Here is a 230,686-nt window from a genome sequence, read left to right on the forward strand (position 1 = left end):
CGCTAAAAATAGTAAGAATTAAATAATTCTAATTATATTTTAGAGAGTTAGATTGATGGCTAAAACAGCCATTATCTAGCTCTTTTTTTATAATACACACTTAGGGTGCTTAAACGTCTGTTATGTATTATTTTAGGACAGTAAAGTGCTAGAAATATAAAGATAAGAAAAATAAGTTTGATATCATCCTCTAGTTGATATACTTAGCGTGTACGGGAGAACTTTATTTTATACAAATTATAGGAGTGAGAAAATGAAAGGTTTAAAAATGATGGGTTTAACTCTTGCAGCATCATCGATTGCTTTTTCACTTTCGCAAGTCGCACACGCTGAACAAATGGTTAATGGGGACAATCAAGTATCGAGTTATAATCATCAATCGACACTAGCTCAAGATGGGTACGTACATAATGGAAATGCAGGACAAAATGCTTCATATCTTACAGATAAAAGTTTTGTTGATGCTTTGGATAATGGGCAATTGAATTTTAATGGATATAAAATTGAACAAGATAATGAAGATAATATTGAATACAAGCACGTATATGATCAAGAAGTTAGAACTACAGGTGATGATACGGCTACAAGTATTCGATTTAAAGTTACAGATCAATCATTGTCTTTAGATCAAATGAAAGATGCTTATTCAAATGATAAATTAAATCATTTACCACATACAGGTACAGATTCTAATGATGGTGTATATATCTATCATGGTGATAAAATCAAATTACAATTTAAAGTAGACAATGGTTACGTTACATCAGTAACAATAGGCCAAGGTGAAACAGAATAAATTTAAAGTATTGAATAAAAGATACCTCAGAAAGGTCACGGGTAAGTCATCTTTCTGAGGTGTTTATTGTTTAATATATCAATTATTTAGCATAACGAGAGTCTAATATTTTATAAATCAACAGTATTTCATAAATAAGGTGACTCTTCATTTGGTTTTGATCAAATTCTTCTAAGCGCTTCACTGAGGTCTTTAACGTCGAAGCTGATTTTTTGTGTCGCTTGAAGCTTCCATGACTTATAATTTCACTAATACTATTACTAATATTTATGATCGCCATCTTTTCTTCAGGTGCGAAAGCGATGTGGGTATTTTTAGGTAGATAGATGATATTAGACAGGTGAGAGATAAATAAACGATTATTGTATGCGCGATTGGTTATTTTATTTAATAATTTCCAATCATCTTCTTTATTTTTATGATAATGAAGTTCGTCTCTCTGATAACTTGTTAAAGTTTCAATCTTTTGAGCAATAATATTTAATTTCGAAAGTTGTCTATTACTTTTCTCAGAACTAAACTTGCCTAATAGTAATTCTTGGCAACGATTGTAAAACAAATCGTACATTTTTTTCTCAGATATTGAAAGCTGGTCTTCTAGTTGTTGATAATATTTAGGAGGCAGAATGATAAAGTTAACTAATCCTGCTGTGACGAGTCCAATTAGAGCAGTTAATAATCTTGAAAAAAAGTTAAATAAATACGCTTCGTGAATACCAGGAATCATTGCTACGGAAGTAAGTACTGCAACGGTGGTACCAACTTGTAAATTGAATTTCGTACAAACTAAAATCGTAAACGTTGCAGCAAGTGCGTAACTTAATGGCGATTGATCACCAAAAATATATGTAAATACTACAGCAAACAAAGCTCCTATAACTGTCGCAGGTAAACGTTTATAACCTTTCTTAATTGATGCCTTAGCAGTAGGTTCAATAGTTACAATTGCTGTTAAAATAGCAAATATTGGAGTGAGATGAAGTAACATACAAAACAATGATGTTAAAAAAGTTGCAAGTCCCGTTTTAAGCGTTCGAGCTCCAATTATATGTCTATACCATTTTACGTTCATAGCTATCTGACCCCTTAGTAGGAAGAAGGAATTCGAAAAGGGTAAACTTTATACAAATTCTCTTTCTCTAAAAATATTTCAAATAAATCTAATTATGTATCTATTCAAGTTTAGTATATCAAAAAAAATTTGCTATAATAAGATGAAATATAATTTAAAAAGGAACGGGATAAAATGATTGTTAAAACTGATGAAGAATTACAAGCATTAAAAGAAATAGGATATATTTGTGCTAAAGTCAGAGACACAATGCAAGAAGCAACAAAACCTGGTGTAACTACACGAGAGTTAGATAATATCGCTAAAGATTTGTTTGAAGAGCATGGCGCAATTTCGGCACCGATTCATGATGAAAATTTTCCTGGACAAACGTGTATTAGTGTAAATGAAGAGGTAGCCCATGGTATTCCTGGTAAACGTATTATACGTGAAGGAGACTTAGTCAATATCGATGTATCAGCGTTAAAAGATGGTTACTATGCTGATACAGGTATCTCATTTGTAGTGGGAGAAGCAGATAATCCTCTTAAACAAAAAGTATGTGATGTAGCAACAATGGCTTTTGAAAATGCCATGACGAAAGTAAAACCTGGTGCCAAATTAAGTAATATTGGTAAGGCGGTTCACGCTACAGCACGTCAAAATGATTTAACAGTAATTAAAAACTTAACCGGTCATGGTGTGGGTCAATCGTTACATGAAGCACCTAGTCATGTAATGAATTATTATGATCCAAAAGACAAAACATTATTAAAAGAAGGTCTTGTTATTGCAGTAGAACCTTTCATTTCATCACGAGCTACATTTGTCACTGAAGGAAAGAACGAGTGGGCATTTGAAACTAAAGATAAGAGCTTTGTGGCTCAGATTGAGCACACAGTAATTGTAACTAAAGACGGCCCATTATTAACTACTAAAATCGATGACTAGGAATTTAAATTACATTTAATATCTTGCGGAGAGTTCTTTACAACTCGTCGGACTAAAGTATGAATTCAATATGGTTCCGGAGCCTATTACGTTAGGTTTCGGAATTGTTTTATACTTAGGTTTAATTAATGACGAGGTGGTAGTATGAATTATATGGATTTATATTTACAACAATTTCTCAAATCAACAATTAAAAATAGTATTGATGAATACAAAATGATACTGGATAAAAAATTAAAAAGTATCGAGAGTTATATCAATTATTTAAGTGAGAAAAGAGTTCAATTAAAGAAGTTAATTGACAGTCTCACCCTCTCATTGGAAAATAAATATATCGATATCGTCAATAATCATGACATTTATTGTGCAGAGGAAATTCATGATGTAGAAATTGAAAAAATTAAAACAAAGTTAGATGATATTGAAGCTTATTATGCAAGAATTGAAGCAGATTTACATTTACAATCTAAAGAGAAAATCACTACAGAAAATGAGTGTAACTTAATTTATCATATGAGTGCTGTAGCATAGAAAGGTGGCGAAACATGACACACAAATATATATCAACTGAAATGTTGATAATTTTTACAGCTTTAATGATTATCGCCAATTTTTATTATATATTTTTTGAAAAAATTGGCTTTCTTCTCGTCTTATTATTAGGATGTGTGCTCGTGTATGTAGGATATGTCTATTTTCATAAAGTAAGAGGTTTGTTGTCCTTCTGGATAGGGACATTGCTTATTGCGTTTACTCTATTGTCTAATAAGTACACAATTATTATTCTTTTTATTTTCTTAGTGGTACTTATCATTCGTTACTTAATTTATAAATTTAAGCCGTTAAAAGTTATTGCAACTGATGAAGAGGTAACGTCACCTATATTTATTAAACAAAAGTGGTTCGGGGAACAACGTACACCAGTTTATGTTTATAAGTGGGAAGATGTACAGATTCAACATGGCATCGGTGATATTCATATTGATATGACAAAAGCAGCTAATATTAAAGAAACGAATACGATTGTAGTACGTCATATTCTTGGCAAGGTCCAAGTGATTGTTCCACTAAACTATAATATTAATCTACATGCGGCTGCATTCTATGGTACTGCTTATTTAGAACAACAATCATACAAAATTGAAAATAACCATATTCAAGTTGAAGAAAAAACTAAAGAAGACAACTATACTGTCAATGTTTACGTTTCAACGTTCATAGGAGACGTTGAGGTGATTTATAGATGAATCACTACTTGAGAGCAATTGGTTCAATGCTAATACTTGTATATAGCATGCTAACTGCTTTTTTATTCATTGATAAGGTGTTCGTCAATATTATTTATTTTCAAGGGATGTTTTACACCCAAATTTTTGGAATACCAGTATTTTTATTCCTAAATATATTAATCATCTTACTATGTATTATCGTTGGCTCTGTGTTAGCGTATAAAATCAATCAACAAAATGATTGGCTTAAGTCACAAATTGAAAGGTCTATTGAAGGTGAAACAGTAGGCATAAATGATCAAAACCTAGAGTTATACAGTGAAACGTTAGAAATTTACCATACTTTAGTTCCTTTAAATCAAGAATTACACCGATTGAGAATGAAAACGCAGAATATGACCAATGAAAATTATAATATGAATGATGTAAAAGTGAAGAAAATTATTGAAGACGAACGTCAACGTTTAGCAAGAGAACTACATGACTCAGTTAGTCAGCAACTATTTGCAGCAAGTATGATGTTGTCAGCGATTAAAGAGTCAAAATTAGAACCACCTTTAGACCAACAAATACCTGTACTAGAGAAGATGGTTCAAGACTCTCAGCTCGAAATGAGAGCATTATTATTACATCTAAGACCTATTGGTTTGAAAGACAAATCATTAGGAGAGGGTATTAAAGATTTAGTCATTGATCTTCAAAAGAAAGTCCCTATGAAAGTTGTTCATGAAATTCAAGATTTCAAAGTACCAAAAGGGATAGAAGATCATCTGTTTAGAATCACTCAAGAGGCTATTTCTAATACATTACGACACTCTAATGGTTCTAAGGTAACAGTTGAATTATTTAATAAAGAAGATTATTTACTACTTAGAATTCAAGATAATGGTAAAGGTTTTAATGTAGATGAAAAATTTGAACAGAGTTATGGATTAAAAAATATGAGAGAACGTGCTTTAGAGATTGGTGCCACATTCCATATCGTATCGTTACCGGATTCAGGTACGAGAATAGAAGTTAAAGCACCATTGAATAAGGAGGATGAATCAAATGGCGATTAAAGTATTGTTTGTTGATGACCATGAAATGGTTAGAATTGGTATTTCAAGCTATCTATCTACACAACAGGATATTGAAGTAGTTGGAGAAGGTGCTTCAGGTAAAGAAGCTATCGAAAAAGCCCATGAGTTGAAACCAGATTTAATTTTAATGGATTTACTTATGGATGATATGGATGGTGTAGAAGCTACTACTGAAATTAAAAAGGATTTACCTCACATAAGAGTAGTAATGTTAACAAGCTTTATCGAGGATAAAGAAGTTTATCGAGCATTAGATGCTGGGGTAGATAGTTATATCTTAAAAACGACTAGCGCGAGTGACATTGCTGACGCGGTACGTAAAACAGATCAAGGGGAATCTGTTTTTGAACCAGAAGTACTTGTAAAAATGAGAAACCGCATGAAAAAACGTGCTGAGTTATATGAAATGCTTACAGAGCGTGAAATGGAAATTTTATTATTAATTGCCAAAGGTTACTCTAACCAAGAAATTGCTAGCGCCTCTCATATCACTATTAAAACTGTTAAAACACACGTAAGTAATATATTGAGTAAGTTAGAAGTTCAAGATAGAACTCAAGCTGTTATTTATGCTTTCCAACATAATTTGATTCAATAACTAATAATGAAAAAGGCGAAAGTCACTTAGATAATTGTGACTTTCGCCTTTTTTTTAAAAGTTATTTATGAATTTTTACCACTATTGTTGTTATCTTTTTTAAATTTATCAACAATTTTATCTTTAAATGTTTCATGATCTTCAGGTTGTTCATCATTTGGATTTTTATCAACGTCATAATTTTCATCTTTATTCACTGGTGTATTGTTATTATATTCATATGTTGTGTCTTCATTATAATGATTTTGGTTGTTATCATCGTGATGAAGTGCTGCTTCTTCAGGTGTGTGACCTTTGATTACTGTTCTTTGGTGAATAATAGCATTAATTTCTGCACCAATAATGATAATAAAGCTTGTGATATATAACCATAAGAATAAAATAATGATACCAGCTAAACTTCCGTATGTTTTATTATAATTACCGAAGTTTGAGATATACCATCCAAATAAGAATGAACCGACTAACCAAATGATTGATGTAAATAGGGCACCTGGAAGTACAGAGCGTAATTTCGTTTTCACATTTGGTGCCACTGAATATAATACAGTGAATAAAATGATTATTATAATTAGAGGTAAGACGATTCTTACTAAATCAAATACCCATTCTACTTGTTTATCTAATCCTAAAGGTCCAAATAAGAACTTGCTTATTACTGGGCCTAATGTAATGAGCACGATGGCCACTACGAACACAATACCTAATACTAGTGTATATAACACACTTAGAATCTTAAGTACGAAGCCATTTCTAGAATCCTCAACGTCATAAGCGACATTAAATGAATTAATAATCGCAGACATTCCATTAGATGCTGACCAAATGGCTAAGATTAAACCGATGGATAGGACGCCACCATTAGCACTATCAGAAATACCACTAAATATTTTTGTGATTACATCAGCGGTACTTTGGTCAGGTACATACTGGCTGACCTTTTGATTAATCTGATCAGTGTTTATCGTTATAAACTGTCCCAATAAAGTCAGTAAGAAAATGAGCATTGGGAACATTGCCAACACGAAGTGATACGTCATTTGCGCTGCTAGTCCTGAAGCATCATCTTTTCCTATTCTATAAATTAAGTAATTGAGGAAATTAGAATCTTTCGTGTATTTGGCAGGTTTATTTAACCTTGATAGAAAGAATACTTGATTCTTTTTCTTAGGTGATTTTGATTGAAACTGTTGAGGTTCAATATATGTACGGTCGACTTTAATCTGTTTATCTTTTTCACCATTTTTTCCTTTCCCATGTTCCTCATGTTCCTTAGCCGAATTTAGGAACTTTGAAGTTGTTTTTTCTTGTTTTGACATAACTATCTCCTTTGCTTAATAAATTCGAGAAATGTATGAAAATATATTCCCAATTTACTATAGATATCAAACAATAAATGTAAAATTTCTTTACTTTTATTAAAAGTATTCTTAACATTTATAGCTAAATATTATTGTTATTCAACATTTTCGCTTAAAATTTATCGAATGACAATAGCTATGAAGCAATTTATGCTCTAGCTACATATGTAGAATTATTTATCTCTCATTGAAGTACTTGTACTTATTATTAAAATTCATAAAAAAACACTGTTAAAAGTAGAGTAAGACTCTAACTTTAACAGTGTTTTAGTTTAAAATTTCATCATTAACCGATTATTTACCTAAACGTTGGTTTTTACGATTAACAAAAGTTTCTTTAGCGTCTTTAATAGAACGCTCTAATTCAGGATTGTTACGACGGATTTCTTCAATCGTATCTTTCCAATACATTACTTCATCTTTAATGCTATTAATTTTAGACGGTTTGCGTGAACGATTACCTTCCTTAACGTCTTTAAATGATTGAGTTAAAGAATTACGTGTTGATTTATCAGCTAATGTTGCAGCACCGCCGATAATAGCACCAATTAGAATACCAGGAATTAATTTATTTTCCATAGTTGATTACCCCTCTTTCAAATTTGCATCTTTGACGATATAGTCAATTAAGTTGTCACAAGATGATTGTACCATTTCAAATACACCTTCAAAATTATTGGTGTAATATGGATCCGGTACATCACTCTCTTCCATGTTACTAAATTCTAGCAATTTGAACAATTGTCCGCGTATATGAGGATTAATTCGTCTTATGTTATCCACGTTACTTTGGTCCATTGCTATAATATAGTCAAAATCATCATCTGGTTCGAATAGTTCACTTATCATATTATCGAAGGGGATATGATGTTCTTTCAATATCGCTTGAGTACCTTCGTGAGGTGGTTCACCGAGATTCCATCGACCTGTTCCTCTTGAGTGAACTGTAATACCTGAAATGCCTCTGTCTTGTAGTCTTTGTCTCATGATCGCTTCAGCCATTGGAGAACGACAAATATTACCGAGACATACAAATGCTACGTCTACCATTTATATTCCTCCAAACTATGTAACTATATCCCCATTTTAAAGAGTATTTAAACAATAAGAAAGTACTTAACCTCAAATTCTATTAAAGTTTAATAAAGTGTGGTAATTTGATAGAATATTGAACAAAAGAGGTGAATCACGTGTCATTATCAAATGAAGAAATGATTGCAGAAATCAGAAAGAAATTAAATATTGTAAATCAAGGTTTACTTGACCCAGATAAATTCCAGTCTTCTAATCATGAAGAAATAACAGAAATACATGAATTTGTAATGTCTAAAGATTCATTTTCACCAAGTGAAGTGACAGCAATTGCAGATCATTTAGGACAACTTAGACAAGATTAGGGGAGGAATCATTATGGATAACTATAATGAAAAGTTAAAACAATATGCAGAATTACTCGTTAAAGTAGGGATGAATGTTCAACAAAATCAACCTGTATTTATTCGTTCATCAGTTGAAGCGTTAGACTTAACGCATTTAATAGTTGAAGAGGCTTATAAAGCTGGTGCCTCTGATGTTCGTGTGAAATATTCAGACTCAAAACTGAAGAGACTTAAATTTGAACATGAATCTGTAGAGTATTTTGAGAATAGTGATTTAAAACAGTATGATGTTGATGAAAGATTGGATTATGTTGAACGTGGAGCAGCTAACTTAGCACTCATCGCGGAAGATCCTGACTTATTAAATGGTATCGATGGCAATAAATTAAAAGCTTTTCAAGCTCAATATTCAAAAGGGTTCAAACCATATATGGAAGCAAGTCAGAAGAATCAATTTCCATGGGTTGTGGCAGCCTTTCCTACTAAAGACTGGGCTCGCCGAGTTTACCCAGATATGGATGAAGAAAAAGCTTATGAAAAATTTATTGATGAAGTGTTTGATATTGTACGTGTAGATGGCAATGACCCAATTCAAAATTGGGACAAACATGTTAAATCTTTAAGTGTACATGCCGAAAGACTACAAAAGAAAAATTATAAGGCACTCCATTATATTTCTGAAGGTACAGACCTCACAGTCGGTTTACCGGAAGGACATTTATGGGAAGATGCAACGAGTTATGTCAACGGTGACGGCCAACCTTTTATCGCGAATATTCCTACAGAAGAAGTGTTCACAGCACCTGACAGAAATAATGTGAACGGTTATGTTACTAACAAGTTACCATTAAGTTATAATGGGAATATTATTGATGGTTTCACTTTAACGTTTAAAGATGGTGAAATTATAGATGTTAAAGCCGAAAAGGGTGAAGCGGTGCTCAAAGACTTAATTGGGACTGACGAAGGTTCTAGAAGACTTGGAGAAGTTGCATTAGTACCTGATGATTCACCAATTTCAAATCGCCGTACCATTTTTTATAACACGTTATTTGATGAAAATGCATCTTGTCATTTAGCAATTGGATCTGCATATGGTTTCAACGTCAAAGGTGGAAATGAAATGTCTACTGAAGAAAAGTTAGCCGCAGGTCTTAACGATTCAAATGTACATGAGGACTTTATGATAGGTAGTTCTGATTTAACGATTTATGGTATCTTACATGATGGTACTAAAGAGTTAGTTTTTGAAAATGGAAATTGGGCAAAGTAAGTAACATTATTGTAGATTTTAACAAGTTTTAGATATAAAAAATAAGATATTAATTACTAGTAGTCTTGGTTCTGGTATATCAATATGGGGAGAAATTAAATATGTCTAACGAGAATAGAAAAATGAAAGCAATGTCGGAAGCGAAATGTATTAAAAATAGACAAGTGTTTCCACAAGATACCAATCATCATCATACGATGTTTGGTGGGTCATTAATGGCAAATATCGATGAAATTGCTGCCATTACTGCTATGAAACATGCTGGAGCGCAAGTCGTTACTGCTTCAACTGATTCTGTTGACTTCTTGAGACCTATCAAAACTGGAGACATTTTGTCTTATGAAGCAATGGTTTCTTATGCTGGCACAAGCTCTATGGAAATTTGTGTACAAATCATCATTGATGATGTTTTTAATAATGAGCGCCATTTAGCAGCATTAAGCTTTTTAACATTTGTTGCGCTTGATGAAGATGGTAAACCTACAGATGTTCCAGGCGTGTATCCTGAAACAGATGTAGAAAAATGGTTCCACGAAAGTGCACCACAGCGCGTAGAGAGACGTAAAGAACGTCGCACTGAAAGTAAGAAAACAATCGAATATTTATCTGAAGTCAGACATATTGAAAAATAATATTAATAAAGCCAAAAGAAGATGAACTCATCTTCTTTTGGCTTTTAGCATCTATAATGTGAATTTATTAAGAAAAAATATGACGCGCATGCATTTCTTTTTCTTTATGTTTGAAGTCGGTTTTAGGATAATACATATTTTTTACTAATACGTTAGGTCCAAGGCATTGATATTTAGGACAATGGCAATTGAGTGATTTTGCTAATTCTGAATCTAGCCACTGGTCAAATACGTCTGTTAATTTATCTTTCTGTATATTTGAAATTGTACCGTTTTCATCACCGAAATCAGTAACAATTACATTACCAGTAAAAACGTTAACGTTTAATCTACTACGGCCGTCTGGATCGTTTCTCATTGTCACGTTTTTAGCATCTCTTAGTCTTTGCAATAATTTTTGATCATTTTTATCATTAATACATGGATAAATTGGTAAAGTTCCAAATAGCATCCATATATCTTCATCTCGAATATCAAGCAAGTGGTTAATAGCATCTTTCATTTCTTTTAAAGAAAGTACATTGAGTTGACTGGCAAAATCAGCAGGATACATCGGATGAACCTCATGACGGCTACATTTCATGTCATTTACGATTTCATTATGAATTTTGTCTAAGTAAGGTAGCGTACTTTGATTAAGCATCGTTTCGGCAGAAACAAACATTCCTTGTTCAGATAAAGTGCGAGAGTTATCAAGCATTTGTTCATATAATTTAAGTTTAGCTTTTAATGGTGGTTGCTTCTTCATAGCCCCAAAGCCTACATCAGTAAATTCTTGAATTGTACCCCAGTTATGAGAAATATGCATGACATCGATATATTCAGCTATTTCAAGATATCTATCTTGAGGTAATGTTAAATTAGAATTCATTTGAACATAAATTCCACGATCAAATGCATATTTAAGTAAAGGTTTAACCACATTTTTAATTGATTTCTTAGAGAACATTGGCTCTCCACCAGTAATAGACATCGTTCTTAAATTTGGTATTTCATCAAGCCTACGATAAATTACATCCATTGGAAGGGGATCTGGATCTTTAGTTTGAAGTGTATAACCAACTGCGCAATGGCTACAACGCATATTACAAAGGTTAGTAGTGGTAAATTCGATGTTACTAAGTGTTAACTTTCCATGATCTATAATATCATTGTAAGCTTCCCATGGGTCGTTTTGGATAGAAATAGGTTTTTTGTTTGTCATCAACATTAATAATTACTCCTAAATATAAACTTTCCATCTACTTTGTTTATTATGTAAAAAGTACAGTAAACATTATTAAGATTATATCGCTTTTTGTCAAATTCGTGTTAGGATATGATTATCATAAAAAAATCTATACAAAGGAGCGCTTATTTTTAATGAGTGAACAACAAACTATTGATCAAATTAAGACACGTTTAAATAAATTTATTGAGGACATTGACCATGTAAACCCTGATGAAGTACGTGTAGAGGATATAGATGAGTGGATTGGTCTGTTAGATCAATTAGAAGAGAAGGTAAAACAAGTTTCAAAATAAGCCTTATATTTAATTATTGAGTTGGATTTAGCAAGTGTTTGATTATGATGAGCAATCAACACTTGCTTTTTTTACCTCATATTCAGAAGAAGAAGCCTCTAAATATAAGTTAGTATCCTAATTTAATGTTTAAACTTGAGTGATCTTGTCTATATAATCACTAGAATTAATTAGAGAAAGGTGATTATTAATTATGACTAAAAAAGTAGCAATCATTCTTGCAGATGAATTTGAAGATATTGAATTAACTAGTCCAAAAGAAGCTATAGAAAATGCAGGATTTGAAACTGAAATTGTTGGAGATACTGCAAATCATGAAGTTGTAGGAAAACATGGCGAGAAAGCTACAGTTCAAGTAAGTATTGCTGATGCTAAACCTGAAGATTATGATGCATTATTAATCCCTGGTGGTTTCTCACCTGACCATTTACGCGGAGATGCAGAAGGACGTTACGGCACATTTGCTAAATACTTCACTAAAAATGATGTTCCAACATTTGCAATTTGCCATGGTCCATTAGTATTAATTGATACTGATGATTTAAATGGTCGTACATTAACTGGAGTATTAAATGTACGTAAAGACTTATCTAACGCAGGTGCTCAAGTGGTTGATGAATCAGTAGTAGTTGATAACAATATTGTTACAAGTCGTACACCTGACGATTTAGATGATTTCAATAGAGAAATTGTTAAACAATTAGAAGCTTAATTCTTATTCTTATAAATATCGTATAAGATTTTATATGAGCTATCGGTAAAGTCATTCTTTATCGATAGCTTTTTTAATTATTTAAAAAAATCTTAGAAATAGATATGCCATGTTGTTTATAACTTGCTACACCTCGGGACTGATTTTTAATGTAAGCTATAGCTAAACCATACAACTATTGGTACACTCACTTTAAGAGGGTGAGTTTGAGAAAAGGAGTAAACGCATGAAAAGAACTGAAAAATATGCGGATTCTTATAATGAGCAACATTCTGAATCACGTAGACCTCATTATAATACGTATTACCAACCAGTAGGTAAACCTCCGAAAAAGAAAAAAAGTAATAAGATTTTATTGAAAATACTAATTATAGTCATTGTACTCGTAGCAATATTCATGGGAGCAATGTATGTCTTATCTTCAAGAGCTAACGTGGATGATTTAAAATCAATTGAAAATAAAAGTAATTTCGTTTCTGCAGATAACATGCCTAACTATGTTAAAGGTGCCTTTATTTCAATGGAAGATGAACGTTTTTATAATCATCATGGTTTTGATTTAAAAGGAACTACACGTGCATTGTTTTCAACAATTAGTGATCGTGATGTACAAGGAGGTAGCACGATTACTCAACAAGTAGTAAAAAATTATTATTATGATAATGAACGCTCTTTCACTAGAAAAATTAAAGAGTTGTTTGTAGCCCACAAGGTTGAACAGCAGTATAACAAAAATGAGATTTTAAGTTTTTATGTTAATAATATTTATTATGGTGATGACCAATATACACTTGAAGGTGCTGCAAATCATTATTTTGGAACAACTGTTAATAAAAACAATCAAAGCATGCAACAGATTACTGTATTGCAAAGTGCTATATTAGCTAGTAAAGTCAATGCACCGAGTGTGTATGATGTTAATAATATGTCATCTAATTATACGAACCGTGTAAAAGCTAATTTGGAAAAAATGAAGCAACAAGATTTTATTACTGATGAGCAATATAAAGAAGCAATGTCACAATTAAGCAATTAATCTTTTATAAAGTTGTCTACTTTCATCATTCAAAAGTTGAAAGTAGACGCTTTTTTGTATTTTCAAAAGGTTTATTGTGAATGGTTATCTTATTTTTTAATTCGGAACAAATGTGCCATAATAATATTAATTGATATAGTGTCCATTTTCAGAAAAAGGTGGGATGAGATATGCCAAAGATAACGAAGCTTGAGGTTCAAAAGAAGAATAAAGAGCGATTCAATCTTTATCTCGATGGAGAGTTCGAAATGGGGATTGATATAGATACGCTTGTGAAATTCAACTTGAAGAAAGATCAAATGTTAGAGCCTCAAGATATGGAACAAATTCAAAAATATGACCACTATCGTCGTGGAGTAAATATGGCGATTCAGTATTTATCATTTAAAAAACGCACGGAAAAAGAAGTACGTCAATATTTGGAAAAAAATGATGTTTCACAAAATGCAATCGAACAGGTAATAGAATATTGTTATAGAGATAAATTTATTGATCATGAAGATTATGCAGAAAGTTTAAAAAATACGATGATTCGAACGTCAGATAAAGGGCCTGAAATATATAAACAGAAATTATATCAATTGGGTATTGAGCCAAAGATTATCGATCATTTTACGGCTTTATATGAAGAACAACAACCATTTGAAGATGTAATAAAAGTGGGGAACAAAGTCATGAAAACGAAAAAAGGTCCTGTGGTTAAAGTAAAACAAAAGGTTTCCCAAACCTTAATGCAAAAAGGTTTTACCCTTGAGACGATTCAAGCGACGATGAATGAATTGAATTTTTCGCAAGATGAAGAGACCTTAGATAATTTATTGCAACGTGATTTAGAGAAAGTCTATAATAAAAATTGTAAAAAATATGATGGTCAAAAATTGATGATGAAAACCATTGAAGCGCTTATGAGAAAAGGTTATAAGTATGATAAAATTAAATCAAAATTAGAAGAAAGTGGTATAACAGATGGTACAGAAGAAATTGAGTGAGATGTCTGAACAAGAATTAAGACATGAAATTCAAACATACAAAGAGAAAATGCGTAAAGCTGAAATGAATGGAATTATGAATGAATACGATGTGTACCAAAGTAAAGTCATCATTGCAGAAAGCTATCTGGTTGATCGTAATAAAGTTGAAATTGGAAAAATTTACAAATTGAACGATGGCAGCGAACAATACTTTAAAGTAGAGAGATTAAAAGGCGTCTTTGCTTGGGGCTTCAGAATAAAAAGTAGCGAACCAGAAGAAGGTCTACCATTAGCATTATTAAAAATTTAGAAGGATGTATAATCAATGGGAAGTTCAATTGTTTTAAGGTTACTAAAAGTAACGCATTATTATAGGAATAAACGAGCAAAGAAATGGTACCTACCTTTTGGTTATGGTGCAGAAGATATTAATTTAAATAATATTTCTTTACATATATATCAAGGTGAATCATTAGGAATAATTGGTGAGCCGGGTTCTTCTAAAACGCTAATAGGCAGAATCTTAAGTGGAACGGTTAAGCCTGATAAAGGTAAGGTTTCCCGAACAGAGAATCTGTTTTACGGTGATATGGAAGACCGGAAAGTAGCACACCAATCTGTACAAGAATATGTTGACGATATGGTGCAACTATTTCCCTACAAAGCGAGTAGTCATAAGGCTGAACAAATTATCCACTGGGCTCATTTAGCTGAGCAAGGTGAAAACAGTATTTCTAATCTAACAGAAGCTGAATATGCGCAATTACTTCTCAGTATCGCTCGTTCTTGTCAAAACAAAATTATTATATTGAGTCATGTACTCTCGCATTTAGATGATGTGTTTTTCGAAAGAGCGATTGAATTATCAGATGATTACATAAAGAATAATAGTACACTCGTTTTAATAGATAATGATATTGATAAAATTAGCGAAACGACTAACTATATTACGTGGGTTTCTCACGGGCAAATTAGAAAGGAAGGCTCACTTAATCAAGTTTTACCTATTTTTAAAGAACATGAAAAAGACCGTAAAAGTTTAGATTCAAAATCGCAACAGGAAAATTTTGATTTAGATTGGAAAAAGAGTCGTACGCGTATGCCTGAGATGACTTATAACTTTAAGAGAATAGAGCGCTATAATCACGCTAAACCACCAGTGTTTTTAGTGAGAATATTAACTCTGTTTGCAAGTTTCTTAATCGGACTTACGTTAATGGGCATATTGCTTTTCAATGATTTAGGAAGGGTTCATGTTTCTGAGAATTATACTCAAGCTTCAATTCAAAATCAAAATAAAGATCCATATGAAGATAAACTCACTTATGGTATTGCTTTAGATGGTTCAACCACATTGAGTGGTACACAAGATTCGACTCTACCTAAATATGGCGTGGCTACGATTACTGGTGAAAATAGTAAAAAATATAGAGTAGAAATGGATCATAAAATATATACAGTAGGCAAAAATGAATTATTCAATTTTAATCCTGCAGGTTTATATGAATCACATAGTTTTAAAACGTTAATGCCATACATTAAAACAAACTATAGTACATATTATGAATACTTCAATAGTCATTTACATCAAAAGCATAACAAAGTGACTAAAACATTGGTCCCAGAAAAAGATAATCGTTATGTTGTTCTTATTACACAACAACCACTAAGTATGATTTTTGGTGACAATGATACGTTAACAGGCTTTGTAATTCCAATGGAACATAAAACTGACTTAAAGAAAAAATTTGACATTAAAAAAGATGTTTGGATTACGAAATCAGGTAGTGGCTATTTTATTGCTGATATGAAAGATGACAAATGGATATATATTGAATTGTAGGTGTGAAAATGATAGATAATATAATACTATACTTTAAAAACTTGCCACATCTTATCACTTATTGTGTTCGTAGGTTAAAGAAAATTTGGAAATGGTTTGCTATGAGCCTTGTAATAGGGATTATCTTAGTATTAGGTTTAGAGGGCATTTTCGATATAAATCATAATACGGATATCGCTCAAGGAAGATGGTTATTTAGAGTGACATCGTTAATTGTATTTGGTCACATTGTACTTTCTGTATACTTAAGTTATAAGTTTTATAGAAAAGATTATATGGTAATGAAATCATTCCATATTTCATCAGTAACGCCTACTATAGTAATTGCACTATTGGCATTTGTAGACATGTTGATTATTGGTTTAATTATTGCGTTCTTAAAGCCAATTAACTTTGAGACATCTTTATTGTCGCTAATTTATTATTTGATTATGACTAGTATCTTTATCGGTGTTATTGCTGTTACTTTTGGTTTATTGAAATTTATACTCAAACGTTTCGACACAATTTATTTTATAATGAGTGCGATTTGTTTCTTTATAGTTCCAATTTTATTCATTCCTAAAACGCACTTATCGATAGTAGATCATATTTTAATGTTAAATCCCGTTTATTATCTTGTTCATGGTAATGCACAGTCTATTATATTCGGTGCAGTAAGTATGAATAACATTCCATATCATATTTACTTTATTCTCTTTTTAGTATTAATGTGTGTGATTAACTATGCATTAGTTCGCTATATCGCTTTTGATAAATATGATAGTTTAAATGACACTCACATTGAAAATGATTTAACACATCTGAGTGATGATAATGGCAAGAAATTAGAACATGATGGTGTATTTAACAATAATGAAAATGCTAATGAAGATAATGAAATGAATGGTAAAATTGAATAGCACTGTACTTAGTTATTGATATATAGTTAGATAAAGACCAAGGCACCCCTTATCATTAATTGGAGAAAGGGGTGCCTTGGTTTCTTTATATGTTATTGTGAAAATAGTTTGCGTTGTAGTTTGTCTTCGCTAAATACCCAACCGATGTAAGAGTGGTCGATTTCATTGACGTGAGTTAAATGTGCAATTGCAACAAATGAATAACGTCCATTATTAAGGTATCTTAAATCCATTAATCGAATTTCTGTTGTACCATCTTCTAAAGGTGTGGTTTGCCAACGATAAATGGATGAAAAATTTAAAAAAGTAAATATATCTTTATTACCTTTGACCTTCCAAAGTAACGAATCAGGCGTCATAGCTTGACGTTTTACCTTATCAGTAAATTCTACATCTTTCCACCGAGCAGTTCCAACATAATCATGTTTATCGGTTTGAATTGCCACACGCCAAACATGAAATTTCATTGTCGGAGCTACAAACACTTTTACAGGATTATGAGAATTTTCAATTTGAGTTAACGCCTCTTTTTTTATTGATGATTGCATCATAAAACGTATTACATAATAAATCACTAGTATTGCTACGATAGGGAAGAATGCGAAATACGGATGTATGCCTAAAACCCAAAGTAATACACCAATACATAAAAGAGTGAAAATAATAGGGTCAAATGTACTAATGACACTTAACTGAATCCACTTATTGGTTATGGGTCTAAGTGCTTGGGTACCGTAAGAATTAAATATATCCACAAACACATGTAAAAATACTGCAAGTTGAGCCCATAGCCAAACATGTAGTGGATTAGTGTTGTTAAAAATAACGAATATTAAAAAGGTTATCAAAATTGGCCATAAAATAGTGAAAGGTATGGAATGGGTAATTCCTCTATGATGAGAAATATAGGTCGCATTATCTTTTAGTTTTAAAACAGTATCACCGTCAGGTATTAATGAACCAGCAACAAGAGTGGTTGCAGTTGCTGCAAATGAACCTGCCATGACGGGATCTTGTGTTGCTAATGCAGTGAGACCTACACCCATAACTATATGTGTGGCTGTATCCATAAATGCTCACTCTTTTCATCTTTATTTAATATATATTATAATCTAAAAGTCGCTATAACAAAATCAACTTACTTCAATTGACGAATCTTTTGAAAGTGGAGATTTATTTGAGATGCATCACAATCGAAAAAGTAGAAAGGACAAATGGCATGTATCAAGAGGAATCTTTTAAAAAGAGAATTGTGGAGTGGTTTAACAAAAATCAGCGTGAAATGCCTTGGCGAGAAACCACTAATCCATATTACATATGGCTTAGTGAAGTAATGTTGCAACAGACACAAGTTAACACGGTTATTGACTATTATCATAGGTTTGTTAATCGATTCCCTACAATAGCAGCTTTAAGCGAAGCACATGAGGACGAAGTGCTTAAATATTGGGAAGGCCTAGGTTATTATAGTCGCGCTCGTAATTTTCATACAGCTGTTAAAGAAGTTGAATCTCAATATGGTGGAGAAGTCCCGTCTGATCCAGATCTTTTCAAAAAATTAAAAGGAGTGGGTCCCTATACACAAGCAGCAGTGATGAGTATAGCGTTTAACCAACCTTTAGCAACTGTTGATGGTAATGTTTTCCGAGTATGGTCTCGATTGAACAATGATTATCGTGATACGAAATTACAATCGACACGTAAAGCGTTTGAGGAAGAGTTAAATCCATATGTTCAAGAAGATTCAGGGACATTTAATCAAGCTATGATGGAATTAGGTGCACTCATTTGTACACCGAAATCTCCCTTATGTTTATTTTGCCCAGTGCAAGATAATTGTGAGGCTTTTCATGAAGGGACGACTGAAGATCTTCCAATTAAAACTAAAAATATTAAAAAGAAAACTATCAATCAAAAAGTATTTCTTATTAGAAATAATAATGGACAATATCTACTTGAAAAACGACAAGAAAAATTGTTGAACGGAATGTGGCAATTTCCTATGAGGGAAGCAAGTGTAGCTGATAATTTATTAACTCAAGAATTAGGAGTTAAAGTCGAAACTATAGAAGAGCCCATCTTTGAATTACGTCATCAGTTTACCCATATGACTTGGAATATTAAAGTTTATAGTGTACCTACATCTATAAATCTCTCGGAGAATGAACTCCCCTCAAACATGATTTGGTTTAATTTAGATAACAGGGATAATCATACATTTCCTGTATCAATGGACAAAATATACCGTTTTATTATTGGATAAGAGCTTAATACAGCGCTTAATGTAGTACCTTTATTTATTAAGCAAGTGTATCAAAGTATGATATAATCTAAATGGCTAAAAATAATAAAGGTGGTGTGGAGTATGGTTAAAGAGTCCATACCTAAAGAAGGAGAAACGATTAAAATTCAAAGTTATAAACATGATGGCAATATACATCGTGTTTGGTCTGAAACGACAATTCTAAAAGGGACTGACCATGTGATTATAGGTGGGAATGATCATACGTTAGTAACTGAAAGTAACGGTCGCACATGGATTACAAGAGAACCAGCTATTGTCTATTTTCATTCGGAGTATTGGTTTAATGTTATTTGTATGTTTAGAGAAGATGGGATTTATTATTACTGTAATTTATCATCACCTTTCGTGTCCGATGAAGAAGCGCTAAAATATATCGATTATGATTTAGATATTAAAGTTTATCCTAATGGTAAGTATCACTTACTCGATGAAGATGAGTATGAACTACATATGAACCAAATGAACTATCCTCATGATATTGACGTTATTTTGAGAAGAAATGTCGACATCTTACAGCAATGGATTGAGCAGAAGAAAGGACCGTTCGCTCCAGATTTTATTAAAGTGTGGAAAGAGCGTTATAAAAAGATTAGAGATTATTAAGCAAAAAAGATGTAATACATGATTCTTTGCTTTATATTATTAAAAGTGTCGAATGATTATAAGAATCATGATTTAAATGTATTACAATCTTGTAGTTCAATGAGTTTAACATCTTTAAGATTTACAACATTATATTGAAGTCTCGTATTGTATTTTAATATCAGAGGTTGAAACATTATCATGACAGTGCTTATGAGTATAAAGTAAGCGAATGAAATGTATTCAACCTCTGTTCATTTTTTAAAAAATAAATTGCGTTTATCACGGGGGGTAAAAGCGCATGATTAAACGATATTTAAAATTCGTCAAACCATATAGATATCGTATTATTGCAACTATTATCGTGGGTATTATTAAATTTGGTATACCTATGTTAATACCGTTATTGATTAAATACGCTATAGATGGAGTAATTAATAACCACTCACTATCAAATAGTGAAAAGTTTAGTCATCTTGCAATCGCAATTGGCATTGCTCTATTTATATTTGTAATAGTACGTCCGCCCATTGAATATATCAGACAATATTTAGCTCAATGGACAAGTAACAAAATTTTATATGATATCCGTAAACAACTATATAATCATTTACAAGCTTTAAGTGCACGTTTCTACGCAAATAACCAAGTTGGACAGGTGATTTCTCGCGTTATTAATGACGTAGAACAAACAAAAGACTTTATACTTACAGGGTTAATGAATATTTGGTTAGACTGCGTTACTATTATCATCGCTTTATCTATTATGTTCTTTTTAGATGTTAAATTAACTATTGCAGCTATTTTCATTTTCCCATTCTATATTTTAACGGTTTATTTCTTCTTCGGAAGATTGAGACAATTGACACGTGTACGTTCTCAAGCACTTGCTGAAGTTCAAGGTTTCTTGCATGAACGAGTTCAAGGTATGTCAGTGATTAAAAGTTTCGCAATAGAAGATAATGAAGCTCAAAATTTTGATCACCGTAATAGTCATTTTTTAAAGCGCGCCTTTCAACATACACGTTGGAATGCCTATTCATTTGCAGCAATAAACACTGTAACAGACTTAGGACCAATTATTGTAATAGGCGTTGGCGCATACTTAGTTATTAATGGTGCTATTACTGTAGGTACACTTGCAGCATTTGTAGGGTACTTAGAACAATTATTTGGACCTTTAAGAAGACTTGTTTCTTCATTTACTACATTAACTCAAAGCTTTGCTTCGATGGACAGGGTTTTCCAACTTATGGATGAAGATTATGACATTAAGAATGGTATCGGTGCACAACCTATTGAAATTAAAAAAGGGCAAATCGATTTGAAGAATGTCAGCTTTAAATATAATGATAATGAATTAGAAGTTTTGCATGATATTAATTTAACAATTAATAAGGGCGAAACTGTAGCTTTTGTTGGTATGAGTGGTGGTGGAAAATCAACTTTAATTAGTTTAATTCCACGATTTTATGACGTTACGTCAGGTGAAATTTTAGTTGATGGCAATAATGTGAAAGATTTCTTAACAGGTAGTTTAAGAAATCAAATTGGTCTCGTTCAACAAGATAATATTTTATTTTCAGACACTGTGAAAGAAAATATTTTATTAGGTAGACCTGATGCAACGGATGACGAGATAGTTGAAGCGGCCAAGATGGCAAACGCGCATGACTTTATTATGAATTTACCTGAAGGCTATGACACTGAAGTTGGAGAGCGAGGCGTGAAACTTTCTGGAGGACAAAAGCAACGTCTTTCAATTGCACGTATATTCTTAAATAATCCACCGATACTTATTTTAGATGAAGCAACCAGTGCGTTAGATTTAGAAAGTGAAGCTATTATACAAGAGGCGTTGGATGTATTAAGTAAAGATAGAACAACTTTAATTGTAGCTCACAGGCTGTCTACAATTACGCATGCAGATAAAATAGTGGTTATGGAAAATGGTCAGATTGTTGAAACAGGTACACATCAAGAGTTAATCCAGAAACAAGGTGCGTACGAACATTTATATAGTATTCAAAATTTATAAACTGTTTGAATCAATAATAATTAAATATCTTAAAAATGATAAAGCACCACCTTTACTATAGTTAATGTGAGTAAAGGTGGTGCATTTTTAGTTACAAATCAAAGTCCTCATCAGAAATGTCGATGTCTGAATCTGAATTATGATATTTAAAGAAGCTTAATCGAATTCTATCGAGATGTTCTAAGTGATATCTATATTCCTCAATAGCAGCTATAATTTGCATTACATTTGCATAAGAGTATTGCGTTTGGTAAGGATTTTGAATTAACTCTTGTTGAAATGCGTCCATTAAGTTTTTCTTTAGTGGGTTGTCTACTTCGTAATCAAGTTTTGTAACATCGTATCTCGCTTTTTTAGAAAGGCTCTTATAGATTTGTTCATGAACTGCTACTAACGAATCAAGTTCTAATTTAATTTGTAATAATAGTTGATTATTAAGTTGATGTAAGTCATTTTGGTAACGTGACATACGGTTGAGTACTTCGTAAGCCTGTCTTGTCGTTCCTACTACTTCTTTAAATAATATCTTCTTTCTATTCTGCTGATAAATATGTTTTTTAGTCAAAGGTTTCTCTTCATGATAATAATTGTAGATTTGCTCTAATTTATTGATACGTGAATTAAGTTGATCACCATCCTGCTTAATATTATGAAATTCTGAAGTATCATTAAGCACAAGTTTGAACCATACAAAAATATCTGAAGAAATATTTACAGAATTATAATAGATTTTGGTTTCAAATTTAGGAGGTAAGAAGATTAAATTGACTATTGAGGAACTTAAAACACCTATCATAACAAGAGCGAATCTGAAGAATGCTGCTACATAGAAGGAACCTGTATGTTGACCCATAATGATTAAAGCCGTCACACTTGCTAATGTAGCAACATGAGCTAGGTTAAATTTAAACAAAATCGCAATTAACAATATTACCGTTACGCCCATTATTATGAAGTTATCACTAAAAATAGTTACCATAGTAACGGCGAGTAGAGCACCTATAATATTACCAATCGCTTGTTCAGATACTGTTTTAATTGAACGATAAACGCTTGGTTGCATCGCTACGACAGCACTGACACCAGCAAGTGCCTTTAAGCCGATATTATCTGGAAGTAAAGAAGCGATAGACATAGCTAATATAATTGCTATACCAGTCTTGAAAATCCGAGCTCCTAGTCTCAAATATAACGCTCCTTTGATTTATGATTTAAATATATTAATACATACTCTCATTCATTATTGTTATACACCGAGACGCTAAATTTTTCAAGCTTATACATAAAAAGATTTGCCTATTAGCTGGTTAATCTTTTTCTAATTAAAAATACCCCCACCTATAATGGTAGGGGGTTAAGTCTTAATTATTTTTCATTTGGCTAAATGCATAGTCAGCAGCTTCTATAGTTTTATCAATATCTTCTTCGGTATGCTCAGTAGTTAGGAACCATGCTTCAAATTTAGATGGTGCTAAATTGATACCTTGATTTAACATTAACTTGAAGAACTTCGCGAAAGCTTCGCCATCAGAATTTTCTACTTGTTCATAGTGAGTAATTTTTTCATCCGTAAAATATAACGTCATAGAGCCATATATTCTATTTATCGTAGCAGTAATGTTGTGTTTATCGATTAACTTAAGTAATCCATCCTCAAGACGTTTTCCTAATTTGTCTAACTTTTCATAAACACCATCTTGTTCTAAAACTTCTAGTAAAGCAATTCCTGCTCTCATTGATAATGGATTACCTGCCATTGTACCAGCTTGATATGCTGGACCTAATGGAGCGACATGTTCCATGATGTCTTGTCGACCACCATAGCCACCGATTGGTAAACCACCGCCAACTATTTTACCAAAAGCAGTTAAGTCTGGTTTTACTCCTAATAAATCTTGTGCTGCCCCATAATGGAAACGGAAAGCTGTAATAACTTCATCATAAATGACTAAAGTTCCGTTATCATGTGAGATTTTATTAACTTCTTCTAAGAATCCAGGTTGAGGCATAACCATACCAAAGTTACCTACAATGGGTTCGACGAGTACGCCTGCGATTTCATCGCCCCAATAATCAATTGCTTCTCTATATGAATCAATATCATTAAATGGTACAGTAATCACTTCTTGTGCCACACTTTGAGGCACCCCAGCAGAATCTGGAGAACCTAATTGTGAAGGGCCACTCCCTGCAGCAACTAAAACTAAATCAGAATGTCCATGATAAGATCCTGCAAATTTAATAATTTTATTTCTTTTAGTATAGGCACGTGCCACTCTAATTGTTGTCATAACAGCTTCTGTACCTGAATTAACAAAACGTATCTTTTCTAATGAAGGAATGGCATCTCTTAACTTCTTAGCAAAATCAATTTCAAGTTCAGTAGGAGTACCATATAACACTCCTTTGGCAGCTTGATCTTGAATTGCCTCTGTAATATGTGGATGCGCATGTCCGGTAATTATAGGACCATACGCCTGTAAGTAATCGATGAATTTATTACCATCTACATCATATAAATAAGCACCATGACCTTCCTTCATCATTACAGGTGCACCACCACCTACAGCTTTATATGAACGAGAAGGTGAATTAACGCCACCTAGTATATATTCATTAGAGAGTTTCTGAAGACGTTCGCTTTCAGTAAAATTCATATCTATCAACCTCTTTTAATTTAATATTTTCATTTAATATCGTATCATAAAATCAACATTATTAAGAAATGGGTGAGCATATGTTAACCAAAGGCGAAAAGTTTCCATCATTTTCATTGGAGAATCAAGATGGAGCAGTAGTTACAAATGAGACATTAAAAGGGCGTAAGGCAATATTATATTTTTATCCTAGAGACAATACACCAACTTGCACAACTGAAGCATGCGACTTTAGAGATAACTTATCTGAATTTAATGATTTAGATGTAGATGTTTATGGAATTAGTGGAGATTCTAAAAAGAAACATCAAAACTTTATTGAAAAACATCAACTCAACTTTGACTTACTTGTAGATGAAGATTATAAACTTGCTGATGAAGCGGGGGTATATCAATTAAAAAAATCTTTTGGTAAAGAGAGTATGGGGATCGTTAGAACTACATTTGTAATCGATGAAAATGGGTATATTATTGACGTAATTGAAAAAGTTAAAGTTAAAACTCAAATAGAAGAATTAAAAAATATCTTGGAGTGAGTATATTGAAAATCGTAAGTCTAAGAAGATTAAAAGATTTAGAGGAACAGTTGATAAAACAATTTCCCGAACAGGAATTTAAATTTTATAAAAAAGCTCAATTTATTCCAACTGAAGATAGAGAATCACTAGATATTTTAATTGGTTATGATGGCGATATAGATCAAGCATTTTTAGAAGAGTGTAAAAACTTAAAATGGATTGCATGGTATGCTACTGGAGTCAATAATCTTCCACTAGATTATATTAATGATAGGGGCATTATTTTAACAAATGGCAGAGGTGTCCAAGCAAAACAACTATCAGAATTTATAATGACGTTTATATTAGATGATTATAAGAAAATGAGAACATCTTATGAAAATCAACGTGCGCATAAGTATGACTCAAAGTTAACGGGTGAGAGAGTTAACGGTAAAACACTTTTATTTTTAGGTACAGGTGCAATTGCCCAAAAGACTGCATATTTAGCTCAAGCATTTGGAATGAAAGTTATCGGTGTAAGTAAATCAGGACATATGAAAGATTACTTTGATTATACTTATACTATAGAAGAAATGGATGATGTATTAGCGGAAGGTGATGTGATAGTTAATTCACTCCCAGAAACCCAAGAAACTATACATCTACTTAAAAAACACCATTTTGAGGAAATGAAAGATGAAGCACTATTCATTAATATAGGTAGAGGTACGATTGTTAAAGAAGAACTTATTATAGAAGTTTTACGAAATCGTTTGATTAGACATGCATATTTAGATGTCTTTGAAAATGAACCTCTATCAAGTGATAACCCGCTATATGATTTAGATAATGTTACGATTACTGCACATATTACTGGTAATGATAAAAATATAAATCGTGATGTAACTGCAATATTTGAAAAGAACTTAACTCATTTTCTCAATAAGAACAAGGTAATTGAGAATGAAGTAGACCCAAATAAAGGGTATTAGTTGAAAACATCATGTACTTATTGACATTTATAATCTTCAACAGTTATATTAATATTAAGTAATAATTATTATTAACTAGAAAGATGGTGAATTCAATGAGTGCGGATTTAGAGTCAATTGAACATGAACTTGAAGAATCAATTGCGTCTTTAAGAAAAGCAGGAATACGTATTACGCCTCAAAGACAAGCAATTATACGTTATCTCATTTCTTCACATTCACATCCTACAGCGGATGAGATTTACCAAGCACTTTCACCTGATTTTCCTAATATAAGTGTTGCAACTATCTACAATAATCTAAGAGTATTTAAAGATATTGGTATAGTAAAAGAATTAACGTATGGTGACGCATCAAGTCGATTTGATTTCAATACACATAATCACTATCACGTTATTTGCGAAAAATGTGGTAAAATCGTAGACTTCCATTATCCTCAACTTGATGAGGTTGAACATTTAGCTCAACATGTTACAGATTTTGATATTACTCATCATCGAATGGAAATATACGGAGTATGTAAGGAATGTAAAGAAAACGAAAATAATTAAAAGCTTAAAAGATTAAGGTAGTAGCCTTTAAAGGTTGCTACCTTATTTTTTATGAATTAATTAGGTGCAAATTTGTAAGTTTTTCTATTTATTAGGATATCTTTGATTGGATAATGATCTTAAGAGCGAATTACACTATTAAATCTAATTATTCTTAATCAAGAAACTTATTCACAGATAAAGTAATTTTAAACTTAAAAACTCTTTGAAAGTAATTGACGTTATTGAGCTAACTTGATATTATATAAAAGTCGTCAAAAACAGATTAATTAATTGAAAACTTGAAGTAAAAAACTTTAAGTTAATGTTAATAAAGTGTAATTTTGACTATTGAACTTTCTTGCGAAACATTATAAGATATTATTTGTTGAATTAATCAACTACAAACAAGAAATAAATTAATGAATTTAATTCTTGACAGTTTAAGTTGATTTCGATACAATGATGTATTGTAAGTGTTAAATGAACATTGAAAACTGAATGACAATATGTCAACGTTAATTCCAATAAACGTAACGAAACGTTACAAACTATTTAGTATTTATGAGCTAATCAAACATCATAATTTTTTATGGAGAGTTTGATCCTGGCTCAGGATGAACGCTGGCGGCGTGCCTAATACATGCAAGTCGAGCGAACAGACGAGGAGCTTACTCCTCTGACGTTAGCGGCGGACGGGTGAGTAACACGTGGATAACCTACCTATAAGACTGGGATAACTTCGGGAAACCGGAGCTAATACCGGATAACATGTTGAACCGCATGGTTCAACAGTGAAAGACGGTCTTGCTGTCACTTATAGATGGATCCGCGTCGCATTAGCTAGTTGGTAAGGTAACGGCTTACCAAGGCAACGATGCGTAGCCGACCTGAGAGGGTGATCGGCCACACTGGAACTGAGACACGGTCCAGACTCCTACGGGAGGCAGCAGTAGGGAATCTTCCGCAATGGGCGAAAGCCTGACGGAGCAACGCCGCGTGAGTGAAGAAGGTCTTCGGATCGTAAAACTCTGTTATTAGGGAAGAACAAATGTGTAAGTAACTATGCACGTCTTGACGGTACCTAATCAGAAAGCCACGGCTAACTACGTGCCAGCAGCCGCGGTAATACGTAGGTGGCAAGCGTTATCCGGAATTATTGGGCGTAAAGCGCGCGTAGGCGGTTTTTTAAGTCTGATGTGAAAGCCCACGGCTCAACCGTGGAGGGTCATTGGAAACTGGAAAACTTGAGTGCAGAAGAGGAAAGTGGAATTCCATGTGTAGCGGTGAAATGCGCAGAGATATGGAGGAACACCAGTGGCGAAGGCGACTTTCTGGTCTGTAACTGACGCTGATGTGCGAAAGCGTGGGGATCAAACAGGATTAGATACCCTGGTAGTCCACGCCGTAAACGATGAGTGCTAAGTGTTAGGGGGGTTCCGCCCCTTAGTGCTGCAGCTAACGCATTAAGCACTCCGCCTGGGGATTACGACCGCAAGGTTGAAACTCAAAGGAATTGACGGGGACCCGCACAAGCGGTGGAGCATGTGGTTTAATTCGAAGCAACGCGAAGAACCTTACCAAATCTTGACATCCTCTGATCCCTCTAGAGATAGAGTTTTCCCCTTCGGGGGACAGAGTGACAGGTGGTGCATGGTTGTCGTCAGCTCGTGTCGTGAGATGTTGGGTTAAGTCCCGCAACGAGCGCAACCCTTAAGCTTAGTTGCCATCATTAAGTTGGGCACTCTAAGTTGACTGCCGGTGACAAACCGGAGGAAGGTGGGGATGACGTCAAATCATCATGCCCCTTATGATTTGGGCTACACACGTGCTACAATGGACAATACAAAGGGTAGCAAAACCGCGAGGTCAAGCAAATCCCATAAAGTTGTTCTCAGTTCGGATTGTAGTCTGCAACTCGACTACATGAAGCTGGAATCGCTAGTAATCGTAGATCAGCATGCTACGGTGAATACGTTCCCGGGTCTTGTACACACCGCCCGTCACACCACGAGAGTTTGTAACACCCGAAGCCGGTGGAGTAACCTTTTGGAGCTAGCCGTCGAAGGTGGGACAAATGATTGGGGTGAAGTCGTAACAAGGTAGCCGTATCGGAAGGTGCGGCTGGATCACCTCCTTTCTAAGGATATATTCGGAACATCTTCTTCGAAGATGAAAAGGAATAACGTGACATATTGTATTCAGTTTTGAATGTTTATTAACATTCATTTTTATAATGGGCCTATAGCTCAGCTGGTTAGAGCGCACGCCTGATAAGCGTGAGGTCGGTGGTTCGAGTCCACTTAGGCCCACCATTTAAGTTAATATTCTTTTTGGGGGCTTAGCTCAGCTGGGAGAGCGCCTGCTTTGCACGCAGGAGGTCAGCGGTTCGATCCCGCTAGTCTCCACCATGATATATTGTACATTGAAAACTAGATAAGTAAGTAAATAGATTTTACCAAGCAAAACCGAGTGAATAGAGTTTTAAATAAGCTTGAATTCATAAAAATAATCGCTAGTGTTCGAAAGAACACTCACAAGATTAATAACGCGTTTCCTGGTGGAAACATAGATTAAGTTATTAAGGGCGCACGGTGGATGCCTTGGCACTAGAAGCCGAAGAAGGACGTTACTAACGACGATATGCTTTGGGTAGCTGTAAGTAAGCGTTGATCCAGAGATTTCCGAATGGGGGAACCCAACATGAGTTATGTCATGTTATCGACATGTGAATTCATAGCATGTCAGAAGGCAGACCCGGAGAACTGAAACATCTTAGTACCCGGAGGAAGAGAAAGAAAAATCGATTCCCTGAGTAGCGGCGAGCGAAACGGGAAGAGCCCAAACCAACAAGCTTGCTTGTTGGGGTTGTAGGACACTCTATACGGAGTTACAAAAGAACATGTTAGACGAATCATCTGGAAAGATGAATCAAAGAAGGTAATAATCCTGTAGTCGAAAACATATTCTCTCTTGAGTGGATCCTGAGTACGACGGAGCACGTGAAATTCCGTCGGAATCTAGGAGGACCATCTCCTAAGGCTAAATACTCTCTAGTGACCGATAGTGAACCAGTACCGTGAGGGAAAGGTGAAAAGTACCCCGGAAGGGGAGTGAAAGAGAACTTGAAACCGTGTGCTTACAAGTAGTCAGAGCCCGTTTATGGGTGATGGCGTGCCTTTTGTAGAATGAACCGGCGAGTTACGATCTGATGCAAGGTTAAGCAGCGAATGTGGAGCCGTAGCGAAAGCGAGTCTGAATAGGGCGTTGAGTATTTGGTCGTAGACCCGAAACCAGGTGATCTACCCTTGGTCAGGTTGAAGTTCAGGTAACACTGAATGGAGGACCGAACCGACTTACGTTGAAAAGTGAGCGGATGAACTGAGGGTAGCGGAGAAATTCCAATCGAACTTGGAGATAGCTGGTTCTCTCCGAAATAGCTTTAGGGCTAGCCTCAAGTGATGATTATTGGAGGTAGAGCACTGTTTGGACGAGGGGCCCCTCTCGGGTTACCGAATTCAGACAAACTCCGAATGCCAATCAATTTAACTTGGGAGTCAGAACATGGGTGATAAGGTCCGTGTTCGAAAGGGAAACAGCCCAGACCACCAGCTAAGGTCCCAAAATATATGTTAAGTGGAAAAGGATGTGGCGTTGCCCAGACAACTAGGATGTTGGCTTAGAAGCAGCCATCATTTAAAGAGTGCGTAATAGCTCACTAGTCGAGTGACACTGCGCCGAAAATGTACCGGGGCTAAACATATTACCGAAGCTGTGGATTGTCCTTCGGACAATGGTAGGAGAGCGTTCTAAGGGCGTTGAAGCATGATCGCAAGGACATGTGGAGCGCTTAGAAGTGAGAATGCCGGTGTGAGTAGCGAAAGACGGGTGAGAATCCCGTCCACCGATTGACTAAGGTTTCCAGAGGAAGGCTCGTCCGCTCTGGGTTAGTCGGGTCCTAAGCTGAGGCCGACAGGCGTAGGCGATGGATAACAGGTTGATATTCCTGTACCACCTAGTATCGTTTTAATCGATGGGGGGACGCAGTAGGATAGGCGAAGCGTGCTGTTGGAGTGCACGTCCAAGCAGTAAGGCTGAGTGTTAGGCAAATCCGGCACTCGTTAGGCTGAGCTGTGATGGGGAGAGGAAATTGTTTCCTCGAGTCGTTGATTTCACACTGCCGAGAAAAGCCTCTAGATAGATAACAGGTGCCCGTACCGCAAACCGACACAGGTAGTCAAGATGAGAATTCTAAGGTGAGCGAGCGAACTCTCGTTAAGGAACTCGGCAAAATGACCCCGTAACTTCGGGAGAAGGGGTGCTCTTTAGGGTTCACGCCCAGAAGAGCCGCAGTGAATAGGCCCAAGCGACTGTTTATCAAAAACACAGGTCTCTGCTAAACCGTAAGGTGATGTATAGGGGCTGACGCCTGCCCGGTGCTGGAAGGTTAAGAGGAGTGGTTAGCTTCTGCGAAGCCACGAATCGAAGCCCCAGTAAACGGCGGCCGTAACTATAACGGTCCTAAGGTAGCGAAATTCCTTGTCGGGTAAGTTCCGACCCGCACGAAAGGCGTAACGATTTGGGCACTGTCTCAACGAGAGACTCGGTGAAATCATAGTACCTGTGAAGATGCAGGTTACCCGCGACAGGACGGAAAGACCCCGTGGAGCTTTACTGTAGCCTGATATTGAAATTCGGCACAGCTTGTACAGGATAGGTAGGAGCCATTGAAACGTGAGCGCTAGCTTACGTGGAGGCGTTGGTGGGATACTACCCTAGCTGTGTTGGCTTTCTAACCCGCACCACTTATCGTGGTGGGAGACAGTGTCAGGCGGGCAGTTTGACTGGGGCGGTCGCCTCCTAAAAGGTAACGGAGGCGCTCAAAGGTTCCCTCAGAATGGTTGGAAATCATTCACAGAGTGTAAAGGCATAAGGGAGCTTGACTGCGAGACTTACAAGTCGAGCAGGGTCGAAAGACGGACTTAGTGATCCGGTGGTTCCGCATGGAAGGGCCATCGCTCAACGGATAAAAGCTACCCCGGGGATAACAGGCTTATCTCCCCCAAGAGTTCACATCGACGGGGAGGTTTGGCACCTCGATGTCGGCTCATCGCATCCTGGGGCTGTAGTCGGTCCCAAGGGTTGGGCTGTTCGCCCATTAAAGCGGTACGCGAGCTGGGTTCAGAACGTCGTGAGACAGTTCGGTCCCTATCCGTCGTGGGCGTAGGAAATTTGAGAGGAGCTGTCCTTAGTACGAGAGGACCGGGATGGACATACCTCTGGTGTACCAGTTGTCGTGCCAACGGCATAGCTGGGTAGCTATGTATGGACGGGATAAGTGCTGAAAGCATCTAAGCATGAAGCCCCCCTCAAGATGAGATTTCCCAACTTCGGTTATAAGATCCCTCGAAGATGACGAGGTTAATAGGTTCGAGGTGGAAGCGTGGTGACACGTGGAGCTGACGAATACTAATCGATCGAAGACTTAATCAATATTAAAATGTTTTGCGACGCAAAATCATTACTTACTATCTAGTTTTGAATGTATAACACATTCATTTGTCTGGTGACAATGGCAAGGAGGTCACACCTGTTCCCATGCCGAACACAGAAGTTAAGCTCCTTAGCGCCGATGGTAGTCGGGCTTACGTCCCGCTAGAGTAGGACGTTGCCAGGCAATATATACTTGGAGAATTAGCTCAGCTGGGAGAGCATCTGCCTTACAAGCAGAGGGTCGGCGGTTCGAACCCGTCATTCTCCACCATTTATAACAATTAAATTTGCCGGCCTAGCTCAATTGGTAGAGCAACTGACTTGTAATCAGTAGGTTGGGGGTTCAAGTCCTCTGGCCGGCACCATCTATAGAGCCATTAGCTCAGTTGGTAGAGCATCTGACTTTTAATCAGAGGGTCAGAGGTTCGAATCCTCTATGGCTCACCATTAGATACGCGGGTGTGGCGGAATTGGCAGACGCACTAGACTTAGGATCTAGCGCCTTCACGGCGTGGGGGTTCGACTCCCTTCACCCGCATATGCGGAAGTAGTTCAGTGGTAGAACACCACCTTGCCAAGGTGGGGGTCGCGGGTTCGAATCCCGTCTTCCGCTCCATTATAACTGTGCCGGGGTGGCGGAACTGGCAGACGCACAGGACTTAAAATCCTGCGGTGAGAGATCACCGTACCGGTTCGATTCCGGTCCTCGGCACCATCTTTTATATTGTATGCGCCCGTAGCTCAACTGGATAGAGCGTTTGACTACGGATCAAAAGGTTATGGGTTCGACTCCTATCGGGCGCGCTTATTCTACGGGAAGTAGCTCAGCTTGGTAGAGCACTTGGTTTGGGACCAAGGGGTCGTAGGTTCGAATCCTGTCTTCCCGATAGTACATATTAATTTTGGGGGCTTAGCTCAGCTGGGAGAGCGCCTGCTTTGCACGCAGGAGGTCAGCGGTTCGATCCCGCTAGTCTCCACCATTATTAATTTACAAACTACATAACGGCGGTGTAGCTCAGCTGGCTAGAGCGTACGGTTCATACCCGTGAGGTCGGGGGTTCGATCCCCTCCACCGCCACTACTTATTAGTTGTAGAATTATATTTAGGACCTTTAGCTCAGTTGGTTAGAGCTAACGGCTCATAACCGTTCGGTCGCAGGTTCGAGTCCTGCAAGGTCCATATAATTTTGGAGGAATACCCAAGTCCGGCTGAAGGGATCGGTCTTGAAAACCGACAGGGGCTTAACGGCTCGCGGGGGTTCGAATCCCTCTTCCTCCGTTTTATAAATGGTCCCGTAGTGTAGCGGTTAACACGCCTGCCTGTCACGCAGGAGATCGCGGGTTCGATTCCCGTCGGGACCGCCATTTTTAATTAATTTAATAGCGATTTACCTATAAATAATGGAGGAATACCCAAGTCCGGCTGAAGGGATCGGTCTTGAAAACCGACAGGGCCTTAACGGGCCGCGGGGGTTCGAATCCCTCTTCCTCCGCCATTATTATTATCGCGGGATGGAGCAGTTCGGTAGCTCGTCGGGCTCATAACCCGAAGGTCGGTGGTTCAAATCCGCCTCCCGCAATATTTTCTTTATAGGTCTCGTAGTGTAGCGGTTAACACGCCTGCCTGTCACGCAGGAGATCGCGGGTTCGATTCCCGTCGAGACCGCCATTACGATATATTTATTATGGTTCAGTAGCTCAGTTGGTAGAGCAATGGATTGAAGCTCCATGTGTCGGCAGTTCGACTCTGTCCTGAACCATTTAGCAAGCCGGCCTAGCTCAATTGGTAGAGCAACTGACTTGTAATCAGTAGGTTGGGGGTTCAAGTCCTCTGGCCGGCACCATCTCTTGGAGGGGTAGCGAAGTGGCTAAACGCGGCGGACTGTAAATCCGCTCCTTCGGGTTCGGCAGTTCGAATCTGCCCCCCTCCACCATCTAAATAGGGGCATAGTTCAACGGTAGAATAGAGGTCTCCAAAACCTTTGATGTGGGTTCGATTCCTACTGCCCCTGCCATGGCGGTTGTGGCGAAGTGGTTAACGCATCGGATTGTGGTTCCGACATTCGAGGGTTCGATTCCCTTCAACCGCCCTTATTATTAATGGGCTATAGCCAAGCGGTAAGGCAACGGACTTTGACTCCGTCACGCGCTGGTTCGAATCCAGCTAGCCCAGTTATTGGCGGCATAGCCAAGTGGTAAGGCAGAGGTCTGCAAAACCTTTATCACCGGTTCAAATCCGGTTGCCGCCTCCAGGATTAAGCGGGAGTAGTTCAACTCTTAGAACACATTCCTTCCCGGAATGAGATATAGGTGCAAGTCCTATCTTCCGCTCCATTAATTTTTCTATGCGGGAGTAGTTCAACTCTTAGAACACATTCCTTCCCGGAATGAGATATAGGTGCAAATCCTATCTTCCGCTCCATATAATTTAATATTAAGCGGGAGTAGTTCAACTTTTAGAACACGTTCCTTCCCGGAACTAGGTATAGGTGTAAGTCCTATCTTCCGCTCCATAATATGCTTCCAGAGGGAAGTTTTTTATTTATCTATTGAGCCGGTGTGGCGGAATTGGCAGACGCGCGGGACTCAAAATCCCGTTCCTTTTTGGAGTGTCGGTTCGATCCCGACCACCGGTATAATTTTATATTCTTTTAGGAACTTTTAGAGTGAGAATGTTGTTAAATCAACGTTTTCACTCTTTTTTTAATACTATAATAAATACGAATATGATTATCAGAACTTAATGTGTTAAAGAAGATATTAACCTGAAAAATAAAAAAATTCTAAAACACCCTTAAATTTTTACTTTTTCTAAATTTAGTTATTGTTAATCATACTTATCTATAATAGTATTAATCTAATGCAATTGTTGGAGGTACATCATGAGTCAATCTCAATTTAGTGGAAAATCATTTTTTAATAATATATTAAATGCTGTAGGGGCGGGGGTAGTTGTTGCTCTATTACCTAATGCGTTATTAGGTGAATTACTCAAGTTATTTAAAGAAGGAAATCACTTATTAGAAACTATATTCCAATTAGTAACTGTTATTCAATCATTTATGGCTTTTATAATAGGTGTGTTAGCGGCGCATCAATTTAAATTTAAAGGTGCAGGAGCTGCAATGATAGGTACTTCTGCTATATTAGGTTCTGGAGCTATACAGTTTAGTAATGGTGGCATAGTTTTAAAAGGGATAGGAGATATTATTAATGTCATTATTGTGGTCGTTATCGCTTGTGCCATTTATATGTTTCTTGAGGGTAAACTTGGTTCATTTGAAATGATTATACTACCGGTATTAGTACCCGTAGTTAGTGGAGCGATAGGATTAATGACACTCCCATATGTTCAAATCATTACTAAATCTATTGGTAGACTCATTAATGGCTTTACAGAATTAAACCCATTATTAATGTCTATCCTTATATGTGTGACATTTTCTTTATTGATGGTTACACCTATTTCTCTCGTAGCGATAGCTACTGCTATAAGTTTAACTGGTTTAGGTAGTGGTGCTGCAAATATGGGTATTGTAGCAGCATGTGTAACGTTTTTATTTGGATCACTAAGAGTCAATTCAATCGGTGTCAATTTGGTCCTATTAATTGGTGCAGCTAAAATGATGATACCTGTCTATTTGAAGAACTTAATTATTGCTATTCCCTTAACACTAAATGGGATTATTTGTGGTATAGTAGCGTATCTTTTAAATATTAAGGGGACACCATTGTCAGCTGGTTTTGGTTATACAGGTCTAGTTGGACCGATTAATGCACTTAATCGAATGTCTGGTGATACGTCTTTCAATATTATTTTATTGATAATTGGTTATTTTGTTGTTCCATTTATTGGTGCGTTTATTATACATCATTTATGCAAAAGATTTATTCATTCATATAGCGATGAAATCTATAAATTCGAAATACCAAAAGAATAAATTATTATATGAATGAGAGCGATGTTTCATGGTAGTATCTATTGAAACATTGCTTATTTTTTTATCTTTCTTCAAAATTAAATTGCATTATTATAAGTAATTATGTATAATAATGTATATTTATTTAGGAGGGCTCATAAAGTATGTACAAAATTATTAAAATTCTTATAGTCATTACACTACTTTTAGGCTCTGCAATTACATATATAAATCCGATTGTTAGTGCTGAAGAAGATTCTAATTGGAACAAGATTAAACAACGTGGTGAACTTCGTGTTGGATTATCTGCTGATTATGCACCTTTAGAATTTGAAAAAATAAAAAATGGTAAAACTGATTATGCAGGTGTCGATATTGAGCTAGCGAAGAAAATAGCCAAAGATAATCATTTGAAGTTAAAAATTATTAATATGCAATTCGATAGTTTATTAGGGGCATTAAAAACTGGAAAAATTGATGTCATTATATCTGGTATGACTACAACACCGGAAAGAAAAAAGGAAGTAGATTTTACCGAGCCGTACATGATGACAAATAATGTAATGTTAGTTAAAAAATCAGATAAAAATAAATATAAAGATTTGAAAGATTTCACAGGTAAGAAAATTGCTGCTCAAAAAGGAACTGATCAAGAGAAAATAGCCCATAATGAAATAAAAGATAGTCAAGTATCCTCTCTAAATCGATTACCTGAGTCAATTTTAGCTCTTAAAAGTGGTAAAGTTGTAGGAACAATTGTTGAAAAACCAGTAGGAGAAGCGTATTTAAAACAAAATCCTGAATTAGAATTCGCTGATGTAAAATTTAATGAAGAAAAGAAACCTACATGTATAGCAGTTCCCAAAAATTCGCCAATTTTACTAAAGCATTTAAATCAAACTATTGATGAAGTAAACAACAAAAACCTTATTGATAAGTATATGAATCAAGCAGCTCAGGATATGCAAGATGATGGGAATTTCTTCACAAAATATGGAAGTTTCTTTATTAAAGGAATTAAAAACACTATTTTAATCTCATTAGTAGGCGTTATTTTAGGTTCTATACTAGGTGCTTTTATCGCATTATTGAAAATAAATAAATTTAAACCATTATCTTGGTTAGCAAGTATTTATATTGAATTCTTAAGAGGAACACCAATGTTAGTACAAGTATTTATTGTATTCTTTGGTACCACAGCAGCACTTGGCTTAGATGTTTCCGCACTTATATGTGGAACAATAGCACTTATCATAAATTCATCAGCTTACATAGCAGAAATTATTAGAGCAGGTATCAATGCTGTGGACAAAGGTCAGATGGAGGCAGCAAGAAGTTTAGGTTTAAACTACATTCAAACTATGAAGTCGGTCATTATGCCTCAAGCGATTAAAAATATTTTACCAGCTTTAGGAAATGAATTTGTTACGCTTATTAAAGAATCATCGATTGTTTCAACTATTGGTGTAGGCGAAATTATGTTTAATGCTCAAGTTGTTCAAGGTATTTCATTCGATCCTTTTACACCTTTAATCGTTGCTGCAGTTCTATACTTTATTTTAACGTTTGCATTATCACGCATCATGAGTTTAGTTGAAGGGAGAATGAAAGCTAGTGATTAAAATTAAAAATTTGAACAAAAAGTTTGGAAATCATGAAGTTCTTAAAGATATTAATCTAGAAGTTTCTCAAGGAGAAGTAGTTGCTATTATAGGTCCTTCAGGTAGTGGTAAAAGTACGTTGTTACGTTGTATGAATTTACTTGAAACACCTACGAAAGGACAAGTTATTTTTGAAGGTAATGATTTAACTCATAAAAATGTTCATTTAGATGAATTACGTCAAAAAATGGGGATGGTATTTCAAAACTTCAATCTATTTCCTCATAAAAAAGTGATAGATAATATTATGTTAGCACCTAAGATGTTGCTTAAAGGGGATAAAGAGCAGTTAAAAGATACCGCTTTAGCTTTATTAGATAAGGTAGGTTTAAAGGATAAAGCAGATGCATATCCTAATCAATTATCTGGAGGACAGAAACAAAGGGTTGCCATCGCTAGGGCATTAGCTATGAAACCAGATGTTTTATTATTTGATGAGCCTACATCTGCGTTAGACCCGGAGGTTGTAGGAGATGTATTAAAAGTAATGAGAGATTTAGCTAAAGATGGAATGACGATGGTAATTGTTACGCATGAAATGAACTTTGCTAAAGAAGTTAGTGATAAAGTGATTTTTATGGCAGATGGCGTTGTAGTGGAATCAGGTAAGCCAACAGCAATTTTTGAACATCCTCAACAAGAAAGAACTCAAAATTTCTTATCTCGTGTATTACAATAAGATGATATTTAAATTAAGATAGAACGTAGAAATCTTTCACTATGTCATTGATTTCAGTTCTATCTTTTTTTTAGAAAAATAAAAACTCACAACGTTATCCTATTTAAACATGTGTTAAAATGACATATGTAATTTTATGTGAGGGGGCAAAGCTTGTGGATTACAAGCAGTTAAAAAGAGAGATTATCGACTATGCCCATTCGATTGGCATTGATAGTATAGGTTTCACAACTGCAGATCCATTTGATGAGCTAAAACAAAAATTGGAAAGCTATCATTCAAAAGGTTTTGCATCTGGATTTGAAGAATCAGACATCGCTCTAAGAACTGAACCTAAACTAAGTTTACCGAGTGCGCGTTCCATTATCGCAATCGCTGTAGGTTACCCAAATAAATTAAAAGGTGCACCTAAAAGTGTAAGAGGTGATCGACGCGGGATGTTTGCGCGTGCTTCTTGGGGTCAAGATTATCATACAATTATGCGTAAAAGACTTGATAAATTAAGTGAATTTCTACGAGTAAAGGTACCCGATGTCGAGATACAGTCTATGGTAGACACTGGTGTACTTTCAGACAGAGCTGTAGCAGAACGCGCAGGATTAGGATTTGTTGGTAGAAATGGATTTGTTATTTCTCCAGAATTGGGGACTTGGACTTATTTAGGTGAAATGTTAGTGAGTATACCTTTCGAACCAGATGATCCTATTTTAGACAGTTGTGGAGACTGTACAATCTGCGTTGATCGATGTCCTACGGGTGCATTAGTAGGTAATGGTCAGTTGAATAGTCAAAAATGTATAAGCTTTTTAACCCAAACAAAAGGTTATCTACAAGATGAATACCGTTATAAAATAGGAAATCGTTTATATGGTTGTGACACATGTCAACAAGTGTGTCCTAAAAATAGAGGTATTAATACTCAACATGATGATATAGTACTTGAACCGGAAATCCTAAAACCACGTTTAGTTCCTTTATTGCAAAAGAATAATAAAGAGTTTAAGAACACTTATGGTCATTTGGCTGGAGCGTGGCGAGGTAAAAAACCTATACAAAGAAACGCAATTCTAGCTTTAGCGCATTTTAACGAGGAAAGTGCCATACCAGAACTAAAAGAAGTTGCACTTAATGATCCTAGACCTATGATTAGAGGTACAGCTTATTGGGCTATAGGTCAAATTCAAGGTGAAGACGCAAAGGCTTTTATTAATGAAAATTATGAAAAAGAAATAGAGGAAGTTCAAGTAGAGATGAAAAAAGGCTTGGACATGAGGAGAGACTGAATATGACAAATCATATTGTATTATTTCAACCAGAGATACCTGCTAATACTGGAAATATAGCTAGAACATGTGCTGGTACTTTCACACATTTACATCTTATTAAACCCTTAGGTTTTAGTACAGATGATAAAATGTTAAAAAGAGCTGGGTTAGACTACTGGGAGCATGTAAATATTACATATCATGAAAGCATTGAAGAATTTTTTGATAGCACTGAAGGTAATTATTACTTGTTAACTAAATTTGGCAAACAAACTTATAGCGATTTTGATTTTACTAATACAATAGAGAATCATTATTTTATTTTTGGAAGAGAAACAACTGGGCTTCCTGATTGGGTAAAAGAGAAATATGCTGATACCGCTTTAAGAATACCAATGAGCGATAAAATTAGGTCATTAAATTTATCTAATACGGCTGCACTATTGATTTATGAAGCCTTAAGACAACAAGAATTTCCAAATCTTTCATAATTAAATTTTATTTTTTAAAAATATATAAATGTCATCATTTAGTTAGAAATGTTATATTTAATCATGAAGTACTAACATTAATCTGAATTTACTTGGTTTGATAAATTGTTTAAAAGGGTATACTTGAAATTAATATCAACCATTCTATGTAAAGAGCAAACTTAGAGGAGTGTAATTAATATGGCAATGAACTTTAAAGTATTTGAAAATAGTGAAAGAGTAGCAGAATATGCTGCAGATATTATTCGTAAACAATTTAATAATAATCCAACTACAATTGCAGGTTTTCACTTAGAAAAAGATCACGCACCTGTATTAGATGAACTTAAGAAAAATGTAGATACGCATGCTGTAGATTTCAGCCAAATTAATATTTTAGATTATGATGATAATAGATCTTATTATGAAGCATTAGGTGTACCTGAAAGCCAAGTGTATTCAATTTCTTATGAACAAGATGCAATTGATTTTATTTCAGATAAAATGAAAACTAAAGAAAATAAAGGTAAATTAATCCTTCAAGTTCTTTCAATTGATGAAAGTGGCAAATTAGATGTAAGTGTACGTCAAGGTCTTATGGAAGCTAGAGAAATTTTCTTAGTTGTTACAGGTAGTAATAAACGTGAAGTTATTGAAAAACTATATCGTGAAAACGGCAAATCTAGTTATGAGCCAGCAGATCTTAAAGCACACCGCATGGTAAATGTTATTTTAGATAAAGAAGCGGCTGCAGGATTACCTGAGGATGTTAAAGAATACTTCACAGCACGTTATGTTTAATCAATAAACTATGTGAGGGATTTTATAATGAATAAAGAACATGAATCTAAATTGAATTATCATGAAGAAGAAAATGCTATGGTTACAGATTTAGATGATTTAAAAGAATTAGGAAAAGAAATGGAACAAATTTCAGAAGAAAATGATGAAGATAAATTAAACCAATCTCATGATGAAGATGTTCGTTCTGACCTTAATAATGAATAATAATTTATTTGACTCCAATAAGCTAGCTTTTATTAGTTTATTGGAGTTCTTTTTAAATTTATTAATTTTTAGTTTTAAATTTTCATCTACTATAACAAAGTTCCACCTCATTATGGAATTGTGATAAGATACTAAATAGTGAATAATTCAAGGAGATTCAAAATATGTTAGGAAAATATTGGCTGCATTTGATGATAGCAACCATCATTATTAGTTTAATTTCAATTAAAGCGTTTCCGCTTGCTTTAGGAGCTCTCTATTTACCCTTACTATTTAAAATTGTTCAGCTTCAATTAAACCTCTCAAAGGGTTTAATCGATGATGTGAGTGCTCAAACTTTTATTAAAAGTAATCAATCCGGCGTTGTAATCAGTGTAATTTGCTGTTTAGCCATTACAGGTATTCTCATATATACACTTAATAGTTTCTATAATAGCTTAACTGGATTTTTAGGATTTTTAGTTTCAATTAGTCCATTTACTATTGCGTTAAGTGTAATTTTATTTATTTTAACAGCTATAGCAATTGTACAAGCTATTAAAAGTAAATATAAAAATGCTTAATTTATATATATTCCCTCATTACTTCTAATCACATTAGAACATAATGAGGGTTTTAATATTTGAAATGAAAACGTTTCACCTCATCGTTGCCCATACAAATTAAATAGTGCTATACTACAATTAAATAAAGATGAATAAGGGGAGAGAAATGTATGTCAGTCAGAATTGAACATGATACTTTTGGAGAAATTGAAGTACCTGGAGATAAGTTTTGGGGTGCTCAAACTGAAAGAAGTAAACGTAATTTCCCAGTTGGTAAGGAACGCATGCCAATTGAAGTAGTTTATGGATTCGCTCAATTAAAAAGAGGGGCAGCGTTAGCTAACAATGAATTAGGAAAGTTAAGTGATGAGAAAAAAGATGCCATAGTATATGCATGTGATCGCATCCTTAAAGGTGAGCTAGACGAACATTTTCCATTAGTAGTTTGGCAAACAGGAAGCGGCACTCAAAGTAATATGAACGTAAATGAAGTCGTAAGCTATGTAGCTAATGAGTATCTTAAAGAACATAATAGTGATGAAACGATTCATCCTAACGATGACGTAAATAAATCACAAAGCTCTAATGATACATTCCCAACAGCAATGCACGTTGCTTTATATCATGAAGTTGAAACAAAATTAGAACCAGCACTTAAGAACCTGCGTAATACTTTAAAAGAAAAAGAAGATCAATATCAATCAATTATTAAAATTGGACGTACACATTTACAAGATGCAACCCCAATTAAATTAGGCCAAGAAATTAGTGGTTGGAGATATATGTTAGATAAATGTGAAGAACTTTTAAGTGAATCTAAGAAACATATCCTTAGTTTAGCTATCGGTGGCACAGCAGTGGGAACTGGAATAAATGCTCATCCAGAGTTTGGAGCTAAAGTAGCTAAATTTATTTCAGATAACACAGGGTATGCTTTTGTTTCATCTGATAATAAATTCCATGCTTTAACTGCACATGATGAAGTAGTTCAATTACATGGTATATTGAAAGCATTAGCAGGCGATTTAATGAAAATTGCAAACGATGTAAGATGGTTAGCTTCAGGTCCAAGAGCAGGTTTAGCAGAAATTTCTATTCCTGAAAATGAACCTGGTTCATCTATTATGCCTGGTAAAGTTAATCCAACACAATGTGAAATGTTAACTATGGTCGCAGTACAAGTTATGGGTAATGATACTGCAGTTGGTTTTGCAAGTTCACAAGGTAACTTCGAATTAAATGTATTCAAACCAGTTATTCTTCATAATACTTTACAATCAATTTATCTATTAGCTGACGGTATGCAAACATTTAATGATAATTGTGCAGTAGGTATTGAGCCGATTGAAGAAAATATCGACAATTACTTAAATCAATCATTAATGTTAGTTACAGCATTAAACCCACATATAGGTTACGAAAAAGCGGCTCAGATTGCTAAAAAGGCGCATAAAGAGGGATTAACTCTTAAAGAGTCAGCTATAAATAGCGGATATGTTACTGAAGAACAATTTGAAGAATGGATTAAACCAGAAGACATGGTTGACCCTCACTAATTAAATCTATGATAAAAGCGAGAGGCGTATTGAATAATACGTCTCTCGCTTATTTAATATTACATATTATTGAGCCTCTATCTGTACTGTAGTAGACTTATGCCTTTTTATCATCCAAGCTTACCGAAACCAACTCACGTGTTAATGGATGAATCAATTCAATTTTATGACTATTAAGTTCTAATTTACGCAATGTTGAATCACCATATAATGGATCACCAATTACAGGGTGACCGATTTCTGCTAAATGTACGCGTATTTGATGCGTACGACCTGTATCAAGTTTAATATCAAGTTGACATATACCTTCTTTAATCATCTCAGAATTTAAAATATGAGTGATTGCACGTTGTCCTGTATTTGAAATTCTACGCTTATTAGGATGGAATTTGTCTTTACCAATAGGCATATCTATTGTTTGAGGTTTGATTGGTAACAATGCTTTAACGTTAGCTTTGTAAATACGAGTAATTTCATTTTCTTCTAACATTCGATCTAAGATTTTTTTCATAATTGGATTCTTAGCAACAATAAGTAAACCTACTGTTTCTTGGTCTAAACGATGAATAGGTTCGACATATTCACTGTCAACTGTGTAAATTACATGATTCATAAGTGTATTACTCTCTTTTAAATCATTTGGATGAGTTTTAACACCTTTAGGCTTCATCACTATCGCAAAGTCATCATCTTCATAAAAAACCTGTGCGTAACGATAACTAGGTAAATAATTACTTTTTTCCTCTGGTGTAGGTATGAACACCGAATCACCGGTTCTCACTACATCAGTTAATTTAGCAGATTGATTATTGATTGTTATATCTTTTGACATATTAAGTTGATGTAAGTCTTTTTTAGGGAGTTTGAGATTTTGAAATATCTCTCTTAAAGATTTCTCATTATATTGTTCAGGTATCGTAAATTTCATAATATCCTCCTATAGTTCATTATTATCATAACACAAATTAATTACTCTCTATATCATGTTTATTTTTGAAAATGAATTTTCAAATACTTATCAATTGTGTATTTAATTACATTTTCAAAATAAAGCTAAGGCATGTATAATATAAATATTATGGATATAGTATTGGGGCGATAAAATGGAGAAGCCAACAAGACTTGCATTACTAAAAGAAATAGCTGAATTTCTTAATGAAGAAACAGAGATGTATAGCATGATGCATGGAGGACTACGTTATCTTATTAATGGTAGTAACTTCACGACTGGATGGATATTTTTTATCAATGAGGAGGGGGACCATGAACTCGTTTCCTCAGTAGACCTCCCTGGTGCATTATCTAAAAAAGATTGTCATTATATGACTAACGGATCATGTTGGTGTGTCAAAGCATATAATAATAAAAAATTAACTAAAGCGTCCAATATTATAAATTGTTCAAGAATTAATTTAGCTAATCATGCATATCAAGAAGAAACAGATGATATTACGCATCATGCAACTGTGCCACTGCGTTCTGGAGAGGAACAATTTGGACTACTTAACGTTGCTTCACCAAATAAAAAACATTATAGCGAGCAAGATTTAGAATTACTAGAATCTGTAGCATTTCAAATAGGTTCGGCGATAAAACGCATATTATTGACAGATAGAGAAAAAGAAGCGGCTAAGATTAATGAGCGTAACCGTTTAGCTCGAGATCTGCATGATTCTGTTAATCAAATGTTATTCTCGTTAAAACTTACTGCTCATGCTGCCCAAGGAATGGCATCGGATGATTTTTCTAAAAATGCATTTAAAACTATAGAAGAAACGAGTCAAAATGCTGTTAATGAAATGAGAGCATTGATTTGGCAATTAAAGCCTGTAGGACTAGAGCACGGATTAATTCACGCTTTAAATAACTATAGTGATGTTTTAAATCTAAATTTAGACGTCCATGTTGATGGCTTAATCAATTTAACTAATCATGTAGAAGAAAATATTTATCGTATGATACAAGAGGCGATGAATAATGTCAGAAAGTATGCCGATACTAACGAAGTCTCATTAAATCTAACGCAAACACAGGGTAATCTCATTATTGAAATTATTGATTTAGGAAAGGGATTTAACTTGCATGAAGTAAATATTAATGCTTCTAGTGGTATCAATAATCTTAAACAACGGACACATACATTGAATGGTAAATTAGATATTCAATCACAATTGAATAAAGGTACTACCATTACAATAACTATACCTTTAAAGTAATAAAAAAAGGAGAACGATTATGCATAAAGTAGTACTAGTAGATGATCATCATATCGTACTCCAAGGATTGGAGTTTTTACTTTCAACAGTTGAAGATTTAGAAGTAGTCAAGGGTTTTTCTAATGGCAAAACATTTCTATCATATTTAGAGCAACATCATCTGCCTGATATTGTGTTGCTCGATTTAGTGATGCCAGAAATGAATGGAATTGAAATTACTGAAGTTTTAAAAAGACAATATCCTCAAGTCAAAGTTTTAGTTTTAACGAGCTATGTAGATGATGAACATGTGATATCAGCTATAGACAAAGGTGCTGATGGTTACGAAATGAAAGACGTAGAACCACAAAAATTGATTGAAACAATTCATAAAGTTTTAAATGGTGAACGTATCATTCATCCTGAAGCTAAAAGTGTGATTGAAGCAGTATCTAAAAAGCCTCATTTTACTAATAAATTGTCTAAAAGAGAAGTTGAAGTTTTGAGAGAAATGGTTAAAGGCAAGACAAATAAAGAAATTGCTCAAACATTATTTGTATCTGAAAAAACTATTAAAACACATATAAGTCACATATTTAATAAATTACAAGTTACGGATAGAACACAAGCTGCCATTTATGCTATGGAAAATAAATTAATATAATGTGCTAAACGCAATTATATAAAATAAATATACATATTTTAAATTTAATTAGTCAAAATGTCGTTAAATGTAAATATTTAACTATTTTGATAATTTTGCCTTTAATAAAATAGTTAGAAAAACGCATTTCTCTCTTTTATTTTTATTAAAAATATATTAAGATGTAATTTGTGTTTCAAGAAATGTGTATTATTGCAATTTCTTGTGTCCGGATAAAATATTTCCAATTAGAAAGGTAGATAAATAGAATGGATAGACAGAGTTTCACAGATTTAATTCAAACAAAATTTAAAATGGTACGTATTGAAGCGGGCTATACTCAAGATACAATGGCTCAAACAATCGGACTTTCTAAAAAAACATTAGTACAAATTGAAAAAGAAAGAGTCTTACCTAACTGGACGACTTGTGTCTCAATTTGCGCGTTATTTAGAGATTCAGATGTACTCAATAGCACATTTGGTTGCGACCCATTAGAAATCGTTCAAACTATTTCTAGAAATCATTGTGCTTACCCTAATCATGCTACTACAAGTGATATTTATTGGAATACAATCGAAACGCGTAATGGATTTATTTTACAAAGTAATAAAGTAAGTAACATTTACCGAGTATTAAATGCAGATAAGCAACCAATCTTCGGTACTTCTAAATTGAGAGAGGCTGAAACTTACTTTAATAGAAATGCTAAAGAAGAATTACTACATGTATAATTAAAAGTGATAGTAGAATCTTATAATGATTTAATCACTTATTTCAGATGTATTGTCTTAATTAAACAAAATTATTTTTCTACTTAACGATGAAATTCATTTTTGATTTTCATCGTTTTATTTTTAGTAATTTGTATTTATAAGTTTTAAAAGAATGAAGTTAGGTTAATTGATGTTATAATCTAACCACAATTTCAAATTTAAATAGGGAGTTAACAATATGCACGCTTTTTTAGTGATTGCTTTTATGATGATTATAGGGGCTATAATAGGTGGTATAACAAATGTTATAGCGATACGTATGTTATTTCATCCATTTAAACCATATTATATATTTAAAATGAGAATTCCATTCACTCCAGGTTTAATTCCAAAAAGACGTGGAGAAATAGCTGAGAAAATAGGTCAAGTTATCGAAGATCATTTAATTACTGAAGAAATGATTCGTCATAAGTTAAATCAACCACAATCTCAAGAAGCAATTCAAGACTTAGTTCTTACTCAAATACAAAAGCTTAAATCTCAAGATGCAACAATTGAAAATTTTGCTCATGCATTGGACATTAATGTAACTGATTTATTAAATAATAAGGTGAAAACAACTTTGAATGACAAACTTATAAACTTTTATCAACAACATAAGCAAGAGGCATTAACAGCATGTTTGCCAGAGCAATTGTTTGTTTTAGCAGATGATAAAGTAGAAGAATTAGCTGATTTATTATGCGAGAGAGCTAGAAAATATTTGAATTCTGAAAAAGGTTCACACGATATATATGAAATGTTAGATACCTTCTTTCAGGAAAAAGGAAAAATTGTAGGTCTTCTACAAATGGTCATGACTAAAGAAAGCATCGCAGAACGTATTCAACATGAACTTATTCGATTGACTCAACATCCGAAAGCACGTGTAATTATTAATAAGATCATTCGCAATGAATATGAGACACTTAAGAATAAGCATTTAGAAGAATTAGTTAGTGATGAGCAATTTGAATCTATTTCTAAATCCACGACAGATCTTTTAATCTCATATATTGATCTTAATGGTAAAGCTCGTTTACCAATATATGAACTTGCACCTCAGTTTATTCACTTCCTTGAAAATGAAGCAGCTACTAAAATTACTCAAGTCATTGTTCATAATATTTCACGACATCTTACCAATATAATGAAAAAGATTAATTTGCGACAACTAGTAGAAGATCAAATTAATACATTTGACTTAGATTACATTGAAAAGTTAATTATAGAAATTGCCAATAAAGAATTAAAATTGATTATGTCACTAGGATTTTTACTTGGAGGAATTATTGGTTTCTTCCAAGGTGTAATTGCAATCTTTGTCTAAAGGTGACATATATGTTAAAGTTATTTGTGAGTGGTTAAAACACAAATTAACTCAAAGGAGTGCAAACAACTATGGCAGTAAATTTATACGATTATGCAAATCAATTAGAACAAGCTTTAAGAGACAGTGAAGAATATAAAGCTATTAAAGATGCATTTGCTAAAGTTAAAGAAAATGAAGAATCAAAAAAATTATTCGACGAATTCCGTGAAACTCAAATTAGTTTCCAACAAAAACAAATGCAAGGTGAAGATATTCCTGAAGAGGATTTACAAAAAGCTCAAGAACAAGCTCAAGCTATCGAAAAAGATGAAAATATCTCTGAATTAATGAATGCTGAGCAAAAAATGAGCCAAGTATTCCAAGAAATTAACCAAATCATCGTAAAACCATTAGATGAAATTTACGCTGACTAATTTTAATACTTTTCTATAAAAGTGAAAAATCATTTTAAATTTTGAATGTCTACAAAGTTACAGACTTTGTAGACATTTTTTATACATTTGTACCTTAGAATACTCTCGTTTACAAATTTATAAACGAGTTCAAAGGTGATACTTTAAAATTTGTATTAACGTCATAGTTTTGAGTAGGTATAAAATTAAAATGAATGTCTTGGTTTGTCGTCGACTGGACTCAAAGTGTTATGGTAAAATAATTTAATATAAAGTAAAGTTATTTTTCATGATACATAGCTTATTAATATATAGTCATTAGTCTGTCTTAATATCAATATTTATAATTTTTATCAACAAATGAAGTATATTCAAATTGCATTATTTCTTTTAACTTTACGGCTTTTATAAGGAGAATTAAACTTATGGTTAAATTTATACACTGTGCTGATTTACACTTAGACAGTCCCTTCAAATCTAAAAGTCATTTAAGCCCTAAAATATTTGAAGATGTACAAAAAAGTGCCTATGAAAGTTTTAAAAATATAGTAGATTTGGCATTAAAAAAAGAAGTAGATTTCATTATCATTGCTGGGGATTTATTCGATAATGAGAATAGAACATTACGTGCGGAAGTCTTTTTAAAAGAACAGTTTGAAAGATTACGTAAAGAACAAGTATTTGTATATGTATGTCATGGTAATCATGATCCTCTATCTTCAAAGATATCTTCAATTTGGCCAAACAACGTTTCAGTTTTTTCAAATCAAGTAGAAACGTATCAAGCGATCACTAAAGATGGGGAAACAATTTTTATACATGGCTTTAGTTATCAAAATGATACAAGTTATGAAAATAAAATTGATGCTTATCCATCAAGCCAAGGTCAAAAAGGGATACATATTGGTGTTTTACATGGCACGTATAGTAAATCCTCAGTCAAAGACCGTTATACAGAATTTAGGTTAGAAGACTTAAATAGTCGATTATACCACTATTGGGCGTTAGGTCATATACATGAACGTGAACAACTCAGTGATATGCCAGTAATTAACTATCCCGGTAATATTCAAGGTAGACATTTTAATGAATTAGGTGAAAAAGGTTGTTTATTAATTGAAGGAGATCATCTTAATTTAACAACACAATTTTATCCTACTCAATTTATTAAATTTGAGGAAGCAACCATTGATACTAATCATACGTCTAAACAAGAGCTATACGAAGATATACAGTCTTTCAAAGATAAAGTAAGACCTGAAGGTAAAGCTTTCTATAGATTAAATGTACGCGTAAATAGTGAAGATTTTATTGCACCACAAGACTTGGTTCAAGTTAAAGAGATGATTACAGAGTATGAAGAAAATGAAAATCAGTTTGTGTTTATAGAAGATTTAAATATTAAATATGTTCAAAGTGATGAATCACCTCTTGTAAATGAGTTCTCCTCAGATTTGTTGGAAGACACATCGGTCTTTGATTCTGCTATGACGGATTTATACTTAAATCCTCGTGCATCTAAATTCTTAGATGATTATACAGAATTTGATAAAACCGAATTAATTAATCATGCTGAAAGTCTTTTAAAAGATGATATGAGAGGTGAACAAAATGATAATTAAATCACTAGAAATTTATGGATACGGTCAATTTGTTCAACGTAAGATAGACTTTAATAAAGGTTTTACTGAAATTTTTGGTGAAAATGAAGCAGGAAAATCAACGATTCAAGCATTTATACATTCAATTTTATTCGGTTTTCCTACTAAAAAATCTAGAGAACCTCGTTTGGAACCTAGGTTAGGAAATCAATATGGTGGTAAATTAGCTTTAATATTTGACGATGGTACTGAAGCTGAAGTTGAGAGAATTAAAGGTAGCGCTCAAGGTGATGTCAAAGTTTACCTCTCAGATGGTTCTACACGCGACGAGTCATGGCTAAATAAGAAACTCAATTACATTACAAAGAAAACGTATCAAGGTATATTCTCTTTCAACGTTTTAGGGTTACAAGATATTCATCGGAATTTAGATGAAAAACAATTACAAGATTACTTATTACAAGCAGGTGCTTTAGGTTCAACTGAATTCACTAGCATGAGAGATACCATAGGACAAAAGAAAGAAGAATTGTATAAAAAGTCTGGTAAAAATCCAATTATTAACCAACAAATCGAACAACTCAAGCATCTTGAAAGCCAGATACGTGAAGAAGAAAGTAAATTAGACACATATCATCGCTTAGTAGATGAGAGAGATAAATCTTCTCGCAGATTAGAACATTTAAAACAAAATTTAAATCAGTTATCCAAGATGCATGAAGCTAAACAAAAAGAGGTTGCACTGCATGATCAAACGCAAGAATGGAAAGGATTAGAACAAGTTCTAAATATCGAACCTCTAAAATTTCCTGAAAAAGGTATAGACCGTTATGAGACTGCTAAGTCGTTTCAACAATCACTTGAAAAGGATATTGGTCTTAAAGAAGAACGTTTAGCTCAACTTAAGCAAGAAGCTAAAAATATCTTTCCAGTAGAAACTAAAGATATTGATGCAATTAATTCCTTATATCAACAAGAAAATGAAATTAAACAAAAAGAATATGAGTTGCGTTCAGTTGAAAAAGATATCTCTGATAAACAAAGAGAACAAGAAAGTTTACAAAACACTATTGGGTGGAATGAACCACATCATGAAGTAGATAGTTCTGAAGCTATGAAAAGTCATGTAAGTGAGCAAATTCGTGGTAAGCAAGAACAAAATGCTTATATTTTACAACTAGAACGTGGTCTTGAAGATAATAAAATTGAACGTAATTCAAATAGTAATGAACTTGATCAACTAGAGAATGAATTAGTTCCTGAGGAAACTTTTGAAAAGAAAAAGGAATATTCACAGCAGGTATTAGAATTACACGAAAAAGAAAACTTATATGAAAAATTAAAAGAATCATTTGAAGAAGAACAAATTCGTAAAAATCAACGTCAAAAATTACTTAGACTTGCATTTATTGCTTTAGCTATCATAGGTGCGGCATTAACTGTATTTTCATTTGTAACGACTAACATGATTTTTGGTATTGTCTTTGCGATTCTAACCGTCATCTTTATTGTAGGTATCTTCTTAGCAAAAACTAAAGATGTTGATTATGGTGTAGCAATGAACCAAGAAATTAATGACTTGGAAAGTCAACTTGAACATTTAGAAAGCAACTACAATTTAGATTTTGATTTAGATCATCAACATCGCATTCGTGAGCAATGGCAAAATGCTATTAAAGCAAAAGAAATGTTAGATGAAAAGAATGCATATTTAAATAAATCAATGGATGAGGCGCAAAATCGTTTAGATTCATTATCAGATAATATTAACAACGTGAAGAAAGAATTATATTTATCTCCTAAGATATCTGATGAACTTATCGTTGAAAGTATTACCTCAATGAGTAATATTAAGTCTCATGATAATTACGTCAAAGAGTTGAATCACAAGCGTAGTCAACTTATGGATGAAATTAATCAATTTTATAAACACGCTAAAGACGTAACGAGTCCACATTTTAGTCATTTTAATACAATGTCGTTCTTCCACGATGTTAATCAATGGCTAAAAAATGCTAAAGACAACAACGATAATTGGCATAAGAATCAAGAAGAAACACAGTTATTAACAAATGAGCTCAAGCATCTTAAATCACGCTTAAGTGAAAATAAAAATATCATCAAAGAGCTATTTGATTTCGTCAATGTTGAAGATGAGGAAAGTTATTATTCACATCATCAAGATTACGAAACGTATCATAGTAACTTAAATAGATTTAATGATTTAACTCAATACTTAGAGAACCAAAATTACTCATATGAAATGAGTTCTAAATTAAGTGAAAAAACAACCGCTCAATTAGACGAAGAAGATGATACATTAGCGAGACAAGTAGATCAATATAACGATCAATATTTAAATATGCAAGCTGAAGTCAGTGATTTAACTGCTCAAATTAATCATATGGAAACAGATTCGACACTTGCACAATTAAGACATGAATATTACAGTTTAAAAAATAGACTAAATGATATCGCTAAAGATTGGACAAGCTTAAGTTATCTTCAAAATTTAGTAGAAGAACATATTAAGCAAATCAAAGATAAGCGTTTACCACAAGTTATCCAAGAAGCTGTATCTATATTCAAGTATCTTACAAATGGTGCATATACAATGATTAATTATACTGGAGATGATTCAATTCATGTCAAACATGATAATGGACAAGTTTTCGAACCTGTTGAACTAAGTCAATCTACAAAAGAATTATTGTATGTTGCTCTTAGAATTAGTTTAATTAAAGTATTAAAACCATACTATCCATTCCCAATTATTGTGGATGACGCATTTGTTCATTTTGACAAACATAGAAAAGAAAGAATGTTAAATTATTTAAGAGAATTATCTCAAAATTATCAAGTGCTTTACTTTACATGCACTAAAGATAATATTATCCCTTCAAAAGAAATGATTATTCTTAATAAACTAGAGGAAGGCGGGAAAAAATGAGAAATGTAGAAAATTTAAATCCCGGCGATTCAGTTGATCACTTTTTCTTAATTCATCGTGCGACTCAGGGTGTCACTGCTCAAGGTAAAGATTACATGACACTTTACCTCCAAGATAAAAGTGGTGATATAGAAGCGAAATTATGGACTGCAACGAAAGAGGATATGCAGAACCTTAAACCTGAAGAAATTGTTCATGTTAAAGGCGATGTGATTAATTATCGTGGTCGTAAACAGATGAAAGTAAATCAAGTGCGTTTAGCTAAACCTGAAGACAATTTATCAACTAAAGATTTTGTTGATGGAGCACCTATGACGCCTGATGAAATTAAAGAAGCGCTTTCGCATTTTATGTTAGATATTGAAAACGCAAATTTACAACGTATAACGCGTCATTTAATAAAGAAATATCAAGACCGTTTCTTTACGTATCCAGCAGCAAGTTCACATCATCATAATTTTGCAAGCGGTCTAAGCTATCACGTTTTAACTATGTTACGTATTGCTAAGTCAATCTGTGATATTTATCCGCTATTAAATAGAAGCTTATTATATAGTGCGATTATTTTACATGACTTAGGAAAGGTCAGAGAGTTAAGTGGACCAGTTGCAACGACTTATACTGTCGAAGGTAATTTGCTAGGCCATATTTCAATTGCTAGTGATGAAGTAGCTGAATCGGCTAAAGAATTAGGTATTGAAGGTGAAGAAGTGATGTTATTAAGACATATGATCTTAGCACACCACGGTAAAATGGAATTCGGGTCACCTAAACTACCTCATTTGAAAGAAGCTGAAATTTTATTCTTTATTGATAATATTGATGCAAAAATGAACATGTTTGAGAAAGCATTTAAGAAAACGGATAAAGGTCAATTTACTGAACGCATTTTTGGTTTAGAAAATCGCCAATTCTATAATCCTACAAGTTTAGATTAAATATTTTTAGTGCAAAGCTATCTTTGTAAAGTTGCTACAGAGTCGGGATTGATTCAAGTGGTATTATGATACAACGGGCTTTGCACTTTTTTATATTCAAATTTAATTAGCTAAAGTTCAGTGTTATAATAAATAGGTCGCCTATCTTCTCTTCTCAGGCGTCAATATGACAAGGGAAGGAGGTGCATATATGTTATTTGATATCTTTGTACACATCATGACCACGGCAACCAGTGGTTGTATCGTTGCTTTATTCGCGCATTGGCTACGCACTCGCAACGATAAACGTAAATAGGCGACAACTAAAATAAGCCACACCAAAAAATCCCCTCACTACTGCCATAGTGAGGGGATTTGGTGCATATATGCTTGATATCCTTGTTAATTGTATTATAACACTTTCTAGATAAAATGCAAAACTTATATCAATCACACCAATGAGTTATTGATTATGACCCACTACTTGTTAAACCTGCAGAGCCTGAACCAGAGGCACCACCTTGTGAAGATTGCTGTTGCTGCTGTTGTTGTTTAATTTTATCTGGATCTAAAATTGAATTTTCAACAGCTTTTTTAATATCTCTATCTTTGTAATCTACTTTATAATCATCTAATAAATCTTTATAAGCATCTGTTAACAATTTAGGTTTTTTCTGTACTTTTTGTTCAATAATTTTTTCTTTAAGGTTAGATTTTTCTTTATTAAAGTCATTTTCTTTATCAGCTTTAATGATATGATAACCATAATCAGTTTTAACTACTTTAGAAACTTGACCTTCTTTTAATTTAAATAGCGCTTTTTCGAAGCTATCTACCATTTGACCTTTAATTACATAACCTAATGAACCATCTTTCTTAGCTGAAGAACTATCCATAGATTCTTTTTTAGCGATTTCACCAAATTTACTAGGATTTTTTTCTACTTCTTTTTGGATTTTTTCAGCTTTTTCTTTTGCTTTTTTATCTGAAAGACCTTCTTTATCACTAGATTTAGATTTTACTTTTATTAAAATATGAGAAGCTTTTTTAGAATTATCTTTAATATTTTTATCAGAGACTTTCACTTTATCTAGTAATAGTTGTTTTTGATAAGCAGAAAGTTTTTTCTGTTCTTTATAATCATCTAATGACATACCTTGCTGTTTCAGTATGCTTTCAAATTGATCTTTACCGCCATATTGTTTTTCTTCTTTCTTAATATCTTCATCAACGTCTTTAGTATCGACTTTATCTTTGTATTTATCAGCTAAGATTTTATTTAAAACAATGTTAAATGAAGTATTAGCAATTTGTTCATTTCCGATTTTCTTCATCACGTCAGCGACTTTTACATCTCCTGCTTTAGAAGAAATCAATGTATTATCTTTAGATTCTGTTGCATTTGAGCCACAAGCACCAAGTAACAGCGCGCTAGCGGTCACGGGAACAATAATTTTATTCATCAATTTCATAAGTTGATAGCTCCTTTATGTATTAATCAACGTAAATATAACATATTATTTAGAGACTACCAATTAGAAACCCCCGTCCTAAGACTATAGTATGACTAGGATGGGGGGTGATTAAATATTATATATTTTAATTTTGCATATTTAATTAATATTTATGAAAATTAAATACAATTACGCAAAAGATGGTAATCCCCTTAACTAGAGCGAAGTTCTAGTTGATATAGGATTATTCACTTTGTTTAAAATATGTAGACCAGATTGATGTTCTTCTACATAATGACCATCATTTGAGAAAAGTAAGATTTTCAAATATAAAATATCCATCATAGAAAAGCCAATATTTAATGATAATAAAAACATAAAATAGTGACCATATTGAGGTAGATGAATACTTAACAGAACAAAAATGCCAGTTAATAATAATATAGGTAAAATTAAATTTATACAAAAATATACTTTATGGACAGGCGTATTAACATACGTATTAAAATATGGCAGCCATTTCTTTTTAACTAATTTATGGACTCTAAAAGATTTATAGAATGGCAAAAAGAAAACAAGATGCATGATTTTATGAATGGGATACATTAAAATTATAAAGATTAATAAAATGATAAAATGTCGATCTGATAAAGGAGTATCAGAGAAATAGTACATAATTTCATAGCTTACTAAAAAGGTAATAATAGTTGCTACTATACTCATGAAAGCAATTCTTTGAATTCCAAATCTTGCATGTATATCAATTTGTCGAGTGCATAAATACATAATGTAAGCCTCATCTCTGTGTTAATGTTCGATACGTATTATCTACGTGTTCACAGGAATAGTCAAGGGGCAGTTTAATTTACAAAAAAGAAGTTGATAAAGTCATTAATGAAGTTAGTGTTAAAATGTCTATATGAAATTATGATTAAGTAAAATAAAAAAGCTATGGCATCATGCCATAGCTAATGAAATTACTTATCTTTAGAGAAAGCGTTGCTTATATCTTCTCCACGGTTTTGTAAATTTTCAATATGAGTTTGGAGCTTTTCGATATTAGGGTTAATATCAGATTTAAAGTTACCAATTAACTCTTTAAACTCATCTCCAATTGAACTACCATATTCAACACTTTCATTCTTAATTTGAGAACCATAATTAAGAATATCATTAAATGTTTGTTTCATAGTTTCAATTTCTCGTTCAAGTTCAGATTGTGCTCCTGTAGGTTGGCTCGCATCAATTGTATTATGTTTGACACTATGGTCGTCACGATTTCTTAATGCTACTGCAAATCCTGCTGCAGCACCTACACCTAAGCCAAATAATATTCTTGTGACTTTCATTTTTTATTCTCCTCACTTTATATGTCGGATATTTGTATTATTTTTATCATACCCAGTATAACAAGGAATATGCACGATTAATCAAATTGTGCTTGAATTTGTTCAGCAATTTCTTTTTTAGCGTCGTCATTAATTGTATCTTCATGCGTTTCCCACTTATATCCAAAGCCATCGATATCATTTTCATATCTTGGGATAAGATGGAAGTGAAGATGAAATACAGACTGATCTGCAAACTCTCCATTATTTTGAATGATATTTAATCCATCTGGGTTAAAAGCGGCTTTAATAGCATTGGCTACCTTAGGTAAAGCCACTCCAATATGTTTCATTGTTTCTTCATCAGTCTCAAAAATATTAGCCGAAACTTTTTTAGGAACTAATAATGTGTGACCTTTCGTCACTTGTGAAATATCTAGAAAGGCATAAACGTAGTCATTTTCATAAATTTTAAAGCTTGGAATTTCTCCAGAAATAATTTTACTGAAAATAGTTTCTGACATAACAATGACACTCCTCTTTATCATTTGTTAGTCATTATTATAGCATTACTCAATTTAAAACAACATGATAGCAATGATTATTTTAGGTTAAAACATTATTTTTTGGTACAATAGTTTGCATGGAGGTGCCTTATGACAGTAAAAGTTGAACATCTTACAGGCGGATATGGAAAACGTCCTGTAATCAAAGATATAAATTTTGAGTTAAAAAAAGGCGAAATTGTTGGTTTAATTGGTCTTAACGGTGCAGGAAAAAGTACAACAATTAAACATATGTTAGGACTTCTTAATCCAATGGAAGGTTCATTATCCATTTCTGATACAAATATTAATGATGACATTGAAGTATATAGAAGAAAATTATCATATATTCCAGAAGCACCAGTGATTTATGAAGAACTTACATTAGAAGAGCATATAGAGATGACTGCTATGGCCTACCAACTAAGTAGGGAAGAGGCAATGCGTCGTGCTGAGCCTCTTTTAAAAGTATTTCGTTTAGAAAATGAATTAAAAGTCTTTCCAAGTCATTTCTCAAAAGGAATGAAACAAAAGGTCATGATCATTTGTGCTTTCATCGTTGATCCAGAATTGTATATCATCGATGAGCCATTCTTAGGTCTCGATCCTTTGGGAATACAATCAATGCTTGATTTAATGGTTGAAAAGAAAAACGAAAATCGAACTGTCTTAATGAGTACACATATACTTGCTACAGCGGAACGTTACTGTGATAGATTTATTATTTTAGATCAAGGGAAAGTTGTTGCGTTTGGTAACTTAGATGAACTACGTGAACAAACAGGTCTGTATGATAGAACCTTAGATGATATTTATATACATGTTACACAAGGTGGCAATGCCAATGAATAATCAATCATTATCTCTGTTTAATCGGAGATATAAAGCGATTCGTAAAGAAAAAAGTTACTATAACAAATTCATTTTTAATGGTCATTTCACGGTGTTTTTACTTATATTGTTAGGTGCATTTATTTTTGGATATGGTGAATGGCTACAACATATACCACAACATATTGATTATGCACTATTTGCAAGTATTGCTGTAGCATTAGTTTCATTATTTCCAATTCGAACACTTTTAAAAGATGCAGATAAAATTTTTCTATTACCATTTGAGAAACATATGAAAGATTATATGCAAGTAAGTTTAATATATAGTTATAGTTCAAGAATTTTTTTACAAGTCATACTTCTTATTATACTATTTCCTTTATTTTATAAATTAAATGATAACCATTTTGCATTTTATATTGTATTTGCTATAAGTGCTATCATTTTTCCTTATTTAGGATTACTTGTTAAATGGCAGTGGTTAAAGCTAAATCTTTCAAGTTGGACAATTAATTTATTATTATTTGTACTATTTGGTATAACATTTTATTTAATTTTAAGATTTCATAATTACTTTGCTATTATATTTATTTTCATCGTAGGGGTATTGTTATTAATTTTAAAATTGAATAGCAAAAAGCAATTATTTCCTTGGGAGAGAATGATAGCGATTGAGCAACAAAAACATACGAATTATTATAAATTTGTAAATATGTTTACTGATGTGAAACATTTAAGAGAGTCAGCAGTACGTAGAAGTTATTTAGATTTCATATTACCCACTCCAAAAGGTAACAAGTTTAATGAAAATCGTATGTACTTATTCTTATTTGTAAGAAGCTTTGTAAGAGGACGAGACGCGTTTAGTATCATTTTTCGATTAGTGATTATAGCACTCGTTTTAATGTTATGGTTATCAAATCCAATCGTATCTCTGATTATAGGAAGCTTATTTATGTATATTACATTATTACAAATGGCTCAGTTCTATACTCAACAAGCATATGGTTTATGGCCACAAGTATGGCCAGTCCCTGATACGAAAGTTATCAAAGGATATGAACAATTTTTATACCGATTAATGATCGGTGTAGGTATTATCTTTACAATAGTATTTGTTATAAAACATCCTACATTGTTCTTCTTTGCTTTACTTTTCTTTATTGTAGGGTGGTTAACAATAAGAAGTACCATTAAAAAGTTAAAATATCAGGAAACTTTATTAAGAGACTAAAAAAAGTTCTTAGCGTTCAATACAATACGCTAAGAACTTTTTATATTGATATTAGTTTTCATCAATTGGATACAAGTATCTTTCAAAATAACTTGAATGTTGACCACTTGCTCCAAAGAATTGACTTAAAGCTACTTTAGAAAAATTATCATTAAATAATTCTGAAGCCTTGAAGTCTTCATAGGCAGTGCGATTTGCGAAGCCAAAGTATATTTTATAAGTATTACCTTCTAAAGGTTTTAATAATCGATAACTTTTGAATCCAGCGAATGAATCAAAAGGTGCGCCTAAGTGCAATAATTTTTTCTCTAGTTGATTACTATGATCCTCTGAAGAGGGAATGAACAAAGCACAGTAGAAATGATTTTCGTTAAATTCTCCAACTTGGTAGAGTACATTGTAAGAACTAGGATGTTTTAAAACTGACTTATCTTCAGTTTCTTCTAAAATGACTGATGTATCGGAAGCAGAAAACTGAAATAGGTCATGATCTGGATTATTCAATTTAATTTGATTTAAGAATCCATATGTCCCATAAGATGTATATAAATTCATGATACAAACCTCCCTTGTTTTGTCTTATTATACGATTATAAAATTCCTTTTGCTACTGCAAAAGTTCAGATTTTCTAATTAAAAGTAATAGAATTCATCCTAAATTTACAAATTTAACTAAAAATAAAATTAAATATATAATTTAACGTTATTAGAATATCTAGGATTACTTACCCGTTTTTTAATAAAAATAAAGTATATTTTTAAAGTTTATAAAGCTAGGTTTTATAAATAAAAGTACTATGTCTTTTTTATGACATTTAAGCATAATAAAATACGAAATTGTATACAATATGCTATTATAGATAAGAATGATTTTAATGTAGGAGGACGCTAGGGTGCATAGTAATAACGATACGATATTAAAGACAATAAAAGGTGAATCAACGTCACACACTCCAGTTTGGTTTATGAGACAAGCAGGACGTTCTCAACCTGAGTATCGCAAACTTAAAGAAAAATATTCACTTTTTGAAATTACGCATCAACCAGAATTATGTGCGTATGTTACGCATTTACCAGTAGATAATTACAATACTGATGCGGCTGTTCTTTATAAGGATATTATGACACCTTTAAAACCCATAGGTGTAGATGTAGAAATTAAATCTGGTATTGGACCAGTGATTTCAAACCCTATTAAGTCAGTACAAGATGTTGAAAAATTATCTCAGATAGATCCTAAAAGAGATGTACCTTATGTTTTAGAAACAATCAAATTGCTTACAGAGGAAAAATTAAATGTACCGTTGATTGGTTTTACAGGTGCGCCGTTCACATTAGCATCTTATATGATTGAAGGAGGTCCTTCTAAAAATTATAATTTTACTAAAGCCATGATGTATGGAGACGAACCTACATGGTTTGCACTAATGGATCATCTTGTAGATGTGTCAATCAAATATGTAGTCGCTCAAATTGAGGCTGGTGCTGAATTAATACAAATCTTTGATTCTTGGGTAGGAGCACTAAACGTCCAAGACTATAATTATTATATCAAGCCAGCTATGAAGAAATTAGTGAGTGGTATCAAAGCTCATTATGATGTACCTGTGATACTTTTCGGGGTAGGCGCAAGTCATTTAATTAATGAATGGAATGATTTACCTATTGATGTTTTAGGTCTAGATTGGAGAACATCTATTAATCAGGCTGATCAAATGGGAGTAAACAAGACACTACAAGGTAATCTCGACCCTTCATTATTATTAGCACCATGGGATGTTATCGAATCACGACTAAAAGATATACTTGATCAAGGAATGGCGCGTGGCAAGCATATATTTAACTTAGGTCACGGTGTATTTCCAGAAGTTCAACCTGAGACATTAAGAAAAGTGAGTAAATTCGTTCATAACTATACTCAAAAATAGTTCTTTCGAAGATTTGGTGTCGCTCCAAACCTTATTAAAGTAACGATAACTATCAATTAAAGGAAGGTTTTATCAATGAGTAAAACAATTGGATTATTAGTGATGGCGTACGGTACACCATACAAAGAGAGTGATATCGAGCCTTATTATACTGATATTAGACACGGTAAAAGACCAACTGAAGAAGAACTACAAGATTTAAAACAACGCTATGAATTTATCGGAGGGCTATCACCTTTAGCAGGAACAACAGATCGACAAGCTGAGGCATTAATTAAAACTTTAAATGAAACGTATGACAATGTTGAATTTAAATTATATTTAGGATTAAAACATATCTCTCCTTATATTGAAGAAGCCGTAGAAAAAATGCATAAAGATGGCATTGATGAAGCTGTAACAGTTGTGCTCGCGCCACATTATTCAAGTTTTTCAGTAGGTTCTTATGATAATCGCGCACAAGAAGAAGCAGATAAATATGGCATTAAATTGACTCATATTAAACATTATTATCACCAACCAAAATTTATTAAATATTGGACAGATAAAATTAATGAAACATTAAATCAAATTCCTGAAGAAGAGCACGATGAAACAGTTTTAATCGTTTCAGCACATAGTTTACCTAAAGGTCTGATTGAACGTAATAATGATCCATATCCTAAAGAATTGCATGAAACAGCTCAAATTCTTAAACAAGACTCCAATATTGTTCATGTAGCAGAAGGTTGGCAATCTGAAGGAAATACTGGTACACCTTGGTTAGGACCCGATGTTCAAGATCTTACGCGTGAATTATATCAAGAACATCATTTCAAAAACTTTATTTATACACCAGTAGGATTTGTTTGTGAGCATTTAGAAGTGCTCTATGACAATGACTACGAATGTAAAGTAGTATGTGATGAAATTGGCGCTAAATACTATCGTCCTGAAATGCCTAATACAAACCCGCTATTTATAGGAGCAATTGTTGACGAAATTAAAGCTCATTTTTAAAATTAAGTTAAAGCATTAATAAAGTGATGACAGAATTCCTCCAGTATAACGGGGGAATTCATTTTTTGAGAGAGATAAATTAAAAAATTTGATACATTTTCATGATAGATTCAGGTGGATTTGAAAGGAAGCGTGAAAAAGTTGAGTAAAAAAATTGCGATTATCGGCGCAGGTATTACTGGTTTATCGAGTGCGTATTTTATAAAAAAACAAGATCCAACTATAGAAGTAACGATATTTGAAGCCTCTAATCGTCCTGGAGGTAAAATTCAAACATATCGACATGAAGGGTATACTATTGAGTTAGGTCCAGAATCCTATCTAGGACGTAAAACTATCATGACAGATATGGCTAAAGATATTGGTCTAGAAAATGATTTAATTACTAATACTACGGGTCAATCGTATATATACGCTAAAAATAAATTATTTCCTATACCAGGTGGCTCTATTATGGGCATTCCAACAGATATAAAGCCATTTATTAAAACGAAGCTTATTTCTCCAATTGGTAAATTAAGAGCTGGAATGGACTTGTTTAAGAAACCGATTCAAATCGAGGATGATATTTCTGTCGGCGACTTTTTCAGAAAAAGACTAGGTGATGAAGTATTAGAAAATCTCATTGAACCTTTAATGGGTGGCATATATGGTACTAATATTGATGAATTAAGTTTAATGAGTACATTTCCAAACTTTAAAGAAAAAGAAGAACAATTTGGCAGTTTGATTAAAGGAATGAAAGATGAGAAAGAACAACGTATTAAACATCGTCAACTATACCCAGGGGCACCTAAAGGACAATTTAAACAGTTTAGACATGGTTTAAGTTCATTTATTGAAGCATTGGCAGAAAATGTTCAGAATAAGGGAGTAAATATTCGTTACAATACTCAAGTACGTGACATTAAAGTTTCTCAGAAAGATTATGAAATTTTACTCAAAGATAGTAGTGAAACATTTGATGGGGTACTTGTTACTACACCACAACAAGTATTTATGAAATGGTTTAGCCATGATCCTGCCTTTGATTACTTTAATAAGATGGACTCGACTACTGTTGCAACAGTGGTTATGGCTTTTGATGAAAAGAATATAGAGAATACGTATGATGGTACTGGATTCGTTATAGCTAGAACGAGTCAAACAGATATTACAGCTTGTACTTGGACTTCGAAAAAATGGCCGTTTACTACACCTGAAGGTAAAGTATTAATTAGAGCTTATGTAGGTAAACCAGGCGACACTGTAGTAGATGACCATACTGATGATGAAATTGTATCAATTGTTCGTAAAGATTTAAGGAAAATGATGACATTCAAGGGTAATCCTGACTTTACGATAGTGAATCGTTTGCCTAAAAGTATGCCTCAATATCACGTAGGGCATATAAAAAATATCAAGATAATTCAACAACATATAAAGAATACTTATCCTAGATTAAGAATTACTGGAGCGCCTTTTGAAGCGGTAGGTTTACCTGATTGTATTCAACAAGGAAAAAATGCTGTTGAAGAAATTTTAGAAGAAATTTAGATGTTGTAAAACACTTTAATGAGAATGGGATGATTTATATCTAAGAAGCGGTGAGATAGATAAATCATTTGAATATCATTTCTTTTTAAAGTGTTTTTATTTTAAAATAAGAATTAAATGAATCTATTGTTGAAAGAGGTGTTGAAAAATGACTGACGTGATTATAATCCATTCAAAATATGGGAATGCCACAAATCATTGGTATGAGTGGTTAAAGCATAATTTAACTTTAGAAGGTTATCATGTGACGTTGTTTAATTTAGAGGCAGATGATCATGCAAAAATTGATGAATGGGTAAGACAAATGAAAGAACAAATTGAAATTCGTAAATATGATACTTATTTTGTAACCCATGGTTTTGGTACGATAGCTGCACTAAAATATATTGAGGGGACTCATCATCATATTGAAGGATTGTTTAGTATTGCAGGTTTCAAAGAAGATGCCCATGATATTGATGAGAATGTCAACTTAGAGGGCATATCAATAGATTATGAAAAAGTTAAATCTCAAGTCGATCATTTTTACGGACTTACATCTAAAGATGATAAATATGTTTCTTATAAAGAGACTAAAAGGTTAATGGATACGTTGGAAGGTAAGATTCGAATAGTCGATGAAGGTGGACACTTTTTAGAGGATGAAGGTTTTAAAACATTTACTTCTTTACAATCTAGAATGCAAGGTTACATGACTAAGTAAGTTTACATACTAAAGGTAGAGCACAAGTTGTCTAATAGGTGATTATCAAGGTATCTCATATATCTTTTAGTAAAGAATAATATAAAAAGATATATGAGGTTAATTTTTACACAATTTAATTCCGAAACAATATTGACGAAATGTGTTGGAGTTTATATACTAATAAAGTACTTAATTAAAGCGTCATTCATTTCAATTATTGCAAATAGGTTTGAAGTTGAAATGAACAAAATGTTAATTTTCTTTAAAAAGTATTGACATTGTAAAGAAGAAAATGGTAAGATAATAAGGTAGTCAAAAATAATATTAGCGCGGGATGGAGCAGTTCGGTAGCTCGTCGGGCTCATAACCCGAAGGTCGGTGGTTCAAATCCGCCTCCCGCAATACATAATTTTAATAGGTCTCGTAGTGTAGCGGTTAACACGCCTGCCTGTCACGCAGGAGATCGCGGGTTCGATTCCCGTCGAGACCGCCATTACGATATATTTATTATGGTTCAGTAGCTCAGTTGGTAGAGCAATGGATTGAAGCTCCATGTGTCGGCAGTTCGACTCTGTCCTGAACCATTCGCTATTTTTGGCGGTTGTGGCGAAGTGGTTAACGCATCGGATTGTGGTTCCGACATTCGAGGGTTCGATTCCCTTCAACCGCCCCATAATCGTATTATACTACGCGGGTGTAGTTTAATGGCAAAACCTCAGCCTTCCAAGCTGATGTTGTGGGTTCGATTCCCATCACCCGCTCCATTTTATTAATCCACAGTAGCTCAGTGGTAGAGCTATCGGCTGTTAACCGATCGGTCGTAGGTTCGAATCCTACCTGTGGAGCCATGGCTCCTTGGTCAAGCGGTTAAGACACCGCCCTTTCACGGCGGTAACACGGGTTCGAGTCCCGTAGGAGTCATACAAACAGAAGTGAAATATCGCTTCTGTTTTTTTATATCTTAAATAAAATTCAATAGTGGAGAGTTGTCCGAGTTGGCCGAAGGAGCACGCCTGGAAAGTGTGTAGGCGTCACAAGCGTCTCGAGGGTTCGAATCCCTCACTCTCCGTACAAACGCTTATAATGGTTTAAATCCATTATAAGCGTTAATTTTTTGCATTCTTTTAAATCCTTTTGTATCAACACTTTGGATGTGTTTTGTAAAATTCTACTTCTGAATAGTTTTTATTCGTTTTAAATTTTTAGTCAAATTGTGACTATGAGTAGCCTAATTAAGCTTTATTATAGTCACAACATTTTCTAATTTAGTCACAAGAAAATCTCATTTAAATATTTAACTACTTCTTAATCTTCTTTGTTCTCAAATTCTTTTATTAAGAATCACTTTCTGTGGCGACAGGGAACATCATTTCTTATCTTTATTAAAATACATCATTGTTATAACAAGCGAGTAAACAAAAAGAAAAATCATTACAAACGTTACCATATATGAGTTCCTCCTTTTATCTGTATGAATTTATTTTAAATATATATTTATATATTAATTCAACATAGTAAATCTTATTTAATATTATAACATTTATAAAGGTATAATTAATATATGTTTATCTAAAATAACGTGCTAACCCCTATATATTTTCAAGCTAAAGTACTGATAATTATGAAGTGAATCGTTATAATGAGTATTGTATTTAATTATGGAGGAATGCGTTGTGGGTTATTGGTTAAAAGAACAATCACAATTAAATAAAGATAAAATTGCAGTGGCCACTGATGAACAATCATTAACGTTTAGTGAGCTATATGAGAATGCTTATGATTTGGCACGCTACATTCAGTCACTTCATAAGAAAAGAGTAGGTTTATTTATTAAAAATGATTTAGATTCGGTCATTCTTATACATGCTTGTTGGATTGCTCAAATCGAAATAGCGATGCTCAACACGCGTTTAACTGAGCAAGAAATGAGAAATCAGATGAAATCAGTTCGTGTTGATACCATATTACATACGATGCCTCTAACAATGGAGGATTTTAAATTATACAACATTGAAGGTCTTAGAAATTTAGCACCTCAACAACTCCAATCTAAACAATTTAATCTTGAAGATATCGCATCTATTATGTTCACTTCTGGAACGACAGGCCCACAGAAAGCTGTGCCACAAACGTTCCATAATCATTTAGCAAGTGCCACAGGTTGTAAACAAAGTTTAGGATTTGATCAACATACAAAGTGGCTATCAGTTTTACCTATTTATCATATTTCTGGTCTGAGCGTTATTTTAAGATCAGTCATTGAGGGATTCACAGTTCGCTTAGTTGGTAAATTTAATACCAATAAGATGCTTCATATTATTAAAGATGAAAACATGACGCATGTCTCACTTGTTCCTCAAACATTAAAATGGTTGATGGATGGTGGTCTTACACAACCATTCTCAATAGAAAAAATTTTACTTGGAGGAGCAAAACTCTCTTCTAATCTGATAGAGCAAGCACTTGCCAATCAGTTACCAATTTATAACTCTTTCGGTATGACAGAAACATGTTCTCAATTTCTAACAGCTTCACCTGAAATGTTAGCTCAAAAACATGATACAGTTGGTAAACCGAGTGATAATGTAAAAGTAAAAATTAAGAATCTTAATCAAGATGGTCATGGTGAACTTCTTATCAAAGGTGAAAATGTGATGAATGGTTACTTGTATCCTGAGAATTTGACTAATACATTTGAAGATGGCTTTTTCAAAACTGGAGATATTGCTGAGATAGATGAAGAAGGTTTCGTAATGGTTTATGATCGTCGTAAAGATTTAATTATAAGTGGGGGAGAGAACATTTATCCATACCAAATAGAAACAGTTGCAAAACAATTTAATGAAATTTCTGATGCAGTATGTGTAGGTGTTGCTGATGATACTTGGGGACAAATTCCTGTGCTTTATTTTGTTTCTGAAAATGAAGTCAATAGAGAAGAATTGTTAAACCATTTTCAACAGAATTTAGCAAAATATAAAGTGCCTAAAGCCTTCTATCAAGTAGAGAATTTACCGTATACCTCTACAGGAAAACTGCAACGTAGCAAAGTATCATATGAAGGAAATCAATTATGATTATTAAAGCTATTCATTTATACACGTATAAACAACCTTTCAAATCTCCCATTATTACACCTAAAGTTAAACTTTATGAACGTGAAAGTTTAATTGTTGAAATTTTAACCCGAGATAATCAATCTTTTTATGGTGAGTGTAATGCGTTTACTACGAATTGGTATGATGATGAAACGATAGATATAGCAGTCCATACGCTCAATGAGTGGATACCTCAGCTTATTGACAAAGAATTTAATTCATTTAGTGAATGGTCTGTTTATTTAGAGCAACTTGAGGAGACCCCAGCGACTCGTTCAGCTATCGTTATGGCAGTTTATCAAATGTATCATGAGTTATCATCTTTCTCAGTAACCTATGGTGCGACAATAAGTGGTTTAACAAATGAACAGTTACATAAGCTTTATGAAACACAGCCACGTCGTGTTAAACTTAAGTGGTCTTCACAACTTGTTGAAGATATCAATGCTATACATCAAAATGATATTCATTGTGATTTAGCACTTGATGCGAATGAATCGCTGAATGTTGAATCATTTTCAAAGATTAGTGAGGTTAATCAAGCGAATATCATATATATTGAAGAACCGTTTAAATCATTAGAGAATTTAAATGCAATGAATGTGAGCGAATATCCACCTATAGCTATCGATGAGAAGGCGACTTCTATCAAAGATATTGTTTCAATTATTGAAAAATTTCCTATTCAATTAGTTGTTTTAAAGCCGTATAGATTAGGTGGTATTGATAAAGTTTTAGAGGCAATAGATATTTTAAAAGAAAAAAATATTAAATTTGTAGTCGGTGGCATGTATGAATTTGGATTAAGTAGATATTTTACAGCAATGTTAGCTAAAGAGGGAGATTATCCAGGTGATGTTACACCTTCCGGATATTACTTTGAAGAAGATTTAGTGAGAGATTCAGGCATTTTAAAAGAGGGAATGATTCATTTTATTCCCCCTAAAGTACAAAAAACTAAATTAACAAAACTTTAATGTTTATGTTCTGATGTCGATTGTTTATCTTTTTTTAATGGTACTGGATCGAAGCCACCTTTATGAAATGGATGACATTTCAAAATGCGGCGTATACCTAAATAAAGCCCTTTAAATGCACCATGATATTGGATTGCTTCTCTCGTATATTCCGAACATGTTGGATAAAATCGACAAGTAGGTGGTGTCAACGGTGATATAAATCGTTGATAAAATACAACTAGCGCTAGAAAAATCTTTTTTATCATGGTATTGCGCCTCCAACAAATTATTTAATAGATTTATTTTAACATAGTAAGAGGGGATGTGTGGATTGTGGAGTTTCGTGATAAAGACAATCGAACGGTCACTTTAAAATTTAAAACGAATAAGGATACGCCTAATGGTAATCACGTACTCACGATTCCAATATATAATCATCAACTCTTATTTACTCGACACAAAGTTCGTGGAATTGAATTCCCTGGGGGTAAAGTTGAGTCCGGTGAAACACCATTAGATGCGGTTTTAAGGGAATTATATGAAGAGACAGGCGCAATTGCCGAGAAATGTATTTATTTTGCACAATATAGAGTTAACACAAATGATCATAGTACTTTTCTTAAAGATGTATTTTTCATTGAAGCGAGTCATTTCATTGAAACTTCAACTTATTATGAGACAAATGGTCCATGTCTATTTGAAAATGTTTCCAACATACCTAAGGATAAGCAAAGTTTTCTAATACAAGATGCGACGATATTGAAATGTTTAGAAAGGGTGAGAGCGCTTGGATTTTACAAAAATTAAGAAAATGCCAATAGACGCTCATACGCATCATTTTGATGAAGTAACCTATAAAGTAGATGGATTAAATGTCAAAGCTTTAATGATGACACCAGTAGACCAAAATGTAATTCAACGTATAGTTATATATCTTCGCGGTGGAAAAGGGCAAGTAGGTCGTGTAAGAGCTGCAAGATTAATGCAGTTTGCAAATGAACACACGCTAGTTATAGGGCCATACTATAGAGGTAATAACGGTAGTGAAGGTAAAGATGAATTTTATCGAGGAGATTTGAATGATGTAACACAATTAATTCGACTTTTACATGATAAATATCCCTCAGCATATATTCATATGATAGGATTCTCACGTGGCGGACTACAAGGTTTATTAACCTTTCAAGACTTACCTGTAAATAGCTTCATCATATGGGGAGGCGTCTCAGATATTCATTTAATGTATGAGGAACGTGTTGATTTAAGAGGGATGCTAAGACGAATGGTGGGCCATCCTAAAAAAGATAAAGACGCTTATGAACAAAGAAACGCGATGAAAACCATTGATTCTACCAGCCCTCCTATATTAATTGTACATGGAGGTAAAGATAAGCAAGTTGGCATTCACCAAGCTTATGATTTAGAAGAAAAGTTGAGAGCTAAGAGGGTGTACTACGAAACGTTTTATCAACTAGATGAAGGTCATGTGCCACGGCCTCCAGCAATGAAAGAAACATTATCTAAAATTCAACAATGGATGACCAATATTGAAGAAACTAAAGGTAATTTGTGATATCAAATTTTAAATCAAGATAGAGATATATTAAAAAGGGTGAGACAAACGTCTCACCCTTTAATAATTGGAAATATTTATTTATTGAATGCACCTTTTTCAGCAATACGTTCTACTTCTGAACCAAACTTTTTAAAGTTTTCCTCAAATTGATTAATTAAGTCTTGAGCTTGTTCATGATATTTATTTGCATCACTCCAAGCGTTCACTGGGTCTAAGATAGTCTTTGGCACATCTTTAATTTCAACTGGGACATTTAAACCAAATGTTTCATCTTTTTTATATTCAGCATCTTTTAACTTTCCTGAAATAGCTTGGTTTACCATCTGACGCGTATAGTGTAAGCTGATTCGGCGTCCTACACCATATTTTCCACCAGTCCATCCTGTATTAACTAAATAAACGTCAACATCATGTTTATCGATTAATTCACCTAATAAATCAGCGTAAACAGTTGGATTTAATGGTAAGAATGGTGCTCCAAAACATGTTGAGAACGATGGTTCAGGCTCAGTTACTCCACGTTCTGTACCGGCTAACTTAGAAGTGAATCCACTTAAGAAATGATACATTGCTTGATCTTTGGTTAGTTTGGAAATAGGAGGGATCACACCAAAGGCATCAGCAGTTAAGAAAATGATTGTATTAGGATGAGCTGCTTTTGAAGGCAACACGATATTATCAATATGTTCGATAGGGTAAGCAGCACGAGTATTTTCAGTAAACTTATTGTCATCGAAGTCTACTGTACCATCCTCTTTTACGACTGTGTTCTCTAGTATAGTGCCGTATTTAATTGCATCATAAATTTGAGGTTCTTTTTCTTTAGAGAGGTTGATTGCTTTGGCATAACATCCACCTTCGATGTTAAATACACCATTTTTGTTCCAGCCATGTTCGTCATCCCCAATAAGTTTTCGTTCTGGATCAGCTGAAAGGGTTGTTTTACCAGTGCCTGATAGTCCAAAGAATAAAGCGACATCACCTTTTTCACCTACATTAGCTGAACAATGCATGCTCATGATATCTTGCATTGGTAAAAGGTAATTCATTACTGAGAAAATACCTTTTTTCATTTCTCCGGCATATTCAGTACCACCAATTAAAATGACTTTGTGCTTGAAAGAAATGATGACAAATGTTTCTGATTTAGTGCCATCTACTTCTGGATCAGCTTTAAAGTGAGGTGCTGATACAATTGTGAAATTAGGTTTGATATTTTTAGCTTCATCTTTAGATTCTGGACGAATAAACATATTATGCGCGAATAAATTATGCCAAGCCAATTCATTAATCACAGTTAACTTTAAACGTGAATCTTTGTCGCTTCCTGCATAACCATTAAATACGTATAATTCATCTTTTTTACCTAAATAATCTAGAACTTTATTATAAAGTTTTAAAAAAGTTTCCTCATCAATAGGTTGGTTAATGTCTCCCCAATCGACATTATCTCTATAAGAAGGTTCAGTTACGATAAATTTATCTTTAGGTGAGCGCCCCGTATATTTCCCAGTACTTGCATTCACTGCACCTAATTCAGTTAATTTCCCTTCGTTATTATCTAAAATTTTATTGTATAGCTGAGTTGTTGAGAGTTGAAACTGTGTTGATGGTTTCTCTAGTAAATTTTTTATTTTTATTGTTTCTGTGTATGTGTCTACTGACATACTCAATCCCTCCAAAGCAATAGTATTTATGTAAGCCTTTACATTTAAATAGTATAACACATTAATTTTATTAATCCACCGTTAACATAAGCATTTAACGAAAATCATAAATTGACATTGAACCTTGAATTCGGTACTATTATTCTTAACGGATTCTCTTATCCTGAGTGGTGGAGGGACATGGACCCAATGAAACCCAGCAACCTCTTTTATGATAAAGAAAGGTGCCAAACCGTTTGCAGACATATATCGTCTGAACGATAAGAGCGAATGGACGTTTAAGGGCCTTCTCTCTATCTTGATAGTGATGAAGGCTCTTTTATTTAGCTCTCAAATAAAAGAGAATTTTCGTAATTTATATTAAAGGAGCAAAACATGACTTATAATAAACGATTATTTACTTCAGAATCAGTAACTGAAGGTCATCCCGATAAAATTGCAGATCAGGTATCTGATGCAATTCTAGACGAAATTTTAAAAGACGACCCAAATGCGCGTGTCGCTTGTGAGACAACAGTAACGACTGGTATGGCGCTTATTTCTGGTGAAATTTCAACATCAACATATGTTGATATACCTAAAGTAGTGCGTGAAACAATTAAAAATATTGGTTATACAAGAGCTAAATATGGTTATGATTTCCAAACTATGGCAGTTTTAACCGCTATTGATGAACAATCTCCAGACATCGCACAAGGTGTTGATAAAGCGCTAGAATACCGTAATGAAATTTCAGAAGAAGAAATAGAAGCGACTGGTGCAGGAGATCAAGGGTTAATGTTTGGGTATGCCACTAATGAAACAGATACGTATATGCCATTACCAATTTTCTTATCACATCAATTTGCTAAACGTTTATCTGATGTGCGTAAAGATGAAATTTTAGATTATTTACGTCCTGATGGAAAAGTACAAGTAACAGTTGAATATGATGAGAACGATCAACCTAAACGTATAGATACAATTGTTGTATCTACTCAACATGCTGAAGATGTTGAATTGGAACAAATTGAAGCAGATATTAAAAAACATGTCATTTACCCTACAGTGTCTGATGATTTATTAGATGCTGATACTAAATTCTTTATTAACCCTACAGGTCGTTTTGTTATCGGAGGACCACAAGGGGATGCAGGATTAACTGGACGTAAAATCATTGTTGATACTTACGGCGGTTATGCACGTCATGGTGGCGGTTGCTTCAGTGGTAAAGACCCAACTAAAGTTGACCGCTCAGCTGCTTATGCTGCACGTTATGTTGCTAAAAATATAGTAGCCGCGGAGTTAGCTGATCAATGTGAAGTGCAATTAGCCTATGCCATTGGTGTGGCTGAGCCAGTATCTATTTCAATTGATACTTTTGGTACTGGTAACGTTTCAGAAGCTAAACTAGTTGAAGCGGTTAGAAATAATTTTGACTTAAGACCAGCTGGAATCATTAAAATGTTAGATTTAAAACATCCTATTTACAAACAAACTGCTGCATACGGTCATTTTGGCCGTACTGATGTTTTACTTCCTTGGGAAAAATTAGACAAAGTTAATTTACTTAAAGATGCGGTCGAATGATAACCATAGCTTTCAAAATTAAGGGAAATAAATATTAATTAAATGTCGAAAAATTGATTTTTTTCTATTATAATGAGAGTTATTGAAATGGTTAAAGGAGCGTTGTTGTGATGAGTTTATCTTCACCGATAGTTATAGGCTTAATCGTTGCAATTATTGTGGCAATTCTTTTCTTTATTCTCTTTTTAGTAGCGAATCACAGTAAAAAGAAAATTAAAAACCAAACAGAAGCCCAATATAAAGAAAAAGAGCAACATATGAAAGAATCTCATGAAGAAGCCTTAGAAAAAGAAAGAGTTGAAAATAAAAAGGCTGTCACAAAACAAAAAGAAGATTTTGATGCGACAGTAAGCAGTAAAGATAGAGAAATTGATGCATTAAAACTATTTTCTAAAAATCATAGTGAATATGTAACAGATATGAGATTGATTGGTATTCGTGAACGTCTTGTTAATGAGAAGAGAATTCGTCCTGAAGATATGCACATTATGGCAAATATCTTCCTACCAAGTAATGAATTTAATAATATCGAACGCATCAGTCATCTTGTTTTAACTAGAACTGGTTTATATATCATTGATTCTCAACTTTTAAAAGGTCATGTGTATAATGGTATTAGTGGTGCTCAGTTCAAAGAGTTACCAACAATGTCTCAAGTATTCCAAACACTTGATTTAGATGAATCTACACCTCAAACATTAGTATTAGATCAAAATGAAGATCAACAATCTTTATCATTTGTTAATTATTCTGAGAAGATTAAACATATTCAAAATCTTGCAGGTGATTTACAAAGTGAATTAAACACTAAATATACACCAACTTCAATTTTGTATTTTAATCCTAAAAATGATGGAGATGTTACAATTTCTAATTATAATCGGGCTTCTAATGTTAAGGTTCTAGTTGGGCCTGAACAACTCGATGAATTCTTTAATAAATTTGTATTCCATGGACGTATTCAATATAACGTGGACGAGTTACAAACTATTATGGATAAAATAGAGTCTTTTAATTAATCAATACAAACGTAAGGAAATGATTTTCTTACGTTTGTATTTTTTTATTTGAACAGGGTATAGAAATCTGAAGAGAGAAAATCATATTAATATTTTTACAGTTAAATTGAATCGTAATATGATAGACACCAAAGCATAGATGAGGAGTGAATATGATGGAAACAGTTCAATTTTATAATGGTAGAGAGATGCCTAAAGTAGGTTTGGGGACTTATAGAGTTGAGAATAGTGATCAATGTAAAGATGCTGTTAAACATGCTATTGAAAATGGTTATAGAAGTATTGATACAGCCAAAATATATGGTAATGAAGAAATGGTTGGTCAAGGGATAAAAGAAGGACTAGCTTCTACAGGTTTAAAACGTGACGATTTATTTATAACTTCTAAATTATGGTTAGAAGATTATGGTCGTAATAATGTTGCACAAGCTTATGAAACAACCATTCATAAATTAGGTTTAGATTACTTGGATTTATATTTAATGCATTGGCCTGGAACAAATGAAGCAGTTATGATTGATACATGGCAGGGAATGGAAGATTTATATAAAGATAATAAAGTTAAAAATATCGGTGTAAGCAATTTTACTCCTGAAAATTTTGAAGCTTTACTCGCTCAAGTATCTATAAAACCTGTTATCAATCAAGTTGAATTTCATCCATATTTAATTCAAAAAGACTTACGTAAATATTTAGAAGCACAAAGCATCGTTATGGAATCTTGGTCTCCGTTAATGAATGCTAAAATTTTAGAAGATGAAACTATCAACGAAGTCGCAAATGAGATAGGTAAATCACCTGCACAAGTGATTATAAGATGGAATGTTCAACATGGGGTAGTTGTCATTCCTAAGTCAGTGACGTCGCATCGTATAGAAGAAAATTTAAATGTATTTGATTTTGAACTTTCTGATGCTCAGATGGAGAAAATTGATAGTTTAAATAAAGATGAAAGAATGGGACCGCATCCTGCCGAGTATAACGGACATAAATAATAAAGACCATAATAAAAGCACTCTGATACATGTATCAGAGTGCTTTTACTATGGTCTTTTTTTAAATAGTCAACAGTATTAAAGATGAAATCCTATATAACAAGCTATAAATCCAATTAAAAATTGCAGTAGTGAATATCCTATAAAATGACCTAGTTTAAAATTGGGTGTCATGAAATGAACTAATTCATTTGTAAGTGTAGAGAAAGTAGTTAATCCGCCTAGAACTCCTGTTATAAAAAATGGTGATATCCAGTCATTTGAAATTGAAGAACCCAACGTTATCCCGACTAGAAAACTACCTAAAATATTAACTATTGAAGTTGCTATAGGAATAGAAGAATTAAATTTTTCATTACATATATTTGTTATAAACGCTCTAATTACAGCGCCCAAACCTCCACCAAACATAACAAGAAGGATAGCTAATTTCATAATTGACCTCCTATTTTAACTCCTAAGTAACAGAAAATGATACCTAAGATGTAACTTGTCAGTCCATATATGATAAGCATCATAAAATTGTGATGATCAAATAATTGGACGAGCTCGAATTGAAAAGTGGAGAAAGTCGTCAAGGCGCCTATAAACCCTGTTGTTATTGCTTTTTTAACTAGAGGGTACCTTTTAAACAGGGTAATAGTCAAAGTACCAATTAGTCCCATTAAAAATGCACCTAAAAGATTGACTAAAAAGGTGCCTAAAGGGAATCCCGAACTATCATTTAGCGTTGAAAAAGCGTAACGTAGTAATGCACCCAAAGCGCCACCAATAAATATATATATGTACTGCATGGGATTAACACCTCATTAACGTTTTAACATTTTAATTTTATTTATTACATTTGATTAATTAAATATAAAACCAAATGTGTGTAGTGATGAAAGAATGTGTATCACAATAACTATAAATATAATTAAGGGTAGAAGTTTACTTGCTACTTTTATCCAATCTTTACTTTCTCTTGAATATTTAATTGATTTATCCGCAAAAATAATAGATAAAATTAAGATAATAATATTTACTATTGATGTAGCAACCATTAATTTCATAAATGAGCCTAAAATATGACTCAATAAAGAATTGTTAGTATTAAAGAAAAAACTAACAATAATCATAAGTATACTTAAGTAAAAGTATTTCTTAGAACGTGCCATACGTTGCCTCCTTGATTTACATCATTACAATATACTATCACATTTTATGAATATGAGAATAGTAAAAATAATTTGATCATTATTATAAAGATTAATATCTCTTTTTAAACAGCGATTTTAAGGCATATCATTCGATTGTGTGAACGGTGCATGTTATAAATATCTTATAAAGTTTTAATAATAACACGTGAAAGCTATAATTCTATTATAATTATAAATATACATACATATCTTGTTTTAAAATATTTATGAATTATCGTATTGAACGTATTGAGTTAAGGAGGAACAACAAATGACGAAGTTAAATGTAGAAGTATTTGCAGATGGCGCTGATATTGAGGAAATGAAAGCTGCTTATAATAATAAGTATGTTGATGGTTTTACTACTAATCCTAGTTTAATGGCTAAAGCAGGGGTGACTGATTATAAAGCATTTGCTGAAGAAGTAGTTAAAGCAATTCCGGATGCATCTATTTCTTTTGAAGTTTTTGCGGATGATTTAGAAACTATGGAAAAGGAAGCTGAAATCCTTAAACAATATGGTGATAATGTTTTTGTAAAAATACCTATTGTAACAACAACAGGGGAATCAACGCTTCCCTTAATAAAAAAATTATCAGCTGATAATGTGAGATTAAATGTCACAGCTGTTTATACCATTGAACAAGTTAGAGATATTACAAATGCTGTTACTGAAGGCGTACCTACATATGTTTCAGTGTTTGCTGGTCGAATAGCTGACACTGGTGTAGATCCACTACCTTTAATGAAGGAATCTGTTGAAGTTACTCATAGTAAAAAAGGTGTTAAGTTACTTTGGGCAAGTTGTCGCGAAGTGATTAATGTTATTCAAGCTGATGAAATAGGTGCAGATATCATCACATGTCCAGCTGATGTGGTTAAAAAAGTTAATTCAAATTTGGATCGTAATATTGAAGAACTCTCAATTGACACAGTTAAAGGTTTCGCTAAAGATATTCAAAGCTCAGGTCTTTCTATCTTGTAAAGCTTAATTGTAGTTAATTTATAAAAGCAATCGATGAAGAAATAACACTTCATCGATTGCTTTTTCATTGAAGATATTTAAGAGTGATTGCAACAGTATGATAAATAATTTATGATTTATAGTAATTATTAGATTTGAGGAGCGAACTCCAATATATGGACAAAAAGACATTTAAAGAAAAGGTTCAAAAACAATTATGGTTTTTAAATAAAAAAGAAAAAGAACAATTGAATAAAAAGCTAAGTCAGATAGATAGTGAAGATAATGTAGATTTTAATAAACCCATTCAGTTTTCTAATCGTTATCTCAAAAGTCATATATACGAGCATAAAAGTGCTACTTCAGGTAAAACCTTTATATTACTATTTAGTATTGTTGTAACATATGCTTTATTACTTGGATTATTTTTAACAGGTTTGATAACAAGTTTAACTTCAGTTCATTACTTTATTAATCCTAAAGTTGAATTATCTAGTTTATTAGTAATTATCATTTTAATAGCAGCAATCTGTATAATGATATTGAGCCTTTATTTAATTAAAATAATTACAGCATTATTTACAAAAAAATTACTGGAATTAAAATTTAATAAGTGCTAGTCTTTTCAATGATTTGAGCAAGAGTTAAACTTTCTTGCCATTTTTTGGATACCAGTGTATAGGGGATTTCAGTACGAAGTAGAGTCGTATTGTCGAAAATGATAATAGTAGAATCTACAGAAGAGTGAATTCCAATAATTTTACGTGCGTTAATAAAATATTTTATTGATGCACGTTTTTGTGTTAGTGGGAATAAAATTGTATCTCGATTGATATAGATAGGTATTAGTTTATTTATATTTAGTAATCTTTTAGCTTTTAACGATTGCACTTGTAATGAAGTGTGATTCAACTCAAGTAGATAGTGAATCATTTTCTGTGGTGTAAAGGGGACAGTGATATGATAGTCAGAGTATTGTATACGTGTTTCTGTCTCATTAGATATAGAAGTTTTTAAATAAAGTAAATGTCTCGTTGAATAAGTAGTCATGTTGTTCATTCCTTCATGGTTATTTAAGATTATTTAAACATTTTTGTTTAGTGGAGTTTTTAATTTTCTTTATAGAAGTTAGAGATAAATTCATGTGCTGGGCTATCTCATATTGTTTAAAGCCTTGAATATGAAGACGCAGCCATTGCGCTTCTTGTGGTTTGAGTTGATCAGAGAAGTCTTCTAACACTAAGTTAAAATCATTGAGGAGAATAGTAGAATCATAAGAATTGTGAAAATGGGTATCAAGCGTAATTTGATTGGATCTATTATTTTCTTTCCTAAAATGGTCTATTAAATGATATTTCAATTTCGTGAAGAGATATGTACTTATCGAGGTTGATTTTTGTTCATCGTAATTTAGAGTGAGTTGCCACATTTTAATAAGTAAGAGTTGATAAAATTCATCATAATTATAAGTGATGTGATAGTGATTTAACAAATAATGAATAATTTTATTATAGTTTTTATAAACTTCTTCAAATTCCAAAATATGCACTCCTATTTATGTACATAAATATTATTTCCGGATAAAAAGAAGATAACTTACTTTATAAAAATTATCATTTGCGTAATTTTCCAATAAGGTGTTAAATAGTAAGCATAGACTTATTAAAACTCAAATAAAAAAGCATAAAATTGACATTAAAATGACAATTCAACATAAATAAATTTGGTATGCACTAAGGGAGGTTAATATGGATTACGCACACTTAAATTTAGAGCACTTTTTCGCACGTAACGATGATTTAGATGTAATTAGAGATCGTTCTGATTTCGTCATGATAAATAATTTTACTAATGAAATGAAGTATCGTGATGGTGAAATTGAAGGGACAATTGATTTAAATCAGTATTATTATAAAAATCGTTCACAAGCGGCTAGTTTTATTATGATGGAATATAAAAAGTCTTAATTCATATATTATAAAAATCGAGGTTGCTTATCATCATTTAACGTTTTTTCTCATGATTAATATCCTTATTAATAGAGATTTATTGCTGGTTTTACGTTCTATTATTAGATGTAGACACTCATTTATTCTCGAGTGATAAAAAATGATGAAGAAGTGAAACCTCTATTTTTATTTTTTAGTTTCATTTTTATTACTATTTATTTATGAATTTGTAACATTACCAATATAAAATTGTGAATCTGAATTAATAATGTTAAACTTTATTATCGTAATGAAACTGAATAGTTTAACAACAATGACCTAAGAGGTGTGACTATGATTAAGCACAAAAAGGGCTCTATATTAGCTATTTTAGGATTGCTAATAGTATTTGTTGTTGCTGCTGTTATTTTCTTTTCAATGATTTCTGATCAAATATTCTTTAAACATGTAAAGTCAGAAAAGAAAGTAATTAAAATCGATAAAACTCTAGATAAAGCAGCAAAGAAACAAATACATAACTATACGAGTCAACAGGTATCTAATAAAAATAATGATTCATGGCGTGATGCATCAGATGCTGAAATTAAAACAGCTATGGATAGTAGTGAATTCATTGATAATGATAAACAAAAATATCAATTTTTAGATTTATCAAAATATCAAGGTATAGATAAAAACAGAATTAAACGTATTTTATTTGATAGACCAGTATTATTAGAACATACTGATGACTTTTTAAATGCAGCTAAAGCTAAACATGTTAATGAAGTTTATCTCATCTCTCATGCGCTTTTAGAGACAGGTTCAGCTAAAAGTGAATTGTCTAAAGGTGTAGAAATCGACGGCAAAAAATATTATAACTTTTATGGTGTAGGTGCATTAGACAGTGATCCTGTTAAAACAGGTGCAGAATACGCTAAGAAACATGGTTGGGATACTCCACAGAAAGCTATATATGGTGGTGCTGATTTCATTCACAAACATTTCTTATCTCATGAAGATCAGGACACGCTGTATAGTATGAGATGGAACCCTAAGAATCCTGGTGAACATCAATATGCAACAGATATTAAATGGGCTGAAAGTAATGCAAGCATTATTGCAGATTTCTACAAGAACATGAAGACTGAAGGTAAATACTTTAAATTATATGTATATAAAGATGATAAAGAACATCAAAAATAGAATTTAAAAAGCATCGCTATTTTGAGAATTTTCTCGATAGCGATGCTTTTTTTGTGAGTAGTGCAAAAGTTTATAGAGGGTTTAATTTAAGTTATTTTGCTTTATTTTTACTGGATAACCATGTGAACAGAATGATAAATACAATTAATATTTTTGTTAGTAGTTTCATTATTTCACCTCGACAAAATGATTTTAGCATATCTATATAAGATTAAAAGTAATTAGTAAAGGATATGTTTATAAGGTATATATTTTTTAAGCTTTCACATTAATTGATATAATAACTGAATACATAAATAGAAGGATGATGAATATGCGTGTGGCAATAATCGGTATGGGAACAGCTGGTGTCAGTGTTTTACGACAACTTGTTAAACATGAAGATTTTTCCAAACTTAAAGTGGATGTGTACGACGATGCAAAAAATATGGGGCAAGGTGTACCATTTCAGAATGACAGTAGTGAATTATTAATAAATATGCCCTCAAAAAAAATGAGTTTAAATTTAGATGATGATGAAGAATTTTGGAAATGGTATCAACAACAAACCGAATTTGATTTTCCGAATCCACAGTACTTACCAAGGTTTGTTTTTGGTCATTATATGAAGTCACATCTTTCTCGATACGACCAACAATACGAGAATCTAACAATTATTAATGATAAAGTTCAGGAAATCTTTACTAACTCAAATGTGGATGATACGAAGTTAAAGTATTATGTATGTAGATGTGAAGATGATAAAGAATGGAGAGAATATGATTATTTATTTTTAACGTTTGGTACGTTTAGTTATCACGATCCTTATCATTTGAAAGGTAAAAAAGGATACATCCAAACACCATATCCAACATATAATACATTAGATCATGTAGATGATTCAGATAGGATTGCTATTATAGGTACTGGGTTAGCGAGTTTAGATGCAGTGAGATATGTTGCTGCACATCATCCTAATTTGCCGATAACAATGACAAGTCGTTCAGCCTCTTTACCTAGTGTAAGAGGTAAGATGATAGATATACAATTTACTCATTTAACTAAAGATCATTTTAATGGAATTAAGGAAAATAATTACGGTAATGTACCTCTAGATAAGGCAGTTGCTTTGTTTTTAAAAGAGTGTGAGGATTATGAAATTGATTTTCAAAAATTAGTGAATAGAAGAACTGGTCACCATATTAAAGATTTACAATTTGATTTAAATAATGAAACAGAAATGGGAGTATTTCAAAGTATCATTGAGCATTTGAAAGAGAATTTAGATTGGATTTGGAATAGTTTAAGTTTAAGAGATCAAGAATTATTTAATCAAAAATACTCAAAAATGATTCAATTAAATTCAAACCCTATGCCTCCTAGAACTGCAAAGTTACTTATACAGTTAATTGAAGAAGGATATCTTGAAATAAAGAAAGATTTAGAAGATATTCAACATGACAATAATCAATTTTATTTAAAATTTAATAATGAAGATCAAGAAACTGAATTATTTGATGTAGTGATTAATGCAACAGGATCCAAAACACACCTCGAACAATTAGATGAAGATGATCAATTGATGTTAAATCTTGAAAATCGTCAAATTGTACAAAGACATCCTATGGGTGGCATTCAAATTATTCCTGAAACCAATCAAGTCATTAGTCCAAGATATGGTACGTTGACGAACGTCATTGCCATTGGTCAAATGACAAATGGTGTTAACAAATTACGTAATGGTGTGAAGATGATTGTTGATCAAGTAGTGAATACAGTATCTCACTTATATTTGACGCAAAAAGAAATGGAAAAAAATAGGTAAATTATCGACTAACGGATAAAATTCCACTAATAAATAAAATTTGATTGATGTTATTAAATTGAGTTTTGAAATCAATTATAGTAAGATTTTATTTGTAGTTATTAACTACATCACTCAATTAACCAATAACAATTTCATATAATTCTTTCGGGGCAGGGTGCAATTCCCAACCGGCAGTAAATTAAGCCTGCGACCTGCTAATATTTAATAATATTGGTGGCTGATCTAGTGAGAATCTAGAGCCGACAGTGAAAGTCTGGATGGGAGAAAGAATATAATTACTCGACAAGCAAATTTGTAGGACTATGTCTTATAGTAAACAAATATGCTTATTTAAAGATATATTATTAATCTCCTTATGCCTAATTAAATTGGTGTAAGGTTTTTTTATTTTGTTGAGGTGATAAATTGAGTCGATTTATGAATTATGCCATTCAACTTGCTCAAATGGTTGATGGTCAAACTGGTATAAATCCACCGGTTGGTTCTGTAGTGGTTAAAGATGGTAGAATTGTCGGTCTAGGCGCCCATTTGAAAAAGGGTGATAAACACGCAGAAGTACAAGCATTAGATATGGCGGGAGAAAATGCTAAAGATGCAACTATATACGTTTCTTTAGAACCTTGTACTCATCATGGTTCTACACCACCTTGCGTAAATAAAATTATTGAATTTGGTATTCGTAAGGTTATCTATGCGGTAAAAGACACTACCTTAGCTTCTAAGGGTGATGAAATACTTAAAGAAGCTGGTATTGAAGTTGAATTTCAATTTAATGAGAATGCCGCTGAACTTTATAAAGACTTCTTTACTGCTAAAAGAAATAGCATCCCAGAGTTAACTGTTAAAGTTTCATCTAGTTTAGATGGCAAACAAGCTACTGATTCTGATGAGAGTAAATGGATAACTAATAAAGAAGTTAAAGAAGATGTTTATAAGTTGCGTCACGAGCATGATGCTGTATTAACAGGTAGAAAAACGATAGACGCTGATGATCCATTGTATACGACTAGAGTTCAGGATGGTAAGCATCCAATTAGAGTTATTCTATCAAAGTCAGGACAAATTGATTTTGAGCAACAGCTATTTGCAGATACTGCTTCACCTATTTGGATTTATACTGAAAATGAAAATTTAAAAAATCAAAGTAATGATAAACATATAGAAATTATTTGTTTAGAAAAATGCGATAGTACAGCTATATTAAAAGATTTATATCAAAGAGGTATTGGAAAACTGCTAGTCGAGGCAGGTCCAAATGTTACTTCACAATTTCTCCAATCTCATCATTTAGATGAACTCATTCTTTATTTAGCCCCGAAATTAATAGGTGGTTCAGGTAAACATCAATTTTACAAAACTGATCAAGTCATTGATTTACCTGAAGCAACTCAATTTGAAATTGTTTATTCCAAGTTAATTAATCAAAATTTAAAATTGAAACTACGAAAGAAGTGAATGCCTATGTTTACAGGTATCGTTGAAGAAATTGGTACCGTTCAACACGTGCGTTCTGAGAAATCAGTGAGAACTTTAGAAATTAAAGCGAATCGCATTCTTGAAGATATGCATATCGGTGATTCTATAAGTGTGAACGGCGCATGTTTAACGGTGATTGATTTTAATGATACAGCTTTCTCAGTCCAAGTGATTAAAGGTACTGAAAATAAGACCTACCTAGCCGATTTACAACGTCAGGCTGAAGTAAATCTTGAGAGAGCGATGAGTGGTAATGGCAGATTCGGTGGACATTTTGTTCTTGGACATGTTGATGAACTTGGAACGATTTCTAAAGTTAATGAATCAGCTAACTCAAAAATAATTTCAATCAAAACTTCAAAAAATGTTTTAAATCAAATGGTACAACAAGGTTCTATCACTGTTGATGGCGTAAGTTTAACAGTCTTTGATCTTCATGAAACCACATTTGATATTCATCTTATTCCAGAGACGCGTAAGTCTACAATTTTATCAGATAAAAAAGTGGGCGATGCAGTTCACTTAGAAACAGATGTACTTTTTAAATATGTGGAAAATATCATGAATCATCAAAAATCTGAACTAACAGAAGATAAATTACGTGCATTTGGTTTTTAGGAGGAATTTATATGCAATTTGATACAGTTGAGTTAGCTATTGAAGCATTGCGAAAAGGTGAAAGTATCATTGTAGTAGACGATGAAGACAGAGAAAATGAAGGTGACCTTATCGCAGTTACTGAATGGATGGCTGACGATACGATTAATTTTATGGCAAAAGAAGGACGTGGTCTCATATGTGCACCTTTAGATACTTCAATTGCTAAAAGGTTAGAGCTAAATGCTATGGAACCGCATAATACTGATGCTTATGGTACACATTTCACCGTGAGTGTAGATCATAAAAATACGACTACAGGTATTAGTGCCTATGAGAGAACAATGACAGCAAGAGCGCTTATAGATCATCATGCTAATGCCGAAGACTTCAATCGCCCAGGTCATTTATTCCCATTAATTGCTAAAGATAATGGTGTACTAGAACGTAATGGTCACACAGAAGCGGCTGTAGACTTAGCAAAATTAACTGGAGCTAAACCAGCAGGTGTGATATGTGAAATTATGAATGGTGATGGAACAATGGCTAGAGGTGAAGACTTACAGAGTTTCAAGGAACGCCATAACTTAAAAATGATTACGATTGAAAGTTTAATTGAATATCGTAAGCAATCTGAGTCACATGTGAAGTTAAATGCTAAAGTTAATATGCCGACAGATTATGGAAAATTTGATATGTACGGTTTTACAACTGACTTAAGTGATGAAGAAATTGTAGTGATTGCTAAAGGATCAATTCGTTCAAATGAAAATGTTCGTATACACTCTTCATGTCTAACGGGTGATATATTCCACAGTCAAAGATGTGATTGTGGTGCTCAACTTGAAGCATCAATGAAATACATCGATGAACACGGTGGTATGATTATATATCTACCACAAGAAGGACGAGGTATAGGATTGATGAATAAATTACGAGCTTATGAATTGATTGAAAAAGGTTATGATACCGTGACTGCAAACCTCGCTTTAGGATTTGATGAAGATTTAAGAGATTATAATATAGCTGCTCAAATTTTAAAATATTTTAACGTTGAAAAAGTTAACTTATTAAGTAATAATCCTAAAAAATTTGAAGGATTAAAAGAGTATGGTATTAACATTGAAGATAGAATTGAATTAATTGTTCCCGAGACTGCATATAATCATAAATATATGGAAACGAAAAAGTCGAAAATGGGTCACTTAATTTAATTATGAATTGAGTATGTAAACACATTAAGGAGGACATAAAATATGAATTTTGAAGGTAAATTAGTAGGTAAAAATTTAAAAGTTGCAATTGTAGTAAGCAGATTTAATGATTTTATTACAGGTCGTTTATTAGAAGGCGCGAAAGATACATTAATTCGTCATGAGGTCGAAGAAGAGCAAATTGATGTTGCATATGTACCGGGTGCTTTTGAAATTCCATTAGTTGCTAAGAAATTAGCTCGAAAAGGTGACTATGATGCAGTAATTACACTTGGATGTGTTATCAGAGGGGCTACTTCTCATTATGATTACGTTTGTAATGAAGTTGCAAAAGGTGTTTCTAAGGCAAATGAAGTATCAGAGGTACCAGTTATTTTTGGTATTTTAACAACCGAAAGTATTGAACAAGCTGTTGAGAGAGCGGGTACAAAAGCAGGGAACAAAGGTTCTGAAGCAGCAGTAAGCGCAATTGAAATGGCTAACCTAATCAAACAAATATAGACAAAGCAAAGCGATACGGAGAAGTGATAATGGTGCGCAGTTTACTTCTCCGTGTCGTTTGGTTTGTTACCTCTTGAGTAGTTTGGTTGCTATGGCTAGGGTAGAGGCTAAGCCTGTGGCCACGCTGCCGTAGAGGGCTATCCTTTTAAGTGCTTTAGGGTTTGAAAATTCTTTAAACGCAAGTGACAAGTTCTGAGGTCTTTCAGCTAATCTTCTCATAAAGTATGCGAACCAGTCATCTCCAAAAGGAACATAAACTGTAAAATGATAGCCTTCATTGGCAATGGATTGAGCAAGATCAGAACGAAAGCCGTATAACATCTGAAATTCCATTTGATCCTTTTCAATGTGATTTTTCTTCATAAATTGTTTAACATGACTAATGATTTGATCATCATGAGTCGCAATTGATGTATAATTACGTGCGTTTAAAAGTCTTTTCTCTATAATTTTAATATAATTGGAATCAATGTCTTCTTTGGTTTGATAAGCGATAGTTTCATCTTCTTTATAAGCACCTTTAACTAATCGTAATCGTAAGTCTGGGTATTTATCAATTAAATCTTCTGCCTCATATAAGTACGCTTGAACTACCGTACCGACATTTTTAAATTCTCCTTTGAGTTTATCAAGTACATGTTGTATCTGTTGTAAACTATGATATTTCTCAGTATCAATGTTAATGTGCATTTTGCCACACTCATCTGCTTTAAGAAGTATTTCACGCATATTCTCATAAGCAAGATCTAAATCAAATTTACTGCCTAATTGGCTGATTTTAACTGACATGTGTGCCTCAACATTAAAATATTGAATTGCTTCAATAATTTCTAAAATTTGTTGTTTTGCATGTAAACTTTCTTCTTTAGTTTCAACAAATTCGCCTAAACAGTCAACAGTGACCGCAATTCTATATTCATTAAGATATTGAATTGTTTCAATTAGTTGAGGAATAGTATTTCCAGCTACTACTTTATTAGCACCCATTCTAGGGCCAACCTTTTTAGCAGTTTCATTTAAATAAGTATTATTAGATAATGCGATAAAAAAATCTCGGAAAAGTGACATATGTAATACCTCCAATACATTGATACATTAATGTTTAAAAATAGTGTATCACGAAACTAATGTTTGAGAAAGCGTTTACATAACGCATTAAAACACTAATAAAGTAGTTTTATACTTTATGTTCAAGGTGGTAATATCTTTAATTACATTAATTTTAAGTGAAAGTTATGCTAAAAATGGTAATAAATATGTTTGTTTTGATATAATTGTACTATTAAAGAATAAATAAAAAGGGGCAGTCTTAGAATGTGGAAGTGGGAAACAGAAAATGACGCAAAAGGTGTCGTAGTCATTGCTCATAATATTTTAGAACATACTGGACGATATGCATACGTTATTACCATGTTACGAAGAAATGGTTATCATGTTATTATGGGAGACTTGCCTGGACAGGGACAAACCTCACGAGCAAATAAAGGTCAAATCGATGACTTTAATACATATCATGAAAATTTATTAGAATGGATCAAAATAGCCAATGAATATAAAATTCCTACCTTTGTTTTAGGTGTTGGTTTAGGTGGTTTAATTGTCTTAAATCTCTTAGAAAAGGCTGAATTACCTATTGAAGGTGTAATGTTATTGTCTCCTATGTTAGAACTTAGGAGAACTGGTAAAGGTCGAAAGAATAAAATTATTTCTAATTTAGGTAAGATGTCCAAGGATACTAGGTTTAAAGTGGGCATCTCTTCACAAGATTTAACTCGAAATGAAGAAATTATTGACGAAACAGATAATGATGGCCTCATGTTGAAGAAAGTAACGTATCGTTGGTATAACTTAATCGTTGAAAAAATGAAAGAGACAATGGATCATATTAAAGACATTAAACAATTACCAGCGCTTATCATGTATGGAACTGAAGATAAAATTTTAGAAACTGATGCTATCATAGAACTTAAAGATAAATTAGCTAGTAATGAATTGTACTTTAAGGCTTGGAATGGTTTATATCATGAAATTCATAATGAACCCGAGAGAGATCAAGTTATGAGATATGTTCTTACTTTTTTAAATAATAGTGTTAATACTATGGGGTTTGTGGTTAAAGAGGAAGAAATAGAAGATATTTAGGTTAAGAAAGAGCTTGCGTAATGTAAGCTCTTTTTTTAGAATGTTTAATTCAAAATATCATTTTATTGTAACTAAAAACAATTTACAATTTTAATAGAGATATTTAACAAAAACATTGCATTTTAATTAGGAACTTGATATATTTTGTTTGTATAAATAATATAATTTTAATATGTATTGAGACTAGAAGTTGAACTGAAATTATATTATTATTTGGGATGGTTTATTATATGTACTAATGCTTCTAGTCTAGTTCTAATCAAAGGCACTAAATTTGATTTTAAATTAACACATTCAATTAAATAATAGGGAAAATTAGATATTTTTTTAATTTAACCGGTTTTAATTATTAAGGGAGAACCGGTTAAATTAGAAAAATATTAACAGTTATTTTATTTGGGAGATGTTAATTTTGACGAAAAGTGAAAAAGAGAGAGTACATGGAATTTTGCAATTAGAGGCATTACTTTCTGACATTAACACGATTTTTGATACAATCAAAAAAGAGTATAAAATGTCTAAAGAAGAAGTTTTAATTTTACTTACACTTTGGGAAAAAGGTTCAATGACTCTTAAACAAATGGATAAATTCGTTCACATTAAGCCATATAAACGTACAAGAACGTACAACAACTTGGTTAATCTTGAATGGATTTATAAAGAAAGACCTCAAGATGATGAACGAACTGTAATTATTCATTATAATGAGAAACTCAATTCCCAAAAAGAAGATTTACTTAACTTTATTGGACAATCAATTAGAAGTAAATCAGAACCAATGCAAAATAGTTTAAAATCAATTTTAGCTGTTTAACTAGTCTTATATTTTATTATTAAAAGAGATCTTATTCTACGCTTAATTCAAAAGTGAGAATAAGATCTTTTATATATTTATATTCTTTTTTCAATTGCACATATGAAAGGTGCATTATTTTTTTGATTAATAAATTGATACTGTAAAACATGCGCTTTCTGTTGATCAAGTTCTTTAAGATATTTTAAAAGTGCGTCTCGCTCCAATTTACCCTCATCATGTCCATGATAAATAACTAGAATAATAATACCTTCGACACGCATCATATCAAATATTTCCTCAATAGCTTTAATAGTTGAATCCGGTTTAGTAACTATTGATTTATCACCTTTGGGTAAATAACCTAAATTGAATATCGCGCAATCAATGAGATTTAGGTGTCTTTCTAAGACGTGTTGTTTTACATTTTCATGACTGTCTTGAATTAAAGAAACATTGTTAAAATCACTTACTTTGAGTTGAGTATTATCTATCGCTTCTTTCTGAATATCAAATCCATAAACAAACCCATTAGTGACTTTTTCAGCAAGATATAGCGTATCATTACCATTACCACAAGTAGCATCAATGACGATACTACTCTCACAAACATGACTATCAATCAATGACTTTGAGAAGGGGAGAATACGCTCGATTTTCATGATTTAACCTTCTGCTCAAATTTTTTTCCTTGATAAGAGCCTCTACGTTCTAATTCATTATCAATTTCATTTAGGACTTCCCATTTATTTACACTCCACATTGGTCCAACCATTAAATCGATAGGGCCATCACCTGTAATACGATGAACAATCATTTCAGGAGGAATGACCTCAAGTTGATCACATACTAAATTTGTATAGTCTTCTTGACTCATGAATTCTAACATGCCTTTTTCATATTGTTTTACCATTGGTGTTCCTTTTAATAAATGAAGTAAGTGAATTTTAATGCCTTGAACATCCATTTGCGCAACTTCTTTAGCAGTCTCCATCATCATATCGTAATCTTCGCCTGGTAAACCATTGATGATGTGAGTACATACATTAATGTTATGTTTACGTAATTTCGCTACGCCTTCATAATACGTTTGCATGTCATGTGCACGGTTAATTAAATCAGAAGTAGTTTGATGAACAGTTTGTAAGCCCAACTCAACCCAAAGATAAGTTCGTTCATTGAGTTCAGCTAAGTATTCTACTACGTCATCAGGTAAACAGTCAGGACGTGTGGCTATGGATAAACCGACAACACCTTCTTCTTTAAGTACTGGTTCATATTTTTCTTTCAGCACTTCTACAGGCGCATGCGTGTTAGTGAAGGCTTGGAAGTAAGCAATGTATTGTCCTTCGCTCCATTTTTCATGCATTCTTTCTTTAATCTGTTGGAATTGTACTTCAATGGGATCAGCTCTGTTACCAGCAAAGTCACCACTTCCTGCAGCTGAGCAAAAAGTACAACCTCCATGTGCGACAGTACCATCTCTATTAGGGCAGTCAAATCCACCGTCTAAAGCAACTTTAAATATTTTTCGTCCAAATTTATTTTTTAAATGATAATTCCATGAGTGATATCGTTTATTTTCAAAAGCATACGGGAAAAAATTACCCATAATACATTTTCCTTTCTATTTTAGTTCTAAGTACAGATTTTAACATATTTTAGTGTTATAGTGTCTATTGTAGATTGAGAAAAACATAAAGAGAGGGACTCAAGATATGAATATACCTAAATCAGTTTGGTGGCTAGTTATTGGCATGGCCTTAAATATCACTGGCGCCAGTTTTTTGTGGCCTTTAAACACTATTTATATGAAGGAAGAACTTCATAAAAGTCTTACAATTGCTGGTATTGTCTTAATGATTAATTCATTTGGCATGGTTGTTGGTAACTTACTAGGGGGCACCTTATTTGATAAACTTGGTGGTTATAAAACCATACTTATAGGTACTATTACATGTTTGTGCAGTACTACGCTGTTAAATCTATTTCATGGTTGGCCATGGTATGCAATTTGGCTCGTGTTATTAGGTTTTGGTGGCGGTATGATTGTCCCAGCAATTTATGCTATGGCCGGAGCAGTATGGCCAAATGGGGGACGACAAACATTTAATGCCATTTATTTAGCGCAAAATATAGGTGTTGCATTGGGCGCAGCACTTGGAGGATTTGTTGCTGAATTTAGCTTTAATTTTATTTTTCTAGCTAATTTAGTTATGTATGTTTTATTTGCTCTTGTTGCAATTACACAATTTAATTTGGAAATTCATGCTAAAGTTAAGCATCAAGATGCAGTTGATTTAAAAAGTAAAGAAAATAGAAAACGTTTTACAGCAATGATGTTGGTATGTACGATGTTTGCTATTTGTTGGATCGCCTATATTCAATGGGAAACAACAATTGCATCCTTTACTCAATCAATCAATATCTCTATGTCTCAATATAGTGTGCTTTGGACAATAAACGGTATTATGATTTTAGTAGCACAACCACTTATTCGACCAATTATTGTAATTTTAAGAGGGAACTTAAAACATCAAATGTTCGTTGGTATTTTAATCTTTATGAGTTCTTTCCTTGTTACAAGTTTTGCGCATCACTTTGCTATTTTCGTTGTAGGTATGGTTATTCTTACATTTGGTGAAATGTTTGTATGGCCTGCAGTTCCTACTATTGCCAATAAACTTGCACCTGAAGGTAAACAGGGTCAATACCAAGGCTTTGTAAACTCTGCTTCTACAGTTGGTAAAGCCTTTGGACCGTTTATTGGTGGTATACTCGTAGATGCAATGAATATGAGTATGATGTTTGTAGGAATGATAGTATTACTTTGCTTCGGACTCATTTTCCTAAGCATCTTTGATAGAGGTTTGCCTAAAGATAAAAATGAAACCCCTATACCTAGAAGACGTAAGAGAAGAAAATCAAAAGCTTCTAAATAAATATAATATGGAAGAAATAGCTTTAACTACTTGCAATAATACGTTTGATAACATAAGATTAAAAATGAATAGAAAGAAGCATTTAGAGGCTTTTCTACAGAGAACTAGTAGTGGTGAGAACTAGTGTTAAGGACTAAATCGTTTCCAATAATTAAATGAATTTAATGAGACATCTCTAACTATTTTAATGAAGTGCGCTTGATAAGCGAATAAGGGTGGTAACGCGGCAACACTGTCGTCCCTTTATACACACAATAGTAGAGGTGTCTTTTTTATGAAATAGGAGGAAATGTGTTGAATTACAATCACAAGGAAATTGAAAAAAAATGGCAAGATTATTGGGCAGAAAATAAAACATTTAAAACAAGTGACAATTTAGGTCAAAAGAAATTTTATGCGTTAGACATGTTTCCTTATCCATCTGGTGCAGGATTACACGTAGGACATCCTGAGGGATACACAGCTACTGATATTGTTTCAAGATATAAGCGTATGCAAGGATATAATGTGCTACATCCTATGGGATGGGATGCCTTTGGTCTACCTGCTGAACAATATGCGTTAGATACTGGAAATGACCCTCGTGAATTTACTAAGAAAAACGTACAAACATTTAAACGTCAAATTCAAGAATTAGGTTTTAGTTATGATTGGGATCGAGAAGTAAATACCACTGATCCAGAATATTACAAATGGACACAATGGATTTTCATTCAACTTTATAATAAAGGTTTAGCATATGTTGATGAGGTTGCGGTGAATTGGTGCCCAGCTTTAGGCACAGTTTTATCAAACGAAGAAGTCGTTGATGGCGTTTCAGAGCGTGGTGGACACCCAGTTTATCGTAAACCAATGAAACAATGGGTACTAAAAATTACTGAATATGCAGATCGTTTATTAGAAGATTTAGATGACTTAGATTGGCCTGAATCAATTAAAGATATGCAACGTAATTGGATAGGTCGTTCTGAAGGTGCGAAAGTATCCTTTAATGTTGAGGACACTGATAATAAAATTGATGTCTTCACAACACGTCCTGATACAATTTTTGGTACGTCATTCTTAGTATTAAGTCCTGAACATTCACTTGTTAATAGCATTACTTCTGAAGACAAACAAGAAGAAGTCAAAGCTTACCAAGAAGAAGCTTCTAAGAAATCAGATTTAGAACGTACTGATTTAGCTAAAGTAAAAACAGGCGTTTTCACAGGTGCATATGCAATTAATCCTCTTTCTGGTGAGAAATTACCAATTTGGATTGCTGATTATGTACTATCAACATATGGAACTGGTGCAGTTATGGCGGTTCCTGGACATGATGAACGTGATCATGAATTTGCAAAGAAATTTGATTTACCAATCATTGAAGTCATCAAAGGCGGAGATGTTCAACTAGAAGCATACACTGGTGAAGGTGAGCACGTTAATTCAGGTGAACTCAATGGTCTTGAAAATGAAGCTGCCATTAGTAAAGCAATTGAGTTATTAGAAGATAAAGGCGCTGGTGAGAAAAAAGTTAACTACAAACTGCGCGATTGGTTATTTAGCAGACAGCGTTACTGGGGTGAACCAATTCCAATTATTCATTGGGAAGACGGTTCAATGACAACTGTGCCTGAAGAAGAATTACCTTTATTACTGCCAGAAACTAGTGAAATTAAACCTTCTGGAACTGGGGAATCACCTCTAGCTAATATTGATGAATTTGTAAATGTGATTGATGAAAAGACAGGCATGAAAGGACGTCGTGAAACGAATACAATGCCTCAGTGGGCAGGAAGTTGTTGGTATTACTTACGTTATATTGATCCAGATAATGAAAATATGATTGCTGACCCTGAAAAATTAAAGCACTGGTTACCAGTTGATTTATATATTGGTGGGGTAGAACACGCAGTACTTCATCTATTATATGCAAGATTCTGGCATAAAGTTCTTTATGATTTAGGTGTAGTTCCTACAAAAGAACCATTCCAAAAATTATATAACCAAGGGATGATTCTAGGTGAAGGCAATGAAAAAATGAGTAAATCTAAAGGAAACGTTATTAATCCTGACGATATCGTATCTTCACATGGCGCGGATACACTACGTCTATATGAAATGTTTATGGGACCACTTGATGCAGCAATTGCTTGGAGTGAAAACGGCTTAGATGGTTCAAGAAGATTCCTTGATCGTGTATGGAGACTTATCGTTACTGAAGATGGCTCATTAAATAACAAGATTGTAGAGTCTAACGATAAATCATTAGACAAAGTTTACAATCAAACAGTTAAAAAAGTAACTGAAGATTTCGATGCGCTTAGCTTTAATACTGCAATCAGTCAATTAATGGTATTTATTAACGATTGTTATAAAGCTAATGAAATTTATAAACCTTATATTGAAGGTTTTGTAAAAATGTTAGCGCCAATTGCTCCTCATATTTGTGAAGAGTTATGGAGTAAACTAGGTCATAATGAAACTATAACTTATCAACCATGGCCTACATTTGATGAAAGTCTACTTGTTGACGATGAAGTTGAAATTGTAGTTCAGGTTAATGGCAAAGTCCGTGCTAAATTAAATATTCCAAAAGATTTATCAAAAGAGGAAATGCAAGATTTAGCTTTGGCTAATGATAATGTTAAAATGAGTATCGAAGGTAAAGAGATTAAAAAAATTATCGCAGTACCTCAAAAATTAGTTAACATTGTTGCTAAATAAATATTAAGGAGAGATTATTAATGGAATCAATTACAGTAGATGAACTAAAGAAAAAAGTGTTGGATTCTAATCCAGTTAATATCGTAGATGTTAGAAATGATGAAGAAACAGCTATGGGTGTTATTCCTGGAGCTAAAACGATTCCAATGGATCAAATTCCTGATAACTTAAATGAGTTTAATAAAGACGAAACATATTATATTATCTGTGCTGCTGGAGCTAGAAGTGCTAAAGTCGTTGAATATCTTGAAGATAAAGGTATTCATGCTGTTAATGTTGAAGGTGGCATGAATGAATGGGGAGATGAAGGTACTGTTATCGACAGTATTTAAACTCATCTTAAGTAAATGTTTTTATCACACTAGTCCGACAAGGGCTAGTGTTTTTTTATACAAAAAAAGATTTTTGCAATATGTTATGTGTTAGGAAACAAAATATTATTAATAAATTTCAATTGAGTTAAAATAATTTTATACAATAGTAGATTTTAAATATTATAGATGATAAAATCAAACAGACTAAAAAGATTGTGTTCAATAAACCAGAAGTCAGATTTTTAAAAAGTTCTAAACATCATGAAAATAATTATTCACATTAAACTAACATCAAAGAATCAACATCTAGGAGGAACAACTTAATGAATCTATTTAGAAAACAGAAATTTAGTATTAGAAAATTTAACATTGGAATTTTTTCGGCACTCATTGCGACTGTTACATTTTTAGCGCATCCATCACAAGCCTCTGCATCAGAACTAGACTCAACTCAACCCGAAAGTTCTGAAGGAACAGTGCAAAATGGCTCTGGACAAAATGTGTCAACTGAAGAATCAAGCGCACAATTAAACAACGATGTTATTCAAGGTGATAATAAACCAAGTACAACTCATTTAGAACAATCTGATAATTTGAATAACTCACAAATTACAGGCAATACACTAGATCAAACACAATCTCTAACTAATAATGAATCAAATGAATTAGAAAATGAAACTAATACTTTAGCAACTAATACGAATTCTACTATCGATGAGAACGCTATACATGTTGATAACACAACTCAACACTATTTAGAAGCTAAGGCTAATGATAAGTCATCTAAAGATGCTAAAAATACGTCAAATCCAATTACACACGATACAAAGGTAGTAAGAGAAGAAAGTAATTTACCTAAAAAAAGAAGCCGAAGAGATTTACCAGCTGAAGATAGCAACAACGCAAACACGGCTACGACAATTAATGATCCTAATTTAAGTAATACAGGATCAAACAGTATAAAAACAACGTTAACGTTTGATGATTTAGGCATTACTACTAGTAATAACAGACATAAACCTGAAGTAAAAGTCCTAAATGAATTAAAAGGATTCAAAATGATTAATGGTGGTAGTGTAGGGTTAGTTAATAGTGAACTTGAGCGTACCAATGTATTTCATAGTGGTGATCCTAGAAACTATCAAGCAAGTGGTAATGTATTGGTTCTAGGTAGATCAAGAGGGACAGATGTTAATGATCATGGAGGTTTCAATGGAGTTGAAAAAGATTTCACTGTTAATCCAAATTCAGAATTAATATTTGGATTTAATACAATGCCTGCCAATAATGGTAAAGGTGGAACATATTTAATAGTTAAAAATGCAGATAATGATAAGCAAATTGTGAAACAAGATGTTCAAGATGGTGGGATTTGGAGATTAGTTAAAATTCCAGATAATGTTAATAGAGTTAAAGTTCAATTTTTACCAAATAATGATATTATGACTGACACTCGCCGAGTGGCTCTATTAAAGGATGGATATAAATATTACTCACTTATAGATTCCATTGATATCGCTTCAGGATCTCATTTGAAGGTGCTCCCTAAGGAAAATAATGATGCTGTGAAGAATAATAAACAATTTGAAGTGAGTACTAGAATAGAGAATGATGGTAATTTCGCTGCTGCGTTAGATACTAATAAATTAATTTATACGGTTAAATTACCAGAAAACTTTGAGTATATTGATGATTCTACTGTAGCTACGTTCGTTAATGGAAATATGCCAAATACTACAATAAAACCTTTAAGTGTAAATTACGATCGACAAACTAATACACTGACTTTCACAAGTAATGGTGTGAATAAGTCTAGTAGTAATCAAGAAGATGCTAAATTTTTACCTAATAAAATTTTAAATATTAAATATAAATTAAGACCTGTTAATATTCCAACGCCTAGACAAGTTACAGTTAATCAATCAATAACATATAAAACTTATGCTCAATATTACTTAAATACTAATGATAATACTGTAACTGCGCAGCAAACACCATTTACAATTGATGTAAAAATGAATAAAGACGATTTAGAAGAACAAGTGAATAAAGAAGTTATACCTTCAAATTATACTTTAGCCTCTTTTAACGCTTATAAAAAATTAAAAGCCCAAGCACAAACGATACTTGATGAAGAAGCTAATAATAAACCAATTAATGAGAGAGTTTCCCAAGCTGAAATCGATAGTTTGTTACATCAATTACAGAATACATTAATTAATAGGGTGGACGCAGCTCAAGAAATTAATAATAAAGCACAAGATATGAGTGATGAAGCGGAAGCTAACAATGAATTAACTACTGAAGAAAAAGAAGCTCTAACGGAGAGAATAGATAATGATAAGAATGAAATCCTCAGTAAAATTGATGATCAAACAACTGATGAAGGTGTCGAGCAAGTTAAAAATACTGGACTAACTACCTTGGCTGCAGACACTCCTCAACCAGTAATAAAACCTAAAGCGCGTGAAGCCATTAATAATAAAGTTACTGATCAAAAAGCGTTAATTAACCAAAATAATGAGGCAACGCATGAAGAGAAAAATGTCGCAATTCAAAAAGTTGATAATCATTCTTCGGAATCACTACAAAAAATTGGTGAGGCTGAAACAGAGAGTACTGTTAATGCAGCGAGAGATGAGGGTATTAATAACATTTCTTCGGACATTCCAAACCCTCAACAAAAATCCGAAGCTAGAAGAATAATCAATCAAAAAGCTCAAGATAAAATCACTGAAATTAATCAAAACACTCAAGCCACTCAAGACGAGAGAAATATTGCTTTAAACAATGTAAACCAAGCAAAAACACAAGCTTTGCAAAATATTCAAAATGCTAATACAAATAATGATGTTACTAACGCTAAAGATGCTGCAATAAATACAATTAATCAATTAAGTGTTAACCCTGTTAAAAGAAAGCAAGCTATTAATGAATTAAACACGGTAGCGCAGCAACAAAAACAGAACATTCAAAGAAATAATGAAGCTACAACCGAAGAAAAAACGGAAGCTGAAAGTAAAGTGGAAAGAGAATTAGCTCAAGCTACTCAAAACATTAATTCTGCATCTACTAATAATGAGGTTGACCAAGCAAAAACAAGTGGTCAGAATGCTATTAATTTAGCCAATCCTAACACTACAGTTAAGCGAATTGCACGAGAAGCAATTGAAAATAAAGTAACTTCTCAAATTCAACAAATCAATGCTAATAACAAAGCAACTAATGAAGAAAAAGAGACAGCAATTAATAATGTATATGCACATAAGCAAGAAGCTTTGAACAATGTTACTAATGCTCATTCAAATTCAGATGTTAAAAATGTACAACAAGATGGTATAAACACTATCAATCTAGATCAACCGAATGCGGTTAAAAAAGATCAAGCAATTTTGGAATTAAGTCAAAAGGCACAAGAAAGAAAAGCTACACTTAACCAAACACCAGATGCAACTGATGAAGAGAAAAACGCTGCTAATACCAAGGTTGATCAGGCACTTAATGATGGTATACAACAAATTAATCGTTCAACATCAAATAATGACGTTGATAATGCTAAGACAAATGCTACACAAACAATCGATAACATCAATGTAGATGTTCTAAAGAAACCACAAGCTAAAGAAGAAATCGCATCTAAAGTGAATGACAAACAAAGAGAAATAACGAATGATAATGAAGGTACTACTGAAGAAAAACAAAGTGCTATAGAAAGTGTAAATCAAGCTAAAGTTGAGGCTGACAGTGGTATTTCACAAGCTCAAACTAATACAGAGGTTGAAAAAGCTAAAAATGCTGGATTGAGTAATATTGGAAATATTCATCCTGTCTTTAATAAAAAACAACAAGCACGTGCAAAAATAAATGAGAAATTTAAAACAAAACAAGATCAAATCAATCAAACCCCTAATGCTACTCAAGAAGAAAAAAATGAAGCATTAACAAAATTAACGCAAGCTAAAGATGCTGTATTACAAACAATAAGTAATTCACAATCAAATGATAATGTTGACCAAGCACAAACAAATGGAATTCAAACTTTAGATGGTATTAACACTACAGTTAATAAAAAACCTCAAGCAAAAGAAAGTATTAATCATGTCGCTCAAAATCATAATAATGAAATTGACTTAAATAATAACGCTACTACTGAAGAAAAAGATGATGTAAAGAATTTAGTAAATGCAGCAATTACTAACATCAATAATAATATTGACAACGCAGATACAGACGCTCAAGTAGATAGCGCAGTGGCTAATGGAACTCAAACGATAAATTCAATTACTCCTGCTACGACTGTAAAAACTAATGCTAAAAATGAAATTGCTAAAAAAGCAGAGTCTATCATAGCTAAAAACCAAACTTCACCTGATGCTACTGACGAAGAAAAAGCAGAAGCTAATTCAAAAGTAGAAGAAGCAAAAGCTGAAGCTAATAGTAACATTCAAATAGCAAAGTCAAATGAACAAGTTAAAGAAGCAAAAGATAACGGTCTTAATAAAATTAATGAAATTAGCCCAACTACTACAATTAAGTCAGAAGCTAGAAAGGCTGTTCAAAATAAAGTAAACGAGCAAATTGGTTTAATCAAAGCGACACCAGATGCAACTGATGAAGAAAAAGCAACTGCTATTGCAAAAGTTAATAGTGAACTAGCCAAAGTTCAACAACAAATTAATACAGAACATACATCTCAAGGAGTTAATAGTGTTAAGGCAAATGCAATGACTGCAATAGAGCAAATCACAGCTCAAGCAATAGAGAAAGAAACCGCTAGAGATGCAGTTAAACAAAAAGCTAATGAACAAACTGATGTTATCAATAATAACAATAACTCAACAGAGGAAGAGAAAGTAGAAGCGATAGGCAGAATAAATAATGCTAAACAAGAAGCACTAGACAATATTAATAGTGCAACAATGAATCAAGCCGTAACTAGTGCTAAAAATGAGGGTATTAATAATATTAATTTAATTCAATCGTCAACATCTACTAAGACAAATGCTAAGAGTGATATTGATCGTAAATTAAGTGAACAAATAGAAAATATTAACCAGCATCAAACTGCTACAACAGAAGAAAAAGATACAGCTGTTCAATTAGCAAACCAAAAAGCTAATGAAGCAAAAAATAATATTCAAACTGCAACGGATAACGAAGGCGTTGCTCAGGCTAAGACAAATGGCATAAGTGCAATAAATAATATTGAACCTAATGCACAACAAAAACCTACCGCTAAACAAGATATAGAAACCAAAGTAACTGAACAAAATAGAGTAATTGATAATACGGCTAATGCAACTGATGAAGAAAAGCAAGAAGCTAAAAATAGAGTAAAAACAGAAGAAAATACAGGTAATCAAAATATTGATCAAGCTCAAACAAATCAACAAGTAATTGATGCAAAAACTACTACTATTGATACAATAAACACTATTATCCCTAATGTAACAAAGAAACCAACCGCAAATAGGGAAATTGATGCTAAGTTTGAGCAACTTAAACAAGCTATCAATTCTACACCTGATGCAACAACAGATGAGAAAAATGAAGCTATACAACGTTTAATTGAAAAAAAGATGAAAGTAAAAATCTAATTAGTCAAGCAACTAAGGATGCACAAGTAGATCAAAATAAAGAAAATGGAATACATGAATTAGAAACTATTCATGCTCATCCAACTAAAAAAGCAGAGGCTATTCATGCTGTTCGAGAGAAAGTTAAATCACAAAATGACTTAATTACGAATAACAACGATGCAACAGATGAAGAAAAAGAGGTCGCAAAAAATCTTCTAGAAGCAAGCAAAATAAAAACAATTAGTAGTATTAATCAAGCACAAACAAATGCTCAAGTAGATAATGTAAAATCTAAAGCAATCACAGCAATAAGTGCTATCAATGCCCAACCTCATAAGAGACAAGATGCTATCAATAGTTTAATTGCTTAGGCAGAAAGTAAAAAAGCTGACATAAGAAATAATTCTCAAGCTACTACTGAAGAAAAAAATACGGCAACGCAATCTATTGAAGTAGCTTTAACTAAAGCTAAAGCAGAAATTAGTAATGCTCAAACTAATGCTGTAGTGGATGAAAAGCTTGAAGCAGGTAAACAAAGTCTCCAACAAATTGAGGTATCAACAGTAACTAAAACAACTGCAAAAGCTGATGTAGCAAATGCTATAAATAATAAAAGAGAACAAATTAATATTAATCGTCAGGCTACAACAGAGGAAAAAGATGAAGCACTTAATCAACTAAAACAGGAAGAAACGAAGGCAAATAATGCAATTGATTCAGCCTTAGCAAATCAAAATGTTAATGATGCCAAAACACAATACTTGGCAAGTATTGAAAATATTCAGCCTAATATTGTTAAAAAGCCTGCATCAAATGATGTAATCAATAATAAAGTAACAGAACAAACAAAACTTATTAATAATAATCAAGAAGCTACTTCAGAAGAGAAACAGGCAGCTTTAACGAAATTAGAAACTGCGAAAACTAGTGCACTTCAAAATATTAATCAAGCTTCTACAAAAGACGAAGTTCAAGCAGCTGAAAATACTGGTGTTGCAGAAATAGGAAAAATAGTGCCAGAAACAACTGTGAAACAAGCAGCTAAACAAGGCATTGAACAAACTACTCAAAATCAAATAACCAAAATAAATGATAATAATAATTCAACATTTGAAGAAAAAGCAGTAGCTATTAATAAAGTCAACATAGCTAAAAATGAGGCATTAAATAATATTACTAATGCTACGACAACGCAGTTAGTTCAAGATGCAAAAAATAGCGGAACTATTGTAATCACAGGAATAAATCCTGATACATCGGTAAAAGCAAATGCGATTCAGGCTCTTTCAACAGAAGCTAAAAATAAAAATGATTTAATTGATCAAACACCTAATGCAACTGCTGAAGAAATGGAAGAAGCAAATAATAAAGTAGATAGTATCCAAGAAAAAGCAAATGCTAACATAGGCAAAGCTAATACAACAGATGAAGTTAACCAAATTAAAGCAAAAGCAATTCAAGATATGAAAGCTGTTCAAACTGAAGTTGTTAAAAAACAAAATGTGAAAGAACAACTTTCACAATTAGGTGAGAATCAAAAACAAGTGATTAATAGCAACACTGAATCTACTAAGGATGAGAAAGACGAAGCTATTGAGAGACTTAATAATGAATTAAATACTGCAACTACACAAATTAACAATGCAAGTCATAATAGTGAAGTTGACGGAATCTTAAATAATTCTAGACCTAAAATAGAAGCTATTACACCTCAAGCGAGAAAGAAACGTTCAGCAATAGATGAAATTGGTGCAAAAGTTAATGCACAAAATAGTGAAGTTGACAAAAATAAAGAAGCGACTTTAGAAGAGAGAAATGATGCACTAAATAAAATTAATCAAGCTTATGAATAAGGTAAGGCTAACATTAAAAATGCTCAAACTAATGATGAAGTTGACAATGCTAAAAATTCAAGTATACAAAAAATTGCATTAATACAACCATCTACTGAAGTAAGAGCAAATGCCAGAAAAGCATTAAAAGCGAAAGCAGATGAACAAAACACCTTAATTGACAGTAATCGCAATGCCACAACAGAAGAAAAATTAGAAGCAAAAGAATTAGTTGAACAAGAATTAAATTCATCTAACTATAGATTAAAACACGCTGATACAAATCAAGATGTTCAAGATATAATATCTGAAGATTCAAAAGCTATAGCTAATATACAACCATCTACTGATGTTAAGGATAGAGCTAAAGCAGATGTTGTTGCTAAAAGTAATGAAAAACAAAATGAAATTGTTAATAATACTGAAGCAACTACAGAAGAGAAAGAAGTGGCTTCCCAACAGCTTCAACAGGTTACTAATCGAACAAATAATTCAATTGGTTTAGCACAAGATACAGATCAAGTAAACGTAGAAAAGAATAAGGGCATAGAATCTATTAAAGATATTCAACCTATTATCGTTAAAAAACCAGCTGCTAGGGTTGAGCTTGATAAAGCACTTAAAATAAAACAAAACGAGGTTAATCAATTACCTAATGCAACTACGGACGAATTACAGCAAGCGTTAAATCATTTAGATCAATTTGTTCAAGAAGCTAAAACTAATATAAATCAAGCACAAACTAATGCTCAAGTAGATCAAGCTAAAGAGAACGGTACTAACAGTATTAATACTTTTGAACCAGTAATAGGTGTTAAACAGAATGCAATTGACGCAATTAATAATGCTAAACAAGAAAAAATCGACCGAATAAGTCTAGCTTTCAGTGCTACACAAGAAGAGAAAGATAAAGCATCACAATTCGTAAATGAAGAAGCTCAAAAAGCTATAGAATTAATTAATAAAGCCCAAACAAATTCACAAGTAACTGAAGCAAAAGATAATGTTTTAAATACGATTAAACAATTTGAACCAGAATATCATAAGAAGCGAAATGCAATTCTAAAACTTTATGATATTGTTGATGCTCAAGAAGCTATTATTAATGCAGTTCCTGATGCAACAGAAGATGAGAAACAAAAAGCTATAGATAAAGTTGAACAATTATTACATGTTACGAAAAAAGAAATCGGTTTAGCAAGTGATAATGCTGGTGTAGATGACATTTACAACAACATATCAGAGCAAATTAAAACAATTTTCCCTGAAGTTGTAAGTAAATCTAATGCTAGAACTATACTTAACAATTTAGCTAATCAATTAATTAAAACATTTGAAAATACACCTGATGTTACTACAGAAGAACGTGATGATGCTATCAACCATGTGAAAAATCAATTAAGTGCGGTCTTAGGTGCAATCGATAAGGATACTAGAGATGTACAAGTGGCTCAAGAAAAGGTATTTGGTTTAAATGATTTAAACAATATTGTTATTAATGTAATTCAAAAACCAACTGCTAGAAAAGCTATAAATACAAAAGCAGATGAAATTAAATTATCAATTAACAATACACCTAATGCTACGGATGAGGAAAAACAGAATGCATTAGATAAAGTTCATGCTATTGTTAATGATGCCCAAAATAAAATCCGTGATTCTAAAGCAGATAGTGAAGTTATGGTCGCTAAAACAGATGCAATTTCTTTACTTTCTGTTATCAATCCGGAAGTTCAAGTAAAACCATTTGCTTTAGATGGAATCCAACAACAAGCTAATAATCAAAAAGCTAAAATAAACAACAACTCTGAAGTGACTAAAGAAGAAAAAGATGCAGCTCTACTTTTAGTAGATGATTTAATTAAACAGAGTGAAGTACGATTAGATGCTGCGACTAAAAACCAACAAGTTGAAGATATTAAAAATGATATTATTAATAAAATTTTAAATATTGAACCAACTAATAGCATTAAACCTGCAGCTTTGAAACAAATTTTAGCTAAATTAGACGCTCAAAAAGCGTTTATTAGTGAAAATAATGATGCTACGGACGAAGAGAAAGCGGTAGCTATAGATAAACTCGTAGAAGCGTCTAGTGAATATGCTGCTAAAATTGATGATGCTAAAACGAATGATGAGGTTGAAGCAGTTAAAAATCAAAGTATTAAAGATATAGAATCTATACTTTCTCTAATTAGTAAGAAACCTCAAGCTAAGTTAGAAGTACAACAGAAAGCTGAGGAAATTCGAACTACAATTAATTCTAATAAAGATGCTACTACTGAAGAGAAAAATGCAGCTTTAAAAACTTTAGATGAATTGATAAATGAGGCAAATGAATCTATATTATCTGCTCATACTAATGAAGAAGTTGATAAAGCCAAAGTACTTGCTTTACCGAAAATTGAAGCGGTGAAAGTTACAACTGAAGTTAAACCTCAAGCAAAAGCGCAAATTCAAGATGTAGCTAATAAGAAGAAAAATGAGTTTGAGAAATTTGAGGATGCAACTGTTGAAGAAAAACAAGAAGTATTAAATAAACTTGCTGAGACAGTTAATACTATTAATCTTGCTATACAAGATTCTGAGGCTAATGCTGATGTAGCAAAAACACTTCACGACGGTTTAGCTAAATTAGATTTAATTCAAATAAATGCACATAAGAAATCTGATGCGAAATCATACTTACATCAACAACTTTCTGCTAAAATTCATGCTGTTGAAGCAAATAGTGATGCGACAGTTGAAGAGAAGCAAGCATTTATTAGCAAATTAAAAGCTTTAGTCAATCGTATTCATATGCAAGTGAATGACTCAGAAACAAATGAAGAAGTAGATAATAGTTTGAATAACTTTAAAGTAGAATTTGAAAAATTAAAATTACAAACTCATAAAAAAGCTAATGCTAAACGTATCATTCAAAACAAAGCGGATGAAATCATTCGAAATATTGAAGATAATGATAAGGTTAGTTATCAAGCTAAATTAGCAGCTAAAAATTTAATTTCTCAAATTTTGAATGATTCATTTAAAGAAATTGAAGACGCTAATGATAATAAAACTGTTGATGAAGTAGTCAAACAAACTATTACTAAACTAGAAGCTATAAAAGTTAAAGAAGATAAGTTAAACTCTATGGAATCTACTCATCAAACTGAACAAAATAATAAATGTGATAATGTAAATGGCTCTAATAATAATCAACATACAATAAATGAATTGCCTGATACTGGTGAAACAGATTATTCAGGACCTTTAGCAGGTGCAGCATTACTTTCAGGGCTAGCATTGTTATCTACACGTAAAAATAAAAAAGATAAAAAATCTTAATTCACTACTCAAAAAACCTTCTAGGTAGCATAAAACGTTACCTAGAAGGTTTTAAATATATTAGGATTCATTTTTAAAAGTTCCAGCATTAGATCCAGCAACGTGACCTGTCACTAATGCACTTGTTATATTGTATCCGCCAGTATAACCATGTATATCTAATACCTCTCCACACAAAAATAATCCTGGAACGATTTTTGACATCATTGTTTTAGGTTGTATTTCTTTTAAAGATACACCACCACCAGTGACAAATGCTTTATCAATGGGGAGTGTTCCATTAACGTTAAACGTAAATCCTTTTAAATTTGAGATAAAATGATTTAATTGTTGATTAGACAAATGATGAGATGTAGTTTCATCACTAATATCGGATTGTTCTAACATAAACAATAAGTAACGTTCTTCAATTAAGCCATGCAAACTATTTTTTATATACTTATCTGGTTCAGCCTTTAATAAGGAGTTAATTTTTTGAGAGAGTTGATCGTGATTTAAATCTGGAAATACGTCCAATTGCATAGCAATATCCTGTTTCTTTTGATTCTTTTGTTCTTTATAAACAAATTGGCTACATCTAAGCGCAGCTGGACCACTTACACCAAAGTGCGTAAATATCATATCCATTTGATGGCTTATTCTTTTTTTACCATTTTTCTTTAAAACTGATAATTCTACATCTTTCAAACTTAATCCTTTAAGACGTTTTGATTTAATGAAAGCGTCGCTAGAAGTTATTGGAACTTCTGTAGGGAAGAGTTCGGTTATAGAGTGGCCAAGAGATTCGGCGAATTGATAACCGTCTCCAGTTGACCCTGTTTGTGGTACAGATGTACCACCAGTAGCAATGATTAAAGATTTACTTTGGAATTCACCTTTTTGAGTTGTAACATAAAAAATACCGTTATCATGAAAAATTTCTGTGACTGGAGTTTCCTCCATAACATTAACTTTGTTTTCATTAATTTGTTTAATCAAAGTGTTTACAACATCCTGTGCTTTATTGGATACAGGGAACATCCGACCGTGATCTTCTTCTTTTAATTTCACGCCTCGGCTTTCAAAAAATTCAATAATAGATTCATTATCAAAAACTGAGAAAGGACTATAAAGAAATTTACCGTTACCAGGTATGTTTTTGATTATTTCAGCATAGGGTAGGCGATTAGTAACATTACAACGACCTCCACCTGATATTTTCAATTTTCGTCCTAAACCCTTTTTCTTTTCAATTAATAAGACATTATCACTTACTTCACTTGCGGCGACTGCAGCCATTGAACCGCTGGGACCTCCGCCAATTATAATAGTTTGATACATTGAGTTACCTCCACATATTCCTTGTTACAATTGTATAAGACTATTTAAGTATTATCTAATAAAAATTAAGGTATGAGATGACAAAGAGTAAAAATATAATTATAATATGAAACTTGGAACCTCATTAAATTAATACTAACATCGTGTCTTTTTTCTACAGATACATAGCTTTTTAAAACATAATTTTTACAATGTCTAAAAAGTGGAAAATAAAAGACAAACATTTATTATTTTGTGATATATTTTTAAGTAATGCAAGGTAATAAGTTTTGATATAAACAACACGATATAAAACTTTAATAAAATTTTAAGATAGGAAGATAGGTAATGAGTGAGAGTAAAGAAATGGTTCGAGGAACCTTTTTAATTACATTAAGTATTTTAATTACTAAAGTATTAGGTGTGCTGTTTATTATCCCGTTCACTTCATTGATTGGCGGGCAAGAAAATATGGCTCCTTTTACTTATGCTTACGCTCCTTATAATATTGCAATTGCAGTAGCAACTGCAGGGGTGCCACTAGCAGCTTCTAAATATGTAGCTAAGTACAATGCGTTAGGTGCTTATAAGGTCAGTCAAAAGTTTTATAAGTCAAGTTTCATTGTAATGAGTATTACGGGTGTAATTGGCTTTCTAATTTTATATTTTTTAGCTCCATACATAGCAGAGTTAACTTTATCGCGTAAGAATAATGCGAAAACTGGTTGGTCAGTTGCTGATATTACCTGGATTATAAGAATTATCAGTATTGTAGTTATATTTATACCAGTTTTAGCTACATGGAGAGGTATATTCCAAGGATACAAATCTATGGGCCCAACAGCTGTTTCAGAAGTAACAGAGCAAATTGCCCGAATTATTTTCATATTAGTAGGTAGTTACTTAGCTTTAAATGTATTTAATGGTACAGTTCTACAAGCAAATGGAATTGCCACGTTCGCAGCAGCAATCGGAGCTATAGCTGGAATTATTACGCTTTGGTATTATTGGATTAAACGTAGAAGAAATATTAAAGAAATGGTTGAGTCTGATACAGCTAATATGCATGTTTCTTATGGAAACATGTATAAAGAGATTATTGCTTACAGTATTCCATTTGTAATTGTAAGTTTAAATTTCCCATTATTTAATTTAGTAGATCAATTTACACATAACGGTGCTCTAAGTTTAGTTGGCGTAAATCCAAAGTTACAAGATACATTCTTTAACATGTTAAATATGTCTACAAATAAAATTGTAATGATCCCAACATCATTAAGTGCTGGTTTTGCGGTGAGTTTAATTCCATTTATTACAAAAACTTATGAAGAGGGTCGTCTAGAGGAAATGCATAGACAAATTAGAACATCTATTGGTGTGCTAATGTTTATTACAGTACCAGCTAGTATAGGTATTATGGCATTAGCGCAACCTTTATTTACAGTATTCTATGGTTATGATCCTATTGTTCATGGTCACGACCCTAACTTTGACGGAAGTAGATTACTATTTTATTATGCACCCGTAGCGATATTAATTTCACTATTAAGTGTAACTGCTTCTATGTTGCAAGGTATTGATAAGCAAAAATTAACAGTCTTTGTTATTTTAGGTTCAGTAGTCATTAAATTAGCACTAAACTATCCGCTTATTATGCTTTTACACACTCCAGGTGCGGTACTAAGCACTGCAATTGCATTATTATTTGCGATTGGCTGTAATTTCTATATTTTAAAAAAATATGCGAAATTCAAATTCAGCTATAGTTGGATTCAATTTGCTAAAATATTCTTATACTCCTTCATCATGATGATAGGTGTAGAAGTTGTATACTTCATTCTTAAATTATTCCTAAATCCTACTAAATTTGGTTACCTCGTTATAATAGCTATAAGTGTTATTGTTGGTGCGCTTATTTATGGTGGCATTACAATCAAGAATAGACTGGCTGACGAATTTTTAGGTGACGTTCCTGAAAAAATTAGACGAAAAGTGACGTTTTTAAGATGAGAATAGATAAATTTCTAGCTAATATGGGTTTAGGCACTCGTACTGAAGTAAAACAATTACTTAAAAAAGGTCTTGTAGAGGTTAATGAGAAAAAAATTAAAACACCTAAATCTCAAATTGACCCTGAAACAGACAAAGTAGTGGTTGATGGTGAAGAGATTTCATATGTAGATAACGTCTATATGATGTTAAATAAACCTAAAGGTTATATTTCAGCTACAGAAGATAACGCTCATCAAACTGTTTTAGATTTAATCCCTGAATTTTCACATTTAGGGATTTTTCCTGTAGGAAGGTTAGATAAAGATACAGAAGGATTACTTTTATTAACTAATGATGGACAATTTAATCATGAATTAATGAGCCCGAAAAAACATGTATCTAAAACTTATGAAGTTATATCTAAATATCCTATTAAGCAGTCAGATATAGAAGCTTTTAAATTAGGCGTAGAACTTTCTGATGGTAAGGTCAAACCGGCAGAACTTATTAAAGGAAATGATAGACTTTCATATGTTACGATTTATGAAGGAAAATATCATCAAGTAAAACGAATGTTTCATAGTATCGAAAATGAGGTATTAGAATTGAAACGTGTTAAAATCGCCAATTTAGAATTAGATAAAACTCTAAATTCTGGTGAATATTGTTTTTTAAATGAACAAGATTTTGAAAATCTAAAAAAATGACAAAGGAGAAGGTGTACAATTATGGGTAAAAGTACAAATTTATTTAGAATTGCATTAGGCATTGGTGGCGCTGTTGCAGCAGTCGCTTTATCACGCAAAGACAGTCGTGACAAACTTAAAAATGAATATAACAAATATAAAGAAAATCCTGAATCATACAAAGCAAACGCTAAAGACTTTGCTAGCCAAATTGGAAACAAAGCCAATGAAACGATTCAAGAAGTAAGAAATAATCCAAGAGATTATGTTGATCGTATTAAAAATGATCCTAAAGCATTCTTTGAAGAAGAAAAATCTAAATTTACTGATTTAGATGACAAAAAAGCAGATGATTTAGAAGAAGGAAAGTTTGACGACGAAGGTGGCGCAACAACTTCTAATAATCTAAGAGTTGTCTCTGAAGATGATTTAAAAAATAATAAAAATGCTTTAGAAGATAAAGAATAAATAAAATTTACCAATTTAAATCATAATAATAAAGAGCCTATAGATGAACGCTAGAAGTTCATCTATAGGCTTCTTTTTTATCTCAAAAAATATAAAAACATTTAATTTGAAACGCAAATATGCATTATATTAGTACTCCGAAACTTGATATAATTTAACTTGAAAATCATCATTACAAAAAATTAAGTAATTTTCTGACATCTTACTGTAGTTTCTGAGTAACATATTGTAAAATGGAGTTTAACTTATATAAAAAGGAAGTCGATCTCAAATGTGGAAAGAAAAAGTTCTAGAATATGAAAATCAAATGATTGATGATCTTAAGGGCTTATTATCTATTGAAAGTGTAAGAGATGATTCTAAAGCCTCTGAAGATGCACCTGTCGGACCCGGACCAAGACAAGCTTTAGATTACATGTACGAATTAGCTGAGAGAGATGGGTTTTCAACACATGATGTAGATCATATAGCCGGACGAATAGAAGCTGGCCAAGGAGAAGATGTCTTAGGTATCTTATGTCATGTAGACGTTGTTCCGGCTGGTGATGGATGGGATTCTGACCCATTTGATCCTGTAGTAACAGACGATGCAATTATTGCCAGAGGTACACTAGATGACAAAGGACCTACAATTGCTGCATATTACGCCGTGAAAATATTAAATGATATGAACGTAGATTGGAAGAAACGTATTCATATGATTATAGGTACAGATGAAGAGTCTGATTGGAAATGTACAGATAGATATTTCCAAACTGAAGAAATGCCTACATTAGGTTTTGCACCTGATGCTGAGTTCCCAGCGATACATGGTGAAAAAGGAATCACTACATTTGATTTAATTCAAGATCAAATAAATGAAGAAGTAGATGAACCAGATTATGAATTATTAAACTTTGAATCTGGTCAAAGATATAACATGGTACCAGATCATGCTGAAGCCCGTGTTTTAGTTAAAGAAAATATGACAGATGTGATTCAAAACTTTGAATATTTCGTTGAACAAAATGAGCTTCAAGGAGAAAGTACCGTTGATAGTGGTATTTTAATCTTAACGGTTGAAGGTAAAGCGGTTCATGGCATGGATCCTTCACTAGGCGTCAATGCTGGATTATATCTACTTAAATTCTTGTCTTCTTTAAATTTAGATAAAAGTGCAAAAGATTTTGTTGAATTCAATAATCGTTATCTCTTTGATTCTCATTTTGGAGAAAAAATGGGTATGAAATTCCATACAGATGTAATGGGAGACGTTACTACTAATATAGGAATTATTAAATACGATAATAAAGAAGCTGGAAGATACGGTGTGAACTTAAGATATCCTCAGGGATTTGAATTTGAAGAGGCTGTTGAAAGATTTACTAATGAAATTAAAGACATTGGATTTAGCCTTGAACTTGGTAAAGTTCAAAAGCCACATTATGTAGATAAAGATGATCCATTTGTGGAGAAACTTGTCAAAGCATATAGAAACCAAACTGGCGATATGACTGAACCTTACACGATTGGTGGGGGGACTTATGCTAGAAACCTAGACAAAGGCGTCGCATTTGGTGCTATGTTTGAAGATACTGAAGATTTAATGCATCAAAAAAATGAATATATGACTAAAAAACAATTGATTAACGCAACGAGTATTTATTTAGAGGCAATTTATGCTTTATGTGTGGAGGGATAAACGATGACAAAAGTTTTTATTAATGGGGATTTTTTGGACGAAAAAGACGCTAAAGTATCTTATGAAGATCGTGGTTATGTATTTGGCGATGGAATATATGAATATATTCGTGCTTACGAAGGAAAATTATTTACAGTTAAAGAACACTTTGAACGATTTTTGAGAAGCGCAAATGAAATTGGCCTAGATTTAGGATATACAGTAGATGAGTTAATTGATTTAATTCGTCAATTATTAAACGAAAATAATGTGAAAAATGGTGGAATTTATATTCAAGCAACTAGAGGTGTAGCGCCTCGTGAACATTCCTTCCCGACGCCTCCAACAAAACCAGTAATCATGGCATTTACCAAGAGTTATGACAGACCATATGAACAATTAGAAAACGGAGTATATGGCGTGACAACTGAAGATATTCGTTGGTTACGTTGTGATATAAAAAGTTTAAATCTTTTAGGAAATGTATTAGCAAAAGAATATGCTGTTAAATATAATGCTACAGAAGCGATTCAACATCGAGGTGAGACTGTTACAGAAGGTGCATCTAATAACGTTTATGCGATTAAAGATGGTGCAATTTATACGCATCCAATAAATAACTTTATTTTAAATGGTATTACTCGCCGTGTAATAAAATGGATCGCTGAAGATTACGGCATACCATTCAAAGAAGAGACATTTACAGTTGATTTCTTAAAAAATGCTGATGAGGTTATTATTTCTAGTACCTCCGCTGAAGTCATGCCAGTGATTAAAGTGGATGGTGACGATATTGGCAATGGAAAAGTAGGAGATGTAACTCGTAAATTGCAAGAAGGCTTTAATAAGTACATTAAATCACATAGTATTTAAAACCTTAAATTTTAAAATTATTTAAACTTTAAAAATCTTAATAAAATTGTCTTAATTTCTCAATAATTAGTGCTAAAATTATGTTATAATTTATATTAAAGTGATTTAGAAAATACAAGTACGTTCGACTAGTAAAATGTGTCATTTTGTTTCTCATTTTTAGTTGAAATTGACCCTTAAAAATTATAAAATCTTCTATGAGTGATAAATAATGAACGGGCTGATTAAATAAAATATTTAGGGAATTTTATATTATAAAGCCAACTTAAAAAACTGTTATCTAAATATCAATTGAGCGTAAGAGAAAATTAGAATATGCGCTTTTCTATAAATTAGAATATATGGCTCTTGAAAATATATTTCTAGAGCCATTTTCTAATTGAAAGTGAGGTGAACATGTTGGAGCAGTTTTATCAGTTAGGGTGGACGCTTGATTCAGCTGGCGGTGCTTCTGGTGAGGCATATATGGCTGAACAAGATGGACAGAAATTATTTTTAAAACGTAATTCTAATCCTTTTATTGCTGCATTGTCTGCAGAAGGAATTGTACCTAAACTTGTATGGACGAAAAGAATTGAAACAGGAGAAGTCGTTACCGCACAGCATTGGAAGAATGGTAGAGAATTAAAATCTGATGAAATGGATCAAACCAGAGTAGCGAAATTACTCAATAAAATCCACAGTTCTAAACCATTGTTAAGCATGCTTAAACGTATGGAAATGGAACCTATCACTCCTGATATTATGTTAAATAAAATTAATGCCTCTTTATCTAGAGAAGTTCTAACTCACCATGTTGTTAGAAAAGCTTTAACTTATTTAGAAGATCATATTCCAAATTTAGATTCACGCTTTTTTACTGTAGTACATGGAGATGTTAACCATAACAATTGGTTATTGTCTGATAGAGATGAATTGTATCTCGTTGATTGGGAAGGGGCAATGATTGCGGACCCAGCTATAGATATAGGTATGCTGCTTTACAACTATGTTCCTCAATCTAAATGGTCAAAATGGTTTGATACATATGGCCTAGAAGAGAGTATCAATTTAAATAAACGTATGAAATGGTATACAGTGATTCAATCCATTGGTATGGTTCAATGGTATGAAGAACAAAAACGATATAAAGATATGAATATGTGGTTGAAATTCTTAAATGAAGTTATGAATAGCAACTTATTTATATAAGGAGTAATTTAATATGAGAGTTCGATACAAACCTTGGGCAGAAGATTATTTAAAAGAACATCCTGACCTAGTAGACATGGACGGTACTCACGCAGGCCGTATGTCTGATTGGTTTGACACAGAACAACCAATATATATAGAAATTGGCTCAGGAATGGGTCAGTTTATAACTACTTTGGCTTCTAAACATCCAGAAATTAATTTTGTATCAATGGAACGTGAGAAAAGTGTCATGTATAAAGTTCTTGATAAAACAAAAGAACTTAATTTAACTAATCTTAAAATGATTTGTAATGATGCTATTGAGTTAACTGAATATTTTAAAGATGGAGAAATTTCAAGAATATACCTTAATTTCTCAGACCCTTGGCCAAAGAAACGTCATGCAAAAAGACGTCTTACATATCACACATTCCTTGCTCTATATAAGCAGATTCTCAAGGACGATGGAGAAATTCACTTTAAAACAGACAATCGTGGTTTATTTGCATATAGTCTTGAGAGTATGTCGCAATTTGGGATGTATTTTACAAAAATGAATTTAAACCTACATGACGAAGATGATGAAGATAATATTCTAACAGAATATGAGAAAAAGTTTTCTGATAAAAGCTCAAGAATCTATCGTATGGAAGCAAAATTTCACAAGAATTTATAAAGTCCTTAAAGAAGAAAATAATATAACTATTGTCTTAAATAGAACGTCTACAAAGTTACAAACTTTGTAGGCTTTTTTATTTTACCTGATAAACTATTTCAAAATGAGAATCAAATTTTGTTTACTCAAACTTCTACGAGATTGACTAGGAACTTAAACTTTCCTATAAAATGCTTACATTTGATTTTAATGGTGACTTATAATAATTTTTAATAAAAGATGTAATTTACATCATTTCTATGAGAAGTTCAATAATGTCAAGGAGGCGTTATCTTTGAAATTAGGGCGATTTACTCTCCATTATTTAAGAGGTGGAAACACTAATATAGATGGTGGGGCGATGTTTGGTGTTGTTCCCAAACCGTTATGGACTAAAAAATACAAAGTAAATGATAAGAATCAAATTCATACTCCGACACATCCTATTTTAATTCAAACTAGTGATAAGAATATTTTAATCGATACGGGTATTGGTAATGGTAAACTTTCAGATAAACAACAAAGAAATAGTGGTGTTGAATATGAGAGCTTAATAGATGAGGATTTAAAACAATTAGGTTTAACAACCTCTGATATTGATATGGTCTTAATGACCCATCTTCACTTTGATCACGCTTCTGGTTTGACAGATAAAGATGGGCATGCAGTTTTTGACCGAGCTACACATTTCATACAGCAAGACGAGTGGCATGAATTTCTTTCACCTAACATAAGAAGTCAAGCTACTTATTGGAGTTATAATCAAGGGGGTTATAAGGAAAGGTTAATTTTATTTGAAAATGAGATCGAACCTTATCCTGGTATAAAGATGAAGCACACAGGCGGGCACAGTTTCGGTCACTCAATCATTACGATTGAAAGTGATAATGAATACGCTGTGCATATGGCTGATATATTACCGACTACTGCTCATCTTAATCCACTTTGGGTGACAGCTTATGATGACTATCCGATGCAATCCATTAGAGAAAAGGAACGATTAATCCCATATTTCATGCATCATAATTATTGGTTCTTGTTTTATCATGATGAAAATTATTTTGCGGTAAAATACCAAGATGACTTCAAAACAATTGATACATTTATTTCTAGACAATAAAAAAGGTTATCGTTTGATAAAATATTCAAACGATAACCTTAATTATAGAATGCTATAACTCGATAATATCGATAACTTGACCAGAATTAGCATCCCCATAAAACTCATAGTCTACTAATTTACCATCATGGTAAGCTGTAATACCACCTTGATAGATAGGTTGGTTATGATTAACATTATTCAAGACAATAGGTTGATGTACGATATAAGAGCCTTTTACGTTTCTAAAATACGTTTTAACTTCTTTTAATAAGTCATTGGCATTATATAATTTCCGCTTTGTTAAATAAAATGCTAAACATAGTGAAGTTATAAATGTTATGAAAAGCATCACTATTGCTATACCTTTAAAATTAAAAAACTTCATCATATAATCTCCTCTTATCTAAATTCTTATTCTTAGTTTACCATATTGAAGATGATATAATAGAGTGCAAGGAGTGAGATTGTGTATGATGATAGATAATACGAAAACTTTAGAACGCATAAAACAATTAACAGAGCTTCATGGAGCCCCAGGTTTTGAAGATGAAGTAAGAGATTACATGAAACAAAAAATGACCCCCTATGTTAATGAATTTGTTCAAAATAACATGGGTGGAATTTATGGAGTTAAGAAATCTAAACAAAACAATGCCCCTAAAGTAATGATTGCTGCACATATGGATGAGATAGGTTTTATGATTACTCATATAACTGATAATGGTATGATTCAGTTTACTAATTTAGGTGGCGTTGCTAATGATATATGGCAAGGACAAAGGCTGAAAGTTAAAAATAGAAATGCCAATGAGATTGTTGGCGTTGTTGCAAATATCCCAAAGCACTTTAGAACAGGTAATGAAGCGGCTCCGGAAATAAAAGATTTAATGTTAGATATCGGTGCTTCATCTCAAGAAGAAGTACGAGAAAGAGGTATTGAAATTGGAGATACAATCGTTCCTGACACATCTTTCACTCAATTATCTGAGTATCGTTATATAGCTAAGGCATGGGATAATCGTTATGGTTGTGTCCTCGCGATAGAAATATTAGAATTGCTCAAAGATATAGAGTTAGATGTTGATTTGTATGTAGGCGCTAATGTTCAAGAAGAAGTTGGATTAAGAGGTGCAAAAGCGGCTGCTGAGCAAATTAAACCTGATATTGCCTTCGTGGTAGATTGTTCCCCAGCTAATGATATAAAAGGGAAACAACAACTCTCTGGTGCACTAGGGGAGGGCACATTAATTCGTATTAAAGATGGTACAATGATATTAAAGCCACGCTTTAGAGATTATTTATTAAAGTTAGCCACAGAAAATGATATTAAACATCAATATTATATTTCTCCAGGTGGTACCGATGGGGGAGAGGTCCATAAAGCAAATGAGGGCATACCTACAGCAGTGATTGGCGTTTGCGCAAGATATATACACAGCACGGATGCAGTTTTTGATATAAGAGATTACTACTCAGCTAGACATCTATTAAAAGAATGTATAACTCATTTAAATCATCATCAAATAGAAGTACTAAAATTTGGTTAAGGAGTGTAGAACAAGTGAAACAACTTGAAACAGAACAACAATTTGTAGAATTAAAAAAAGGTAATACTGTCTTTGAATTTACCGCTGATTGGTGCCCAGACTGCAAAGTAATAGAACCTGATTTACCTAAATTAGAAAATAAATATAAAGACTTTAATTTTGTTTCGGTAGATAGAGACAAATTTATTGATATATGTATTGATAACGATATCTTAGGAATACCCAGTTTCTTAGTTTATAAAAATGGTAAACTTGAAGGTAGCTACATAGGTAAAGAAAGAAAATCTATTGATCAAATTGATGCATTTTTAGCAAAATATATTTAAGTATCAATTTATTTAGAAAATAACGTTATCTATACACCGTATTTTTAGTTTTTTCTGTTATATAGCAGTTATTTATTGTAAACTGTTATAATGTGCGAAAATAGGAGTGTTTTAAATGAATGTCTTCCAAATGAGAGATAAATTAAAAGCGCGTTTAATTCATTTAAACGTAGACTTTAAATTTGATAGAGAAGAAGAAACTTTAAGAATTTATCGTACAGATAATCATAAAGGTGTCACAATCAAACTCAATGCTATTGTCGCCAAATATGAAGAACAAAAAGATAAAATTATAGATGAAATTGTTTACTATGTAGAAGAAGCAATTGCTCAAATGGGCGATCATTCTTTAGAAAAAATGGAAAATATAAAAATCATGCCAGTTGTTCGAGCAACAAGCTTTGACAAGAAGACTAAAGAAGGTCATTCATTTATTTATAGTGAACATACAGCTGAAACGAATATTTATTATGCCCTCGATTTAGGTAAATCATACAGACTAATAGATGAAAGTATGTTAAAAACATTAAATATGACTGAACAACAAATTAAAGAAGTGTCATTATTCAATGTTAGAAAACTTAAAAATAAATATTCTACTGATGAGGTTAAAGGCAATATTTTTTATTTCATCAATTCTAATGATGGCTATGATGCAAGTCGCATACTTAATACGTCATTCTTGAATGAAGTCCAAGAACAATGTGAGGGTGAAATGTTAGTTGCAGTTCCTCACCAAGACGTGTTAATTATTGCTGATATACGTAATAAAACAGGTTACGATGTCATGGCTCATTTAACAATGGAATTCTTTACTAAAGGTTTAGTACCAATTACTTCATTATCATTTGGCTATGACAAGGGACACTTAGAACCAATATTTATTCTAGGAAAAAATAATAAACAAAAACGTAATCCTGATGTTATACAGAGATTAGAAGCGAATAGAAAGAAATTTAATAATAAAGATAATCAATAGAAATGGAGTTTTTATAGATGAACTTATTTTATAATCCACAAGGTGTAGGAGATGTAGCTTTTTTACAGATTGAACCTACAGATGGTGCATTTGATTACAACAAGAAAGATGATGTAGTCGAAATCACTCAAGATGGGCAAGTTGTTGGTTTCAATATCTTTAACGTATCAGATAAAATAAAAATAGAAGGAAACGGTCATATCAAATTAACTTCAGAAATTATTGAGGCGTTACAACAATCTATTAATAATTCTGGATTTAACTATAAATTAGATACTGATTTATCACCTAAGTTTGTAGTTGGATATGTTGAAACTAAAGAAAAACATCCTGATGCGGATAAATTAAGTGTTTTAAAAGTTAATGTTGGTAATGAAACTTTACAAATTGTTTGTGGTGCACCTAATGTAGCAGCTGAACAAAAAGTAGTAGTAGCTAAAGTAGGTGCTGTAATGCCAAGTGGAATGATTATCAAAGATGCTAAATTACGTGGTGTTGATTCAAGTGGTATGATTTGTTCAATGAAAGAATTAGATTTACCAAATGCACCTCAAGAGAAGGGTATTATGGTATTAAATGATGATTATGAAATTGGGCAAGCATTTTTTGAATAATAAAGAAAGGTAGTGAAATTATGAGCTGGTTTGATAAATTATTTGGCGAAGATAATGATTCAAATGACGACCTGTTACGTAAAAATAAAAAAAGAAGACAGGGAACTCAATCTCAACAAAATAATCAAGACTCATTACTGCCTCAAAACAATGATATTTATAATCGCCCAAGAGGTAAATTTAGATTTCCTATGCATGTATCTGAAGAAGCTTCATATAACGATCTAGATAATGATAAAAACTATGAAACTTCTGAATACAATGCTAATTATGGTTCAAGAACATATGACACACAAGATGATGACTCTACACGTAATTTAGTTGATAATTCTGGGAAAAGACATCGCCGTAGACGTTCATCTCAAATGCGTGAGCATGATCATATTAATCAACATTCAAATCGTAATGAAAATCAAATGCATCATCGCGAGCCAAGTCGTTCTAAAAGAAGTTCTAATAACAGACAATCTGATGATTATCGTTCATATAATAATAAGTCAAATTCTCGCATGAAATTACAATCTGAACGTTTGAAATCTAACAGTAAACTCCAATCCTCTACGAATTCTGAACTTACATATCATGGTGGTAGTTTCAAAGCGAGCGACGTTCCGTCAGCTATTTTTGGAACTAAGCAACGACGTCCATTGGAAAACGGAGTGATTCCACCTAAACAAGATTCTCTACAAAATAGCAATAATGCAACTAGTAAATCACAAAGGAATCAACCTAAAAATGCACATGATGTAAACATGTATCGTCAATCTATAAATAAACAAATGGGCTATCAATCTGAAGAATCATCATCTAAAGATAATCAACCTCAACCAGAAAACCATGCCAAAACTTCAGATACAGAACAGACACAGAAAACATCTTCAAGTCATCTTCAATCTAACAATCATTCAGCGCAAAAGTCTGAAGGACGAACACCTAATTATTCTAAAAAAGATAACACTGTTAATATTGAAAATATCTATGCTTCACAAATCGTTGAAGAAATCAGACGTGAAAGAGAACGTAAAGTCCTTCAAAAAAGAAGATTTAAAAAAGCGCTTCAACAAAAGAGACAACAAAATAAAGACAATGAAGAAGATCAAATTCAAAAAGCAATTGATGAAATGTACGCGAAACAAGCACACCAATATATTGGTGAAAGCTCTCTAGATGAAGACCATAATGATGAGGATATGAATGACGGACAGTCTAATAATGTGTTAGAAAGTACTACAACAACTTCATTTAAAGAAGACCAAATTGGCGCTTCGTCGTACAATTATGAAGAAATCAACCTTGATGATGAACAACATATTCAAAAGGTAAATGACAAAGATGTGCACGTAAGTGATGCTTCTAGCGATAATGCTACTGAGGAAACTAGTGTTGATAAAGCACACAACGATAATGTAGAGGATGCTCAATTCCAAGAATTAAATGATAGCCAACAATCATCAGAATCGACTTCTCACCTTGAAAATGAAAATTCACAACAGCAACAACACTATAATAATGCAATTAACCAAAGTGTTGATAATGAGAAGGCGTATGCTAAACATAGACAGAAAAACGATGATGATTTTAAAGAATCAGCTTCTTCATTAAGTACAAGTGAGATAAATAGTTATAGTTCTTCGACGATAGTAAATGCTTCAAATAATGATACTATGGCTTCCACGGTTGATTCAAAACAAAGTATGACAGCTAATGAAGGTCAATCATTTGGTAACAATGAAAGTGTAGAAGAACACGATCATCATTCAAAAATGAATAGTGAGGGTGCCGAGTCTACAAATCACTATACCAATAGTGAGCAACATTCAGAATTAGATAGTAACCAGTTCATGAATAATACTAATAGTAATAATTCAACTTCAACAAGTGAGGTTACTTCACAATCAGATAGCAATGTGGCTCAAGAATCGGAATTAAATAGACCAACAACTCAATCGCAATCAAAAGATGTTTCAACACATAAACCGCGATTTGCAGGAGGTAAACCATTTAATGTGGTAATGACACCTTCAGATAAGAAACGTATGATGGATAGTAAAAACAACAGTAGAGTTAATGTTCCTGAATTAAAACCTGAACAACATAATGTTCAATCTACTAAAGAGGATTCCAGTGAGCATCAATTTAGTTCTGAAAGTAATTTGAATGAAAGTGAAACAAGTCAACAAACTTCACATGTGTACCAAACTCAATCTGAATCAAACGACGACCGTATTACAGGTGTGTCTACAAGTGACAATGTTAACAATAATCATATTCAACAGCATACTCAAAGCACATCTCATAATGAAACTAGTGGAAGAAGTAGCGGTAATTATTACTCAGAAACTGTAAAAGATAATGATGACACTAACCTAAATAATAATAAAACTTCTGCAACAGGAATTACTCATCAGGAAGTAAAAGAACAAGCGTCCAATTCTTATAAAAACCAACAAGAGTCATCTCAAGATAAGCAACAAGGAATTAGAAAAGGACCTAATATTAAATTGCCTAGCTTTGATTTATTAGAAGAACCTGAACCACACGAAGTTGATGAAGAATGGATAGAAGAGAAGAAACAGGAATTAAATGATGCACTTTATTATTTCAATGTGCCCGCAGAGGTTAAAAATGTAACAGAAGGTCCAAGTGTTACAAGATTTGAATTATCTGTAGAAAAAGGGGTAAAAGTTTCAAGGATTACTGCACTTCAAGACGATATTAAAATGGCATTAGCTGCCAAAGATATACGTATTGAAGCGCCAATTCCTGGAACAAGTCTTGTAGGTATTGAAGTACCAAATCAAGACCCAACTAAGGTTAACTTACGATCTATTATAGAAACACCTAAATTTAAAAATACAGAGTCTAAATTAACTGTAGCGATGGGTTATCGAATTAATAATGAACCATTATTAATGGATATCGCTAAAACGCCTCATGCACTTATTGCCGGAGCAACAGGCTCAGGTAAATCGGTTTGTATCAATAGTATCCTAATGTCATTATTATATAAAAATCACCCTGAAGAATTACGCTTACTATTGATTGATCCTAAGATGGTGGAATTAGCACCATACAATGATTTACCACATTTAGTTTCTCCTGTAATTACAGATGTGAAAGCTGCTACTCAAAGTTTAAAATGGGCAGTAGAAGAAATGGAGAAACGCTATAAATTATTTGCTCAATATCACGTAAGAAATATTACTGCATTTAATAAAAAGGCACCTTATGAGCAAAGAATGCCAAAAATTGTTATAGTAATTGATGAGTTAGCCGACTTGATGATGATGGCACCTCAAGAAGTAGAACAATCAATTGCACGTATTGCTCAAAAAGCACGTGCATGTGGTATTCATATGTTAGTGGCTACACAAAGACCTTCAGTAAATGTTATTACGGGTCTGATTAAAGCAAATATTCCTACTAGAATTGCCTTTATGGTATCTTCAAGCGTGGATTCAAGAACAATTCTAGATAGTGGTGGCGCGGAACGCTTATTAGGATATGGTGATATGCTATATCTAGGAAGTGGAATGAATAAGCCAATTCGTGTTCAAGGTACATTTGTTTCTGATGAGGAAATAGATGATGTCGTTGACTTTATAAAACAGCAGCGAGAACCTGAATACTTATTTGAAGAAAAGGAATTATTAAAGAAAACACAATCTCAAGCACAAGATGATTTATTCGATGACGTGTGCGAGTTTATGGTGAATGAAGGGCATATATCAACTTCATTGATTCAAAGACATTTCCAAATTGGTTACAATAGAGCAGCTAGAATTATAGATCAATTAGAGCAGTTAGGTTATATATCAGGTGCTAACGGTTCTAAACCAAGGGATGTTTATATTACTGAAGCGGATTTAAATAAAGAATAAATTGAGTAAGGAGTATTGAAATGACGCACTATCATTTTGTCGGAATTAAAGGATCCGGCATGAGTTCATTAGCACAAATCATGCATGATCTTGGTCATGAAGTCCAAGGTTCAGACATAGAAAAATACGTATTTACCGAAGTTGCTCTACGTAACAAAGGCATCAAAATTTTACCTTTTGATGTTGAAAATATTAAAGAAGGCATGGTTGTCATTCAGGGTAATGCATTTTCAGACAATCATGAAGAAATAGTTAAAGCTCATGAATTAAAACTTGATGTCATTAAATATCATGACTTCCTAGGTCATGTTATCAATCAATATACATCTGTAGCTGTTACAGGTGCTCACGGTAAAACTTCAACAACTGGTCTATTGTCACATGTTATGAACGGAGATAAAAAGACATCATTCTTAATTGGTGATGGTACTGGCATGGGATTGCCTGGAAGCGATTATTTTGCATTCGAAGCTTGTGAGTACCGTAGACATTTCTTAAGTTATCATCCAGATTATGCGATCATGACGAATATTGATTTTGATCATCCAGATTATTTTAAAAATATTGAAGATGTCTATGATGCTTTCCAAGATATGGCTCATAACGTTAAGAAGGCTATAATTGCATGGGGTGATGATGACTATTTACGAAAATTAGAGGCTGATGTACCAATTTATTATTATGGTTTTAAAGAGACTGATGATATTTATGCTAAAAATATTCAAATCACCGAAAAAGGTACTCAGTTTGATGTTTATACTAACGGGGAATTTTATGATCAGTTCTTATCACCACAATTTGGTGACCATAATATTTTAAATGCGCTTTCAGTTATTGCGATTAGTTATTTAGAAAAGATGAATGTTGACAACATTAAAGATGCATTAGTCACTTTTGGTGGTGTAAAACGTCGCTTTAACGAAACAAAAGTATCTAATCAAGTATTAGTAGACGATTACGCTCACCATCCTAGAGAAATTAGTGCTACAATTGAATCAGCTAGAAAGAAATATCCACAAAAAGAAGTAGTAGCTGTCTTCCAACCTCACACGTTCTCTAGAACTCAAGCTTTTCTAGACGAATTCGCATCTAGTTTAAGTAAAGCAGATCGCGTATTCTTATGTGAAATATTTGGTTCTATTAGAGAAAATACAGGTGAATTAACTATACAAGATTTAATTGAACGTATTGACGGCTCGTCGCTAATAGATGAAAATAGTATTGACATATTAAAAGAATTTGATAACGCAGTCATTTTATTTATGGGCGCTGGTGACATTCAAAAGTTACTTAAAGCTTATTTAGAAAAATTAGGCGTAAAAAATGAGTTTTAATATGTTTATAATAAAACATCATGGGTATTAAATATTAATGACTTTTATTTTATGGTATTTAGGAGGCGTTTTTAATGGATTGGATTTTACCAATTGCAGGAATTATCGCTGCGATAGCGTTCTTAATTTTATGTATCGGTATCGTTGTAGTTTTAATTTCTGTTAAGAAAAATTTAGATTACGTGGCTAAAACACTTGATGGTGTTGAAGGTCAAGTTCAAGGTATTACTCGAGAAACTACTGATTTACTTCATAAAGCAAATCGCTTAACTGAAGATATTCAAGGTAAAGTGGATCGTTTAAATTCTGTTGTAGATGCTGTTAAAGGTATCGGCGACTCAGTTCAAACTTTAAATGGTTCTGTAGACCGAGTAACTAACTCAATTACGCACAATATTTCTCAAAATGAAGATAAAATTTCTCAAGTAGTTCAATGGTCAAATGTGGCAATGGAAATTGCTGACAAATGGCAAAATAGATACTACCGTAGAGGAAGTGCAAACTACAAAGCAAACACTGTAGCTGACGATGCAAATCATAGCTATTCAAATTCAGAATACAATTCTGATCATAGTTACACTACACGTGTTAACAAATAATTAATACGAATGAATTAAATGCACTTAAATGAGGTTTTTACTTATTTAAGTGCTTTTGTTTTAGGAGGAATCGTTATGGAACACTATAACCGCGATAATTTTGAGAGAAATAATACAGGTCGTGATTTATATAACCGTACGTCACGCAATTCATCAAATACGCCTAAACGTAAAGACTTCGTAGTAAGTTTTATTGCTAGTGCAATCGTTAGCTCTGCTTTAGGTCTTTTTTATAAAAATAAAGTATATAAAAAAACAGATGAATTAAGAGATAAAGAACAAGATTTAAGAAATAAAGTACTTAATTATAAAGAACAGGCAGAAAACACCGTTAATTCTGTAAGAGATAGAGTAGAGAACTTCAGAAATCGTTCTAAAGACGGTTTAACTTCTGATGAATTACAAGCACAAAAAGTAGCAATCCAAAGAGAAGTTAGTGACAATAATCTATCAGATCAATCACCTGAGGCTCAAGAAATTCAAGAAGCTAAATTAGAAGCTACTAAAGACGACTTTGAACAACAAAATAAACCATCAGCAAAAGAATTAACAGCCCAGCAAAATGCGATTCAACAAGAATCAAAATTAGCTGACCAGTCACCAGAAGCACAAGAAATACAAGAAGCTAAAGCTGAATCACATAAGGAAGATAGTCAAGAAGCATCACATATCGAAAGTGATAAAAAACCATCAGCTGAAGAAATAGCTATTGCTCAAACAGCTATTAAAAAAGAATCAAGTGATAATGATTTAGCTGATCCTACTACTAAAGAAGGCAAAAATGAAGATGCCCATCAAAAAACGCAAGCAGAAAATTTAGCTACAGCTGCTAAAACAAAAAACGATAAAATCACTAATGACAGCCAAGTTGCTAAAAATACAAATGATCTCACAAGTGAATCAAGTGTACCTAAATCTGCTGACAAAGAGGTACCTAATTTAGTTACAAAGAAAAATGAGAATGACACAGGTTCAAGTGATGGTTCATTTGCAAATCGACTAGCTACAGCTGCAAAAGCAAAAAAATCTAAACTAACTAAAGGATCTAAAGAATCACAGCTCACTGAAGCATTATTAGCTGAACCAGCATTACCTAAAGGTAAGAAAAATAATAATGTACCTAATCTTGTAACTCAAACAACTAAGCAATCAACAAACTCTAAAAAAGGTCAATCTTCTACCTCTAAAGAAGATAAAGTAAATAAATCACAAGAAAGTGCGACATTTGATAAAGGCGTAGTTACCCATGAGAATTCTATTAAAGGTACTCAAAAATCTAATAGTAAAGGTAACAAAACAAACGCAAAATCTAACAAAAAGGCAAATACAAGTAAAAAACAAAGTAATACGCCTAAACAAAACAACAGAACTCAAAAACAACAAAATCAATCAAATAATAATCAACAAAAAGTTGAGAAAGCAAATAGCAAGATTGAAAAACGTACATTCAATGATTAATTAAACTTACAATATATATTTAAGCTGAGGCATTATCATATTGTCTCAGCTTTTTTTATTTTCTAATTCATAATTAAATGTTGAAAAGTTTTCACCAAAATGTATATTGTAGTTGACGTTTTTAGAAAATTTTCTATTTTCTGTAAACATGCGCTTGAACAATAAAAATGAAATTGTTAGAATTAAGTCTAAATACTTTTATTTTATCGCTTTAAAGTAATATACTTTCATACATAACTATATCTTAGAGGTGAGTAGAAATGACTAATAAATTGGAAGAATACAGAGAGGAAATTGTCTCATTAAACTATCAAATTTTAGATTTGTTATCTAAAAGAGGCGAGTTAGCTCAAAAAATTGGAGAAGAAAAAATTAAACAAGGAACTCAAGTATATGATCCTCAACGTGAAAAAGAAATGATTAATGATTTATTGGATCGAAATGAGGGTCCATTTAATGATAATGTAATCAAGCAGTTGTTTAAAGAAATTTTTAAAGCCTCTACTGATTTACAAAAATCTGAAAACGAAAAACATCTATACGTATCACGAAAATTAAAACCTGAAGATACTATTGTGAAATTTGATAATGGTGGCATTATTGGTGATGGTAATAAATCATTTGTATTTGGACCTTGTTCAGTTGAATCACAAGAACAAGTAGATGCTGTTGCTAAAGATTTACAATCTAGAGGAGAAAAATTTATTAGAGGTGGTGCATTTAAACCACGTACATCTCCTTACGATTTCCAAGGACTTGGTGTAGAAGGATTAAAAATCCTTAAAAATGTAAAAGATAAATTTAATCTTAATGTAGTAAGTGAAATTGTAAATCCTAATGACTTTGAAGTAGCAGACGAATATTTAGATGTTTTCCAAATTGGTGCACGTAATATGCAGAACTTTGAACTGTTAAAAGAAGCTGGTCGCACAAACAAACCAATTCTTTTAAAACGAGGTCTATCTGCAACAATTGAAGAGTTTACTTATGCAGCTGAATACATTGCTTCTCAAGGCAACAGAAATATTATTTTATGTGAACGTGGAATACGTACATATGAAAAGGCGACTCGTAATACACTTGATATTTCTGCAGTACCTATTTTAAAACAAGGTACACACTTACCAGTAATGGTTGATGTAACTCATAGTACAGGCAGAAAAGATATCATGCTACCAACTGCAAAAGCAGCATTAGCCGTTGGTGCTGATGGCGTAATGGCTGAAGTTCATCCTGATCCATCAGTTGCATTAAGTGATGCTGGACAACAAATGGATTTGAACGAGTTTAATGATTTTTACAATGAACTTAAACCACTTGCAGATATGTATAATGCTAAAAAGTTAAAATAAACATTTTGCAATCGTTTATACTAAATTGACTACTAAGTTATTCTTTTCTTGAATAATGATGTAGTCTTTTTATTTTTTATTGAATTTAGTTTAAATTAAATTTTCAATTTTTATTTATTTAAATTTTTTAAGCGAAAAGTATATAATATAAATGAATTGCACTTGCTTTTTCTGACAGAAATGTGACAAAAGAACAAAATCATTTCACAATAACCATAAATATGATAAACTTTGAAAATGATATGAAAACACGATATTATAAGCAATGAAACGCTTACAAGGAGGAAATTATGACTGTAACGATTTATGATGTAGCTAGAGAAGCTCGTGTGTCGATGGCAACTGTATCACGCGTAGTTAACGGCAATCAAAACGTAAAACCTGAAACGAGAAACAAAGTCAATGAGGTCATCAAGAAGCTAAATTATAGACCTAACGCAGTTGCACGAGGACTTGCAAGTAAACGTACTACAACTGTAGGTGTGATAATTCCAGATATTTCAAATGTTTATTATTCACAACTCGCGCGAGGTCTTGAGGATATTGCAACAATGTATAAATATCACTCAATCATCTCCAATTCTGATAATGACCCTGAAAAAGAGAAAGAAATCTTTAATAATTTATTAAGTAAACAAGTTGATGGTATTATTTTCCTTGGTGGTACTATTTCAGAAGAAATTAAAGATTTAATTAATCAATCTTCAGTTCCAGTTGTGGTATCAGGAACAAATAGTAAAGATGATCATATTGCATCAGTTAATATTGATTTCAAACAAGCTGCTGAAGAAGCCACTCAACATATGATTGAAAAAGGTGCTAAGAAATTTGCACTTGTAGGTGGCGATTATTCTAAAAAAGCACAAGATGATGTATTACAAGGTTTAACAAAAGTTTTAAATCAACATCATTTAGAACTTGATGAGGCATTACATTTCTCTGGTAAAGAAAGCTATAAAGAGGGAATCAAAGCATTTGAAAAATTACAAAATAATATGCCTGACGCTATTCTTTCAATTAGTGACGAGCAAGCAATTGGTATTTTACACAGCGCATTAGATGCTGGGGTTAATGTACCTGAAGACTTACAAATTTTAAGCTTTAACAACACACGTTTAGTCGAAATGGTACGCCCACAACTATCTAGTGTTATACAACCACTATATGATATCGGTGCAGTAGGCATGAGATTATTGACAAAATATATGAATGAAGAAGAAATTGAAGAACCAAATGTAATTCTTCCTCACAGAATAAAATATCGTGGAACGACTAATTAAAATTATAAATGATTGTTAAGTGAAGAGAAAACGTAAATATAAAATTTAAAAGGGTACTCAATGTTTCAACATGATTCATTGAGCACCCTTTTTAATATATTATTAAATATCGCTATAACGTTCATACCAACTTGCAACCTGTTTAGCAATTCTAAGATTTTTATCAGATATTTCTTTAGTTCTTGGAATATAAGCATAATCATTTAAACGATCTTCCCAGCGTTTTGGTAGTTTGACGGTATTATATAACTTCCATTTATTAATCCAATTTAACGGGAGGTAACCTCGTTGAATAGGCTCCCCTATTAAACTTAAAAAGACGTGACTCCAGGCTCGAGGGACAACTCTCCAAATATTATAACCTCCGCCCCCGAACATTAATACTTTATGATTACAATAGCGTTTTGCTAAATCTTGGATTATATATGGAATAGAATATAGACTATTTAATGTACAGTTCATGTGTGTAAGTGGATCTCTATAATGGATATCTAAACCATGAACGCTTAAAATGATATCAGGCTTAAAAGCTGCAACTAATGGTTCTACAGTTTCTTTAAATACCTCTAGATAAGAGGCATCTTCAGTATAAGGTTCAAGAGGCACATTTACCGTATAACCATATCCTATATCTTCACCACGTTCAGTATAATGACCAGAGCCCGGGAATAAAAATTTTCCTGTCTCATGAATGGAATAAGTCATAATTCTATTGTCTGTATAAAAGCTCCATTGTGTACCATCTCCATGATGTGCATCTGTATCAATAACCATGACGCGTTGATGATATTTTTCAACTAAATACTTTGCAGTAATAGCAACATCATTATAAATGCAAAAGCCATTCGCTCGTCCGGGTAGTGCGTGATGTAAACCACCACCGAGATGGCATCCATTAATAAATGTTCCATCCATGATACAATCCACTAAATTAAGCGCTCCTCCTACAATCCGAGCGCTATGACGATGCATATGTTTAAATTGAAGCGTATCATCACCATTGAGTCCATATTTCTTTGCCTCGTGTTCACTTAATATACCATGTGAAGCGTGCCGAATAGCTTGAATATAATCATATTGATGAATTAATGCGAGTTCTTCATCTGTAGCTATACGTGGTATTACGATATGCTCATCCTTTAAAAAGTTCGCGTCCTTTAACAACTCAGTCGTTAGTTTAAGCCTCATTTGATTGAACGGGTGTTCGTTACTAAAGCGGTATTGTAAGAGATCTTCAGAATAAACATAACCAGTACTTAAATTTTTATTTGGCATGATGCTCCCCCCGTAACAACATTCTCACTATTTTGATTAACTTTATTTGAATGCGAGATATTTAACTATGATACTTTTGAAATTAGATTCTTTTGTAGTATGTCAAAAGAAGAATTTATTTTTATATCTAAGATCGTCAAAAGCTTGTTGTTGTGACAAAGTGATACGTTTGCCAATACGCGCCATTAAACAATTAGCAGGGTGGCTAGTGATTTCAGGATCATCTGTAGCAAAAATTTCTAATCCACCCTTAGACATTAACTTTTGCATCAATTTCTTATACTCGAAAACATCTAGCTGTGCTTGATCCAAATCCCAATGCCAATAATATTCAGTAGTCAATACAATATAATCTTCAAATTCATCCGCAGATAAACTAGTCGCAATAAGCTCGCCACCTAAATGTAAGTGACGGTATGTAGGACTTATCTCTATGGCTCCTAGTTCAATTAAATAGGTCAAATGACCCTCGGACCATCTTTCGAATTCATCAGGATAATGATATGTCACATATCCAACGATATGCTTGTCTTGACGAATGATATAGACACGACCTTCAGGTAGTTCAGTAATCTCTAAAAGTGCTTCATACTGATCCTGAGGTAGGCGGAATGCATTTAGCTGGCCATCTAAAGTAAGCGTTTTCAAAAAAGTGTACGAAATAGGTCCTTCAATGACAAAAGTAGTGTCACTTAGTTTAAGATTCTTAGTTACATAAGTTTTAACATGTCTCACGTTATCATCTCCTTATGCAGGTGACTTAACTTGTTATTAAACTTATTATATATAAAAAGGTTGTACATGAACAATTAAATAGTAATAGAATACAAAGATTTTTGAAAAATGTGAAAATTATATGTATAATTACTTTTAAAGAAAGCGATTTCATAAACAAGGGGGATTTAATTATGAAAGTTGAAGTGTATAAAAGAGAACCAGGGGATTACAATTTAGAGAATTATAATGAAGCTTATCAAAATTTCGATTGGAAAGAGATAGAAAAATCATTTTCTTGGTATGAAACAGGAAAAATGAATATGGCGTATGAATGTATCGATCGTCATGTTGATAACGGAAAAGGGGAAAAAATAGCATTAAATTATAAAGATGAGAAACGTAAAGAATCATACACTTATAGTGATTTAAAAAAGTTATCAAATCAAGCAGCTAATGTTCTTAAAGATAAGGCGGATGTTAAAAAAAGAGATCGTGTTTTTATCTTTATGTCTCGTACACCTGAATTATACTTTGCGTTCTTAGGTATTTTAAAAATTGGTGCGATTGTGGGTCCATTATTTGAAGCGTTCATGGAAAAGGCTGTAGCAGATCGTTTAGCTAATAGTGAAGCTAAAGTAGTCATTACGAATAAAGCATTACTTCCTAGAATTCCGAAAGATAAATTACCTCATTTAGAAACAATCATTGTTGTAGATGATGACGTTGATGGTGAATACATTGATTTTAATAAAGAAATGGGACAAGCTAGCGAGGAATTTAATATTGAGTGGCTAGCGCCAGATGATGGATTAATTCTTCACTATACATCAGGTTCTACAGGACAACCTAAGGGTGTATTGCACGTCCAACAAGCAATGCTATTACATTATATCTCAGGAAAATACGTATTAGATTTAAAAGAAGATGATGTTTATTGGTGCACAGCTGATCCAGGATGGGTAACTGGTACATCTTACGGAGTCTTTGCTCCTTGGTTAAATGGTGTTACGAATTGCATAGCAGGTGGGCGATTCTCACCTGAATCTTGGTATAGCATGTTAGAAGAATTTAAAGTTACGATATGGTATACCGCACCAACAGCACTTCGTATGTTAATGAGTGCTGGAGACGATATCGTTGAAAAATACGATTTATCATCTGTACGGTCAATTTTATCTGTAGGAGAACCACTAAATCCAGAAGTAATAAAATGGGCGAAAGATGTCTATGATAAACGTGTTTTAGATACATGGTGGATGACTGAAACAGGTGGACATATGATTGTAAATTACCCAACTATGGATATTAAACTAGGTTCTATGGGTAAACCACTACCTGGTATTGAGGCAGCAATCATAGATGATGAAGGTAATGAACTCCCACCTAATCGTATGGGTAATTTAGCAATTAAGAAGGGTTGGCCTTCTATGATGCATTCTATTTGGAAAAATCCTGAAAAGTTTAACTCATACTTTATCGGAGATTGGTATGTTTCTGGTGACTCAGCTTATAAAGATGAGGATGGATACTACTGGTTCCAAGGACGAGTTGATGACGTTATTATGACAGCCGGAGAACGTGTTGGACCATTTGAGGTTGAGTCAAAATTAGTAGAACATGAAGCCGTAGCGGAAGCAGGTGTTATTGGTAAACCTGATCCAGTTCGTGGAGAAATTATTAAAACCTTCGTTGCATTAAGACAAGGATATGAACCATCAGATGAGTTAAAAGAAGATATCCGTAAATATGTTAAAGAAGGGTTATCAGCACATGCTGCGCCTAGAGAAATTGAATTTAAAGACAAGTTGCCAAAAACACGTTCAGGTAAAATTATGAGACGTGTGCTTAAAGCTTGGGAATTAGATTTAGATGCAGGTGATTTGAGTACAATGGAGGATTACAATTAATAATTGAGAGCTAAAGTATCAGCTTTAGCTCTCATTTTCAAATAAGTTAAAGTCATTCTTAAGAACGAACATTGATTTGAATAATTCTTGAAATATTCGACAATTGAAATTAAGTCGGTTATCATAAACCATATAAGACGTATCAAGAATAATTAAATATTAATTAATACTACATAATGATCAAGGGGTTGAATTGTTTGGCACATTTATCAGATTTAGAGATTGCAAATCAATCACAATTAAAACCTATTGGAGAAATTGCTGATAAAGCAGGTATATCTGCAGATGCACTTGAACAATATGGACACTATAAAGCTAAAATAGATATTAATCAGATTAAACCTAGAGAGAAAAAAGGTAAAGTTGTATTAGTGACTGCTATGAGTCCTACGCCAGCTGGAGAAGGAAAATCCACAGTTACAGTAGGTTTAGCAGATGCATTTAATGAGTTAAAACAAAACGTGATGGTCGCATTACGTGAACCAGCGCTTGGACCAACTTTTGGTATTAAAGGTGGTGCCACAGGTGGTGGATATGCACAAGTATTACCAATGGAAGATATTAACCTACATTTCAATGGTGATTTTCATGCAATAACAACTGCAAATAATGCATTATCTGCATTTATTGATAACCATCTACATCAAGGTAATGAATTAGGCATTGATCAACGTCGTATCGAGTGGAAACGTGTATTAGATATGAATGATCGTGCACTTCGTTATGTAAATGTTGGATTGGGTGGGCCAACAAATGGTGTTCCAAGAGAAGATGGTTTTAATATTACAGTAGCATCAGAGATAATGGCGATTTTATGCTTAAGTCGTAGTATTAAGGATTTAAAAGAAAAAATTAGTCGTATTACTATCGGTTATACTAGAGATCGTAAACCCGTAACAGTTCAAGATTTAAAAGTAGAAGGGGCACTTGCGTTAATACTTAAAGATGCAATTAAACCCAATTTAGTTCAAACGATAGAAGGTACACCAGCACTTGTGCACGGTGGACCATTTGCTAATATCGCACATGGTTGTAACTCTATATTAGCTACTGAAACAGCTAGGAATTTAGCAGATATCGTTGTTACGGAAGCTGGCTTCGGTTCAGATTTAGGTGCTGAAAAGTTTATCAATATTAAATCACGCGAGGCAGGCTTTGAACCATCAGCGGTAGTGGTAGTTGCAACGATTCGAGCACTAAAAATGCATGGTGGTGTTGCTAAAGATCAACTTAAAGAGGAAAACCTAGAAGCGGTTAAAGCGGGTATTGTAAACCTTGAACGTCACGTTAACAATGTGAAGAAATATGGCCTTGAACCTGTTATCGCTTTAAATGCATTTATACATGATACGGGAGCAGAAACTGAGTTTGTTAAACAATGGGCTCAAGAACAAGGTGTACGCATTGCGTTAACTGAAGTATGGGAAAAAGGCGGTAAAGGTGGAGTTGATTTAGCTCATCACGTACTTGAAGTCATTGATCAGCCTCAAACATTTAAACACTTATATGAATTAGAACAACCACTTGAAAGTAAAATTGAAACAATCGTTAAAGAAATTTATGGTGGTTCAAAAGTTACGTTTAGTTGTAAGGCTCAAAAGCAATTAAAGCAATTTAAAGAAAATGGATGGGACAATTATCCAGTGTGCATGGCTAAAACACAATATTCATTCAGTGATGATCAAACAGCATTAGGTGCTCCAACAGATTTTGAAATTACTATCAGAGAACTAGAAGCAAAAACAGGTGCAGGATTTATTGTAGCGTTAACTGGTGCAATTATGACAATGCCAGGTTTACCTAAGAAACCAGCTGCACTTAATATGGATGTTACTGATGATGGACAAGCGATTGGACTATTCTAATTTTTAAACAATACATTTCTAAAGATAATAAGCACTAGTGATTTTACAAGTCACTAGTGCTTTTTTACTTATTATGACTACGCACCTTGTTGAGGAGGGTGAGTGAGTAAGTGTGATTTAATACGATACTTTTTCGCTTTAATGTATTGGTTTTTTGAAATTTTGCCCTCCACAAGCATACGCTTTAAAACATAACGCTGACGGTGAATACTATAATGTAATATCCGATTACTTTTTAAATTACCTTGGTTATCATACGGAGTATAACCATAAGGACTTTGTAAGAGTCCTACTAAATAAGCGGACTGAGCGATGTTTAAATCTTTGGCAGCTACACCAAATAAGCTATATGAAGCTGATGCTATACCAGTAATATTGGCCCCATTATAATCATGACCAAACGGAACAATATTCAGATAAGTATAAATGATTTCATTTTTAGATAGAAGTTTCTCAAGTCTCATAGCCAAAATAATTTCATTTGCTTTTCTACTATATGTCTTTTTATCTGTTAAAACTTGGTTTTTAATTAGTTGTTGTGTAATCGTACTACCACCTGATGTTTCATTTGCATCAATAATATCTTGAAACATTGCTCTCATTAATGCTTTAGGTAAGATACCATTATGTTTATAGAAGAGAGTATCTTCGGATGAGGTAAGTGCTTTTATTACAATCGGATTTACAGATTTAGGTCCCACAATCAGAGTATTAAGAGAATGATCATATTCTTCTAAAATATGTTTGTTACTATGATTTATTAGTTCATCGCCTGGAAGGTGTAACACTTTCTGCTTTAACTCTTTATCACTAATAGAGGACGCTTCCTTAGTTAAATGATGGAAGTATATCACTAATGCTAAAATCAATGCGATTCCAATTATGGAAAATACAACAAAAATGCCTACACAAATATTTTTGATTTTCTTATAAATACGTTCGAATTGCACATATCTATCCGTTGATTGTGAAATATTCTTATTGTTGTGCATCGTATACCTCCTAAATTTAGGTATAGTATACCATATTCATGAAGTTGACTTTTAAAATAATGTTATCTATAATTAAATTCAATTCAATATGTTTTGGATACGAGGAGAAGTAGCATTTAAGGAAGATTACAGAGAGTTAGTGGTCGCTGCGAACTAGCATTTGCTTATATGTGAATACACCTCTATAAAGTTATTCAACGTTTCATTAATGAACGTCTCATTAATAAAGTTTTTCAAGAGTACATAAACTCTTGTTAAAGTATGGTGGTACCGTGCATAAGCGCCCTTACATGTTAAGATGTAAGGGCTTTTTTTATTTGATTTGTATTAAAAATTTATTTTTGAAAAATAAATTAAATGCAATATCAAATACTTTTTATTAAATTACACACTCACGAGTAACCATTTTCAAAACAAAATAATAACTATAAAAATATTAAGGGAGGATGTTAGCAATGGCTAATGCATTAATTGAAGATTTAAAATGGAGAGGTTTAATATATCAACAAACTGACGAACAAGGTATTGAAGATTTATTAAATAAAGAACAAGTTACTTTATATTGTGGTGCTGACCCTACTGCTGATAGTTTACACATTGGACATTTACTACCATTCCTAACATTAAGACGTTTCCAAGAACATGGTCATCGTCCAATCGTGCTTATCGGTGGCGGTACAGGTATGATTGGTGATCCATCTGGTAAATCAGAAGAACGTGTTTTACAAACTGAAGAACAAGTGGAAGCTAACGTACAAGGATTATCAAAGCAAATGCATCGCTTATTTGAATTTGGTACAGATAAAGGTGCGGTTTTAGTCAACAATAAAGATTGGCTTGGACAAATATCTTTAATTAGCTTTTTACGTGATTATGGTAAACATGTAGGCGTCAACTATATGTTAGGTAAAGATTCCATTCAAACACGTTTAGAACACGGTATTTCTTATACGGAATTCACTTATACTATTTTACAAGCTATCGATTTCGGTCATTTAAATCGTGAATTAAATTGTAAAATTCAAGTTGGTGGCTCAGATCAATGGGGTAACATTACAAGTGGTATCGAATTAATGCGCCGTATGTACGGTCAAACTGAAGCGTTTGGTCTTACAATCCCATTAGTAACTAAATCTGACGGTAAGAAATTTGGTAAATCAGAGTCAGGTGCTGTTTGGCTAGACCCTGAAAAGACAAGCCCATATGAATTCTATCAATTCTGGATTAACCAATCTGATGAAGATGTGATTAAATTCTTAAAATACTTTACTTTCTTAGATAAAGAAGAGATTGATCGTTTAGAACAATCTAAAGAAGAGGCGCCACATCTTCGTGAAGCTCAAAAAGCATTAGCAGAAAACGTAACTAAATTTATTCATGGTGAGGAAGCGCTAAATGATGCGATTAGAATTTCTAAGGCTTTATTTAGCGGTGACTTGAAATCATTAACTGGTAAAGAATTAAAAGAAGGTTTCATAGATGTACCTCAAGTTTCATTATCTTCTGAAACAACGAATATTATTGAAGCGTTAATTGAAACAGGTATTGCTACATCTAAACGACAAGCACGTGAAGATGTTAATAATGGTGCTATCTATATTAATGGCGAACGTCAACAGTCAGTTGATTATGAATTAAGCAATGACGATAAAATTGATAATGAGTTTACAATTATTCGTCGTGGTAAGAAAAAATATTTCATGGTTAATTATCAATAAGTGATGTGTTAAAAAATGACCTCCTAATCATCTCATTGGTTGGGAGGTTTATTTTCAATAATAGGAGGTGCGTAGTGTGAATAAAGAACAATTGATGATGAAAAATTTTCGGGATATCTTTAATAAAATTGCTTGGCTAAACAAAGGAAAAATGGAAGAAGCGCTTAAAGGAAATAAACCAATTGAAGTGCATTGTATTGAAGCAATTGAAGAGCTTAACAAACCTAATGTAAGGCGATTAACAGAAGCATTATTTATGACACGAGGCGCGATAAGTAAACTTACTAAACGTCTTGAGCAAAGAGGCTTAATAGAGAGTTATAAAAATCCTAATAATAAAAAGGAAGTTTATTTTCGGTTGACCGAAGCGGGTCAGCAAATTTACCAAACCCATGAAGAACTTCATAAAGAATTTCAACGTAGGGATCAAGAGGTGTTTGATAATATCACCGAAGACGAATTTAAATCAATGATGCGTTTTGCTGAAAAATATAATGCGCACCTTGATCATGAAATAAAAAAGCAAGGATTATTACATTGAATATGGGGATATTGTAATTTCTTAAATACATTGAAATTGCAGTATCCTAAATTTTTACCGAATTATTGTTGAAAAAGAAACAAAACGAGCGTATATTTTGTTGACGAAGAAACAATTTGAACGAAGGAGAATACAAATGGCAACATCTCATTCTCAATCCAATGGTGTCACTAAAGAGGTAATGACTGCAGCTTGGGCAATTGCTTTAGGCGCCATCGCTCCAATGTTAGATTCAACAATGATAAATATAGCTATTAAACAACTTAATCATACATTTAATAGTTCTCTAGATATTGTTCAGTGGGGAATTACAGGTTACGTATTAGCGCTCGCCATTGCTGTACCATTGTCCGGTTGGTTTATGAATCAGTTTAATGGAAAGAAGGTTTTTTATTTTAGCAATGGCCGCTTTTGGCTTAACTTCTATATTAGCTGGAGTGAGTTGGAATATTATCGTATTTAATATCTTTAGAATTTTACAAGGATTTAGTGCGGGAGTTATCACAACTTTAATGTTTACATTACTTGTGAAAACAGCAGGGCAAGATCATATTGGTAAGGTTATGGCAGTGGTTAGTACGCCCATGATCTTCGGTCCTATATTGGGCCCTGTTCTTGGAGGATTTATTATCCATTTTGCGAGCTGGCGTTGGATATTTTTTATTAATATCTTTATCGTTATCATTGCAATACCATTGATGAATAAATATGTACCTCAATTTGAACCATTTAATAAAGACAGTAAATTAGATGTAATTGGAATATTATTATTATCATTTATGAGTATCAGCATAATCTGTGGTGTGACGAAAGCTTCTGATGATGGTACATTCTTTACTTTGAAACCAATGATATACATTATCATGGGAATACTTTTAACGATTACTTATTGTATTTATAATCGTCTAAGACATTATCATACAGTTCTACCAATCAATTTATTTACACAAAAGAACTATGCTGCGTCATCTATTGGATTGTTTCTTGCCAATATAGGAATTATGGGACCAATGTTAATTATTCCATTATTCTTCCAGAACTTTAAACATTATACTGCTATTGAAGCTTCTTTAGCTTTAATACCTCAAGGTCTAGGTATGTTAATTATAAGACCTTATATTGGAAAAATGATTGACCAAATCGGTGCGAAATATGTAGTCATAGTGAGCATTATTATAGCCATGTTTGGTACAGTGCCATTGATGTTCGTTTCAAATCACACGCATATTGTATGGTTGTCTTTGATACTTTTTATAAGAGGTTGTAGCGTAGGCGGGATAAATCTTGGTCTTACAAGCGATGCTTATCAAGGCATTGACGATAAACAAATTGCCGAAGCGGGTGTAGGGATTAATATGATTGAAAATATTGGTTCTAGTCTAGGTACAGCCATTATCGCAACTGTAATAGCATCCATGTTAACATTCGATCATCCATCAATTTTTCAAAGTTTAAGAGCTTATCATGCAGGTTTCTTAGTCTCAACTATAGCATTGTTACTTATCGTTTTACCTGCGTTATTTCTTACGCATAAATCCAATGAAATTGAATTATAAATACAGAAAAGCCAAGTGACACTATTGTTAATGTCTCTTGGCTTATTTGATTATTAAGGTCAAACAATTATTGCGCAAATTGACTTTGAGATTGTGATGATGAAGTTCGTGTCTGTTCTTTCAATTTCACTTCAATATCTTTAGTCTTGCCATCTCTAATGACTGTTAAGGTAATCGTTTCACCAGGTTTTTTATGTTCGTAAAGATATGATCTTAAATCAGTATCTTCCTTGACTTTCTTACCATCTACTTGAGTAATAATGTCTCCTTTTTTAACATTATTACTATTATCCGCTTTAGCAACATAAACCCCAGAATCCTTTGTTGTATGCAACTCTTTACGATAAGATTCAGGTATTTCACTAAGGTTGATTAATCCTATTCCTATAGAAGGGCGTTCAATTTTACCATGTTTAACGAGTTGTTCAATCGTGACTTTAACCTCATTACTTGGTATAGCAAACCCTATACCTTCTACTTGCTCGGAAGCAATTTTCATAGAATTAATACCCACTAAATTACCGTTGATATCAACTAACGCACCACCAGAGTTACCAGGGTTAATAGCCGCATCAGTTTGTAAAACATTAACTTTAGTATTACCTGCAGATGTATTGGCATCAATAGTTCGTTCACTCGCTGAAATAATTCCCGAAGTAACTGAATTGGCGAACTCTAAACCAAGTGGGTTACCCATTGCGAAGACGCTATCTCCAGTCTGTACTTTAGATGAGTTAGCGAATTTGATAGACTTAATACCTTTAGTGTCCTCAATCTTAAGAACTGCAATATCAGTAAGAGCGTCTTTACCAATTAACTTCGCTTTTACCTGCTTGGAATTATGTAACTGTACTTTAATTTCGGATGCACCATCGACGACATGATTATTCGTAACGATGTAAGCTGAACCATTGCTGATTTGATAGATAACACCAGAACCAATACCTGCTTCTTCAGGTTTTGATGATTTGCCTTTTAGTAAATCATCTAAGCTTGAAGATTTTTGCATATTAATAACTCCAACTATGGCCGGTGACACATCCTTAATCATATCGTGAACCGACTTGTATTTATCACTTTTACCATCAAGTTGGTTACCGCCCTTACTATTTGATACCTCTTGAACAGATGCACCATCATGATTGAGAACAGTATGATTAAGAACCTTTCCTATACCTAATACAAGTAGTGCACCAATAATTCCCGCAATAAGCGCAACTATAATTGTCTTAAACCAAGGAAATTTGGGCTTTTTATTGTATGAAGGACGTTGGTAATTGTCGTGTGACTGATGTTGTTGTGTTTGATCTGACATATGTAACCTCCAAATAATATTCTCTTCTATCTAATTATGTAATTTTTTTAAGAGTTTGGCTAGTAAACGGCTATCAGACTTTAGACGTATTTTGAAAGGTAGTTCAATTTTAAAAATGATAACTTTAATCACGTAAGAGGGACGTCTATTGTTCTCGATTAAGGGAAATGATAAAATTTATATGTTAAAAAACAAAATCAAGAAGCGGGTGACATAATGTACAGCATTATAAGTAAAATTTTAGACGTCATTTTAGTCAAAATGGCTAAATCATTATATGTAATTGGAAAAGAAAATATTCCTAAAGATAGTAAATATGTAGTGACTTGTACACATGAAAGCTATAATGAAGTGATTATGTTAGGTATGGCATTACTACCAAATCAAATTCATTATATGGCTAAAAAAGAATTATTTAGTAATAAATGGGGCGGCAAATTCTTAAGCTCCTTAAATGCATTCCCTGTAGATAGAGAGAATCCTGGTCCAAGCACATTAAAAAGACCTATCAATCTGCTTAAAGAACATAAAACAGTTGGTATCTTCCCAACAGGTCACCGTACTGCTATGGAAGGTGCACCATTAAAACGTGGTGCTGCAACTATAGCAATGTTAGGTAAAGCACCAATTTTACCGGCTGCATACGTAGGTCCTAAAAAAATTCATGGCTTAATTACAGGACAAGCTATGATAAAAATTGGTGAACCAATTGATACAAGTGATATTCCAAAAGATTTAAAACGAAATGAAAAAGTAGAATATCTTACTAAAGAAATAGAAAAACGCACAAATGAATTAAAAAAAGAACTCAATGAGATTGCTAAACGTTTAGAGGACTAATTAAGTAAGTTATAAACGCTTTGTATATGAGAACGTCAATTAACCTAGATTTGAAAAATTGACGTTCTTAAATTTTTGATGATAAATAAAACGTTTACATGTAAAAGGCATAAACTCACGAAATAGTTATAATTAATTAAAAATAGTGCATCTCTAAAGTCTTATTTTATGGTAAATTAATTAAGTAAAATTAATTATTAATATATGAAAAGCATTTCAATGTTTAATGTGATTTGAAATTTTATTAGAGGGATGATGTTCATGTACAAATTTTTTCAAAACTTAGGTAGGTCGTTAATGCTACCTGTTGCAGTATTACCTGCTGCAGCAATTATTGTAGGGATAGGTCACGTGCTAGACGCGCTATCAATTTTGCCACAAGTTGCAATGTTCTTTACAAGTGTAGGGGAAACGATACTCGAACAACTAGGAATATTATTTGCAATTGGTGTTGCGATAGGTATGGCTAAGAAAAATGATGGTGCAGTTGCATTAGCTGCGACTTTAGGATTTTTCATAGTCACAGTCGTGCTTTCGCCTAAAAAACTAGCACCTCTATTACAAGTAAAAACGACAGATGTTAATAGTGCTTTTGAGCAAATGACAAATGGGAATGTCTTTGTAGGAATTTTAATTGGTTTAATTGCAGCATTTTGCTATAACAAATTTAGTGAAACTGAATTGCCTGTGGCACTGTCATTCTTTAGTGGTAAACGTTTAGTACCTATCATGACTGCTTTTTTCTGTACATTTTTAGCTATTGTTTTACTTTTTTTATGGCCACCAGTATTTAATGCAATTGTTACTTTTGGTAAGTGGATAGTAGGTATGGGACCATTTGGTGCATTGATATATGGTTTCTTTAACCGTTTGCTTATACCAACTGGATTACATCATGCATTAAATAATGTATTCTGGTTTGATACTGCCGGAATCAATGACATAGGTAAATTCCAAAGTGGTAAAGATGCAGTTAAAGGCATTACTGGTCGCTACCAAGCAGGGTTCTTCCCTGTAATGATGTTTGGTATACCAGCGGCGGCGCTTGCGATGTATCATACAGCGAAATCTAGTCAGAAAAAACAAGTCTACGCTTGGTTCTTAGCAAGTTCTATTTCTGCTTTCTTTGTTGGAGTAACTGAACCAATTGAATTTGCTTTCATGTTCGTTGCACCAGTTTTATTTATCATTCATGCTGCGTTAACAGGGTTATCGCTATTTATAGCGGCTATCTTTCACTGGACAGCTGGTTTCTCATTTAGCGCTGGGTTGATTGACTTTGTCTTATCACTCGTTAACCCAGTGTCAAATAAGCCATGGATGTTACTAGTTCAAGGTATCATATTCTTTATTTTATATTACACTATTTTTAGATTTGTTATCCAAGTGTTTAACTTGAGTACAATTGGTCGAGGGGATAATGAACTTGCGGATCCAACGGCTAACGCTACGTCTGAAAATAATTCTGCTACATACTCAGAATCTAAAGGCAAATATTATCATACAGCCTCACAAATTTTAGATGGACTAGGCGGCAGTGATAATATTTCAAGTTTAACAAACTGTGCTACGCGTTTAAGAATGGAATTAAATGATAATTCTATTATAGATGAACAGAAAATTAAAAATGCAGGTGCAGTAGGGGTTACTAAAAGTGGTAAACACTCAACACAAGTGATTATTGGTACACATGTTCAACAAGTTGCAGATGAAATAGAGAAACAAATGTAATAGTTATCAAAATATTTGATGGAAGGGCAAATCTATTGAAGGTTTGCCCTTTTAACATTAAACATGTAATATAAGTTGTATCAGAATTTTCTGAAAGGCCAGGTGTAAGTAGTGAAGTCCATATTATTTGATGTTGATGGTGTATTTTTGAGTGAAGAACGCTGTTTTGATGTTTCAGCAATTACTGTAGAAGAACTTTTGACGAGTGAAGGTATTTTTTTAGGTTGTGGAACATACATAGATTTTGAAAATGATTTAAATGATAAAAAGATTCAGGAAATACGAGAACGTGTATTTCAACATGATAAAATATTGAATCAATTAAAATCATTAGGATTAAATTCTAATTGGGATATGCTTTTTATCGTATTTAGTATTCATTTAATTGATCTTGCTAAGCAACTTGATCAATCACAAAGATGTGAGTTTTTAAATTCTAGTACTTTTAATGAAAAAACTTTATTCGAAATGAATAAACATTTATTACATAAAGAGATAGATTACGAGAAACCATTAGAAGTGATTGATTCCTTCAGAAATGGGAAAGATGCTATATATGAAGATTTAGAATCATATGCTAAAGACCAATTAGAAATTGATGATACAGAATTATTTAAATTAAAAAGTAATCTATGGCAACTCGCTAAAGATACATATCAAGAATGGTATTTAGGTAAGGATTTATTCAATAAAGTAGAAGAGGGTACCGCATTATTAGATTTTAAAAAGGGATTCATTTATGAAGAAGTGATACTTAAACCTCAAGAAGAAATTCAATTATTATTACAACATTTAAAAGAAGCGGGTTATCATCTAGCGATTGCTACAGGTCGTCCTAGAACAGAAACAATCATTCCTTTCGAATCATTAGGACTTAAATCATATTTTGATGATGAACACATTGTTACTGCCAGTGAGGTGTTAGATGCTGAGAGTGATTACCCAGAGTATCAACCTTTAGGTAAACCTAACCCATTTAGTTATATAGCTACCTTGAATGGTAATGACAGAAATAGATACAAGGAGTATGCTACTCATCAGGAAAATATAGTGAATAAAGACGAGGTCTATATAGTTGGTGATTCACTGGCTGACTTATTAAGTGCGAAAAAAATTGGCGCTACATTTATTGGGACGTTAACAGGTCTAAAAGGTGATAAAGCGCAGCCAGAACTCGAAGAATATGGTGCTGATTACATCGTTGAGGATGTTACTAAAATAAGGAATATTCTATTATAAAAATTGGCTACAGAACGAGATTAAAATGTTCTGTAGCCTTAAAAATTATATTGTAAGTTTTGTACTAATAATTCTATTAAATCCACCAGTTTCACGTAAAATATTGATAACATCTAAAGAGGCTTGTTGATCAATTGATAGAATCATAAGTGCGTCGCCACCTTCATTATTTCTACCTAATGTCATAGAGGCGATATTAATACCATGACTACCTAAAAGGTTACCAGTTTGACCAACAATGCCAGGTTTATCTTTATGACAAGTTACTATTTGATACTCATTTGGCTTGAAATCAAGTGAGAAGTCATTAATTCGAACGATTCTTGGACCAAATCCTGCTAGAACTGTAGCTCCGATTTTAATTTGGTCTTTATCATTAGTTAACTCAAGCTCAACATAACTACTAAAATCAGAATGTTTTTTCTGCTTTTCAATATTATATGTTACACCTTGCTGGTTCAATAGAGCTAAAGCATTAATAATATTAACTTCCTCACCTAAATCCTCTTTAAGTATATTGGTCACAATTGTTCTAGTTATTAAACTTGTATCATTCGTGGCTAAGTCTCCAGCAAAGGTAATTTTAATTTCACTTGGAGCTCCCTCTAATAATTGAATTGCAAATTCACCTATAGTTGTACCTAAATCAACAAATGATTTGACTGTTTCATCAACATTACTTAAATCCATTTTTGGAGCATTTACTGCATGTTCAACCGTTCCATTTGTTAATATATCTATAATTTCCTCTGAAACTGAAACAGCTACTTTTTCTTGGGCTTCAACTGTAGAAGCGCCTAAATGTGGAGTAACTATTATTTTATCATGAGAAATTAATGGAGAGTCTGTAGGTGGCTCATGTTCAAAGACATCAATGGCAGCATGATCTATCAAATTATTGTCTAAAGCATGAATAAGTGCTTCTTCATCAATAATTCCACCTCTTGCAACATTAATAATTTGAAGATTTGGTTTAGCATTGTTGAAAAATGACTCCCCAACAATGCCACGTGTTTTAGGTGTTAAAGGCGTATGAACTGTAACGAAGTCAGCCTGTTCAGCAATTTCATCAACAGTTGCATTTTGAATATCTAGAGATTTCGCTTTGTCTTCAGTTAAATAAGGATCGAATGCTAAAATTTTCATGCCAAAACTTTGAGCACGTTTTGCAACGCCTAGACCAATACGTCCAGCTCCGATGACACCTAGTGTTTTACCATATAGTTCTACTCCGCGAAACGCTTTGCGTTTCCATTCTTTATTACGTAATGATTGATGCGCTTGAGGGATATTGCGAGCCATTGCTAAAATCATTGCAATTGAATGTTCTGTTGCAGAAATTGTATTACCATCAGGGGCATTAATCACTAAGATACCCTTTAACGTTGCAGCTTCAATATCAATATTATCAACCCCAACACCCGCTCGAGCGATAACTTTAAGACGTGAAGCTGAGTTGATAATTTTATCAGTGACTTGAGTCTGACTACGTACAATTAATCCTTCATAATTGCCGATGATATTGATTAACTCTTCTTCTGATAAATCAGTTTGAATATCCACTTCAAATTCATTGTTATCTAATAAACTTTTTAAACCTTCTTCAGAAATAGGGTTTGATACTAAAATTTTATGACTCATGTTTGATAACCTCCATAAATTGAGCAATACCTTTGCCGATATAATTTTTATTTCTAGATTCAGTTAAAAGAATTTCTATTGCTGAAACAACAGAGAGGATATCAAATGGAGACACTTTCCCCATATGACCAATGCGTAATATATGACCTTTCAAATGTCCTTGAACGCCAGCAATTGTAATATTGAAACGTGATTTAAGTTGATCTTTTAAATAAGTTAATTCTTCTTTGTCTTTAGGTACGAAAGACGTTACAGTAGGAGAGGCATATGAATCATCTTTAACTAATAACTCTAAATCAAGAGATTTTAAAGCAGTACGTAAAGCGTTACGTATGCTATAATGGCGCTTTATAACATGATTTAATCCCTCATGTTTAACCAATTCTACATATGCATTAACTCCTCTAAATAAAGCAACATTAGGAGTGAAAGGTGTAGAATTCTGTTCTTGAGAGCTAAGATATTTATTTAAATCTAAATAAAATCGAGGTGTAGTTACTTCAGCAAAACGATCTTTAGCTCTGTCACTATAAGCAACAAAAGCAACACCAGGAGGTAACATGATGGCTTTTTGGCTACCTGAAACAAGAACGTCAATTTTATCTTTAATTAAATCAACTTCGACTGCACCAATACAACTTACACCATCTACGACAAAGTACAGTGAATCGTCATAATTTTTAAGAGCGTGACCTAATTCATGTACAGGATGTAATACGCCAGTAGAAGTTTCACAAAACTGAGAGAATACTGCTGTAACACGATGATTTAATTGTTTTAAAAATTTAATGAAATCATTAACGTCAACAGCTTCTCCCCATGTTACATCGTAAACGTGCACATTTCTATAGTATGTCTCAGCGATTTGTTTAAATCTATTTCCAAATGCACCTGAGACAATAATAACGATGTGATCATCTGGATTTGCGATATTCAGCATACTTGCTTCAAGAACACTTGTACCACTAGAAGTTAATATGAGTACTTCATTCTTTGTACCGAAAATAGGTTTCAAACCTTTAAATGCTTCATCAGCTATGTCTTCAAAATCTTTTGATCTATGTCCGACCATAGGTAATTGAATCGCGCTCATAATTGAATTTGGAACTGGCGTTGGACCTGGAGTTAATAATAAAGGTTGGTAATACTGCATAAACATTCCTCCCACTGTAAGATTTTTCTATTTTAGCAAATATTCTGAATATTTAAAACCCTAAATATTGAGCTATCACACTTATAAAACGTTTACATGTTTCCAATTTGTGATAGCTTTTGCAATTTAAACTAAAGTTGGTTCAATACGTACTTCAACATTATTTTTTATAGCATTTGAAATCATACAATTATTATCCGTAATTTTTAAGAGTTTTAGTAGTCTCTTCTTTAGATTATCTTTATGATTGTTGTCGACATTAATTTTAGGATAGTGTGTAATACACTCCATTTTGAATTTTCCATTTTCAAAGGAGGCAGTGCCAACAGAGTGTTGATTAATGCGTATATCTTTATATCCAGCTCTTTCTAAAGTTGCAGCGAGTGAAATAATATAGCATGAGGAAGCTGCCGATACTAACATTTCATCAGGATTTGTACCTATGCCTTGACCCCCTAAAGAATAGGGGATTGAAATCTGTTCGTTAATCAAATCTCCTTGAACAGTGCCTATCTCATTCCGTCCACCTTTCCATTGAGTAACTACTTTGAAATCATGCTTTACCATTTAGATTGACCTCCTGTGTCATTGTGGTAATTTAAGTTTAGAGTAATTTAAAAAAGATTAAAAGAAAGGTGACTTTCATGAAAATTGCACGTCCAAATCAAACTTTTCAAATCGTAGCACATAGAGGTTTGCCTGAAGATTATCCTGAAAATACACTTATTGCATATAAACATGCCCTTATGCTTCATATAGATATGTTAGAAATTGATGTACATTATACTAAGGATAAACAACTTGTTATTATTCATGATGATACTATTGATCGTACATCTAATGGGAAAGGTAAAGTCAAAGACTATACTTTAGAAGAGTTAAGAGAATTTGATTTTGGTGTAAAAAGAGGAGATGCGTTCAAAGGTGAACGTATACCTACATTTGATGAGGTGCTTGATTTAGTTAATAATTTTTCAAAAAAGCTACTTATAGAAATCAAGACACCATCTCAATATCCAGGTATTGAAGAGATGATTGTAAATAAGTTAAAAGAAAAAGATATGCCTTCTCACAAAGTGATATTGCAATCATTTGATTTTGATTGTGTGAAGAAGTTAGCAAATATGAATTTAGAATACGAATTAGGTGTATTATTGAGTAAAAAGAAATATTGGTATAAATTACCAGACTTTAAAGAAATTGCGAAGATTGCAGATTATGCGAATCCAAATTATAAGTTAGTTACTAAAAGATTTATGAAACATGCCCATGAAGAAATGTTAAAAGTATTACCTTACACAGTTAATAAACCTAAGGCGGCTAAGAAACTTTTACATTATGGAGTAGATGGAATTATCTCAGACATACCAGAAGAAATGTTTAAGTTGTAGGGGAAACAAGGACCGCCTAAGCTAAAGCTTATGCATAAATGCCACTAACCTTCATTGATGAGGAAGTGGCATTAAAAAAACCCCAATTCCGGAAAGGAATTGGGGTAAAATTTGAAGAAATCGATTATCTTGAGTAGTACTCAACGATTAATTGTTCATTGATTTCAGCTGGTAACTCGCTACGTTCTGGGAAGCGAACGAAAGTACCTTTTAAGCTGTCAGCATCGAAGTCTAAATATTCTGGTACGAAGTTGTTGATTTCAACAGACTCTTTAATGATGTTTAAGTTTTGTGATTTCTCACGTACTGTAATCACTTGACCAGGTTTTAGTGAATAAGATGGGATGTCTACGCGTCCACCATCTACTTCAATGTGACCATGGTTAACTAATTGACGTGCTTGACGACGTGTACGAGCTAAACCTAATGAGTAAACTACTGCGTCTAAACGACTAGCAAGTAAAATCATGAAGTTTTCACCGTGTACACCATATTGCTTACCAGCAATTTCGAATGTGTTACGGAATTGTCTTTCAGTCATTCCATATAAGTAACGTAATTTTTGTTTTTCACGTAATTGTAAACCATATTCTGATAATTTTTTACGTTGGTTAGGACCATGTTGTCCTGGTGCGTAAGGGCGTTTTTCTAATTCTTTACCAGTACCGCTTAAAGAGATACCTAAACGACGAGATTTTTTCCAGTTTGAACCTCTGAATCGAGCCATGTGAGACTCCTCCTTTTTCTTTTTTGTTGTTATGAAAAAACAAAAAAGAGTGTTATATGCTTATCGAGATATATTGTTTTATGTGTCTTCACCTTATAGCGTCAGTTACGTGACACGTCCGCGTCGGGAACAACATAGAGCTTGATAATATACAACTGCTATTTTCGTTAATTCACACAAATTTTATTGTACCAGTTTATTGAGAACTGTCAACACTTATTTATGATTGATTTAATTGTTTTTCTAGAATTTGAACGACTTGCTCTAAGCCTTCTTGATCATCCCAAGTAAATCTATCTTTTATCGGTGCATCAATGTCTAGGACGCCAATAATTTTATCATTAACATGAATAGGTATTACTATTTCTGATTTACTATTCGCATCACATGCGATATGCCCAGGGAATTGGTGAACATCACTTACACGTTGTGTAGCATCTTCAGAAACAGCAGTACCACATACACCTTTACCTATTTCGATATGCACACAAGCCGGATGACCTTGAAATGGAACTAAGATAAGTTCATTATCTTCTATTAAATAGAATCCGACCCAATTAACTTGATCTAAATGATCATTGATTAGGGCAGAAGTGTTGCTTAAAATTGCAATTAAATGATGTTCATCCTCGATTAAACTCTTTAATTGCTTGGTAAGCATCAAATAATTTGTTTCTTTTACGTTAGTCATAACTATACCCCTTCATACGAAAGTTTTTAATAAGTATAAAGTTTTGAAAATAATCTAGCAATTAATACATTTTCTATTTTAATCAAAAGAGAATTTACGTTATAATGAAAGATGATAAAATAGGAGGAGAAGTATATGGTGTTATTTATCATATTAGCAATACTCGTAATTATATTAATTGCGATAGGCGTAATGTTCTACATGCGCTCGAATAAGAGAAATTCAATTGAAAAAGCTGAAGAGCGTAAAAATGAAATTGAAAAACTACCTTTTGATGACAACTTGAAAAAATTACAAAATTTAAACTTAAAAGGTGAAACTAAGACTAAGTATGATGCAATGAAAAAAGACAACACAGAAAGTACAAATAAATACTTAGCTCCCGTTGAAGAAAAAATTCATAATGCTGAGGAATACCTTGATAAATTTAAGTTTTCTGCAGCGCAAACTGAAATTGATGATGCGCATGAACTTATGGATCAATATGAAAACAATTATAATCAACAAGTATCTCAAGTAGATGAAGTTTTAGCTTTACATAAAGACAATGAAGCATTATACGATAAATGTAAGGTCGATCATCGTGAAATGAAACGTGATGTATTGGCTAATCGTCATCAATTTGGAGAAGCTGCTCAGCCTTTAGAGAAAGAAATTGAGAAATTTGAACCGAAATTAAATGAGTATGAAACACTTAAATCAGAAGGGAATTATGTTCAAGCTCATAATCATATAGCAGCTCTACACGAAGAGATGAATAGTCTTAAAGCTTATATGGAAGAGATACCTGATTTAATTCGCGAAACTCAAAAAGAATTACCAGGTCAATTCCAAGATTTAAAATATGGTTGTAGAGACTTGAAAGTTGAAGGATACGATTTAGATCATGTTAAAGTTGATGGAAACTTACAAAGTTTAAAAACCGAATTAAGTTTTGTAGAACCTATGATAAGTCGGCTAGAATTAGATCAAGCTAATAATAAGCTTGAAAGTATTAATGATAAGTTAGATGAGATGTATGATCTAATAGAGCATGAAGTAAAAGCTAAAAATGAAGTCGAAGAAACGAAAGATGTCATTACAGACGATTTATTCAAAGCTAAAGACATGAACTATACACTTCAAACTGAAATCGAATATGTGCGTGAAAATTATTATATTAATGAATCTGATGCACAAAGTGTCCGTCAATTTGAAAATGAAATTCAAAATCTCATTGCGGTTTATGATGACATCTTAAAAGAAATGTCTAAGTCGGCAGTTAGATATAGTGAAGTTCAAGATAATTTACAATATCTTGAAGATCACGTTTCAGTTATCAATGAGAAACAAGATAAACTTCAAAATCATCTTATTAAATTGCGTGAAGATGAAGCAGAAGCAGAAGACAATTTATTAAGAGTTCAATCTAAGAAAGAAGAAGTATACAGACGTTTATTGGCTTCAAACTTAACAAGTGTTTCTGAACGTTTCATCATTATGAAAAATGAAATTGATAATGAAGTGCGTGAAGTTAATAATCAATTTAGTGAACGCCCAATACATGTTAAACAGCTAAAAGATAAAGTTGCTAAACTCGTTATTCAAATGAATACGTTTGAAGATGAAGCGAATGATGTATTAGTCAATGCAGTATACGCTGAAAAATTAATTCAATATGGTAATAGATATCGTAAAGATCATAATAGTGTTGATAAGAGTCTTAACGAAGCGGAGCGTTTATTCAAAAATAATCGCTACAAACGTTCTATCGAAATTTCAGAACAAGCACTTGAAAGTGTAGAACCTGGAATTACTAAACATATTGAAGAACAAGTTATTAAAGAATAGGTCATATTTTATAAGAGCAAGACAGAATTTTTATTCTTAGTGAATCATTTCTGTCTTGCTCTCTTTTAATTTTGCTAGAAAATAGTATAATGCTTGAGTATCCAAATTTATAAAATGATTAGCGTTCGGGTTAATCATTTTCCGATTAAAGAATTTATTAAAGTGAAAGAGAAGTGTTATCAGTGATTTATTTAGACAATGCAGCCACTACAAAAGCTGATCAAGATGTTATTGATTCCTTCGTTAAAGTGAATCAATCATTGTACTTCAATCCTAATAGCCCTCATCAAGCTGGCTTACAAGCTGAACAAGTACTGAAGCAAGCTAAAGAAGAAATAGACAGTGCTTTAAATTTAAATCACCTGTACCATATCGTATTTACAAGTGGTGCTACAGAATCTAACAATATGGCTCTTAAAGGAATCGCTTATAGGAAAAGGGAAACAGCTAATGAAATTATAACCTCTGTTCTAGAACATCCCTCTGTATTAGAAGTGATGAGATATTTAGAGGAGAAACAAGGTTTTAAACTTAAATATGTTGATGTTAAGAGTGATGGTAAAATTGATACTGAACATTTAAAATCTTTAATGTCAGATAAAGTTGGGTTGGTCACATGTATGTACGTGAATAATATTATGGGCCAAATTCAACCAATTCAAGATATTGTTAATATCTTAAAAGACTATCCACGAGCACATTTACATGTGGATGCTGTACAAGCACTTGGGAAAGTGTCTATGAATTTAAATGGTGTTGATAGCTTAAGTTTAAGCGGACATAAATTTAATGGTTTAAAAGGGCAAGGACTTTTAATTATTAAAAATATACAAAATATTGAGCCAGTTGTGCATGGTGGCGGTCAAGAGTATGGTTTGAGAAGTGGCACTGTTAATTTGCCAATGGCTGTTTCAATGGTGAAATCAATCAAACTTACCATGGGTCGTTTAGATGAAGCCAGTCGTAAATTAAATAAAATGAATCAGTCAGTTAGAACATTTTTAGAAGAATTTAGAGGCGTTTACATTAATTCCCCTAAGGATAGTGCACCCCAAATTATTAATGTTAGCTTTCCAGGTGTTAAAGGTGAAGTGCTTGTTAATGCTTTTTCAAAACATGGTGTAATGATATCAACAACAAGTGCTTGCTCATCTAAACGTGGGAAACTTAACGAAGTGCTATTAGCAATGGGAGTTCCTGATGCAAGAATAGAAGGTAGTATAAGAATATCTATGGGAGTTCATACAACTGAAGAGGATATTCAAAGATTTAAAGAAGTATTTGAAGAAGTATATGAAGAAGTTAAGGAGTTGTTAAAATAATGCACTACGATCATTTGCTCGTAAGATATGGTGAATTGACGTTAAAAGGTACAAATCGTAAAATGTTCGTTAATCAATTAAAGGATAACGTAAAACGCGCGTTAATTCCCTTACAAGGGTACCATGTAAAAGGTAAACGCGATCGCATGTACGTCGATATGGATCAAGATGCGGATATGAATGAAATTATTCATCGTTTAACTAAAGTTTATGGAATTAAATCCATAAGTCCTGTGATTAAGACCGATAAAACAGAAGAAGCAATATATGAAGCAGCAATTCAGCTAGCTCGTGATTTTGATGAAGGCTCTACTTTTAAAATAGATGTAAAACGTGTAGATAAATCCTTTCATTTAGATACCTATGCTTTACAACGTGAAGTTGGTGGCGCAATACTCAAGAATGTTGAAGGTGTTTCGGTTAATGTTAAACAACCTGACCATGAAGTGAGAGTTGAAATACGTTTGGATGCGGTGTATATCTTCGAAAAAATTATTCAAGGTTCAGGAGGCTTACCTGTAGGAACTGGTGGCAAGACGTTACTTATGTTAAGTGGCGGTATCGATTCACCGGTGGCAGGTATGGAAGTAATGAAACGTGGGGTTACAATTGAGGCAATTCACTTTCGTAGTCCACCATTTACAAGTGAGAAAGCTAAAGATAAAGTGATTGAACTCACACGTATTTTATCAGAGCGTGTAGGACCTATTAAATTACACATTGTTCCTTTTACTGAACTACAGAAACAAATTAATAAGGTTGTTCACCCTAGATATACAATGACTTCAACACGACGCATGATGATGCGTGTTTCCGATGCATTAGTTCATAAAATTGGTGCAAATGCCATCGTTAATGGGGAAAATTTAGGTCAAGTTGCAAGTCAAACACTAAAGAGTATGTATGCCATTAATCATGTGACTTCCACACCAGTTTTAAGGCCATTATTAACACTCGATAAAGAAGACATTATTAAAAAGGCTCGAGATATTGGTACTTATGAAACATCTATCCAGCCATTTGAAGATTGCTGTACAATCTTTACACCTAAAAATCCTGTAACCGAACCTGACTTTGATAAAGTTGAGAAATATGAAGGGGTATTCAATTTTGATGATATGGTTCAAACAGCAGTGGATAATATTGAAACGATGACTATCGATCAAAATTATAAAAGTGAGAAAGAACAATCAACTGATGCCTTAATTGAAGATTTATTTTAAAAATTAAGTATTGGCGAGCGAACCATCAAATAATAAAGGGGAGAATGAAGTAAGTGGATTGGCATCTATCTGTAATCGTTACTATTATGTTTTTTGGGTTTATAGCCTCATTTATTGATTCAGTAGTTGGTGGCGGTGGGTTAATTTCTACTCCTGCACTTTTAGCAGTAGGGTTACCACCCTCAATGGCATTAGGAACCAATAAATTTGCAAGTTCATTTAGTACATTAACAAGTGCTTTTAAATTTATACGTTCTGGAAAAGTTGATTTAAAAGTAGTCGGGAAGCTTTTCCCATTTGTATTTATTGCATCAGGAGCAGGAGCAATCTTAGCAACTTATTTACCCGCGAATATATTAAAGCCACTCATTATTGTCGTTTTAACGATAGTTATTGTATACACTATTGTAAAAAAAGATTGGGGTAGTGTTAGAAGCTTCACTTCATTTACATTTATTAAGGCAATCATTTTTTCAATCATGTTTATCATTTTAGGATTTTATGATGGCTTTTTAGGTGGAGGTACGGGCTCATTAATGTTATTTACTTTACTCATGTTTGGGTTTGACTTTTTAAGTGCAGCTGGTAATGCAAAAGTTCTGAACTTTGCATCAAATATTGGTGGGTTATTACTTTTTATCATGCTAGGTCAGGTCAATTTTACTTATGGATTCATTATGGCACTAAGTATGATTGTAGGTTCTTATTTTGGTGCTCATTTTGCTTTGAAAAAGGGCGTTGGATACGTTAAAAATTTATTTATTTTAGTAACTGCAGTCCTTATATTAAAAAATATATATGATTATGTCATGCAGTTGATGCACTAATCTTTAGTAACTGACGTTAAGATTATTCGTTTAATCTAGATGTCAGTTTTTTTGGATGTATATGTAATTAATGATACGTATATGAGTTTAATGCTCATTTGAAAATTAAATTGTTTACATTAAAAAATTGAATTACTACTAAAATTTGTCGTATGATAATATTAAATACTTAAAATATAGGAGGTCATCATAATGACTGAAATTACTTTTAAAAATGATCCTATTACATTGTCAGGTCAACAGGTAAAAGAAGGTGACATTGCACCCGACTTTACTGTATTAGACAATAGTTTAAATCAAATAACATTAGAAGATTATAAAGGGAAAAAGAAATTAATTAGTGTAGTTCCTTCTATTGATACAGGTGTATGTGACCAACAAACACGTAAATTTAATGAAGAAGCATCTCAAGAAGATGGTGTAGTATTAACAATTTCTGTTGATTTACCATTCGCTCAGAAAAGATGGTGTGCGTCTAATGGTTTAGAAAATGTTGTTACATTAAGTGATCACAGAGACCTATCTTTCGGTGAAAACTTTGGGGTAGTCATGGAAGAATTAAGATTATTAGCTCGCTCAGTTTTTGTATTAGATGAAAGTAACAAAATTGTTTATAAAGAAATTGTTAGTGAAGGTACTAACTTCCCAGATTTTGATGCTGCTTTAGAAGCGTATCGCAACATTTAAGTTGAATTCGTATCATTGACAGTGATTAACTAAGTGTCCATACTTGTTTAAGAAATTGAAAGTTAGATAAAGTGTTTAATTTCTATAAATTATGAATGGGCACTTTTGGTTAGAGAGGGTTTTTTATGACTGAAGAAAATACAATTATGGAACGCTTATTCCATGCATTAGATGAAAAAGCTAAATCCTTAAATGAAGAGAATGGACAAAGCTTCATTGAAAATTTAGGGTTAGCTATGGAGGAAATTTATACCAATAAAAGAGATTTACTCGAACAAGCTACACTTCAAGATAGAAGAAAAGCATTTCAATTTGCATATTTAAGTTTAATGCAAGAAGAAAATATTCAAGCAAATCACCAAATTACTCCTGATTCAATAGGTTTAATACTTGGTTTCTTAGTTGAACGATTCATGCAAGATAAAGAGGAGATGCATGTTGTTGATATCGCTAGTGGTGCTGGACACCTAAGTGCTTCTGTTAAGGAGGTACTTTCGGATAAAACAACGATGCATCATCTCATTGAAGTAGACCCAGTGTTATCTAGAGTAAGTGTACATTTAGCTAACTTCTTAGAAATTCCATTTGATGTATACCCTCAAGATGCTATTATGCCACTGCCTTTAGAAGAAGCAGATGTGGTAATTGGAGACTTCCCAATTGGCTATTATCCAGTAGATGAGCGTAGTAAAGAAATGAAACTTGGCTTTGATGAGGGGCACAGTTACTCTCATTATTTATTAATTGAACAAGCTATAAATGCATTAAAAGGGGCAGGTTATGCGTTTTTAGTCGTTCCAAGTAACATTTTTACTGGAGATAAAGTGAAACAGTTAGAAAAATTCATTGCTACAGATACTGAAATGCAAGCATTTTTAAATCTACCAACAACGTTATTTAAAAATGAAAAAGCACGAAAATCTATACTTATTTTACAGAAAAAACAACCTCAAGAGACTAAACCTGTTGAAGTCTTATTAGCTAATATTCCTGATTTTAAAAATCCACAGCAATTTCAAGGATTTATTAGTGAATTAAATCAATGGATGGACACAAATCATACAAAAAAATAATCTGTAACAATATAGTATTCAAACTGTAATAATGATAAAATGAACTGTGTGAAAAATATAACTAAACAAATGATGGAGGACAATGACCTATGTCAAAATTAATTTTGGCGGTAAATGCTGGTAGTTCATCTTTGAAATTCCAGTTAATCAGAATGCCGGAAGAAAAGTTAGTAACCAAAGGCGTCATCGAGCGTATTGGTTTAAGCGATTCTATTTTCACGATTGTAGTTGAAGGGGAAAAGCTTACTGACGTTAGAGATATAAATGATCATGAAGAAGCAGTTAATATTATGTTAGAAAGCTTTAAAGAACATCACATGATTGAAGATATCAATGAAATTGAAGGAACAGGTCACCGTGTAGTGCATGGGGGAGAGAAATTTCCAAAATCAGTAGTTGTAACAGATGAGGTAGAGACTCAAATTGAGGAGTTAAGTGAGTTAGCTCCACTCCATAACCCAGCTAATCTAATGGGAATAAGAGCTTTTAAAAAGTTATTACCAAATATTCCTCATGTAGCTGTATTTGATACATCTTTCCACCAAACAATGCCTGAACAAGCTTATTTATACAGTTTACCTTATCATTATTATGAAGATTATGGCATTCGTAAATATGGCTTCCATGGTACAAGTCATAAGTATGTATCTAGAAGAGCGGCAGACATTTTAGGAAGACCGATCGAAGATTTAAGAATTATTTCTTGTCACATTGGTAATGGTGCGTCAATAGCTGCGATTGATGGCGGAGAATCAATTGATACATCTATGGGTTTCACGCCATTAGCAGGTGTAACAATGGGTACACGTTCAGGTAATCTAGACCCAGCGTTGATTCCGTTTATTATGGAAAAGACTGGTAAAAATGCAGACGAAGTATTAAATATCTTGAATAAAGAATCCGGTTTACTAGGTTTAACTGGTACGTCAAGTGATTTACGAGACTTAACTGAAGAAGCTAAACACGGACGTCATCGTGCACGTGTAGCACTTGATTTATTTGCATCGAAGATTCATAAATACATTGGCTCTTATGCGGCTAGAATGCATGGCGTTGATGTAATTGTATTCACAGCTGGTATAGGAGAAAATTCTCATATTATTCGAGGTAAAGTTCTAGAGGGACTTGAATTTATGGGTGTATATTGGGATCCGAAGAAAAATGAGAATCTTCACGGAGATGAAGGGTATATTAACTATCCCCATTCCCCAGTAAAAGTATTAGTTGTACCAACTGATGAGGAAGTTATGATTTCTCGTGACGTCATCAAATATGGTGGGCTAAAAGAGGAATCATCTGAAGAACAAAGTGTTAATACTGAAACTAATAATTAATAGGTGGAAATACAACTTGTGATCGCATAACCGTATAAATGGTTATGCGATTTTTAAATTTTAACTAGAGAGAGAAATAAAATTAAGAAAGCCTATCAACGACTTTTATAATGGCGTTGATAGGCTATTAAATGAATATATTCTTACTTTTAAATATTAAATTTAATCTTGATATCTTTCACGTAATCTAGGTGTAGCTACTTGTGGTTGGAAATCTTCAGGAATTTCTTCTGTACGTACAACTAAAACATCACATGGCGCGTGGCGTACGATTGCTTCTGATACTGAACCTACAATAAAACGTTCTACAGCATTTAAACCTGATGTACCACTCATGATTAAATCAGCACCTACTTCATGTGCTAATTTTTTAGGGATAATCGCTTTAGGTGAGCCAAATTCTAAACGTGTTTCTACATTTTTTACTCCTGCATTTGAAGCTACTTCTTTATAACCTTTAAGTAACTCCTCAGAAAAATGTTTAAATTTCTCAGTGAACTGAGCATCATAGACTTCATAAGAAGAGTATGTTCTTGAATCGATTACATTTACAATTGTTAATTTTGCATCGTTACGTTTAGCAACTCCTACAGCTTTATTAAAAGCCCATTCTGCTTCGTGTGAACCGTCGACTGCGATTAAAATATTTTTATACGTAATCATCGCTCGTGCCCCCTTCATGTTTCTTAACTCTATTTTAACACAATTGATAGAATATTTAATTATCAATAATTACAAATTTGTGTATTTTTTATGATTGCGCTTTCAATACTTTCGCGTTAGGATGTAAGAGGAGGTGGATGGAATGAAAATTGGTATTCCAAAGGAGATAAAAAATAACGAGAACAGAGTGAGTTTATCACCAAGTGGCGTACATGCACTTGTAGAGCAAGGACATACAGTCTTTGTTGAAACAAACGCAGGACTAGGTTCATATTTTGAAGACGTTGACTACAAAGAAGCTGGAGCAGAAATCGTATCTGAACAGGCGAAAATATGGGATGTAGATATGGTAGTCAAAGTTAAAGAACCATTAGAATCTGAATATCAATTCTTTAAAGAGGGGTTAATTCTCTTCACTTATTTACATTTAGCTAATGAAGAAAAATTAACTCAAGCTTTAGTAGATAATAAAGTTATTGGTATTGCATACGAAACAGTGCAATTACCTGATAAATCATTACCATTATTATCACCTATGAGCGAAGTTGCCGGAAGAATGTCAACTCAAATCGGAGCTGAGTTCTTACAAAAAGTTAACGGCGGCATGGGAATATTACTCGGTGGCGTACCAGGTGTACCTAAAGGGAAAGTAACAATTATAGGTGGAGGTCAAGCCGGTACTAACGCAGCTAAGATTGCTTTAGGCTTAGGCGCTGATGTCACTGTGCTTGATGTTAATCCAAAGCGTTTACAAGAACTTGATGACTTATTTAATGGAAGGGTACATACAATTATGTCCAATCCACTAAATATTGAAATGTTCGTTAAAGATAGTGACTTAGTTGTTGGTGCTGTACTTATTCCAGGTGCTAAAGCTCCAAACTTAGTCACTGAAGATATGATTAAGCAAATGAAAGCAGGATCAGTGATAGTAGATATCGCTATTGATCAAGGTGGTATTTTCGAGACAACTGATAAAATTACTACACATGACGATCCTACTTATACAAAACATGGTGTTGTTCACTATGCTGTGGCTAATATGCCTGGCGCTGTACCACGTACATCAACATTAGCTTTAAATAATGCTACATTACCATTTGCGCAAACTTTAGCTAATAAAGGTTATCGTGAAGCGTTTAAATCAAATCATGCGTTATCCTTAGGATTAAATACTTACAAAGGTCATGTTACGAATAAGGGTGTAGCTGAAGCGTTTAACTTAGAATATACTTCTGTTGAAGATGCGCTTAATCAATAATTAATAAGAAACTCGGCTAGGTACTAACTTAGCCGAGTTTTATTATGCTTAAATTATTATTTTTGATATTTTGTAAGGATTTCATATCCATTTTCAGTCACTAGAATATCGTCTTCGATTCTAACACCTGCAACATCAGGGACATAAATGCCTGGTTCTATAGTTATCACCATTCCCGTTTCTAAAGGGTTCTCATTGGCACTGGAAACGTCTTGATATTCGTGTTCTTCTAATCCTAAGCCGTGGCCTAATCGATGAGGGAAATAGTCGCCGTAACCCGCTTCGCTAATAATATCTCGAGCAATTTTATCAATGTCTTTAATCATTACTCCAGGTTTGATAGCCTCAATCGCAGATTGCTCAGCTTTCAATACGGTTTTATAAATACTTTGAGCATCTTCGCTAGGGTTACCAAATTTTACCGTTCTCGTCATATCACTACAATAATGCTCATAAACTACACCTAAATCAAAGAGAACATACTCATTTTGTTGTAACTTTCTATTACCAGGTGTTCCGTGAGGAGAAGCAGCATGATCTCCGAATAGTACCATAGTGTCAAAACTCATTTCGTTAACACCATATTTTTTTATTTCATTTTCAATATGATTTACGACTTCTCGCTCTTCAACACCTTCTTTTAAATAAGCGACGCCAATTTCTATACACTTATCAGCTAATTCAGCAGCTTTCTTAATTTTAGTTACTTCTTCATAGGATTTTATGTTTCTTAAATCTTTAATAGATTGATCTATATCACTATAAACTTGTACATCGAAAGCTTGAGATAATTCACGTTGACGTTTAACAGTCAAATGTTCACTTTCAATCAGTAATGTAGTAAACGTTTGAGGATATAAATCAAAGGGGTTTTGAGTATCTAGGTAACCAATAATTTTTCCCTCATATGGAGAAGCTTTTACTTCTTCTACTTCCATTTTTGGACAAAATAGTACTGGCTCCCCATCAGCTTGAATAAGTAGGGCAAATAAACGTTCATGAGGTTCACTACGGTATCCAGTAAAGTAGTAAATATTAAGTGGCGTCGTAATCCAGGCTGCATCTGCATTTTGTTGTTGTAAGACTTTAATGATTTCATCTATTTTAGTCATTTTAATTTGCCTCCATAGTATTAATGTAATTTAATTTTATTCTAAATAGTCTTAGTTTTCAAAAATCGAATCATGAAAAACATGTTTGTAGTCATTTTGATATACAGTGTTATAAGAGGGAGTAGCTAGGGTATAATGATTACAGATAAAATTTGAGGAGGGCTATATAAATGAAACTTTCATTTCATGGTCAATCAACAATCTATTTTGAAGGAAATGGTAAAAAAGTAATTGTCGATCCTTTTATTTCTGAAAATGATAAATGCGATTTAGATGAACAAACTTTAGATGTAGACTACATTATTTTAACTCATGGACATGAAGATCATTTTGGTGATGTAGTTGAACTAGCGAACAGAAACCACGCTGTAGTTATTGGTTCTGCGGAATTACAAGGTTACTTATCAACTTATCACGGTGTTGAAAATGTACATGGTATGAATATCGGTGGTAAAGCCAAATTCGATTTTGGTACTGTAAAATTTGTTCAAGCTTTCCATAGCTCTAGTTTTACACATGAAGATGGTATTCCAGTATATTTAGGTATGCCTATGGGAGCTGTTATCGAAGCTGAAGGTAAAACGATTTATCACACAGGAGATACTGGCTTATTTAGTGATATGAAATTAATTGCAGATAGACATCCTGTTGATGTATGCTTCGTACCTATTGGAGATAATTTTACAATGGGCATTGATGACGCAAGTTATGCGATAAATGAATTAATTAAACCGCAAATCAGTGTACCAATTCACTACAATACTTTCCCATTAATCGAACAAGACCCAAATCAGTTTAAGGATGCTGTTAATGTAGGTGAAGTTCAAATTCTAGAGCCAGGTCAATCAGTTGAATTTTAATTTGATTTTTTGAATAATTTAATGTTTATAAAAAATTCCCGATTCTCAAACTTTTTAAAAAGAATCGGGAATTTCTATTAATTATTTAACAATTAATACAGGGATTGTAGCTCGTTTAGCTACTTTATGACTTACGCTACCGAGTACAAATTTCTTTTTATCTTCAGCTTTACGGTTACTTAAAACAACAATTTCATATTTACCACTATTAGCATGTTTCAATAACTCTTCTTTAGGATTTCCTCTAACAATGATTTGATCATAATCAATACCGTAATCCTCTAATGCTTTTCTTGTTTTCTCTAAACGTTCGCTTCTTTCTTCAGTTAATTCATCCAAGTGAACTCCTGCTTTGATAGAAGCTTGAGCATCTTGTTCATTAATAGCATTTAGAATAGTTACAACTGTATCTTTACCAGCTAAATGAGACACTTCTTTTAATGCTTTTTCGTTTTTTAATTGAGTGTCTACACCAAGTAAAATATGTTTATACATAAGTACATCCCTCCTCAACTTTATTTTAATAGAGTTTTAATGGAATTTCCATTTAAATTCATTTTTCTATTCAAAATTAAATAAAAAAGTAATTATGTATATCGTTTTGAATTTCAATTTACTTTAAGTGAAGTTGTGCCATGATTTTTTTGAGGTTAAAAGTTATAATAATGCTATCACTGTTCAATAGAAATAAAGAGGTAACTTGATGACTAAACACGAGCAAATTTTAAATTACATTGAATCACTATCTGTAGGTTCTAAAATTTCTGTTAGAAAGATTGCAAAAGTTTTAGATGTTTCTGAAGGTACAGCATATAGAGCAATTAAAGATGCAGGTCAACTTGGCATTGTTGCTACAATTGATCGTGTAGGTACAGTAAGAATTGAGAAACGTAATAGGGATAATATAGACAATTTAACATTTAATGAAATTGCTAACATTGTTGAAGGTCAAATTTTAGGTGGTAAGAAGGGATTAGGGAAAACTGTATCCAAATTTGCGATAGGAGCAATGGAACTTCAAGATATTTTAAAATATATTGGAAGTCACACATTGCTTATAGTCGGAAACCGCGCAGATGTTCAAATGGAAGCCTTAAAACGAGACACTGCAATATTAATAACTGGTGGATTTCAGCCTTCTAAAGAAGTCGTTGAATATGCAAATGAGCACGAACTGCCCATTATTTCATCAAGTTATGATACATTTCTAGTCGCTAATATTATTAATAGAGCAATGTATAATCAAAAAATTCGTAAAGAAATTCTTGTCGTAGAAGATATTGTCAAACCTATTAATGAGTTATCAGTATTATTTGATTACATGAAAATTAATGACTATAAAAAGTTAGCAAATGATACAGGGCACACTAGATTTCCTATAGTGAATGAGGATTTTAAATTAGTAGGAATAGTTACAAGTAGAGAAATTATTAATATGAATGAAGAGGATGAGTTAGGGAAAATAATGACACGTAATCCTCTTAGTGTAAAGCTTACCAATACAGTGGCTAGTTGTGCGCATATGATGATATGGGAAGGCATTGAATTACTGCCTGTAACTAATAATAATAAAAAAGCTATTGGTGTAATTAATAGACAGGATGTATTGAAGTCAATGCAACTTCTAGGAAGACAGCCGCAAATTGGTGATACAATTAATGATCAAATTGCTAAGCATATTACGATTAATTCAAATGGAATTAATGTTGATGTTTCTCCTTTAGTAACAAATCATTATGGCACATTAAGTAAAGCAGTATTTGTGGGCATTATCGAAGAAACGATTAGACATGAGATGAGAAAGTACAAAAAAGGTAATGTAATGATTGAAAACTTAAATATAGTTTATATCAAAACTGTACCTATTGAATCATCCATCGATGTTCATTATGAAATGCTAGATGTTGGTAGAAATTTTGCTAAGTTAGAAGTAACAATGATTAATAATAACGAAAAGGTTGCAAACGCATTAGTAATTTGTCAAATGTTTGAAGGCTTTTGAGCAATAAATGAGTATTTTAAGGGAGTAATTTAAAATGAAGAATATTATGAATGATATGATGAAAGAAATTGAACAAAACGATACGATCATCATCCATCGTCATGTTAGACCAGACCCTGACGCTTATGGATCACAATTAGGACTTAAATATTATTTAGAGGCTAAATATCCAAATAAGCATATTTATGCAGTCGGAGAAAATGAACCATCTTTAGAATTTATAGGTACTTTTGATGAAATTTCAGACGAAGTTTATAAAGAAGCATTGGTAATCGTTTGTGACACTGCAAATTCTCCGCGTATTGACGACCAACGTTATCAGAATGGTTTAAAAGTATTGAAGATAGACCATCATCCAGCGATAGACCAATATGGCGACATTAATTATGTGAGTACAGAGGCGTCTTCGACAAGTGAAATTATCTATGATTTTATTACACATTTTAACGATGAGCGTATTATAGACGAAAAAACTGCACGTGTATTATATTTGGGCATTGTGGGAGATACAGGAAGATTCTTATTTAACAATACCACTCCGCACACAATGGAAGTGGCTAGTAAATTAATTGCCTTTCCTTTTGACCCTAATACAGAACTAAATAAAATGTCAGAGAAAGATCCTAAACTTTTACCTTTCCAAGGTTACATTTTACAGAATTTCGAATTAGACAATGTGGGTTATTGTCAGGTTAAAATAACTCGCGATATTTTAGAGGAATATAATATTCAACCTAATGAAGCATCTCAATTTGTAAATACTATAGCTGATATTCAAGGTTTGAAAATTTGGATGTTTGGTGTAGATGAAGGAGACCAAATTAGATGTCGAATTCGTTCAAAGGGTAAAATCATTATTAATGATGTAGCAAATGATTTTGGTGGTGGTGGACATCCGAATGCTTCAGGTGTCTCTGTATATAGTTGGACTGAATTTGATAATCTAGCTAATGCATTAAAACAAAAGATTAAATAACTGGAAGGAGTATACAAACATGGTTGCGCATTTAAATATTCATACTGCATACGATTTATTGAACGCAAGTTTGAAAATTGAAGATGTGGTCAATAAAGCTAAAAATGAAGGTTATCGTGCGCTTGCAATTACAGATACCCATGTTTTATATGGCTTTCCTAAGTTTTATGATGCGTGTATAGCAAAAGATATTCATCCGATTTTTGGCATGACGATAACATTAACTGATGGTTTATATACAGTTGAAACAGTAGTATTAGCTCAAAATAATGAAGGTTTAAAAGCGCTATATCAACTTTCTTCTGCAATTAAGATGAAAGAAAAAGAGGAAGTACCTTTAGAATGGTTAAAACGTTACGATAAAAATCTAATTATTATCTTCAAAGATATTGATAATACTCACAAACAAATTATTGAAGCATTTGATGATAAAATACATGTTTATATCAATCATACGAGTAATGATATTGTTAATAGAAAAAAAGTATGGCTTAAGTCAGCAAGATATTTGAATAGAGAAGACGCTGATACCATTTCTGCTTTACAAGCCATCAAAGATAATTCTAAATTAGATATTATTAACGATAGTAAAGATTTTGGTGAGCATTTTCCTGATCAGAAGGAATTTGAAGAGTTAGAAATCGATGAGGAAATAAAACAAAATACTGAAGACATCGTAGACTTATGTAAAGCTGAATTGGTATATCATCAATCGTTACTGCCTCAATATGTCACACCTGATGGAGAAGTTTCAAAAGATTATCTATGGTCAGTATTAATTCGTAAATTGAATGAATGGAATCTGAATAATGAACAATATTTAAATCGACTTAAGCATGAATATGAAATTATAACTAAAATGGGATTTGAAGATTATTTCCTTATAGTTAGTGACCTTATGCAATACGCTAAAACACATGACGTAATGGTTGGACCTGGTCGTGGTTCTTCAGCTGGTTCATTAGTCAGTTATTTATTAGAAATAACAACTATCGATCCAATTAAATTTAACCTACTCTTTGAAAGATTTTTAAATCCAGAGAGGGTAACTATGCCTGATATAGATATTGACTTTGAAGATACAAGACGTGAAAAAGTGATTCAATATGTTCAAGAAAAATATGGTGAACTCCATGTTTCTGGTATTGTTACATTTGGTCATTTACTTGCTAGAGCAGTTGGGCGTGATGTCGGAAGAATTATGGGCTTTGATGAAACGACTTTAAATGAGATATCTAAATTAATTCCTCACAAGTTGGGGATTACTCTAGATAAAGCTTATCAAGAAGAGGACTTTAAGTCTTTTGTTCACCGAAACCACCGAAATGAACTATGGTTTGAAATGAGTAAAAAATTAGAAGGCTTACCTAGACATACATCAACACATGCAGCAGGAATTATTATTAACGATCAACCTTTATATAAATACGCGCCACTTACATTGGGTGATACAGGTTTATTAACACAATGGACTATGACAGAAGCGGAACGTATTGGTTTATTAAAAATCGATTTTTTAGGTTTACGTAACTTATCTATTATTCATCAAATAGTTAATCAAGTTAAGAAAGATTTAGATGTTGATATAGATGTCGAAGCGATTCCATTTGATGATAAAAATGTTTTTAAACTTTTATCTCAAGGTGATACTACAGGTATTTTCCAACTAGAATCAGAAGGCGTTAGAAGTGTGCTAAAAAGACTTCAACCAGAGCATTTTGAGGATATTGTTGCCGTAACATCTCTATATCGTCCAGGACCTATGGAAGAGATACCAACATATATTACTCGTAGACATGACCCTTCAAAAGTAGAATATTTGCATAATGATTTAGAATCCATTTTAAAAAGTACGTATGGTGTCATTATTTATCAAGAGCAAATAATGCAAATTGCAAGTAAATTCGCTAACTTTAGTTATGGTGAAGCGGATATCTTACGAAGAGCTATGAGTAAGAAGAATCGTGCAGTATTAGAAAATGAACGTCAACACTTTGTTAATGGCGCCAAACAAAATGGATACAATGAACAAATAAGTAAACAAATTTTTGATTTAATACTTAAATTTGCTGATTACGGTTTCCCTAGAGCGCACGCAGTGAGCTATTCTAAAATAGCCTACATTATGAGTTATTTAAAAGTGTATTATCCAAACTATTTCTATGCCAATATTCTAAGTAATGTTATAGGTAGTGAAAAGAAAACTTCTGCCATTATAGATGAAGCGAAGCATCAAAAATTAAATATTTTACCACCTAATATCAATGAAAGTCATTGGTATTATAAAGCAACTTCAAAAGGTATTTATTTATCTCTAGGAGCTATAAAAGGTGTAGGTTACCAGAGTGTAAAAACGATTGTTGATGAAAGATATAATAATGGCAAGTTTAAAGATTTTTTTGATTTTACACGAAGAATTCCTAAAAGGGTTAAAAGTAGAAAATTATTAGAAGCTTTAATTTTAGTTGGTGCGTTTGATCATTTTGGTAAAAATAGAGCTACTCTATTACAAACTATTGATCAAGTTTTAGATACAGCCTCCGATGTCGAGCAGGATGATATGCTATTCGACATATTAACTCCTAAACAAGCGTATGAAGATAAAGAAGAGTTACCTGATAAAATGCTTAGTGATTATGAAAAAGAGTATTTAGGCTTCTACATATCTAAACATCCGGTTGAGAAAGAATTTGATAAAAAGCAATACTTAGGAATTTATAAATTAGGTAATGCTCAAAATCACCAACCTATATTAGTACAATTTGATGCAATTAAACAAATAAGAACTAAGAATGGACAGAACATGGCCTTCGTAACACTTAATGATGGAATGTTATTAATGGACGGTGTCATATTTCCTGATAAATTCAAGAAATATGAAACTTCAATACCTAATGAAGAAATGTATATAGTCATCGGTAAATTTGAAAAAAGAAATCAACAACTACAACTTATTATAAATCAGATAATTGAAGTGAATGAATTTAAAAATCAAAAGATTAAAGCATCTAAAAAAGTGATTCTACGTGATACGCAATTGATTTCAGATAAGTTGCAAGAAATGATAGTAGACACACCGATTGAGAAAAATAACATTTTAGAGATTAGTTCGTTTAATGAACAAAATAATGATATAAAACACTTAGGATATATAAATAAAGATGATGAGACAATTTATCAACTTATCGAGTCTGTAAAACCTAGTGATATTAGGTTTATATAACTTTTATCAAATTTTAAACTATGGTATAGTTAACTGATGGTTAAGATAATAACCATCAGTTTTTTCTTTGTAATTATTTTTTGTTTTGGTTATAAACTGTTTAACTTATAATCGGAAGAAAAAATAATTTTAATAAATAAGAATAGTATCACGAAGAATTATTTAAATTAACGTATTCATTTACATATGAGATGCGTTTCTAACTATTCTTAAAATGAAGTATATTGGGTTTTTAAATATTAGAAATACTAGATTCAACATTCACGATTTTTATCTAATAAGTACAGTTATTTTTTAACTTTAAAATTATTTAAAATAGGGGTTGATTTCATGTCTTTAAGAGACGATGCATTAGAGATGCACAAAGAGAATCAAGGTAAATTAGAAATTACACCAAATATAAAAGTAACTAATAAAGAAGAGCTTAGTTTAGCTTATTCACCTGGTGTTGCTGAACCTTGTAAGGAGATTCATGAAGATTCAAGAAAAGTTTATGATTATACAATAAAGGCAAACACTGTAGCAGTGGTAACTGATGGGACTGCTGTTCTTGGTTTAGGTAATATTGGAGCAGAAGCTAGCATTCCTGTTATGGAAGGTAAAGCGGTATTGTTTAAAAGCTTTGCTGGTATCAACGGCGTACCTATTGCATTAGATACGACAGACACTGATGAAATTGTTAATACTGTGAAATTACTACAACCTAATTATGGTGGTATTAATCTTGAAGATATTTCAGCACCGAGATGTTTTGAAATAGAAGAAACATTGAAAAAAGAAACTAATATCCCAGTATTCCATGACGATCAACATGGTACAGCAATTGTTACTATGGCTGGTTTAATCAATGCTTTGAGAATTGTTGATAAAGATTTATCAGATATTAAAGTTGTACTAAACGGAGCTGGAGCTGCTGGAATTGCTATTGTAAAACTTTTATATTCTTACGGTGTTAGAGACATGATTATGTGCGACTCTAAAGGAGCTATTTATGAAGGTCGACAACATGGTATGAATGATACTAAAGCTTATGTTGCTAACTGGACAAACAAAGATAAAATCGATGGTTCTTTAGAAGAAGTTATTAAAGATGCAGATGTATTTATTGGTGTATCTGTAGCAGATTTATTAACTAAAGATATGGTTAAGAGCATGGCAGAGGATCCAATTATCTTTGCTATGGCAAATCCTAACCCTGAAATCAAACCTGATGATGCTAAAGAAGCAGGTGCTAAAGTCATTGGTACAGGACGTTCAGATTTTCCTAACCAAATTAATAATGTCTTAGCTTTCCCTGGTATTTTTAGAGGTGCATTAGATGTTGAAGCAACTCACATCAATGAAGATATGAAAAAAGCGGCTGTAGAAGCAATTGCAGACTTAATTGATGAGGATGAACTTAATCCTGATTATTGTATTCCTGGACCTTTTGATAAAAGAGTTGCGCCATCTGTTGCTAGAAGCGTAGCCAAAGCTGCTATGGAATCAGGGGTTGCAAGAATCGAAGTTAACCCTCAAGATATTTATGATAAAACAATGAAAGTGACAGATTTAAAATAATTTTGAAGTTGATTTCTATGCTGGTTAGAATATAGTTTATTCATGAGCATATTGAATCAGGAAATTAAAAAAATGGTAGTAACAGAGGTTATTTGGAGGTTTACCAATGTTTAAAGATTTTTTTAATCGAAGTAAAAAAAAGAAATATTTAACAGTTCAAGATTCTAAACAAAGTGATGTGCCAGCTGGGATTATGACTAAATGCCCAAAGTGTAAAAAAATTATGTACACTAAAGAATTAGCTGAAAATCTAAATGTGTGCTTCAATTGTGATCACCACATCGCACTCACTGCACATAAGAGAATTGAAGCTATTTCAGATGAAGGGACATTTGTAGAATTCGACAAGGGCATGACCTCTGCGAATCCATTAGATTTCCCTGGCTACATTGAAAAGGTAGAGAAAGATCAACAAAAGACAGGATTAAATGAAGCTGTAGTTACCGGTACTTCTGAACTTGATGGTATTAAATATGGAGTGGCCGTAATGGATGCCCGTTTTAGAATGGGAAGCATGGGATCAGTAGTAGGTGAAAAAATCTGCAGAATTATAGATTACTGTACTGAACACCGTCTACCATTTATTCTCTTTTCAGCAAGTGGTGGTGCCAGAATGCAAGAAGGCATTATTTCACTTATGCAAATGGGAAAAACAAGTGTATCACTTAAACGTCATTCTGATGCAGGCTTATTATATATCTCATATATAACTAACCCGACAACTGGAGGAGTTTCTGCAAGTTTTGCTTCAGTAGGAGATATTAATTTAAGTGAACCTAAAGCGCTTATAGGTTTTGCTGGTAGACGTGTCATTGAACAAACTATTAATGAAAAGTTACCTGATGACTTCCAAACGGCTGAATTTTTATTAGAGCATGGTCAATTAGACAAAGTTATTCATCGTAAAGATATGAAAGAAACGCTTTCTAATATCTTAAATATCCATCAAGAGGTGAGTAAATAATGTTAGATTTTGAAAAGCCACTTTTTGAAATAAGAAATAAAATTGAATCGTTAAAAGAATCTCAAGAGAAAAATGAAGTTGATCTACAAGAAGAAATAGATATGCTTGAAGCGTCGCTTGAGAGAGAAACTAAAAAAGTTTATACCAATTTGAAGCCTTGGGATCGTGTACAGATTGCCCGCTTACAAGAGCGTCCAACTACTTTGGATTATATACCTTATATTTTCGACTCATTTATTGAGCTTCATGGAGATAGAAATTATAGAGATGACCCTGCCATGATTGGTGGAATTGGTTATCTAAACGGACAAGCTGTCACTGCAGTCGGCCAGCAACGTGGTAAAGATACAAAAGATAACATTTATCGTAATTTTGGAATGGCTCATCCAGAGGGATACCGTAAAGCTCTTCGTTTAATGAAACAAGCTGAAAAGTTTAACCGTCCGATCTTTACTTTTATTGATACAAAAGGTGCTTATCCAGGTAAAGCAGCTGAAGAACGTGGTCAGAGTGAATCAATAGCTAAAAATCTAATTGAAATGGCATCACTGACAGTCCCTGTTATCGCAATCGTTATTGGTGAAGGCGGTAGTGGTGGTGCGCTTGGTATAGGTATATCTAATAAAGTACTTATGCTTGAGAATAGTACTTATTCAGTTATTTCACCTGAAGGCGCTGCTGCTTTACTTTGGAAAGATAGTAATTTAGCTAAAATTGCTGCTGAAACTATGAAAATTACAGCTAATGATCTTAAAGGTTTAAATATTGTTGATGAAGTGATTAATGAACCTTTAGGTGGTGCTCATAAAGATATAGAATCACAAGCTTCAACAATTAAAGAAGTTTTTGTGAAACATCTAAATGAATTGAACCAAAAATCTGGTGAAGATTTAGCTAATGATCGTTTCGAGAAATTTAGACACATAGGATCAGTTGTAGAATAAATTATTAAGAGTTAATTGTCTTGATTTAAAGGCTATTAGCTCTTTTTTATGATTTTAGAAAAAATTCATTATTTAAAACGTTTACATCCGTTGAAAGGCTTTCTTTTGATGGAACAGTAAAATAAATTGTGGTAATTTAGAGTTAAAGATAAATCTAGTTAAAGAAAGGTATGTCGTCATGAAAAAAATTGCAGTTTTAACTAGCGGTGGAGATTCACCAGGTATGAATGCTGCAGTTCGAGCAGTCGTTCGTACAGCAATTTACAATAATATTGAAGTTTATGGGATTTATCATGGTTACCAAGGTTTACTTGACGATGATATTCACAAGCTTGAATTAGGCTCTGTAGGGGATACAATTCAACGTGGAGGTACGTTCCTATTTTCAGCTAGGTGCCCTCAATTTAAAGAAGAAGATGTGCGTAAGAAAGGTATTGAAAACCTTCGTAAACGTGGTATTGAAGGCTTAGTTGTCATTGGGGGCGACGGTAGTTATCGCGGTGCTCAACGTATTAGTGAAGAATGTAAGGAAATTCAAACTATTGGAATACCTGGTACTATTGATAATGATATTAATGGTACAGATTTCACTATAGGTTTTGACACTGCTTTGAATACAATTATTGAATCGGTCGATAAAATTAGAGATACTGCATCAAGTCATGCTCGTACTTTTATAGTAGAAGTTATGGGTCGAGACTGTGGTGATTTAGCGTTATGGGCAGGATTGTCTGTTGGCGCAGAGACGATTGTAGTACCCGAAGTTCATACAGACATTAAAGATGTTGCAGAAAAGATTGAACAGGGTATAAAAAGAGGTAAGAAACATTCTATCGTTATGGTCGCTGAAGGATGTATGAGTGGCCAAGAATGTGCTGATGAATTAAAGAAATACATCAATATTGATACTCGAGTATCAGTTTTAGGTCATATTCAGCGTGGAGGAAGCCCTTCTGGAGCTGACCGTGTGTTGGCTTCAAGGTTAGGTGGACACGCTGTAGAATTACTTAAACAAGGTGAAACTGCTAAAGGTGTGGGTATTAAAAATAATCAATTAACTGCTACACCATTTGATGATATCTTTGGAGAAAGTAATCATAAATTTGATAAAGATATGTATCAATTAGCTAAAGAATTATCAATATAAATTATGGGAGGATTATATAATGAGAAAGACTAAAATTGTATGTACTATAGGACCAGCTTCTGAATCGGAAGAAATGCTTGAAAAATTAATTAACGCGGGTATGAACGTTGCGCGTTTAAACTTCTCTCATGGTAGTCATGAAGAACATAAAGCAAGAATTGATACAATTCGTAAAGTTGCTAAACGTTTAGATAAAACTGTTGCACTATTATTAGATACTAAAGGGCCAGAAATTCGTACGCATAATATGAAAGATGGCGTTATTGAATTAGAAAAAGGTAAAGAAGTTATTGTAAGTATGAATGAAGTTGAAGGTACTCCTGAGAAATTCTCAGTTACTTATGAAGACTTAATTAACGATGTAAATGAAGGTTCTTATATCTTATTAGATGACGGTTTAGTTGAACTACAAGTTAAAGAAATTAATAAAGATAAAGGCGAAGTTAAATGTGATATTTTAAATACAGGAGAATTAAAAAATAAAAAAGGTGTTAACTTACCAGGAGTAAAAGTTAATTTACCAGGTATCACTGATAAAGATGCTGATGATATCCGCTTTGGTATCAAAGAAAATGTTGATTTTATCGCAGCAAGTTTCGTAAGACGTCCTAGTGATGTTTTAGATATTCGCCAAATTCTTGAAGAAGAAAAAGCTCATATCACAATTTTCCCTAAAATTGAAAACCAAGAAGGTATCGATAATATTGACGAAATATTAGAAGTTTCTGATGGTTTAATGGTTGCTCGTGGTGACATGGGTGTTGAAATACCACCAGAAAAAGTACCTATGGTTCAAAAAGATTTAATTAGAAAATGTAATAAATTAGGTAAACCAGTTATTACTGCAACTCAAATGTTAGATTCAATGCAACGTAATCCTCGTGCAACTCGTGCGGAAGCAAGTGACGTTGCTAATGCCATTTATGATGGTACTGATGCAGTTATGTTATCAGGTGAAACTGCAGCGGGATTATACCCAGAAGAAGCAGTTAAAACGATGAGAAATATCGCAGTTTCAGCTGAAGCAGCGCAAGATTATAAAAAATTATTATCTGACCGTACTAAGTTAGTTGAAACATCTCTTGTTAATGCCATTGGTGTTTCTGTAGCACATACAGCGCTTAATTTAAATGTTAAAGCAATTGTTGCTGCAACAGAGAGTGGATCAACTGCACGTACGATTTCAAAATATCGTCCACACTCTGATATTATCGCTGTTACTCCTAGTGAAGAAACTGCACGTCAATGTGCGATTGTTTGGGGCGTTAATCCTGTAGTTAAAGAAGGACGTAAAAACACTGATGCATTACTTAATAACGCAGTAGCAACTGCAGTTGAGACTGGTAGAGTTTCTAATGGAGACTTAATCATTATTACTGCAGGTGTACCTACTGGTGAAAAAGGTACAACAAACATGATGAAAATTCACTTAGTAGGTGATGAAATTGCTCGTGGCCAAGGCGTAGGTCGTGGATCAGTAGTAGGCCATGCTATTGTTGCTAAAAGTGCAAGTGACTTAGAGGGTAAAGATTTATCTGATAAAGTCATTGTTACTAACTCTGTTGATGAAACATTAGTACCTTATGTCGAAAATGCTATTGGTTTAATTACTGAAGAGAACGGTATCACTTCACCAAGTGCAATCGTTGGTTTAGAAAAAGGTATTCCAACAGTAGTTGGTGTTGAAAAAGCTACTAAAGAAATTAAGAACGATATGTTAGTTACTGTTGATGCAGCTCAAGGAAAAATCTTTGAAGGCTACGCTAACGTACTATAATTTAATTTAAATATAATTTTACATGACTGAGGCATTATTTATAATGTCTCAGTTTTTGTGTTTTAAAACTTGAATGGTGATAAAAAAATACCAGCGTTAGACATTTCAAATTCTAACGCTGGTATTAATTATTATTATTACGCGTGTTTGCTTACCTTTTTGTATCGTAAGTACATGAGACCTAAAATAATAAACCAAATAGGTGTTAAATAGATAGCTCTTCTAGTATCGACATTTACAAATAATAAGCCGAAGACAAAAATGAAGAAAATTAATATTGCATATCCCATATATAGACCACCAGGTAATTTATAAGTTGCCTTTTTATGTAACTCTGGATTATTTCTACTGTAATTGATATAAGCAATAATAATTAATGCCCATACAACTAAAAATAGTACAGTTGAAATAGTTGTAACATAAGTAAATACCTTAGTAGCGTCAGGGAAAATATAATTTAACAACGCTGCAATTAGCAATAATGCTGATGAAGCTATAATAGCTGTGTGTGGTACACCGTTTTTGTTCGTTTTAGAGAAGGCTGGTGGAGCTTGTTCTTGATTAGATAGTCCGTACAGCATTCTACTATTTGAAAAGATACCACTATTACATGATGATGCAGCAGCAGTTAAAACCACAAAGTTAATTATTCCAGCTGCAAATGGTACTCCAATTAAAGCGAATAATTTAACGAAAGGGCTGTTATCTGGATCAACTTTGTACCAAGGAATGATTGACATAATTACTGCTAATGCCCCAACATAGAAAATTAATATTCTAATAGGTACACTATTGATTGCCCTTGGTATAGTTTGTTCAGGATCTTTTGTCTCTCCAGCAGTAACACCAATCATTTCGATTCCTACGAATGAAAATAGTGCCATCTGGAATGACATGAAGAACCCTGAAGCCCCTTTAGGGAATATTCCATGGTTGTATAAATTAGTTAAACTTGTATGTCCGAATTGTGTTTTGAAAGCAAAAAGAATCATGACAATACCTACAACGATTAAAGCAATAATTGTGGCAATTTTAATGATTGCAAACCAAAATTCTAATTCACCAAATAATTTGGCGCTTAGTAGGTTAAATGACATTAAGATTAATACACAAAATAAAGCACTAATCCAATTAGGTATTTCAGGGAACCAAAAACTAACATATTTAGCTACCGCTGTAACTTCAGCCATACCAGTAATAATCCAACATAACCAATATGTCCACCCTGTAATAAATCCAGCAAATGGTCCTATGTATTTATTAGTAACATCCGCAAATGATTTAAAATTAGTGTTTTGAATTATAATTTCTCCCAATCCACGCATAAACATGAATAACATAAATCCTATAATGATATAGGTAAGCAATATTGAGGGACCCGTCATTGCAATTGTTTGACCGGCACCAAGGAATAACCCCGTTCCTATAGCGCCTCCAATGGCGATTAATTGAACATGACGATTGCTCAATTCTCTTTGTAAATTTTCAGCCATAAGACATCTCCCTTACTATAAGATATTTATATTATGCACTTATAAGGCTATTTATACAATTCTTTTCGCAAAAAAAGTGTGAAAATTCACTAAAATGTATATTTATATTTTGTAATCATTCTTGATAACTAAACGAAAACATCACAATATTTTTGAAATTTGATGAGTTATATACTATGTAAAGTTTAATTTCACGCTCTTTTAAAGATGTTAACATACATTAAGGTCAAGCTAATATACCATTTTTACATGTTTAAAGTTATTTATAATGTTTCACAAATTGTTTGAATTTAGCTATAATACTAGGTGAAAGCCATTTCATAAAGAAATAGTAAAGGGGAAATTTATCATGGCAGAATTACAAAGAGGTTTAGAAGGGGTTATTGCAGCTGAAACTAAGATCAGCTCAATAATTGACAGTCAATTGACATATGCGGGCTATGATATTGATGATCTCGCAGAAAATGCCCAATTCGAAGAAATTATTTTCTTACTTTGGAATTATAGACTTCCAAATAAAGAAGAATTAAAAGAATTGAAAGAAAAATTATTTGAGTTTATGACTCTAAACGAAAGAGTTTATAAACACTTTGAAGAGTATGTAACTGATGATGTTCATCCTATGACAGCGTTACGTACATCTGTATCTTATATTGCTCATTTCGATCCAGATGCTGAAGATGAATCTGAAGATAAAAAGTATGAAAGAGCAATTCGTATTCAAGCAAAAATTGCTTCATTAGTTACGGCTTTTGCAAGAGTAAGAGAAGGTAAAGAACCTGTTAAACCTAATTCAGAATTAAGTTATGCAGCGAACTTCTTATACATGTTAAGAGGCGAACTTCCAACTGACATTGAAGTTGAAGCATTCAATAAAGCTTTAATTTTACATGCCGATCATGAATTAAACGCATCTGCATTCACTGCTCGTTGTGCTGTTTCATCACTCTCTGATATGTATTCAGGTATTGTTGCTGCTGTAGGTTCATTAAAAGGGCCTCTACACGGTGGTGCAAATGAACGTGTAATGGCAATGTTAAAAGAAGTAGGTAGTACTGATAATGTTGATAGTTACCTTGATGAGAGATTCGCTAATAAAGATAAAGTAATGGGCTTCGGTCACCGTGTATATAAAGATGGTGATCCACGTGCTAAATATTTACGTGAAATGAGCCGTAAAATTACTGAAGAAACTGGTCAAAGCGAATTATTTGATATTTCATTAGCTATTGAAAAGCGTATGAAAGATGAAAAAGGCTTAATTCCAAATGTTGATTTCTTCAGTGCAACTGTTTATCACAGTATGAACATTCCTCATGATTTATTTACACCAATCTTTGCAGTAAGTCGTACTTCTGGTTGGATTGCTCATATATTAGAACAATATCGAGACAACAGAATTATGAGACCAAGAGCTCAATATATTGGTGAGAAAGATCGTAAATATGTTCCTATTGAAGAAAGATAATAAAATAACATATAGTATTTAGTGAAAGTTTAAATATACTTGGAGGTTAGATTTATGTCAGCAGAAAAAATTACTCAAACTAATGAAGGTTTAAATGTACCAAACGAACCAATTATTCCATTTATTATTGGTGATGGAATTGGACCAGATATTTGGAAAGCTGCAAGTCGCGTTATTGATGCAGCAGTAGAAAAAGCTTACAACGGCGAAAAACGTATTGAATGGAAAGAAGTTTTAGCTGGACAAAAAGCTTATGATGAAACAGGAGAATGGTTACCTCAAGAAACTTTAGACACGATTAAAGAATATTTAATCGCTGTTAAAGGACCTTTAACTACGCCAATTGGTGGCGGGATCCGTTCACTAAATGTTGCTTTAAGACAAGAATTAGATTTATTTACTTGCTTACGTCCTGTTCGTTGGTTCCAAGGTGTACCATCTCCAGTTAAACGTCCTGAAGATGTAGATATGGTTATTTTCCGTGAAAACACTGAAGATATCTACGCAGGTATTGAATTTAAAGAAGGAACTTCAGAAGTTAAAAAAGTAATTGATTTCTTACAAAATGAGATGGGAGCTACTAACATCCGCTTCCCAGAAACTTCAGGTATTGGTATTAAACCTGTATCTAAAGAAGGTACAGAACGTCTTGTTAGAGCAGCTATTCAATATGCTTTAGATAACAATCGTAAATCTGTGACTTTAGTGCATAAAGGTAACATTATGAAATTCACTGAAGGTTCATTCAAACAATGGGGTTATGACTTAGCTCATAATGAATTTGGTGATAAAGTATTTACTTGGCAACAATATGATGAAATTGTTGAAAAAGAAGGTAAAGATGCAGCAAATGAAGCTCAAGATAAAGCTGAAAAAGAAGGCAAAATTATTATCAAAGATTCAATTGCTGATATCTTCTTACAACAAATCTTAACTCGTCCAGCTGAACATGATGTAGTAGCAACTATGAACTTAAATGGTGACTACATTTCAGATGCTTTAGCTGCACAAGTTGGCGGTATTGGTATCGCTCCAGGTGCTAATATTAATTACGAAACAGGCCACGCTATCTTTGAAGCAACTCATGGTACAGCTCCAAAATACGCTGGATTAAACAAAGTTAATCCATCATCAGAAATTTTAAGTTCAGTTCTAATGTTAGAACACTTAGGTTGGCAAGAAGCTGCTAATAAAATCACTGATTCAATTGAAGCAACTATCGCTTCTAAAATTGTAACTTACGATTTTGCTCGTTTAATGGATGGCGCTGAAGAAGTTTCAACTTCAGAGTTCGCTGACGAGTTAATTAAAAACTTAAAGTAAACTAAATTAGAGTTAAAAATAAATAAGATACTAATCTTTGTTGGGTTGGCGAAAGCCAACCCTTTTTTAAAGATTATGTAAAAATGTAAGTTATCATTATCTTTTTACTTCAAAAGATGATAGGTTAATTAATGTTAAGACAATATTAAACAAATATTTTCTTAATATATGTGCAAATATATTTGTTTTGTTAAGTTTATGTAAAATTGATGTGTAGCTATGTTATTTTTATTTGAACTTCAGTTATAATGAAATTGTAATAACAAAATAGGGAGGCACACCATGTCACAAAAAGTATTAGTGGTTGATGATGAACAATCAATCGTGACCTTACTAAAGTATAATTTAGAAACAGCAGGATACATAGTTGAAGTCGCGTATGACGGCGAGGAAGCATTAAAAAAGGTTGAAGAAGAGCAACCTGAACTTATTGTATTGGACGTCATGTTACCTAAGAAGGATGGTATTGAGGTGTGTAAATCAATTCGATCTGACAAAAATTTAGTACCTATTTTAATGTTAACCGCAAAAGATGATGAGTTTGATCGTGTTTTAGGACTTGAACTAGGTACTGACGATTACATGACAAAGCCATTCTCACCTAGAGAAGTGGTTGCAAGAGTTAAGGCTATTTTAAGACGTTCTAAGTTTGTTAATGAAATTGAGAAAGAGGACACAGATGAGGAAGACATCATCATCGACTCTATTCGTATACGTCCTGAATTCTTTGAAGTATATAAAGATGAAGAATTATTAGAGTTAACTCCTAAAGAATTCGAATTATTATTATACTTAATTGAAAGACAAGGCCGTGTCATTACACGAGAGCATATGCTCAATTCTGTTTGGAATTATGAATTTGCTGGGGACTCTCGAATCGTCGATGTACATATTAGTCATTTAAGAGATAAATTGGAAGAGAATCCAAAACAACCTAAATTAATTAAAACAGTGCGAGGATTAGGTTATAAATTGGAGAGACCTAAAGCTTAATGCTAAAGTTTCATCACCGTTTATTATTATTAATTAGTACTATAACAATAATTAGTTTTATTGGTTTAGGTGCAATTATTCACAACACAATTTATCAAACTTTAACTAGCAATCAAATCAATGAATTAAGAAAAGAAGCACATAATTATGTCAATTTACTAAATCATAAAAAAGGTGAAGAGATTGACAACCTTGCTGATAATCAACAAAATATCGTTGTTATAAAAAACGAAGCTGATGGACACATCATTTTTTCATCAGGTGATAGTAAAAAGATAGATAGTAGAATTGATAATGCAGCAAATCCTTCTAACTTAATTACTAAAAAAACTAATATCGGTACGCGCTATACTTTTAAAGATAATATAGGTAACAAAACCGTATACATAAGTGGAATTAATGATGAAATCATAGATTTACAAAGAGAAATGTGGAAATACCTTTCTATAATAGGCGTCATAGTGTTATTCACAGTTTACTTAGCTAGTAGAAGTATCAATCGAACATACATAAGACCTATTAATGAAGTGACGTATGCAACATCATTATTGGCAGATGGTTATTATCATGTTCGTGTTCCAGAAAGTAATGTTAAGGAAACACGTGCACTTTTTGTAACAACGAATGAGCTAGCCAGAAGATTGCAGAAATTGAACAATAGTCAAAAAATACAATCAAATCGTTTGAAAACAACACTTGAGAATATACCAAGTTCTGTTTTAATGATTGATAAACATGGCGAAATAGTTGTTGCGAACCATGCTTACTATGAAGTATTTAGTCCGGATCAACAGGTTGAAAATAAGAATTATATTGGTTTCATAGATGATAGTATTGAGAAGCTAATAATAGAAAGCTTTAGAACTGAGAAGGTAATCTATGATCAAATTGAAGTAGACATTAATAATGTACATACTAAATACTTTGATGTATCATGTGTCCCAATTTTGTCCAAATCTAAGAAGAAATTACAAGGTATGGTTGTCGTACTTCATGATATTACTAACCTTCAAAAATTAGAAAATCTTAGAAGAGAGTTTGTGGCTAATGTGTCACATGAATTAAAAACCCCAATTACTTCTATTAAAGGTTTTGCAGAGACACTTATTGAAGGTGCTAAAAATGATGAGCAATCTCTTGATATGTTCTTGAACATCATTTTGAAAGAATCTAATAGAATAGAATCGTTAGTTATGGATTTATTGGATTTATCGCATATCGAACAACAAACCGAGATTGAAACGAACTATATGAATTTATCTGAATTAGCTTATAATACGATTGATAACTTGCAGACTCAAGCTATAAATAAAAATATTGAAATTCAACCTGAAATTGAAAAAGATGTCATCATAGAAGCTCATGAAAATAAAATTGCTCAAGTTATTACTAACTTACTTTCAAATGCGATTAATTATTCTCTTGAGGATAATAAGGTTATTGTACGAGTATTTAGAGAGGGTAAAAAGGTTAATTTAGAAATTCAAGATTTCGGAATTGGTATTAGCGTCAAGGATCAAAAACATATCTTTGAACGTTTCTACAGAGTAGATAAAGCGAGAAGTAGAGATTCTGGCGGTACAGGTTTAGGTTTATCAATAACTAAACATATTGTCGAAGCCCATAACGGACGAATCAACATAAATAGTAGACTTGGAGAAGGTTCGACCTTCAAAGTTACTTTTATAGATGAATAATTTGAGAAACTGCGATGTCATTTTTGACATTGCAGTTTCTTCTTTTGAAAAGCTTTTTTTGTATACATTTAACTTTATGTTAGAAGTCTTAAATTCGTTAAGCGTAAAAAAGAGGAACACATTAGCTAAAGACTAATGCGTAAGTGGTACTAAGTATTTCAATGTTCAATTGAAATACAAGTACCACTTTATATGCTAAAATGTATGTAAATCAGTTCTGGAGGTTACGTATTTTGGATAAATTAGTGTTAATAGATGGTAACAGTTTAAGCTTTAGAGCGTTTTATGCTTTACCATTACTTTCTAATAAAGCTGGTATTCATACAAATGCTATATATGGCTTTGCGATGTTGCTTGAGAAAATTATTAAAGAAGAACAACCTAATCACTTTTTAGTTGCATTTGATGCTGGTAAAACTACTTTCAGACATTCTAAGTACAGTGAATATAAAGGTGGACGTCAAAAAACACCACCAGAATTAAGTGAACAATTTCCTTATATTCGTCAATTATTAGATGCTTATCACATTAAACACTATGAATTAGAAAATTATGAAGCGGATGACATTATTGGCACGCTAAGTAGAGAGGCTGATAAGGCTGGTTTCGAAACGATTATTATTACAGGGGATCGAGATTTAACACAATTAGCTACTGATAATGTTACAATTTATTACACTAAAAAAGGTGTGACAGATGTAGATCACTACACGCCAAGTTTTATAGCTGAAAAATATGATGGGCTACAACCGAAACAAATCATTGATATGAAAGGTCTCATGGGAGATACTTCAGATAATATTCCAGGGGTTGCTGGCGTTGGTGAGAAGACTGCAATCAAACTTCTTAAACAATTTACTTCTGTAGAAGGTGTTTATGAACATATTGATGATGTCACAGCTAAAAAATTAAAAGAAAAACTCGTGAATAGTAAAGATGATGCCTTGATGAGTAAAGACTTAGCTACAATTAATGTTGAAAGTCCCATTGAGGTTACTCTAAATGATACAAAATTAGAAAATCAAGATGATAACACTAACAAAATAGAATTGTTTAAAAAGCTTGAATTCAAACAATTATTAGCAGATATTGATGAAGAGGCTAATAACGATGTAGTTAACGAAAAGACCTTTGAAATTGAATCGGATTTTCAACATATCAACTTTGATAGTTTAGAGCATGCAATTATTCATTTTGAATTAGAGGGCACAAATTATCTTAAAGATAATATCCTAAAATTTGGTTTTTATGCTGATGATTCACATGTGGTCATAAATGCTGAAGATATTAAGCAATATCAAGATTTAGTCCAATGGTTAGAAGATAAAAATACGATTAAAACTGTATACGATGCTAAAAAAACTTATGTGGCTGCGCATCGTTTAAATATCGATATTCAAAATGTGCAGTTTGATGTAATGTTGTCTAGTTATATTATTGATCCTTCTCGTTCAATAGATGATGTAAAATCAGTAGTTTCACTTTATGGACAGAATTATGTTAAAGATAATGTGTCAGTTTACGGTAAGGGGAAAAAACATCAAGTTCCTGAAGAAGAAGTATTAAATAAACATGTAGCTTCAATCACAGAGGCAATTGCTAACTCTAAACCTGAAATGGAGGCTCAATTAGAAGAGTATAATCAAGTTGAGTTACTCAAAGATTTAGAATTACCACTTGCTAAAATTTTAAGTGAAATGGAAGAAATTGGTATTTATACTGATGTTGAAGACTTAAAACAAATGGAGAACGAAATCCAAGAAAAATTAGATGTTTTAATTAAAAACATTCATGAAGCTGCAGGAGAAGAATTTAATATTAATTCTCCTAAACAATTAGGAGTAGTTTTATTTGAAACGCTAAAACTACCTGTTATCAAGAAAACTAAGACAGGCTATTCAACAGCAGTAGACGTATTAGAACAATTGCAAGGAGAGCATCCAATTATTGAACATATATTGGAGTATCGACAATTGTCAAAATTACAATCAACTTATGTTGAAGGATTACAAAAAGTGATTAGTAAAGATCAGAGAATTCACACACGTTTTAATCAAACGTTAGCTCAAACAGGTAGACTTTCAAGTGTAGATCCAAACTTACAGAATATACCTATTCGTTTAGAAGAAGGAAGAAAAATTAGAAAAGCCTTTAAACCTACAGATAAGGATAGCGTAATCTTATCGGCTGACTATTCACAAATAGAGTTACGTGTGCTTGCGCATATTACTCAAGATGAAAGTTTGAAAGAGGCATTTATTAATGGTAACGATATTCATACTGCGACAGCTATGAAAGTATTTAACGTAGAAGCTAATGAAGTAGATAGTTTAATGCGTAGACAAGCCAAAGCAGTAAACTTTGGTATTGTGTATGGAATTAGCGATTATGGCTTAAGTCAAAGTTTAGGAATTACACGTAAAAAAGCGAAAGCTTTTATAGATGATTACTTAGCTAGTTTTCCTGGTGTAAAACAATACATGTCTGACATTGTTAAAGATGCTAAAGCAGAAGGATATGTTGAAACACTTCTACATCGACGTCGTTATATTCCAGATATTACAAGTCGTAATTTCAACTTAAGAAGTTTTGCAGAAAGAACAGCCATGAATACCCCGATACAAGGTAGCGCAGCAGATATTATTAAATTAGCTATGGTTAAGTTTTATGAAAAAGTTAAAGATACTAATTATCACGCGACATTATTATTGCAAGTTCATGATGAATTGATTTTCGAGTTGCCTAAATCTGAAGTCGAAGATTTTAGTAAGTTTGTTGAAGAAATTATGGAACAAGCTTTAGATTTAGATGTACCTCTAAAAGTAGATTCAAGTTATGGACCAACATGGTATGACGCTAAATAAGGAAAGGGTTAAAAAATGCCAGAATTACCAGAAGTTGAACATGTTAAAAGAGGTATAGAACCTTTTGTAATAAATGAAAAAATTGATAAAGTTATTTTTTCAGAGAAGGTAATCGAAGGTAAAAATAATCAAAGAGAAACAATTATAAAAGGTATAGAGTTAGATAGTTTTAAAAAATTAACTGAAGGTTATGTTATATCTGAAGTTCTTAGGCGTAGTAAGTACATCGTTTTTCATATTGAAAAAGACAATGATCGTAGAATTTTGATAAGTCATTTAGGAATGGCAGGAGGATTTTTTGTAGTAGATGATTTAAAAGAAATAGGAACGCCAAATTACCGTAAACATTGGCAAGTGATTTTCGAACTTAACAATGGTAAAAAATTAGTTTACTCAGATATTAGACGTTTTGGAGAAATTAGAAATATTGCCAATTATGAAAGTTATCCTCCTTTTCTAGAAATAGCTCCAGAACCATTTGATAAAGAAGCAATGATACATTATCTGAGTTGTTTTGATATTAATAAATACGCTAATAAACCTATTAAACAGATGATTTTAGATCATAAAGTAATTGCTGGTGCTGGTAATATTTATGCTTGTGAAGCACTTTATAGAACTGGTATTCGACCTGATAAAATTGCTAACTCATTGAGTCATCAACAAAAAGAGATGTTATTTTATTATGTTCAAGAAGTTCTTGAAGAGGGTATTAAATACGGTGGAACAAGTATTTCTGATTATCGCCATGCTGACGGTAAAACCGGAGAAATGCAATTGCATTTAAATGTTTATAAACAGAAATATTGTAAAACATGTGGGCATGAAATAGAAACAAAAGTGATTGCCACTAGAAATAGTCATTTTTGCCCAAATTGTCAGAAATAAAGGAAGCGTGAAAATATGCCAAAGATTATTGGACTAACAGGTGGAATCGCAACTGGTAAATCAACAGTCTCAGAATTATTAACTGCTTATGGATTTAAGGTTGTTGATGCGGATATTGCATCTCGAAAAGCTGTTAAGAAGGGTTCAAAAGGATTAGATCAAATAAGAGAGAAATTTGGTCAAGAAGCTATTGACGACAATGGTGAGATGAATCGTAAATATGTTGGAGAACTTGTCTTTAATAATCCAGAACAACGAATAGAACTTAATAAGATAGTTCATCCTATTGTTAGAGAAATAATGGAAGAAGAGAAGAATCACTACCTAAATGAGGGATACAATGTCATTATGGATATTCCTTTGTTATTTGAAAATGATTTACAAGATACTGTGGATGAAGTTTGGGTAGTTTACACTTCTGAAAGTATTCAAATTGAACGTTTAATGGAAAGAAATGATTTATCACAAGAAGATGCTAAGGCACGTGTGTATAGTCAAATATCTATTGATAAGAAAAGTAGAATGGCGGATCATGTCATAGACAATCTAGGTGATAAACTTGAATTAAAACAAAATTTACAACAACTTCTTGAAGAAGAAGGTTATATTGATTAATAAAGTTAGCGTACACAAAGCATTGTTTTGTGTACGTTTTTTATTTTTATATGTTAAATAATAAGTATAACTTATTTAAAATGATAGATAAAAGTTCGAACATGAGTATAGGGAAACGCTTTCAAAAGACAGATAATATGTTATACTAATTCCATAAAGTATAACATATAAATAAATGTTCAAGGGGTGCTTTTTAATGTCAACGAATATCGCGATTAATGGAATGGGTAGAATTGGAAGAATGGTGCTACGTATAGCTTTAAAAAACAAAAACTTAAATGTTGTAGCGATTAATGCAAGTTATCCTTCTGAAACTATTGCACATTTAATTAATTATGATACAACTCATGGTACATATGATAAAAAAGTTGAAGCAACAGAAAATGGTATTAAAGTAGATAATCATGAAATTAAACTTGTTTCTGATAGAAATCCAGAAAACTTACCATGGAATGAATTAGATATCGACATTGTTATTGAAGCTACTGGTAAATTTAATCATGGAGATAAAGCCATTGCTCATATTAATGCAGGTGCAAAGAAAGTATTACTCACAGGCCCTTCAAAAGGTGGAGAGGTACAAATGATTGTTAAAGGTGTTAATGATGACAAACTTGATATTAATCAATACGACATCTTTAGTAATGCTTCATGTACTACCAATTGTATCGGTCCAGTTGCAAAGGTCTTGAATGATAAGTTTGGCATTGTAAATGGTTTAATGACAACTGTTCATGCCATTACTAACGATCAAAAAAATATTGATAATCCTCATAAGGATTTACGTAGAGCACGTTCTTGCAATGAAAGTATTATTCCAACTTCAACTGGTGCCGCTAAAGCGCTTAAAGAAGTGTTACCAGAAGTTGAAGGGAAACTTCATGGAATGGCTTTACGTGTTCCAACTAAGAATGTCTCACTTGTTGATTTAGTCGTTGATTTAGAAAAAAATGTCACTGCTGAAGAAGTAAATGAAGCATTTAGACAATCGGACTTAGATGGCATTTTAGATGTTGAAGATGCACCTTTAGTATCAGTAGACTTTAATACGAATCCTAATTCTGCAGTTTTAGATTCTCAATCTACTATGGTTATGGGTGAGAATAAAGTAAAAGTAATTGCTTGGTATGATAATGAATGGGGTTACTCTAATCGTGTTGTAGAAGTAGCTGAACAAATTGGAGAACTGATTGAGAAAGAAGCCACTGTTAAAGCAGTATAATTAAAAAACAGTATAAGACATGTAATTATAAGCTGTCGACAAAGTATGAACAATCATAAAGTTAGTATTTATCTGACTCATATTGGTTGGTTTTAATCCTTTGTTGACAGCTTTCTATTTGGAAATTTGTTGTAAGACTTATATCTTTATAATAAATACATTAGAAAACGTAATTAACTTAATTTAAAATTCTGTTTTAAACATTTATACAAAGATTCATTTTTAGAGTAAAATATCATTTAAAATTCTATATTTATAGCATTAAAATCTAAATTCTAGCGTAAATAACCTTTCTTTTTTACAATACAATTATGTAGTATAATGTACGTTAATCAAACTTAAGAGGGTGACATAAATGAAATGCCCAAAATGTAATTCAACACATTCTAGAGTAGTTGATTCTAGACACGCAGATGATGCAAATGCAATAAGACGAAGAAGAGAATGTGAAAATTGTGGAACTCGGTTTACTACTTTTGAACACATTGAAGTAAGTCCGCTTATCGTTGTTAAAAAAGATGGTACTCGAGAACAATTTTTAAGAGAAAAAATATTAAATGGGTTAGTGAGATCTTGTGAAAAGAGACCAGTAAGATACCAACAATTGGAAGATATTACCAATAAAGTCGAATGGCAATTACGTGACGAAGGTCAAACTGAAATATCCTCAAGAGATATAGGGGAGCATGTAATGAAATTATTAATGAATGTTGATCAAGTATCATATGTTAGATTTGCATCTGTCTATAAAGAGTTTAAGGACGTTGACCAATTACTTGCTTCAATGCAAGGAATCTTGAGTGATAATAAACGGAGTGATTATTAAATGGGATTACAGTCGTATGAGTATGGGTTAAGACCTCAAGATAGCTTCGAGGTCATCAAAGAATTTCAATTAACGACAGAACATTTAGAAATATTGAACCGTCTCTTTACGCCTTTAATCGGTCCGCAATCTATAGGGCTTTATCACTTTATCAATCAATTTGTAGACGACCATCATCATTATCCGCTCACTCATTATATATTTATGAATGAGTTAAAAATAAATCTTTTAGACTTTAGAAAGCAGATGGATTATTTAGAAGCTATCGGGTTAATTAAAACCTTTGTTAAGCATGAAGAGCAGCAAACACGATTTGTATATCAATTAATACAACCTCCTACAGCTTATCAATTTTTTAATGATCCTATGTTATCTGTTTTTTTATATAGTGAAGTTGATAAAAATCGTTATCAGTCTTTAAAGAATCATTTTGAAAAAGACAAAAAGGATTTAAGTCATTATCAACAAACGACTAGGAAGTTTACTGAAGTTTTTAATGTACCCAAAAAGGTTTTGAATCAAGATTTAGCTAATCTTAAACAAGCTAATCACTATAGTGGTATTGATTTATCCAATGAGACATTTGATTTCGAAATGTTGAGACATATGTTAAATCAACACTTTATCAGTAATGAAATCGTAACTAAAGATGCTAAAGAATTAATTATTCAATTGGCTACATTATATGGTTTGACTGCCGATGGAATGAAAAAAGTTATATTAAATTCAATTACTAGTGCGCAACAATTATCATTTGAAGAAATGCGCAAGCAAGCACGATCATATTATTTGATTGAACACGAAAATCATTTGCCTAAATTACAATTGAAAGGTGAGTCTTTTGATAAATCAACTCAAGAAAAAGATACACCCCTAGATAATACTGATGAATGGTTACAATTATTAGACGAAACTAGTCCTATAGATATGTTAGCGAGTTGGTCAGGTTCTGAACCTACGCAATCACAAAAAAGTATGATTGAAGAATTAATTGATAGAGAAAAAATGAGTTTCGGTGTGATTAATATACTATTGCAATTTGTTATGCTAAAAGAAGATATGAAGTTACCCAAATCTTACATATTCGAAATTGCATCAAATTGGAAGAAAAAAGATATTAAAACAGCTAAGCAAGCGTACAACTATGCACTTCAAGTTAATCAACCTAAAAGTTATGACCAAAATTTCAAAGGGAATAGAAACTATTCCAGACAAAACAAGCAACTTATTTCAAAAGAGAAAACTCCAAAATGGCTTGAAAATAGAGAGGCTCAATCAAATACATCAGTTACAAAAGATTCAACCACAAAAGATGAAAAATTAGAAAAAGATCGAAAAGCATTCTTAGAACGCTTGAATAAAAAATGGGAGGAGGGCAATGAGTAATGAAAAGTTTCAAGAACATAATGGGTGCGTCAGACGACTTAAATAAACGTATTGAGAAAATCAAGCAAAATGTTATAAAAGACCCAGATGTTAAAGAGTTTCTAGAGCAACATCAATATCAACTTACGAATGCAATGATTGATGAAGATTTAAATGTTTTACAAGAGTATAAAGATCAACAGAAGCATTATGATGGTCATCGTTTTGAAGAATGTCCTAATTTTGTTAAAGGGCACGTACCTGAGTTGTATATAGAAAATGAAAGAATTAAGATTAGATATTTGAAATGTCCATGTAAAATTAAGCATGATGAAGAACGCTTTAACTCTCAACTCATCACCTCACATCATATGCAACGTGATACATTAGATGCAAAATTAAAAGATATTTACATGACTGAACGTGATCGTTTGGACGTAGCGATGGCTGCAGATGAAATATGCACAAGTATAGCTAATAATGAAAAAGTAAAAGGATTATATTTGTATGGGCCTTTTGGAACAGGTAAGTCATTTATATTAGGTGCAGTTGCTAATCAACTCAAATCGAAGAAGATTTCATCCACTATTGTTTACTTACCTGAATTTATTCGTACTTTAAAAGGTGGCTTCAAAGACGGTAGTTTTGAAAAGAAACTAGAACGTGTGCGTGAAGCTAATATACTTATGCTTGATGATATAGGTGCTGAAGAGGTTACACCATGGGTAAGAGATGAAATTATCGGACCATTATTACATTATAGAATGGTTCATGAGTTACCTACGTTTTTCAGTTCGAACTTCGACTATAGTGAATTAGAGCATCATTTATCTATGACGAGAGATGGAGCTGAGAAAACTAAAGCAGCTAGAATTATTGAACGTGTTAAAACACTATCTACACCATATTATTTAGAAGGTAAAAATTATAGAAACAATTGAATTTTATCTTATGAGGTGTATAATGGACTTAAATCTTAATCGTTGAAACTATTGAAGATAAGATAATTTAATCACTATTACACAGAAAGTCATTAGTTGATGAGAATATGGCTAATATATTAAATTATTACTACTTCATATTGATATTTGTAATGAATATCCGGCTCGAGACCGTTATCTCATGTAGAGTAGCTTAGTTATTATTTTTATAAAGCTGAGCAACTAGGGTGGTACCACGACAAACTCGTCCCTTGTTATAGGGGGCGAGTTTTTTGTTTTGTGGATAGTTATCTTAATCATTCAATAAGTCAACGATCAGATCTTTTTAATTTTTAGGAGGGTTTAATATGGATCAAATTAATATTCAATTTCCAGATGGTAATTCAAAAGAATTTGATAAAGGTACTACTACTGAAGACATCGCTCAATCTATTAGCCCAGGTTTAAGAAAGAAAGCTGTAACAGGTAAATTTAATGGTCAAATGGTAGATTTAACTAGACCACTTGAGGAAGATGGATCAATTGAGATTGTTACACCAGGTAGTGAAGAGGCTTTAGAGGTTTTACGTCATTCTACTGCGCATTTAATGGCACAAGCATTGAAGCGTTTATATGGTGATGTGAAATTTGGTGTAGGTCCGGTGGTTGAAGGCGGATTTTACTATGACTTTGATATGGATGAAAAAGTATCATCAGATGATTTTGAAAAAATAGAAAAAACGATGAAGCAAATCGTTAATGAGAATTATAAAATAGAACGAAAAGTTGTAAGTAGAGATGAAGCGAAAGAATTCTTCAAAGATGATCCATATAAATTAGAACTTATTGATGCAATTCCAGAAGATGAGAGCGTTACTTTATATTCACAAGGTGAATTCACTGATTTATGTCGTGGTGTACATGTACCTTCGACTTCTAAGATAAAAGAGTTTAAATTACTATCAACTGCAGGTGCTTATTGGCGTGGTGACAGTAACAATAAAATGTTACAACGTATATACGGTACTGCGTTTTTTGATAAAAAGGATTTAAAAGCGCATTTACAAATGCTTGAAGAACGTCGTGAAAGAGATCATCGCAAAATAGGTAAAGATTTAGAATTATTTACTAATAGCCAACTTGTTGGTGCTGGATTACCTTTATGGTTACCAAATGGCGCTACAATCAGACGTGAAATTGAACGCTATATTGTAGATAAAGAAGTGAGCATGGGATATGACCATGTATATACTCCAGTATTAGCAAATGTTGATTTATATAAAACTTCTGGTCACTGGGATCATTACCAAGATGACATGTTTCCACCTATGAAATTAGATGAAACTGAAGAAATAGTATTAAGACCAATGAACTGTCCACACCATATGATGATTTATAATAATAAACCACACTCTTACCGAGAATTACCAATCCGTATTGCGGAATTAGGTACTATGCATAGATATGAAGCAAGTGGTGCAGTTTCAGGTTTACAACGTGTTCGTGGAATGACTCTTAACGATTCTCATATATTTGTGAGACCAGATCAAATTAAAGAAGAGTTCAAAAGAGTAGTCAATATGATTCAAGAAGTTTATGAAGACTTCGGTTTTAAGGATTACACTTTCAGATTAAGCTACAGAGACCCTGAAGATAAAGAAAAATATATGGATGATGATGAAATGTGGAATAAAGCTGAATCAATGCTCAAAGAAGCAGTTGATGAAATGGGTCTACCATATGTAGAAGCTATTGGTGAAGCGGCATTTTATGGTCCTAAACTTGATGTTCAAGTTAAAACTGCAATGGGTAAAGAAGAAACTTTATCTACTGCGCAGCTTGATTTCTTACTACCTGAACGTTTTGAACTCACTTATATTGGTAGTGATGGTGAACAACATAGACCAGTAGTTATTCACCGAGGTGTTGTTTCTACAATGGAACGTTTCGTCGCATTCCTTACTGAAGAAACTAAAGGAGCTTTCCCAACATGGTTAGCACCAAAACAAGTCGAAATCATTCCAGTTAATGTAGATTTACATTATGATTACGCTCGCCAATTACAAGATGAACTTAAATCGCAAGGCGTTCGTGTTGAGATTGATGATCGTAATGAAAAAATGGGTTATAAAATTCGTGAAGCGCAAATGCAAAAAATACCATACCAAATTGTTGTAGGGGATAAAGAAGTAGAAAATAATGAAGTCAATGTAAGACAATATGGTTCCCAAGATCAAGAAACACTTGAAAAAGATGAATTTATTTGGAATTTGGTGGATGAAATTCGTTTGAAAAAACATAGATAACCTTGAAAAGATAGGTCGTATCATGTATATTACAGATGAATGAAATAAAATTAGAGTTAGAGGTTGCATCTTTAATTAGTAACTAGTCAGAAGTCGTATGGGACATGTGTTGAATTAGTGAAAGGTAACGATGCCGAAACAATTGTAAAACCATAATTTATAATTGTTGGGACAGTTTTCGACAAGAAGCTGTACTGTCACAGAATGTGATGTGCTACCTTATATAGATAAAACCTAAGTGGTTGCATATATTAAAGGTATGTAACCACTTTTTATTTTCGTATTGTGTAGTATTTAGCTTAATAAATGATTTAATGCTATTATTGTCACAAAGTTTGTTGCTTATAAATTTTTTAATCAAACTTTCATATTTAAAATATATATTTATTACACAAAGAGAAAAATAGTTACATGTTAGCCTCTAAGACAAGGAAAGGGAGCTTCTATGAGTAAAAAAGAAAATCAAAATGACGGTGTCCAAAGAGGATTAAAAGACCGTCATATTTCAATGATCGCTATAGGTGGTTGTATTGGTACAGGTCTATTCATGACATCTGGTGGTGCTATTCATGATGCTGGTGCGTTAGGTGCTTTAATTGCTTATGCAATTATTGGTGCAATGGTATTCTTCCTGATGACATCTCTTGGGGAAATGGCTACTTATTTACCAGTTTCCGGTTCATTTAGTACATATGCTACACGCTTTGTTGATCCATCACTGGGATTTGCATTAGGTTGGAACTATTGGTTTAACTGGGTAATAACTGTTGCTGCTGATGTTACCATTGCTGCACAGGTTATACAGTATTGGTCACCTATGCAAGGTATACCAGCGTGGGTTTGGAGTTGTATCTTTTTAGTAATTATATTTGCCCTAAATTCTTTATCAGTGAGAATTTATGGTGAAAGTGAATATTGGTTCGCTTTAATAAAAGTAATAACTGTAGTTATATTTATTGTCATTGGTTTATTAACAATTGTTGGGATTATGGGTGGTAAATACGTCGGTTTTGATACATTTACCAAAGGTGATGGTCCTATTCTAGGTGGAAATTTAGGTGGTAGCCTATTATCAATTTTAGGAGTATTCCTTGTTGCAGGTTTCTCATTCCAAGGAACAGAATTAATAGGTATTACAGCTGGTGAGTCTGAAAATCCAGAAAGAGCCGTCCCTAAAGCGATTAAGCAAGTGTTTTGGCGTATCTTATTATTTTACATTCTAGCAATATTCATTATAGGTATGTTAATTCCTTATGATAGTAAGTCTCTAATGGGCGGTGGAGATAGCATTTCTACTTCTCCATTTACACTTGTGTTCAAAAATGCTGGTCTTGCTTTTGCAGCATCATTTATGAATGCCGTTATATTAACGTCTGTTTTATCTGCTGGTAACTCAGGAATGTATGCATCAACTCGTATGTTATATTCAATGAGTAAAGACAAATTAGCATTTTCTTCTTTTGGTAAGACTAACAAAAGTGGCGTACCTTATTTATCATTAATTGCTACTGGTGTACTTGTTGTAATCATCTTTGCTTTACAGCATATAAGTGGAGATGCATATGAATATATTGTTGCAGCTAGTGGTATGACAGGGTTTATCGTTTGGGTAGGTATAGCAATAAGTCACTATAGATTCAGACGAGCATTTGATAAACAAGATTATGATAAAAGTAAACTTAAATATAAGGCTAAGCTGTTCCCATTTGGCCCTATATTTGCAGGTATATTATGTATAATTGTTATCATCGGACAAGATGTAGACTTTATAAAAACAGGACATTTTGATCTTAATCGTTTTGTTATTACTTATATGGGAATACCTGTTTTCTTAGCGTTCTTCATTTACCATAAGCTACGCTATAAAACGAAAATGATTCCACTTAACAAAGTTGATTTAAGACAAGATGTTTCGATGGATGAAATTAGACATCACAATAAATAACAAAAAAACAATTGACTTACATGTTTATTATTGATATGATTAGTAACGTTGAATACGAAACGAACCAAGTAGAAGCACCCGCTTCTCACCTGTAGCGACGCAATAGCAGTTGGCAGGTTAATCATGTTACACAATAAATGTGTGGAAGAAGAGCGGGTATTGTTACTCGCTCTTCTTTTTTGCTTGGGACAATTTCGTAAAACTCTAGGAGGTGTCAACCATAGCAAAAGATCAAACTCAAGTTAATGAGAGAATTCGTGCAAAAGAACTACGTTTAATCGGCCAAGATGGTGATCAAATTGGTGTGAAATCGAAACGTGAAGCTTTAGAAATGGCTGAACGAGTTGATTTAGATTTAGTTGTTGTCGCACCAAATGCGAAACCACCTGTTGCGAGAATTATGGACTACGGTAAATATAAATTCGAACAACAGAAAAAAGAAAAAGAAATGAAGAAGAAACAAAAAGTCATTAATGTTAAAGAATTACGTTTAAGTCCAACAATTGAGGAACATGATTTCCAAACTAAGTTGAAAAATGGACGTAAATTCTTATCTAAAGGCGACAAATGTAAAGTTTCTATTCGTTTCAGAGGTCGTGCGATTACGCATAAAGAAATTGGTCAACGTGTATTAGAACAATTTGCAGATGAATGTAAAGATATAGCAACAGTTGAACAAAAGCCTAAAATGGAAGGGCGTCAAATGTTTATCATGTTAGCGCCTATCAATGAAAAATAATCGTTAAATAATAGGAGGAAATGAATCATGCCTAAAATGAAAACTCACCGTGGAGCTGCTAAACGTGTTAAAAGAACTGGTTCTGGTCAATTAAAACGTTCAAGAGCTTTCACATCTCACTTATTCGCAAACAAAAACACTAAACAAAAGCGTCAATTACGTAAAGCTAAATTAGTTTCAAAAAGTGATATGAAACGCGTAAAACAATTATTAGCTTACAAAAAATAATATTTAATACGAAATTACAAGATAGATAATATCTAAGGAGGAATTATTATGCCACGAGTTAAAGGTGGAACAGTAACAAGAGCACGTCGTAAAAAAACGATTAAATTAGCTAAAGGTTACTTCGGTTCAAAACATACATTATATAAAGTAGCTAAACAACAAGTAATGAAATCAGGTCAATATGCTTTCCGTGACCGTCGTCAACGTAAACGTGACTTCCGTAAATTATGGATTACACGTATTAACGCTGCTGCACGTCAACACGACATCAGCTATTCTCGTTTAATGAACGGTTTGAAAAAAGCTGAAATCGATATTAACCGTAAAATGTTATCAGAAATTGCTATTTCAGATGACAAAGCTTTCGGTGAATTAGTTACTAAAGCTAAAGAAGCTTTAAAATAATATTAGATTAAGAGATGACTTAGGTGTCATCTCTTTTTTTATGGCAATTCATAGTTGTGTATCATTTTCAATTGCCATTAAGATTTTTGTGATTAAAACTTCATAATAAAGTAAATCGCAAAATAAGTAGATTTTTGCTAAAATGACTGATATAAAAGTATATACCTAAAGGAGATTAATATGTCTAAATTTGATGAACAAATTATCGTTGTTCCACGAAAAGTACTTTTTAATGATGAGAAAAATGCTTTTAATGGATTTTTACATAAAAATAATATTAAAGGTAAAGATATCTTTAATGCATTAAGTGAATACGAAGTAAAAAGACGTGGAGATATGGAAGAGGATTCCACATTTAAACAGCTTATTTCATATTGTTTATTAGAAAATGAAAAAGGTGAAATCCTTGTATATGAGCGCTTATCTGGCGGAGGAGAAGAAAGGTTGCATGGTCAATCTTCTATAGGAGTAGGTGGTCATATGAACGACGTTATGGGAGCAGACTCTATCAATGAAGTACTAAGAGTTAATGCTCAAAGAGAATTAGAAGAAGAAGTTGGCCTTGCAAAAGAAGATTCTCAAAACATGGAATATCTTGGATTTATTAACGATGATAATAATGAAGTAGGAAAAGTTCACATGGGCATTGTTTTTAAAATTACTGTAAATACTACTGATGTTGAAGCGAAAGAGACAGATACCCTTAGAATTAAATGGGTAGAAAAGGGTAGTATTGAGTCGTATGATGATTTTGAGACATGGAGTGCTTTAATTCTTCAAGATTTATAAAGATAGGAGTGCATAATCAATGTCAAATGTAATTCCATTTCCACAATCAGAGGAGAAAATAAGAAAGCAAATTAATGAAGCTCAAACGAGTCTTGATTTAATGTATGATTTGTTTGAGAAGTATGAAATGCATTTTGAACTTAGTGAAGAATTAGCATTGAAAAAATGTTGGATGCTTCATCAGATGAGCTCTTTTTTAGAATTAAGAGAAGAAGCAATTATATTATTAAAGCGTGGATTAAATTGTTATGACGATTTAATGATTTATTATATAAAAAGTTTAAATGGGTTAGGTCAATATTACCAAGCGGTCGAAGTAATTAATCAAATTATCGATGAAGTTAAAAATCATAAAACGAGAATGGAATTATTTCCATTGAAAGAATATGCACAATCTAAACTTGATCAAGATAGAAAAATGATTTCAACTTCTTTATCTCAATTTGATGAGTTCAATAGTAGAGAACAGACAGCACTAATCCTCCAACTTATTGATAACGGTCATTATCAATTTAAAGAAAGTATCGCTCATTTATTAACAACATTAGATTTACCTAATAATATAAAAAGCTTGATGCTAGAATATTTAAGATTTGCGGGTTATCAACGAACAATTGATATTAACAAATATCGTCTTAGTGCAGAAGTTATACCATCGAAATTATGTGGACTTGAACATACAATAATGAAGAAACTAGTTATTCCTCAAGTAATTCAAAGGCTTGAAGATGGGGCTTTGCATATTGTAGATGAAGCTCATCATATCATGAATAATCACTCGATTCTTCTATATCCATTAAATATTGAAGATTTGTATGATATAGAAGATTGGATAAATGCATACGATGTTTATTTCAAAGCGTTACTTGGTATAGATATAACTGTTGAAAACATAAACACACTTGAATTTATAAAATCTTTAGATATTGAAAGCTAAAATTCATTTGTTGCAAATTAGCTAAAAGAATTTTAATATAGTATCTATTGAAAACAAATAAACATGAAAAAGTCAGTATTTTCAATGTTTGTTTACGTTTTGAACCTATGATATAATAGGGAAGTTGAAAAAATAAATTAGTCAATCATGGAGGTATTTATACATGACAGCAACTTGGGAAAAAAAGGAAGGTAACGAAGGCGTATTAACAGTTACAGTTCCAGCAGAAAAAGTAGACAAAGCATTAGATCAAGCATTCAAAAAAGTAGTTAAACAAATTAATGTGCCTGGTTTCCGTAAAGGTAAAGTGCCTCGTCAAATTTTTGAACAACGTTTTGGTGTAGAGGCATTATACCAAGATGCAGTTGATATCTTATTACCTGAAGCTTACGGTGAAGCTATTGATGAAACTGGTATCAACCCAGTAGCGCAACCTGAAGTAAGCGTTACTCAAATTGAAAAAGGTAAAGACTTTATTTTCGATGCTACAGTAACAGTTGAACCTGAAGTTAAATTGGGCGACTATAAAGGTCTTGAAATTGAAAAACAAGATACTGAACTTACAGATGATGAATTGCAAGAATCAATTGATCATAGTTTAGGTCATTTAGCAGAAATGGTTGTTAAAGAAGATGGAGCTGTTGAAAATGGCAATACAGTAAACATCGACTTCACAGGTTCTGTTGACGGTGAAGAATTTGAAGGTGGACAAGCTGAAGGTTACGACCTAGAAGTTGGTTCTGGTTCATTCATTCCAGGATTTGAAGAACAATTAGAAGGTATGAAAACTGGCGAAGAAAAAGATGTAGTCGTTACATTCCCAGAAGAATATCATGCTGAAGAATTAGCTGGTAAGGAAGCTAATTTCAAAACTAAAGTCAATGAAATTAAATATAAAGACGTTCCAGAGCTTAATGATGAAATTGCGAACGAATTAGATTCTAATGCTGAAACAGTAGATGAGTATAAAGAAAACTTACGCAAACGTTTATCTGAACAAAAAGCTACTGAAGCTGAAAATACTGAAAAAGAAGAAGCAATCAACAAAGCAACTGAGAACACTACAATCGACATTCCAGAGGCTATGGTTAACACTGAATTAGATCGTATGATTCAAGAGTTTGGCCAAAGAATTCAACAACAAGGTTTAGATTTACAAACTTATTATCAAATCTCAGGTCAAAATGAAGATCAACTAAGAGAACAAATGAAAGACGATGCAGAGCAACGCGTTAAAACAAACTTAACTTTAACAGCTATTGCTGATGCTGAAAATGTTGAAGTTTCAGACGAAGACATCGATAAAGAATTAGAAAAAATGAGTGAACAATTTAATATTTCAGTTGAAGATATTAAATCAACATTAGGTAATACTGACATTGTTAAAAATGATGTTCGTATCCAAAAAGTTATTGACTTATTAAGAGATAATGCTAAATATGTTGAATCAACAAAAGAAGACTAATTAACAAGTAAAGTTAATTTAACTTGCGCTATTTAATCAATTACTGATTGTTCGTATACTATGTTAATGTCATAAAGTGGGAGAGGGACGAAATATAATTTGTCAAAATTATTTTCATTGTCCCTCTCCCAACTTGCCCTACTTGTAGAATTTCGCTGAAATGAAATTCACTATGTTGGGCCCTGTTGACAAAGATGAATATGTTGGAAGAATCTTGGTATAAGCGCGCTTCCAATTCAGACATCTACTGCCAATATGTTGAGTGAGGCTGAGACAATGAATCATGTCCCAGCCTCATAACTATGTAAGCAGATAAATTGTAAATGTATAAAGTTGCATTGTAGAATGCAATCTAGTATAGTCTTTAAAGAATAGGGGTGTATATAAGAATGTTCAAATTCAATGAAGATGAAGAAAATTTAAAATGTTCTTTCTGCGGTAAAGACCAAGATCAAGTTAAAAAATTAGTCGCAGGAAGTGGCGTATATATTTGTAATGAGTGTATTGAATTATGCTCTGAAATCGTTGAAGAAGAATTAGCTCAAAATACGTCTGAAGGATTTACTGAATTACCAACTCCTAAAGAAATAATGGATCATTTAAATGAATATGTTATCGGCCAAGAAAAAGCTAAAAAATCATTAGCAGTAGCTGTATATAATCATTACAAACGAATTCAACAATTAGGACCAAGCGATGATGATGTTGAACTACAGAAAAGTAACATCGCTTTAATAGGTCCAACGGGTAGCGGTAAAACATTATTAGCTCAAACATTAGCTAAAACGCTTAATGTACCTTTTGCTATTGCTGATGCAACAAGTCTTACTGAAGCCGGTTACGTTGGTGATGATGTTGAAAATATACTATTACGTTTAATCCAAGCTGCAGACTTTGATATAGATAAAGCTGAAAAAGGTATCATTTATGTAGATGAGATTGATAAAATTGCTCGTAAATCTGAAAATACTTCAATTACACGTGATGTTTCAGGTGAAGGTGTACAACAAGCATTACTTAAAATTTTAGAAGGTACAACTGCAAGCGTTCCTCCACAAGGTGGTCGTAAACATCCAAATCAAGAATTAATTCAAATTGATACTACAAATATATTATTTATTTTAGGCGGTGCCTTTGATGGTATTGATGAAGTTATCAAACGTCGTCTAGGTGAAAAAGTTATTGGCTTTGCTAGTAATGAAGCAGACAAATACGATGAAGAAGCACTATTAGAACAAATTAGACCTGAAGATTTACAATCATATGGTTTAATTCCGGAATTTATCGGACGTGTTCCTATTGTTGCAAACCTTGAAACATTAGACGTTGCAGCGCTTAAAAATATTTTAACTCAACCTAAAAATGCATTAGTTAAACAATATACTAAAATGCTTGAGTTAGATAATGTTGAGTTAGAATTCACTGAAGAAGCGTTATCGGCTATAAGTGAAAAAGCTATTGAGCGTAAGACTGGTGCTCGTGGTTTACGTTCAATTATTGAAGAAGCACTTATTGATATTATGTATGACGTGCCATCAACTGAAAATGTAAGTAAAGTTGTTATAACTGAAAATACAATTAATGAAGAGATTGAACCTGAATTATATGATTCAGAAGGTAATCTTGTTAATGAAGATAAAACTTCTGCTTAATTTAAAAGCTAAACAGTGTCACACTTCTGTGACACTGTTTTTTTATGTGTTGATTTAAATATATAATCAAATATATCTTATCGACACTAAATCATATATAATGTTAGAGTTAAGTTAAATTTAAGTGATAAAGAGAGGATCTAACATGAATATTAATCCTAATAATATTGAATTAATAATTAGTGCTGTTCAAGAGGCTCAATATCCTGAGACAAATTTGTCAGAAGTTGCTTTAAGCGGTCGTTCAAATGTTGGTAAATCAACATTTATCAATAGTATGATAGGACGAAAAAATATGGCTCGAACATCTCAACAACCTGGTAAAACTCAAACACTTAATTTCTTTAATATCGATGAACAACTTATCTTTGTAGATGTACCAGGGTATGGCTATGCAAAAGTGAGTAAAGCACAAAGAGAAAAATTCGGAAAAATGATAGAAGAGTATTTAACTCAACGAGAAAATCTAAGACTTGTCATACAACTCGTTGATTTAAGACATAATCCGACTGAAGATGATGTGCTTATGTATAATTATCTCAAACATTTTGATATACCTACTCTAGTTATCTGCACTAAAGAAGATAAAATCGCTAAAGGAAAAGTGCAAAAGCATTTAAAAAATATTAAGGATAAACTTGAATTAGAACCTGAGGACAGTATTATTAGTTATTCTTCTATTAAAAATAATAAGCAACAACAAATTTGGGATCTCATTTCAACTTATTTATAATCATTATTGATTAAGATTGCTTAAACGAGTACAAATTTAGATATGAACTATATTTGATGGAAGATAATATTAATGATTGTAATGATTTTGACAAAAAATTGAAGTTAGATTAGAATATTTCTAATTTATTTGAGCAATCAACTTAAATGTGTATTTAAATGTGTTATACTTGGATTATTGTTAGTATATGGAGGGCGTTATAAATGCATTTTATTGCAATTAGCATAAATCATCGAACTGCTGATGTAGCACTAAGAGAGCAAGTTGCTTTTAGAGATGATACCTTGCGATTAGCCCATGAAGATTTATATGAAACTAAATCTATTTTAGAAAATGTCATTTTATCTACATGTAATCGTACTGAAGTATACGCCGTTGTTGATCAAATCCATACAGGACGCTACTATATTCAACGATTTTTAGCACGTTCATTTGGATTCGATGTAGATGATATTAAAGTAATGTCAGAAGTCAAAGTGGGGGACGACGCAGTAGAACATTTATTGCGTGTGATTTCTGGTCTTGATTCAATAGTACTTGGTGAAACTCAAATTTTAGGTCAAATGCGTGATGCATTCTTCCTTGCCCAAGAAACAGGTACTACTGGAACGATATTTAATCATTTATTTAAACAGGCAATTACTTTTGCTAAACGCGCACATAGTGAAACAGACATTGCAGATAATGCAGTAAGTGTTTCATACGCTGCAGTTGAATTAGCTAAAAAGGTATTCGGTAAATTAAAAAGTAAACATGCTGTCATTATTGGTGCAGGGGAAATGAGTGAATTATCACTCTTAAATCTTTTAGGTTCTGGTATCTCAAACATTACTATTGTCAATCGTACTCTAGCTAAAGCAGAAATTTTAGCTAATAAACATAATGTATCATTTGATTCTTTAGATGCTTTACCTTCATTGTTAGAGCAAACTGATATTGTAATCAGCTCTACAAGTTCTCAAGATTATATCATTACTAATGAAATGATTAATCAAATTTCTGATCGTAGAAAAGTTGATTCATTAGTTATGATTGATATAGCGGTACCGCGTGATATTGAACCAGGTATCGATGCAATCACTAATATTTTCAACTATGATGTTGATGATTTAAAAGGTTTAGTTGACGCTAATTTAAGAGAACGTCAACTTGCAGCTGAAACGATTGCACAACAAATTCCAGCTGAAATTGACTCACACAATGAATGGGTTAATATGTTAGGTGTCGTACCTGTCATTCGAGCATTACGTGATAAAGCTATGGATATACAATCAGAAACGATGGATAGTATTGACCGTAAATTACCTCATCTTTCAGAAAGAGAAAGAAAAGTAATTTCTAAGCATACAAAAAGTATTATTAATCAAATGTTGAAAGATCCAATCAAACAGGCTAAAGAATTAAGTAGTGATAAGAAAAGTACTGAAAAATTAGAGCTATTTCAAAACATTTTTGACATTGAAGCCGAAGATCCTAGAGAAAAGGCTAAGCTAGAAAAAGAGAGTAAAGCACAGGAGATCTCTGCTCGTCGAATTTTTAGTTTTGAATAAGCATATTAATATGGTGATAATATGCAAGAAACCCTGTTTATTCGATTTCATGAAATTATATTAATTATATATATTCTAAGTATAGTGTTCTATTTTATAGATTTTATTAGTAAAAGTTATAAAGTTAGGACTTTAGGCGTTTATTCATTAGGGATTGTTTGGGTATTACAAACAATCTCTTTATCTGTTTTTATCATTCAAACTCAAAAAGTGCCTTTAAATTCGATATTTGATGTCTTTTTCACACTTACGTGGATTATTATTTCACTTTCTTTAATATTGAATTTAATTAAAGTTCTTAATTTCTCCGTTTTCTTCTTGAATTTAGTAGGATTAGCACTTATGGCGATGAACACGTTTCAGCCTGAACACTATCAAACACAGGTACAACAAGTAGCTGTGATTAATGAACTTTTACTTGTTCATATTGGTTTAGCTGTGTTAAGTTACGCCTTCTTTGCAGTAGCATTTGTGAATGCTTTGCTATACATTATTCAATATAGAAACTTAAAAGAGAAAATTTTTGATCAAAATTACTTTAGAATTGGTAGCGTCGCTACTTTAGAGTCGATTATATTTTACTCCACACTAATAGGCTTTATCGTTCTTATTTTGAGTATTATTTTAGGTGCTCAATGGGGCGTTTTTGCCATCGGTAATCGTATTTTTATAGATCCAAAAGTTATCTTTTCTTCAATTATTACTTTATTATATGGTGTTTACATCCTGTTACGTATTAGAAAATGGATTACACAAAGAAATTTAATTTATTTTAATATCATTCTATTCTGTCTTAGTATGATTAATTTATTCTTTACAACGCACTTTAATTAAAAAGTTGCTTAATTTTTACTATTTCGAGTATTTAATAGATTTTAGTACCTAGGAGGCATTCAACATATGCGTAAACTCGTTGTTGGATCACGTAGAAGTAAACTAGCTTTGACTCAAAGTCAACAATTTATATATAAATTAAAAAAAGTCGATCCTGATTTAGACATCGAAATCAAAGAAATTGTTACAAAAGGGGACCAAATTGTAGATAAACAACTATCCAAAGTTGGAGGTAAAGGTCTATTTGTTAAAGAAATTCAAAATGAATTATTTAATAAAGAAATAGATATGGCTATTCATTCTCTGAAAGATGTGCCAAGTATTATTCCCGAAGGTCTTACATTAGGATGTATTCCAGATCGTGAAGTTCCATTCGATGCTTATATTTCGAAAAATCACACCCCACTAAGTGAGTTAACAGAGGGTAGTATAGTCGGTACAAGTTCACTTCGTCGAGGTGCACAGATTTTATCTAAATATCCTCATTTGGAAATTAAATGGATCCGCGGTAATATAGATACGCGTTTAAAAAAATTAGAAACAGAAGATTATGATGCAATTATACTCGCTGCAGCAGGTCTAAAACGTATGGGTTGGTCAGACGACATAGTTACAACTTATTTAGATAAAGATGTCCTTCTACCAGCTATTGGACAAGGAGCACTAGGTATAGAATGTAGAAGCGATGATAAAGAACTGTTAGAGTTGCTTAAAAAAGTGCATAATCAAGATGTCGCACAATGTGTTACTGCTGAACGTACCTTCTTGTCGGAGATGGATGGCAGTTGCCAAGTACCCATCGGTGGATACGCCACTATAGATGGTGATAAGCAAATCGAGTTCACAGGATTAATTATGACACCAGATGGAAAAGAACGTTATGAACATACTGCCAAAGGTTTAGATCCTGTTGAATTAGGTCAAGAAGTTAGTCGCGTATTGAAAGAACAAGGCGCTTATGAAATTATTAGAAAGTTAAATGAGGAAAATAATTAAAAAGATTACCATGTCTTAAAGGTGGAACTCAATGATGAAACCAGTTATAGTTATGACCCAAACAAGTAAAGTTCAAAGTAATTTAGTCAATATTATTCATAAACCATTGATTCAAATACAAGAACTTTCGTTTAATGAGCATTTGCTTAATCATGACTATGACTGGCTTATTTTTTCTTCTAAAAATGCAGTCAAATACTTTTATGAGTATTTAAAAAGCGTTAAAGTTAAGAAGGTAGCAGTTATCGGTGAGAAAACGGCCCAATACTGCGAGGATTTAAATATAAATGTTGATTTTATTCCATGTGATTTTTCTCAAGAAGGATTTCTTAAAGAGTTTAATTCTATGAATCAGCGAATCTTACTTCCTTCTAGTCAGCTTGCACGACCAAAATTAGCACATCAATTGAATAATAATAATGTTGTGATTAAGATTGATTTATATAAACCTATACCTCACCATCAAAATATTAATGAGGTTAAACAACTTGTAAAAAATAATGAATTAGATGCTATAACTTTCTCAAGCTCATCTGCAGTTCGTTATTATTTTGAAAATGGAGATACTCCAGAGTTTCACCATTACTATGCGATAGGAAAGCAAACAGCTACAGTTCTTAAAAATTATAATCAATATGTGCAAGTTGCTGATTCACAAACTTCGGAATCAATAATAGCCAAAATTTTAGAAAGTAGGGAGAATAATGAAATTTGATAGACATAGAAGACTACGTTCTTCTCATACAATGCGAGATTTAGTGAGAGAGACACACGTGAGAAAAGAGGATTTAATTTATCCTATATTCGTAGTCGAACAAGATGACATTAAATCTGAAATTCATTCACTACCTGGTGTATATCAAATTAGTTTAAATCTATTACATGAAGAAATTAAAGATGCTTATGATTTAGACATTAGAGCAATAATGTTCTTTGGAGTGCCTAATAACAAAGACGATGTAGGTTCAGGTGCATACGATCATAACGGTGTTGTACAAGAAGCAACGCGTATTGCTAAAAAAATGTATGATGACTTGTTAATTGTTGCGGATACTTGTATATGTGAATATACAGATCACGGCCATTGTGGCGTTATTGATGATCATACTCATGATGTTGACAATGATAAGTCATTACCTTTATTAGTTAAAACTGCTATATCACAAGTAGAAGCAGGCGCAGATATTATCGCTCCAAGTAATATGATGGATGGTTTCGTTGCAGAAATTAGGGAAGGCTTAGATCAAGCTGGGTACGAAAATATTCCAATTATGAGTTATGGTATTAAATATGCATCTAGTTTCTTCGGTCCGTTCCGTGATGCAGCAGATTCAGCTCCATCTTTCGGTGACAGAAAAACTTATCAAATGGATCCAGCAAATCGTTTAGAAGCATTAAGAGAATTAGAAAGCGATCTTAAAGAAGGTTGCGATATGATGATTGTTAAGCCAGCTTTAAGTTACTTAGATATTGTTAGAGACGTAAAAAATAATACTAATGTTCCTGTTGTTGCATACAATGTCAGTGGTGAATATAGCATGACTAAAGCTGCGGCCCTCAATGGTTGGATTGATGAAGAAAAAATTGTGATGGAACAAATGATTTCTATGAAGCGTGCTGGTGCGGATTTAATCATCACTTACTTTGCTAAGGATATATGTCGCTATTTAGATAAGTAATGAATCACTACTAAGGAGGATTTTATTTATGGGTTATGAAAAATCTATAAAAGCTATGGAAACAGCTGAAAATTTAATGCCTGGAGGTGTTAATAGCCCTGTCAGAGCATTTAAATCGGTAGATACACCTGCTATTTTTATGGATCATGCAGACGGTTCTAAAATATATGATATAGATGGCAATGAATACATTGATTATGTACTAAGTTGGGGACCGCTAATTTTAGGACATAAAAATAAACGTGTGATAGAAAAGCTTCATGAAGCAGTTGATAACGGTACAAGCTTTGGTGCTTCAACGTTACAAGAAAATAAACTAGCAGAACTCGTGATTGACAGAGTGCCATCAATAGAAAAAGTAAGAATGGTGTCTTCAGGTACTGAAGCTACACTTGATACTCTACGTTTAGCTAGAGGGTATACAGGTCGTAGTAAGATAATTAAGTTTGAAGGTTGCTATCATGGTCATAGTGATTCTTTATTAATTAAAGCTGGTTCTGGCGTAGCTACATTAGGATTACCTGACTCTCCTGGTGTACCAGAGGGAATTGCTAAAAACACAATAACAGTTCCTTATAATGATTTAGAATCATTAAAATTAGCTTTTGAAAAATATGGTGACGATATCGCTGGTGTAATTGTTGAACCAGTAGCAGGTAATATGGGTGTAGTTCCGCCTTTAGAAGGATTCTTACAAGGTTTACGTGACATTACAAATGAATATGGTTCTTTACTTATTTTTGATGAAGTAATGACTGGTTTCCGCGTAGGATATAATTGTGCTCAAGGTTACTTTGGTGTTACTCCAGACTTAACTTGTTTAGGAAAAGTTATTGGTGGCGGATTACCAGTTGGTGCATTTGGTGGTAAAAAAGAAATTATGGATCAAATAGCTCCAGTAGGAAATATTTATCAAGCTGGAACTCTATCAGGAAATCCTTTAGCAATGACGAGTGGGTATGAAACATTAAGTCAGCTAACTCCTGAGTCTTATGAATATTTTAATGAATTAGGGGACATTCTTGAAAAAGGTCTAAAAGATGTGTTCGCTAAACATAATGTACCTATTACTGTAAATAGAGCAGGCTCAATGATAGGATACTTCCTAAATGAGGGTCCTGTTACTAATTTTGATGAAGCAAATAAAAGTGATTTAGAACTATTTAGTAATATGTATAGAGAAATGGCAAAAGAAGGTGTATTCTTACCGCCATCTCAATTCGAGGGTACTTTCCTTTCAATGGCTCATACTAAAGAGGATATTGAAAAAACAATTCAAGCATTTGATAACGCACTAGGCCGTATTGTATGATAAATTGAACTAAATAAAAAGATAAATGACTGGGGTGATAGCTATTATCCCAGTCTAAGTTTTGTTAATGTTCTTTTATGAAAGTAGTGAGATAAGATGAATAATATACAGAGAAATAACTTTATTGTCTTAGCATTAGCTATAATAATAAGTTTAATATTGAAGATTTCTCACATACTGTTGCCTTTCATGTTTGGACCAATTATTGCAGCGGTTATTTGTGTGAAAGCATTTAAATTGGAGATCAAATGGCCTTTTTGGTTAAGTCAAATCGGTTTAATATTTCTTGGCGTACAAATTGGTTCTACTTTTACGAAAACAGTGATCGGTGATATAAAAAATGATTGGTTAACAATCATCATAGTAACTGTACTTTTATTAGTCTTAGCATTATTAATAGCTTATTTCTTTAAGAAAATAGCTCAAGTTAATTCGGAAACAGCTATTTTAAGTGTAATTCCAGGTGCATTAAGCCAAATGTTAATTATGGCTGAGGAAGATAAGAAAGCTAATATTTTAGTTGTAAGTTTAACTCAAACATCTCGTATAATATTTGTGGTTATATTAGTTCCGTTGATATCATATTTTTTCCAAGATTCCCACAATACCACTAGGGAACATGTAAGTAAAGCTCCAGCATTGACGCATGCTCTTGATTTTTGGCAAATAATCATAATATTTTTAGCTGTAGCAATAGTTTATTTCTTGATGGCGAAAATTAACTTTCCTACTAAACAATTGTTAGCTCCTATATTTGTCTTAATTGTTTGGAATATGACTACAAATTTAAATTTCACTTTAGATAATTGGTTACTCGCATCTGCGCAAGTGATTTATATGATACGTATAGGCCTTCAAATTGCTCATCTACTTAATGATTTAAAAGGTCGTATCGCAGTAGCTATTGCTTTTCAGAATATAATGTTAATTATTTCGGCTTTTATAATGGTGGTTATCATTCATCTTTTCACGCATAATTCAATTAATGAATTATTCTTAGGTGCAGCCCCAGGAGGTATGAGTCAAATAGGTTTAGTAGCTATAGCTACTGGTGCCGATGTAGCAATGATTTCAAGTTATCACATCTTTAGAATTTTCTTCATTCTATTCTTAGTTGCACCTGTGATTAATTATTTCTTAAAATTCAGAGCGAAATCTCGTTAAATAAATAATAAAACGCATTTCCTAAGTTAATAGGAAATGCGTTTATTTCTATCTAAGAATGACTCGGTTTAACAGGGCATCCTTCAAGATGTGAATCGTATAATCCTGCAGCCTCAAGAAATGAAAATACAGTGACAGGACCTAAAAATTTAAAACCATATTTTTTTAAATCTTTAGAAAGTTGTGTAGCTTTATCATCTACTGTTTTACGATCTCTGTTTTTTTTATAACCCATATTAATAGGTTGATGATTAACATATGACCAAAGAAAATCACTAAAACTTTTATAATCTTTTTCAATTTGTAAGTAACCTCGTGCTTGGCTAACAATAGCTTCTAACTTTTTTCTATTATGAACTATATTAGGAAATTCCATTAGGCGATCAATATCTTTATCAGACATTTTGGCAACCTTTTTTGGTTCGAAGTTATAGAATGCTTCTTCATAGGATTCTTTTTTCTTTAAGATAGTAAGCCATGATAAACCGGCATGTTGGGATTCTAAGGCGATTAACTTAAAAAGTTCTTTACTATCATATAAAGGTTGACCCCAAAAATTATCATGATATTCTAAATAAGTTTCATCTTTAGTACCAAAGGCGCACTCATTCATAAATTTTACCTCCAATACATTGACTTATTGATGTATCCATTATACTATAAATAAGCAAATGAATATAATGATAGGGAAGAGTAAATTCTAATCATTTCAAAGAGAGCATATGTTTGGTGTGAATATGTAGATGATTTTAATTGAAGGTAGCCCAAAATGAAACTTTCACTGAACAAATATTCAGTAGGTGAAAGCGTGTGAGAGCGTTAATCTTATACTTAAGTGCTCGAAGAATAAAGTATGTTTATGTTAAAAGGCTTTATTTTTCTTGAATATAGGTGGTACCACGGAACATCCGTCCTATTTTTAGGGTGGATGTTTTTTTATTTTATAAGGAGGTTTTTACATGGAAATGAAACCGAAATACGACCCAAGAGAAGTAGAAGCTGGTCGTTATGAAGAATGGGTAAAAAATGGTTATTTTAAACCATCAGAAGATAAATCGAAAGATACATATACTATTGTTATTCCGCCGCCAAATGTGACGGGAAAATTACATTTAGGACATGCGTGGGACACAACGTTACAAGATATAATTACTCGTATGAAGAGAATGCAAGGATACGATACTTTGTATCTTCCAGGTATGGATCATGCTGGGATAGCTACACAAGCGAAAGTAGAAGCAAAATTAAATGAACAAGGTATTTCAAGACATGAATTAGGTCGAGAAAAATTTCTAGAACAAGCTTGGGATTGGAAAGAGGAATACGCTTCATTTATTAGACAACAATGGGCTAAACTAGGCTTAGGATTGGATTATAGTAGAGAGCGTTTTACTCTTGATGAAGGTCTAAGTAAAGCTGTTAGAAAAGTATTTGTTGATTTATATAACAAGGATATAATTTATAGAGGAGAAAGAATTATTAACTGGGATCCTCAAGCTAGAACGGCTTTATCTGACATTGAAGTTATTCATGAAGATGTGCAAGGTGCATTTTATCACTTTAAATATCCTTACGCAGACGGTGAAGGTTATATTGAAATTGCGACTACCCGTCCCGAGACAATGTTAGGTGATACAGCGATTGTTGTTAACCCTAACGATGAACGTTATAAAGATGTTATTGGTAAAAAAGTAATTTTACCAATTGTTGGTAGAGAATTGCCTATCTTAGCTGATGAATATGTTGATATAGAATTTGGTTCAGGTGCAATGAAAGTCACACCTGCGCATGATCCAAACGACTTTGAAATTGGGCAAAGACATGATTTAGAAAATATCATCGTAATGGATGAATACGGTAAAATGAATGAGAGATCTGGTAAATATGAAGGTATGGATCGTTTCGAATGTCGTAAACAACTTGTTCAAGATTTAAAAGATCAAGATTTAGTTATTAAAATCGAAGAGCATACGCATTCTGTAGGTCACTCAGAAAGAACAGGTGCAATCGTCGAACCGTATTTATCAACACAATGGTTTGTTAAAATGAAACCTTTAGCTCAAAGAGCACTAGATAACCAAAAAACAGACGACAGAATTGATTTCTTCCCAGGTCGTTTCGAAAACACATTTAATCGTTGGATGGAAGAAATAAGAGATTGGACTATTTCTCGTCAATTATGGTGGGGACATCAGATTCCTGCTTGGTATCATAAAGAAACTGGTGAAATCTACGTAGGGGAAGAAGCACCAAGTGACATTGACAATTGGGAGCAAGATGCAGATGTATTAGATACTTGGTTCTCAAGTGCTTTATGGCCATTTTCTACTTTAGGTTGGCCAGATACTGAATCTGAAGACTTTAAACGTTATTATCCAACGAATGCTTTAGTTACAGGTTATGACATTATTTTTTTCTGGGTAGCAAGAATGATATTCCAAGGATTAGAATTCACAGATAGAAGACCATTTAATGATGTTTTACTACACGGTTTAGTAAGAGCTGAAGATGGACGTAAAATGAGTAAGTCATTAGGTAATGGTGTAGACCCAATGGATGTAATTGATGAATATGGTGCAGATAGCTTGAGATACTTCTTAGCTACTGGTTCATCACCAGGTCATGACTTACGCTATTCGACTGAAAAAGTTGAATCTGTATGGAATTTTATAAACAAAATTTGGAACGCTGCGCGCTTTAGTTTAATGAATATTGGTGAAGAGTTTAAAGTAGAAGATATCGATTTATCTGGAAACTTATCGCTGGCTGATAAATGGATTTTAACTCGCCTAAATGAAACAATTAAAACCGTAACAGATTTAAGTGACAAATATGAGTTTGGTGAAGTAGGGCGTGCGCTTTATAACTTTATTTGGGACGAATTCTGTGATTGGTATATTGAAATGAGTAAGATACCAATGAATGGTGATGATGAAGCTCAGAAACAAACTACACGTTCAGTGTTAAGTTATGTTCTTGATAAAATTATGAAGATGTTACATCCATTTATGCCTTTTGTTACAGAAACAATCTGGCAAAGTTTACCTCATGAAGGTGAAACTATAGTTAACGCAGATTGGCCAACTGTTAACTCTGAATATATGTTTGACGAAAGTAAACAAACAATGCAGCAACTTGTTGAAATCATTAAATCTGTTCGTCAATCAAGAGTTGAAGTGAATACGCCACTTTCTAAATCAATACCAATTTTAATTCAAACTAAAGATGATAACGTTAAGCAAACATTGAAAGATAATGCGAGTTATTTACACAAATTCTGTAACCCAAGCGAACTCACTATTGATACAGAAGTTGAAATTCCTGAAAAAGCTATGACATCAGTAGTTGTAGCGGGTAAAGTTGTGTTACCGCTTGAAGGACTTATTGATATGGATAAAGAAATCGCTCGCTTAGAAAAAGAACTAGATAAACTTCAAAGTGAATTAGATAGAGTAGACAAAAAATTATCAAACGAAAACTTTGTAAATAAAGCACCTGAGAAAATAATTAATGAAGAAAAAGAAAAACAACAACATTATCAAGAGAAGTATAATGGTGTTAAATCACGAATCGAACAATTAAAAGCATAGGAGTATGATCATGAATTACCTAGACAGCTTGTATTGGATACATGAAAGATCGAAATTTGGTATTAAACCAGGTGTCAAACGTATGGAATGGATGTTAGAACAATTTAATAATCCTCAAGATAAAATTAGAGGTATACATGTTGGCGGCACCAATGGTAAAGGGTCTACGGTAGCATATCTAAGAACTGCTTTGGTTGAAAATGGTTATGATGTCGGAACCTTTACATCTCCGTTTATAGAAAGTTTTAATGAACGCATTAGTTTAAATGGCACACCAATTACTAATGATGAAATTGTAGATTTAGTTGAGCGTGTTAAGCCAGTTAGTGAAGCTTTAGAAAATGAAACAGAACTTGGTGGAGCAACAGAGTTCGAAATTATTACTACTATGATGTTCCTTTACTTCGGTGAAATCCATCCAGTTGATTTCGTTATCATAGAAGCTGGTTTAGGAATTAAACACGATTCAACAAATGTATTTAAACCAATTTTATCAATTTTAACTAGTATTGGATTGGATCATACTGATATTCTTGGGTCAACTTATCTAGATATAGCAAAAGATAAATCAGCAATAATTAAACCATATACACCAGTTATCTATGCTGTGAAAAACGATGAAGCTCTTAAGTATGTGAGAGACTATGCTTTAGAACAAAACGCTAAACCAATTGAGTTAGATAGAGAAGTAACAATCATTTCACAAGATGATGAGTTTACTTACCGATATAAAGATTATGAACTAGAAACTATCATTTTAAATATGATGGGTGAACATCAGAAAGAAAATGCTTCCTTGGCAATTACGGCGCTTATTGAACTTAATGAAGCGGATATTATTGATTTAGATTTTAATAAGATGATTGATGGTATTGAAACTGTAAATTGGACTGGACGTATTGAACAAGTGAAAGAACAGCCGCTTATGGTTATCGATGGTGCACATAATAATGAAAGTGTAGAAGCTTTAATCGATACTATTAAACATTACTATGGTAGAGATAAAATTGATGTACTCTTCTCAGCAATTAAAGGCAAACCAATTAATTCGATGATTCATAATTTAAGTGAAATTGCCTCGCAGTTTTATTTAGCGGATTTCGATTTTCCTAAAGCTTTAACTAAAGAAGAAATTGCTGATGAAACTAATTTAGATAATGTAGAACTTGTAGAAGATTATGTACAGTTTATTGAAAATTACACTGGTGAAGGTTTAATCATCACGGGTAGTTTGTATTTTATAAGCGAAATAAAAGCAAAAATTAAATTTAACTAAATTAAGAAAGAGTAAAATGAGTAGTTATACTAACTTGTTTTACTCTTTTTTTATATGAAAGCCATTAAAATATGGAAATTAAACATAGCCAATAAATAAGTACTCCAATGATAAAATTTCTCTAATTATGCAACTATTTACATTCAAAAGAAATTACTTATAATTATTTTAAAGGAGGATGATAAATGGCTTTACTGGCTTATTCATGTAGTGCGATATTTAGTTTTTTATACCAATTTAGTCACAAGGGTACATTAAAATTTAATTATTTCTTTTCAAGATCCGTTTGTGATCATTGTAATCAAAATGTTAAGCCTTATGACTTATTACCGATTATGAGCTACATATTACTCAAAGGGCGCGCTCGCTGTTGTCACAAGAAATTACAAATATATTATTTGATAGGGGAAGTTTTAGCGCTTATACCAATATTTTTGTATTACTTTTCACATGGTAATATCAATTTTTCTCATTTCTTATTAACTTTTCTTTTTTTACTCAGTTTCTCTATATACGATATTAACAATCTATCGATCGACATAAGATTGTCCTCAATCTATGTTATAGTAGCCTTCTTTTGTTCACATTTATATCTTCATACTTTTATAATTACTTTTTTAATTTCGCAATTGTTATATCTAATTCTACGTAAATATATAGGTTACGGAGATATCGTAATTTTTAACATGCTGTCTTTATTCTTACCTTTAAATTTTCTTATTTATTTATGTATGTTTACTTTTATTTTTGGTGGTTTTATATCCATTTTTATAAAACTTTTGATTAATAAAGATTTAAAATATATTCCATTAATTCCTTTTGTCTTCCTCTCTTTCATTTTCACTTCGCTTTTCTATAATGATTTAAATATTGTATTAGGAGGAACATATTATTGAAAATAAATGAAATGGCAATTTCCGAGAAACCTAGAGAGCGTCTTATGAATTACGGTGCAAAAAGCTTATCAAATGTGGAATTGTTGGCAATACTTATTAATACTGGTAGAAAAGGTTTCTCTAGCATAGATATTGCTAATGAACTTATAAAAAGTCATCATTCTATTAGACATTTAAAAAAATTATCTATCAATGATTTACTAAAAGTAAAAGGGATTGGATTGTATAAAGCAATTATATTGCAAGCAGCTTTTGAGTTAGGAGAAAGGCTAAATGCATCAAGCACGATAGATAAAGTTAAAATTACTCATCCGAGTGACGTGGCTGATTTGATGATGTCTTCTATGAAAGATTTAGATCAGGAACATTTTGTAGTATTATTACTTAATTCAAAAAATATCGTTATAAAACAATCTTGGATCTTCAAAGGAACACTTAATAGTTCGATTATTCATCCACGTGAGGTATTTAATATTGCAATTAGAGAATCCTCTAATGCTATCATTATTGTTCACAACCATCCTTCAGGTGATGTAACACCTTCTAGAGAAGACATTACTACGACTTTACGTTTAAAAGAGTGTGGTGCTATTTTAGGAATTGATGTACTTGATCACATCATCATTGGAGATAATCAATTTACAAGTTTGGTTGAAGCAGGCTATTTTGAGGAGCATTGAAATCAATTAGTTTATATCAGTCACATAGTGTATAATTTTCTTATTAAAAAATAAGGAGATATTTTATATGAGTTTATTTCTAATTTTAGGTATGATCATGCCAGTGATTTACGTAATAAGGCTTAATATCCTAGATAATATAATGACTATTAGACGTGGTTTCATAACGATTATTTTATCGATTATAGGTATAGTTACAGCATCTTTGTTAGGTAGTATAGTAACAAAGCAATTGAATGAATTAATATTTATAATCATTGGAGCTATAATAACAGGTGTATTGTGGGGATTACTTCTAGTGGGGAGTTATATATTAATAAATTGGTTATCTAAATTAATTAAAAAATAATAAAAGTTAGCTAAAAAACATTGAAGTGGTTTTGAAACATTCACTCACAATGTATAGCTAACTCTTAAATTAATTAACATAAGATATCAAGTTTTGATAGTTATCTAATAGCCAAATTACTCCTTGATACGCCAAATAAATACATAGTAAAACAATCCCTGCAGATATTAAGAAACGTAGTATAGATAGACCAACTCTAAAGAGAAGTACGACTAATAATACTATCAAAATAATAGTTAAGATACTTATCAAACGCTGTCCCTCCTCATCACGTATGCATGTTATATTGCTTATTATAATTCATTTAATGAATGTTAGCATCCGTCTACAGATATAATATTTCTACACCTATAGTCTGATGTAAACTAAAAACATTTAACATATACTTAATTAAATATGATAAGGAGGGCGAATATGAGATTTATATTTAGTATAGTTAAGAATATTATTGCTGTGCTAGCTATTATTGCTATTATTTATATAGCATTGAAGTATGCCCCTTTCCTTAGAGATCAAGAATGGAATCCTTTACATGAAAGTACTAATTATATTCAACAAAATATGCATGATACTCCGGCAAATAACAGACTACCTGCTCAGCCACAAAACGGCAAAAGTTATTCATTAAAAGAAAACGACATCATCAATAATGTCCCTTCTAGTCAAATTAAAAATGTATTTAATATGATTGATAAGAAAGAATTTATGTCAGTATCTGGTATAGGTAGAATGGGCTATAATAATAAATACTTAGCAGGCCAAAGAGGGGACGAATTTATAATATATAAATTTGGTTCAGATTCTATAAGAGTATATAACACAGAGTTTGAAATGCAACAGGATCTAAATAAATTAGGACAACATATAGAGTTAAAACCATCAGAAGCTTTTAAGTAAAAACTGTAAACTATGAATTTGAAATGTATTTTTAAATAAGTTAACCTTTATGTATAGATAAATACATTAAAGGTTGGTGTGATTTCTAATGGCTGAACAATCAAAAGAAAAACAAGCTAACGAACAAGCAAAAGCACAAAATCTTTTTGCTCGTTGGAGAAAAGAAGAAACACTATATAGCGAAGACGAAAAGAAAGATAAAAATGATAGCGAAGATGAAACTAAATAAATTTAAAGTCATATTTTATTAAACTACTAACGATAAGGTTAGTAGTTTTTTTATGTATTTAGGCATAATGTTTTTAATAAGTTTAACATTACTTATTATAAATTTTACCTTTTAGATTAGTTAGTGCTTTATTTCATGTAGTGAGTAATATAAAATATAAAAGGATAATAAATTTAGTCTTATAGAGGTGTTCTGGGTGCTTAATTTTTTCAAAAATAACAAGCTCATTGTTGTTTTATGTGCAATTATCGTTTTTATAGCGTTAATTGGTTTATCCATTCGTTCCCAAAACCAATCACCTCCAGAACAATATGTAGGAGACTCAGTTTCTTTAGGACAAAGAGTTGTGAGTTATCCTATTAATTTTGTAACTGGAGCTATTGGAAATATTTTCAATAATGGTGGATCGAAAGAAGATAAAAATAAAATTAAACAACTTGAGGCAAAGAATCAAAAGTTAGAAACTGAAAATAAAAAGTTTAAAAAAGAATTAGACGTTAAAGATTTATCAAAATATGAGCCTATTTCAACAACAGTGATTGCTAGAAACCCAGATCAGTGGATGAATACAATTGTGATAGACAAGGGTTCTAAATCTGGCATTAAAAATAATATGGCGGTTATGACTTCTGAAGGTTTAGTTGGTAGAGTCACAAAGGTAAATCAATTTTCTGCTCAAGTCGATCTGATTTCCACTCATACGAGAGCAGGTAAACTTTCAGTTAACGTACAACACGGTTCTAAAAATGTTTTTGGTTTGATTGATCATTATGATGCTAAGAATGAAGAATTAGTGATTAGTGATATTAACAACAAAGATAGTGTGAAAAAAGGAGATAAGGTAGTAACCAGTGGCTTAGCTGACCAGTTACCAAGTGATCTTTACATAGGTGAAGTTACAGATGTTGAAAATGATCAATACGGACTTGCCAAAGAGGTAAGAGTTAAGACTGGTGCTGATTTAGCTGACTTAAATCATGTATATGTTGCAAAACGTGATGTGAGCACGATTCCCGATGATGAAAGCAGGGATAACTAATGCGAACGCTTTATTATTTACTAATTGGAGCACTTTTATTTTATATAGATACGGCTATAGGATTAGTTATTCCATTGCATTTCGGTAAAATCGACATTATCTTTGTTCCTCATTTAACTTTAATGTACATATTGATAATGACTGTATATAGAGGTTTTGGTGTATCAATTATTCTTGCTATCTTTTTCGGAATAGTTACAGATTTATATTTTGGAAGTATATACGGTTTATATATGTTTGGTTACATTATATTAGTTGTGATTGTAGATAAATTCTTTAAAGTGTTTTATAGAGACCATACAATGCTATTTAGCATCGTGTTGTTAAGTACAGTGATACTTGAAATTTATGTAGCAGCTATATATGCAGTAATTGGATTTATTCAATTTGATTTTATTGATTTTATTTTATTCAGATTAATCCCAACGTTTATAATTAATTTTATCTTATTATTAATTTTATATCCTATCATCAATAAAATTTACGCGAAAAATGCAAAACGCAATTGACAGTAAAGCTTAGTGATGGTAAGATACAGTAGTTGAGTAGTTTCAGGCTACATACAACCGCTCAAATACAGGTTTAAGTACGAAGGCAAATATATTATTTTGTTTGTCTATTCAAGCTAGCTTCATTGTATAGCTCATGAAGGTGTCACCTGTATATGGCGTGACTTATTATATAGGAGGTGCAAAGTATGTTTGCTATTATTGAAACAGGTGGAAAACAAATCAAAGTAGAAGAAGGTCAAGAAATCTTCGTTGAAAAATTAGACGTAAATGAAGGTGACTCATTCACTTTTGATAAAGTATTATTTGTAGGTGGAGATTCAGTAAAAGTTGGTGCGCCAACTGTTGAAGGTGCGTCAGTTACTGCTACTGTTAACAAACAAGGACGCGGCAAAAAAATCACTGTATTCACTTACAGACGTCGTAAAGACTCAAAACGTAAAAAAGGCCATCGTCAACCATTTACTAAATTAACTATCGATAAAATTAACGCATAATTTTATGATTACTGTTGATATTACAGTTGATGATGAAGGCAAAGTCACAGATGTGATCATGGATGGTCATGCGAATCATGGTGAATATGGTCATGACATTGTCTGTGCTGGTGCCTCAGCAGTTTTATTTGGTAGTGTGAACGCAATTATGGGATTGACATCAGAAAAGCCTGACATCGATTACGATGATGATGGTGGTCATTTTCATATAAGAAGTGTTGATACTAATAACAAAGAAGCGCAATTAATTCTTCAAGCGATGTTAGTTTCTTTACAAACAATTGAAGAAGAATATAATGAGAATATCAGATTAAATTATAAGTGAGGTGTATCCCGATGTTAAAATTAAACTTACAATTCTTCGCATCTAAAAAAGGGGTAAGTTCTACTAAAAACGGACGTGACTCTGAATCTAAACGTTTAGGTGCTAAACGTGCTGACGGTCAATATGTATCAGGTGGTTCAATTCTTTATCGCCAACGTGGTACTAAAATCTACCCTGGTGAAAATGTAGGTCGTGGTGGCGATGATACATTATTCGCTAAAATCGACGGCGTTGTTAAATTTGAACGCAAAGGTCGCGACAAAAAACAAGTTTCTGTATACGCAGTTGCTGAATAATTTTGTCTAGTTAACACCAGAAGTGAATGCTTCTGGTGTTTTATTTTTGTTTAAATTGATATACACATTAAAAATTTTTCTATAAATAGGGATAATGATATAATTATAAGGATGAAAAATTCAGAGTAAAAGAGGTGAGATATATGTTTGTCGATCAAGTCAAAATATCTCTCAAAGCAGGTGATGGAGGTAACGGAATCACTGCTTATCGAAGAGAAAAATATGTACCTTTTGGTGGACCAGCTGGAGGTGACGGTGGTAAAGGTGCCTCAGTTGTATTTGAAGTAGATGAAGGTTTAAGAACACTTTTAGACTTTAGATATCAAAGACACTTTAAAGCTAAAAAAGGTGAAAATGGGCAAAGTAGCAATATGCATGGTAAAAATGCTGAAGACTTAGTATTAAAAGTGCCCCCAGGTACAATTATTAAAAGTGTAGAAACTGAAGAGGTTTTAGCTGACTTAGTTGAAGACGGTCAAAGAGCTATCGTTGCACGTGGGGGCCGTGGTGGTCGTGGTAACTCTCGTTTTGCTACTCCACGTAATCCAGCACCTGATTTCAGCGAAAATGGTGAGCCCGGTGAGGAACTAGATGTAACCTTAGAACTTAAATTATTAGCGGATGTCGGTTTAGTTGGTTTCCCTAGTGTTGGTAAATCTACGTTATTATCTATTGTTTCAAAAGCAAAACCTAAAATTGGAGCTTATCATTTTACTACGATTAAGCCAAACTTAGGTGTAGTTTCTACGCCAGACAGTAGAAGTTTTGTTATGGCTGATTTACCTGGTCTTATAGAAGGTGCTTCAGATGGCGTTGGTCTAGGTCATCAATTTTTAAGACATGTAGAACGAACTAAAGTGATTGTTCACATGATAGATATGAGTGGTTCTGAAGGAAGAGATCCTATTGAAGACTATAAAATCATCAATCAAGAACTTGTTAATTATAAGCAACGACTTGAAGATCGCCCACAGATTGTAGTGGCTAATAAAATGGACATTCCTGACGCTAAAGATAATTTAGAACTTTTTAAAGAGGAAGTTGGCGAAGATATTACAATTGTTCCGGTATCAACTATCACACGAGATAACATAGATCAATTGTTGTATCTCATTGCTGATAAACTAGAAGAAGTTAAAGATGTTGACTTCTCAGTTGAAGAAGATGAAAATATAGGCGTCAATCGTGTTTTATATAAACACACGCCTTCCCAAGATGCATTTACAATTACTAGAGACGACGATGGTGCTTATGTAGTAAGTGGTAATGCAATTGAAAGAATGTTCAAAATGACTGATTTCAATAGTGATCCTGCCGTACGTCGATTTGCAAGACAAATGCGTTCAATGGGTATTGATGATGCATTAAGAGAAAGAGGATGTAGCAATGGAGATATCGTTAGAATTCTAGGTGGGGAATTTGAATTTGTCGAATAGGAGTGTAGACTATGGACAATAAAGACTATAGAAAGTTTTATTTAATTAGAGAAGATGTATTACCAGAATCTGTTGTTAAAACTTTGAAAGTTAAAGATGCTTTAAAAAACAATCCTGAATTGTCCATTTATGATGCAGTTAAACAGTTCAACTTATCCCGTAGTGCCTTTTATAAATATAGGGAAACTATATTTCCTGTAGATGAAAAGATGCTAGATCATAGGGAGTTTACACTCATTTTATATGTTAATGATATAGTAGGAATGTTAGCACAAGTACTAAATACAATTTCAAAACTTCAATTATCTGTATTAACGATACACCAAAGTGTACCTATGGAAGATAAAGCTACGATTACTTTATCACTTAACGCTCAATCATCCTATCTCTCAATTGATGATGTAGTCAATACACTTAGAGAAATAGAACATGTTTCAAAAGTTGAGTTAATTAGTATGAGTATGTAAAGGGAGTGCCAACATGTATGCTTATGTAAAAGGAACATTAACGCAATTATTTCCAACTCATGTAGTGGTTGAAACTTCAGGAATAGGTTATGAAATTCAAACACCTAATTCTTATCGTTTTCAAAAATATTTAAATCGAGATGTACAAATTTTCACTTCTTTGATTGTTAGAGAAGATGCACAATTGTTGTATGGATTCATTAGTGAAGAAGAGAAAGATATGTTTCATAGTTTAATTAAAGTCACGGGAATTGGTCCCAAGTCTGCTTTAGCCATTTTAGCAGCTAGTTCTCCAAATGGAGTGAAAAGAGCAATTGAAAATGAGAATGATGCTTATCTAACTCAGTTCCCTGGCATCGGTAAAAAAACGGCCAGACAAATCGTGTTAGATTTAAAAGGTAAAGTCACTATTACTGAGGAAGATTCAGAATCATTGCTTAAAGTCGATGTTAATAATGATGAACAAAGTCAAGTTGTTAAAGAAGCTATGTTAGCATTAGAAGCATTAGGATACTCAAAACGTGAACTTTCTAAGGTTGAAAAAGTGTTAAACAAGCAAAGTGTATCTAGTGTAGACGAAGCTGTAAAAGTAGGCTTACAAACGTTAGTTTCTTAATAAATAGAGTATGTATCTTATGGAGGCACGAATATGGATAAAAGAATGGTCGATCAACAATTTCATAATGAAGATTCAGATTTCGAATTATCATTGAGACCAACTAAACTCAAACAATATATTGGTCAAACCTCTATTAAAAGTAATTTAGAAGTGTTCATTAAAGCTGCTAAATTAAGAGAAGAACCACTCGATCATGTGCTTTTATTCGGGCCACCAGGATTAGGTAAAACAACACTTTCAAATATTATAGCTAATGAAATGGAAGTTAATATACGTACAATCTCAGGTCCTTCATTAGAAAGACCTGGAGATTTAGCTGCAATTCTATCAGGACTACAGCCAGGTGATGTGCTTTTCATAGATGAAATTCATAGATTAAGTAGTGCCGTTGAAGAGGTACTCTATCCAGCAATGGAGGATTTCTTTTTAGATATTATTATTGGTAAAGGTGACGAGGCACGTAGTATTAGAATAGATTTACCACCATTTACACTAGTCGGTGCTACAACCAGAGCAGGTAGTTTAACAGGACCGTTAAGAGATAGATTTGGGGTGCACTTGAGACTTGAGTATTATAACGAAAATGATCTCAAAGAAATAATTACTCGAACTGCAGATGTACTTGGTACTGGTATTGATGAAGAGAGTGCTTTAGAATTAGCTCGACGTTCTCGTGGTACACCAAGAGTAGCAAATCGTTTATTGAAACGTGTTAGAGACTTTCAGCAAGTCAATGAAGATGATCAAATTTATATTGAAACAACAAAAAGAGCATTACAATTACTTCAAGTTGATAAAGAAGGTTTAGATTATATAGATCATAAAATGATGAACTGTATTATCAATCAATATAATGGTGGCCCTGTTGGTTTAGATACAATTGCTGTATCTATAGGTGAAGAGCGCATTACTATTGAAGATGTTTATGAACCATTTTTAATACAAAAAGGCTTTTTAGAGCGAACACCACGTGGACGAAAAGCGACGCCTTTCGCTTACGTGCATTTTAATAATACGAATGAAAAGAGGGAGTAAGTTGAATATTGAAGAATTTGACTATCATTTGCCAGAATCTTTAATAGCTCAAACACCTTTAAAAAATAGAGACCAAAGTCGTTTGCTTGTGCTTCAAAGAGAGACTGGTAAAATGACTCACCTCCATTTTAAAGATGTCATTGATTATTTAAATCCTGGAGATACACTGGTTTTAAATGATACGCGAGTGATGCCCGCAAGACTATTTGGCTTAAAAGAGGAAACTGGCGCTAAAGTAGAAATGCTTATGCTTACTCAAATTGAGGGAAACGATTGGGAAGTATTGCTAAAACCTGCTAAAAGAATCAAGGTGGGTAATCGCTTATCATTTGGCGACGGAAAAATTGTTGCTGAATGTATTAAAGAATTAGAACAAGGTGGACGTATTATGCGTCTACACTATGATGGTATTTTACAAGAACGCCTTGATGAGCTTGGCGAGATGCCTTTACCTCCTTACATTAAAGAACGTCTTGATGATCCAGATAGGTATCAAACTGTATACGCTAAAGAAAGTGGTTCTGCTGCAGCTCCAACTGCAGGGTTACATTTTACGGATGATTTATTAAATCAAATTAAGCAAAAAGGGGTCAATATCGCTTTTATAACATTGCATGTAGGGTTAGGCACGTTCAGACCAGTTAGCGTTGATAACATTGATGATCACGAAATGCATAGCGAATATTATCAAATGACTCAAGAAACTGCTGATTTACTTAATCAAACAAAGGCCAAAGGTAAAAGAATAATTTCGGTGGGAACAACATCTACACGTACTTTAGAAACTATTAGAAGAGGCCACGAGCAATTTGTTGAAAAAAGTGGCTGGACGGATATATTTATTTATCCTGGATTTGAATATAAAGCAATTGATGGATTAATTACTAATTTCCATTTACCTAAATCTACATTAGTAATGCTAGTTTCAGCATTTAGTACTAGAGAAAATATTTTAAATGCATATCATAAAGCGGTAGAAATGGAGTACAGATTCTTCAGTTTTGGAGATGCAATGTTAATTATTTAAAGAAGAATGTGAGGTTTAAAGTATGCCTGCGGTAACTTATGAGCATATTAAAACATGTAAACAATCAGGGGCAAGATTATGTATTGTACATACACCACATGGTTCATTTGAGACACCGATGTTTATGCCTGTGGGAACAAAAGCTACAGTTAAAACGATGAGCCCTGAAGAACTTAAAGATATTGAAGCAAAAATCATTTTGGGCAACACATATCATTTGTGGCTACAACCTGGAAATGATATCATCAAGCAAGCTGGGGGCCTACATCAATTCATGAATTGGGATGGTCCGATTTTAACAGACTCTGGTGGATTTCAAGTTTTCAGTTTGAGTAATTTGCGTAAAATAACTGAAGAGGGCGTTGAATTTAGACATCATACTAATGGTTCTAAACTTTTCCTTAGCCCTGAAAAGTCTATGCAAATACAAAATGATTTAGGTTCAGATATCATGATGGCGTTTGATGAATGTCCGCCCATGCCATCTGAATACGATTATGTTAAAAACTCAATTGAAAGAACCACACGCTGGGCAGAAAGATGTTTAAAAGCGCATCAGCGTCCCGAAGAGCAAGCATTGTTCGGTATTATTCAAGGTGGAGAATACAAAGATTTACGTGAGCAAAGTGCGAAAGAGCTTGTTGACCTTGATTTTCCTGGCTATGCTATCGGAGGTCTGTCTGTGGGAGAACCGAAGCCAGTTATGTATGACATGGTTGAACATACCGAACAATTTATGCCTAAAGATAAACCTAGATATCTTATGGGGGTAGGCTCACCTGATGCATTAATAGAGTGTAGCATCAGAGGCATGGATATGTTTGATTGCGTGCTTCCTACTAGAATCGCTCGAAATGGTACATGTATGACTTCAAAAGGTCGTGTAGTTATCAAAAATGCAAAATATGCAGATGACCTTGGACCATTAGATGATAATTGTGACTGTTATACTTGTCGTAATTATTCAAGAGCATATATTAGACATTTAATCAAAGCGGAAGAAACTTTTGGTATCCGTCTTACTACTATTCATAATTTACATTTTCTGCTAAAATTAATGGAAGATATAAGACAAGCCATTCGAGAAGACCGTCTTTTAGACTTTAAAGATGCGTTCTTTGAACAGTATGGATTAAATGTAGAGAACCCTAAGAACTTTTAAAAGGAGAATTTAACAATGGGCCAATTCACATCATTGATTTTACCAATTTTATTATTGGTATTAATGTGGTTCTTTTTAATTAGACCACAACAAAAACGTGCTAAAGAGCATCGTGAAATGATTAGCCGTGTAGAATCAGGACAAAAGGTTACTACAATAGGCGGTATTAAAGGTACTGTTAAATCTGTTGATGAAACAACAGTAGTCATTACAGTTAATGGTCATGGTACGGAAATGACTTTCGAGAAACCAGCCATCAAACAAGTTGACCCTTCATAATATGAGGTCAGTTTTAATTAAAAGTGGGACTCTTTAAAAGGAGTTCCACTTTTTTTTATACAAATCATTATGTTAAATTTGTTTAAAAGTTATAAATTAAGCCAATAATTTCACTATTCAGTGTAGTATGTTAATATAGATAGGTCGTTAAAGTGAACGTAATATCATTTTAACTTGCATGATAAAATAATCATCAAGTATGCTAAATACATAAGTAAATAATGAGGTGTTCATGTGAAGAAAACTAGTAGATTAATTGCATTCATACTACTTGTGGCTCTTCTTTTTACAGGAATGGGACTTACATATAAGAATGTAGTTAAAAATGTTAATTTAGGACTTGATTTACAAGGTGGTTTCGAAGTACTTTATCAAGTTAATCCTTTAGATAAAGGAGAAAAGATAGACAAGAAAGCACTTCAAGCAACATCAAGAACACTCGAAAACCGAGTTAATGTTCTAGGTGTTTCAGAACCTAAAATTCAAATTGAAGATCCTAACCGTATACGTGTTCAATTAGCTGGTATTAAGGACCAAGCTCAAGCACGTAAATTGTTATCTACGCAAGCGAATTTAACAATTAGGGACGCTCAAGACCATGTTTTAATGTCTGGTTCAGATATCAAACAAGGTTCAGCCAAACAAGAATTTAAACAAGATCAACCAACAGTAACATTTAAGGTTAAAAGCAAAGAAAAATTCAAAAAGGTTACTGAAAAGATTTCAAAAAAACGTGACAATGTTATGGTTGTCTGGATGGACTATAAAAAGGGTGATAGTTACAAGAAAGAGGCTAAGAAGCAACAAGAAGGTAAAGACCCTAAATATGTTTCTGCCGCAAACGTAGATCAGCCAATTAATTCAGATAGCGTCGAAATTTCCGGTGGTTTCAATGGTAAAAAAGGTGTTAAAGAAGCTAAGCAAATCGCTGAATTACTAAATGCCGGTTCGTTACCTGTAGATCTTAAAGAAATTTATTCTAATTCAGTTGGCGCACAATTTGGTCAAGATGCTCTAGATAAAACAATATTCGCTTCATTTATAGGTGTAGGAATAATTTATCTATTTATGCTAGGCTTCTACAGATTACCAGGTTTAGTAGCAATTATTGCATTGACTACTTACATTTACCTAACATTAGTTGCATTTAACTTTATTTCTGGTGTGTTAACATTACCTGGACTTGCCGCACTTGTGCTTGGTGTAGGTATGGCTGTTGATGCTAACATTATTATGTATGAGCGGATTAAAGATGAACTAAGAATAGGTCGAACGCTCAAGCAGGCATATTCTAAAGCAAACAAAAGTTCATTCCTAACGATCTTTGACTCAAACTTAACAACTGTTATTGCTGCAGCTGTGCTGTTCTTCTTCGGTGAGAGCTCAGTTAAAGGTTTCGCAACGATGTTACTATTAGGTATTTTAATGATATTCGTTACAGCTGTCTTCTTGTCACGTGGACTATTATCATTATTAGTATCATCTAACTTCTTTAAGAAAAAATATTGGTTATTTGGAGTTAAGAAGAAAGATCGCCATGACATTAATGAGGGTAAAGATGTTCATGACCTTAAAACATCATTTGAAAAGTGGAATTTCGTTAAGTTAGCAAAACCGCTTATTGCGTTAAGTATTTTAATCGTCATAGTTGGTTTATTTATTTTATCAATCTTTAAACTTAATTTAGGTATTGATTTCTCTTCTGGTACAAGAGCAGATATTGAGACGAATCAATCACTCACTCAAGGTAAAGTCGAAAAAGCTGTTAAAGATGTCGGCTTATCGCCAGATCAAGTTCAAATTAATGGCAGCGGTCATAAAAATGCTACTGTACAATTCAAGAAAAATTTATCAAGAGCAGAAGATAATAAGCTAAGTGATAAAATTAAATCAGAGTTTGGTGATACACCACAAATTAACTCAGTATCACCATTAATCGGTCAAGAACTCGCTAAAAATGCTATGACAGCGTTAATCCTAGCTTCAATAGGTATTATTATTTATGTATCACTTCGATTTGAATGGCGAATGGGCTTATCTGCAGTACTTGCGTTATTACATGACATATTTATAATCGTAGCAGTATTTAGTTTATTTAGATTAGAAGTTGACTTAACATTTATCGCAGCTGTATTAACAATTGTAGGTTATTCTATTAATGATACAATTGTTACTTTCGATCGTGTTCGAGAAAACTTGCATAAAGTTAAGGTGGTTACGTCACCTGAGCAAATTGACGATATTGTTAATAGATCAATTAGACAAACAATGACACGTTCAATTAATACGGTCTTAACGGTTGTAGTTGTAGTTGTTGCTATACTCATCTTTGGTGCACCAACTATATTTAACTTCTCATTAGCGTTATTAATTGGTTTAATCTCAGGAGTGTTCTCATCTGTATTTATCGCCGTACCGCTTTGGGGTATCATGAAAAAACGTCAATTGAAGAAATCTCCAAACAATAAATTAACGGTTTATAAAGAGAAAAAATCAAATGATGAAAAAATCTTAGTTTAATCTATTAGTTAACTGTCAATTAAGTATTTAATACTTGATTGACAGTTTTTGTTGAAATTATTTAATCCTTAACGGGTTGTACTTTTTATTTTAAATAAAGTTCGGTATAATGACTTTTGGAAATGAGGACGATTGTTATGATTAAATCAAGATATCATTGGGATTTAGCCCAGCCAACTGAATACATAACAGATGATCTTGCTAAGAAACTTAATCTTTCACCTATTGTAAAAAAAGTTTTGGAAAGCAAGAATCTAGTTCAAGAAAATAATATTTTAGATGTATTAGAAGATAAAGTACTTGACCATGACCCTTGGTTATTAAGTGATATGCAAAAAGCAATTGATCGCATAAATTTAGCTATTGATAAAAATGAACGTATTTTAGTCTATGGCGATTATGATGCTGATGGTGTCACTTCAACAACTATTCTTGTTAATACATTACAGCAATTGGGTGCTCAAGTAGGATGGTATATTCCTAATCGGTTTTCTGAAGGTTATGGACCTAATGAACTTGCCTTTCGTAATGCATATGATGAGGGGATCTCACTAATCATTACAGTGGATAATGGAATACAAGGTCATGATGAAATTAAAATGGTTCAAGACCTCGGTGTGGATGTCATTGTGACAGATCATCATGAGATTGGACGTACTTTACCAGAGGCATTAGCCATTGTACATCCTATGCACCCGGATTTTGACTATCCGTTTAAATATCTTTGTGGTGCTGGTGTTGCATATAAGTTATCGCAAGCTTTATTAAGTCATCCACCTCAACAATTTATAGCATTAGCAGCTATAGGAACGATTGCAGATTTAGTGTCTTTAACAGATGAAAATCGTTCAATAGTTAAAAGAGGATTGAAAATATTAAATGATCAGACACCCGTTTCTATCAATGCTATATTGAAACAAGCAGGTTATAATGATCAAATCAACGAAGAAACAATTGGGTTTATCATTGGACCTCGACTCAATGTGGTAGGTAGATTAGAAGATGCATCACTAGCTGCTGAATTATTAATGGTAGATGAGTTTGAGGAAGCAGAATTTTTAGCTGAACAAGTGGAGCATTTCAATCAAGAAAGAAAAGATATTGTAGCAGAAATTACTGAAGAGGCGCTTTCATTAGCTGAGGAACAAGTTCAACAAGGAAACTTATTTTTATTATTAGCTAAAGAGAATTGGCATGAAGGAGTACTCGGTATTGTAGCATCTAAGATTGTTGAAACTTATGCTCTGCCAACTCTAGTCTTGAATATTGATTTGGAGCAAAATCATGCTAAAGGCTCTGCTCGTTCGATAGAACAAGTGTCAATGTTTGAAATTTTGAATGCTCATCAAGATTTAATTACTAAATTTGGTGGTCATCATATGGCTGCTGGTATGACTATGGATATAGAAAATATTGATGAACTACGAAAAGGTCTTAACGAGTGGATGAAGCAACTTTCAGAATCAACATCTTTAGCACCACGTAAACATGTAGATGTACTGCTCAATGAGAGTGAAATTACT

General features: G+C 32.8%; 203 protein-coding genes, 37 tRNA genes, 3 rRNA genes, 3 pseudogenes, 3 riboswitches and 3 other annotated features (2 of these 252 cut by a window edge). Of the genes and pseudogenes, 205 read left to right on the forward strand and 41 right to left on the reverse strand.

Annotated elements, in window-relative coordinates:
• Together V6C74_RS04610 and V6C74_RS04615 are read left to right on the forward strand one after the other, a co-directional pair.
• Positions 1-22 carry the 3' portion of a type 1 glutamine amidotransferase gene (locus tag V6C74_RS04610; protein WP_002453605.1) on the forward strand. 704 nt of this gene lie to the left of the window's left edge, so only the last 22 of its 726 coding nucleotides appear in the window; the start codon falls outside the window, past its left edge; the stop codon is at positions 20-22.
• A gap of 231 nt (positions 23-253) precedes the next feature.
• Entirely contained in the window at positions 254-796 is a 543-nt protein-coding gene (locus V6C74_RS04615) for a hypothetical protein (RefSeq protein ID WP_002453604.1), read from the forward strand.
• Between the two features lie 82 nt (positions 797-878).
• Here the strand turns inward: V6C74_RS04615 and V6C74_RS04620 are convergent, their stop codons facing one another.
• Positions 879-1,868: an aromatic acid exporter family protein gene (locus tag V6C74_RS04620; protein WP_049389121.1), complete on the reverse strand. Its 990-nt coding sequence runs from the start codon at positions 1,866-1,868 to the stop codon at positions 879-881.
• A gap of 174 nt (positions 1,869-2,042) precedes the next feature.
• Here V6C74_RS04620 and map point away from each other — a divergent pair, with 174 nt between their 5' ends.
• From map to vraR, 5 genes are all read left to right on the forward strand, one after another.
• The gene (gene map, locus V6C74_RS04625) at positions 2,043-2,798 is read left to right on the forward strand and encodes a type I methionyl aminopeptidase (RefSeq protein WP_002453602.1); all 756 of its coding nucleotides are present in this window, start codon (positions 2,043-2,045) and stop codon (positions 2,796-2,798) included.
• A 144-nt stretch (positions 2,799-2,942) separates the two neighbouring features.
• A complete protein-coding gene (locus V6C74_RS04630; RefSeq protein WP_002453601.1) occupies positions 2,943-3,329 on the forward strand; it encodes a hypothetical protein in 387 nt (128 codons plus the stop codon).
• 14 nt (positions 3,330-3,343) lie between these two features.
• Positions 3,344-4,045, forward strand: a complete 702-nt coding sequence (gene liaF / locus V6C74_RS04635; protein ID WP_002453600.1) for a cell wall-active antibiotics response protein LiaF — start codon at positions 3,344-3,346, stop codon at positions 4,043-4,045.
• A complete protein-coding gene (locus V6C74_RS04640) occupies positions 4,042-5,088 on the forward strand; it encodes a sensor histidine kinase (protein ID WP_002435929.1) in 1,047 nt (348 codons plus the stop codon). Before liaF ends, V6C74_RS04640 begins: the two co-directional genes overlap by 4 nt.
• On the forward strand, positions 5,078-5,707 hold the full coding sequence (gene vraR / locus V6C74_RS04645) for a two-component system response regulator VraR (protein ID WP_002453599.1): 630 nt from the start codon (positions 5,078-5,080) through the stop codon (positions 5,705-5,707). Before V6C74_RS04640 ends, vraR begins: the two co-directional genes overlap by 11 nt.
• Positions 5,708-5,772: 65 nt before the next feature.
• On the opposite strand, the gene V6C74_RS04650 is transcribed toward vraR, so the two are convergent.
• The 3 genes from V6C74_RS04650 to V6C74_RS04660 form a co-directional block, all read right to left on the reverse strand.
• Positions 5,773-7,026, reverse strand: coding sequence for a YihY/virulence factor BrkB family protein (locus tag V6C74_RS04650; RefSeq protein WP_016898704.1), 1,254 nt, complete (start codon positions 7,024-7,026; stop codon positions 5,773-5,775).
• Between the two features lie 336 nt (positions 7,027-7,362).
• Entirely contained in the window at positions 7,363-7,647 is a 285-nt protein-coding gene (locus V6C74_RS04655; protein ID WP_002435890.1) for a hypothetical protein, read from the reverse strand.
• Positions 7,648-7,653: 6 nt separating this feature from the next.
• Positions 7,654-8,118, reverse strand: a complete 465-nt coding sequence (locus V6C74_RS04660; protein ID WP_002435947.1) for a low molecular weight protein-tyrosine-phosphatase — start codon at positions 8,116-8,118, stop codon at positions 7,654-7,656.
• Positions 8,119-8,258: 140 nt separating this feature from the next.
• Between V6C74_RS04660 and V6C74_RS04665 the strand changes: the two genes are divergently transcribed.
• The 3 genes from V6C74_RS04665 (at position 8,259) to V6C74_RS04675 (ending at position 10,352) form a co-directional block, all read left to right on the forward strand.
• Complete coding sequence (locus tag V6C74_RS04665) at positions 8,259-8,465, forward strand: DUF1128 domain-containing protein (protein ID WP_002435959.1); 207 nt, start codon at positions 8,259-8,261, stop codon at positions 8,463-8,465.
• A gap of 13 nt (positions 8,466-8,478) precedes the next feature.
• On the forward strand, positions 8,479-9,720 hold the full coding sequence (locus tag V6C74_RS04670; RefSeq protein WP_002453597.1) for an aminopeptidase: 1,242 nt from the start codon (positions 8,479-8,481) through the stop codon (positions 9,718-9,720).
• 101 nt (positions 9,721-9,821) lie between these two features.
• Entirely contained in the window at positions 9,822-10,352 is a 531-nt protein-coding gene (locus V6C74_RS04675) for an acyl-CoA thioesterase (protein WP_002453596.1), read from the forward strand.
• Positions 10,353-10,419: 67 nt separating this feature from the next.
• Here V6C74_RS04675 and yfkAB read toward each other — a convergent pair whose 3' ends face one another.
• Positions 10,420-11,556, reverse strand: a complete 1,137-nt coding sequence (yfkAB, locus tag V6C74_RS04680; RefSeq protein ID WP_165353540.1) for a radical SAM/CxCxxxxC motif protein YfkAB — start codon at positions 11,554-11,556, stop codon at positions 10,420-10,422.
• A gap of 158 nt (positions 11,557-11,714) precedes the next feature.
• Here yfkAB and V6C74_RS04685 point away from each other — a divergent pair, with 158 nt between their 5' ends.
• The 7 genes from V6C74_RS04685 (at position 11,715) to V6C74_RS04715 (ending at position 17,340) form a co-directional block, all read left to right on the forward strand.
• The gene (locus V6C74_RS04685) at positions 11,715-11,876 is read left to right on the forward strand and encodes an SE1561 family protein (protein ID WP_001830395.1); all 162 of its coding nucleotides are present in this window, start codon (positions 11,715-11,717) and stop codon (positions 11,874-11,876) included.
• A gap of 193 nt (positions 11,877-12,069) precedes the next feature.
• Entirely contained in the window at positions 12,070-12,588 is a 519-nt protein-coding gene (locus V6C74_RS04690) for a type 1 glutamine amidotransferase domain-containing protein (RefSeq protein ID WP_002435935.1), read from the forward strand.
• Between the two features lie 226 nt (positions 12,589-12,814).
• Entirely contained in the window at positions 12,815-13,624 is an 810-nt protein-coding gene (gene sgtB / locus V6C74_RS04695) for a monofunctional peptidoglycan glycosyltransferase SgtB (RefSeq protein ID WP_002453594.1), read from the forward strand.
• A 170-nt stretch (positions 13,625-13,794) separates the two neighbouring features.
• Positions 13,795-14,613 carry a recombination regulator RecX gene (recX, locus tag V6C74_RS04700; protein WP_002453593.1) on the forward strand — a complete coding sequence of 273 codons (819 nt, stop codon included), beginning with the start codon at positions 13,795-13,797 and terminating at the stop codon, positions 14,611-14,613.
• The gene (locus V6C74_RS04705) at positions 14,591-14,905 is read left to right on the forward strand and encodes a YfhH family protein (RefSeq protein ID WP_002445497.1); all 315 of its coding nucleotides are present in this window, start codon (positions 14,591-14,593) and stop codon (positions 14,903-14,905) included. Before recX ends, V6C74_RS04705 begins: the two co-directional genes overlap by 23 nt.
• 15 nt (positions 14,906-14,920) lie before the next feature.
• Entirely contained in the window at positions 14,921-16,438 is a 1,518-nt protein-coding gene (locus V6C74_RS04710; protein ID WP_002453592.1) for an ATP-binding cassette domain-containing protein, read from the forward strand.
• An 8-nt stretch (positions 16,439-16,446) separates the two neighbouring features.
• Positions 16,447-17,340 (forward strand): hypothetical protein, encoded by an 894-nt coding sequence (locus V6C74_RS04715; protein WP_002453591.1) that lies wholly within the window; start codon positions 16,447-16,449, stop codon positions 17,338-17,340.
• Positions 17,341-17,432: 92 nt separating this feature from the next.
• Here the strand turns inward: V6C74_RS04715 and V6C74_RS04720 are convergent, their stop codons facing one another.
• Positions 17,433-18,410, reverse strand: a complete 978-nt coding sequence (locus tag V6C74_RS04720; RefSeq protein ID WP_002453590.1) for a metal-dependent hydrolase — start codon at positions 18,408-18,410, stop codon at positions 17,433-17,435.
• A gap of 149 nt (positions 18,411-18,559) precedes the next feature.
• Here V6C74_RS04720 and mutY point away from each other — a divergent pair, with 149 nt between their 5' ends.
• From mutY to V6C74_RS04735, 3 genes are all read left to right on the forward strand, one after another.
• Positions 18,560-19,603 carry an A/G-specific adenine glycosylase gene (gene mutY / locus V6C74_RS04725; RefSeq protein ID WP_029625763.1) on the forward strand — a complete coding sequence of 348 codons (1,044 nt, stop codon included), beginning with the start codon at positions 18,560-18,562 and terminating at the stop codon, positions 19,601-19,603.
• 102 nt (positions 19,604-19,705) lie between these two features.
• Positions 19,706-20,248, forward strand: coding sequence for a DUF402 domain-containing protein (locus tag V6C74_RS04730; protein WP_002453588.1), 543 nt, complete (start codon positions 19,706-19,708; stop codon positions 20,246-20,248).
• A gap of 280 nt (positions 20,249-20,528) precedes the next feature.
• Positions 20,529-22,265: an ABC transporter ATP-binding protein gene (locus tag V6C74_RS04735; RefSeq protein WP_002435897.1), complete on the forward strand. Its 1,737-nt coding sequence runs from the start codon at positions 20,529-20,531 to the stop codon at positions 22,263-22,265.
• Between the two features lie 91 nt (positions 22,266-22,356).
• Here the strand turns inward: V6C74_RS04735 and V6C74_RS04740 are convergent, their stop codons facing one another.
• Positions 22,357-23,451 (reverse strand): aromatic acid exporter family protein, encoded by a 1,095-nt coding sequence (locus V6C74_RS04740; protein ID WP_002435931.1) that lies wholly within the window; start codon positions 23,449-23,451, stop codon positions 22,357-22,359.
• Between the two features lie 175 nt (positions 23,452-23,626).
• Positions 23,627-24,922 (reverse strand): glutamate-1-semialdehyde 2,1-aminomutase, encoded by a 1,296-nt coding sequence (locus V6C74_RS04745; RefSeq protein ID WP_002435901.1) that lies wholly within the window; start codon positions 24,920-24,922, stop codon positions 23,627-23,629.
• Positions 24,923-25,002: 80 nt separating this feature from the next.
• Here V6C74_RS04745 and bcp point away from each other — a divergent pair, with 80 nt between their 5' ends.
• The 44 genes from bcp to fumC all read left to right on the forward strand — a co-directional run bounded on the left by bcp (position 25,003) and on the right by fumC (position 43,541).
• On the forward strand, positions 25,003-25,458 hold the full coding sequence (gene bcp / locus V6C74_RS04750) for a thioredoxin-dependent thiol peroxidase (RefSeq protein ID WP_002453587.1): 456 nt from the start codon (positions 25,003-25,005) through the stop codon (positions 25,456-25,458).
• 5 nt (positions 25,459-25,463) lie between these two features.
• The gene (locus tag V6C74_RS04755; protein WP_002453586.1) at positions 25,464-26,414 is read left to right on the forward strand and encodes a phosphoglycerate dehydrogenase; all 951 of its coding nucleotides are present in this window, start codon (positions 25,464-25,466) and stop codon (positions 26,412-26,414) included.
• A gap of 95 nt (positions 26,415-26,509) precedes the next feature.
• Positions 26,510-26,965 carry a peroxide-responsive transcriptional repressor PerR gene (gene perR, locus V6C74_RS04760; RefSeq protein ID WP_002435887.1) on the forward strand — a complete coding sequence of 152 codons (456 nt, stop codon included), beginning with the start codon at positions 26,510-26,512 and terminating at the stop codon, positions 26,963-26,965.
• A 568-nt stretch (positions 26,966-27,533) separates the two neighbouring features.
• Positions 27,534-29,084: ribosomal RNA gene (locus tag V6C74_RS04765) — 16S ribosomal RNA — on the forward strand.
• Between the two features lie 98 nt (positions 29,085-29,182).
• Positions 29,183-29,259, forward strand: a tRNA-Ile gene (locus V6C74_RS04770).
• Between the two features lie 20 nt (positions 29,260-29,279).
• Positions 29,280-29,355, forward strand: a tRNA-Ala gene (locus V6C74_RS04775).
• A 160-nt stretch (positions 29,356-29,515) separates the two neighbouring features.
• Positions 29,516-32,437: ribosomal RNA gene (locus V6C74_RS04780) — 23S ribosomal RNA — on the forward strand.
• Between the two features lie 69 nt (positions 32,438-32,506).
• Positions 32,507-32,621: ribosomal RNA gene (gene rrf, locus V6C74_RS04785) — 5S ribosomal RNA — on the forward strand.
• The 16S, 23S and 5S rRNA genes sit together here with 29 tRNA genes alongside, the layout of an rRNA operon.
• Before the next feature lie 11 nt (positions 32,622-32,632).
• Positions 32,633-32,708, forward strand: a tRNA-Val gene (locus V6C74_RS04790).
• Between the two features lie 18 nt (positions 32,709-32,726).
• Positions 32,727-32,802: transfer RNA gene (locus V6C74_RS04795), tRNA-Thr, on the forward strand.
• A 6-nt stretch (positions 32,803-32,808) separates the two neighbouring features.
• A tRNA-Lys gene (locus V6C74_RS04800) sits at positions 32,809-32,884 on the forward strand.
• Positions 32,885-32,892: 8 nt separating this feature from the next.
• Positions 32,893-32,975: transfer RNA gene (locus tag V6C74_RS04805), tRNA-Leu, on the forward strand.
• A 3-nt stretch (positions 32,976-32,978) separates the two neighbouring features.
• Positions 32,979-33,053: transfer RNA gene (locus tag V6C74_RS04810), tRNA-Gly, on the forward strand.
• 10 nt (positions 33,054-33,063) lie between these two features.
• Positions 33,064-33,152: transfer RNA gene (locus V6C74_RS04815), tRNA-Leu, on the forward strand.
• Between the two features lie 15 nt (positions 33,153-33,167).
• Positions 33,168-33,241: transfer RNA gene (locus tag V6C74_RS04820), tRNA-Arg, on the forward strand.
• Positions 33,242-33,250: 9 nt separating this feature from the next.
• Positions 33,251-33,324 (forward strand) — tRNA-Pro (locus V6C74_RS04825).
• Between the two features lie 17 nt (positions 33,325-33,341).
• Positions 33,342-33,417 (forward strand) — tRNA-Ala (locus tag V6C74_RS04830).
• A 24-nt stretch (positions 33,418-33,441) separates the two neighbouring features.
• Positions 33,442-33,515: transfer RNA gene (locus V6C74_RS04835), tRNA-Met, on the forward strand.
• 28 nt (positions 33,516-33,543) lie between these two features.
• Positions 33,544-33,617 (forward strand) — tRNA-Ile (locus V6C74_RS04840).
• Positions 33,618-33,626: 9 nt separating this feature from the next.
• Positions 33,627-33,716: transfer RNA gene (locus V6C74_RS04845), tRNA-Ser, on the forward strand.
• 10 nt (positions 33,717-33,726) lie between these two features.
• Positions 33,727-33,802 (forward strand) — tRNA-Asp (locus V6C74_RS04850).
• 38 nt (positions 33,803-33,840) lie between these two features.
• Positions 33,841-33,933: transfer RNA gene (locus tag V6C74_RS04855), tRNA-Ser, on the forward strand.
• A 10-nt stretch (positions 33,934-33,943) separates the two neighbouring features.
• Positions 33,944-34,017: transfer RNA gene (locus V6C74_RS04860), tRNA-Met, on the forward strand.
• A 13-nt stretch (positions 34,018-34,030) separates the two neighbouring features.
• A tRNA-Asp gene (locus V6C74_RS04865) sits at positions 34,031-34,106 on the forward strand.
• A gap of 18 nt (positions 34,107-34,124) precedes the next feature.
• Positions 34,125-34,197: transfer RNA gene (locus V6C74_RS04870), tRNA-Phe, on the forward strand.
• Positions 34,198-34,205: 8 nt separating this feature from the next.
• A tRNA-Thr gene (locus tag V6C74_RS04875) sits at positions 34,206-34,281 on the forward strand.
• 6 nt (positions 34,282-34,287) lie between these two features.
• A tRNA-Tyr gene (locus V6C74_RS04880) sits at positions 34,288-34,371 on the forward strand.
• A 7-nt stretch (positions 34,372-34,378) separates the two neighbouring features.
• Positions 34,379-34,452 (forward strand) — tRNA-Trp (locus V6C74_RS04885).
• A gap of 2 nt (positions 34,453-34,454) precedes the next feature.
• A tRNA-His gene (locus V6C74_RS04890) sits at positions 34,455-34,527 on the forward strand.
• An 11-nt stretch (positions 34,528-34,538) separates the two neighbouring features.
• A tRNA-Gln gene (locus tag V6C74_RS04895) sits at positions 34,539-34,610 on the forward strand.
• Between the two features lie 5 nt (positions 34,611-34,615).
• Positions 34,616-34,689, forward strand: a tRNA-Cys gene (locus V6C74_RS04900).
• A 7-nt stretch (positions 34,690-34,696) separates the two neighbouring features.
• Positions 34,697-34,771, forward strand: a tRNA-Gly gene (locus tag V6C74_RS04905).
• A gap of 13 nt (positions 34,772-34,784) precedes the next feature.
• A tRNA-Gly gene (locus V6C74_RS04910) sits at positions 34,785-34,859 on the forward strand.
• 16 nt (positions 34,860-34,875) lie between these two features.
• A tRNA-Gly gene (locus V6C74_RS04915) sits at positions 34,876-34,950 on the forward strand.
• 40 nt (positions 34,951-34,990) lie between these two features.
• A tRNA-Leu gene (locus V6C74_RS04920) sits at positions 34,991-35,073 on the forward strand.
• 246 nt (positions 35,074-35,319) lie between these two features.
• On the forward strand, positions 35,320-36,378 hold the full coding sequence (locus V6C74_RS04925) for a PTS transporter subunit IIC (RefSeq protein ID WP_002453585.1): 1,059 nt from the start codon (positions 35,320-35,322) through the stop codon (positions 36,376-36,378).
• 143 nt (positions 36,379-36,521) lie between these two features.
• On the forward strand, positions 36,522-37,979 hold the full coding sequence (locus V6C74_RS04930) for an ABC transporter substrate-binding protein/permease (protein WP_002453584.1): 1,458 nt from the start codon (positions 36,522-36,524) through the stop codon (positions 37,977-37,979).
• On the forward strand, positions 37,972-38,697 hold the full coding sequence (locus V6C74_RS04935; protein ID WP_002453583.1) for an amino acid ABC transporter ATP-binding protein: 726 nt from the start codon (positions 37,972-37,974) through the stop codon (positions 38,695-38,697). The genes V6C74_RS04930 and V6C74_RS04935 overlap by 8 nt, the downstream gene beginning before the upstream one ends.
• Positions 38,698-38,816: 119 nt before the next feature.
• On the forward strand, positions 38,817-39,980 hold the full coding sequence (gene queG, locus V6C74_RS04940) for a tRNA epoxyqueuosine(34) reductase QueG (protein WP_100209048.1): 1,164 nt from the start codon (positions 38,817-38,819) through the stop codon (positions 39,978-39,980).
• Positions 39,981-39,982: 2 nt separating this feature from the next.
• On the forward strand, positions 39,983-40,453 hold the full coding sequence (gene trmL, locus V6C74_RS04945; protein WP_002453581.1) for a tRNA (uridine(34)/cytosine(34)/5-carboxymethylaminomethyluridine(34)-2'-O)-methyltransferase TrmL: 471 nt from the start codon (positions 39,983-39,985) through the stop codon (positions 40,451-40,453).
• Positions 40,454-40,633: 180 nt separating this feature from the next.
• Positions 40,634-41,233, forward strand: coding sequence for a 6-phosphogluconolactonase (locus V6C74_RS04950; RefSeq protein ID WP_002453580.1), 600 nt, complete (start codon positions 40,634-40,636; stop codon positions 41,231-41,233).
• A 27-nt stretch (positions 41,234-41,260) separates the two neighbouring features.
• Complete coding sequence (locus V6C74_RS04955; RefSeq protein ID WP_002434789.1) at positions 41,261-41,440, forward strand: SAS053 family protein; 180 nt, start codon at positions 41,261-41,263, stop codon at positions 41,438-41,440.
• Positions 41,441-41,604: 164 nt separating this feature from the next.
• Positions 41,605-42,003, forward strand: a complete 399-nt coding sequence (locus tag V6C74_RS04960) for a hypothetical protein (protein WP_002453579.1) — start codon at positions 41,605-41,607, stop codon at positions 42,001-42,003.
• Between the two features lie 152 nt (positions 42,004-42,155).
• Positions 42,156-43,541: a class II fumarate hydratase gene (fumC, locus tag V6C74_RS04965; protein ID WP_002453578.1), complete on the forward strand. Its 1,386-nt coding sequence runs from the start codon at positions 42,156-42,158 to the stop codon at positions 43,539-43,541.
• Between the two features lie 97 nt (positions 43,542-43,638).
• Here fumC and V6C74_RS04970 read toward each other — a convergent pair whose 3' ends face one another.
• A complete protein-coding gene (locus V6C74_RS04970; RefSeq protein WP_002453577.1) occupies positions 43,639-44,469 on the reverse strand; it encodes an RluA family pseudouridine synthase in 831 nt (276 codons plus the stop codon).
• 175 nt (positions 44,470-44,644) lie between these two features.
• On the opposite strand from V6C74_RS04970, the gene V6C74_RS04975 reads away from it, so the two are divergent.
• From V6C74_RS04975 to V6C74_RS05015, 9 genes are all read left to right on the forward strand, one after another.
• Positions 44,645-45,757, forward strand: coding sequence for a GAF domain-containing sensor histidine kinase (locus V6C74_RS04975; protein WP_016898322.1), 1,113 nt, complete (start codon positions 44,645-44,647; stop codon positions 45,755-45,757).
• Positions 45,758-45,776: 19 nt separating this feature from the next.
• Positions 45,777-46,400: a response regulator transcription factor gene (locus tag V6C74_RS04980; RefSeq protein ID WP_103175526.1), complete on the forward strand. Its 624-nt coding sequence runs from the start codon at positions 45,777-45,779 to the stop codon at positions 46,398-46,400.
• 248 nt (positions 46,401-46,648) lie between these two features.
• Positions 46,649-47,113 (forward strand): helix-turn-helix transcriptional regulator, encoded by a 465-nt coding sequence (locus V6C74_RS04985; RefSeq protein WP_002453574.1) that lies wholly within the window; start codon positions 46,649-46,651, stop codon positions 47,111-47,113.
• Positions 47,114-47,333: 220 nt separating this feature from the next.
• Positions 47,334-48,464, forward strand: coding sequence for a DUF445 family protein (locus V6C74_RS04990; RefSeq protein WP_016898321.1), 1,131 nt, complete (start codon positions 47,334-47,336; stop codon positions 48,462-48,464).
• Positions 48,465-48,535: 71 nt separating this feature from the next.
• Positions 48,536-48,880, forward strand: a complete 345-nt coding sequence (locus V6C74_RS04995) for a YlbF/YmcA family competence regulator (protein WP_002453572.1) — start codon at positions 48,536-48,538, stop codon at positions 48,878-48,880.
• Positions 48,881-49,284: 404 nt separating this feature from the next.
• Positions 49,285-50,481 carry a DNA repair exonuclease gene (locus tag V6C74_RS05000; RefSeq protein WP_103175527.1) on the forward strand — a complete coding sequence of 399 codons (1,197 nt, stop codon included), beginning with the start codon at positions 49,285-49,287 and terminating at the stop codon, positions 50,479-50,481.
• The gene (locus tag V6C74_RS05005; protein ID WP_016898320.1) at positions 50,471-53,410 is read left to right on the forward strand and encodes an AAA family ATPase; all 2,940 of its coding nucleotides are present in this window, start codon (positions 50,471-50,473) and stop codon (positions 53,408-53,410) included. Before V6C74_RS05000 ends, V6C74_RS05005 begins: the two co-directional genes overlap by 11 nt.
• Positions 53,407-54,348, forward strand: a complete 942-nt coding sequence (gene yhaM, locus V6C74_RS05010; protein ID WP_002434737.1) for a 3'-5' exoribonuclease YhaM — start codon at positions 53,407-53,409, stop codon at positions 54,346-54,348. Before V6C74_RS05005 ends, yhaM begins: the two co-directional genes overlap by 4 nt.
• 190 nt (positions 54,349-54,538) lie before the next feature.
• On the forward strand, positions 54,539-54,643 hold the full coding sequence (locus V6C74_RS05015; protein WP_016898319.1) for a type I toxin-antitoxin system Fst family toxin: 105 nt from the start codon (positions 54,539-54,541) through the stop codon (positions 54,641-54,643).
• A gap of 154 nt (positions 54,644-54,797) precedes the next feature.
• Here V6C74_RS05015 and V6C74_RS05020 read toward each other — a convergent pair whose 3' ends face one another.
• The 4 genes from V6C74_RS05020 to V6C74_RS05035 all read right to left on the reverse strand — a co-directional run bounded on the left by V6C74_RS05020 (position 54,798) and on the right by V6C74_RS05035 (position 57,633).
• On the reverse strand, positions 54,798-55,799 hold the full coding sequence (locus tag V6C74_RS05020) for a peptidylprolyl isomerase (RefSeq protein WP_002453569.1): 1,002 nt from the start codon (positions 55,797-55,799) through the stop codon (positions 54,798-54,800).
• Between the two features lie 198 nt (positions 55,800-55,997).
• On the reverse strand, positions 55,998-56,567 hold the full coding sequence (locus tag V6C74_RS05025; RefSeq protein ID WP_002453568.1) for a DUF3267 domain-containing protein: 570 nt from the start codon (positions 56,565-56,567) through the stop codon (positions 55,998-56,000).
• A gap of 191 nt (positions 56,568-56,758) precedes the next feature.
• Positions 56,759-57,130, reverse strand: a complete 372-nt coding sequence (locus tag V6C74_RS05030; RefSeq protein ID WP_002434824.1) for a YtxH domain-containing protein — start codon at positions 57,128-57,130, stop codon at positions 56,759-56,761.
• Positions 57,131-57,207: 77 nt separating this feature from the next.
• A complete protein-coding gene (locus tag V6C74_RS05035; protein WP_002434751.1) occupies positions 57,208-57,633 on the reverse strand; it encodes an HIT family protein in 426 nt (141 codons plus the stop codon).
• A gap of 132 nt (positions 57,634-57,765) precedes the next feature.
• Here V6C74_RS05035 and V6C74_RS05040 point away from each other — a divergent pair, with 132 nt between their 5' ends.
• Together V6C74_RS05040 and V6C74_RS05045 are read left to right on the forward strand one after the other, a co-directional pair.
• Entirely contained in the window at positions 57,766-58,506 is a 741-nt protein-coding gene (locus V6C74_RS05040) for an ABC transporter ATP-binding protein (protein WP_002453567.1), read from the forward strand.
• Positions 58,499-59,722: an ABC transporter permease gene (locus V6C74_RS05045; RefSeq protein ID WP_002453566.1), complete on the forward strand. Its 1,224-nt coding sequence runs from the start codon at positions 58,499-58,501 to the stop codon at positions 59,720-59,722. Before V6C74_RS05040 ends, V6C74_RS05045 begins: the two co-directional genes overlap by 8 nt.
• A 51-nt stretch (positions 59,723-59,773) precedes the next feature.
• Here the strand turns inward: V6C74_RS05045 and traP are convergent, their stop codons facing one another.
• Positions 59,774-60,277, reverse strand: a complete 504-nt coding sequence (gene traP, locus V6C74_RS05050) for a signal transduction protein TRAP (protein WP_002434692.1) — start codon at positions 60,275-60,277, stop codon at positions 59,774-59,776.
• Positions 60,278-60,615: 338 nt separating this feature from the next.
• Here traP and hemE point away from each other — a divergent pair, with 338 nt between their 5' ends.
• From hemE to menC, 14 genes are all read left to right on the forward strand, one after another.
• On the forward strand, positions 60,616-61,650 hold the full coding sequence (hemE, locus tag V6C74_RS05055) for a uroporphyrinogen decarboxylase (protein WP_002453565.1): 1,035 nt from the start codon (positions 60,616-60,618) through the stop codon (positions 61,648-61,650).
• 75 nt (positions 61,651-61,725) lie between these two features.
• On the forward strand, positions 61,726-62,649 hold the full coding sequence (gene hemH, locus V6C74_RS05060) for a ferrochelatase (protein ID WP_002453564.1): 924 nt from the start codon (positions 61,726-61,728) through the stop codon (positions 62,647-62,649).
• A gap of 141 nt (positions 62,650-62,790) precedes the next feature.
• Positions 62,791-64,185: a protoporphyrinogen oxidase gene (gene hemY, locus V6C74_RS05065; protein WP_002453563.1), complete on the forward strand. Its 1,395-nt coding sequence runs from the start codon at positions 62,791-62,793 to the stop codon at positions 64,183-64,185.
• A 148-nt stretch (positions 64,186-64,333) separates the two neighbouring features.
• Positions 64,334-64,888: an alpha/beta hydrolase gene (locus V6C74_RS05070; RefSeq protein WP_002434723.1), complete on the forward strand. Its 555-nt coding sequence runs from the start codon at positions 64,334-64,336 to the stop codon at positions 64,886-64,888.
• Positions 64,889-65,198: 310 nt separating this feature from the next.
• A tRNA-Met gene (locus V6C74_RS05075) sits at positions 65,199-65,272 on the forward strand.
• Between the two features lie 15 nt (positions 65,273-65,287).
• Positions 65,288-65,363 (forward strand) — tRNA-Asp (locus tag V6C74_RS05080).
• An 18-nt stretch (positions 65,364-65,381) separates the two neighbouring features.
• Positions 65,382-65,454, forward strand: a tRNA-Phe gene (locus V6C74_RS05085).
• A gap of 13 nt (positions 65,455-65,467) precedes the next feature.
• Positions 65,468-65,543: transfer RNA gene (locus V6C74_RS05090), tRNA-His, on the forward strand.
• Positions 65,544-65,560: 17 nt separating this feature from the next.
• Positions 65,561-65,634 (forward strand) — tRNA-Gly (locus V6C74_RS05095).
• Positions 65,635-65,643: 9 nt separating this feature from the next.
• Positions 65,644-65,718: transfer RNA gene (locus tag V6C74_RS05100), tRNA-Asn, on the forward strand.
• A 1-nt stretch (position 65,719) separates the two neighbouring features.
• Positions 65,720-65,791, forward strand: a tRNA-Glu gene (locus tag V6C74_RS05105).
• A 59-nt stretch (positions 65,792-65,850) separates the two neighbouring features.
• Positions 65,851-65,939, forward strand: a tRNA-Ser gene (locus V6C74_RS05110).
• Positions 65,940-66,543: 604 nt separating this feature from the next.
• On the forward strand, positions 66,544-67,947 hold the full coding sequence (gene menE / locus V6C74_RS05115; RefSeq protein WP_002453506.1) for an o-succinylbenzoate--CoA ligase: 1,404 nt from the start codon (positions 66,544-66,546) through the stop codon (positions 67,945-67,947).
• Positions 67,944-68,945: an o-succinylbenzoate synthase gene (gene menC, locus V6C74_RS05120; protein ID WP_002453505.1), complete on the forward strand. Its 1,002-nt coding sequence runs from the start codon at positions 67,944-67,946 to the stop codon at positions 68,943-68,945. Before menE ends, menC begins: the two co-directional genes overlap by 4 nt.
• Here the strand turns inward: menC and yidD are convergent.
• Positions 68,942-69,190, reverse strand: a complete 249-nt coding sequence (gene yidD / locus V6C74_RS05125; protein ID WP_029625717.1) for a membrane protein insertion efficiency factor YidD — start codon at positions 69,188-69,190, stop codon at positions 68,942-68,944. The genes menC and yidD overlap by 4 nt on opposite strands.
• Before the next feature lie 70 nt (positions 69,191-69,260).
• Here yidD and ytkD point away from each other — a divergent pair, with 70 nt between their 5' ends.
• A complete protein-coding gene (gene ytkD / locus V6C74_RS05130) occupies positions 69,261-69,734 on the forward strand; it encodes an RNA deprotection pyrophosphohydrolase (protein WP_002453504.1) in 474 nt (157 codons plus the stop codon).
• A complete protein-coding gene (locus V6C74_RS05135; RefSeq protein WP_002453503.1) occupies positions 69,715-70,500 on the forward strand; it encodes a prolyl oligopeptidase family serine peptidase in 786 nt (261 codons plus the stop codon). Before ytkD ends, V6C74_RS05135 begins: the two co-directional genes overlap by 20 nt.
• 77 nt (positions 70,501-70,577) lie before the next feature.
• Here V6C74_RS05135 and pckA read toward each other — a convergent pair whose 3' ends face one another.
• Positions 70,578-72,170: a phosphoenolpyruvate carboxykinase (ATP) gene (gene pckA / locus V6C74_RS05140; RefSeq protein ID WP_002453502.1), complete on the reverse strand. Its 1,593-nt coding sequence runs from the start codon at positions 72,168-72,170 to the stop codon at positions 70,578-70,580.
• Positions 72,171-72,325: 155 nt separating this feature from the next.
• Positions 72,326-72,437, forward strand: a riboswitch (SAM riboswitch).
• A 108-nt stretch (positions 72,438-72,545) separates the two neighbouring features.
• On the opposite strand from pckA, the gene metK reads away from it, so the two are divergent.
• From metK to V6C74_RS05155, 3 genes are all read left to right on the forward strand, one after another.
• Positions 72,546-73,739 carry a methionine adenosyltransferase gene (gene metK / locus V6C74_RS05145; RefSeq protein ID WP_002453501.1) on the forward strand — a complete coding sequence of 398 codons (1,194 nt, stop codon included), beginning with the start codon at positions 72,546-72,548 and terminating at the stop codon, positions 73,737-73,739.
• A 110-nt stretch (positions 73,740-73,849) separates the two neighbouring features.
• Complete coding sequence (locus tag V6C74_RS05150) at positions 73,850-74,758, forward strand: nuclease-related domain-containing protein (protein WP_002453500.1); 909 nt, start codon at positions 73,850-73,852, stop codon at positions 74,756-74,758.
• A gap of 155 nt (positions 74,759-74,913) precedes the next feature.
• Positions 74,914-75,753 carry an aldo/keto reductase gene (locus V6C74_RS05155; protein ID WP_002453499.1) on the forward strand — a complete coding sequence of 280 codons (840 nt, stop codon included), beginning with the start codon at positions 74,914-74,916 and terminating at the stop codon, positions 75,751-75,753.
• Positions 75,754-75,831: 78 nt separating this feature from the next.
• On the opposite strand, the gene V6C74_RS05160 is transcribed toward V6C74_RS05155, so the two are convergent.
• From V6C74_RS05160 to V6C74_RS05170, 3 genes are read right to left on the reverse strand one after another with little or no spacing between them, the layout of a single operon-like run.
• Positions 75,832-76,188, reverse strand: a complete 357-nt coding sequence (locus tag V6C74_RS05160) for a CrcB family protein (protein WP_002453498.1) — start codon at positions 76,186-76,188, stop codon at positions 75,832-75,834.
• Positions 76,185-76,547 (reverse strand): fluoride efflux transporter CrcB, encoded by a 363-nt coding sequence (gene crcB / locus V6C74_RS05165; protein ID WP_002434729.1) that lies wholly within the window; start codon positions 76,545-76,547, stop codon positions 76,185-76,187. Before crcB ends, V6C74_RS05160 begins: the two co-directional genes overlap by 4 nt.
• Positions 76,548-76,601: 54 nt before the next feature.
• Positions 76,602-76,910: a hypothetical protein gene (locus tag V6C74_RS05170; RefSeq protein ID WP_002434733.1), complete on the reverse strand. Its 309-nt coding sequence runs from the start codon at positions 76,908-76,910 to the stop codon at positions 76,602-76,604.
• A 292-nt stretch (positions 76,911-77,202) separates the two neighbouring features.
• Between V6C74_RS05170 and V6C74_RS05175 the strand changes: the two genes are divergently transcribed.
• Together V6C74_RS05175 and V6C74_RS05180 are read left to right on the forward strand one after the other, a co-directional pair.
• The gene (locus V6C74_RS05175) at positions 77,203-77,916 is read left to right on the forward strand and encodes a transaldolase (RefSeq protein WP_002453497.1); all 714 of its coding nucleotides are present in this window, start codon (positions 77,203-77,205) and stop codon (positions 77,914-77,916) included.
• A gap of 155 nt (positions 77,917-78,071) precedes the next feature.
• Positions 78,072-78,515, forward strand: coding sequence for a hypothetical protein (locus V6C74_RS05180; RefSeq protein ID WP_103175528.1), 444 nt, complete (start codon positions 78,072-78,074; stop codon positions 78,513-78,515).
• Here the strand turns inward: V6C74_RS05180 and V6C74_RS05185 are convergent.
• On the reverse strand, positions 78,502-78,945 hold the full coding sequence (locus V6C74_RS05185) for a competence protein ComK (RefSeq protein WP_103175529.1): 444 nt from the start codon (positions 78,943-78,945) through the stop codon (positions 78,502-78,504). The two genes, V6C74_RS05180 and V6C74_RS05185, sit on opposite strands and share 14 nt — an antisense overlap.
• A 19-nt stretch (positions 78,946-78,964) precedes the next feature.
• Entirely contained in the window at positions 78,965-79,435 is a 471-nt protein-coding gene (locus V6C74_RS05190; RefSeq protein WP_002453494.1) for a sigma-70 family RNA polymerase sigma factor, read from the reverse strand.
• Positions 79,436-79,643: 208 nt separating this feature from the next.
• Here V6C74_RS05190 and V6C74_RS05195 point away from each other — a divergent pair, with 208 nt between their 5' ends.
• The 7 genes from V6C74_RS05195 to ribE (V6C74_RS05225) all read left to right on the forward strand — a co-directional run bounded on the left by V6C74_RS05195 (position 79,644) and on the right by ribE (V6C74_RS05225) (position 86,624).
• A complete protein-coding gene (locus tag V6C74_RS05195; RefSeq protein WP_002443489.1) occupies positions 79,644-79,862 on the forward strand; it encodes a hypothetical protein in 219 nt (72 codons plus the stop codon).
• A gap of 315 nt (positions 79,863-80,177) precedes the next feature.
• Positions 80,178-81,029 (forward strand): N-acetylglucosaminidase, encoded by an 852-nt coding sequence (locus tag V6C74_RS05200; RefSeq protein ID WP_002453493.1) that lies wholly within the window; start codon positions 80,178-80,180, stop codon positions 81,027-81,029.
• Between the two features lie 313 nt (positions 81,030-81,342).
• Positions 81,343-82,833: an FAD/NAD(P)-binding protein gene (locus V6C74_RS05205; RefSeq protein ID WP_172601875.1), complete on the forward strand. Its 1,491-nt coding sequence runs from the start codon at positions 81,343-81,345 to the stop codon at positions 82,831-82,833.
• A 139-nt stretch (positions 82,834-82,972) separates the two neighbouring features.
• Positions 82,973-83,109, forward strand: a riboswitch (FMN riboswitch).
• Between the two features lie 132 nt (positions 83,110-83,241).
• On the forward strand, positions 83,242-84,291 hold the full coding sequence (ribD, locus tag V6C74_RS05210) for a bifunctional diaminohydroxyphosphoribosylaminopyrimidine deaminase/5-amino-6-(5-phosphoribosylamino)uracil reductase RibD (RefSeq protein WP_002453491.1): 1,050 nt from the start codon (positions 83,242-83,244) through the stop codon (positions 84,289-84,291).
• A gap of 6 nt (positions 84,292-84,297) precedes the next feature.
• Positions 84,298-84,930, forward strand: coding sequence for a riboflavin synthase (ribE, locus tag V6C74_RS05215; RefSeq protein WP_016898255.1), 633 nt, complete (start codon positions 84,298-84,300; stop codon positions 84,928-84,930).
• Between the two features lie 11 nt (positions 84,931-84,941).
• Positions 84,942-86,123: a 3,4-dihydroxy-2-butanone-4-phosphate synthase gene (gene ribB, locus V6C74_RS05220; RefSeq protein WP_002453489.1), complete on the forward strand. Its 1,182-nt coding sequence runs from the start codon at positions 84,942-84,944 to the stop codon at positions 86,121-86,123.
• A gap of 42 nt (positions 86,124-86,165) precedes the next feature.
• On the forward strand, positions 86,166-86,624 hold the full coding sequence (gene ribE / locus V6C74_RS05225; protein WP_002434688.1) for a 6,7-dimethyl-8-ribityllumazine synthase: 459 nt from the start codon (positions 86,166-86,168) through the stop codon (positions 86,622-86,624).
• 66 nt (positions 86,625-86,690) lie between these two features.
• On the opposite strand, the gene V6C74_RS05230 is transcribed toward ribE (V6C74_RS05225), so the two are convergent.
• The gene (locus V6C74_RS05230) at positions 86,691-87,692 is read right to left on the reverse strand and encodes a proline dehydrogenase family protein (protein WP_002453488.1); all 1,002 of its coding nucleotides are present in this window, start codon (positions 87,690-87,692) and stop codon (positions 86,691-86,693) included.
• A 246-nt stretch (positions 87,693-87,938) separates the two neighbouring features.
• On the opposite strand from V6C74_RS05230, the gene V6C74_RS05235 reads away from it, so the two are divergent.
• A complete protein-coding gene (locus V6C74_RS05235; RefSeq protein ID WP_016898254.1) occupies positions 87,939-88,766 on the forward strand; it encodes an alpha/beta fold hydrolase in 828 nt (275 codons plus the stop codon).
• A 412-nt stretch (positions 88,767-89,178) separates the two neighbouring features.
• On the forward strand, positions 89,179-89,580 hold the full coding sequence (locus V6C74_RS05240) for a MarR family transcriptional regulator (protein WP_002453486.1): 402 nt from the start codon (positions 89,179-89,181) through the stop codon (positions 89,578-89,580).
• A gap of 77 nt (positions 89,581-89,657) precedes the next feature.
• Here the strand turns inward: V6C74_RS05240 and V6C74_RS05245 are convergent, their stop codons facing one another.
• Positions 89,658-90,221 carry a class I SAM-dependent methyltransferase gene (locus tag V6C74_RS05245; RefSeq protein WP_002434676.1) on the reverse strand — a complete coding sequence of 188 codons (564 nt, stop codon included), beginning with the start codon at positions 90,219-90,221 and terminating at the stop codon, positions 89,658-89,660.
• On the reverse strand, positions 90,218-91,171 hold the full coding sequence (locus V6C74_RS05250; RefSeq protein ID WP_002453485.1) for a TIGR01212 family radical SAM protein: 954 nt from the start codon (positions 91,169-91,171) through the stop codon (positions 90,218-90,220). The genes V6C74_RS05245 and V6C74_RS05250 overlap by 4 nt, the downstream gene beginning before the upstream one ends.
• Before the next feature lie 106 nt (positions 91,172-91,277).
• On the opposite strand from V6C74_RS05250, the gene V6C74_RS05255 reads away from it, so the two are divergent.
• The 7 genes and pseudogenes from V6C74_RS05255 (at position 91,278) to V6C74_RS05285 (ending at position 106,265) form a co-directional block, all read left to right on the forward strand.
• Entirely contained in the window at positions 91,278-92,501 is a 1,224-nt protein-coding gene (locus tag V6C74_RS05255) for an MFS transporter (protein WP_002453484.1), read from the forward strand.
• Between the two features lie 291 nt (positions 92,502-92,792).
• Positions 92,793-95,210, forward strand: coding sequence for a leucine--tRNA ligase (gene leuS / locus V6C74_RS05260; RefSeq protein WP_029625715.1), 2,418 nt, complete (start codon positions 92,793-92,795; stop codon positions 95,208-95,210).
• A 20-nt stretch (positions 95,211-95,230) separates the two neighbouring features.
• Complete coding sequence (locus V6C74_RS05265) at positions 95,231-95,542, forward strand: rhodanese-like domain-containing protein (RefSeq protein ID WP_002434691.1); 312 nt, start codon at positions 95,231-95,233, stop codon at positions 95,540-95,542.
• A gap of 305 nt (positions 95,543-95,847) precedes the next feature.
• A complete protein-coding gene (locus V6C74_RS05270) occupies positions 95,848-101,121 on the forward strand; it encodes a SasC/FmtB family protein (protein ID WP_002453482.1) in 5,274 nt (1,757 codons plus the stop codon).
• The gene (locus V6C74_RS05275) at positions 101,121-101,474 is read left to right on the forward strand and encodes a DUF1542 domain-containing protein (RefSeq protein WP_080573974.1); all 354 of its coding nucleotides are present in this window, start codon (positions 101,121-101,123) and stop codon (positions 101,472-101,474) included. Before V6C74_RS05270 ends, V6C74_RS05275 begins: the two co-directional genes overlap by 1 nt.
• A 21-nt stretch (positions 101,475-101,495) precedes the next feature.
• Positions 101,496-105,992: pseudogene (locus tag V6C74_RS05280) on the forward strand (DUF1542 domain-containing protein); the annotation flags it as partial.
• Positions 105,993-106,070: 78 nt separating this feature from the next.
• Positions 106,071-106,265 (forward strand): LPXTG cell wall anchor domain-containing protein, encoded by a 195-nt coding sequence (locus V6C74_RS05285; protein WP_152905541.1) that lies wholly within the window; start codon positions 106,071-106,073, stop codon positions 106,263-106,265.
• 60 nt (positions 106,266-106,325) lie between these two features.
• Here V6C74_RS05285 and V6C74_RS05290 read toward each other — a convergent pair whose 3' ends face one another.
• Entirely contained in the window at positions 106,326-107,585 is a 1,260-nt protein-coding gene (locus V6C74_RS05290; RefSeq protein ID WP_016898250.1) for an NAD(P)/FAD-dependent oxidoreductase, read from the reverse strand.
• A 327-nt stretch (positions 107,586-107,912) separates the two neighbouring features.
• On the opposite strand from V6C74_RS05290, the gene V6C74_RS05295 reads away from it, so the two are divergent.
• The 8 genes from V6C74_RS05295 to V6C74_RS05330 all read left to right on the forward strand — a co-directional run bounded on the left by V6C74_RS05295 (position 107,913) and on the right by V6C74_RS05330 (position 116,191).
• Entirely contained in the window at positions 107,913-109,574 is a 1,662-nt protein-coding gene (locus V6C74_RS05295; RefSeq protein ID WP_002453479.1) for a polysaccharide biosynthesis protein, read from the forward strand.
• Complete coding sequence (locus tag V6C74_RS05300) at positions 109,571-110,263, forward strand: pseudouridine synthase (protein WP_002453478.1); 693 nt, start codon at positions 109,571-109,573, stop codon at positions 110,261-110,263. Before V6C74_RS05295 ends, V6C74_RS05300 begins: the two co-directional genes overlap by 4 nt.
• 21 nt (positions 110,264-110,284) lie before the next feature.
• The gene (locus V6C74_RS05305; protein WP_002434662.1) at positions 110,285-110,710 is read left to right on the forward strand and encodes a YtxH domain-containing protein; all 426 of its coding nucleotides are present in this window, start codon (positions 110,285-110,287) and stop codon (positions 110,708-110,710) included.
• A gap of 271 nt (positions 110,711-110,981) precedes the next feature.
• Positions 110,982-112,391 (forward strand): dipeptidase PepV, encoded by a 1,410-nt coding sequence (gene pepV / locus V6C74_RS05310; protein ID WP_049390738.1) that lies wholly within the window; start codon positions 110,982-110,984, stop codon positions 112,389-112,391.
• A 3-nt stretch (positions 112,392-112,394) separates the two neighbouring features.
• Positions 112,395-113,243 (forward strand): D-amino-acid transaminase, encoded by an 849-nt coding sequence (dat, locus tag V6C74_RS05315; protein WP_002453477.1) that lies wholly within the window; start codon positions 112,395-112,397, stop codon positions 113,241-113,243.
• Between the two features lie 399 nt (positions 113,244-113,642).
• Positions 113,643-114,434, forward strand: coding sequence for a phosphotransferase family protein (locus V6C74_RS05320; RefSeq protein ID WP_002434704.1), 792 nt, complete (start codon positions 113,643-113,645; stop codon positions 114,432-114,434).
• A 13-nt stretch (positions 114,435-114,447) separates the two neighbouring features.
• Positions 114,448-115,092, forward strand: coding sequence for a tRNA (guanosine(46)-N7)-methyltransferase TrmB (gene trmB / locus V6C74_RS05325; RefSeq protein ID WP_002453476.1), 645 nt, complete (start codon positions 114,448-114,450; stop codon positions 115,090-115,092).
• A 274-nt stretch (positions 115,093-115,366) separates the two neighbouring features.
• Positions 115,367-116,191 (forward strand): MBL fold metallo-hydrolase, encoded by an 825-nt coding sequence (locus tag V6C74_RS05330; RefSeq protein ID WP_103175531.1) that lies wholly within the window; start codon positions 115,367-115,369, stop codon positions 116,189-116,191.
• Positions 116,192-116,243: 52 nt separating this feature from the next.
• On the opposite strand, the gene V6C74_RS05335 is transcribed toward V6C74_RS05330, so the two are convergent.
• On the reverse strand, positions 116,244-116,558 hold the full coding sequence (locus V6C74_RS05335) for a peptidase (protein ID WP_016898248.1): 315 nt from the start codon (positions 116,556-116,558) through the stop codon (positions 116,244-116,246).
• Positions 116,559-116,643: 85 nt separating this feature from the next.
• Between V6C74_RS05335 and V6C74_RS05340 the strand changes: the two genes are divergently transcribed.
• The 10 genes from V6C74_RS05340 (at position 116,644) to ccpA (ending at position 129,543) form a co-directional block, all read left to right on the forward strand.
• Positions 116,644-117,720 (forward strand): M42 family metallopeptidase, encoded by a 1,077-nt coding sequence (locus tag V6C74_RS05340; protein WP_016898247.1) that lies wholly within the window; start codon positions 116,644-116,646, stop codon positions 117,718-117,720.
• Positions 117,721-117,734: 14 nt separating this feature from the next.
• Entirely contained in the window at positions 117,735-118,046 is a 312-nt protein-coding gene (locus V6C74_RS05345; RefSeq protein WP_002453472.1) for a thioredoxin family protein, read from the forward strand.
• Positions 118,047-118,161: 115 nt separating this feature from the next.
• Complete coding sequence (locus V6C74_RS05350) at positions 118,162-119,025, forward strand: DUF1444 domain-containing protein (RefSeq protein ID WP_016898246.1); 864 nt, start codon at positions 118,162-118,164, stop codon at positions 119,023-119,025.
• A gap of 17 nt (positions 119,026-119,042) precedes the next feature.
• Complete coding sequence (gene ytpR, locus V6C74_RS05355; protein ID WP_002453470.1) at positions 119,043-119,639, forward strand: YtpR family tRNA-binding protein; 597 nt, start codon at positions 119,043-119,045, stop codon at positions 119,637-119,639.
• A 20-nt stretch (positions 119,640-119,659) separates the two neighbouring features.
• The gene (locus V6C74_RS05360) at positions 119,660-123,520 is read left to right on the forward strand and encodes a DNA translocase FtsK (protein WP_002453469.1); all 3,861 of its coding nucleotides are present in this window, start codon (positions 119,660-119,662) and stop codon (positions 123,518-123,520) included.
• 20 nt (positions 123,521-123,540) lie between these two features.
• On the forward strand, positions 123,541-124,854 hold the full coding sequence (murC, locus tag V6C74_RS05365; protein WP_002434715.1) for a UDP-N-acetylmuramate--L-alanine ligase: 1,314 nt from the start codon (positions 123,541-123,543) through the stop codon (positions 124,852-124,854).
• Between the two features lie 74 nt (positions 124,855-124,928).
• A complete protein-coding gene (locus tag V6C74_RS05370) occupies positions 124,929-125,453 on the forward strand; it encodes a DUF948 domain-containing protein (protein ID WP_002453468.1) in 525 nt (174 codons plus the stop codon).
• A gap of 75 nt (positions 125,454-125,528) precedes the next feature.
• Positions 125,529-126,911, forward strand: a complete 1,383-nt coding sequence (locus V6C74_RS05375) for a hypothetical protein (RefSeq protein ID WP_002453467.1) — start codon at positions 125,529-125,531, stop codon at positions 126,909-126,911.
• A gap of 260 nt (positions 126,912-127,171) precedes the next feature.
• Positions 127,172-128,263: a bifunctional 3-deoxy-7-phosphoheptulonate synthase/chorismate mutase gene (locus tag V6C74_RS05380; protein ID WP_002434695.1), complete on the forward strand. Its 1,092-nt coding sequence runs from the start codon at positions 127,172-127,174 to the stop codon at positions 128,261-128,263.
• Between the two features lie 290 nt (positions 128,264-128,553).
• Positions 128,554-129,543 carry a catabolite control protein A gene (ccpA, locus tag V6C74_RS05385; protein ID WP_002453466.1) on the forward strand — a complete coding sequence of 330 codons (990 nt, stop codon included), beginning with the start codon at positions 128,554-128,556 and terminating at the stop codon, positions 129,541-129,543.
• Between the two features lie 102 nt (positions 129,544-129,645).
• On the opposite strand, the gene V6C74_RS05390 is transcribed toward ccpA, so the two are convergent.
• Both V6C74_RS05390 and V6C74_RS05395 read right to left on the reverse strand, forming a co-directional pair.
• A complete protein-coding gene (locus V6C74_RS05390) occupies positions 129,646-130,818 on the reverse strand; it encodes an acetoin utilization protein AcuC (protein ID WP_070664325.1) in 1,173 nt (390 codons plus the stop codon).
• A gap of 102 nt (positions 130,819-130,920) precedes the next feature.
• A complete protein-coding gene (locus tag V6C74_RS05395; RefSeq protein ID WP_002453464.1) occupies positions 130,921-131,553 on the reverse strand; it encodes a GNAT family N-acetyltransferase in 633 nt (210 codons plus the stop codon).
• A 173-nt stretch (positions 131,554-131,726) separates the two neighbouring features.
• Between V6C74_RS05395 and acsA the strand changes: the two genes are divergently transcribed.
• Entirely contained in the window at positions 131,727-133,442 is a 1,716-nt protein-coding gene (gene acsA / locus V6C74_RS05400; protein ID WP_070664323.1) for an acetate--CoA ligase, read from the forward strand.
• Between the two features lie 197 nt (positions 133,443-133,639).
• Positions 133,640-135,307 (forward strand): formate--tetrahydrofolate ligase, encoded by a 1,668-nt coding sequence (locus V6C74_RS05405; RefSeq protein WP_103175532.1) that lies wholly within the window; start codon positions 133,640-133,642, stop codon positions 135,305-135,307.
• A 77-nt stretch (positions 135,308-135,384) separates the two neighbouring features.
• Here V6C74_RS05405 and V6C74_RS05410 read toward each other — a convergent pair whose 3' ends face one another.
• Positions 135,385-136,299 carry a transglycosylase domain-containing protein gene (locus tag V6C74_RS05410; RefSeq protein WP_002453461.1) on the reverse strand — a complete coding sequence of 305 codons (915 nt, stop codon included), beginning with the start codon at positions 136,297-136,299 and terminating at the stop codon, positions 135,385-135,387.
• A gap of 455 nt (positions 136,300-136,754) precedes the next feature.
• On the opposite strand from V6C74_RS05410, the gene tyrS reads away from it, so the two are divergent.
• From tyrS to V6C74_RS05425, 3 genes and pseudogenes are all read left to right on the forward strand, one after another.
• On the forward strand, positions 136,755-138,017 hold the full coding sequence (tyrS, locus tag V6C74_RS05415) for a tyrosine--tRNA ligase (RefSeq protein WP_002453460.1): 1,263 nt from the start codon (positions 136,755-136,757) through the stop codon (positions 138,015-138,017).
• A 76-nt stretch (positions 138,018-138,093) separates the two neighbouring features.
• Complete coding sequence (locus V6C74_RS05420) at positions 138,094-138,558, forward strand: MarR family transcriptional regulator (protein ID WP_016898240.1); 465 nt, start codon at positions 138,094-138,096, stop codon at positions 138,556-138,558.
• 136 nt (positions 138,559-138,694) lie between these two features.
• Positions 138,695-140,114: pseudogene (locus V6C74_RS05425) on the forward strand (DHA2 family efflux MFS transporter permease subunit).
• A gap of 67 nt (positions 140,115-140,181) precedes the next feature.
• Here V6C74_RS05425 and V6C74_RS05430 read toward each other — a convergent pair.
• Positions 140,182-141,429 (reverse strand): trypsin-like peptidase domain-containing protein, encoded by a 1,248-nt coding sequence (locus V6C74_RS05430; RefSeq protein WP_023350102.1) that lies wholly within the window; start codon positions 141,427-141,429, stop codon positions 140,182-140,184.
• Between the two features lie 216 nt (positions 141,430-141,645).
• Between V6C74_RS05430 and V6C74_RS05435 the strand changes: the two genes are divergently transcribed.
• The 3 genes from V6C74_RS05435 (at position 141,646) to V6C74_RS05445 (ending at position 145,239) form a co-directional block, all read left to right on the forward strand.
• Entirely contained in the window at positions 141,646-142,269 is a 624-nt protein-coding gene (locus V6C74_RS05435; protein WP_002453456.1) for a 1-acyl-sn-glycerol-3-phosphate acyltransferase, read from the forward strand.
• 261 nt (positions 142,270-142,530) lie between these two features.
• Positions 142,531-144,000: an N-acetylglucosamine-specific PTS transporter subunit IIBC gene (nagE, locus tag V6C74_RS05440; protein ID WP_029625714.1), complete on the forward strand. Its 1,470-nt coding sequence runs from the start codon at positions 142,531-142,533 to the stop codon at positions 143,998-144,000.
• A 111-nt stretch (positions 144,001-144,111) separates the two neighbouring features.
• Positions 144,112-145,239 carry an HAD family hydrolase gene (locus V6C74_RS05445; RefSeq protein ID WP_103175533.1) on the forward strand — a complete coding sequence of 376 codons (1,128 nt, stop codon included), beginning with the start codon at positions 144,112-144,114 and terminating at the stop codon, positions 145,237-145,239.
• Positions 145,240-145,284: 45 nt separating this feature from the next.
• Here V6C74_RS05445 and serA read toward each other — a convergent pair whose 3' ends face one another.
• From serA to V6C74_RS05460, 3 genes are all read right to left on the reverse strand, one after another.
• Positions 145,285-146,880: a phosphoglycerate dehydrogenase gene (gene serA / locus V6C74_RS05450; RefSeq protein WP_016898236.1), complete on the reverse strand. Its 1,596-nt coding sequence runs from the start codon at positions 146,878-146,880 to the stop codon at positions 145,285-145,287.
• Complete coding sequence (locus V6C74_RS05455; RefSeq protein ID WP_002453452.1) at positions 146,870-148,033, reverse strand: alanine--glyoxylate aminotransferase family protein; 1,164 nt, start codon at positions 148,031-148,033, stop codon at positions 146,870-146,872. The genes serA and V6C74_RS05455 overlap by 11 nt, the downstream gene beginning before the upstream one ends.
• 126 nt (positions 148,034-148,159) lie before the next feature.
• Positions 148,160-148,600 carry an SACOL1771 family peroxiredoxin gene (locus tag V6C74_RS05460; protein WP_016898235.1) on the reverse strand — a complete coding sequence of 147 codons (441 nt, stop codon included), beginning with the start codon at positions 148,598-148,600 and terminating at the stop codon, positions 148,160-148,162.
• A 77-nt stretch (positions 148,601-148,677) separates the two neighbouring features.
• Here V6C74_RS05460 and V6C74_RS05465 point away from each other — a divergent pair, with 77 nt between their 5' ends.
• Entirely contained in the window at positions 148,678-149,424 is a 747-nt protein-coding gene (locus V6C74_RS05465) for a glycerophosphodiester phosphodiesterase family protein (RefSeq protein ID WP_016898234.1), read from the forward strand.
• 124 nt (positions 149,425-149,548) lie between these two features.
• Here the strand turns inward: V6C74_RS05465 and rpsD are convergent, their stop codons facing one another.
• Positions 149,549-150,151, reverse strand: a complete 603-nt coding sequence (gene rpsD / locus V6C74_RS05470) for a 30S ribosomal protein S4 (protein WP_002434877.1) — start codon at positions 150,149-150,151, stop codon at positions 149,549-149,551.
• A 220-nt stretch (positions 150,152-150,371) separates the two neighbouring features.
• A complete protein-coding gene (locus tag V6C74_RS05475; protein WP_103175534.1) occupies positions 150,372-150,842 on the reverse strand; it encodes a GAF domain-containing protein in 471 nt (156 codons plus the stop codon).
• Positions 150,843-150,977: 135 nt separating this feature from the next.
• On the opposite strand from V6C74_RS05475, the gene ezrA reads away from it, so the two are divergent.
• The 7 genes from ezrA (at position 150,978) to V6C74_RS05510 (ending at position 159,138) form a co-directional block, all read left to right on the forward strand.
• The gene (gene ezrA / locus V6C74_RS05480) at positions 150,978-152,672 is read left to right on the forward strand and encodes a septation ring formation regulator EzrA (protein WP_002453448.1); all 1,695 of its coding nucleotides are present in this window, start codon (positions 150,978-150,980) and stop codon (positions 152,670-152,672) included.
• A 182-nt stretch (positions 152,673-152,854) separates the two neighbouring features.
• Positions 152,855-153,994, forward strand: a complete 1,140-nt coding sequence (locus tag V6C74_RS05485; RefSeq protein ID WP_016898232.1) for a cysteine desulfurase family protein — start codon at positions 152,855-152,857, stop codon at positions 153,992-153,994.
• Positions 153,994-155,217 carry a tRNA uracil 4-sulfurtransferase ThiI gene (gene thiI / locus V6C74_RS05490; RefSeq protein WP_016898231.1) on the forward strand — a complete coding sequence of 408 codons (1,224 nt, stop codon included), beginning with the start codon at positions 153,994-153,996 and terminating at the stop codon, positions 155,215-155,217. The genes V6C74_RS05485 and thiI overlap by 1 nt, the downstream gene beginning before the upstream one ends.
• 53 nt (positions 155,218-155,270) lie before the next feature.
• Positions 155,271-156,044, forward strand: a complete 774-nt coding sequence (locus tag V6C74_RS05495; RefSeq protein ID WP_016898230.1) for a TSUP family transporter — start codon at positions 155,271-155,273, stop codon at positions 156,042-156,044.
• A gap of 192 nt (positions 156,045-156,236) precedes the next feature.
• Positions 156,237-156,731 carry a thiol peroxidase gene (tpx, locus tag V6C74_RS05500; RefSeq protein WP_002434812.1) on the forward strand — a complete coding sequence of 165 codons (495 nt, stop codon included), beginning with the start codon at positions 156,237-156,239 and terminating at the stop codon, positions 156,729-156,731.
• Positions 156,732-156,856: 125 nt separating this feature from the next.
• Complete coding sequence (locus V6C74_RS05505; RefSeq protein ID WP_002453444.1) at positions 156,857-157,804, forward strand: class I SAM-dependent methyltransferase; 948 nt, start codon at positions 156,857-156,859, stop codon at positions 157,802-157,804.
• Positions 157,805-157,893: 89 nt separating this feature from the next.
• Positions 157,894-159,138: an acetate kinase gene (locus tag V6C74_RS05510; RefSeq protein WP_016898229.1), complete on the forward strand. Its 1,245-nt coding sequence runs from the start codon at positions 157,894-157,896 to the stop codon at positions 159,136-159,138.
• A 162-nt stretch (positions 159,139-159,300) separates the two neighbouring features.
• Here the strand turns inward: V6C74_RS05510 and V6C74_RS05515 are convergent, their stop codons facing one another.
• Positions 159,301-159,801: a universal stress protein gene (locus tag V6C74_RS05515; protein WP_002453442.1), complete on the reverse strand. Its 501-nt coding sequence runs from the start codon at positions 159,799-159,801 to the stop codon at positions 159,301-159,303.
• A gap of 142 nt (positions 159,802-159,943) precedes the next feature.
• Here V6C74_RS05515 and ald point away from each other — a divergent pair, with 142 nt between their 5' ends.
• On the forward strand, positions 159,944-161,062 hold the full coding sequence (ald, locus tag V6C74_RS05520) for an alanine dehydrogenase (RefSeq protein ID WP_002453441.1): 1,119 nt from the start codon (positions 159,944-159,946) through the stop codon (positions 161,060-161,062).
• Between the two features lie 56 nt (positions 161,063-161,118).
• Here ald and V6C74_RS05525 read toward each other — a convergent pair whose 3' ends face one another.
• Positions 161,119-162,174 (reverse strand): Xaa-Pro peptidase family protein, encoded by a 1,056-nt coding sequence (locus V6C74_RS05525; RefSeq protein ID WP_002453440.1) that lies wholly within the window; start codon positions 162,172-162,174, stop codon positions 161,119-161,121.
• Positions 162,175-162,344: 170 nt separating this feature from the next.
• Between V6C74_RS05525 and V6C74_RS05530 the strand changes: the two genes are divergently transcribed.
• Positions 162,345-163,034 carry a metal-dependent hydrolase gene (locus V6C74_RS05530; protein WP_002453439.1) on the forward strand — a complete coding sequence of 230 codons (690 nt, stop codon included), beginning with the start codon at positions 162,345-162,347 and terminating at the stop codon, positions 163,032-163,034.
• 81 nt (positions 163,035-163,115) lie between these two features.
• Here V6C74_RS05530 and V6C74_RS05535 read toward each other — a convergent pair whose 3' ends face one another.
• The gene (locus tag V6C74_RS05535) at positions 163,116-163,529 is read right to left on the reverse strand and encodes a universal stress protein (RefSeq protein ID WP_002434753.1); all 414 of its coding nucleotides are present in this window, start codon (positions 163,527-163,529) and stop codon (positions 163,116-163,118) included.
• A gap of 208 nt (positions 163,530-163,737) precedes the next feature.
• On the opposite strand from V6C74_RS05535, the gene V6C74_RS05540 reads away from it, so the two are divergent.
• From V6C74_RS05540 to pyk, 8 genes are all read left to right on the forward strand, one after another.
• On the forward strand, positions 163,738-165,036 hold the full coding sequence (locus V6C74_RS05540) for a DRTGG domain-containing protein (RefSeq protein WP_002453438.1): 1,299 nt from the start codon (positions 163,738-163,740) through the stop codon (positions 165,034-165,036).
• 34 nt (positions 165,037-165,070) lie between these two features.
• A complete protein-coding gene (locus V6C74_RS05545; protein WP_002453437.1) occupies positions 165,071-166,012 on the forward strand; it encodes a bifunctional oligoribonuclease/PAP phosphatase NrnA in 942 nt (313 codons plus the stop codon).
• 19 nt (positions 166,013-166,031) lie between these two features.
• A complete protein-coding gene (locus V6C74_RS05550; protein WP_103175535.1) occupies positions 166,032-169,235 on the forward strand; it encodes a DNA polymerase III subunit alpha in 3,204 nt (1,067 codons plus the stop codon).
• A gap of 330 nt (positions 169,236-169,565) precedes the next feature.
• Positions 169,566-170,795 carry a malic enzyme-like NAD(P)-binding protein gene (locus tag V6C74_RS05555; protein WP_002453435.1) on the forward strand — a complete coding sequence of 410 codons (1,230 nt, stop codon included), beginning with the start codon at positions 169,566-169,568 and terminating at the stop codon, positions 170,793-170,795.
• Positions 170,796-170,901: 106 nt separating this feature from the next.
• Positions 170,902-171,759, forward strand: a complete 858-nt coding sequence (gene accD, locus V6C74_RS05560) for an acetyl-CoA carboxylase, carboxyltransferase subunit beta (RefSeq protein WP_002453434.1) — start codon at positions 170,902-170,904, stop codon at positions 171,757-171,759.
• Positions 171,759-172,703 carry an acetyl-CoA carboxylase carboxyltransferase subunit alpha gene (locus V6C74_RS05565; protein WP_002453433.1) on the forward strand — a complete coding sequence of 315 codons (945 nt, stop codon included), beginning with the start codon at positions 171,759-171,761 and terminating at the stop codon, positions 172,701-172,703. The genes accD and V6C74_RS05565 overlap by 1 nt, the downstream gene beginning before the upstream one ends.
• Before the next feature lie 178 nt (positions 172,704-172,881).
• Positions 172,882-173,850: a 6-phosphofructokinase gene (pfkA, locus tag V6C74_RS05570; RefSeq protein ID WP_016898228.1), complete on the forward strand. Its 969-nt coding sequence runs from the start codon at positions 172,882-172,884 to the stop codon at positions 173,848-173,850.
• A gap of 19 nt (positions 173,851-173,869) precedes the next feature.
• A complete protein-coding gene (gene pyk / locus V6C74_RS05575) occupies positions 173,870-175,627 on the forward strand; it encodes a pyruvate kinase (RefSeq protein WP_002453432.1) in 1,758 nt (585 codons plus the stop codon).
• Positions 175,628-175,764: 137 nt separating this feature from the next.
• Here the strand turns inward: pyk and V6C74_RS05580 are convergent, their stop codons facing one another.
• On the reverse strand, positions 175,765-177,120 hold the full coding sequence (locus V6C74_RS05580; protein ID WP_002453431.1) for an amino acid permease: 1,356 nt from the start codon (positions 177,118-177,120) through the stop codon (positions 175,765-175,767).
• 349 nt (positions 177,121-177,469) lie between these two features.
• On the opposite strand from V6C74_RS05580, the gene V6C74_RS05585 reads away from it, so the two are divergent.
• The 28 genes from V6C74_RS05585 to V6C74_RS05720 all read left to right on the forward strand — a co-directional run bounded on the left by V6C74_RS05585 (position 177,470) and on the right by V6C74_RS05720 (position 210,035).
• Positions 177,470-178,588: a citrate synthase gene (locus V6C74_RS05585; protein ID WP_002434679.1), complete on the forward strand. Its 1,119-nt coding sequence runs from the start codon at positions 177,470-177,472 to the stop codon at positions 178,586-178,588.
• 54 nt (positions 178,589-178,642) lie between these two features.
• A complete protein-coding gene (icd, locus tag V6C74_RS05590; protein WP_016898227.1) occupies positions 178,643-179,911 on the forward strand; it encodes an NADP-dependent isocitrate dehydrogenase in 1,269 nt (422 codons plus the stop codon).
• A gap of 282 nt (positions 179,912-180,193) precedes the next feature.
• Positions 180,194-180,904 (forward strand): response regulator transcription factor, encoded by a 711-nt coding sequence (locus V6C74_RS05595; protein ID WP_337988208.1) that lies wholly within the window; start codon positions 180,194-180,196, stop codon positions 180,902-180,904.
• A complete protein-coding gene (pnpS, locus tag V6C74_RS05600) occupies positions 180,904-182,601 on the forward strand; it encodes a two-component system histidine kinase PnpS (protein WP_002453428.1) in 1,698 nt (565 codons plus the stop codon). The genes V6C74_RS05595 and pnpS overlap by 1 nt, the downstream gene beginning before the upstream one ends.
• Positions 182,602-182,834: 233 nt before the next feature.
• Positions 182,835-185,465 carry a DNA polymerase I gene (gene polA, locus V6C74_RS05605; protein ID WP_016898226.1) on the forward strand — a complete coding sequence of 877 codons (2,631 nt, stop codon included), beginning with the start codon at positions 182,835-182,837 and terminating at the stop codon, positions 185,463-185,465.
• Positions 185,466-185,480: 15 nt separating this feature from the next.
• Positions 185,481-186,353 (forward strand): bifunctional DNA-formamidopyrimidine glycosylase/DNA-(apurinic or apyrimidinic site) lyase, encoded by an 873-nt coding sequence (gene mutM / locus V6C74_RS05610; RefSeq protein ID WP_016898225.1) that lies wholly within the window; start codon positions 185,481-185,483, stop codon positions 186,351-186,353.
• 15 nt (positions 186,354-186,368) lie between these two features.
• Positions 186,369-186,968, forward strand: coding sequence for a dephospho-CoA kinase (gene coaE, locus V6C74_RS05615; RefSeq protein ID WP_002453425.1), 600 nt, complete (start codon positions 186,369-186,371; stop codon positions 186,966-186,968).
• Positions 186,969-187,164: 196 nt separating this feature from the next.
• Positions 187,165-188,190, forward strand: a complete 1,026-nt coding sequence (gene gap / locus V6C74_RS05620; protein ID WP_002453424.1) for a type I glyceraldehyde-3-phosphate dehydrogenase — start codon at positions 187,165-187,167, stop codon at positions 188,188-188,190.
• Between the two features lie 355 nt (positions 188,191-188,545).
• Positions 188,546-189,016 (forward strand): transcriptional regulator NrdR, encoded by a 471-nt coding sequence (gene nrdR / locus V6C74_RS05625; RefSeq protein WP_002453423.1) that lies wholly within the window; start codon positions 188,546-188,548, stop codon positions 189,014-189,016.
• Positions 189,017-190,402, forward strand: a complete 1,386-nt coding sequence (locus V6C74_RS05630; protein ID WP_016898224.1) for a DnaD domain protein — start codon at positions 189,017-189,019, stop codon at positions 190,400-190,402.
• Positions 190,402-191,322, forward strand: coding sequence for a primosomal protein DnaI (gene dnaI / locus V6C74_RS05635; protein WP_049390728.1), 921 nt, complete (start codon positions 190,402-190,404; stop codon positions 191,320-191,322). Before V6C74_RS05630 ends, dnaI begins: the two co-directional genes overlap by 1 nt.
• Before the next feature lie 347 nt (positions 191,323-191,669).
• Complete coding sequence (gene thrS, locus V6C74_RS05640; RefSeq protein WP_103175536.1) at positions 191,670-193,607, forward strand: threonine--tRNA ligase; 1,938 nt, start codon at positions 191,670-191,672, stop codon at positions 193,605-193,607.
• A 49-nt stretch (positions 193,608-193,656) separates the two neighbouring features.
• Positions 193,657-193,832: riboswitch (Lysine riboswitch) on the forward strand.
• A gap of 220 nt (positions 193,833-194,052) precedes the next feature.
• Positions 194,053-195,552, forward strand: a complete 1,500-nt coding sequence (locus tag V6C74_RS05645) for an amino acid permease (protein ID WP_002453419.1) — start codon at positions 194,053-194,055, stop codon at positions 195,550-195,552.
• A gap of 60 nt (positions 195,553-195,612) precedes the next feature.
• Positions 195,613-195,736: a sequence feature (ribosomal protein L20 leader region), on the forward strand.
• Between the two features lie 27 nt (positions 195,737-195,763).
• Positions 195,764-196,291: a translation initiation factor IF-3 gene (gene infC / locus V6C74_RS05650; RefSeq protein ID WP_002436083.1), complete on the forward strand. Its 528-nt coding sequence runs from the start codon at positions 195,764-195,766 to the stop codon at positions 196,289-196,291.
• A gap of 27 nt (positions 196,292-196,318) precedes the next feature.
• Positions 196,319-196,519 (forward strand): 50S ribosomal protein L35, encoded by a 201-nt coding sequence (gene rpmI, locus V6C74_RS05655; protein ID WP_001830767.1) that lies wholly within the window; start codon positions 196,319-196,321, stop codon positions 196,517-196,519.
• Positions 196,520-196,567: 48 nt separating this feature from the next.
• A complete protein-coding gene (rplT, locus tag V6C74_RS05660; protein WP_002436058.1) occupies positions 196,568-196,924 on the forward strand; it encodes a 50S ribosomal protein L20 in 357 nt (118 codons plus the stop codon).
• Between the two features lie 180 nt (positions 196,925-197,104).
• The gene (locus tag V6C74_RS05665) at positions 197,105-197,713 is read left to right on the forward strand and encodes an NUDIX domain-containing protein (protein WP_002453418.1); all 609 of its coding nucleotides are present in this window, start codon (positions 197,105-197,107) and stop codon (positions 197,711-197,713) included.
• Positions 197,714-197,732: 19 nt separating this feature from the next.
• Positions 197,733-198,650, forward strand: a complete 918-nt coding sequence (locus tag V6C74_RS05670) for a hypothetical protein (protein WP_002453417.1) — start codon at positions 197,733-197,735, stop codon at positions 198,648-198,650.
• 163 nt (positions 198,651-198,813) lie between these two features.
• Positions 198,814-200,115 carry a trigger factor gene (gene tig / locus V6C74_RS05675; protein WP_002453416.1) on the forward strand — a complete coding sequence of 434 codons (1,302 nt, stop codon included), beginning with the start codon at positions 198,814-198,816 and terminating at the stop codon, positions 200,113-200,115.
• Between the two features lie 389 nt (positions 200,116-200,504).
• A complete protein-coding gene (gene clpX / locus V6C74_RS05680) occupies positions 200,505-201,767 on the forward strand; it encodes an ATP-dependent Clp protease ATP-binding subunit ClpX (protein WP_002436051.1) in 1,263 nt (420 codons plus the stop codon).
• A 145-nt stretch (positions 201,768-201,912) separates the two neighbouring features.
• On the forward strand, positions 201,913-202,500 hold the full coding sequence (gene yihA, locus V6C74_RS05685; RefSeq protein ID WP_002453415.1) for a ribosome biogenesis GTP-binding protein YihA/YsxC: 588 nt from the start codon (positions 201,913-201,915) through the stop codon (positions 202,498-202,500).
• Between the two features lie 203 nt (positions 202,501-202,703).
• Positions 202,704-204,050, forward strand: a complete 1,347-nt coding sequence (hemA, locus tag V6C74_RS05690) for a glutamyl-tRNA reductase (protein WP_016898220.1) — start codon at positions 202,704-202,706, stop codon at positions 204,048-204,050.
• Between the two features lie 21 nt (positions 204,051-204,071).
• Positions 204,072-204,884, forward strand: coding sequence for an inner membrane protein YpjD (locus V6C74_RS05695; RefSeq protein ID WP_002436077.1), 813 nt, complete (start codon positions 204,072-204,074; stop codon positions 204,882-204,884).
• A 66-nt stretch (positions 204,885-204,950) separates the two neighbouring features.
• Positions 204,951-205,880, forward strand: a complete 930-nt coding sequence (gene hemC, locus V6C74_RS05700) for a hydroxymethylbilane synthase (protein ID WP_002453413.1) — start codon at positions 204,951-204,953, stop codon at positions 205,878-205,880.
• 34 nt (positions 205,881-205,914) lie between these two features.
• Positions 205,915-206,595 carry a uroporphyrinogen-III synthase gene (locus tag V6C74_RS05705; RefSeq protein ID WP_029625713.1) on the forward strand — a complete coding sequence of 227 codons (681 nt, stop codon included), beginning with the start codon at positions 205,915-205,917 and terminating at the stop codon, positions 206,593-206,595.
• Positions 206,585-207,559, forward strand: coding sequence for a porphobilinogen synthase (gene hemB / locus V6C74_RS05710; RefSeq protein WP_002453411.1), 975 nt, complete (start codon positions 206,585-206,587; stop codon positions 207,557-207,559). The genes V6C74_RS05705 and hemB overlap by 11 nt, the downstream gene beginning before the upstream one ends.
• A gap of 28 nt (positions 207,560-207,587) precedes the next feature.
• Complete coding sequence (gene hemL / locus V6C74_RS05715) at positions 207,588-208,871, forward strand: glutamate-1-semialdehyde 2,1-aminomutase (RefSeq protein WP_002435979.1); 1,284 nt, start codon at positions 207,588-207,590, stop codon at positions 208,869-208,871.
• Positions 208,872-208,967: 96 nt separating this feature from the next.
• Positions 208,968-210,035: an AbrB family transcriptional regulator gene (locus V6C74_RS05720; RefSeq protein WP_029625712.1), complete on the forward strand. Its 1,068-nt coding sequence runs from the start codon at positions 208,968-208,970 to the stop codon at positions 210,033-210,035.
• A 52-nt stretch (positions 210,036-210,087) separates the two neighbouring features.
• On the opposite strand, the gene V6C74_RS05725 is transcribed toward V6C74_RS05720, so the two are convergent.
• Positions 210,088-210,648 (reverse strand): DNA-3-methyladenine glycosylase I, encoded by a 561-nt coding sequence (locus V6C74_RS05725; RefSeq protein WP_002453409.1) that lies wholly within the window; start codon positions 210,646-210,648, stop codon positions 210,088-210,090.
• A gap of 58 nt (positions 210,649-210,706) precedes the next feature.
• Positions 210,707-210,954 (forward strand) — a binding site (T-box leader).
• A gap of 40 nt (positions 210,955-210,994) precedes the next feature.
• Between V6C74_RS05725 and V6C74_RS05730 the strand changes: the two genes are divergently transcribed.
• The 5 genes from V6C74_RS05730 to V6C74_RS05750 all read left to right on the forward strand — a co-directional run bounded on the left by V6C74_RS05730 (position 210,995) and on the right by V6C74_RS05750 (position 216,826).
• The gene (locus tag V6C74_RS05730) at positions 210,995-213,625 is read left to right on the forward strand and encodes a valine--tRNA ligase (protein ID WP_016898218.1); all 2,631 of its coding nucleotides are present in this window, start codon (positions 210,995-210,997) and stop codon (positions 213,623-213,625) included.
• Positions 213,626-213,635: 10 nt separating this feature from the next.
• Positions 213,636-214,901 carry a folylpolyglutamate synthase/dihydrofolate synthase family protein gene (locus V6C74_RS05735; protein ID WP_016898217.1) on the forward strand — a complete coding sequence of 422 codons (1,266 nt, stop codon included), beginning with the start codon at positions 213,636-213,638 and terminating at the stop codon, positions 214,899-214,901.
• Positions 214,902-215,086: 185 nt separating this feature from the next.
• The gene (locus V6C74_RS05740) at positions 215,087-215,797 is read left to right on the forward strand and encodes an A24 family peptidase (protein ID WP_002453406.1); all 711 of its coding nucleotides are present in this window, start codon (positions 215,087-215,089) and stop codon (positions 215,795-215,797) included.
• Positions 215,794-216,477 carry a DNA repair protein RadC gene (gene radC, locus V6C74_RS05745; protein ID WP_016898216.1) on the forward strand — a complete coding sequence of 228 codons (684 nt, stop codon included), beginning with the start codon at positions 215,794-215,796 and terminating at the stop codon, positions 216,475-216,477. Before V6C74_RS05740 ends, radC begins: the two co-directional genes overlap by 4 nt.
• Positions 216,478-216,544: 67 nt before the next feature.
• The gene (locus V6C74_RS05750) at positions 216,545-216,826 is read left to right on the forward strand and encodes a hypothetical protein (RefSeq protein WP_002453404.1); all 282 of its coding nucleotides are present in this window, start codon (positions 216,545-216,547) and stop codon (positions 216,824-216,826) included.
• Positions 216,827-216,895: 69 nt separating this feature from the next.
• Here V6C74_RS05750 and V6C74_RS05755 read toward each other — a convergent pair whose 3' ends face one another.
• Positions 216,896-217,075, reverse strand: a complete 180-nt coding sequence (locus V6C74_RS05755; RefSeq protein ID WP_037560643.1) for a hypothetical protein — start codon at positions 217,073-217,075, stop codon at positions 216,896-216,898.
• Positions 217,076-217,240: 165 nt separating this feature from the next.
• Between V6C74_RS05755 and V6C74_RS05760 the strand changes: the two genes are divergently transcribed.
• From V6C74_RS05760 to recJ, 16 genes and pseudogenes are all read left to right on the forward strand, one after another.
• Positions 217,241-217,723, forward strand: a complete 483-nt coding sequence (locus V6C74_RS05760) for a DUF4930 family protein (RefSeq protein WP_002436062.1) — start codon at positions 217,241-217,243, stop codon at positions 217,721-217,723.
• Positions 217,724-217,811: 88 nt separating this feature from the next.
• Positions 217,812-217,952: a hypothetical protein gene (locus tag V6C74_RS05765; protein WP_002436055.1), complete on the forward strand. Its 141-nt coding sequence runs from the start codon at positions 217,812-217,814 to the stop codon at positions 217,950-217,952.
• Positions 217,953-218,148: 196 nt separating this feature from the next.
• A complete protein-coding gene (gene mreC, locus V6C74_RS05770) occupies positions 218,149-218,991 on the forward strand; it encodes a rod shape-determining protein MreC (protein ID WP_002453403.1) in 843 nt (280 codons plus the stop codon).
• Positions 218,991-219,513 (forward strand): annotated as a pseudogene (mreD, locus tag V6C74_RS05775) (rod shape-determining protein MreD). The gene mreC and the pseudogene mreD overlap by 1 nt, the downstream one beginning before the upstream one ends.
• Positions 219,514-219,545: 32 nt before the next feature.
• Positions 219,546-219,676 (forward strand) — a sequence feature (ribosomal protein L21 leader region).
• Positions 219,677-219,688: 12 nt separating this feature from the next.
• Positions 219,689-219,997: a 50S ribosomal protein L21 gene (gene rplU, locus V6C74_RS05780; protein WP_002436008.1), complete on the forward strand. Its 309-nt coding sequence runs from the start codon at positions 219,689-219,691 to the stop codon at positions 219,995-219,997.
• Positions 219,998-220,001: 4 nt separating this feature from the next.
• Positions 220,002-220,322, forward strand: a complete 321-nt coding sequence (locus tag V6C74_RS05785) for a ribosomal-processing cysteine protease Prp (RefSeq protein ID WP_002436010.1) — start codon at positions 220,002-220,004, stop codon at positions 220,320-220,322.
• Between the two features lie 11 nt (positions 220,323-220,333).
• Positions 220,334-220,618 carry a 50S ribosomal protein L27 gene (rpmA, locus tag V6C74_RS05790; protein WP_001830822.1) on the forward strand — a complete coding sequence of 95 codons (285 nt, stop codon included), beginning with the start codon at positions 220,334-220,336 and terminating at the stop codon, positions 220,616-220,618.
• 143 nt (positions 220,619-220,761) lie between these two features.
• A complete protein-coding gene (gene obgE / locus V6C74_RS05795) occupies positions 220,762-222,054 on the forward strand; it encodes a GTPase ObgE (protein WP_002436005.1) in 1,293 nt (430 codons plus the stop codon).
• Positions 222,055-222,065: 11 nt separating this feature from the next.
• Positions 222,066-222,521 carry an ACT domain-containing protein gene (locus tag V6C74_RS05800; RefSeq protein WP_002453401.1) on the forward strand — a complete coding sequence of 152 codons (456 nt, stop codon included), beginning with the start codon at positions 222,066-222,068 and terminating at the stop codon, positions 222,519-222,521.
• Between the two features lie 13 nt (positions 222,522-222,534).
• Complete coding sequence (gene ruvA / locus V6C74_RS05805; RefSeq protein ID WP_002453400.1) at positions 222,535-223,137, forward strand: Holliday junction branch migration protein RuvA; 603 nt, start codon at positions 222,535-222,537, stop codon at positions 223,135-223,137.
• A 33-nt stretch (positions 223,138-223,170) separates the two neighbouring features.
• Positions 223,171-224,175: a Holliday junction branch migration DNA helicase RuvB gene (ruvB, locus tag V6C74_RS05810; RefSeq protein WP_002453399.1), complete on the forward strand. Its 1,005-nt coding sequence runs from the start codon at positions 223,171-223,173 to the stop codon at positions 224,173-224,175.
• A 1-nt stretch (position 224,176) separates the two neighbouring features.
• Entirely contained in the window at positions 224,177-225,202 is a 1,026-nt protein-coding gene (queA, locus tag V6C74_RS05815; RefSeq protein WP_002453398.1) for a tRNA preQ1(34) S-adenosylmethionine ribosyltransferase-isomerase QueA, read from the forward strand.
• Between the two features lie 22 nt (positions 225,203-225,224).
• Complete coding sequence (gene tgt / locus V6C74_RS05820; protein ID WP_002453397.1) at positions 225,225-226,364, forward strand: tRNA guanosine(34) transglycosylase Tgt; 1,140 nt, start codon at positions 225,225-225,227, stop codon at positions 226,362-226,364.
• A 15-nt stretch (positions 226,365-226,379) separates the two neighbouring features.
• Complete coding sequence (gene yajC / locus V6C74_RS05825) at positions 226,380-226,643, forward strand: preprotein translocase subunit YajC (RefSeq protein ID WP_002436110.1); 264 nt, start codon at positions 226,380-226,382, stop codon at positions 226,641-226,643.
• A 234-nt stretch (positions 226,644-226,877) separates the two neighbouring features.
• Positions 226,878-229,163, forward strand: coding sequence for a protein translocase subunit SecDF (gene secDF, locus V6C74_RS05830; protein WP_016898214.1), 2,286 nt, complete (start codon positions 226,878-226,880; stop codon positions 229,161-229,163).
• A gap of 137 nt (positions 229,164-229,300) precedes the next feature.
• Positions 229,301-230,686 carry the 5' portion of a single-stranded-DNA-specific exonuclease RecJ gene (recJ, locus tag V6C74_RS05835; protein WP_049389012.1) on the forward strand. The gene runs 888 nt beyond the window's last position, so the window shows 1,386 of its 2,274 coding nt (coding positions 1-1,386); it begins with the start codon at positions 229,301-229,303; its stop codon lies beyond the right edge, outside the window.

The sequence above is a fragment of the Staphylococcus capitis subsp. capitis genome, from assembly GCF_040739495.1.
GTDB lineage: Bacteria > Bacillota > Bacilli > Staphylococcales > Staphylococcaceae > Staphylococcus > Staphylococcus capitis.

Coding starts and splice junctions, on each gene's coding strand:
- V6C74_RS05545 (WP_002453437.1), top strand. CDS start 165,071: ATGAAGAATATTATGAATGATATGATGAAAGAAATTGAACAAAACGAT.
- V6C74_RS05205 (WP_172601875.1), top strand. CDS start 81,343: ATGCGTGTGGCAATAATCGGTATGGGAACAGCTGGTGTCAGTGTTTTA.
- hemH (WP_002453564.1), top strand. CDS start 61,726: ATGAGTAAAACAATTGGATTATTAGTGATGGCGTACGGTACACCATAC.
- rplT (WP_002436058.1), top strand. CDS start 196,568: ATGCCACGAGTTAAAGGTGGAACAGTAACAAGAGCACGTCGTAAAAAA.
- V6C74_RS05565 (WP_002453433.1), top strand. CDS start 171,759: ATGTTAGATTTTGAAAAGCCACTTTTTGAAATAAGAAATAAAATTGAA.
- gap (WP_002453424.1), top strand. CDS start 187,165: ATGTCAACGAATATCGCGATTAATGGAATGGGTAGAATTGGAAGAATG.
- rpsD (WP_002434877.1), bottom strand. CDS start 150,151: ATGGCTCGATTCAGAGGTTCAAACTGGAAAAAATCTCGTCGTTTAGGT.
- V6C74_RS05290 (WP_016898250.1), bottom strand. CDS start 107,585: ATGTATCAAACTATTATAATTGGCGGAGGTCCCAGCGGTTCAATGGCT.
- ribE (WP_002434688.1), top strand. CDS start 86,166: ATGAATTTTGAAGGTAAATTAGTAGGTAAAAATTTAAAAGTTGCAATT.
- V6C74_RS05040 (WP_002453567.1), top strand. CDS start 57,766: ATGACAGTAAAAGTTGAACATCTTACAGGCGGATATGGAAAACGTCCT.
- V6C74_RS04980 (WP_103175526.1), top strand. CDS start 45,777: ATGCATAAAGTAGTACTAGTAGATGATCATCATATCGTACTCCAAGGA.
- V6C74_RS05250 (WP_002453485.1), bottom strand. CDS start 91,171: ATGGGTAATTTTTTCCCGTATGCTTTTGAAAATAAACGATATCACTCA.
- V6C74_RS05740 (WP_002453406.1), top strand. CDS start 215,087: ATGGCTTTACTGGCTTATTCATGTAGTGCGATATTTAGTTTTTTATAC.
- V6C74_RS04615 (WP_002453604.1), top strand. CDS start 254: ATGAAAGGTTTAAAAATGATGGGTTTAACTCTTGCAGCATCATCGATT.
- V6C74_RS05465 (WP_016898234.1), top strand. CDS start 148,678: ATGAAAATTGCACGTCCAAATCAAACTTTTCAAATCGTAGCACATAGA.
- mutY (WP_029625763.1), top strand. CDS start 18,560: ATGTATCAAGAGGAATCTTTTAAAAAGAGAATTGTGGAGTGGTTTAAC.
- V6C74_RS05335 (WP_016898248.1), bottom strand. CDS start 116,558: ATGAAGTTTTTTAATTTTAAAGGTATAGCAATAGTGATGCTTTTCATA.
- V6C74_RS05025 (WP_002453568.1), bottom strand. CDS start 56,567: ATGTATTTATGCACTCGACAAATTGATATACATGCAAGATTTGGAATT.
- accD (WP_002453434.1), top strand. CDS start 170,902: ATGTTTAAAGATTTTTTTAATCGAAGTAAAAAAAAGAAATATTTAACA.
- sgtB (WP_002453594.1), top strand. CDS start 12,815: ATGAAAAGAACTGAAAAATATGCGGATTCTTATAATGAGCAACATTCT.
- V6C74_RS05370 (WP_002453468.1), top strand. CDS start 124,929: ATGGATTGGATTTTACCAATTGCAGGAATTATCGCTGCGATAGCGTTC.
- hemL (WP_002435979.1), top strand. CDS start 207,588: ATGGGTTATGAAAAATCTATAAAAGCTATGGAAACAGCTGAAAATTTA.
- V6C74_RS05550 (WP_103175535.1), top strand. CDS start 166,032: ATGGTTGCGCATTTAAATATTCATACTGCATACGATTTATTGAACGCA.
- V6C74_RS05295 (WP_002453479.1), top strand. CDS start 107,913: ATGAGTGAGAGTAAAGAAATGGTTCGAGGAACCTTTTTAATTACATTA.
- ribB (WP_002453489.1), top strand. CDS start 84,942: ATGCAATTTGATACAGTTGAGTTAGCTATTGAAGCATTGCGAAAAGGT.
- V6C74_RS05150 (WP_002453500.1), top strand. CDS start 73,850: ATGAGTTTATCTTCACCGATAGTTATAGGCTTAATCGTTGCAATTATT.
- V6C74_RS05185 (WP_103175529.1), bottom strand. CDS start 78,945: ATGACTACTTATTCAACGAGACATTTACTTTATTTAAAAACTTCTATA.
- crcB (WP_002434729.1), bottom strand. CDS start 76,547: ATGCAGTACATATATATATTTATTGGTGGCGCTTTGGGTGCATTACTA.
- V6C74_RS04950 (WP_002453580.1), top strand. CDS start 40,634: ATGGCAATGAACTTTAAAGTATTTGAAAATAGTGAAAGAGTAGCAGAA.
- V6C74_RS04955 (WP_002434789.1), top strand. CDS start 41,261: ATGAATAAAGAACATGAATCTAAATTGAATTATCATGAAGAAGAAAAT.
- rpmI (WP_001830767.1), top strand. CDS start 196,319: ATGCCTAAAATGAAAACTCACCGTGGAGCTGCTAAACGTGTTAAAAGA.
- V6C74_RS05670 (WP_002453417.1), top strand. CDS start 197,733: ATGTCAAATGTAATTCCATTTCCACAATCAGAGGAGAAAATAAGAAAG.
- pepV (WP_049390738.1), top strand. CDS start 110,982: ATGTGGAAAGAAAAAGTTCTAGAATATGAAAATCAAATGATTGATGAT.
- V6C74_RS04925 (WP_002453585.1), top strand. CDS start 35,320: ATGAGTCAATCTCAATTTAGTGGAAAATCATTTTTTAATAATATATTA.
- thiI (WP_016898231.1), top strand. CDS start 153,994: ATGCACTACGATCATTTGCTCGTAAGATATGGTGAATTGACGTTAAAA.
- V6C74_RS05645 (WP_002453419.1), top strand. CDS start 194,053: ATGAGTAAAAAAGAAAATCAAAATGACGGTGTCCAAAGAGGATTAAAA.
- V6C74_RS05725 (WP_002453409.1), bottom strand. CDS start 210,648: ATGAATGAGTGCGCCTTTGGTACTAAAGATGAAACTTATTTAGAATAT.
- V6C74_RS04685 (WP_001830395.1), top strand. CDS start 11,715: ATGAGTGAACAACAAACTATTGATCAAATTAAGACACGTTTAAATAAA.
- V6C74_RS04705 (WP_002445497.1), top strand. CDS start 14,591: ATGGTACAGAAGAAATTGAGTGAGATGTCTGAACAAGAATTAAGACAT.
- hemB (WP_002453411.1), top strand. CDS start 206,585: ATGAAATTTGATAGACATAGAAGACTACGTTCTTCTCATACAATGCGA.
- thrS (WP_103175536.1), top strand. CDS start 191,670: ATGGATCAAATTAATATTCAATTTCCAGATGGTAATTCAAAAGAATTT.
- tig (WP_002453416.1), top strand. CDS start 198,814: ATGACAGCAACTTGGGAAAAAAAGGAAGGTAACGAAGGCGTATTAACA.
- V6C74_RS05000 (WP_103175527.1), top strand. CDS start 49,285: ATGGTTAAATTTATACACTGTGCTGATTTACACTTAGACAGTCCCTTC.
- V6C74_RS05245 (WP_002434676.1), bottom strand. CDS start 90,221: ATGAAAATCGAGCGTATTCTCCCCTTCTCAAAGTCATTGATTGATAGT.
- V6C74_RS05350 (WP_016898246.1), top strand. CDS start 118,162: ATGAATGTCTTCCAAATGAGAGATAAATTAAAAGCGCGTTTAATTCAT.
- V6C74_RS04675 (WP_002453596.1), top strand. CDS start 9,822: ATGTCTAACGAGAATAGAAAAATGAAAGCAATGTCGGAAGCGAAATGT.
- pfkA (WP_016898228.1), top strand. CDS start 172,882: ATGAAAAAAATTGCAGTTTTAACTAGCGGTGGAGATTCACCAGGTATG.
- vraR (WP_002453599.1), top strand. CDS start 5,078: ATGGCGATTAAAGTATTGTTTGTTGATGACCATGAAATGGTTAGAATT.
- V6C74_RS05005 (WP_016898320.1), top strand. CDS start 50,471: ATGATAATTAAATCACTAGAAATTTATGGATACGGTCAATTTGTTCAA.
- fumC (WP_002453578.1), top strand. CDS start 42,156: ATGTCAGTCAGAATTGAACATGATACTTTTGGAGAAATTGAAGTACCT.
- V6C74_RS04655 (WP_002435890.1), bottom strand. CDS start 7,647: ATGGAAAATAAATTAATTCCTGGTATTCTAATTGGTGCTATTATCGGC.
- V6C74_RS04715 (WP_002453591.1), top strand. CDS start 16,447: ATGATAGATAATATAATACTATACTTTAAAAACTTGCCACATCTTATC.
- V6C74_RS04960 (WP_002453579.1), top strand. CDS start 41,605: ATGTTAGGAAAATATTGGCTGCATTTGATGATAGCAACCATCATTATT.
- clpX (WP_002436051.1), top strand. CDS start 200,505: ATGTTCAAATTCAATGAAGATGAAGAAAATTTAAAATGTTCTTTCTGC.
- V6C74_RS05435 (WP_002453456.1), top strand. CDS start 141,646: ATGTACAGCATTATAAGTAAAATTTTAGACGTCATTTTAGTCAAAATG.
- V6C74_RS05750 (WP_002453404.1), top strand. CDS start 216,545: ATGAGTTTATTTCTAATTTTAGGTATGATCATGCCAGTGATTTACGTA.
- coaE (WP_002453425.1), top strand. CDS start 186,369: ATGCCAAAGATTATTGGACTAACAGGTGGAATCGCAACTGGTAAATCA.
- V6C74_RS04660 (WP_002435947.1), bottom strand. CDS start 8,118: ATGGTAGACGTAGCATTTGTATGTCTCGGTAATATTTGTCGTTCTCCA.
- ezrA (WP_002453448.1), top strand. CDS start 150,978: ATGGTGTTATTTATCATATTAGCAATACTCGTAATTATATTAATTGCG.
- V6C74_RS05585 (WP_002434679.1), top strand. CDS start 177,470: ATGGCAGAATTACAAAGAGGTTTAGAAGGGGTTATTGCAGCTGAAACT.
- V6C74_RS05475 (WP_103175534.1), bottom strand. CDS start 150,842: ATGACTAACGTAAAAGAAACAAATTATTTGATGCTTACCAAGCAATTA.
- V6C74_RS04710 (WP_002453592.1), top strand. CDS start 14,921: ATGGGAAGTTCAATTGTTTTAAGGTTACTAAAAGTAACGCATTATTAT.
- V6C74_RS05765 (WP_002436055.1), top strand. CDS start 217,812: ATGGCTGAACAATCAAAAGAAAAACAAGCTAACGAACAAGCAAAAGCA.
- V6C74_RS05390 (WP_070664325.1), bottom strand. CDS start 130,818: ATGCCAAATAAAAATTTAAGTACTGGTTATGTTTATTCTGAAGATCTC.
- menC (WP_002453505.1), top strand. CDS start 67,944: ATGATTATTAAAGCTATTCATTTATACACGTATAAACAACCTTTCAAA.
- V6C74_RS04690 (WP_002435935.1), top strand. CDS start 12,070: ATGACTAAAAAAGTAGCAATCATTCTTGCAGATGAATTTGAAGATATT.
- V6C74_RS04620 (WP_049389121.1), bottom strand. CDS start 1,868: ATGAACGTAAAATGGTATAGACATATAATTGGAGCTCGAACGCTTAAA.
- V6C74_RS05030 (WP_002434824.1), bottom strand. CDS start 57,130: ATGAAAGTCACAAGAATATTATTTGGCTTAGGTGTAGGTGCTGCAGCA.
- V6C74_RS05200 (WP_002453493.1), top strand. CDS start 80,178: ATGATTAAGCACAAAAAGGGCTCTATATTAGCTATTTTAGGATTGCTA.
- dat (WP_002453477.1), top strand. CDS start 112,395: ATGACAAAAGTTTTTATTAATGGGGATTTTTTGGACGAAAAAGACGCT.
- V6C74_RS04720 (WP_002453590.1), bottom strand. CDS start 18,410: ATGGATACAGCCACACATATAGTTATGGGTGTAGGTCTCACTGCATTA.
- V6C74_RS05045 (WP_002453566.1), top strand. CDS start 58,499: ATGAATAATCAATCATTATCTCTGTTTAATCGGAGATATAAAGCGATT.
- V6C74_RS05180 (WP_103175528.1), top strand. CDS start 78,072: ATGGACAAAAAGACATTTAAAGAAAAGGTTCAAAAACAATTATGGTTT.
- perR (WP_002435887.1), top strand. CDS start 26,510: ATGAGTGCGGATTTAGAGTCAATTGAACATGAACTTGAAGAATCAATT.
- yajC (WP_002436110.1), top strand. CDS start 226,380: ATGGGCCAATTCACATCATTGATTTTACCAATTTTATTATTGGTATTA.
- pckA (WP_002453502.1), bottom strand. CDS start 72,170: ATGTCAGTAGACACATACACAGAAACAATAAAAATAAAAAATTTACTA.
- V6C74_RS04990 (WP_016898321.1), top strand. CDS start 47,334: ATGCACGCTTTTTTAGTGATTGCTTTTATGATGATTATAGGGGCTATA.
- V6C74_RS05735 (WP_016898217.1), top strand. CDS start 213,636: ATGAATTACCTAGACAGCTTGTATTGGATACATGAAAGATCGAAATTT.
- V6C74_RS04640 (WP_002435929.1), top strand. CDS start 4,042: ATGAATCACTACTTGAGAGCAATTGGTTCAATGCTAATACTTGTATAT.
- V6C74_RS05580 (WP_002453431.1), bottom strand. CDS start 177,120: ATGGCTGAAAATTTACAAAGAGAATTGAGCAATCGTCATGTTCAATTA.
- V6C74_RS04975 (WP_016898322.1), top strand. CDS start 44,645: ATGGAGAAGCCAACAAGACTTGCATTACTAAAAGAAATAGCTGAATTT.
- V6C74_RS05730 (WP_016898218.1), top strand. CDS start 210,995: ATGGAAATGAAACCGAAATACGACCCAAGAGAAGTAGAAGCTGGTCGT.
- V6C74_RS04995 (WP_002453572.1), top strand. CDS start 48,536: ATGGCAGTAAATTTATACGATTATGCAAATCAATTAGAACAAGCTTTA.
- V6C74_RS04735 (WP_002435897.1), top strand. CDS start 20,529: ATGATTAAACGATATTTAAAATTCGTCAAACCATATAGATATCGTATT.
- V6C74_RS05665 (WP_002453418.1), top strand. CDS start 197,105: ATGTCTAAATTTGATGAACAAATTATCGTTGTTCCACGAAAAGTACTT.
- V6C74_RS04670 (WP_002453597.1), top strand. CDS start 8,479: ATGGATAACTATAATGAAAAGTTAAAACAATATGCAGAATTACTCGTT.
- obgE (WP_002436005.1), top strand. CDS start 220,762: ATGTTTGTCGATCAAGTCAAAATATCTCTCAAAGCAGGTGATGGAGGT.
- tgt (WP_002453397.1), top strand. CDS start 225,225: ATGCCTGCGGTAACTTATGAGCATATTAAAACATGTAAACAATCAGGG.
- V6C74_RS05270 (WP_002453482.1), top strand. CDS start 95,848: ATGAATCTATTTAGAAAACAGAAATTTAGTATTAGAAAATTTAACATT.
- traP (WP_002434692.1), bottom strand. CDS start 60,277: ATGAATTTATATACATCTTATGGGACATATGGATTCTTAAATCAAATT.
- hemC (WP_002453413.1), top strand. CDS start 204,951: ATGCGTAAACTCGTTGTTGGATCACGTAGAAGTAAACTAGCTTTGACT.
- V6C74_RS05525 (WP_002453440.1), bottom strand. CDS start 162,174: ATGACTAAAATAGATGAAATCATTAAAGTCTTACAACAACAAAATGCA.
- V6C74_RS05285 (WP_152905541.1), top strand. CDS start 106,071: ATGGAATCTACTCATCAAACTGAACAAAATAATAAATGTGATAATGTA.
- pnpS (WP_002453428.1), top strand. CDS start 180,904: ATGCTAAAGTTTCATCACCGTTTATTATTATTAATTAGTACTATAACA.
- V6C74_RS04730 (WP_002453588.1), top strand. CDS start 19,706: ATGGTTAAAGAGTCCATACCTAAAGAAGGAGAAACGATTAAAATTCAA.
- V6C74_RS05705 (WP_029625713.1), top strand. CDS start 205,915: ATGAAACCAGTTATAGTTATGACCCAAACAAGTAAAGTTCAAAGTAAT.
- V6C74_RS05375 (WP_002453467.1), top strand. CDS start 125,529: ATGGAACACTATAACCGCGATAATTTTGAGAGAAATAATACAGGTCGT.
- trmL (WP_002453581.1), top strand. CDS start 39,983: ATGACAAATCATATTGTATTATTTCAACCAGAGATACCTGCTAATACT.
- ccpA (WP_002453466.1), top strand. CDS start 128,554: ATGACTGTAACGATTTATGATGTAGCTAGAGAAGCTCGTGTGTCGATG.
- V6C74_RS05175 (WP_002453497.1), top strand. CDS start 77,203: ATGACGAAGTTAAATGTAGAAGTATTTGCAGATGGCGCTGATATTGAG.
- V6C74_RS05015 (WP_016898319.1), top strand. CDS start 54,539: ATGTTATTTGATATCTTTGTACACATCATGACCACGGCAACCAGTGGT.
- queG (WP_100209048.1), top strand. CDS start 38,817: ATGACATATGTAATTTTATGTGAGGGGGCAAAGCTTGTGGATTACAAG.
- V6C74_RS05720 (WP_029625712.1), top strand. CDS start 208,968: ATGAATAATATACAGAGAAATAACTTTATTGTCTTAGCATTAGCTATA.
- V6C74_RS04970 (WP_002453577.1), bottom strand. CDS start 44,469: ATGAAATTTACGATACCTGAACAATATAATGAGAAATCTTTAAGAGAG.
- V6C74_RS05195 (WP_002443489.1), top strand. CDS start 79,644: ATGGATTACGCACACTTAAATTTAGAGCACTTTTTCGCACGTAACGAT.
- V6C74_RS04930 (WP_002453584.1), top strand. CDS start 36,522: ATGTACAAAATTATTAAAATTCTTATAGTCATTACACTACTTTTAGGC.
- rpmA (WP_001830822.1), top strand. CDS start 220,334: ATGTTAAAATTAAACTTACAATTCTTCGCATCTAAAAAAGGGGTAAGT.
- yihA (WP_002453415.1), top strand. CDS start 201,913: ATGAATATTAATCCTAATAATATTGAATTAATAATTAGTGCTGTTCAA.
- V6C74_RS05410 (WP_002453461.1), bottom strand. CDS start 136,299: ATGCACAACAATAAGAATATTTCACAATCAACGGATAGATATGTGCAA.
- murC (WP_002434715.1), top strand. CDS start 123,541: ATGACGCACTATCATTTTGTCGGAATTAAAGGATCCGGCATGAGTTCA.
- V6C74_RS05510 (WP_016898229.1), top strand. CDS start 157,894: ATGTCAAAATTAATTTTGGCGGTAAATGCTGGTAGTTCATCTTTGAAA.
- recX (WP_002453593.1), top strand. CDS start 13,795: ATGCCAAAGATAACGAAGCTTGAGGTTCAAAAGAAGAATAAAGAGCGA.
- V6C74_RS05155 (WP_002453499.1), top strand. CDS start 74,914: ATGGAAACAGTTCAATTTTATAATGGTAGAGAGATGCCTAAAGTAGGT.
- V6C74_RS05020 (WP_002453569.1), bottom strand. CDS start 55,799: ATGAAATTGATGAATAAAATTATTGTTCCCGTGACCGCTAGCGCGCTG.
- tpx (WP_002434812.1), top strand. CDS start 156,237: ATGACTGAAATTACTTTTAAAAATGATCCTATTACATTGTCAGGTCAA.
- V6C74_RS04630 (WP_002453601.1), top strand. CDS start 2,943: ATGAATTATATGGATTTATATTTACAACAATTTCTCAAATCAACAATT.
- V6C74_RS05430 (WP_023350102.1), bottom strand. CDS start 141,429: ATGTCAGATCAAACACAACAACATCAGTCACACGACAATTACCAACGT.
- metK (WP_002453501.1), top strand. CDS start 72,546: ATGACTTATAATAAACGATTATTTACTTCAGAATCAGTAACTGAAGGT.
- rplU (WP_002436008.1), top strand. CDS start 219,689: ATGTTTGCTATTATTGAAACAGGTGGAAAACAAATCAAAGTAGAAGAA.
- V6C74_RS05515 (WP_002453442.1), bottom strand. CDS start 159,801: ATGATTACGTATAAAAATATTTTAATCGCAGTCGACGGTTCACACGAA.
- icd (WP_016898227.1), top strand. CDS start 178,643: ATGTCAGCAGAAAAAATTACTCAAACTAATGAAGGTTTAAATGTACCA.
- V6C74_RS05265 (WP_002434691.1), top strand. CDS start 95,231: ATGGAATCAATTACAGTAGATGAACTAAAGAAAAAAGTGTTGGATTCT.
- hemA (WP_016898220.1), top strand. CDS start 202,704: ATGCATTTTATTGCAATTAGCATAAATCATCGAACTGCTGATGTAGCA.
- V6C74_RS05070 (WP_002434723.1), top strand. CDS start 64,334: ATGACTGACGTGATTATAATCCATTCAAAATATGGGAATGCCACAAAT.
- V6C74_RS05035 (WP_002434751.1), bottom strand. CDS start 57,633: ATGTCAGAAACTATTTTCAGTAAAATTATTTCTGGAGAAATTCCAAGC.
- tyrS (WP_002453460.1), top strand. CDS start 136,755: ATGGCTAATGCATTAATTGAAGATTTAAAATGGAGAGGTTTAATATAT.
- mutM (WP_016898225.1), top strand. CDS start 185,481: ATGCCAGAATTACCAGAAGTTGAACATGTTAAAAGAGGTATAGAACCT.
- ruvA (WP_002453400.1), top strand. CDS start 222,535: ATGTATGCTTATGTAAAAGGAACATTAACGCAATTATTTCCAACTCAT.
- serA (WP_016898236.1), bottom strand. CDS start 146,880: ATGAGTCATAAAATTTTAGTATCAAACCCTATTTCTGAAGAAGGTTTA.
- liaF (WP_002453600.1), top strand. CDS start 3,344: ATGACACACAAATATATATCAACTGAAATGTTGATAATTTTTACAGCT.
- V6C74_RS05170 (WP_002434733.1), bottom strand. CDS start 76,910: ATGGCACGTTCTAAGAAATACTTTTACTTAAGTATACTTATGATTATT.
- pyk (WP_002453432.1), top strand. CDS start 173,870: ATGAGAAAGACTAAAATTGTATGTACTATAGGACCAGCTTCTGAATCG.
- V6C74_RS05695 (WP_002436077.1), top strand. CDS start 204,072: ATGCAAGAAACCCTGTTTATTCGATTTCATGAAATTATATTAATTATA.
- V6C74_RS05595 (WP_337988208.1), top strand. CDS start 180,194: ATGTCACAAAAAGTATTAGTGGTTGATGATGAACAATCAATCGTGACC.
- V6C74_RS05785 (WP_002436010.1), top strand. CDS start 220,002: ATGATTACTGTTGATATTACAGTTGATGATGAAGGCAAAGTCACAGAT.
- dnaI (WP_049390728.1), top strand. CDS start 190,402: ATGAAAAGTTTCAAGAACATAATGGGTGCGTCAGACGACTTAAATAAA.
- yhaM (WP_002434737.1), top strand. CDS start 53,407: ATGAGAAATGTAGAAAATTTAAATCCCGGCGATTCAGTTGATCACTTT.
- V6C74_RS05360 (WP_002453469.1), top strand. CDS start 119,660: ATGAGCTGGTTTGATAAATTATTTGGCGAAGATAATGATTCAAATGAC.
- V6C74_RS05555 (WP_002453435.1), top strand. CDS start 169,566: ATGTCTTTAAGAGACGATGCATTAGAGATGCACAAAGAGAATCAAGGT.
- V6C74_RS05540 (WP_002453438.1), top strand. CDS start 163,738: ATGACTAAACACGAGCAAATTTTAAATTACATTGAATCACTATCTGTA.
- bcp (WP_002453587.1), top strand. CDS start 25,003: ATGTTAACCAAAGGCGAAAAGTTTCCATCATTTTCATTGGAGAATCAA.
- V6C74_RS05235 (WP_016898254.1), top strand. CDS start 87,939: ATGTGGAAGTGGGAAACAGAAAATGACGCAAAAGGTGTCGTAGTCATT.
- ald (WP_002453441.1), top strand. CDS start 159,944: ATGAAAATTGGTATTCCAAAGGAGATAAAAAATAACGAGAACAGAGTG.
- ribE (WP_016898255.1), top strand. CDS start 84,298: ATGTTTACAGGTATCGTTGAAGAAATTGGTACCGTTCAACACGTGCGT.
- V6C74_RS04985 (WP_002453574.1), top strand. CDS start 46,649: ATGGATAGACAGAGTTTCACAGATTTAATTCAAACAAAATTTAAAATG.
- V6C74_RS05630 (WP_016898224.1), top strand. CDS start 189,017: ATGGGATTACAGTCGTATGAGTATGGGTTAAGACCTCAAGATAGCTTC.
- nrdR (WP_002453423.1), top strand. CDS start 188,546: ATGAAATGCCCAAAATGTAATTCAACACATTCTAGAGTAGTTGATTCT.
- V6C74_RS05535 (WP_002434753.1), bottom strand. CDS start 163,529: ATGTATAAACATATTTTACTTGGTGTAGACACTCAATTAAAAAACGAA.
- yfkAB (WP_165353540.1), bottom strand. CDS start 11,556: ATGACAAACAAAAAACCTATTTCTATCCAAAACGACCCATGGGAAGCT.
- V6C74_RS05380 (WP_002434695.1), top strand. CDS start 127,172: ATGACTAATAAATTGGAAGAATACAGAGAGGAAATTGTCTCATTAAAC.
- V6C74_RS05760 (WP_002436062.1), top strand. CDS start 217,241: ATGAGATTTATATTTAGTATAGTTAAGAATATTATTGCTGTGCTAGCT.
- V6C74_RS05530 (WP_002453439.1), top strand. CDS start 162,345: ATGAAACTTTCATTTCATGGTCAATCAACAATCTATTTTGAAGGAAAT.
- V6C74_RS05305 (WP_002434662.1), top strand. CDS start 110,285: ATGGGTAAAAGTACAAATTTATTTAGAATTGCATTAGGCATTGGTGGC.
- acsA (WP_070664323.1), top strand. CDS start 131,727: ATGAAAGTTGAAGTGTATAAAAGAGAACCAGGGGATTACAATTTAGAG.
- V6C74_RS05505 (WP_002453444.1), top strand. CDS start 156,857: ATGACTGAAGAAAATACAATTATGGAACGCTTATTCCATGCATTAGAT.
- nagE (WP_029625714.1), top strand. CDS start 142,531: ATGTACAAATTTTTTCAAAACTTAGGTAGGTCGTTAATGCTACCTGTT.
- V6C74_RS05255 (WP_002453484.1), top strand. CDS start 91,278: ATGAATATACCTAAATCAGTTTGGTGGCTAGTTATTGGCATGGCCTTA.
- V6C74_RS05230 (WP_002453488.1), bottom strand. CDS start 87,692: ATGTCACTTTTCCGAGATTTTTTTATCGCATTATCTAATAATACTTAT.
- ytpR (WP_002453470.1), top strand. CDS start 119,043: ATGAACTTATTTTATAATCCACAAGGTGTAGGAGATGTAGCTTTTTTA.
- V6C74_RS05455 (WP_002453452.1), bottom strand. CDS start 148,033: ATGCAGTATTACCAACCTTTATTATTAACTCCAGGTCCAACGCCAGTT.
- map (WP_002453602.1), top strand. CDS start 2,043: ATGATTGTTAAAACTGATGAAGAATTACAAGCATTAAAAGAAATAGGA.
- V6C74_RS04650 (WP_016898704.1), bottom strand. CDS start 7,026: ATGTCAAAACAAGAAAAAACAACTTCAAAGTTCCTAAATTCGGCTAAG.
- V6C74_RS05160 (WP_002453498.1), bottom strand. CDS start 76,188: ATGAAATTAGCTATCCTTCTTGTTATGTTTGGTGGAGGTTTGGGCGCT.
- V6C74_RS05800 (WP_002453401.1), top strand. CDS start 222,066: ATGGACAATAAAGACTATAGAAAGTTTTATTTAATTAGAGAAGATGTA.
- V6C74_RS05300 (WP_002453478.1), top strand. CDS start 109,571: ATGAGAATAGATAAATTTCTAGCTAATATGGGTTTAGGCACTCGTACT.
- trmB (WP_002453476.1), top strand. CDS start 114,448: ATGAGAGTTCGATACAAACCTTGGGCAGAAGATTATTTAAAAGAACAT.
- V6C74_RS05460 (WP_016898235.1), bottom strand. CDS start 148,600: ATGGTAAAGCATGATTTCAAAGTAGTTACTCAATGGAAAGGTGGACGG.
- ruvB (WP_002453399.1), top strand. CDS start 223,171: ATGGATAAAAGAATGGTCGATCAACAATTTCATAATGAAGATTCAGAT.
- V6C74_RS05340 (WP_016898247.1), top strand. CDS start 116,644: ATGATGATAGATAATACGAAAACTTTAGAACGCATAAAACAATTAACA.
- V6C74_RS04745 (WP_002435901.1), bottom strand. CDS start 24,922: ATGAATTTTACTGAAAGCGAACGTCTTCAGAAACTCTCTAATGAATAT.